We start from the raw sequence: 180,791 nt of genomic DNA, 5'->3' as shown, positions 1-180,791 counted from the left end.
GCGACCTGATCGTGGACATGACGCAGTTCTTCAACCAGTACCACTCGATCAAGCCGTACCTGATCAACGACGAGCCGCCGCCCGAGAAGGAGCGTTTGCAGTCGCCGGAAGAGCGTGAAGAGCTCGACGGCCTGTACGAGTGCATTCTGTGCGCGAGCTGCTCGACGTCGTGCCCGTCGTTCTGGTGGAACCCGGACAAGTTCGTCGGCCCGGCCGGTCTGCTGCAGGCGTATCGTTTCATCGCCGACAGCCGCGACCAAGCCACCAGCGAGCGTCTGGACAATCTGGAAGATCCGTATCGCCTGTTCCGCTGCCACACCATCATGAACTGCGTCGATGTGTGCCCGAAGGGCCTGAACCCGACCAAGGCCATCGGCAAGATCAAGGAATTGATGGTGCGGCGCGCGGTGTAAGCCGCGAGTCAGCGCACTTTGGCATTGTGTGTCGCCGGAGCGGTTTCTCCGGCGACACATTTTTAGGAAGTATGGTTGCTGTGAACACTCCGACGTTCTCCCATCAGTCCGATCCACACAAGCGTGCCCGTTTGCGCTGGCGTGCCCGACGCGGCCTGCTTGAGAACGACATCATCGTCGAGCGATTCTTCAACCGCTACGAGACGGAACTGTCGGATGACGACGTTGCCGCGCTCTCGCAGTTGTTCGAGCTTCCCGACAACGACCTGATGGATCTCCTGCTTGCACGCAAGGAACCGGAGGGCGAACTCGACGTGCCTCACATCCAGCACGTCCTGACCTTGCTGCGCTCGGTCTAAACCGGCGCGCGAGAGGTTGCCGCAAGACGAATCGGTCTAGCCGCCCCCGGCCGGCGCCCCTTGATCCGTCTGGCGGGAGTCTCCCGACTTCATTTTTATAAACAGCAGAGAAGGAAACCGACATGACGCCGTCCGAAGTGAAAGCCACCCTATCGTTTTCCGATGGCTCGCCCAGCGTCGAGCTGCCGATCTATAAGGGCACGGTTGGCCCGGACGTGATCGACATTCGCAAGCTGTACGGTCAGACGGGCAAGTTCACGTACGACCCCGGCTTCATGTCGACCGCGTCGTGCAATTCCAAGATCACCTACATCGATGGTGACAAAGGTGAGCTGCTGTATCGCGGCTACGCCATCGACGATCTGGCCAGCAAGTGCGATTTCATGGAAATCTGCTATCTGCTGCTGAAGGGCGAGCTGCCCAACGCCAAGCAGAAGGAAGAGTTCAACCATGTGGTGACGAACCACACCATGGTGCACGAGCAGATGCAGTTCTTCCTGCGCGGTTTCCGTCGTGACGCCCATCCGATGGCCGTGCTGACCGGCCTGGTTGGTGCCATGAGCGCGTTCTATCCGGACGCTGCCAACATCAATGACCCGCGCGAGCGCGAAATCTCGCAGATCCGCCTGATCGCCAAGCTGCCGACGCTGGTGGCCATGGCGTACAAGTACAACATCGGCCAGCCGAACATCTATCCGCAGAACAACCTGTCGTACACGGGTAACTTCATGCGCATGATGTTTGCCACGCCGTGCGAAGACTACAAGGTGAACCCGGTGCTGGAGCGCGCTCTGGACCGCATCTTCATCCTGCACGCAGACCACGAGCAGAACGCTTCGACGTCGACGGTGCGTCTGGCCGGCTCGTCGGGCACGAACCCGATCGCGGCAATCGCCGCCGGTATCGCCTGCCTGTGGGGCCCGGCGCACGGTGGCGCGAACGAAGCCGCGCTGAACATGCTGGAAGAAATCGGCTCGGTGGACAAGGTTCCCGAGTTCATCAAGCAGGTCAAGGACAAGAACAGCGGCGTGCGCCTGATGGGCTTTGGCCACCGCGTGTACAAGAACTACGACCCGCGCGCCAAGCTGATGCGCGAAACCTGCCATGAAGTGTTGAACGAACTGGGCCTGCACAATGACCCGCTGTTCAAGCTCGCCATGGAACTGGAAAAGATCGCACTGGAAGACGAGTACTTCGTCAGCCGCAAGCTGTACCCGAACGTCGACTTCTACTCGGGTATCGTGCAGCGCGCGTTGGGCATCCCGTCGTCGATGTTCACCTGCATCTTCGCGCTGGCCCGCTCGGTGGGCTGGATCGCACAGTGGGAAGAGATGATCACTGATCCGGAGTACAAGATCGGTCGTCCGCGCCAGCTGTTCAATGGCGCCGCAACCCGCGAAGTGCCGTCGATCGACAAGCGCTAAGCCAGGCTGTTCGCTTTACAGAAGCCCCGCTCGGGAAACCAGCGGGGCTTTTTGTTGCCCGCAGCTGCCAGAAAGGCTTTCGCATAATGGCGAAACCCCCTTTCGTCAGTCACGTCCGGTGCCCAATGCCCCGGATGGCATAATCGATCACTCCCCACGAAACTGCTCGCGCGGCGGCCCTGAATTTAAAAAAGGGGCGCGTTGTGCACGGATCGAATCATGGCCAAGACGCTCTACGACAAACTTTGGGACGATCACGTCGTTCATACCGAAGAGGACGGCACGACTGTCCTTTACATCGATCGTCAACTGCTGCACGAAGTGACGAGCCCGCAGGCCTTCGAAGGCCTGAAGATTGCCGAGCGTCCGGTGTGGCGCATCAGCGCCAACCTGGCTGTGTCGGACCACAACGTGCCGACTACCGATCGCTCGCACGGCATTGCCGATCCGGTTTCCAAGCTGCAGGTCGACACGCTCGACGCGAATTGCGACAGCTACGGCATCACGCAATTCAAGATGAATGACAAGCGTCAGGGCATCGTGCACGTGATCGGGCCGGAGCAGGGGGCGACGCTGCCTGGCATGACGGTCGTGTGCGGCGATTCGCATACCAGCACGCACGGCGCATTCGGCGCGCTGGCGCACGGCATTGGCACGTCGGAAGTCGAGCACGTGCTGGCCACGCAAACGCTGCTCGCCAAGAAGAGCAAGAACATGCTCGTGAAAGTGGAAGGCACGCTGCCGCGTGGCTGTACAGCCAAGGACATCGTGCTCGCCATCATCGGCAAGATCGGTACGGCTGGCGGCACGGGCTATGCCATGGAATTCGGCGGCTCGGCCATTCGGGCGCTGTCGATGGAAGGCCGCATGACGGTGTGCAACATGGCAATCGAAGGTGGCGCTCGCGCCGGCATGGTCGCCGTAGACGATGTCACGCTGGAATACATCAAGGGCCGTCCGTTCGCGCCCCAGGGCGTGGAGTGGGAGCAGGCCGTCGCCTACTGGCGCACGCTGCATTCCGACGAAGGTGCGCATTTCGATCAGGTGGTCGAGTTGCGCGCTGAAGAGATTCGCCCGCAGGTGAGCTGGGGCACGTCGCCGGAAATGGTGGTCAGCATTGAAGACCGCGTACCGGATCCCGAAAAGGAAAAAGACCCGAACAAGCGCAACGCCATGGAGCGCGCGCTGGAATACATGGGCCTGCAGCCGAACGTCGCCATCAGCGACATCAATATCGACAAGGTCTTCATCGGCTCGTGCACCAACAGCCGTATCGAAGACATGCGCGCTGCCGCGTGGGTTGTGCAGAAGCTGGGCAAGCGCATCGCCTCCAACGTGAAGCTGGCGATGGTCGTGCCGGGCTCGGGCCTCGTGAAGGAGCAGGCCGAGCGAGAAGGGCTCGACAAGATCTTCAAGGCGGCTGGCTTTGAATGGCGCGAGCCGGGTTGCTCGATGTGTCTAGCGATGAACGCCGACCGCCTCGACCCGGGCGAGCGCTGTGCATCTACGTCCAACCGCAACTTCGAAGGTCGTCAGGGCGCGGGTGGCCGCACCCACCTGGTCAGCCCGGCGATGGCCGCTGCGGCTGCGCTGGAAGGCCACTTCGTTGACGTGCGCAAGCTCGCTTGAGCGGCAGGATAGAGAGAGCAATCATGGAACAATTCACCATCCACACCGGCCTCGTGGCCCCGCTCGACCGCGAGAACGTCGACACCGACGCCATCATCCCGAAGCAATTCCTCAAGTCGATCAAGCGCACGGGCTTCGGCCCGAACCTGTTCGACGAGTGGCGCTACAAGGACGTTGGCGAGCCTGGGCAGGACAACAGCAAGCGTCCGCTGAACCCGGACTTTGTGCTGAACCAGCCGCGTTACAAGGGCGCCTCCGTGTTGCTGGCCCGCAAGAACTTCGGTTGCGGCAGCTCGCGTGAGCACGCACCGTGGGCGCTGCAGCAGTATGGCTTCCGCGCCATCATCGCGCCGAGCTTTGCCGACATCTTCTTCAACAACTGCTTCAAGAACGGCCTGCTGCCGATCGTGCTGACAGAGTCGCAAGTCGACCATCTGTTCAACGAGACGCAAGCCTTTACCGGCTACCAGCTGACCGTCGATCTGGACAAGCAGATCGTCGTCACGCCAGGCGGTACGGCGTATCCGTTCGACGTCACGGCGTTCCGCAAATACTGCCTGCTGAACGGCTTCGACGACATCGGTCTGACCCTGCGCTACGCCGACCAGATCAAGGCTTACGAAGCGCAGCGCCTGGCCAAGATGCCGTGGCTCGCGCACAAGCTCGTCGGCTGAGCTGACGCCAGAACAACAAGGACAACTACATGACCAAGATTGCAGTGTTGCCGGGTGACGGCATTGGCAAGGAAATCGTCGCCGAGGCCGTGAAGGTGCTCAAGGTACTGGGCGAGCCGTTCGAGATGGAATTCGCCCCCGTGGGCGGCGCCGGCTACGAGGCGAAGGGCCACCCGCTGCCGGAAGACACGCTCAAGCTCGCCAAGGAAGCTGACGCCATCCTGTTCGGTGCCGTGGGCGACTGGAAGTACGACACGCTGGCGCGCGAACTGCGCCCCGAGCAGGCCATTCTCGGCCTGCGCAAGCACCTGCAGCTGTTCGCCAATTTCCGTCCGGCGATCTGCTATCCGGAGCTGGCCGGCGCGTCGAGCCTGAAGCCTGAGATCGTCTCAGGCCTCGACATCCTGATCGTGCGCGAACTGACCGGCGACATCTACTTCGGCCAGCCGCGCGGCGTGCGAGCAGCACCTGACGGTGTGTTCGCCGGGGCTCGTGAAGGCTTCGACACCATGCGCTACAGCGAGCCGGAAATCCGCCGTATCGCGCACGTCGCCTTCCAGGCTGCCGCCAAGCGTGGCAAGAAGCTGTGCAGCGTTGACAAGGCCAACGTGCTCGAGACGTTCCAGTTCTGGAAGGACATCGTCACCGATGTGCATAAGGAATATCCGGAAGTCGAGCTGTCGCACATGTACGTCGACAACGCTGCCATGCAGCTCGTGAAGGCGCCGAAGAACTTCGACGTGATCGTCACCGGCAACATGTTCGGCGACATTCTCTCGGACGAGGCTGCCATGCTGACGGGTTCGATCGGCATGCTGCCGTCGGCGTCGCTCGACGCGAACAACAAAGGCTTGTATGAGCCGTCGCACGGCTCCGCGCCGGACATCGCGGGCAAGGGCGTTGCCAACCCGCTGGCGACGATCCTGTCGGCGGCGATGATGCTGCGCTATTCGCTGAACAAGGCCGAGCAGGCTGATCGCATCGAAACGGCCGTCAAGAAGGTGTTGGCGCAGGGCTACCGGACTGGCGACATTCTGACCCCGGGCTGCAAACAGGTCGGCACTGTGGCGATGGGCGACGCGGTGGTCGCTGCCTTGTAAATCGAACCATGCGTTGCGGTGCCGTCACATGCGGCGCCGCAATCGTCATTTTTTCGGCGGACACATGTTGCAGTGCATTGTGTGGCCGCCAAATCGTGTATATTTTTGCAGATGATCTCGATCGCGCTCCCCGTCCTCGTACTGGGCATTCTGGGCACCCTGGCTATCGCCGCCAAGGGCACCGCCGCGCGCGCTCGCATGACGCCTGTCGAGATTCGCACGACCACGAAAATCATTACCAAAAAAACGATCTCGTAGATCGTCCGTCGTGTCCGTTCGCCTTCCCCGCGCGGTCACGCCGGGCGACCGAGGCGGGGAAAATCACTAGAGGTTCACAATCATGAAGGTAGGTCTCGTCGGTTGGCGCGGGATGGTCGGCAGCGTGCTGATGCAACGCATGCAGGAAGAAAAGGATTTCGACCTGATCGACACCGTGTTTTTCAGCACCAGCAACGCCGGCGGCAAGGCGCCCGCATTCGCCAAGACGGATGCGCCCCTGGCCGACGCCAACGACATCGAAGCGCTGAAGGCTTGCGACACGATCATCACGTGCCAGGGCGGTGACTACACGACCGAAGTCTTCCCGAAGCTGCGCGCCGCCGGCTGGAATGGCTACTGGATCGACGCCGCCTCGACGCTGCGCATGGAAGATGACGCCGTGATCGTGCTGGACCCGGTCAACCTGTCGCTCATCAAGAATGCGGTGGCGGCCGGTACCAAGAATTTCATCGGCGGCAACTGCACCAATTCGATTCTGCTGATGGGCGTGGGCGGACTGTTCCGCGAAGGCCTGGTCGAGTGGGTCAGCTCGATGACCTACCAGGCCGCTTCGGGCGGTGGTGCAAACCATATGCGCGAGCTGCTCAAGGGCATGGGCGTGATCCACGGCGCGGTGGCTGATGAACTGGCCAATCCGGCCTCCGCCATCTTGGACATCGACCGCAAGGTTGCCAAGACCATCCGCGAGGATGTGCCGACCGAATTCTTCCCGGCGCCGCTGGCTGGCGGTTTGATCCCCTGGATCGACAAGCAGCTCGACAACGGTCAGTCGAAGGAAGAGTGGAAGGGCCAGGCCGAGGTCAACAAGATCCTGGGCTCGGCGCAGACGATTCCGGTCGACGGCCTGTGTGTGCGGATTGGCGCAATGCGCTGCCACAGCCTGGGCCTGACGCTCAAGCTCAAGCGCGACCTGCCGCTCGAAGAAATCGAGCAGATCATCCGCTCGGGTAACCCCTGGGTGAAGTGGGTACCGAACGACCGCAGCATCACCGAGAAGGAGCTGACGCCGGCGTCCATCACCGGTGGTCTGGAAATCGGCGTGGGCCGTGTGCGCAAGCTGAACATGGGGCCCGAGTATGTGAGCGCCTTCGTAATCGGCGACCAGCTTCTGTGGGGCGCCGCCGAGCCGCTGCGCCGTACGTTGCGTATCCTGCTGGGCAAGTGATTCGAGCTTTGCTTTCCTTGTCAGGTCGGGCATCGGCGGCTGTCGTTGCGGCCTGACAACAGAAAGTGCGCTTTTTCTACCAACGCCGCGCGGCCTGCGCGGCGTTGTGCCATCTGGACGCCCACGGTCTGTAACGTTGGTACACAATAGCGGCCGGAACGCTGTCCGCCCATTCGTGGGGTGGACGGGGCACGGGGAAGGGTTAGCGCCACATGAAGCACACGCATTCCGGGGGGTACGTCGGGTGCTTCAGAATCTCGCCAATTGTGTCGTTTTCATAAAGATTGACGGCGGTTCTTATCCAGCACTTCACTTTTTGGGTGAACTTGCTGCGCTAACTCGTTGATGTTAAGTTCGTTTGCACATTAAAAGATAACGGAGTCGAAGGTGAGGGTGAGCCAATACCGCCGGAGAGAATCGTCCCATCGCAGTCCTCGCTGGTCGGCCGTCGCGTTTGCTGCGGCGAGCCTGCTGCTGATTCAGCCCGCTGCACAAGCGGCCGGTTTCGGCGCGCTGCACGTGCGTTCCAGCCTCGGCCAGCCGCTGCAGGCCGAGATCGATCTGACCGGCGTGACGCCCGAAGAGGCGCAAAACCTGGTCGCCAAATTGGCTGCGCCGGATGCCTATTCGCGTGCCGGTCTGACCTACAACCCAATCGTCTCCTCGCTGCGTGCCTCGCTGGAGCGCCAGTCGAATGGCAATTATGTGGTGCGTCTGCGCTCGACCCAGCCCGTCGCCGAGCCGTTCGTTGATGTTCTGGTCGACTTGAACTGGGCGAGCGGCCACGTTTCGCGCGCCTATACGTTCCTGCTGGATCCGGTGGGCTCCAGCAATACCGCACAGAATTTCGCGCCGACGCCGGTGGTGCAGGCCACGACGCCGGGCGCCGCTGAATCGACGTCGGCTGCCTCGGCCGCTCAACCGCAAGCTGCAGCCCCGACTGCCGCGGCGCCGGCACCGGCACGCCAGCCCCGTGCTGCTCGCCAAGCCGCGCGTGCCCAGCAAGCTGCTCCTGCTGCTGCCACCCCGGACGCTACGCCCGGTGGCTCGTACACTGTGCAGCGTGGCGATAGCCTTTACGACGTCGCATCGACGGCTGCTCAAGGTCAAGACGCCGTGTCGCTCGACCAGATGCTGCTGGCCCTGTATCGGAACAATCCCAACGCTTTCATTGGCGGCAACATCAACCGGCTGCGTACCGGCTCGGTGCTGAAAGTGCCCTCGCAGGCCGAAGCGCAGAAAACGCCTGCGCGCGAGGCACGCCGCGAAGTCATTGCGCAGACGTCCGGCTTTGCCGGCTATCGCAACCGCCTCGCAACGGCGGCGGAAGCCAACGCGGCCACGGATACCGATTCCGCCCGCCAGCAAAGCGGCAGCGTGTCGGCCCGTGTGCAGGATCAGGCTACGCCGGCTGCAAGCGGCCGCGACGAGCTGCGTCTCTCCAAGGCTGACCGTGCCGGCAAGGCTGGCGCCGCAGCCGCTCATGACGAGGAGCTCGTCGCCAAGGAGCGCGCGCTCAAGGAAATGGAATCGCGCGTTGCACAGTTGGAGAAGAATCTCTCTGACATGCAGCGCCTGGTTGAATTGAAGAACGCTGAACTGGCCAAGGCGGCCAGCGCTGCCAAGCCGGCCGCTGGTGCTGCGCCGTCAACGGCTGCCCCGGCAGTGGCGGCGGCCAACGCGCCGGCTCCCGCGCCGGCAGCAGCCGCATCGTCAGCTCCTGCTGCCGCTGCTCCTGCAGAAACGGCAGCCGCTGCACCGGCTTCCTCGACGACGGCTGCGGCGGCAGCTTCCGGACCGGAAGCGGCATCGGCGCCGGTGGCGGCAGCCTCGGCACCGCAGGCGGCCAGCGCCTCGATGGCGGCTGCCTCGGCTCCCGCCGCCGCGCCGAAGAAGGCGCCCGTCGTGGTGGCTCCGCCGCCCCCGATTCAAGAGGAATCGTTCCTCTCGTCGCTGCTGGGCAACCCGATGGCCCTGGGCCTGGGTGGCTTGGTGGTCGCCTTGCTGGGTGGTCTGGTTGTGTATCGCCGTCGCCAGCAGAAGCCTGAGCAGGCACATGGCTTCCAGGACAGCCTGTTGTCGCAGGAAAGCACCGTGATGGCGGGTGCCAACTCGCTGTTTGGCGCGGCAGGTGGTCAAAGCGTCGACACCTCGCAGCACAGCGTGTTCGGTGCGGATTTCCGCATTGGCGGCGGCAACGAGAGCAATGAAGTCGACCCGATTGCCGAGGCCGATGTCTACATCGCCTACGGTCGCGACGTACAAGCCGAAGAAATCCTGCGCGAGGCCCTGGAGCAGCATCCGGAGCGCCAAGCCATTCGCCTGAAGTTGATGGAAATTTACGCCAATCGTCAGGACGCCCATGGCTTCCAGACCATTGCTGAAGAGATGCTGGCGCAAGTTGGCGCGGCCTCGTCGGAATGGGCAGAGGCTGCTGCGATGGGCCGCAAGTTCGATCCGGCTAACCCGTTGTACCTGACGGTGCAGGGTGATGGAAACCATCCGGGCGCCGAAGCACATGCAGAGCCGAGCCACGCTGGCGCCGCAGTGGCAGGTGCCGCTGCGCTGGCCGGTGTGGGCGCCGCGGTGGCTGCCGAAGCCTTCAGCCCGACGGTGACGGGGCAGACCACCCGCCGTGGGGACGACTGGACTACGCTGTCTCCGGATCTGGACCCGTCCTCGCCGTCGACCAAGGCACCGCAACTGGCCGATTTCGATCTGCCGCTGGAGTCGTTCCCGGCGCCGGCAGCAGGCGAGCCGATCACCGCGCCGGAAGAAGCATCGGACATCTTCAAGGTGCATGCCGAACCCGAAGCGGATCTGCCGCAGTTCAACGCGCACGCTGGCGAGGCTTATCAGCCCGTGGCCGCGCCCCCGCTGCACATGGATCTGTCGGACTTGTCGCTGGATCTGAACCCGACGCCGCCCGCCGCAGAAACGGCTGCTCCGGCAGCCTCGGTTGCAGCAGAGGAAAGCCTGCCGAGCTGGGCTCAGCCGACTGACCTGTCGCAGGCTCCGATGCGCTTCGAGTCCGAGCCGCATCACGCGGAGGTCGCGAACGACGAGCCGCAATCGGCCATCCGTCTGGACACCAACCTGCCGCACACGCTGTCCGGCGAGCATGGTGCCGACGGTGTGCGCGATCTGCAGATCAAGTTCGATCTGGCCAAGGCCTACATCGAGATTGGCGACAAGGAAGGCGCTCGCGAACTGCTGCAGGAAGTGCTGGATTTGGGCGATCCGTCGTTCCACGCCGAGGCGCAAGCCTTGATGCGCCAGATCGGCTGACGCAACGCGTTTTACGCCATCGACAGCGCCGGCAGGGTGGTATCCTGCCGGCGTTTTTCTTTCCGCACGAGGATTCACACGGCATGACGCGCATCGCGCTTGGCATTCAGTACGACGGTGCCGCGTTTTCGGGTTGGCAATCGCAGCCGCACGGCAACACCGTGCAGGACGCGCTGGAGGCGGCATTGCGGCAGTTTGCCGGCGTGGCGCTGCCGACCACGGTGGCCGGCCGCACCGACGCAGGGGTGCATGCGCTGGGCCAGGTCGTCCACCTGGATACCGACCTCGTGCGCGAGCCGTTTTCGTGGGTGCGCGGCACCAACGCCTTTCTGCCCCCCACGGTGGCTGTGCGATGGGCGCGGGAGATGCCGGAGGATTTTCACGCGCGCTTCTCCGCACATCGCCGCACGTATTACTACGCGCTGACCTTCGGCCCGACGCGCGCGCCGTTGCTCGAAGATAAGGCCGGCTACGTGATGCTGCCGCCCGGCCAATCCCTTGACGTGGCAGCCATGAACGAGGCCGCGCAGGTGCTGGTCGGTGAGCACGATTTTTCGTCGTTCCGTGCGGCCGAATGCCAAGCCAAGTCGCCCGTCAAAACGATGTACTCGATCGAGTTGCGAGGCGAGGGCGAGTGGGTATTCGTGCGTATTCGCGGCAGTGCATTCCTCCATCACATGGTGCGCAACATCATGGGGTGCCTGGTGGCGATCGGGCGCGGCCGGCAGCCGGCTTCCTGGATGCGCGATGTGCTGGCTGCCCGTAGCCGCGTCGCCGCCGCCCCGACTTTCATGCCCGACGGGTTGTATCTGGCCGAGGTCGGCTATCCTGATGTCTTCTCGTTGCCGGCTTCTCCGGCATCGTCCAGCCTGTTTCGTGGCGTGTTCGACGAACACGCCGGCTCGTGAATTCCGCATCCACCATGCCGTTGCACCGTACCCGTATCAAGCTGTGTGGCCTGACCCAGCCGGCCGACGTCGATCACGCCGTCGAGCTCGGCGCCGATGCAATCGGGCTCGTCTTCTATCCGCCCAGCCTGCGTTACGTCGCCGCTGAACGTGCGGCAGAGCTGGCCCGCCGTGCTGGTCCGTTCGTCACCGTGACGGGCCTGTTCGTCAACGCCAGCGCGGACGACGTGGCGCGCGTGCTCGACCAAGTGCCGCTTACGCTGCTTCAGTTTCACGGTGACGAGCCGGCAGAGCTGTGCGCCGAGATTGCCGGAAAGGTGGGGCTGCCGTGGCTGCGCGCCCTGCGTGTTCAGCCCGGGGCCGATTTGGTAGAATTCGCCGATCGGTTTGCCGCTGCTCAAGGCCTGCTGCTCGACGCATTTGTTGAGGGCTATGGCGGCGGCGGCCATGTATTCGACTGGACCCTCATTCCTCCGCAATGGCTCCCGCAATCGCCATCCTTGCCAACCACAAGCGCCGCTCCTCGGCTCGTTTTGAGTGGTGGGTTGAGCGCGCAAAACGTCGCTGGCGCGATTGAACGCGTGCGGCCGTACGCTGTTGACGTCAGCAGCGGGATCGAGGCCGCACGGGGCGTGAAAGACCACGCCCGGATGACCGCATTTGTGCGTGCGGTCCGCGAGGCCGATGCAGCCCTGGGCGCATCGATTCAGACCTGAGCCGATCTGGCAGGTTTCTCGCGACGTACGCCTTCCTGAATATCTCCGCCGACAGGTCTTCATCCTGACCTCGGCGGATGCCTCGAGAGATTGCCATGTACAACCTGCCCGACGCCCACGGCCATTTCGGCCCCTACGGCGGCACCTTCGTTGCGGAAACGCTGTCCCACGCGCTCGATGAATTGCGCGACGCCTACGCGCGCTACCAGCACGATCCAGAATTCGTCAAGGAATACGAATACGAGCTGAAGCATTTCGTCGGCCGCCCGTCGCCCATCTATCACGCTCGCCGTCTGACCGAACACTGCGGCGGCGCGCAGATCTACCTCAAGCGCGAAGACCTGAACCACACCGGCGCGCACAAGGTGAACAACGTGATCGGCCAAGCGCTGCTGGCACGCCGCATGGGCAAGCCACGCGTGATTGCCGAGACGGGTGCGGGCCAGCACGGCGTGGCCACGGCCACGATTGCCGCGCGCTACGGCATGGAATGTGTCGTCTACATGGGTAGCGAAGACGTGCGCCGCCAGGCCGCCAACGTCTATCGCATGAAGCTGCTGGGCGCGACCGTGGTGCCGGTGGAGTCGGGCTCGCGCACACTCAAGGACGCGCTGAACGAAGCGATGCGCGACTGGGTGACCAACGTGGCTGACACCTTCTACATCATCGGCACGGTGGCGGGCCCGCATCCGTACCCGATGATGGTGCGCGACTTCCAGGCCGTGATCGGCGAGGAATGCAAAGTGCAGATGCCTGAGATGATCGGGCGCCAGCCGGACGCCGTCATCGCCTGCGTGGGCGGCGGCTCCAACGCCATGGGCATCTTCTATCCGTACATCGACCATGCCGACGTGAAGCTGATCGGCGTGGAAGCGGCGGGTGAGGGCATTGAGACCGGCCGCCACGCCGCGTCGCTCACGGGCGGTTCACCGGGCGTGCTGCACGGCAACCGCACCTATCTGCTGCAGGATGAAGACGGCCAGATCATCGAGACGCATTCGATCTCGGCCGGGCTCGATTATCCGGGCGTCGGCCCGGAACACGCGTGGTTGAAGGATGTGAAGCGCGCGGAATACGTCGGCATTACCGACAAGGAAGCGCTGCAGTCCTTCCACGACCTGTGTCGCATGGAGGGCATTATTCCGGCGCTGGAATCGAGCCATGCGCTGGCGTATGCATGCAAGCTGGCGCCGACGCTGCCCAAGGACAAGATCCTGCTGGTGAACCTGTCCGGCCGCGGCGACAAGGATATGCATACCGTCGCCGAATTCTCCGGCATCAAACTCTAACGGCACTGGCACACGCATGACCGAGCGCGCCATCGACGGCATCTTCAACGAGGACTGCATTACCGGGGTCGAGCATCTGGCCGACGGCAGTGTGGACCTCGTCATCGCCGATCCGCCGTACGGGCTGGGCAAGGATTACGGCAACGACTCCGACAAGCTGTCGGGCGACGCGTACCTCGCCTGGTCCGAACGCTGGATCGATGCGGTGCGGCCGAAGCTGGCGCGCAACGGATCGCTCTACCTGTTCTGCACGTGGCAATACGCGCCGGAATTGTTCGTGATGCTCAAGCGGCGTCTCACGATGGTCAACGAGATCATCTGGGACCGCCGCGTGCCCAGCATGGGCGGCAGCACGCGCAAGTTCTCGTCGGTGCACGACAACATCGGCTTCTTTGCCGCGTCACGCGAGTACTACTTCGACGTCGACGCCGTGCGCATTCCGTACGACGCCGAGACGAAGAAAGCGCGCAGCCGCAAGCGTTTCGAGGGCAAGAAGTGGCTGGAAGTCGGCTACAACCCGAAAGACGTGTGGAGCGTGTCGCGCCTGCACCGGCAAGACCCGGAGCGCGCCGAGCATCCGACGCAGAAGCCGTTGGAACTGGTGGAACGCATGATTCTGGCAAGCTGCCCGCCGGGCGGCCTGGTGCTGGACCCGTTTCTGGGCAGCGGCACCACGGCTGCGGCATGTGCGCGGCTTGGTCGCCGTTTCGCCGGCTTCGAGATCAACGCCGACTATTGCCGCGTGGCGCGCGAGCGGGTGGCTGCCGTGCATGCCGCCGCCGAATTTGCCACCCAACCGACTGAATCTCTGGCGCCTGACACCATCAAGGTCGCCTGACACACTGATCCCGCTATGTCCCGCATTGCTCAAACTTTTTCGCAGTTGTCCGCACAGGGTCGCAAGGGCCTGATTCCGTTCATCACGGCGGGCGATCCGTACCCCGAGATGACCGTCGACCTGATGCACGCGCTGGTCAAGGGCGGCTCCAACGTCATCGAACTGGGCGTGCCGTTCTCAGACCCGATGGCCGACGGCCCTGTCATCCAGCGTGCGTCGGAGCGCGCATTGGCCAACAAAGTCGGCCTGCGCACGGTGCTGGAGTATGTGCGCACATTCCGCACCACAGATTCAACGACGCCCGTGGTGCTCATGGGTTACGCCAACCCGATCGAGCGCATGGGCGTGGAGGCCTTTGCCAAGGCTGCATCCGAAGCGGGCGTCGACGGCGTGCTCGTGGTCGACTATCCGCCCGAAGAGTGCGAGGCCTTTGCCAACACCATGCGCGCCGCCGGCATTGATCCGATCTTCCTGCTGGCGCCCACGTCCACCGAAGCGCGCATCGCCCAGATCGCCCGCGTGGCGAGTGGCTACATCTACTACGTGTCGCTCAAAGGTGTAACCGGCGCGGCCACCATCGACCTCGACGCTGTGGCGGCACGCATCCCACAAATCCGCCAGCACGCGCGGCTCCCGGTGGGCGTCGGTTTCGGCATCCGTGATGCGGCAACGGCACGTGCGATCAGCGGCGTGGCCGATGCGGTGGTCATCGGATCCCGCATTGTGCAATTGCTTGAAGAAGCACCTCGCGAACAAGCGGTACAATACTTGACTGATTTCATCGCGGAGATTCGCCAGGCGCTCGACGCCTGATCTCGGCGACACCGCATTCAAGGAGCACGCATGAGCTGGCTGGACAAACTGCTTCCGCCCAAGATCCAACAGACCGATCCGTCGCAACGCAAGGGCATTCCGGAAGGCCTTTGGGTCAAATGCCCGGCCTGCGAGTCGGTGCTGTACCGTACCGACGTCGAAGCCAATCTGCACGTCTGCCCGAAGTGCGATCATCACATGCGCATTGGCGCGCGTGCCCGTCTGGACGCGCTGCTGGACGCCGAAGGCCGCTATGAGCTGGGCCAGGAGATCCTCCCGGTCGACGCGCTGAAGTTCAAGGACAGCAAAAAGTACCCCGACCGCATCAAGGCGGCCATGGACAACACCGGCGAGACCGATGCCATGGTCGTGATGGGCGGCGCCATCCATGCGCTGCCGGTGGTGGTGGCGTGCTTCGAGTTCGAGTTTATGACGGGCTCGATGGGCTCGGTGGTGGGCGAGCGTTTCGCGCGTGGCGCGCAGATGGCGCTGGAACAGAAGGTGCCGTTCATCTGCGTGACGGCGTCGGGCGGCGCGCGCATGCAGGAAAGCCTGCTGTCGCTCATGCAAATGGCCAAGACCACTGCGATGGTCCAGAAGCTGGCGCAAGCCAAGCTGCCGTTCATCAGCGTGCTGACCGATCCCACCACGGGCGGTGTGTCAGCCAGCTTCGCTTTCATGGGCGACGTGGTGATCGCCGAGCCCAAGGCAATGATCGGCTTTGCCGGCCCGCGCGTGATCGAGCAGACCGTGCGCGAGAAACTGCCGGAAGGCTTCCAGCGCGCTGAGTTCCTGCTGACGAAGGGCGCCATCGACATGATTGTCGATCGCCGCAACATGCGTCGCGAGATCGCCGAGCTTCTGGCGCTCCTGCAGAAGCAACCGGCCGACGCACTGGCCTGATGCAGCACATCTGTTGAACCGAAGCGCGGGCGTGAGTCCGCGCTTCTTGTTTTTGCGCGGCCCGTTTCCCCGAAGCCGCGCCACTTATTTCGCATGCCTACATTCGACACGTTGCCCGACTGGCTGGCCCACCTGGAAATCGCACACCCGGTCGGCATCGACATGGGCTTGGCCCGCATCAGTCGCGTGCGCGAGGCGCTCGGGCTGGAATTCAAGTCAGTCGTCTTCACGGTGGGCGGCACCAATGGCAAGGGCTCGACCTGCGCGATGCTGGAGGCGATCCTGCTGGCGGCCGGCTTCAAGGTGGGTTGCCATACTTCGCCGCACCTGATCGACTTTAACGAGCGTGCTCGCGTGAATGGCGAGATCGCCACAGACGCGATGTTGCTGCCGCACTTCGAGGCCGTGGAGCGTGCGCGCTGTAGCTTCCCCGAACCTGTCAGCCTGACCTATTTCGAATTCACTACGCTGGCGATCATGCATCTGTTCGCCAATGCGGGCCTTGATGCGGTGATCCTGGAAGTCGGCCTGGGTGGCCGATTGGACGCGGTCAACATTGTCGATACCGATTGCGCCATCATCACCAGCGTCGATCTCGATCACATGGCCTACCTGGGCGATACCCGCGAGGCGATCGGCTTTGAGAAAGCCGGCATCTTCCGCGCAGGCAAGCCGGCGATCTGCGCTGACCCGGTGCCGCCCATCTCCCTGGTCAAGCACGCTGAAGCCATCGGCGCAGATCTTTGGCTGATCGGCCGCGATTTCAACTTCCAAGGTGACAAGCAGCAGTGGGGCTTCAGCGGGCGCGGGCGCCGTTGGCCGAGCCTGGGCTATCCGGCATTGCGCGGGGCGAACCAACTGCTGAATGCGTCGGCAGCGCTGGCTGCTTTGGAATCAGTGCGCGATCGGTTGCCGATCTCGGCGCAGGACGTGCGTCTGGGGCTGTCGCAGGTGGTGCTGCCGGGGCGCTTCCAGGTTCTGCCGGGGCGTCCGTCCGTGATCCTGGACGTCGCACACAACCCGCACGCCTCGGCCGCGCTGGGCCAGAACCTCGAGAACATGGGTTTCTACCGCTACACCTACGCGGTGTTCGGTGCGATGCAGGACAAGGACATCGAAGGTGTACTCCGGCACATGCTGGACAAGGTCGATCACTGGTGTTTGACCGACTTGCCGACGCCGCGCGCTGCGACCGCTGCAAACCTGGCGCAGGCGCTGACCGAGGCCGGTTTCCGCGCAGGCAAGGAATCGAGCGTGAGCACATTCAGCGATCCCGCCACAGCCTATCGCAACGCCATGGAGCGGGCCACCGAGGATGATAGAATCGTGGTCTTCGGATCGTTCTACACCGTTGCCGGCGTGCTGGCGGAGCGCAAGAGTCGCGCGCACTAAAACCGGGGCCCTCATGGGACTGTTTTCCATTTTCTCCTCCCGCAAGAACGCTGAAGGCGAACGCACACGCGGCGCAGCCGCCGGCAGTGCTGCCGATGTGGCTCGCGCTGCGGTGCGTGGTTCGCGCGCATCGTCGAATGCTCGCAGCCGCGCCTCCCGTCGCACCGACGATGACGACGACGGTCTTGATCCCGAACTCCCGCAAAAGCAACGCGCTCGCCGTCGGCTGATCGGCGCCTTGGTACTGGTTGGCGCCGCCGTGATCGTGCTGCCCCTGGTGTTTGATGCCAAGCCGCGCCCCGTGACCGATGCGGTGGCCGTGCAGATCCAGGATCAGCCGGTCGATCGTGGCGCCAAGGCCTCGACCGATGAGCCGAAGGTCGCCAGCCGGCGTTCCGCGTCGCGTCCTGCAGCTTCGTCGACGGATCAGGCGCAGGCGCTTGACCAGGGCGAAGAGGTTGTTGCAAGCAATGACGCGCCGCCCGCAGCTCAGAACCCGCCGGCTGCAGCCAAGCCAGCGACACCGCCCAAGCCCGTCACCAGTCCGACGCCGCCTGCTGAATCCAAGCCCGCAGCGAAACCTGCCCAACCGGCAGCCCAGCCCACACAGCAAACGGCCGCAGCGAGCACCGATGCCAACGGTGGCAAGTTCATTCTCCTGATCGGCGCGTTCGCTTCCGAAGACCGCGCCCGAAATTGGTTGGGCAAGCTCAAGAGCGAGAAGATTCCCGGTTACATCGAACACAAGAAGGTGCCTGAGAAGGGCGATCTAGCCTTGCTGCGAGCGGGTCCGTTCAACGATCGTGCGTCCGCCGAAGCGGCGCAGAAGCGTGCCGAGCAGATTGGCCTGACGCCAAAACTCGTGCAGCAATGACAATGCGGCCGAACGTGTACGTAGCGCGCTCGCCAGATTTGCTGATTCGTCACGCCGCATTCCGCCTCAGTCAATCGAAGCCGCTGCCCGATGCAACCGACTTTCTTTGACTACGGTGTGCTGTTAATCATCGTCACGTCGGCGCTGATTGGGTTGTTTCGCGGGCTGATCCGCGAGGTGCTGGCGTTGCTCGGGTGGTTGTTTGCCGCGTGGGTGGCGTACACGTTTTCAGGTGTGGCGGCGGGCTGGATGCCGGAATCGCTGCCCGGTGGGCCGGTCGCACGCACCGTTCTCGGTTTCGTCCTACTGTTTATCGTGACGGTGATTGCAACTTCGCTGGTGGGCGCACTACTTTCGGCGGCGCTAGCGCGCGCGGGGCTCAAGCCGGCGGATCGCGGTCTGGGTATGGTGTTCGGGTTGGCACGCGGTGGCGTGATCATCCTCGTGTTGATGACGGTGGCCGGCTTTACCAGCCTGCCTGAGCAGCCGTTCTGGCGTGATGCGATTACGCGACCCTATGCGGAGCAGGCAGCACAAGCAGCCAAGCCGTTGTTGCCCCCTGATGTCGCGAAGTATGTTCACTATTGATCTGGAGCGTCTGGCCACAAGCTAGGCAATCCGGGGAAGCTTTTTCGGCGCCCGCAACGGGTGTGGGCGCCACCAAATACGTTCTCGCTGGAGTTCGACATGTGCGGTATCGTTGGGGTGGTTTCAGCCACGCCCGTCAATCAGCTGATCTACGACAGTCTGTTGCTCCTGCAACACCGGGGGCAAGACGCGGCGGGCATTGCCACCGCTTCAGGCAGCACTTTCCACATGCACAAAGCCAATGGCATGGTGCGTGACGTGTTCCGCACGCGCAACATGCGCGGCCTGCCCGGCACGAGCGGCATCGGCCAAGTGCGCTACCCGACCGCAGGTTCCTCCAGCGAGGAAGAAGCCCAACCGTTTTATGTCAACGCGCCGTTCGGCATCGTGTTGGCACACAACGGCAACCTGACGAACTCGGATCAACTGCGCGACGAGATGTTCCGGCGTGATCGCCGCCACATCAACACGCAGTCCGACTCCGAAGTGCTGCTCAACGTGCTGGCCGACGAGCTGCAACGCGCCAGCAACGACATCCCGCTGAATCGCGATTCCATCTTCACGGCGGTGGAAGGCCTGCACCGCCGCGTGCGCGGTTCGTATGCCATCGCTGCCGAGATTTCCGGCTACGGCGTGCTGGCTGTGCGTGACCCGTTCGGTATCCGTCCGCTCGCGCTGGGCAGCCAGGAAACGCCGGATGGCGACATCGAATACATGGTTGCCTCGGAATCGGTGGCGTTGGAAGGCATCGGCTTCAAGTTCGAGCGCGACGTGGCCCCTGGCGAAGCCATCTTCATCGATCTCGAGGGCAAGCTGCACACCAAGCAGTGCGCCGCGAATCCGGTGCTTTCGCCGTGCATTTTTGAATACGTGTACCTCGCCCGTCCGGATTCGCGCATGGATGGCGTGTCGGTGTACGACGCGCGCCTGCGCATGGGCGATTACCTGGCCGAGAAGATCAAGCGCGAGGTGACCGACAAGATCGACGTGGTGATGCCGATTCCGGATTCATCGCGTCCGGCCGCAATGCAAGTGGCCAACCACCTGGGCGTGCCGTATCGCGAAGGCTTCTTCAAGAACCGCTACGTGGGCCGCACCTTCATCATGCCGGGCCAGGCGGTGCGCAAGAAGTCCGTGCGCCAGAAGCTCAACGCCATGGCGATCGAGTTCAAGGACAAGAACGTGCTGATCGTCGACGATTCCATCGTGCGGGGCACGACGTCGTCGGAGATCGTGCAGATGGCGCGCGATGCCGGCGCGAAGAGGGTGATCTTCGCTTCGGCCGCGCCGCCGGTGAAGTTCCCGAACGTGTACGGTATCGACATGCCGACGCGCGGCGAACTGGTGGCTTATGGCCGCACGCACGAAGAGATTGCCAAGATCATCGGCGCGGACCAGCTTGTGTACCAGGACGTGGAAGATATGAAGCGCGCCGTGCGCGACGTCAATCCGGCGCTGAAGGATTTCGATGCGTCATGCTTTGACGGCAAGTACGTGACCGGCGACATTGACGAGGCGTACCTCGATCGCCTGGAGGCCGCGCGCAACAGCTCGGCCAAGGCCGATCGTGAGAATGCGCAGAACGATGATCCGCGTACGCAATTGCATCTGCAGCGCTCTGCCGTGAACGAGTGAGTCTCGAACGCAGCAAAGGAAAAGCCCGTCATCGCGACGGGCTTTTTTGTTGGCTGTTCGGGCCGCGCCTTACTTGAGCATGCGACGACGCAGCAGCCACAGGCACAGCAGCAACGCGCCAACGGCGTACAGCAACAGCACGCCGAGGTGCAGCAGGATGTTGTCGGGCGTGCGGCCAAGCATCAGCGGGCGGATCAGATCCACCGCGTGCGGCAATGGCAGTACGTTCGTCGCCGCGCGCACGGGCGCCGGCAGTTGCGACAGTGGGAAGAACACGCCCGAGAGCAGCATCATCGGCGTGATCACCAGCGTCTGGTAGAACATGAAGAAGTCGTAGTTGGGCGCAAGCGCCGTCATGTTCATCGCCAGGCAGGCAAAGGTAAAGCCGGTCAGCACGATGACGGGCAGGGCGAGCAGCGCTTGCGGCATCGACGCATAGCCGAGCGCACCGGCAACCAGCATGATCGCCAAGCCCGAAAGCACCGACTTGCTGGCGGCCCAGAACAGCTCACCGAGGACCACGTCGCCCAGGCTGAGCGGTGCATACAGAATTGCTTCCCACGTACGTTGCACATGCATGCGCGAGAACGCGGAGTACATCGCTTCAAAGCTCGCCGACATCATCGTGCTGGACGCCACCGTGCCGGCTGCCAGGAATGCGATGTACGACACGCCGTCGACGCGCCCGACCAGCAGGCCCAGGCCGAGCCCGAGGCCGAACAGGTAGATCATCGGGTCGGCCAGGTTGCCGGCCATCGACGGAATGGCCAGCTTGCGCCACACCATGAAGTTGCGCAGCCAGACGTACTGCCAGTTGCGAAAGTTCAGTGGCATCAGCGGCTGCGGAAAGGCCTGTTTGTGCGTCGGAGTGAGTGCGGTTTCAGTGGACATGGGCGGTTCTCTCAGTCGCGCATTTCGCGGCCGGTCAGGCGCAGGAACACATCTTCGAGATTGGCCGGGCGGTGCAGGTAGCGCAGCCCCGGCATGGTGTGAGTTTCTGCCTGCGAGCGCAGCGCGGCTACCAGCGGCTGTGGATCGCGTGCATAGCAGAAGAGCGTCTCGCCACTGGTTTCGACGCGATCGGCGAGCGGCGTGAGCAGCGCGCGCAGGGCGTTGAGGTCGTCGCCGTAGACTTCAACGACGTCGCAGCCGATTTCGCGTGCGATGAGTTCTTGCGGCTTGCCTTGTGCGATCTTCCGGCCGTTGTCGATCACGCAGAGCTCATCGCACAGGCGCTCGGCTTCTTCCATGAAATGCGTGGTCAGCAAGATGGTCTTGCCCGCGGCGAGCAATGAGCGCAGGCGCTCCCAGATCAGGTGTCGCGCTTGCGGGTCGAGCCCCGTGGTGGGCTCGTCCATGACGAGGATGTCGGGGTCGTTGATCAGCGCGCGGGCTACCGTCAGCCGCCGCTTCATGCCGCCCGAGAGCGCACGTACAGGCGCATCGGCTTTCTGTTCGAGCCGTGCGAACTCCAGCAGGGTAGGAATGCGCTCGCGGATGGTGGCGGACGACAGGCCAAAGTAGCGTCCGAAGATGCGCAGGTTTTCCGAGACGGAGAAATCAGGATCGAGATTGTCGAACTGCGGCACGACGCCTACGCGCATGCGCGCACGGTGCGCGGCTTCGGGAACGGGCTCGTCGCACAGTCTCAGGCTGCCCGCATCGGGCATCGTCATGCCGAGCAGCATGCGCAGCGTGGTGGTCTTGCCCGCGCCGTTCGGGCCGAGCAGGCCAAAGCACTGGCCGCGCCGCACGCTGAAGCTCAGGTTGTCGACGACTGTCTGGTCGCCGTAACGTTTGCGCAGGCCTTCGACACTGAGGATCGGTGTGCTGCTCACGCCAAAGCCTTCTTGCTCGTATCGCACATTGCCTCCGTTGCAAAACGCCGATTATGCGCCGGCATCCGCATATGCGTATGAGGGGAATGTGCGACGACATTGCGCCGCTCTCAGGCAATAAAAAGGGCCAGGCGACATGGCCTGGCCCGAGCTTGCAGCGCGCGCATCGCTGCGCGCTCTGGCGGGGGTTACTTGGTGACGGCGTTACCGACCACGCCACCCAGAGCCGCACCACCCAGCGTGGCGCCCGGACCGCCCCAGATGGCCGCCCCGGCGACACCACCTGCGGCTGCGCCTAGCGCAGTGTTGCGCTGCTTTGGCGTCATGTCCGCGCATCCGCTGACGGATGCCAATGCGGCCGCCAGAATCAAGGATACGAAGGCACGCATAACAAACTCCTTTTGTCGTCTGTGTACCTTCATTCAAGCGCATGCACGCCGCGATGTGCAGGGCAGGTTGCCTGAAAGGCGTGTCAGTCGATTCCCACACCTTCAGCGCGGCTGCAGAGGACAAAGTTCCCAAGCGCATCAGGCCTTGGCAGGCTTTTGCTGTCGCTCGTATTTGAATTCCGGCAGCGCCTTGATGGCGTCTTTGGTCGCGCCCGGCAGCACGATTCTGCCCTGGTCGTACTGGAACTGATTCACAGGAATGGCTACGTCATGACGGCCCACGCCCACGAAGCCGCCTGCACCGACGATGGCAAACGACACAGCGTTCTCCGGCGTCACGATCAAGTCCTGCACATTGCCGACCTTCTCCTTTGCCTCGTTGTAGACCGGCTTGCCCAGCACCTGCTTCTTCACACTCACGCCTTTGATGACGGCATCGAGTTCGGTAACGGATACCCCTAGCGCAGCGTGGCCCGCGACCTGCGCGAATGCCTGCGGTGTGGCAGCAATGGTGGCGGTAGCAATCAGGGCAGCGGCGAGACGTTTCATCGTGACTCCGAGGTCTGGTGACGGATGCGATTCACTCTAACGCGCACATGGCTGGCACCGCAGGCGATGGCGTCCGAAACACCTGTAGGACAAATGGTTGAGGTCAAGGAAATCGGTATCGTGCGCGGCTACACTGAAACGCCCGGCACATGCTGGACGTATTCACCGATCTCACGAGGGAGTAACCGACATGATGACTCTGGAGCAACTCGGCGTTCTGCAACGATCGCAGCTCGAAACCTGGATGGCAGTCACGGAAGAGGCCGTGAACGGCGTCAATCGCTTGATCGGGCTCAATCTGCAGGCCCTCAAGACCGGTCTTGGCGAAACGGAGCACTGTCTGCACGACGCCGCCGGTGCGCACGACGCCGGCGAATGGTGGAATGCACAAGCGCGTTATCTGCAACCGGCTGGCGAACGTGTCTCTGGCTATACGCGCAACTTTGTTGAGATCGGCGTCGAGACGCAAAACGGGATCGCCCGCGCCTTGCAGCAACACGGTGACGAAGTGCGCCGGCAATGGGGCTTCGTCGCGGAAAATTTTGTGGACGCCGCGCCTCCTGGCGCCGAGGCCGCCGTGAATTTCTTCAAAGCATCGGTCGGCCTGGAAGTGGCCGCGGCAGAGGCGGCTGAAGAGGCCGGTGCGAGCCGTATCCCGAGCCCAAGTGACGTAGCCGCCAAGGACGGTACTGCACGCTGAGGCTCCTCTGTACGGGTGAGAAGCGTCGGCGTGGGCCGACAGTCATTTCGGTACAGTCCTACAAAACGGCGCGGGCGGAGCTCGACACTCCTCCCGTGCGCGCGTCTCTACACTTCCTACATGCCTATCAACATGTGGGAGGTTGTCATGCCCTATCTCGTTGCGTGGCTCTTGGGTGTTCCCGCGCTTGTGTTGCTGGTGATCTGGCTCTTCGTGCATTGACACGGAGCTCGACCTATCCAATACGAACCGGAGGCCACATGACTTTCCGAGACGACTGCAAAATCGAAGTATCTGCCTATGAACTCTCGCCGCAAGCGTGGCGCGCCGAAGTGAGCATCTTGCGCGCCAGTAACGGTGAGACTCTGTTAGCTCGCACCACCGTGCGCGAGTCGGCGAATACATATCCGAGCGCCGCCAGCGCACTTGAGGCCGCTAGAGCGTATGCCGAGGCGATGATCGCCTCCGGCGAATTCGACTGCAGCCCCGCGCTGAACTGACGGGGCGAGCGTGATGTGCGGAGTGGCGTTACGTTCTGTTACTAATTCGCCAGTGCCGTATCACCTATGTCAGCGGCCCTGAATACAATACAGATACCGTATTCCGCGCCGGCTACGGACTCGCTCGGCGCTTTAGCTGCAGGTGATCAAGATGATTCGACGCAATGTGCTGTGGATTGCAGGTGCAGCCGCACTGGCAGTGCTGGCCGTGCCGCAGATGGCGTCGGCGCACGTGAGCGTCGGCATCGGGTTTGGCGTGCCGGTGGCGCCTGTGTATGTGGCGCCGGCACCGGTGTACTACCCGCCGCCGCCTCCGGTCTACTACGCGCCACCGCCGCCTCCGGCGTATTACGCCCCGGCGCCCGTGTATTACGGTCCGCCTGCTTATGGCCCCGCACCAATTGTGGTGGGCGCGGGTTGGTACCGGTGGGGCCCGCGTTATCGCTGGTACGACGGCCGCCACTGGGGCCACTGGCGTTAAGCGGCGCATCCGCCAAACGAAGGCTCCCTCGGGAGTCTTTTTTCTTTGGCGCCAGGCCCCCCCGTGGCATGGCACGTGCGTCGATTTGGATGACAGGTAACCGAGTAGCCGGCCCCGTGACAAAGCAGCGCGCCGGAGAACTGGCGGCTCGTTTATCCGGTCGAAATGATGTCCGCGTGAACGACGCGGACACGTGTGTCACGCCGGCGCACGTCATGTTCGCAGTGTCATGACCGAAGGAGTCCTCATGCAAGTCACCACGCAACGCTTTGCAACGCGCACCTTGGTTGCAGCCGCAAGCGGCTTGGCCCTGGCGCTAGGCGCGGCGGTCGCGCACGCCGGCTCGATCGATCCATATCAGGCCACCCATAAGGTGAGCAGCGCCGATCCCTATACCGATGGAGCCAAGGTCAGCCGTGCTGATCCCTACACCGATGGCGCAAAAATGGGCCGCACCGACCCCTATACCGACGGGGCGAAGATGGGGCGCGCCGATCCATACACCGATGGCGCCTGCAGTGGCCGTCAGTCATAAACTGAGAGCGGCAGGTTTGCCGCCGCATCGCAACATCAAGCCCGGGCAATACCCGGGCTTTTTCTTTGTGCATCTTTCTGACGCATGCCGCGTGTTAACGTGGGCTCGCAAGGGACTAAGGAAACGCTGGCGTACGGCGCAGGCGGAACGATACTCAACGATACTGAAGTGCAGGAATGTATCGGCTCTTTTGCGTCATTGATGCGGGATCATGCTGTGGAAGCGATCACTGCCGATGGCATACTTTTGCCTGATACGGGCTTTACACAGCCCTTGCGCCTTTGCATTACAACCACCAAGGAGAACGTCATGAAAACGAAACCGTGCCTGTGCCAGGACGATGTCACCAAGATCCTGGATGCTGCCGAGAAAGAAGCGCGCGCACACCAATGGAACGTGACGATCGCCGTGGTGGACGATGGCGGCCATCTGATGGGCCTGCGCCGCATGGACGGCTGCGCCACCATCTCGGCGTACATCGCTCCGGAAAAGGCGCGTACCGCAGCGCTGGGCCGTCGCGAGTCGAAGATCTACGAAGACATCATCAACAACGGTCGCATTTCGTTCCTGTCGGCGCCGCATCTGCAGGGCATGCTCGAAGGCGGTGTGCCGGTGATGGTGGAAGGCGTGTGTGCCGGTGCGGTGGGTGTGTCGGGCGTGAAGTCCACGGAAGACGTGGTGATCGCCAAGGCAGGCATTGCCGCTGTGAACGTGATCTGCTGATACGCAATCACGCTAGACGGATCAGCAAAGGGAAGGCGCGGCAGTGGTCGCGCCTTTTTCTTTGGGCGCGCGATGCAGGGGAAAGAGCGGCGTGGCTGGCGGTCGTCTGGCCATGCAAACAGCAATGCGAAACGACGACGGCTGGCTAGGGCCGAATGTCTCCTGAGAGAGACGTCCCCACAAAAGCCGGTGCGTGTTGCGGTGTTACTTGGTAAGAATCAGCTTGCCGAAGCGCGTCACGCGCAGCGTGTAGATCGCGCCGTTATGGCGGATGGCGACGGCGTTCTGACCGGCAAAGAGTTGTTCGGAAGTCATTACCCGCGTGTCGCCGATGGTGGTGGGAATATCCCGAACGGCTTCGGATGCTGTTGATGCAGCGGATGTTTCGGGCGCGGCATTCAGATCGGCGGGGCGCTTGCGGGCCACGATGACGTGACGACGACGCGTCACGGTGCGTCCTGCGTCTTGGTGTTCGGCAACATTCATAGCAATGTCCTGGCGAGCGAAAAACGAGGCTGGAGCGCTGGCTGGTGAAGCATTCCCAGCGAATGCGAGATAGATTAAATGCGAATCGTTATCATTACAAGGGTGATCTGAGAATGTGCTGATCCGTGCCCGAAAAAAAACCGGGCGCGTGGCCCGGTTGCGTTAGGTTCTGAAGCGACGAACCCTCGAAGACGAGGTTCGTTGGGCACGGTGAAGCGTGCCGCCTAGTGCTGCGGCTCCGTCACGAAGCCAATGCGCGAAAGGCCGCCGCGCTGGATGGAGGCCATTACTTGCGCCACGCGCTCGTAGCGCACGTTGCGGTCAGCACGCAGGTGCATTTCCGGCTGCGGTTGTTGTTGCGCAGCCTGCGCGATGTCGGCTTGCAGCGTCGCCTCGTCAACGGGCTGGTTGTTCCAGAACACCTGGCCGTCTGCGTTGATCTCGACGTTCACGCTTTGCGGCTTGGCGTCGTCGGGTTTGTTGGACGCGCGCGGCAGGTCGATCTTCACCGCGTGGTTGATCACCGGAATGGTAATGATGAAGATGATCAGCAGCACCAGCATGACGTCGACCAGCGGCGTCATGTTGATCTCGCTCATCACCTCGTCGTCGCTGTCGAAAGATCCGAAGGACATGGTCTCTCCTTACTGCTGCTTGACCGCCGCCAGACGCACGCCGGCGTCGTCACGCGAAGTGCCCGGGCGCAGGCGCGCGCCGGTCACGAAGTAAGCGTGCAGGTCGTGCGCAAAGCGGTTGAGCTTGGCGATGATGGCCTTGTTGCCGCGCGTGAGGGCGTTGTAGCCGAGCACCGCCGGGATAGCGACGGCCAGACCGAAGGCGGTCATGATGAGCGATTCACCCACCGGGCCGGCCACCTTGTCGATGGTCGGCACGCCCACGGCGCCGATGCCGAGCAGGGCATGATAAATGCCCCACACCGTGCCGAACAGACCGACGAACGGTGCAGTGGAGCCGACCGATGCCAGCACGGCCAAGCCCGATTGCATGTGGCCCACCGACTCGTCGATGGCACTCTTTAGCGAGCGCGTGATCCAGTCGGAGATGTCCATCACATCGTGCAGCTGCGGCTGGCTGGCGCGATGGTGCTGTGCGGCCTCGCGGCCGGTTTGCGCCAACATGTGGAACGGGTTGTCCTTGGCTGAGCCCAGCGTCTGCATGGCGTGATCGAAATCATCCGAGTGCCAGAAACGCTTTTCAGCGCCGTGCGCCATCGACTTCAGGCGCACGATGTCCCATGCCTTGGTGAAGATGACGATCCACGAGGCGAGCGACATGATGAGCAGCAGAATTGCCGTGGCGCGGGTGACGATATCGCCTTGTGTCCAGAGGTGGGAAAGACCGAGTTCCTGCATGATGAATGTCCTGAATTGAGCGAGAGGCTAAGCGAGAAGCGGAATCGAATTAGTTATCGAGCTTGAAGACGAACGGCTTGCTGGCCACCACGGGCACGGCGTGGCCGTTCTGCTTGTAAGGGCTGCACTTGATGGCGCGCGCGGCATCAGTGGCGGCACGGTCAAGGCGCGGCGAGCCGGACGACGAGGTGACCGTCACGTTGGTGACTTCACCCGCCGTGCCGATGGAGATCTTGACCATGGCGCGGCCTTCTTCGCCCATTTTTTGCGACATGCTGGGATAGACGAGCGGCGGATCGCTGCACTGGATGTCGTTGATACCGACGCTGATCGGGCCAGACGAAACCGGTGCTGGCGCGGGCGTGGGTTCAGGAGCCGGTGCCGGCGGTGCAGGCGGCGCGGCGGGCACCACGGGGGCGTTGTCCGACGGCGGCAGCGTGGGCGTCGGCATCGGCTTGGGTTGCGCGACCGGCTTGACGATGTTGACGGGCTTGGGCGCCTCTTGCTTGACCGGTTGCTGCTTGGGCGGCTCCGGTTGCTTGATCGGCTCAGGCGCGGCCGGAATGATGTGCGCCTGGATTTCCAGCGGTTCTTCGACAGGCGGGCGCGGGGCGATCAGGCCGAGCTGGATCATCATCAGCACGCCCGCGTGCAGCAACAGCACGACCACCAGAATCTTGAGAGTACGAGGGTGAATCATCAACGACCGGGAATCGAAAGCAGAAAAAAGGAATGCAATGCGATGGTGGTGGGATGAACAACGAAAGCGGCCAGCGTTAGCGCTTGCCGAAGACGATCAGTGAAACCCCAATGCTGATGAGCAGACTCAGGAGCAATTCCATGGCGCCTAGCGTTGAAGCCGGCGGGGTCACCGCCAGCGTGACAGGTATTGTAGGCCTGCAACTGCAACAGTGTTGCGACAACTGAGCACAGTTTGCGTTCAGCCTATTGTGTCGATAGGGAAAGTATAAACGATAATGATTCCTATTTGCGAAGAAATTCCCTGTCTTTCGTGGGGTGAGGCTCACGTCCAGACGGCTGATGGCGAGAAACTGCCTGTGCAGGCGGTGGGCCATTCAAGACGCCTCGGGCTCGCAACTTGCAAAGACACGGGTCCACCCGGGGTACGCTGTGTGCGCAAACGCGCTAGGATGAAAATCATTCAAACACGGTGACCGGCCGGCCAACCGTGAAACGGGGAAGAAGGGGGCGACCATGGATGAAGCCAACCTCAACATGGACGACGCTGACGACGATGGTACGTTCGTCCCCACGGGCGGCAGGCAGCCGCAGGCGCTGCTGTTGTCGTCGCTGGATTCCATGTGTGCACAATTTGCGCTGCGCACGGTCTGTGCGATGGGCCTGCGCTTCAACCTGCGCACCAATATCAATGACATTCTCACCGTTTGCGCGCCGGAGCTGATCTGGCCCGTCACGGTCATCCAGCGGCTGCAGCGCTTTCTGTCTGCGCGCTGCGCCGACATGCCGGGCTGGCGTGCGGTCGGCAAGCTCGACCTGCCCACCTTCATGGACCGCCACGGTCAGTGGAGCAGCGCCTTCGATGAAGGCTCGCTGTTCTATTACCTCGACGAGTACGTCAAGCATCACGCCAAAGACATGTTCACCGTGTTTGGCGCGTCGTGCGATGCGCTGGGCGAGCGGCTCTCCGGTGAACGTGTCCTGCTCGTCGGCAACATCGACATGCTGGCCCGCGTGCTCGGCCTGCCGCCGCACGAACGCGCGCTGCTGTTGTTTGCTTCCCTGGTGAAATACAAGCGCGATCTGCGCGCAGTGATGGTTGATTGCAAGGTCGCGCACAGCCAGGAAGCGTTCCAGCTGCTCGCCAGCCTGGCGGGGGCGAGCACGTCCGAAGTTGCCGCGTCATTGCGGCCCGGTTCGCGGCTGGAGACGCTGGGTCTCATCGAGCCGCCTCTGCCGGAGAACAGCGTCACCGACCTGGGCGATCTGATGCGCATCTCCGACCGCCTTCTGCACGTGCTGCTGGGCGACTACGCCAGCGAGGCGGACATGATGGCCGTCTTCACGCGGCCCGCCCCGTCGACCACGCTGTCGCAGTCCGATTACCCGCATGTGGAAACCGATGCGCGCTACCTGACCGCGCTGTTGGAGAACGCGTCGCAGCAGCGCGCCGCGGGCGTGAACATCCTGCTGTATGGCGCGCCTGGCACTGGCAAGACGGAACTGGCCCGCGTGCTGGCGCGCGACGCCGGTTGCGAACTGTACGAAGTGGATTGCCTCGACAAGGACGGCAACAGCCTCACCGGCAAAGACCGCTACCGCTCGTTGCAGGTGTCGCAGGCGTTCCTGCGCGGGCGACCCGGCGCGGTACTGCTGTTCGACGAGGTGGAAGACGTATTCCCCGGCCCGACGCGTGAGCTGATGAGCCTCTTCGGCCACGAAGAGCCGCGTGGCTCTGTCAACGGCAAGGCGTGGGTGAACCAGACGCTGGAGCAGAACCCCGTGCCGGTGATCTGGGTGTCGAATTCCATCCGCCAGATCGACCCGGCATACCTGCGCCGCTTCCAGTTCCATCTTGAGCTGAAGGTGCCGCCGCCGACCGTGCGCGAGAGCATCATCCGCAAGCATCTGGAAGGGCTGGAGGTGTCGGACGCGTTCATGGCCAAGCTGGCGGCGCGCAAGACGCTCACACCTGCGCAGATCGATTCTGCCGCACGCTTTGCACGCCTGACGCAGCCGGCAATGGAAGAGCCCGCCGAATCACTGATCGAGCGTCAGCTCGACCACGCCGATCAGGCGATGGGCTTGCGGCCGGACGTGCAGGCGCATCGCGTCGTGACCGAATACAAGCTGGACTATCTGAACCTGGAGACACGGTTTTCTGTCGAGCGCATCATCGAAGCGCTGCGCGCGCGGCGACGCGGCACGCTGTGCTTCTATGGGCCGCCGGGCACGGGCAAGACGGTGCTGGCCGAGCACATCGCGGCGCAGCTCGACATGCCGTTGATGATTCGTCGTGCGTCGGACTTAATGAGCAAGTACGTTGGCGAAACCGAGCAGCAGATTGCGGCGATGTTCTCGCGAGCCGAAGAAGAGCGCGCACTGCTCCTGCTCGACGAGGCGGACAGTTTCATGCAGAGCCGCCAGGGCGCGGTGCGCAATTACGAAGTGTCGGAAGTCAACGAGATGCTGCAGGGCATGGAGCGCTTTGACGGCATCTTCGTCTGTACGACCAACTTGTTTGATCGGATTGACGAGGCGGCGCTGCGGCGGTTTGCGTTCAAGATCCGCTTCAAACCGCTGGTGCGTGCGCAGCGCGAGCAGATGTTCATTGCGGAAGCGCTGGGCGGCAAAGCCGAGGCGCTCAAGCCTGTGTGGCGTGAGATGCTGGCGTCGCTCGACATGCTCACGCCGGGCGACTTTGCGGTGGTCAAGCAGCAGTCTTTGCTGTTGGGCGAGACGCTTGATCCGGAATCCTTCCTCGCACAACTGCGGCAGGAGCATTCCATCAAGCCAGAACTGCGCGAGCGGCGTTCCATCGGATTCACACCGCGCTGACGCTTAACGCACATCAAGCGCATGCAGATGCGTCTGCGCTAACGTGGTCGGCTGGATAGATCTTCAGCCGCTCCGATGCCGACCACCCCCACGCTGTTCTACGAACGCATGCCGCCTGCCGGCGTGGTGTTCGGCTGCCTGCTGCCGGTGCCGTGGGTGGGCGCGGCGGCCGGTCTTCTGCTGGCGCTGGGGCCGTCTGCGGGTTTGCCTGGCCGATTTGCGCCGCTGTCGCTCGCGCTGGTTCACGCCTTGGCCGTCGGCATGCTCTTGCCGGCGATGCTCGGTGCGCTATTTCAATTGCTTCCCGTGGTGGCCGGCGTGCCTGTGCGTGGCGCGAGATGGGTGTCGCCGTGGGTGGCGCTCTCGTGCGTGGCAACGGCATCTGCACTTGCAACGGGTTTCCTGGGCGCGGACCATCGCGCATTCGTGCTGGCTGCATGGTTGGGGGCGCCGCTGCTGGCCGTGCCCGCCGCGTTGATCGTCCTTGCGGGGATGCGCGTGGTGCAGACGCGCAGCACGCATGCGACAGTGCGAACACTGCGCCGCATCGGCTGGGCGGTGTTGGCAACGCTGGCCAGCGGTGCAACGCTCGCCACGGCATTGGCCAGCGGATGGTTCGCGCCATCGCCCGTGCTGTTGAACCTGCATGTCGGTTGGGGCCTCGGGGGCTGGCTGGCAACGTTGGTCGCGGGCGTGGCGTCGACGGTGTTGCCGATGTTCTGGCAGACGCGGCGTTTGCCGGAGCGCTGGCATTGGCTGATGCCGTGGTGGCTGTGGGCGCCGCTGATCATTGGCAGTCTGTGGGGCGTCGGGCGCGGCGCGGTGCTTTGGCAATCGTGGGGCTGGCTCGCCTTGGCAGCGCTGGCGATGGTGGGCGTGCATGCCGTGCGCAGCGCGCGTCGTCGGCACGATCCGGGCTGGCGGCTGTGGCTGGCGGCTTCCGTCGCCTGGCTGGTGGTTGCCGTGCTGGGTCTGACCGCGTCCTGGCTGCCGACAGACTGGCCCATCGCGTGGGAGATCGGCGTGCTGACCCTCGTGGGCGGCGGCGTGCTGCCTGTCAATGCGATGCTCGGCAAGATCATCCCGTTCATGATCTGGATGCACCTGCGCAGGCGGGTGCCGCGGCATGTGCGGCTACCGGCCATGCAAACGTTGATCGGCGAGCGGCAACAGCACTGGCATGCTCGCCTACTGCTGCTTGTATTGCTGGCGTTGTTGCTGGTGCCGTTGCAGCCTGAACGGATGGCGGTGATCGCCGGCGTGCTGTTCGCGCTGTCGCACGTGTGGCTGGGTGCGATGCTATGCCGGGCGCTGCTGACGTTTCGCCGTGTCTCGCGAGCGTTTGCGCCCGGTTGACGGAACGCAAAACCACAATGGCGGACAAGTCGCAGACTGGCCGCCATGACACAGAACGCTTCCCCCATTGAACTGGTGGCGCCCGCAGGCAGCCTGGCCGCACTCAAGGCGGCCGTGGAGGCCGGGGCCGATACCGTCTACCTCGGCTTGAAGAACGCCACTAACGCGCGAAACTTCGCAGGCCTGAACTTTACCGAGAACGACATCCGCGCTGGTGTTGAATTTGCGCATCGGAAAGGGCGACAGGTGCTGTTTGCCATCAACACGTTTCCGCAGCCCGGCCGCGCCATCGAGTGGCGCATGGCCGTCGATGCCGCCTACATGCTGGGCGCCGATGCCGTCATCCTGGCCGACCCCGGGTTGATGGCCTATGCGCGCGACCGCTATCCAAACCTTCGGTTGCATCTATCCGTGCAGGGTTCGGCAACGCATGCCGGCGCCATTGAGCTGATGCGCGAGCAGTTCGGCATCCACCGCGCCGTGCTTCCGCGTGTGCTGACCTTGACCGAAGTCGAACGCGTGATCCAGCAGACGTCGGTGCAGATCGAGGTGTTCGGCTTTGGCAGCCTGTGCGTGATGGCCGAAGGGCGTTGCCTGTTGTCGTCGTATGCCACGGGCGATTCGCCTAACAACAAGGGCGTGTGTTCGCCCGCGCATGCGGTGCGCTGGGTGGAGCGCGACGGCAGCCTGGATGCCCGCCTGAACAACATCATGATTGACCAATACGCACCGGGCGAACCGGCCGGGTATCCGACGCTGTGCAAGGGGCGCTTCCTCGTCGACGGCGAGGTCGACCACGTGCTGGAGGAGCCCACGAGCCTCAATGCGCTCAGCCTGTTGCCCAGGTTGATCGCCATGGGCGTGTCGGCAATCAAGATCGAGGGGCGCCAGCGCAGTCCGGCGTACGTTGCGCAGGTGGTGGCCACATTGCGCGCCGCATTAGATGCGGCACAGGCGGACCCGGCGCGCTTTTCCGTCAAGCCCGACTGGCAGGCGGCACTCGTGCGTCACGCAGAAGGTGCGCACGTCACGCAAGGCGCGTTTGATCGCCCCTGGAAATAGAAGGCACATCATGTCCTACGAAATTTCGCTTGGTCCGCTGCTGTATTACTGGCCGCGGCTACAGACGTTCGACTTCTACGCGGAGGTTGCCACCAGCCCTGTCGACATCGTCTACGTGGGCGAGACGGTCTGCAGCCGCCGCCACGAATTGCGCGCGGACGACTGGCTCGATATCGCGGCCATGCTGCGCGAGGCGGGCAAATCGGTGGTGCTATCAACGCGCACGCTCATTGAAACCAGCGCCGAGGCGCAGGCGTTGCGCAAGCAATGTCAGCAGGACGACTGGATGGTCGAAGCCGGCGAGCTTGGCGCTGTGCGGTTGCTGAACGGCCGGCCATTCGTTGCGGGCCCGCATTGCAACGCGTATCACGGCGCGACGCTGGCATGGCTGGCGGGGCTGGGCGCGGTGCGTGCGGTCATGCCGCTGGAGATGAGCCAAGCCACGCTGGCCGAGCTGATGCGCGAGAAGCCTGCCGAGTTGGCGATCGAAGCAATGGTGTGGGGACGTTTGCCGTTGGCATTTTCCGCACGCTGCTTTACGGCGCGACACTTTCGCCTCAACAAGGACGACTGCGGCTTCCGCTGCATCGAGCATCCTGATGGCCTGGCGGTGCGTACGCGCGAAGGGCAGGAGTTTCTCGCCATTAACGGTATCCAGACGCAATCAGGGCAATGCCTCGACATTCTCGATCAGGCGCCCGCGCTGTCTGCGCTGGGCGTGAAGGTGCTGCGTGTCAGTCCGCAATCGCAGGGCACGCTGGACGCCGTGGCGGCACTGGATGCCCTGCGCCTTGGCCTGCCTGTGCGGGACGTGCAGCCTCCGGAGGGCATTGGACGCTGCAACGGCTACTGGCACGGGCAGTCTGGCATTGAATGGCTGGAGGCGCCGCAATGACGCGACTGCGCCCACCCGAAATGTTCGTCCGCATGGCGCGCAGCCTACCGGTGCCGCTGACATCGTTCCCGTTTGTGCTGGGTCTTGATCTGGCCCGGCGCCTGTCTTGGCTGACGCCGCCCCCGGAATTGGAAGGGCGGCGCTTTGCCATCACCGTAGAAGACCTCGGCCTGCGCGCCTGCTTTTGCTGCCGCGGTGGAGCGTTCCACACGCTTTCCGCTTCAAGCCCCGAACCCGAACTGGAGTTGCGTGCCGGCGTGGGCGATTTCGTTGCGCTTATTCGCGGCACTGCCGACGCAGATACGCTGTTTTTCCAACGCCGCCTCAAGATTGCGGGTGACACGGAGCTGGGGCTGATCGTCAAGAACTGGCTCGATGCGGCTGCACGCCCGGCGTGGCTTGCACGCTGGCAATCGCGATAGCGAGGGGCGCCATGTCATCACGTGCATTGCCGCTCGTCTATGCATGCTCGGGTTGTTCGAGTGTGGCGCAAGCGGCAAACCGCCTGGCCGTCGATCTGGACCGCGCAGGCAGGGCAGAGATGTCCTGCATCAGCGGTGTCGGCGGCGGGGTGCGCGCGCTCGTCAAGATAGCACGCAGCGGGCGCCCCATTCTTGCGCTCGACGGTTGCGCACTGGCGTGCGTCAAGGCCTGCCTGGCAACGGCGGGCGTGGCGCCGGACATTCACCTCGTGCTCAACCAGTACGGCGCCAAGAAGCGCTATCACGCCGATTGCAGTGACGATGAATTGACTGCCGCCGCCGCGCTGGTGGATGACGCCGTCAACACGCTCCAGCATCGCCTCGACACCGCAGGCGATTGATCCGCATTGGCTTGCTGCTTTTATCCCGCCATGAGCTGGCGCTGCAACGCCGTGGTGTTCGGGATGACAACCTCGCGGCCTTCCACCCGGATCAGCCCGTCGCGAATCAATTGACGCAGCGTGCGGGAAAGCGTGGCCGGCGCCAGCCCCAGCTTGGACGCGACCAGGCTCTTGCTGCATGGAAACCGCGTGCGGTCAAACTTGCGCGGCAGCGAGAGCAGATACCCGATCAGCCGTTCATTGGCGCTTTGCAGGTTCACGGTTTCGATGTCGCACATCAACGTGTGCAGGCGCGCGGACAGCCCCGCGAGCATCTGCCGCGCAAGGCGCGGATGCACGTGCAGTGCATCGTCGATGGCGCGCTTGTCGATCCAGACCAGCAGGCTGTCTTCCATGGCTTGTGCATCTGCCGCGTAAGGGCGGTTCAGGAACATGAAGGGCTCGCCAAAGCACTCGCCGGGCCCGAAGAATTCGATGACCTTGCATTGGCCGTGCGCCCCCGGCAACACGAGCTTGATCGCGCCGACCACCACGACATAGAAACCATCTGCCCGATCGCCACGGTGAAACGCGAAGTCGTGCCGCAACACACGCACTGCGTGGCTGTCTCGCGTGAGCACAGCCATGTCATCGTCGTCGAAGTCCAGGAACAGCGGGCTGTGCTTGAGCAGATCGCCCACATTGAGGGGGTCTTGCATGGTGTCACCGGCAACAGAAAGAAGAAAAACAGGCGGCCAATGCGCGCTGGGCGCCCTCGCTGGGCAGCGTGATGGCCGGGGTTCCGGGGGCACTTCGGTAGGCTTGTAGTGCGTAGTGTTTCACGCCGCGTTGGCTGAGGTTTTGCGCCAGCGCAAGAAGCTGCGGTTCGGGCAACCAGTCGGGGTGCCACGTGGTGCGGCACTCGAATGCGGCGCCGTTCTGTAGCAGAAGATCCAGACACGCGTCGACCGGCGCAGCGCTGCCGCGGCGGCCCGTGAGTGCATCGTAGCGCGGTGCGCTGGTCTTGATGTCGAGTCCCACCCAGTCCACCAGCGGCAGTACATCGGCCAGGCGCGCCGGATAAATGCCGCCGGTGTGCAGGCCAATCTTGTAGCCCAGCGCGCGCACGTCGCGCATCAGTTGCGGCAACTGCGGCTCGCTCAGCGGTTCACCGCCGGAAAAGACAACCGCGTCGAGCAGCCCCACGCGGCGCTGCAGAAAGGCAAAGACGTCGTCCCAGTCCAGCGTGCGGGCCCGCGTTTGCAGGTGCGGGTTGTGGCAGTAATGACAGCGCCACGGGCAGCCGGCCACGAACACCACTGCCGCAAGCTGCCCGGGCCAGTCGACGCTGGAGAACGGTGCCAGGCCGCCGATGGCCGGCGGCGGGCAGTGCGGTGGCTCAGCGGGCGCGGTCTTCAACAAAGAAGCGGCGTTCACGGAATTCCCCTTGCTTGCCGATGTTGAACGAGCTGACGGGCCGGTGATAGCCCATCACGCGTGTCCAGACTTCGCAGCGCGTGCGCTGGCTGTCGTCGAGTGCAACGGTGAGGTTGGTGGTGTGTGCAACGGTGCTCATACGGAGGCTCCTTCGTGATGGAGGTGGGTGGAAGAACCTGGAGTGCCCGCCGTTGTGCAACCGCACTTGTCGCTAGGCTGCTGTGCCAGCAGTTCTGCATCGCATTTCGGACAGAACGCGTGATGGCCGGACAGGTAGCCGTGCTTTGGGCAGATTGAAAACGTCGGGGTGATGGTGATGTACGGCAGGCGGAAGTTCGCCAGCGCGCGCCGTACGAGTTCCTTGCATGCCTGCGGCGAGGAAATGGCTTCGTTCATGTAGAGGTGCAGCACCGTGCCGCCCGTGTATTTGCTCTGCAGCGCTTCCTGGCGCGCCAGTGCTTCGAACGGGTCGTCGGTGTAGCCGACGGGTAACTGGCTGGAGTTGGTGTAGTACGGCTGTTCTGTCGTACCAGCCTGCAGGATGCTTGGCCAGCGCTTGCGGTCTTCGCGGGCGAAGCGGTAGGTCGTGCCCTCTGCAGGCGTGGCTTCGAGGTTGTACAGGTGCCCCGTCGCCTCCTGGAATTCGGTCATGCGCTGACGCACGTGGTCGAGCAGGCGCACCGCCATGGCATGGCCGAATGGCGTGGTGATGTCGTCTGCGTCGCGCGTGAAGTTGCGCACCATCTCGTTGATGCCATTCACGCCGAGCGTGCTGAAGTGGTTGCGCAGCGTGCCCAGGTAGCGTCGCGTGTACGGATACAGCCCCTGGTCGATCAGCCGCTGGACGAACTTGCGTTTGACCTCCAGCACGTCGCGGCCGAGTGCGAGCAGCGTATCGAGCCGCGCCAGCAGCGCCGCCTCATCGCCCGCGTAGAGATAGCCCAACCGCGCGCAGTTCACCGTCACCACGCCAATGGAACCAGTCTGCTCAGCAGAGCCAAACAACCCGTTGCCGCGCTTGAGCAGTTCGCGCAGGTCGAGCTGCAGGCGGCAGCACATCGAGCGCACCATGTGCGGCTCCAGATCGGAATTGAGGAAGTTCTGGAAGTAGGGCAGCCCGTAGCGGGCCGTCATCTCGAACAGCAACGTGGTGTTGGGGTGCTCCCAATCGAAATCCGGCGTGATGTTGTAGGTGGGAATCGGAAACGTGAACGCGCGGTCCTTTGCATCGCCGGCCATCATGACCTCGATGTACGCGCGGTTGATCATGTCCATCTCGGGCTGAAGATCGCCGTAGGTGAAGGGCATCTCTTCGCCGCCGATGTACGGAATCTGCTCGCGCAGGTCGGCAGGGCAAGTCCAGTCGAACGTGAGGTTGGTGAACGGCGTCTGTGTACCCCAGCGGCTGGGCACGTTCAGGTTGTAGATCAGCTCCTGCATGGACTGCTTGACCGCCGCATACGACATTGCATCGCGGCGGATGAACGGCGCCATGTACGTATCGAATGAACTGAACGCCTGCGCGCCGGCCCACTCGTTCTGCAGCGTGCCGAGAAAGTTGACGATCTGCCCGATGGCTGCAGACATATGCCGCGGTGGCGTCGCTTCCACCTTGCCCGGCACGCCGTTGAATCCCTCCGTCAGCAACTGCCGCAACGACCAGCCCGCGCAGTAGCCCGACAGCATGTCGAGATCGTGGATGTGGATGTCGCCCTCGCGGTGCGCGGTGCCCGCCTCGGGGCTGTAGACATGCGAGAGCCAGTAGTTGGCGGTGACCTTGCCCGCCACGTTCAAAATCAGGCCCCCGAGGCTGTACCCCTGATTGGCGTTGGCATTCACACGCCAGTCGCGCTGCTCGAGGTATTCGTCCATCGTGCTCTCGACTTCGACCAGCGTGTGCTTGAGCGAACGCAGCCGGGCGTGCTGCTCTCGATAGACGATGTAGGCACGCGCGGTGCGCCAATAGCCGGCGTCGACCAGCACTTCTTCCACGCAGTTCTGGATGACTTCGATACCGGGGCAGGGGAGCGGGGCGAGATGTTCGAGCACGCCCATGGTCAGGCGCAGCGCTTCGACGGCGTCGAATTCACCCGTGGCCTGCCCGGCCGCCGCGATGGCCTGGCGGATCTTTTGCGCATCAAACGGAGCCAATGAACCGTCGCGCTTGGTGACTTGCCTGGTGACCTGTGTGCCCGTCATGAGGTACTCCATCTAGTGGTATGGAGTCAGACTAGCACTACATATTGTGGTTGGTGAGTCCTAAAAACCTTGATTTTTAAATCGCTTGACCCCGGTCAACCGGGGCCGCGTGCGACGCGGAAAGTGCGTCGCGCTGTCAGTCGACGATGAACAGCCGGGCGCCGTTCCTGGTGTACGACTGATGGGCTTCCGCATCGTCGCCCACCTGATAGCTCATGCCGGGCGTGAGGATGAACTTGCGGCCATCTTCCAGTGTGGTTTCCAGCTCGCCATCTAGGCAGAACAGGATGTGGCCCTTCTTGCACCAATGGTCAGCCAGGTAGCCGGGGGTGTACTCGACCATGCGCACACGGATGCGGTTCGGCTCGTCGCCAAAGTAACGGGTGCGCCAGATCGCCATGCCGGTCTCGCCAGTGTGTTCGGTAGGTTCAACGGTGGACCAGTCGGTCGTGCCAAAGGCGAAGGGCACCATTTTCATCGGGGACTCCTGGGTGACGTAAGCCCATGATGGTATCAGCGGCTTACGTGGCGCAGGCATCGCATTTGATGTGCTCGAAACGGCGCTTGATGGTACGCCGTGACGGCATTGCGTGCGGCTCAATAATCCGCTTCTCACCGGCTCGTTCCACTGTCCGTGCGGCATTGCAGCAAGGTGTCAACGGCGCCATATCAATGTATGCAGAAATTGCATGGTGCTATGCAACATCGACATAACGATCGCCATGCGCTTCTCTAATATCGTCGCTTTTTACAAAGCGTGACGAAGTTGGGCCAGCCCTTGGCCCCATGAGATCCGCGTCTATCGCGCGCCGTCCCTCCGGCCACGGTATTCCTTGGAGAAAGTCTTGAACACCAAACGTCTGACCTCCCACATCGGGCTGGCAATGCTGCTGGGCATTGCCGTCGGCTGGGGCTGCCACGAATATGCCAAGGACGCCGCGGCGGCCAAGGACATCGCTTCGTACTTCAGCATCATCACCGACATCTTCCTGCGCATGATCAAGATGATCATCGCGCCGCTGGTGTTCTCGACGCTGGTGACGGGCCTGGCAAGCATGAGCGGAGGCCGCTCGGTCGGCCGCGTGGGACTGCGCGCGATGATCTGGTTTGTGTGTGCGTCGGCCACGTCGCTGGCGCTGGGCATGCTGCTGGTCAACTTCTTCCAGCCGGGTGTGCACATGAACCTCGCGCTGCCGGATGTGTCGGCCACGTCGGGCCTGAAGACGGGTGATTTCACACTCAAGGCCTTCATTACGCACGTGTTCCCGCGCAGCATCGTGGAGGCCATGGCCACCAACGAGATCCTGCAGATCCTGGTGTTCTCGCTGTTCTTCGGCGCTGCGCTGTCGACGATGAAGAACCCGATGGACAGCGTGATCGGCCGTGGTCTGGAAGAGCTGACCAAGCTGATGTTCCGCATTACCGATTACGTGATGCGCTTTGCGCCGCTGGGCGTGTTTGCCGCCATGGCCGCTGCCATCACGGTGGAAGGCGTGGGCGTGCTGTGGACCTACGGCAAGCTGATCGGCGAGTTCTACCTTGGCCTGGCGCTGCTGTGGGCGATCCTGTTCTTCGTTGGCTACGTGCTGCTGGGCCGCTCGCTGGGCCGCCTGCTGGGGCTGATTCGCGAGCCGACGCTGCTGGCGTTTGCCACCGCAAGCAGCGAATCCGCTTATCCGAAGACGATCGAGGCGCTGGACCGCTTTGGCGTGCCCAAGCGCATCTCCAGCTTCGTGCTGCCGCTGGGTTACTCGTTCAACCTGGATGGCTCGATGATGTATCAGGCGTTCGCGGTGCTGTTCATCGCGCAGGCCTACAACATCGAGATGAGCTTCACCCAGCAGCTGACGCTGCTGCTGGTCCTGATGCTCACGAGCAAGGGCATGGCCGGTGTGGCGCGTGCCTCGCTGGTGGTGGTGGCGGCCACGCTGCCGATGTTCCACCTGCCGGAAGCGGGTCTGCTGCTGATCATCGGCATCGACCAGTTCTTCGACATGGGCCGCACGGCCACCAACGTGATCGGCAATAGCCTGGCCACCGCCGTGGTGGCGAAGTATGAGCCGGCAGAAGAGGATGCGGTGGCGGAAGCCGCCGAACCTGCAATGCAGCCGCAGCCAAACGTCGGCTGACCTTAAGCCAAGATGACAGCGCGCCGCCTTTCAGGGCGGCGTTGTCATATTTGGACGGTGTTATTCGGGCTGAGAAGCGAGCGAGGTCACGGCCGGGCTCAGGGGCGCATCGCCAATGTCGACGCGCTGTGCCATCGGCGATTCTCCCAGCAATGCGGCCACCATGGCTTGCAGCGGAAGCACGTCGCCGGTGCTCATGAAGCGTGGCGATGCGGCTTGGCCCGATGCCTGCAATCCCGCTGCCGCCAGCGTGCGGCCTAAATGGCGCGCGACGGCGTGACCGGTGTCGATCAATGTCAGCCGGTCGCCCGCAATCTCGCGGATGGCATCTTCCAGAAATGGGTAGTGCGTGCAGCCGAGCACCAGCGTGTCGGCATTCGCGTCGAGCATCGGCTGTAGATAGGCCTGCAGCAACTCAAGCACCGCAGGCGAGTGGGTATCGCCGCGCTCGATCAGGGGGACGAGGCCATAGCCCGGTTGGCTCAGCACCTTGCAATCGCCGGAGGCAGCTGCCAGCAGGCGTGCAAATTTCTCGCTGCGCAGCGTGCTTTCGGTGGCGAGCACGCCAACCACACGGCTCTTCGACGTGGCAACCGCTGGCTTCAAGCCCGGCTCGACGCCAATCACCGGCACCGCGAGCTTTTCGCGCAGCACGTGCACAGCTTGCGCCGTGGCGGTATTGCACGCGATCACCAGTGCCTTGCAGCCTTGGTCGACCAGCCATTCGCACACTTGCAGCGTGCGCTCGGCAATGTATTCGGGAGATTTTTCCCCGTACGGGGCATGGCGGGAATCCGCCAGGTAGAGAAGCGATTCGGCCGGCAGATCGGCGCGAATCGCGCGCAGGACGGAGAGCCCTCCGAGGCCGGAGTCAAAGACGCCGACCGGTGCCTGCGCGCGTGTCGTCATATCGCGTGAATGGATCAGCCTGCTGCGACGGGAATCTTGCCGATCTTCGCTTGCCATTCCGCCGGGCCGGTCTTGTGGACCGACGTGCCCGAGCTGTCCACGGCGACGGTGACGGGCATGTCCTTCACGTCGAATTCGTAGATGGCTTCCATACCCAGGTCTTCAAACGCCAGCACCTTCGAGCCGCGGATGGCCTTCGACACCAGGTACGCCGCGCCGCCCACGGCCATCAGGTAAGCCGACTTGTGCTTCTTGATGGACTCGATGGCGACGGGGCCGCGCTCGGCCTTGCCCACCATGGCGATCAGGCCCGTCTGCGCGAGCATCGTCTCGGTGAACTTGTCCATGCGCGTGGCCGTGGTCGGGCCTGCCGGGCCAACGACTTCATCACGCACCGGGTCGACCGGGCCGACGTAGTAGATCACGCGGTTGGTGAAGTCGATGGGCAGCTTCTCGCCCTTGGCCAGCATGTCGGCGATGCGCTTGTGCGCAGCATCGCGGCCGGTCAGCATCTTGCCGTTGAGCAGCAGCGTCTGGCCCGGCTTCCACGAGGCAACTTCTTCCGGCGTGAGCGCGTTCAGGTCGACGCGCTTGGACGTTTCCGTGTTCGGTGCCCACTCGACCTTCGGCCATTGCGACAGGTCCGGCGCTTCCAGCTTGGCAACGCCGCTGCCGTCCAGCGTGAAGTGCGCGTGACGCGTGGCGGCGCAATTCGGGATCATGGCGACCGGCAGGTTGGCCGCGTGGGTCGGGTAGTCCAGGATTTTCACGTCGAGCACAGTGGCGAGGCCACCCAGGCCTTGCGCGCCAATGCCCAGCGCGTTGACCTTTTCATACAGCTCGATGCGCAGTTCTTCAGCGCGATTGCTCGGGCCGCGGGCGATCAGGTCTTGAATGTCGATCGGCTCCATCAGTGCTTCCTTGGCCAGCAGCATGGCCTTTTCAGCCGTGCCGCCGATGCCGATGCCCAGCATGCCCGGCGGGCACCAGCCCGCGCCCATGGTCGGCACGGTCTTGAGCACCCAGTCGACGATGGAATCCGACGGATTCAGCATCACGAACTTCGACTTGGCTTCCGAGCCGCCGCCCTTGGCCGCGACAATCACATCCACCGTGTCGCCCGGCACGATCGACATGTTGATCACGGCCGGGGTGTTGTCCTTCGTGTTGGTGCGCTTGCCGGCCGGGTCGGCCAGCACGCTTGCGCGCAGCTTGTTGTCGACGTCGTTGTACGCGCGGCGCACGCCTTCGTTGACCATGTCGTCGAGGCTCATCGTGGCGCCGTCCCAGCGCACGTTCATGCCGACCTTCAGGAAGACGGTGACGATGCCGGTGTCCTGGCAGATCGGACGCTTGCCTTCAGCGCACATGCGGCTGTTGGTCAGGATTTGCGCGATGGCATCCTTGGCGGCCGGGCTCTGCTCCTGCTCATAGGCGCGGCCCAGAGCAGTGATGTAGTCCATCGGGTGGTAGTAGCTGATGTACTGCAGGGCGTCGGCGACGCTCTGGATGAGGTCTTCTTGACGAATGACGGTCATGGTGGGGGACCAACGTATAGGAATGAAAAGCCGGTGCGGCAGGGCAGTGGTCAGTGACTTTTGCTGCCTGCCTGTGGCCTGGACGGCGGGCGCCGCAGGCTCAGAACAGCCTGAGATCATACACCCAATGTCGGGCGCGGATTGTCCGAGCGCGTTCGTCGGAATCGCCGCGCCAGCAAGGGCGCAGCGTCAATGTGCGTCGACAGCCTCGCCGTGCGGATGCGCATGCGAAACGATGCGGTCCACCCACGCCATCACCAGCGCAGAGACCAGGAACGCCACGTGAATGACCACCTGCCACAGGATCGTGTGCGTGTCTTTCTGGGCCGCATCGATGAACGTTTTGAGCAGGTGGATCGACGAGATGCTGATCAGCGCCATCGACAGTTTGACCTTCAGCACGCCCGCGTTGACGTGATCCAGCCATTCGGGCTCATCTTCATGGCCCTCGATGCCGAGCTTGGACACGAAGATGTCGTACCCGCCGATGATCACCATGATCAGCAGGTTGGAGATCATCACCACGTCGATCAGGCCCAGCACGGCCAGCATGATCTTCGTTTCGTCCAAGTCGCCCAGGTGTGACACCAGGTGCCAGACCTCGACAATGAACAGATACACATACGCTGCCTGGGCGATGATCAGCCCCAGATACAGCGGCAGTTGAAGCCAGCGGGAAAAGAAGATCAGGCGCGGAATCGGGCGCAGCGGGGCGATGGGCGACTTCATTTGGCGGAACGGAGCGGAGGGTCGAAAGGCCGTGTGATTGTAACGTTCCGTGATTACAACATCGCTTACAGGAAAACGCTTGCGATGCGCTTTATTCCTGATCGAGTGACGGGTCGAGCGGGTCCAGCGGATCGGCCACGCGGCCGCGCTGCCGCCCCCGCTGTATCGCCGGGCGAGGGCGTGCAGGCCAGCTCGCCACAAGAATGCCCGCCACCACGCACGCCAGCGCGATGCCATGCGGCCAGCCCGGCGTCTCGCCCAGGGCGACGATGCCGTAGGTGGCTGCCGCAATCGGCAGCACCGAGGTGAACACGCCTGCAAGGTGGGCTGGCACATGCCGGATGCCCTTCATCCACAGCCAGAACGAGAAGATGCTGGCCGAGAGCGCATACCAGAGCACCAGGCCCCAGATGGGCAGCGGCACGCTCGACACATTGAAGGTGAGCAGCGGGATCAGCCCCAGGGGCAGCATCAGCAGGCCGCCGATCAGGTGCGTGTACGCGCAGATCTCGATGGCGGGCAACGTTTGTGTCAGCCGCCGCGACAGGATCACGTAGATCGATTCGCAAAACACCGCGCCCATCACCAGTGCGTTGCCGAGCAGCGCTTGCGAGGCATCGGCGGGCGCAGCGCCTGAAGATTCACCCCCGCGATAGGCGTTGAGAATGGCGACGCCCGCCACCGCGAGCGCCACCGACACCAGCGTGCGGCCTGAAGGCTTCTCGCGCAGCACGAGCCAAGACAGCAGCGCCACCGTGGCCGGAATCGTGCTCGTGATAATGCCCGCAGCCAGCGCAGAGGTCAGCCGCACGCCGTTGAGCATCAGCAGCGTGAAGCCGAACGTACCGAAAAATGCCTGGAGGAACAGGTTGGTCCACTCGCTACGTGTCACGCGGCGCATGCGCGATGGCTTGTACCACGGCGCCATGCAGACGATGGCAATCAGAAAGCGCAGCAATGCAAACAGCATCACCGGCATGACGGCGACGATCGATTTGCCGAAACCGACGTTGCTGCCGACCAATGCCATGGCAGCAATCAGGAAAAGGGCGTGGATGGGCACGATGAGGAATCCGTGGAAACCGGCACGGGGCGCGGCTCTGTAGCCGGCTATGTTGCGTTGCGATGCGTGCCGTAACGTGAAGTGACGCATTATAGTAGTGCCCTTCACGTCGGCTTGCGGTGCAGAAATGCGTAAGGCTGGAGTCAGGTCAGCCCCTTAGATTCGCCGCAAAACGACAACAGACATCGCTATCAGGAGACACCATGGCTGGCATTGAATCTGTCCTGCAGGAAACGCGCGTGTTCGACCCGCCCGAATCCTTTGTTAAACAGGCAAACATCGCCGGCATGGATGCGTACCGTGCGCTGTGTGCCGAAGCCGAGCACGATTACGAAGGCTTCTGGGCGCGCCTCGCACACGAGCATCTGCTGTGGCACAAGCCCTTCAGCAAGGTGCTGGATGAGTCCAACGCACCGTTCTACAAGTGGTTTGAAGACGGCGAGCTCAACGCCTCGTACAACTGCCTCGAGCGCAACCTTGAGAACGGCAACGCCGACAAGGTCGCCATCATTTTCGAGACCGACGATGGCAAGGTATCGCGCGTCACTTACCGCGAACTTCACGCACGCGTCTGCCGCTTCGCCAATGGCCTGAAGGCCCTGGGCATCAAGAAGGGCGATCGCGTCGTGATTTACATGCCGATGTCGATCGAAGGCATCGTGGCCATGCAGGCATGCGCGCGCATCGGCGCAACGCACTCGGTGGTGTTTGGCGGGTTCTCGGCCAAGTCGCTGCAGGAACGCATCGTCGACGTGGGCGCCGTGGCGCTCATCACGGCCGACGAGCAGATGCGCGGCGGGAAGGCGCTGCCGCTCAAGGCCATCGCTGATGAAGCGCTCGCCATGGAAGGCACCGACGCGGTCAAGCACGTCATCGTCTACCGCCGCACCAACGGCAACGTGAACTGGGTGGAAGGTCGTGACCGCGCGATGGACGAGGTCGAAGGCGGCCAGCCCGACACCTGCGAAGTGACGCCGGTGGGCGCGGAACATCCGCTGTTCATCCTCTACACCTCGGGTTCGACCGGCAAGCCGAAGGGCGTGCAGCACAGCACGGGCGGCTACCTGCTGTGGACGTTGCTCACCATGCAGTGGACGTTCGACCTGAAACCCGACGACATTTTCTGGTGCACGGCCGACATCGGCTGGGTGACGGGCCACAGCTACATCGCGTACGGCCCGCTCGCAGCCGGCGCCACGCAGGTCGTGTTTGAAGGTGTGCCCACGTATCCGAACGCCGGCCGCTTCTGGGACATGATCCAGCGTCACAAGGTCAACACGTTCTACACCGCACCGACGGCAATCCGCTCGCTGATCAAGGCCGCCGAAGCTGACGAGAAGGTCCACCCCAAGCAGTACGATCTCTCCAGCCTGCGCCTGCTCGGCACCGTGGGCGAGCCGATCAACCCGGAAGCCTGGATGTGGTACCACACGAACATTGGTGGCGGACGTTGCCCGATCGTCGATACGTTCTGGCAGACCGAGACCGGCGGCCACATGATGACGCCGCTGCCGGGGGCCACGCCCCTGGTGCCGGGCTCGTGCACGCTGCCGCTGCCGGGCATCATGGCTGCCATCGTCGATGAAACCGGGCACGACGTGCCGAACGGGCAGGGCGGCATCCTGGTCGTCAAGCGTCCGTGGCCGTCGATGATCCGCAACATCTGGGGCGACCCGGAGCGCTTCAAGAAGAGCTACTTCCCGGAAGAGCTGGGAGGCAAGCTGTATCTGGCGGGCGATGGCTCCATCCGCGACAAGGACACCGGCTACTTCACCATCATGGGCCGCATCGATGACGTGCTGAACGTCTCGGGCCACCGCATGGGCACGATGGAGATCGAGTCGGCGCTGGTGGCGAACCCCATCGTGGCCGAAGCCGCAGTGGTGGGCCGCCCCGACGACATGACGGGCGAAGCGATCTGCGCGTTCGTGGTGCTCAAGCGCTCGCGCCCCGATGGCGAGGAAGCCAAGCAGATCGCCAACGAGCTGCGCAACTGGGTTGGCAAGGAGATCGGGCCGATCGCCAAGCCGAAGGACATCCGCTTTGGCGACAACCTGCCCAAGACGCGCTCGGGCAAGATCATGCGCCGCCTGTTGCGTTCGCTGGCCAAGGGCGAGGACATCACGCAGGACACGTCCACGCTTGAGAACCCGGCCATCCTCGATCAACTGAAGGAAACGCGCTAACCGCCAGCGCTGGTCGCCAACCTTGGCCGCCGACTCCCAACAAGACAGCCGCTTTCGCAAGCGGCTGTTTCTGTATTACGGGCTCTATACCGTAGGGCTGCTGCTCTTCATCGTGATGATGGGCGCGATCGAGCGCGTGCGCGGGCCGGGCGTGTGGCTCGGCTATGTGTTCCTGTTCGTCACGATTGCCATCTATGCGTGCATCGGGCTGATCTGCCGCACGGCCGATCTGACCGAGTATTACGTGGCAGGGCGCCGCGTGCCGGCGTTCTTCAACGGCATGGCCACCGCGGCCGACTGGATGAGCGCAGCCTCGTTCATCGGCCTGGCGGGCATCGTGTTCGCCTCGGGCTACGAGGGCCTCGCTTATGTGATGGGCTGGACGGGCGGCTACTGCCTCGTCGCTTTCCTGCTGGCGCCGTACCTGCGCAAGTTCGGTGGTTACACGGTGCCGGATTTCCTGGCCAACCGCTACGGCAACGGCGAGCGCGGCGGCAGTTCTGTCGTACGCGGTATCGCGGTGCTGGGCGCGACGCTGTGTTCGTTCGTCTACCTCGTTGCGCAGATTCAGGGTGTGGGGCTGGTGGTCACGCGTTTTATCGGCGTCGAGTTTTCGGTGGGCGTGTTCTTCGGGCTGGCGGGCATTCTGGTGTGTTCGTTCCTGGGCGGCATGCGTGCGGTGACGTGGACCCAGGTGGCGCAGTACATCATCATGATCGTGTCGTTTCTGGGCGTGGTGTCGATCATCGGCTGGCATCGGTATCACGATCCGGTACCGCAGCTTTCGACGGGCCGCCTCCTGCTGCAGATCGAGAAAGAGGAACAGCGCATCGCGCACGACCCTGCAGAGCAGCATGTGCGCGATCAGTTCCTGAGCGAGGCGCAGGCGCTGCAGGAGCGCATCTCGCAGCTACCGCAGTCGTTCGAGCAGGCGCGGGAAACACTGAACACGCAGCTCAAGCTTGCACGCGAACGCAATGCGCCGCTGCGCGAGATCAAGTCTCTGGAGCGCCAGCGCGAAGAATTTCCGCCGGATGCGGCCGCCGCGTCGATCCTGTGGAACCAGCAGCGCGAAGATGCGCTGGCGCGCAGCCGCATGGCGCCGCCATCCATCGAGCCATTTCCGTCGGCGTCGCAAAACGAGCGCGGCACCGAGCGGCTGAACTTCGTGCTGCTGGTGTTCTGCCTGATGGTCGGCACGGCCAGCCTGCCGCACATCCTCACGCGCTTTCACACCACGCCGTCGGTGCGCGAGACACGCAATTCCGTGAGTTGGACGCTGGTTTTCGTGGCGCTGCTGTATGTCTCGGCACCGGCGCTGGCGGCGCTCGTCAAGCTCGACCTGCTGCAGCATCTGGTCGGGGCGCCGTTTGCCGACCTGCCACAGTGGATCGTGCCGTGGCGCAAGGTTGATCCGGCCGTGTTTGCTCTGCATGACATCAACGGCGACGGCATCGTGCAGTGGGCGGAGGTGATGATGCAGCCGGACATGGTCGTGCTGGCCGCGCCCGAGATTGCCGGGCTGCCGTACGTCTTATCCGGGTTGATTGCGGCGGGTGCGTTGGCAGCGGCGCTGTCGACTGCTGATGGCCTGCTGCTGACCATCGCCAACGCCTTATCGCACGACGTGTACTTCCACATGATCGACAACACGGCCAGCCACCAGCGGCGCGTGACGAGCGCCAAAGTGGTGTTGCTGGGCGTGGCGCTGCTGGCCGCGTATGTGACATCACTGAAGCCGGGCAACATTCTTTTCCTGGTGGGCGCGGCCTTCTCATTGGCGGCGTCGTGCTTCTTTCCGGTGTTGGTGCTGGGCGTGTTCTGGAAGCGCACCAATCGTGCCGGTGCCGTCGCGGGCATGCTGACGGGGCTGGGCGTGAGCGTGTACTACATCATCGCCAACTACCCGTTCTTCACACGCATGACGGGCGTGCTTGGCCAGCCGTGGTTTGGTGTCGACCCGATCGCCTCCGGTGCGTTTGGCGTGCCAGCAGGTTTTGTCGCGGCGATTGTCGTGAGCCTGCTCACCAGGCCGAACCGGCCAGTGGTCGACAAACTCGTTGGCTACATTCGCGATCCGCAGTAAAAAAACCGGCTCCCGACGAGCCGGCAAAGGGCAGGGCCGAAGCGTGGGGGCTCCGGCCCTGGGGCTGACCTCTCCCGCCAGCCCACAACGCGAGTGGGGCAGCGCGGCGAGGCGGCGCGCTCAGTCGGGCACGGGATGCACCTGCGGCTTGTCGTTCGATAGCGTCTGGATGGCCCGCTCCAGCGGTGCCGCACTGACGCTGACTTCGCCTGCAAAGGGCCGGTCCACGGCCAGCACAAAAAAGAACGCCAGGCCCAGCGTGGTCGCCCACACCGCCACCAGCGCCATGTGAAAGCGCGTGGCCGGCAGCGCATAGAGCAGCAACAACGACAAGCCGCTGGCGATCAGCATCACGCCCCAGAGCGTGCCGGGCATGGCGGCTTCCAGGTTCTGCAGGCGTTTCTCCCGGTACTTCACCATCTCGTTGACGCGGGCGAGCACTTCGATCAGCAGCACGCGCTCGCGGTCGTCGCGGGGCGTGATGCGGTTGGCCGTGGCAAACATGCTGTTGAACGCAGCCTCCGTGTCGGCATCAGGACGCGCTTGCTGCTGCATGCTCGGCCATTCGTCACGGACAACGTGCTCCAGATAGGTGATCAGCTCGCGCCGCGCGTTTGTGGCGCTCGGGTGTGAGAACGCCGACAGATCGCGCGCGAGTTCCGTGGCGCATGCGGCTTCGGCGGCCACGATATCGGCGGCGGCTTGATACGCACCCCATACCGAGATGGCCGAGAACGCGACCAGCAACGAGTTGATGGTTGTGACGGCCGTCATCATGGCGATGGTCATGTTGCGCTGTTCGGCGTCCAGCGCGACTGGAAAAACGCGGCGAAACAGCACGTAGCCGCCCAATGCCACGAACAGCGTGGCGAAGACGATGACAGCGCCCATCGCCCATGCGGGGATGTTGTAGAGGAACAGCATGAGGTCACTCCTTGGATGGCCGGTTGGAGGCGGGCGGGGGCGCAGGAGCCACCGGGTCGCTGGTAGCGAGCATGGCGCGCGTGAAGTCGGCCAGCCGTTGGCGCATCGCCTCGGGTGAGGCGTTGCTGTCGAACGACTGCTGCAGATCGATCAGGTTGGCGGCGAATTCGCTTTGCCATTGCGTGCGCTCGCTGGCGGCACGCGCGCGGTAGGTCTGCATGGCAGCGTCGGCATCGGCCGAGCGGTCACCGCGTACGAGTGTTTCGAGCGCATCCACCAGCCGCTGCAGCAGCCGGTGCACAGCGGTGGCGGAGAAACCGCCCAGCATCGCCAGCGTCGGTTTCCCAAAGTTGTGCATGCTGCCTCCGTCGAACAGATGCGCTGGCAGCATCTCGACCAGGATCAATCCGGCAATCACGCCGAGGATCAACCGTGCGCAGTAGGAGGCGTCGTACTTCGGGTCGTAGGTGGCTGCGGCCACATAGCGATGTGCCTGAAACAGCGTGGCAAACGACGCGCCCAGCCCCGCGCAGAACAGCAGGAACAGCGTGTTCCATAACAGGGGCGCGCCGTCCGAATCCAGGAAGCCTCGGTCGATGTTTGCGCTCGATACGTCGGGCGACATGCCGGTGGCAATCACGGCGATCAAGAAGACGATCGCGGCGCTGGTCAACAGCCGAATCAACGGCACAGGACCGAGCCATGGGAATGGATGATCGCTGCGATGCTGTGCGTCGAGCAGCGTGACGGCCTGCGGCGTGGCCGGTGCAATGGCGGCCGCAAGTTTGCGGTGGATCGCTGCCAGCGCGTGGTGCGGCGTGGCCTGCGGTGGCATCTGGCGGTCGATGAGCGGGCCGAGCTGGGCGATGAGTTCCGGCGCGACCGGCAAGCCGTGGTGCAGGGCGTAGCGGGCCATCGCTTCGCATTCTTCGCGCAGTTGTTCAACGAGGGGCGGGATTGGTTGTGGCTGCGGTGCCGCACGCGGGCGCAGCCAATGCGCGAAGCCGAGCGGGGTCATGCAGGCCTCCCGTCGTTGGATGGCGTGCTCGGCAGGATGATGGAAAGCGAGCCGCGTTGCAGGTGTGGGCTGTTGTGTCGCATGGTGGCTTTCGTCGGCAGGGTGGGCCGTGCACGGCCCCGGCTCGCTCCGTTGCTTGTTTCGCACGGGGCCAGTCCACTTTGCGTCGCCCGTGCGAGTCCGCCAATGCAGCGGAAGTCACGAACGACGGCCTAACGAAAGACACAGGACAGAAAAGAGAAAACGCCCACAGCCTTTCGGCGGCGGGCGCAATGACAGCTTGGAGATAACAACTACGACGGTGACAGTGCTCCGGTCAGGCGCGTGCGGCGTGCGGATCGACGCGGAAGAAGGACATCGCGGCGTTCAGCTCTTGCCCCTGGTCCTGCAGCGATTGCGATGCGGCTGCGGCTTCTTCTACCAGCGCCGCATTGCGCTGCGTGACTTCATCCATCTGCGAGATCGCCTGGTTGACTTGTTCGATGCCGCGCTTTTGCTCGACCGATGCAGCGGCAATTTCTTCCATGATGTGCGTGACCCGCGCCACGGCTTGCGTGACCTCCGTCATGGTCTCGCCGGCTTCGCCCGCCAGCGTGGAGCCGTCGTGAATACGCTCCACCGACGAGGCGATCAGTTCCTTGATCTCCTTGGCCGCCGTTGACGAACGTTGCGCCAGACTGCGCACTTCGCTGGCGACCACCGCAAAGCCGCGTCCCTGCTCGCCTGCGCGTGCGGCTTCCACGGCGGCATTCAGAGCGAGGATATTGGTCTGGAACGCGATGCCTTCGATGATGCCGGTGATGTCGGCAATCTTGCTTGATCGGTCGCTGATGTCCTGCATGGTCGATACGACCTGGCTGACGACCGTGCTGCCCTTGAGCGCCACTTCGGACGCGGTGGAGGCGAGCGCGGTGGCGTGCTGGGCGTTTTCTGCATTCTGCTTCACGGTGGACGTCAGCTCTTCCATGCTGGCGGCCGTTTCTTGCAGCGACGATGCCTGTGCTTCCGTGCGCTGGCTCAGGTCGGCATTGCCCGCCGCAATCTGTTTGGCTGCGCCGGCCACGCTGGTGCTGCTGTCGCGTACCTTGTCGACGATCTCGGTCAGGCGGCCGTTCATGTCGCGCAGGGCAGAGAGCAGGTAGCTTGTCTCATCCTTGCCTTGCACCTCGATGCGGCTGCTCAGGTCACCGCGTGCCACCGTCCGGGCGACATCCACGGCGGTGCGGATCGGCTGTGTGATCGAGCGCGTGATGATGATGCCGGCAACAATTGCCAGCAGCACCGCGCCGATCGACAGGCCGGCCAACAGATTGCGCTGCATGACGTACTGCGCCTCATACGCCTGCACGAGCTGCTCCTGGCGCTCGTGCGTGTACGTGGCATACGCGTCCGTGGTCTTGATGAGGGCGGCCAGCAGCGGGCGGCACTCGTTGTCCATCTTCTGGATGGCTTCGTCGTGTTTGCCGGCCAGTGCCAGCCCGACGATGTCGGTCGCCACGGGGCCGTACTTGGCTTCCACGCGGTTGATGTCTTCAACCAGCTTACGGGCGCGGTCGCTGGTGTCCTTGGCACCCGCAATCATGTCGTTGAGCTGCTTGAGCTTGTTCTTCACATCGTCGTGCGCCTGAAAGACGTCGGCCTTCTCCAGATCCAGGTCTTTTTGCGTGACCACGAGAACCAGGTTGCGTGCGGCGATGGCGCGCCGATCCACCGCCGTGCGCACGTCGTTTGCCACATCTGCGCGGGCGCTGATGCCGTGCACGTAGTTCGAGAACCCTTCAGTCGATTCGGACAGCGCCCGCAGCGACATGCCCGATACCACGACGACAATGGCTGCCAGCACGCCAAAGCCCGTTGTGAGCTTGGCTTTGATGGTCATCTGAAGAAAGTTCACTGCGTCCTCCGGTTTGCTGAATGGATTGAGAGGTGGTCGCGCACCGGAGCGGCTTTAAAAAAGACGGTCGACAACCACGTTGTTATGTGTAAGGACTGCGTACTCGAGAAAGATGCAGGTTATGTCACGGTATGACCGATTTGTATGCGTCGGATTTTTGGGTCTCCACGGGGTTATCGGCATTGAAAAGAAAATCCTGAATAACATTCTTTCTGAGGTTTTCACTTAATGCAAATTGAGAACCTTTGTTTTGCCGGTGAAACCTTATTTGGAAAGGACTGGGGCGCCATCGTTTCGAATCGTGCGACGGATTATGCAGGCTGGATGGTGCCAACGTTTTCCTACTCTATTTGCGTTATTTATATTCAGATATCGATAATTTCACTACAGTATTCGCGATGCGCAGTTTCACGGACGTATTTGGCGGATTACATATTTTGGTGGTGCCTGGTATCTAAAGAAAACGGCCCGCGAAGCGGGCCGTCAGATCAACGCGGACGGGCCTTGCTACAGCGCCGTGGCCGACACAACGGGCAGCACAACCTTGGATGGATGGGCCGCATCGCTGTAGATCGTCAGCACACCGACGAGCGAGTTGAGCAGCGTGGGCAGCGGCGGTACGCCTTGCGGCAGGTTGCTTGCGCCCACGGCCACCCGCAGCTTGTGCCCCTTGGCGATGAGCGCACTCGTCGGGAACACCTCCACCGGCACCATGACGGCCTGGCCCGGCATGAGTGCCTGCACGGAGCTTGGGGTGAACGGATGCCATGGCTGGATCATCAGGCCATTCATCGTGCGCGAACGGCTCGCGTCCACCGCGCGCAGCGAGGCCGTCTGAAGCCCATCGGTGAGTGGCGTGACGTTCCCCGCCGCGTCCACGTCGTCAATGCGTACCGAGACGCCGGCGTCCAGAGCGGTGGTCGAGATCCAAACATCGGCCTCAATCGGCCCGTTGAGGTAGACATCCGCCGGCATGGGTGGCGTCTCGAACTTCACATCGGCGGCTTCGGCGATGGTGTCGTCGGTCTGGCACGGCAGCGGGAGGAAACCCGTCAATCCAGCCGTCCATTGCGACAGGCTGATCGAACATGCGCCGTTCAGCGGCAGCTGTGCGACCGTGTTGGACGCTTCGTTTGCCGCAGGCGCGGCGGCCGACAGGCTCTTGTCGCTGCGCAGGAAGAGCTGCTGCGCCTGCACCTGCGGATGCGGCCAGTCTGTAGCGGTGGCGTAGTGGCCGAGGCCGCTCACGTATTGCGTAACGTTGGGAAGCGCATCGGCGCCCACGTTCATGCCTTTGACGTACTGGTCGAACCATTGCAGCTGAATGTGGTTCAGCGGCGGCACGCCATCGACCGGCAACCCGCTGCCCAAAGCGGCCTGCAGATGCGTCCACGGGCCGATCAGCAGCTTGGCCGGTGCCTGCGTCTTGATGCTCTCGTACGTGAGTGGTTCACTGCGCTGGAAAAGATCGTGCAGGCCGCCCACCACGAAGGTCGGCACTTTGATCTTCCCGTCGTTTTCCAGCGGCGAACGCGTCGCCCAGAACGCGCCGTCATAGGCCGTGGCCGTCGTGCCGAGCAGCGCCTGCAGCATCGTCGGCAACTGGAACGTCGTGACCGCAGACACCAGGTGCTGCAGCACGGCCGGCAAACCGATTGTCGGGTCTGTCACCAGCGTCGGATCGGTCAAGCTAAGCACTGATACCAGACCGAACCACGCGGGGATGAAGGTCAGGTTCGTCTGGCCACCCGTGAAGACGATGTCGCGGTAGCCATCACCAATCGGCACGATGGGGAAGGCCGCCTTGACCGCCGGATGGTTCTGCGCCGCCGTGATGACGGTCGTGATCCCGAGGTACGACACGCCGTAAAGGCCGATGGCGCCGTTGCTCCACGATTGCTGGGTCACCCAGTCGACCACGTGGCCGTAGTCGCTTTGCTCATCGGCGCCAAAGGCGTCCCATGTGCCTTGCGACTGGCCGGTGCCGCGTACGTCCACCACCACCGTCGCGTAGCCGTGCTGGACGATGTACGGATCGGCCGCGCCCAGCGCTGCGCCAATCGAGGCTTCGTATTGCGCGTTGCCGCCGTTGTACGACGTCTGCACCAGCACCGTGGGGAACGTGCCGGCAGCGGCGTTGCCCGATGCGTCGGCCGGCAAGGTCACATATGCCACGAGCTTCGTGCCGTCGGGCATGGTGATGTATTGCATGGCTTGCCGCGCAACGCCCGCGTAGAGCACCGGCGGGTTGTAGTCGACCCACTTGGCGCCCGCGTTGCTCTTGATGGACGTTCCCGGTTGCGCCGGTGTGGCACGCGTACCGAGCGTGGTCCAGTTGACTGCGGCCGGCTGCACCGGCTGTGTTGGCTGCATGGTGTTTGAATCTGCGGGGATGCTGTTGGCGACGGTCGAGCCGTCACCGCCGCCGCAGCCCGACAGCGAAAGCGCCGCACACAGCAGCACCGACATCAGCATGCGGCTGCGCCGCACGCGTGGGTTACCCATTTGCATGGGGTGTCTCCTCTTGAATGCTTTTGTTGTGTGTTGGGGGGGGGGCGGCGCGCCGAGGGTGGCGGCACGCGGCCGATCGATTCCGGTTCGGAAACGGAGCAAGCGAAGCGGCCGGCGCAGAAGAGGGGTGGGTGACACGACCGACCGCGCGCCAGCGGGCTTGGGCGCACGGATAAAGCACCAAGCATGCCCACGGCACGACACCCGCAGATGGCGCCGTACGGCGGTGTGGCACGTGCGTTGGGTCTCGGAACGCTACCGGCGTTACGTAACGTTCCGCGTAACGAGGGGCCTGGTGCTGCCGTTTTCAGATGAGGAATTCGCACCCCACCAACGGAGGGATGCTGCCCGCGAAGCCCCGTCAACAGGGTGTTTCAAACAGATCAAAACGACAACGCGTGCATGCAAAAAGCGCACGTTGACCGGCTCATCGGTGTTGGCATGGACGTTGCATATTCAGGCTGCGCGCCCGGCACAGGGCGCCACACGAAGAGCGCAACAACAGCACAGACAGCAAGGGGCCCATCATGAATCGCACCATTCAAGACGTCGAAATTGCCGCTGCCATCGACTCGGACCTGCTCCGCCGCCGCGAGCAGTTTGTTGGTCAGCCTGCCGCGTGGCGGGTGTGGTCAGAAGCCGCGCACGTCGCCACATTGAATGAACGCGCACGCACCGCGTTTATCGAGCACGTGGCCAATAGCCGCGGTGCCGATATTGCCCTGCGCCTGCTGCTCAAAGCGCAGTCGATTCGCGATCAGATTACGCAGACCCTGCTGACGAGCGAGACGCAAGTCACGCTGCATTGAGTTACGCGAGGGGATGCCGGCCGCGCAAGACGTGTCGGCGGTGGGATACAAAAGGCCTTGTCGGGAGACGGGGCCTTTTGTTTGAGCGGACCTTGGCGAGCCCGTACGGTGTGCTACAATCGCGGGCTTCGGAGAGATGGATGAGCGGTTTAAGTCGCACGCCTGGAAAGCGTGTATAGGTTAATAACCTATCGGGGGTTCGAATCCCCCTCTCTCCGCCAGGAATCCAAGGCCCGAGCGCGCAAGTGCTCGGGCCTTTTTGCATTCCGGGCGGTTGCCATGTCGAGGTGGACCACTATTGCTGACAGCAGCCGTTTGAACGTACGCTTGGCCAGCAAAAAAATCACAAAAGCCAAGGAGACCACCGCCCCATGGATTTGGACGTCAACCACAAGCCGGTCCGCGTTGATTGCGACCCGGCCACGCCCCTGTTGTGGGTGCTGCGTGACCACCTGAACCTGACCGGCACGAAGTTCGGCTGCGGCGTTGCGGCGTGCGGCGCATGCACGGTGCACGTGGACGGCGCGGCCGTGCGGTCCTGCGTGCTGCCGGTGGCGGCTGTGGCCGGCAAGCACATCACCACCATCGAGGGACTTGCCGGCGGCGAGGGCAAACGCCACGCGTTGCAACAAGCCTGGATAGATGAGCAGGTGCCCCAGTGCGGTTACTGCCAATCCGGCATGCTGATGGCCGCGGCGGACTTGCTTGCCCAACACCCCGATCCGAGCGATGCCGACATCGACGCGGCCATGACCAACATCTGCCGCTGCGGCACGTATCCGCGCATGCGCGCTGCCATCAAGCGCGCAGCCAAGGCGTTGCGGGAGGCCCGCGCATGAACGCGAAAGCAACGAAACCGCGTAGCGGACGCCGCCGTTTCCTGCTCGGCGCGCTTGGTATTGGCGGCGCACTGGTGGTGGGTTGGGGCGTGATGCCACCGCGCAGCCGCGTGGGCGATCCGTCCATCTTCCCCGAGCACAACGGTGAGATTGCGCTGAACGGCTGGATCAAGATCACGCCCGAAGGCAACGTTGTGCTCGCCATGCCGCGCGTGGAGATGGGGCAGGGCATCCACACCGCGCTGTCGATGCTGGCGGCGGAAGAGCTGGATATTCCGCTCTCACGCGTGAGCATCGAAAGCTCGCCCGTGGAGCGCATCTACGGCAACGTCGTCGCCATGGGCGACAGCTCCCTGCCGCTGCATCCCGATAGCGCCGACAAGACCTGGGCTCGCGCACTGCACTGGATCATGGCCAAGAGTGCGCGCGAGATCGGCCTCATCATTACCGGCGGCAGCAGCAGCACCGCAGATGGCTGGCAGCCCGTGCGTGAGGCCGCCGCCACGGCGCGTGCGGCGCTGGTGCAAGCCGCAGCGCGCGAATGGAACGTGTCGGCTGCGGAAGTCAGCATCCGCAACGGCCAGTTGATGGGCCCCGGCGGCAAGCAATCCACGTTTGGCGACATGGCCAAGTCGGCGCGCGGTATTGCTGCGCCGTCCGACGTCACGCTCAAGCCGGCTTCGCAATACCAGTTGATCGGCAAACCGGCGCCGCGCAACGACCTTGCGGCCAAGACAGATGGCAGCGCGCGCTTTTCCATCGACACGCGCCTGCCCGGCATGCTGTATGCCGCCGTCGTGATGTGCCCCGTTTTTGGCGGCAAGCTCAAGACGTTTCAATCGAAAGCGGCGCTCGGCATGCCGGGCGTGCGTTACGTGGTGCCGTTTGAAGGCACTGCCGGTGGCGCACCGGGCGTGGCGGTGGTGGCGGATCATTACTGGCAGGCGCGTCAGGCGCTGGCAACGATCGAGCCCGTGTGGGACAACGGCCCGCATGCCAAGCTCGATTCCGCGGGCATTCGGCAGCAGCTCGTCAGCGCGCTCGATAGCGACAAGGGCGGCTTCACGTATCGATCGATGGGCGATGGCCTGAAAGCCTTCGACAAGGCCGATGGCGCCACCATTGTCGAGGCGGAATACACCGCGCCGTATCTTGCGCACACCACGATGGAGCCGATCAACTGCACCGCACAGGTAACGCAGGACGGCGTGCATCTCTGGGCGCCTACGCAGGTCGCCACGCTGGCGCAACTGGTGGCGGCACGCGCGGCAGGTGTGAGCGGCGACAAGGTGCATATCGACATCCCGCTCATCGGTGGCGGTTTCGGGCGGCGGCTGGAATCGGATTTCATCGGCCAGGCCGTCACCATCGCCACCAAGACCGATGGCAAGCCCGTGCAGGTCATCTGGTCGCGTGAGGAAGACGTTCGTCACGACTTTTATCGCCCGCAGGCCATCGCACGGCTCAAGGCGCGTGTCGAGAACGGCAAGGTTATGGCGATCGCGTCGCGCAGCGCTGGCCAATCGATTCTGGCAGGCGAGCTGGATCGCCTGTTTGGCGCGCCGTCGGTGGGTATCGACCGCTACACCGCCGAAGGCCTGTTCGACCTGCCGTACGAAATTGAGCACGAGCACATTGCGCATCTGGCAGTCGATCTGCCGGTTCCCGTGGGGTTCTGGCGCAGCGTTGGCCACTCATACAACGGGTTCTTCCTGGAAGGCTTTCTCAACGATGTGGCGGCGGCAGCCAAGCTTGACCCGTTGGCGATGCGGCGTGACTTGCTGAAGGCCCATCCGCGTGAGCTGAAGGTGCTGGACACGGCCGCAGAGGCCGCCGGCTGGGGGCAGCCGCTCGCCCTGGCGGCCGACGGTGCGCCGCGTGCACGCGGCATTGCCTTGCACCCGAGCTTCGGCTCCGTGGTCGCACAGGTTGTGGAGGTGTCGATGAAGGACGGCAAGCCGCGTGTGCACCGCGTCGTCTGCGCGGTCGATTGCGGCACGGTGGTCAACCCGGGCATCGTTGCGCAGCAGATGGAAAGCGCGGTCATTTTTGGTCTGACGGCGGCGCTGTATGGCCGGATCGACATCAAGGATGGCCAGGTCGTGCAGTCGAATTTCCCCGACTACCCGGCGCTCAAGATGGCTGAGGCGCCCGTCATTGAAACGCACATCGTGCCGAGCACGGCAGAACCCAGCGGCATGGGCGAGGTGGGTGTTCCGCCAATCGCGCCGGCCGTGGCCCATGCTGTGGCGCAGTTGACGGGCAAGCCGGTGAGGCAGTTGCCCACCGTCTGACGGTCTGCTGCAGCGGCGTTGAACTCACAGCAGCGCATGGCGGATGGCAAATGCAGCCGCCTCCGCCCGGTTGGCGCTGTGCGTCTTGCTCAGGATGCTGCTCACGTGGTTTGCCACTGTGTTGGGGCTGACGAACAACTCACGGGCAATCTGGCGGTTGCCCTTGCCCTGCGCGACCAAGCGGAGCACCTGGGCTTCGCGTCGGCTCAACCCCGCTGGGTAGTGCTCCACCGGGGCAGCCTTGGCCAACGCTCTGGCGGTCTCGATGCGTGCCAGCAAGCTGGCCATCCCGAGCATTGCCGCTTCGTCTTCCGCGGCGCTCAACAAGGCATCGGCGCGGTCGAGATCGCCAGGCTCGCCACGACGTAAGAGCATCTGCGCAAAGTCCAGCCGCGTGCGTGCGAGCGCCGGCCTTGCACCTTGGCGCTCGTTCATCTCCAGGGCGGCCTCAAAGTGCTGCTGCGCTTGCGGCCAGTTGCCCATCGTTGTGGCCAATGCGCCCAGGATCGCGTCGGCTGCGCCGAACGAGGCGATCGCGGTGCCGAACACCAGGTTGCGCCGACTGAACGGGGCAAGTAGTTGGTACAGCGCCGCCGCCCTGGCGGCGTCGCCAAGCGCATGACACACGATGGCCAGATACGTGAGATTGGCTACCCAGACACCATCGCGCGCGATCGAGAGGAAGTCGGCGTTGGCCAGCATGTCAAACGTCTTGCGTGCTGACTCCAACTGACCAAGCTCTGCGTGCATCAAGGCGATTCCCGGCTGCCAGATGTCCATCGCGCTGGTGTGCTCAACGAAATGTTCGACCAGAGGCGCCACCTCGTGCAGCCGGCCCTGTTCGCGGCGCAGCATGAACATCTGGACACCGTAGACGCCGGCAGCATCCATGCCGGGCATGCGCCGCGCGATCTCGTAAGCGTTGGGGATCAAGCGCTCTGCATCGGCAAAGCGCCCTTCGAACAGCGCATGCATGGCGCGCGACATGCTGGCGGTGTAATGGATGAAGGGCTGGCGCAGCGTCTCTCCACCGCGCTCGTATTCTTCAAGATTGGCTCGCCAGGCTGCCATGTCGCCGAGTTCAAAGTCATCGAAGAAGCGCCACGCACGTGTTGCACACATCAGCGTGCGGTCGCCGGCCTGCCGGGCCAGCTCGTAGGCTTCATCCGAGGCGGCGATGCGCTCGGCAATGTGCTCCTGTTGCCAGCGCAGCGACACGGTCGCAACCAGGGTGTCGGCCAGTGTTGCGGGGTCTGCGGCCCGGCGCGCGACTGCGATGGCTTGCTCATGCACCCGGCTTGCTTGTGCCTCCTCTCCGCTGAAGATGAGGGCGCGCGCCAGGGCACTCAGCAGGCGGGCGCTCATCACTGGCTCATCGCTGCCCTGGGCTGCGAGGGCCTCGCGCAGGAGTTCGGCTGCGGGGCCGCCGGGCAGTCCTGGCGCCCAACTCGCGGTTTCGAAGCCAAGCGCGGCGTGAGCGAGTTCCCTTGCGTTGCCGTACTCCGCGCTCAAGCGAGCCGCCTCCTTGAACGTCTGCATGGCCTGGAGCCAATCACCGGCATGGCTGTGCGCGGCGCCTAGCGCATTGAGCAGGCCGCAGCGCGTTTCGCGCGCCAGGCCGCTGCCAGCGTCCATGGCCTGCAGTGCCATCTGGCAGTAGCGTGCCGATTCTTCGTGCGCGAGCTGGCGGTCGGCGCGCCGCGCCGCACGTTGCGCGTAATCCACCGCGAGTGCGGCGTCCCCTCCGGGCAGGGCGGCCCAGTGGTGATAGGCCAGCGCAGGCAGATGCGGCTCGGGGTCGTCGCCGTGAATCATCTCGATGGCACGCGCCAGCTTCAGATGGAGCCGGCTGCGCCGAGGGATGGGAATCTCGTCGTAGAGGGTTTCACGAAACAATGCATGGGCAAAGTGATAGTGGCCGGGGTCGCGCAAGGCTTCGACCACACGAGCCTGCAGCGCTTCGTCAATGGCTGCGCTGCAGATATCTTCGTCGACATCGCCGGCCAGCGCGGTCAGCAGACGGAATTCGAATGCGCGGCCGATGACCGCCGCTGCTGTAAGCACCTTATTCGCGTTCGCGGACAGGCGACTCAAGCGGCGCCCGATGACTTCCTTGATGCCCTCCGGAATGCGCAGTACATAGCCCGTGCTGGCGGACGAATTTTCCTGCGCCAGCAGACGGGTCATTTCACCCACGAACAAGGGGTTGCCTTCCGTTTGCGAATGGACCGCATCGACCAGTGCGGGGGCGGCGGTCGTATCACCAGCCAGTTCCATCATGTGCGCTGTTTCCGCATGGGTCAGCCCCCTCAGGCGCAACCGTTCGAAGCGTGGTTGGCGCGCCAGTTCGCCCAGCGTGGCCGACAGCGGGTGCTGTCTCGATAGCTCGACATCACGGTACGTCACGAGGAGCAGAATGCGATTGCTGCACAGGTCGGGCGCAAGAAATTCGAGCAGGCGCAGGGACGACGCGTCGGCCCAGTGCAGGTTGTCGAGGATGAGCAGCAGCGGATGTTGTTGTGCCGCGCGCTGCCAGAAGGTGTTTACGGCGTCGAACAGCCGGAAGCGCGCCTGCGCGACTTCGGTACCTGGCGTGGCAACTGCGCGATCACGCACCGGATCGGGCAGCCGATCGGCAAGGTCGGGCACGATTTCCGCGAGCGGCGCTACCCCGCAGGCCAAGGCTTGGTGGACGCTGTCTTCGTCGTGCGAGGCAATCCAGCTCCGCACCAGTTGTTGCCAAGGCCAGTAGGGCGGTGCGCCCGGCTCCTCGTTACAGCGGCCCCAGAGCACTTGCATGCCGTGTTGCTCGGCCTGTTGGGCAACAATTTCGGCGGTGCGCGTTTTGCCGATGCCGGGTTCCCCCGCCAACGCCGCGATGCCGCCCATGCCGCCCTGCGCTCGCGCCAGCAGGCGGCCCAGTACCTCGAGCTCACGCTCGCGGCCAACGAAGTGCGCCATCGCCGGTGCACTGGCGGTGTTGCGGGTGCTGTCGCTTAGCGCTGCAGATTCAGCCGGTAGCGGCATGCCGCAGCCGTCGCAAAACCTCGCGTCGGGCCGGCACAATCGGTGGCAGCGAGCGCAATGCATGGTTGCAGAGCGTCACACGAAGCTCTCCGGACGCACTTGGGTCACCTCGATCACGACGTCAGCAGGCAGGCTTGCCAGGTGTGCCGCCTGTCGGATGGCATCCGCGCTTGGGGCTTCGTAAAGACAATAGGTTTTCTTGCGGTCGGCGGAGAGGAAAGAGAAGACCCAGTTCACACCAACATCTGCATTGATGTGCTGGATGTTCGCAACGCTTGCGGCCCCGATCTCCAATTGCTCCGCAAACTGGCGTTCGATGAGAAACAGCGGCATTTGTCTTCCCTCCTGACGCATCGACGGGCCATGCCGCCATTGCGTTTTATTGAAGGCCGAAGATGGGGCAAAACAAATAGTCAGTATTGACTATCCCGGGGCAAGCCGACCGGCACACAAAAATGATCAAGGCAGCGGATGGAACGGACGAAGTCCCACTTCTAGACTTCCATCACCATTCCCCGCGCCTGATTTTCCGCTCTGCGGACACAGCCAGATCGGTCCGGCCACGCTTGCCTAGGAGGTCAACATGCTCGAAGACACCACGGTGCAGGCCTTCCGTGCGCAATTGCGGGGGCCGCTCGTCGAACCGGACGATCCGCATTACGACGCGGCACGCCGTGTCTACAACGCGATGATCGACAAGCGGCCGCGCTTCATCGCGCAGTGTTCAGACGTAGCCGACGTGATTGCGTCAGTCAACTTTGCGCGCAACAACGGTTTGCTGCTGGCCGTGCGCGGTGGCGCTCACAATGGCGGCGGTCTGGGTGTGTGTGACGACGGTTTGGTGATCGATCTGGCCCGTCTGCGCGGCATTCGTGTCGATCCTGTCGCCCACACGGTGCGCGCCGAAGGCGGCTGCACATGGGGAGACGTCGATCATGCGACGCACGCATTCGGCCTCGCAACACCGGCAGGCATCATCAGCACCACCGGGGTTGGTGGGCTAACCCTGGGGGGAGGGATCGGTCATCTGGCACGGCGCTTTGGCCTGACGATCGACAATCTGCTGTCGGTCGATATCGTGCTGGCCGACGGCAGCTTCGTCACTGCCAATGCGCATGCCAATGACGATCTGTTTTGGGCGGTGCGTGGCGGCGGCGGCAACTTCGGTGTCGTAACCTCATTCGAATTCCGCCTGCATGCGGTGAGCAACGTGGTCGCGGGTCCCACGCTCTGGCCGCTTGATCAAGCCGCCGACGTTCTGCGCTGGTATCGCGACTTCCTGCCGAAGGCACCGCCCGAACTCAACGGCTTCTTCGCTTTTCTTACGGTGCCGCCAGCACCGCCGTTCCCGCCCGCGCTGCATCTGCAGAAGATGTGCGGCGTTGTGTGGTGCTACACGGGCGACCCTGCAGCGGCGGAAGAGGCATTCGCGCCAGTTCGAGCGCAACAGCCCGCGCTGTACGGCGTAGGGGCCATGCCCTATCCGATGTTGCAAACCGCCTTTGATGCGCTATACCCGCTCGGCCTGCAGTGGTATTGGCGGGCCGACTTCGTCAACGACCTGCCGGAAGAGGCCATTGCACTGCATGTGGAACATGGTTCGAAACTGCCGACCATGCATTCCACGATGCACCTGTATCCGATCGACGCTGCCGTGCATCGCATGGGGCGCAAGGAAACGCCGTTCGCCTACCGCGATTCGAAATGGGCGGCCGTCATCGTGGGCGTTGACCCCGACCCTGGCCAGCGCGAGCGCATCACGAATTGGTGCAAGGGGTACTGGGACGCACTGCATCCCTATTCGGCAGGCGGGGCCTATGTGAATTTCATGATGGATGAGGGACAGGAGCGGGTGCAGGCCACCTACCGCGACAACTACGCCAGGTTGGCAGCGATCAAGGCCACATACGATCCGGGCAACCTGTTCCGCGTCAACCAGAACGTGAGACCCGCGTCGTGAGCATGCTCATTTTGATCAGTTGGTTGCAGGAAACCGATCCTGCAGGAATGGAGGTGTGAAATGGACAAGAGACTGTGGGTCGTCGTCACGGCAATTGTTGCGGCGTTAGGTGCAACCGTGACGCATGCGAGCGCCACGCGCGATGTGTACACGGATGGCAGCGCCTCCATGGAGGCGCGCAGTCCTTACACCGATGGCGGACTGGCCACGAAATTCGACGTCTATGCGGACGGCGCAAGGGCCGGAAAATTCGATTCCTATACCGAAGGCATGCGCGCACCGACGACGGACCGCGTGCGCTAGCCCGTCAGCAACACAAAAGCCGCAGGTTTGCGCCTGCGGCTTTTTCTTTGGAGCGATGCTGCCGGGCTCAGGCCGCATCCGGAAACACGGGTTCGCCCAGATTCAGCATCAGGCGATTCGCCCACGCAAAAATGGCTACCGCGTGTATCAGGTCGAGAATCTCCGCGTCGGTCAGGCCAGCGGCCTTGAGCGGCTGCAGGTCTTCGCCACGCACATCGCCTGGGCGCAGCGTCAGGTCGATCGAGAACAGCGCGATGGCACGCTCTCGCGCATTCGTGCCTGCGATGTGCGGATCTTCAAAAACCTGCTTGATGACGTCGTTGCGCTTGGCAAGCTGCTCGAAGCGTTGCGCGTGAACAGATGCGCAATACACGCAGCCGTTCACGCGTGACACCACGGCGCTCGCGAGTTCGCGTTCAGCACGCGACAGGCCGCCCGGCGCATACATGATCGCGTTGAACGCCGCCGAGCGCTGACGCAGGATCTCGGGCTGGTGAACGAGAAAGCGGTAGTAATCCGACGTTTTCGCCTTCGGGTGGCTTTCTTCCAGCACGGCGATCTGCTCGGGCGTGGCCTGGTCGAGGTCGACCACGTCGAGCCACGCATGCCACTCCAGCGATTCATTGGTGAAGCCGTGGGCGCGGATGATCTCGGTCATGCTGCGGTCTCCGTGGAAGCGGTGGCGCTGCCGGTGCCGGTGCCGGCAGCTTCGCGAAGCGCGCGCAGGCCAGCAACAAGCCGCGTCTGATACGACAGGAAGGCGATGAGCTGCGCGAGCGTCACGACGTCGGCCGTGGCAAGGCCAGCCGCGGGCAAGCGCAACAGCGCGTCGCGGTCACCCTCGATGGGCCGCTCGACGAGCGTGCGCGTAAAGGTGAGGATGGCGCGCAGGCGCGCGTCGGTCAGGGTGTCGATATCGCCGTGGTCGACCGCTTGCAGGGCATCTGTGTTGACAGGCGTGCTCGCGAGGCGCGCGCGGTAGTGCTCGGCCAGTTCCGGCGCGGGCGTCAGGCGGCAGGCGTACAGCGCCACGAGCAGGCGTTCGCCCAGCGTGAGGCCGGGCAGGGCGGCATCGAACAGCGCCTCGTAGCTGCCTTGCGTGGCCGATGCGACTTTTTCGCGGGCATGGCGCAGCGCATGCGTGGGGCTGCCGTCGCCCAGGTCAGCAATCTGGTCGACCACGTCTTGTGCAGGCGTGAAATCCATTGATGAAAGGCTCCGAGAATCGGGTACGGAGGCGCCGCGCGCAGCCACCGCGCTGGCGAGGAAACGCCGCACCGCCGCCCACGATTGGGCATCGGCGCGGGCGTTGGCGCGTGGCTCGCCGCCGCCGGTGCTGATGCGGCCCGACACCGGGTGCGCATAAACGAGCTGCGTGGTTGGCACGTACGGGAAGACGATGGCGTGGCCCGCGCCTTCGTAGTCGAAGTGCTGGACGGGGTAGGGGTGGCGTACCTCGGCCAGCTTGGCGGTGACCATGCGCGAGTAATCGCTTGAGGGCCAGGAGCCGTCATCCGTGGCGGAGAGCAGCAGCACCGGCCCGCGTGCGCGTTCGATACGAATACGCGCGCGTGCCACGGCATCGGCATCTTGCAGCGCAGTGCGGATGGCGCGTTCATGCCGATGGGGCGCGGGGCCTTCGTCAAACGGTGCCCAGGTTGCGGTGCGGTTGCCTTCCCACAGATGCGGCAGCGGCTGACCGCGATACAGCCACGTCGGGCCCTCGCGTCCGACAGCGGGGTCGGCGGCGTTCTGCCCGCTGTGCACGACGGCGCCCGGCACATAGCCGATCACCGCAGACACCGCTTCAGGAAACGTCGCGCCCAGCAGCAATGCCAGTTCACCCCCGCGCGACTGGCCACTCACGGCAACGAAGTCATGCAGCGGTTTCACGCGTTTGCGCAGCCAGGCGAGCGCGCGCTCGAAGTATTCCAGCGGCGTGTTCGAGATGTAGTCCGACAGCCCCGGTGCCTTGAAGTACGCCAGCGCGAATGCCGCGTAACCGTGCGAGGCATACAGCGCCGCGCGTGGTTCGTTGATGCCGCCGCCCGAGCCGTTGAGGATCAGCACGGCCGGGCGCGGGCCCGGGTGCGCATATGGATCGGGCAGGTACAGCGTGCCGACCAGGCCGTCCTCATTCTCCGGTGCACGCACATCGTGGCGCGTCACGCCCGGCGCGGCCAGCCGTTGGACGAAGCTCGCGTGGACCGATTCGCCGTTGGCCGTGGCCGTGAGCGTGGTCGTCAATGGCTCCGTGGCTGGCTGCGGAAACACCTCGCGTGCCTTGCCGTCTTCCGGACGCTGGCTCCAGACGATGCCCATCGCGCTGACGCCGGTGTAATCACCCGAGACGGGCGCATCGCGCGTGAGGTCGACGGTGCCTAGCGCATCGGCAACAAACGCGGCGCGGCTGTGCCACAGCACGCCATTGCCGCGACGCGTTTGCGCCACGATGCCGACCTGCGCGCCGGGCGCAAGCCCCGTCACGACGATGCCGCGCGATACGTCGATCAGGTCATCTGCTGGCGTGACGCCGAGCGCGAACGTTCCCATGGCGCTTACTTGCCGTCCTTGGTGACCATTTGGGCAGCCGTGCGATCGCTCGTCATCGGCGTTACCTTTAGGCCCTTCTTGGCGGCCCACACGTTCTGGTAGTGGTACAGCGGCATTACGCCCACGTCATCCGACACCAGCTTGACGGAGTGGCGAAGGATGGCCGCACGCTTTTCCACGTTGAATTCTTCAGTGGAGGCGTTCAGCGCGTTGTCGACAGCCGCATTGCTGTAGTGGCCCCAGTTGGACGCGCCCAGGCCCTTCTTGGTGTCGACCGTGGCCAGCACGTTGACCAACGCGTAGCTCGCCTCGCCCGTGCCGTTGCCCCACGCCAGCATGCTCATCGCATATTCATTCTTGTTGGCGCGGCCGGAGTAGACCGACCAGGGCACCACTTCCACGCGTGCCTTCACGCCGATGCGGGTCCAGAACTGTGCCACCGCTTGCGCCGTCTCGGGGCCTTGCGGGTAGCGATCATTCGGCACGTGCATCACCAAGTTGAAGCCCTGCGGAAAGCCCGCGTCGGCCAGCAGCTTCTTGGCTTGCGTAGGGTCGTAGGCGATGTCCTTCACATCGGGGTTGTAGCCGTACGTCTCTGAAGGCATCCATTGGTTGGCGACGGTAGCGGCGCCTTGCAGGATGCGGTCGACGATCGCCTTGCGGTCGATCGCCAGCGACAGTGCGCGGCGCACGCGCACATCCAGCAGCGGGTTGTTCGGCAGCGGTTTGCCGTCGTTGCCGGTGATGTACTGGTTCTCGCCTTTGCGGAAGCTCGGCTGCAGCAGCATCACGCGCAGGCCGGGGTAGGCGAAGACCTTCACGCTGGGCGACTGGCGCAAGCGCGCGAGGTCCGACACCGACACCTTGTCGATGACATCCACTTCGCCCGAGAGCAGGTTGGCCGTGCGTGCGGCAGCGTTGTTGATGTAGCGGTAGTTGACCTTCTCCCAGAGCTGCTTGCCGCCCCAATAGTTTTCGTTGCGCGCCATCACCACGCGATCGCCCGGCACATACGAGACGAACTTGTACGGGCCGGTGCCCACCACAGCGCGGCCGGCGTTGTAGTCCTCAGTCGACGACTTCTCACCCACATGCTTGCTGACGATGTGCACGGATGCCAGGTTCAGCGGCAAGTCCGGGTTCGGGATGTTCGTCTTGATGATGAGAGTGAGCGGGTCTTTGGCGGTGACCGATTCCACCGTGCGCAGATAGCCCGCGAACGTTGCCACGCTGCCCGGCACGCTGCGCGCGCGTTGATACGAGAAGATGACGTCGTCCGCCGTGAACGGCTGGCCGTCGTGCCATTTCACGTTCGGGCGCAGCTTGAATTCCCACGTCTTCGGGTCCAGCGTCTTCCACGACAGCGCCAGGCCGGGCTGCAGCTTGTTCCACTTGTTCTCGACCAGCAGATCCCAGAAATGCACGTCGACGGAGCGGTCGCCTGCGTGGTTGTTCAACTGCGGATCGAGCGACGACAGCGGATCGGCAAAGGCGATGTTCAGCGTTTGCGCGCCGACAGCGCCGGCAGCGGTAAACAGCGCAACAGCAAGCGACGAGGCTAGGAGGCGTTTCACGTGGGTTCCCTTTTCCTGTTTTTGGAATCGTTGGCTTATTGAATGTCGTTCAGGTCGCGTCGTTCAGGTGGCACGCGCTGATGTGGTTGACCGCAATGCCGCGCAGCGTCGGTGTTTCGGTCTTGCAGCGGGGCATGGCGTGCGGGCAGCGCGGGTGGAAATGGCAGCCCGTGGGCGGATGCAGCGGGCTCGGCATCTCGCCCTGAATGGCAGTGAACGTCTTGTGCCGGGCAGACAGACGCGGGATCTCCGCCAGCAATGTCTGCGTGTAAGGATGGTTCGGGCGGCGGAAGACTTCCTCCGCCGTTGCGGATTCCACCACGCGCCCGAGATACATGATCACCACGCGGTCCGAGAGGTGCTCCACCACGCCCAGGTCATGGCTGATGAACAGGTAGGTCAGGTTGAGCTGCTCGCGCAGGTCCATGAACAGGTTCAGGATCTGCGCCTGGATCGACACGTCCAGCGCTGCAACCGCTTCGTCGCAAACCAGCATTGACGGCTGCACCGCCAGGGCACGCGCAATGCCGATGCGCTGCCGCTGGCCGCCGCTGAACTGGTGCGGGTAGCGGTCGCGCAGGGCGGGGTCCAGGCCCGCGCGCTGCATCTGTGCTGCCACATAATCGGCAACGTGGGCGCGATCGGTCAGGCCGTGCACGCGCGCCGCTTCGCCAACGATCTCTTCCACGCGCAGGCGCGGGTTGAGGCTGGCGTATGGGTCCTGGAAGATCATCTGGATCTTCAGGCGGGCGGCGCGAGCTTCGTCTGCGGAGAGCGTGTCGACAGCCTTGCCGTCAACGCGTACCTCACCGTCTGATGGCCGCATCAGGCCGGCAGCAATCCGGCCGAGCGTGGATTTGCCGCAGCCCGATTCGCCGACGAGCCCCACGACTTCACCGGGCTGGATCGCGAGGTCGACACCGTCGACTGCACGAACGATTGCCGGTGGATGTGCCAGGCCGAAGCGTTGCAAGACGCGATCACCCGCGCCGATTTTGCGATCGCCAAAGCGTTTGCTGACCTGCTTGAGTTCAACGAGAGGCGTGCTCATGCGACCTCCCGCGAGGACGCGAGCTGCGCGCCCGGGTGGAAACAGCGCACGAGGCGGCCAACGATCGGTTGCGTGATCTCCGGGTGGACGCCGCAGACATCGGTGGCACGCGGGCAGCGTGCCGCAAACGCGCAGCCTGCCGGCAGCGATAGCAGGTTCGGTGTCATTCCGGGGATCTGGCGCAGGCGTTGGCCGCGGCGGTTCTCGCTCGGCAGGCTGTCGATCAGGCCCATGGTGTAGGGGTGCAGCGGCGCATCGAGCACGGCATCGACGGGTCCGTGTTCAACAATGCGGCCGGCGTACATCACGGCCACCTCATCGGCCAGGCCGGCAACGACAGACAGGTCATGCGTGATCCAGATCAGCGCTGTGCCGTGCACGCGCGCGAGCTTCTGCACTTCAGACAGGATCTGCGCCTGGATGGTCACGTCCAGCGCCGTGGTCGGCTCGTCGGCAATGATCAGGTCGGGCCGATGCAGCATCGCAATGGCAATCGCCACGCGCTGGCGCATGCCGCCGGAAAGCTGATGCGGATACGCACGAAGCCGTTCTTCAGGGCTCGGAATGCCCATCAGGCCGAGCGTGTCGCGCGCATGCTCACGGGCTTGCTTGTGGCTCATGCTGCTGTGCGCGCGCACGGCCTCGATCATCTGGGCATCGATGCGCAGCACGGGGTTGAGCGTCATCATCGGGTCTTGGAAGACCATGGCGATGCGGTTGCCCTGCAGCTTGCGCAGCTCGCGCGGGGCGAGCTTGGTGAGGTCGCGGCCCTGGTAGAGGATCTCGCCGCCGACCACGCGGCCGGGCTGGTCCACCAGGCCCATGATCGAGAAGCCGGTGACGGACTTGCCTGAGCCCGACTCGCCCACCAGCCCCAGGATGCGTCCGCGCGCGAGCGAGAAGGACACATCGTCCACGGCCGGCAGCACGCCTTCACGCGTGAAGAAATGCGTGCGGAGATTGCGGACTTCGAGGGTGGTCGCGTTGGTGGACGCCGTCATCGCTGCGCCCTCGGGTTCAGCACTTCACGCAGGCGGTCGCCCACCAGGTTGATGGCCACCAGCGCCAGCAACAGCGCGATGCCCGGATAGAAACTGATCCAGTACTGGCCAGACAGCATGTATTGGTATCCGTTGGAAATCAGCAGGCCCAGAGACGGCTCGGTAATCGGCACGCCCAGGCCCAGGAACGACAGCGTTGCTTCCAGCGTGATCGCGCGCGCCACCTGCAGCGTGCCCACCACGATCAGCGGCGGCAGGCAGTTCGGCAGGATGTGCCTGAGCGCGATGCGCCAGCCGGGTAGGGCGAGCGAGCGCGCGGCTTCCACGTATTCGCGGCGACGCTCGACCAGGGCTTGCCCGCGCACCGTACGCGCGTAATACGCCCACTCCAGCAGCACCAGCGTCAGCACGACATTGGTGATGCTCTTGCCGAGATAGGCGAGGATCATCATGGCCACCAGCACCGACGGGAACGACAGCAGCAGATCGACCGTGCGCATGATGATGCTGTCGACGCGGCCCCCGGCATACGCCGCAATCAACCCGAGCAGCGTGCCGATCACGGCGGCCACGGCTGCTGAACCGATCCCCACGCCCAGGCTGATGCGCAGGCCATACAGGATGCCCGAGTAGAGATCCCGCCCCTGGCCATCCGTCCCGAGCCAGTACGTGAACGTGCCTGTGCCGGCCGGCGACCCCGGTGGCAGGCGCGAGTCCAGCACGTCGAGCTGCATCAGGTCGTACGGATTCTGCGGCGTGATCCAGGGTGCGGCCAGGGCGGCCAGAATCAGCACCACCACAACCACCAGCCCGAAGATGGCCGCCTTTGAGGCGAGGAAATCCGATGCCACGCGCCGCCAGGGCGATTGCCTGCGCGGGGCTGACACCGTTGTCGCCGTCGTGGATTGCGATGTCGTATTCATCATGCAGCCTCCGCGCTATCAGCCGCGCGCACGCGGGGGTCCAGCATCCGATACAGGATGTCGACGATCAGGTTGAGCGACACGAACAGACACACCACGACGATGAGGTAGGACACGATGACCGGCCGGTCCAGTGAGTTGATGCTGTCGAGGATCAGCTTGCCCGCGCCGGGCCACGCGAAGATGCTCTCCGTCACCACCGCAAAGGCGATGGTCGAGCCCAGCTCCAGGCCCAGCACCGTCACCAGCGGGATCAGCGTATTGCGCAGCACATGCGCCAGCACCACGCGCAAGGGCGACAAGCCTTTGGCACGCGCGAACTTCACGAAGTCCAGCGGCAGCACCTCACGCACGCCGGCAGAGGTCAGCCGCAGCACCAGCGAAAGCTTGAACAGCGACAGGTTGACCGCCGGCAGCACGAGGTGCCGCAGCCCATCCAGCGTCAGCCACGACCATTCGATGCCAAACAGGCGTGCCGTTTCGCCGCGCCCGCTCGCAGGCAGCCAGCCCAGGCTCACGCTGAACGCCATGATCAGCATCAGGCCCACCCAGAACGTCGGCAGCGAAAAGCCCACCACGCTGCCCGTCATGAGCAGGCGCGACACCGGATGGCGCGGATACAGCCCAGCGAACAGCCCCAGCGGTACCCCGATCACCACCGCGATGATCAGCGCCGAAAACGCCAGCTCCAGCGTGGCCGGCAGGCGCTGCAGGATCAGCTGGATGGCCGGTTCGTTGTAGACGAAGCTTTTGCCCAGATTGCCGTGCAGCGCGCCGTTCAGGAAGGCCAGGTACTGCTCCCACAGCGGCTTGTCCAGACCCAGCTCGGCAATGATGCGTGCGCGGTCGATCTGGTCCACGTCCTGACCGATCAGGATGTCGACCGGGTTGCCGATGGCATGCAGGCCGATGAAGACGATCACCGTCATCACCAGCACGACCAGCAACGCCTGGCCGATGCGGCGGATTAGCCAACCTGTCATCGGACAGCCTCCTGGCTGGAAGTGGCATTCGCTTCCACACCGGGCGGTGGGGCGGGCGTCCATTCATCGCCAAAGATTTCCGGCTCGGCATAGGCCTGGATGGCGGCGTAGTGCGCGTCGATATCTTCTTGATACAGCAAGCCGGCAATGCCCTGCGCCAAGCGTTTCGCGCCTTCGCTGATGGCCGGGATGTCGCCCGAGACGCTGCCGTGCGTGACCGACGCCGGATAGCAGAAGCAATGCACGCGCGACAGGCCGGGCAGCGTGCCGGGCGTCTTTTCGCGAAACTCGAACGCGTGGCCGAGGTCTGGCGAATCGGCGAGTTCCGCGTCTTCCTCACCGGGGCGCGGCGTATAGCGGTCACGCCATTGACGGATGTGCGGTGCCAGTGCGCTGAACTCGGGGCGCGAGGCCCAATCGGTGCGAAAGCCCGTCGAGAAGATCAGGAAGTCCAGTTGGAAGACGCCCTTGGTGGTGGCCACATGCAGCACGCCGTCGTGTTCGTCCACGCCCAGGATGCCGCAGCCGAGATTGAAGCGCGCATTCGGGTGCCGCGATACGCGCAGCGTGCTGCCACGTGGCGGCGGAACCTGCTCGATATTGATGTAATGGCGGATGCGCCATTTCCACGCATCAGGCAGATGCAGGTGGCCATGCACCAGGCCCGGGCTGCCGGCACCTTTGCCCTTGTTCACACGCGGCAGGTCGGTGCGGCGGATCAGCATGTCGACACTGGCAGCGCCGGCCTCCAGCGCCGTCGCAGCCGAATCCATGGCGGATGCGCCTGCGCCGATCACGCCGACGCGCTTGCCGGCCAGCGTGCCGTAGTCCATCTCGTCAGACGAATGCGCCCACCACCGGCGCGGCAGCCGGTGCGCAAAGTCCGGCACGGACGCACCGCCGAGCCCGTCCCGGCCGGTGGCCAACACCACGCGGCGCGCAAACACGCGCTGCGTCGGTTGGCCTGGCGCGTCGATCAGCAGCTCGACGGCGCCATCCACGCGCGGGTGTATAGCCTTTACGTAGTGATCGTTACGCACGTCAAGCTGAAGCACGCGGCGGTACCAGCGCAGGTAGTCCATCCATTGCAGGCGCGGAATCTTGTCGAGCGCCTCCCACGCATCGGTGCCGAACTGCGCTTCAAACCATGCGCGAAACGTCAACGCCGGCAGGCCGAGCGCGGGGCCGGTCAGTTGCTTGGGCGAGCGCAGCGTCTCCATGCGCGCCGTCGTCGCCCACGGGCCTTCGAATCCGGCAGGCGAGCGGTCGAACACCACCACGCCAATGCCGAGATGCTTGAGCGATGCCGCCGCCGCCAGGCCGGCCATGCCGCCACCGATGACGGCCACATCCAGCACAGGTTGACCCTCTAACGTGTGTGGCAGCGTCCAGTCCTTCGCGGGGAGTTCAAGCCAGGAGAGATCCTGGTGCAAACGGGCTTCCAGCGCTGCGAGCCCAGTGACTTTCGGCGCGTAGTCTTGTTGTGCAGCGGTCATGCGGACGCGCCTTCGGTTTCGTTGATGGATTCGCCATACACCATCTGCAGCATGCTGGCATGGCGTGCCGGATCGTGCAGCTTGCAGTCCGGTAGCAGACGCTGTGCCGCGCGCGCGAGGGCGTCGGTCAGTGAGACGACCGCCTCCGACGGCCGCCTGGCCTCGGGCGTAATCACGCCAAAGAAGAAGGGGATGTCGGCGTCGATCGGGCGCACGGTTACGCCGTCGATTGGCACGCCGTACGCCGTCACCGGCTCCAGCAACGCGACACCCAGGCCCGCACGCACGGCGGTCAGCGCATTCAGCGAGGCATTCGTCTCGATGAGCGAAGTGGGTTCCACGCCGGCCTTCGCCAGCGCTTGGTCCAGTCGTCGGCGCAATCGATATGGGTTGTGCATCGTGATAATCCGCTGTCTCGCGCAATCGGCCAATGCCACGCGCTTGCCGGCGGCCAGCGGGTCGTGTGTCTGCACGGCAGCCACGCACGCCGCTTCCCCGATCCAATGTACGGTGACGCCACGATGCTCCAGCGGCAGGCTGCTGAGGCCAAGGTCGGCGGCGCCGGTCAGCACGGCGTGCACAACCTGCTCGGGCGAGGCGCTGCGAATCTGGATGTGCTGCGCGAGTTCCGGCTCATCGGCCAAGGCTGCGGGCAGCAAGCCGGCCGCCAATGCGGACGTCGCTGCCAGGCGTAGCGGGCGTGCCTCGCCGCGCGCGATTTCTTCGGCACGCGTGCGGATCTGCCGTAAGCTGATCAGCGTGTGCTCAACGTCTTCGTACAGTAGGAAACCTTGCTCTGTCGGCGAGACGCGCGGCCCCGCGCGAGTGAACAGGGCATAGCCGATTTCAGCTTCCAGATCCTGGATGAGCCGGCTGATGGCGGGCTGCGAGCGTCCCAGCAGCTTGCCCGCCGCGGTGACGCTGCCGGTCGACATGACCGCGGCAAACGCTTCGAGTTGTCGGAGTTCCATCCGCCTGATTGATCCCAGTCATGCATGTAGTTCGTGCATTCTGGTAGAGGCAGTATGCGAGTTCCAAATAGTATTTTCTTATGTACTCATGCGTTTTTCGCTGGCAACCGCTATTTCCTGCGGTGCAACAATTGCCGAGGCAGGCTGCACCCCGGCGCATCCGCATCTATTTGACGAAGGTGCCGTTCGGCCCGATCACCGTCAGCTCGACATAGTTCGATCCCTTACGCAGGTTTGGGCCGTAGTGGACTTCCAAGCCGCCCAGGTCGATCGTGCCGGCCGATTCCAGCCCCGAGACAAAACTGGCCCGCGTGGGCGACTTGCCCGCACGCTTGATCCCCTCGACCAGCACGCGCGCGGCAGCATAGCCTTCCATCATGGCGTACGACGGCGTCACGCCGGCAGACTTCGCGCTGGACTCCAGCTCCCGGCCCAGCAACGAGGTCGAGCGCACCGGTGACGGCATCACCTGTGAGATCACAACGCCGCGCCCCAGCGCCCCGAGCGATTTCGCAAACGCCAAGCCGGCGTTGTTGGACAGCGCTGCAATCTGCGTCACCGTGCCTTGCTTGTTGAGCGCCTCGATCATGGCGCGCGCCGTCGTGCCCGGGCAGGCCAGGATCACCGCTTGCGGCGCGAACTTGCCGACGTCTGCTGTCGCCTTGGCGATGTCCGGTTTCAGGCGGTCGACGGTGAAGATGCTGTGCGCGTCGGCGGGCAGTTTTTTCGTGGCGTTGTTGAAGCCGATTTCGGTGTCTTTGCCGAAGGTGTCGTTCACGTTGACGAGCGCGAGGCGGCGCAAGCCCAGCGTGTCGAAGTAATGCACCAGCTCAGCAATCTCCGCTTGGTATTTCGCACGCACCACAAAAAGCAGCGGGTCAGGCTGATCGAAGAACGTTGAAGCGCCGGTGGACGGCGCCACCACTGGCGCGCCCACAGGCCGTGCCTCGGTCATGATCGCTTCGGTATTCGGCGTGCCGCGTGGCAGGAAGAGGGCGAAGACCTGTTTATCGACCAGCAGCGCGTGCGCGTGTTTCTTGGAGGCGGCGGCATCAAAGCCGTCGTCTTCCGAGATCAGCTCGATCTTGCGTCCATTGACACCGCCCGCACGGTTCACCGCATCGAGGTAGAGCTTGGCGCCCTGCGTCATCTCCTTGACCTGCTCGCCGGCGGGGCCGGTGAAGCCCGCCGTTTGGCCGATGACGATCTTGGTGTCGGTGATGCCCGGTTCGGCCATCGTCTGGCCAGATGCCAGCATCAACCCCGCCAGCCACGCGCATGCAATGGCGCTGCGCAACGCAGCGTTGCGACCTGTCATGTCTCCCCCTTTTTTTCTGGGTGATTGTTTTGTCGTATGCCGATACGGCAGCGTGCACCGCAACATCGGCCGGACGATGCTAGCCGAGAAGCCCCGCGCCGCCCCCTCCGGATTTCCCTAGGGCTGCAACATTGCCGCAACGCTTCATGCGGGTTCCGCGCAAAAAAAACCGCCGTACGAGACGGCGGCATTGGCGAGCGGCGAAGCGCTGATCAGTTGTTCTGCTTCGTGATCTTCGTACCTTCGATCGACGCGCCGGCCATCAGGCCCGCGTTGGTCAGGTTGAAGCCGATGATCGGTTGCTGTGCGGTGTTGGTATCGACCGCGCCGTTCGCGCCGATCTTTGCCAGTGCCACGGTGGCATCCACGCCGGCCGTCCAGCCTTGGCTAGCCTGGAATTTCTGCAGCGCTTCATCCGTCATGAACAGGATGATGAGCGCACGCGATTGCGCGCCAGCCTGGAAGCCCACCGACGCCGAGGCGATGTTGTAGTAGCCCAGCGGACGCCCGCCGCCGGTGCGCAGCACGCCTTCGCCGTATTGGCCACCCACCACAAAGCCGGCGTTCAGCACCGACGGGAACACGAGCACGCCTTTGGCGCGTCCGACCAGCTCACGGGAGCCGTTGGCCGTGGTGTACAGGCGCGAGAGCACTGAATCAGCCTGCGAGTTGGTGGTGGCGTGCTTGTTGGTGGACGACATCACGTCGGAGCCCTGTGCATTGGGGCTGGTCGTGGTACAGGCCGCGATCTGGGTACCGAGCAGTGCGACAGCAGCAAGCGCGGCGGCGCGGGTGACGATGGTCTGGCGGCTGATGAGGTTCTTTTTCATGGCGATTGATCTCACTGTCTTTGTTGTTGACGAGGGACACAGGCACACGCGCATCCCGGCTCTGACTCGGTCCCATGCGCTGAGCAAGGGTGTCGACCAAGGTGGAGCAAGCGGCGTGCCCGCCATATCGCATAAGCGCCGGAGCGCTCAATTCCTGACATTAGGCGAGATTTGTGCCCCATGTGGCGCTTTTGCTTCACTGCTTTGTAAAAACGCAAGCCGACCGCAATGCAGGTAGCTTTTTCACGCGCAACAAAAAACCGGCGCTTCAGGCCGGTTCTTTGTGTAGAGCAGGAGAGGGGGAGGGGTGGCGATCAGATCCAGATGATCAACGCTGCCACGCCAATGATCAGGCCGAATTTCACCACGTAGTAGACCTTGCGGTTCCACGCCTTGAAGCGGCGGCGGTACTGGCCCATCACCCACACATAGCGGAACAGCTTGTTGATGCCGCCGGTCTGGTCGCCCTCATCGTTGGGCGAGCTGGCGGCGGTCATGACCTTGCGGCCGAGCCATTTGTTGATGCGCTGCGCCCAGCCGAATTTCATCGGGCGTTCGATATCGCAGAAAAGAATCAGACGATCCTTGTCGGAGGCGTTTTCTGCCCAGTGCAGATAGGTCTCGTCAAAGACGACGCCCTGGCCATCGCGCCAGCTGTGGCGCTCGCCGTCGACTTCGATGAAACAGCGGTCGTCGTTGGGCGTGGCCAGGCCAAGGTGATAGCGCAGCGAGCCGGCAAACGGATCACGATGCGGATTCAGCTTGCCGCCCGGCGGCAGCTCGGCAAACATTGCTGCCTTCACGCTGGGCAGATCGCGCAGCAGCGCGACGGTCTGCGGGCAGAGCTGTTCAGCTGAGGGGTGATGCGCCTCATACCACTTCAGGTAGAAGCGCTTCCAGCCATTCTTGAAGAACGAGTTGAAGCCGGCGTCGTCGTTCTTCTCGGCAGCCTTGATTTTGCGCAGGTTGACGAGCGCCAGGCCTTCGTCGCGGATCTGCGGCCACGCGGCCTGCAGCTTTTCCAGATCCGGAAAGCGCTCGACAGGCACATACGGCGTCTGCGGCACGCCCGAGAACGCGTACATGAAGCAGTTGACCGGCGCGACCACGGCCGAGTGATCGAACATCTGGCGCCAGAATTTCAGGCGCACCTTGCCGCGAAAGTGTACGTACAGAATGGAGCCCAGATAGAGGGCCACGATAATCCACTTGATCAAGGCGGTTTCCTTGCCGCACAGGGGCGGTCAGCAATTGATTGCATGCGCTGGCAGCGCAATCCGGTATTTTACCCGTGGCGAGGCCGCGCCGCGTGGGTCGTCGCCAACAGTGCACCGTGGCTTTGTGACGCCACGTTACCGTTTGCGCTGCCTTGGCAATAAAGAACATCTGCGTTGATTTGTCGCGAAATGTGCGTCGCGTTCTACAATTCCGCTTCGCCAGCCCGGCACCATAGCCGAGGGCGATTACCGGAGGGAGCGATGGACGTCCAAAAACGCGACGAAGAATCCGGCGACATGCCGACCACCATTGGCATCGTGCCGGGCAATGCGGAATCGCTGGATGCGTCCATCCGCCGTGCTCAGGAAGCGCTGTCCGCGGTGTCTGCCCGCTTGGCAAGCCGGCCGGCACCGCCGCGTCCGGACCCGACGACAGATCGTTTCGTTGAAACGGGCGACACCATGTCCCCCGCAGAAGCGCGTGCCCTGGCCGAGCGTTGCATTGCAGGCGGGGCAACGGAGCCGGCAAGCCTGGCGCGGGCGTTTTCCGCGTTGCTTGGTCAGATCGATGGGTTGGAAGCGGACCATGCTGGCCGGCGCCGCGTGCTGCGGCAGTGGATGGTGAGTCAACTCACCTACAAGATGCTCTATCTGCACCACACCGGTCAGGATTCGACTGTGCCGCCGCGTGCGCTGCGCGCTCAGAAAGAGCGGGTGAAGGCACAGGTTTCGGCATTGCTGGATGCCGGGCGCTCCTACGCCGATGTGCGCCTGACCGACCTGCGCTTCGCCGAGGATGGCAGCGCCGCCGGTCAGGGCTAGGCGATCAGGCGATCAATCCTCGTCGTCGTCCGGTTCGGAGTCGAGGAATTCGCGGCGGGTGAGCCAGTCGGCGATGGCTTGGTCGCAGGCGTCCTTCAGTTTGGACTTGTTATCCAACTTGTCGAACAGCGTGAAGTTCATCAACGCCAGGCCCAAGTCCGTGATGTAGAACATCCGCTTGGGGTTGTCGAAGTGGACGATGCGGCCGTCGATGTCACCTTCGTCTTCCGGCTCGGCCGGTGCGTCTTCGAGTTCGACCACGCGGCAGGTGAAGCGCGGTGTGCGGGTGTGCGTCAGATATTCGAATTCATCGTGCGACACTTCGCCGGACGGTGTGACGGCAATGGCGAAGCCCCAGATAAAGCGCGGGGTCGGCAGATCCGACAGCTCGTCGATTTCATCCATCCTTGTTTCTCCAGTCTGATGACGGCTTGTATTAACGGCGCATTATCGCGCGACCCGTGCTGCACGGAAAGCACAACGCACGTCCGACATGATGGGGTGCTGAAATGACCGACCCGCGTATACAGCGCATACGAGATGGCCTGGCCGCCCGGCAGGCGTTTGACGCTGATGCGCTCGTTCCTTGGATTGTTGCCGGACAACGCGTTGGCTGGCTGAGTCGTGACCGTGCTTCGCTGCTTGAGCGCTGGCCGCAGTGGTTTGACGTATCGGCGCAGCGGGTCGATTTGCGCGAGAGGCTCGCCAGCGAGGCCGAGCGCACCGCCGCGCTGGCCGAAGTCATCACGCGCCTGGCAGAAGACGGCCATGTGCGAGGCTGGCGCGACGAGCGTTTCGCCGTCAACACCGGCTGGGGCGCGCCTACGCTGGCGCTGATCGAACGCGCCGCCGCGCGCTTCTTCGGCATCCGAACCTACGCTGCGCACATGAACGGCCTGATCGACGGCGGTGACGGTGCCAAGCCGGTGCTCTGGCTGGCCCGCCGCGCCCCGACCAAGCCAATCGACCCCGGCATGTGGGACAACCTCGTCGCCGGCGGCATCGGCCACGGCTTCGATGCGCGTGGCGCGCTGGAAAAGGAATGCTGGGAAGAAGCGGGCATCGGCGCCGATCTGGCAGCCCGCCTGATGCCCCGCGGCACGCTGGATGTGCTGCGCGAAGTGCCCGAGGGTATCCAGTGCGAAACGCTTTTTGCTTTGGACCTGACGTTGCCGGACAGCTTCGTTCCCGCCAATCAGGACGGCGAGGTCGCAGGCCACCTGCGCGCCAGCCCCGACGCGGCGCTTGATATCATGGCGGACTTCGCGATGACGGTCGACGCTACGCTCGTTACCCTCGACGCCCTGGCGCGCCTGGGTTTGCCACATGCGCCGCAGCGGTTTGCGTCCGACAACAATACATAAAACGCTTCATGAGTCACTCCGGTTTCATTCTTACCCTGTCGTGCCCGGACCAACCGGGCATCGTCCACGCCGTGTCGGGGCTTCTGTTCGAGCAGGGCTGCAATATTCTCGATTCGGACCAGTTTGGCGACGAATTCACGGGCCGATTCTTTATGCGCGTGCATTTTGTGCCGCAAGGCCAGCCGCTGGACCTGGCCGTGCTGCGTGACCGCTTTGCACCCATCGGCGAACGTTTCTCCATGCAGTGGGGCATGTTCGACGCCGCAATCAAGCCGCGCGTGATGATCCTGGTGTCTAAGATCGGCCACTGCCTGAACGACCTGCTGTTCCGTGCTCGCGCCGGGCAACTACCGATCGAGATTGCGGCCATCGTCTCGAACCACCGCGATTTCTACCAACTGGCTGCGTCGTACGACGTGCCGTTCATGCATCTGCCGTTGCTGCAGGCGACGGACGCGCAGAAGGCGCAGCAGGAAGCCCGCATCTGGGAGATCGCGCAGGAGCAGCAGATCGACCTGGTCGTGCTCGCGCGTTATATGCAGATTCTTTCCGACGATCTGTGCCGCAAGCTGGAAGGCCGCGCCATCAACATCCACCACTCATTTCTGCCGAGCTTCAAGGGCGCCAAGCCGTATTACCAGGCGCATGAGCGCGGCGTGAAGCTGATCGGCGCAACGGCTCACTACGTTACGGCTGATTTGGACGAAGGCCCGATCATCGAGCAGGAAATCGAGCGCGTGGACCACAGCATGGACCCGGAGCAGCTCACCGCAGTCGGCCGCGACGTGGAATGCGTGGCGCTGGCCCGCGCGGTGAAGTGGCATGCGGAACACCGCATCCTGCTCAACGGCCACAAGACCGTCGTCTTCAAGTAATCCAGTCAGAGTAGGGGAGCGCGCGATGCGACAGATCATTCTCGATACCGAAACCACCGGCCTGAATGCCGCCACCGGCGACCGCGTGATCGAAATCGGCTGCGTGGAGATGGTCAACCGCCGCCTGACCGGCCGCAACTTGCATTTCTACATCAACCCCGAGCGTGAGATCGACGCCGGCGCGATGGCCGTGCACGGCATCACCAACGAGTTTGTGGCCGACAAGCCGAAGTTCGCCGAGATCGTCAACGAGATTCGCGACTACGTGCAGGGCGCCGAGGCGATCATTCACAACGCGGCGTTTGACTTGGGCTTCCTGGATATGGAATTCCAGCGTCTCGGCCTGCCAGCATTCCGCGAGCACCTGTCGGGTCACATCGACACCCTGCGCGAGGCGCGCCAGATGTTCCCGGGCAAGCGCAACTCCCTGGATGCGCTGTGCGACCGTCTGGGTGTGAGTAATGCGCACCGTACGCTGCACGGCGCATTGCTGGATGCGGAGCTTCTGGCCGAGGTCTACCTGGCCATGACGCGTGGCCAGAACACGCTGGTGATCGACATGCTGGAGTCGGGCGAAGGTGCATCGGCCGAAGCCGTTGCCGTCGACCTGAGCGCGCTGCAATTGCCGGTGTTGCTGGCGACCGAAGCCGAGGCCGAAGCGCACGCCGGCGTGCTCAAAGAGATCGACAAGGCCAGCGGCGGCAAGACCGTCTGGACGCGCGAGGCGGTGGAGTCTGCGGCGCCGGCTGCCTGATCAAAAAAATGTGCGGCCGGGGTATTTACACGGCCACGCGTTTTCGACATAATCTCGTTTTCACCGCATTCGGGTGGTTAGCTCAGCGGTAGAGCACTGCCTTCACACGGCAGGGGTCACAGGTTCAATCCCTGTACCACCCACCAAATTCGCGGGAAACCGCATGAAACAAGGCCCTCTGGCAATCGCCGAGGGCCTTTTTCTTTGCGCCGGAACTTCGCGAAAATGGCCTTATGGCGCAAAAGTGGCGCACTCAGAGAATGAGCCCAGACACAACACGAATCACATTGTCTGGAGCATCGAGTGGCATCAATTTGGAAGCGGGGTGGCTACTGGCGAGCAGCCGTTCGTCGCCAAGGGTATCCCCAACAAACGCGCACCTTTGATAGCAAGGCGGATGCTGAGGCATGGGCACGCCGTGCCGAGTCCGAGATGGACCGCGGTATCTTCGTGGACCGAAAGGAGGCTGAGCGAAATACGCTTGGGGATCTGCTGTTGCGGTACAGCAACGAGGTCTCACCCCACAAGAAGGGCGGGGCGCTAGAGGTCCTCCGCATTCGGAAACTGCGCTCTGATCCGATCGCGGCTCTCAAGGTCTCAGCGCTGAGTGGACAGAGCATCGCTCAATATCGCGATCGACGCCTTGCAGGGGATTCGAAGGCAAAGCCGGTATCTGGGTCAACGGTCAACCGAGAACTCACGCTTATCGGTCACGTCATCAGCGTGGCCCGCAAGGAGTGGGGGGTGCACCTGGATGCCAACCCTGTCTCGCTCATTCGCAGACCCAAAGAGAATCGGGCGCGTAGCCGGCGGCTGTACCGCGGTGAGGAAGAGCGTCTGTTACAGGAGCTGGAACTCAGCCAGCGGACGGCCGAGGGATTCTTCGTGGGAGGGGGCTGCCGCAATGAGCACGTCCGCCCGCTCGTCATCCTCGCCATCGAAACGGCAATGCGCCGGGGCGAGCTACTCTCCCTGCGGTGGTCCGATGTTCATCTTGCCGACCGGTTTGTCCGGTTGCATGACACCAAGAACGGAGAGGCGCGAGACGTCCCTCTATCTACGCGAGCGGCCTCCACGCTCACAGAGCTATCAACGCGGTCGCGCCACATTAGCGGTCGTGTTTTTCCGGTCTCGCCTGAGGCCTTGAAGAAGGCCTTTACACGCGCGTGCGATCGAGCAGGAATCGATGACCTGCATTTCCACGATCTCCGCCACGAGGCGACCAGTCGCATCTCCGAGAAGCTGGACAACATTCTGGAACTCAGCGCTGTGACGGGGCACAAGACGGTCCAGATGTTGAAGAGGTACTACCACCCGCGCGCCAGCGACCTAGCGCGCAAGCTGGGCTGATTGCTATCCGCACTACAAAGCGGCTTGTCGGTCGGCTGGCACCGGCCAACAAGCCTGACCACAACTCACCTACTGAGAGGTGAATCATGGCTGTGCCCATTCTATCGTCGCACCCCATCTCCACTCTTCCGCGCGACAGCGAGCTGTCGCAGATTTTGGAGTTGCGAGATCCGTTCTTAATCCCGCTTGCAGATCTCGATCTGTTGATTCAGGAAGCCCCAACAGCCCGGATGCAGGGTTACTTGTTTGGTGTGCGAGACATGCGGCTCATGCTCAATGCGTGCACAGGGCTAGAGGTGACCGCATGAGCGCGAAAACCGTCATCGCGGTAGTCCTCTTGGTTGCGTCTGGCCTACCAGTGGCCCAGACAGTCCCGGCGATCCCTTCCAACACCGAGGGTGGCGTGCAGCGCGGGCCGGCTACGCCGGACGACCCGCTCCCCTCCAAATTGATCGCTGTTGATCCGAAGGAGGCGCCGTTTGTCGCGGAATACAACGCGAGGATCGAAGCCTTCTACAACGAGATGACCACCAACTACACGGTGGTCGACGGGTACTGCGTAGCCACTCCCATGACGAGAAAGCTTTTCTTCTTGATCAACAAGCGCTGACAAGCCATGAGTATTCGCGACTTCTTCAAAGTTTTGGCGGCAATCCCGGCTGTCATCGGCCGCCGCCGCGCACGGGGCGGATTCACGCATGAAGCATGGCAAGACGGCTTTGCTCTGGTGGAGCTGCTGCTGTTTCCGCACGGAGTGTTTGGAGCCGCAATTTGGTACGCCAAGGGCCACCAGGAAGACCCGATGCGCTGGTTCGGCGCCGTCGTTGTCGGCTGCGCCCTAGTTTGGATATGGGCATACCTGCTGCAGCAGGCCTATCGGGCGCTTGAACGCGCCGCCCAACGGCTGGAGATCAAGTGATGAACATTGAAGCCAACGAGAAAAAGGACAAGTCCAGCATTGGCCGACACGTCAAGAAGGCCAGCCTGTACCTTGTTCCTGGGTACCCCATCTACAGGGCAATCAAATCCGCCAAGGAAACGGCCGTGGGTGGTGCGGATACGGTGCGTGACCTGGTGGCCGAGCTGGAAATGCGGAAACCGAAAGCGCGGGTCATCCGGACCTACCGCGAGGCACTTGCGTTGCGCACACCTGAATCATTGCCACTTAGGTTGATTGCCCAGAACTGTCTTAACCGGAAGCGGCTGTGCCTGGCGATGGTGACAGTTGCCTTGGCCTACACAGTCGGTGGCGCAATCGGCGGAAGCTACCTCGCAGCGCTTAGCGGGTTGCTGGCCCTCTGTTTGCCGATGCTCTTTGCCGTCAAGTTCGAGCATCAGTTGTGGCAGTTGGATGCCGGGCCCTTACGGCCAGATGAGCCGCTTGGCGATTTCCGAGATTTCTTTCAAAGCAACGGCGCTTGGCTGCGCTTGTTCAGCCCACACCTGTCGCGATAAGGGGACATCATGCGAAAGCTCATGCAACGCGCGGTGTCGGGTCTTTTGTTCTTGGCAGTCTCAACAACGTCATTTGCCCAAGCGCAGGTGTCGATGGGCGATATCCAGAGCGCGGCGAATCGTAGCGGCGACAAATCCATGTCTCTGCTCGAGCTGGTGTTTGGGTCTGTCGTGCACAACCCGCTTGCTGGCGGCGGCTCGGGCGGAATGCTTGCCCAGGTGTTTCTTGTACTGAACTCGTGCATGCTTGCCGTTGGTGTTCTCTGGGCCACGTACCACTTCGGCGCAGCATTGATTGCTACTGGGCAAGAAGGTGAATTCATGGGGGCGAAGAAATCATCTCCCTGGTTCATCATCCGGATGTGCGCTGGCTTTTCGTCACTCGTGCCGCTGTTTGGGGGCTACTGCGGCGCGCAGGTGATCATGTTGTGGGCCACGATGACCGGCGTTGGCATTGCCAATCTGTCGCTCGATAGCGCGCTGGCTGTACTCAAGAGCGGTGGCTCGATGATCTCTGCGTCGGCCGCACCCCAAGCCACGTCACTCTCCAAAGCGTTGTTCGAGGCCAACTTGTGCGCTCAGGCGGCGAACACTGCGATCGATAGCATGCCGACCGACACCGGTGGTGTGAGTGTCGATCCTGCCGAGAGATTCTCGACGCTTGCGAAGGGCGACAAGATTGTCTTGATGAATCAGCTCGGTCTGTCATGCGGTGGGGCAGAGGTGGCCATTGAGCCGCCCCAGCCGCTGCCAAACTACGATGGCATGACGGTCTACAGTGCTGACCCCGGGCCCGCGTATGAACAGATGATCAGCGCACACCGAACCGCGTTGAGCACGATCCAGTCGACTTTGTCGTCGGCTGCTCAAGCCTATGTGTCGTCGGTCGCGAGCGGAGGTCGTCCAGCGGACCCGCAAGACACGATCAACAAAGCTGCTCTGCAGTATCAGGCCTCGGTTACTCAAGCGATCGCTAGTTCAGCCAGCACGATCAACAGCCTGGGGAGCCTTATCCAGTCGAATTTGCAGCGTGACGGGTGGATCATGCTGGGGGCGTGGTACCAGACATTCGCACAAGCGAACTCGCAACTGACTAGTTTGGCCAACGCCACGGCTTCGGCAGTGCCGAGCACTGACCTGGGAAACCTTCCGTACCCCCAGCTTTATCGCAAGGTGCTGGCTGCCTACGCTCAGCAGATCCAACAGGCCGCATCGACAGGGACGCCGCAGGATAGGGTGAATAGCTTGGCAACCGGCACCACGGACCCCAAGAACATCATGTCGAAGATCTTTCCAGGGCAGGCCATTGTGAAGATGGCGATCGGCATGAACTCGGGTCAAGGCCCCAACGGCGCAACGAACCCGCTCATCGGCATGAAGAACCTAGGAGACTACATCCTTGTCGGTGGCTGGACAGCGCTTTCTGGCTACGCGCTGGTGAAGGGAGGACTAGCTGCTTCCGACTCGCTGGCCGGAAAGGCTATTAGTGCTGTCGGCGACGTGTTTTCCGGCGGGGTGCTGGGCGCAATCAAAGAGGGGGCGAAAGGCATGCTGGATGCGCTTGGCCCTTTCATCACCATGATGATCATCACGCTCTTCTTTTTTGGCGCAGTGCTGTCGATTTACATCCCCATGCTGCCGTTCATCATTTGGTTCGGTGGCATCGTGTCGTGGTACGCCGTGGTTGGCGAGGCGATGGTGGCAGCTCCGCTTTGGGCGATGACGCACCTTGATGGCGATGGAGAGGGCATGGGCCAGCGGACCACGCACGGCTATATCTTCCTCTTGAACGTCATGTTCCGGCCGGTGTTTATGGTCATTGGATTTATCCTTGCCGGCACCGGGATTGTGGTGTTGGGTACGCTGCTAAACACCATGTTCGGCGTGGCGATGCAGAACGCCCAGTACGACTCGCTGACTGGCCTGGTGAGCATCATTGGCTTCATCGTCTTGTACGTGGGGATGTGTCAGACGTTGGTGCAAGGTACCTTCTCGCTGATCCACGTCGTGCCCGATCAGGTGTTCTCGTGGATCGGCGGTCAAATTTCTGCGCGTGTTGGCCAAGATATGCACGATCGGAGCCAGCAGCATTATGGCGCGGGGGTGGGGCAGGGTAGTAACAGTGCCCGGAGTCGTGCATCCGAGCTGTTGCACAGTGCAAGCGCAGGCAAACCGTCCGATACGCCCCAAATCGGCAAGCGCGAGGTGTAACTCAAATGAAAGGGTATCCGCGCTTCGTGGTTGATTTTGCCTTGTCCGGTGCAATGAATCGTGTGGCGCGGGTAGGTGAGGGGGCGCCGAACGGCCAATTTGAGACATCGCTCGTCACCCGTGATTACGAACCATGCGTTTTCGCTCTCTATTTCGCTCGCCCAACTCAATGCAAACGGCTCAGGAGCCAACCGCGTCTGTTCATAGGACCGTCGATTACAAGCTGCTTGGCCATCCGGAATTCCGGATTCGCTAGGTCGGCGTGCTTACATACAGAGAAAAAATCTGGAAGCGCTCCGGCGACGGCCCTCACACCATGGAATGAGTCTCTTTCGGACGTCGCCAGCCTGGTGCGGTTCTATCGCTTTCGGCCGCAACAAAGCTCGCTGTAAGATCTATTCCTGAAACTCTAGAGATCTGGAGCAGGTTATCTGAGGATGCCGATTGTCTCTTCGGCGCGGCCACGAGAGCCGGTGAATGGTAATTATTGGGGCAAACATGGATATTTTTTCGCCGCTTGTGGCGGACGACCAGTTGCATGCAAATTTCAAGAGCATCATCTCGCCTTCGATGCATGTCGAGCGAGCGGAGCTTGAGCGCTGGCTCGAAGGGTTCCCCGACCGCGACGGCAAGTTCGTGAAGGAGTTCCAGACGACGTTTAACTCCTCGTTCTGGGGGATCTATCTGTTCGCGTTATTCAACACCTACGGTTTCGAACTGAACTGGGCACACGCGTCGCCCGACTTTCACGTGAAAAGCCAGTTCGGAGATTTCATCGTCGAAGCAACGACGGCGAACGCAGCTGTTGGCAAGCCAGCGGAATGGGAGAAAAAAGTGCCCATCGGTGAGGCGGTCGCGGCGAAGGATTTCTGGCCGTTGAATAGGGAGGCTATGATCCGCCTGGCAAACGCAATCCGTGCCAAGGCTCAGAAGTATGCGCAGAGTTACGTGAGGCTGGACCATGTGAAAACCCGGCCGTTCGTGCTGGCAATTGCTCCGTTCGAGCAGCCAGATTTTCAGTACCAGTACGATCGGGCCATTCGTGCTGTCCTGTACGACGACTACGTTGATGAAACTGCGTACTTCAAGAATCCGGAGCGATATCCTGACGGGCCACCGAGCGTCAAGCTCGGCTACGTGGAAAAAGAGAGCGGTGCCGAGGTGCCGCTCGGAATTTTCAACACCGAAGAGTACCTGGACGTGAGCGCCGTTCTGTTCTCATGTACCGCCACCTGGGGAAAGGTCGAGGCGATGGCCCAAGCGAGTCAGAATCTTGGCTTTGTCGCGGCGACCTGGGGCGGTCCTGGTGGAAAGCCTCGCGGCAGCATGTTGCTTCGGGGCCAACATGCGGAGACGCTCGAAGACGGATTGCAGGTGTTTCACAATCCCAATGCGATTCGACCTCTTGATCCGCATATATTTCGACGCACCGGCGTCGTGCAGCACTACTTCGACAAGCACAAGAGCGCATGGATACACGAGGAGCGTGACCGGTGCCTCCATTTCCGGATGGTCAACTCGATGCGCGTCATTCGCGTCGAGCCGGGGAGTGCAGTCTCCTAAGACCCGGCGAAGGCGCTGTTGGTCGAACGAGCTATGGCTGATTGCGCCGTCGCTCTTCCCGGTGGTGTTCTAACGTTTCCTCGGCGATCCGGTCGGCAGCACCCGAAGCGTAAAGCAGGAACCAATAAAAAAACGCGATCTCGCCGTAGAGCTAGATGTAGGTTAAGGTCGCAGCATATCGAGCCCGTGGCAATGAAGGCAGGCGTTCCTTGACGCAATGTTTTCCGGCGCCGGGTTGCCGCCTTGTCTGTCATGGTGCGGGGCAACCTCATTCAGGTTGAATGTCAGTTATGCGGAAAGCTGATCGTCCCTTTTGGGTCGAACTGAGACGGCCAACCCTGCGGTGAAATCGTGTTTTTGATTTCTCGAATCTTGCGTTGCAGCGTGCAACGAGGGCATCAACCAGCAAATGCGGATACCCAAATGAAGAAGCCCGCCATGCGGGCTTCTTCATGCTTGATACAGTGTGGTTACAAGCCGCTGATGACGGGGGTGAACCCTGAATCAAAAATGCGCTGACGGTTCTGCTGGATGTGCAGATAGTTTGCCGGGTCAAGTCTTGTCAGCTCTTTGATAGCGGCATCTTTCAGGGCTTCCATGCCTGCTGTATTGGCTTGACTCGTGCGAAGCTGGCGCTCCAGTTCCATCGCGTAGGTCTTCCAGTCGCGAGCGTTTCGTTCGGCTGCGAATGCCCGGCCAAGCGCTGCTCCATTGTCGAGATTGCTCATTGCTGTTCTTTGTCGGCAGACTTGTTGGTGTGGGACGAGTCTTGGCGCTGGCGCGTGACATAGACCGGCTTGATGCCCTTTGCCTCCAGCTCGCGCACCGCTTTGGCCACGGCTTCGTTGGCTCGCCTGAGAAACTTTGGGCTCGTCATGTACTGCCCGAGCTTGTCTGCTGGCATGGTGATTTTCCCCGCTGCTGTGGATTAAGGATACGCCGGCTGAGTCGGGTGCGAAAGAGTAAAACTGCCGCTTGTCAGCGGGCAAGCGCGACCAAATAACCTCAAACTGCAAGCTCTTGCATGAGCCAACTCGCCGGGCCGAGGAAGAGTTCTACGGCGAGCGCTCGGACTTCAAGCTATCCGTCTGCAGTGAGTTCGTGCGGGCAGCGGTACCGCTGCAACTTGGCCACTTCCATGGTTGCTCGATGCTCGCGATCCAACTTGCGACAAGCTGAGGGCGTGGCTGCTCGCCGTGCACACCGGCCCGCACACCGGTCGCGGTCACAAGCAGAGGAACAGCAGGCGACGTCATGGACAGGGCGGATTCATGGCAGTGGGCCAAAAAGCTGCTCCAGCACCGCATCCAGCGACGCGAGCGGTGTGAACGCACTGCGCGGGACGACTCGCTGATTGGGGCGCTCCAGCTTCACACCGTCCGCATTGGCCTTCGCATGCTTGGCGACCTTCATACCGCTGATATCCGGTAACGGTTGCCCGGGCGCGCTGCCGAACCACAGGTAGGAATGGAAATCGAGCGCCGGCGTGACCACGATCCAGAGGATGCAGCCGCTCGGCTTTTGCGTCAGATTCAGGTTGGCCGTGATACTGGTCCGACTGCCGCCAACCACTATCGCCTTGAACTGGATATGGCGGACGATGGCGCCGTAACTCATTACGAGGTCATAGCCGCCGGCGTCGAACTCGGAGCGCAGCACCTCGACCTCAGTGATGCCGCGCTGCCACAGGCGCCGCAGCGCTTCGCCGATAAACACGTGTTCGACGATTCGCTCGCGCAGCACGGAATGCGTGTAGTGGAACTCGCGATTCTCGGTCAGTAGGTCTTCGGGGTTGTCTGTCACGGCAAGCCGCAACTCGTGCAATGACTCGCTAGTGGTCTCGTGCATGCGCGCCCTTTGGTGTTCGATACCGGCGTCAGCTTGCTCGGCTCAGGAACAGTCGCAGTCATCCACAATTGACGTCCGTGGCGTGTTCGATGCTCGCTGGCGGCCAAGCTCATGACCACAGCCAGCACACCAGTATTCTTCCGGCTCGTTATGCCCGTCCTGCTTCACGACCTCGACGCGGTTGCACTTGCCGCATTCAGGACATTTTTGGTGGAAGGTGTCGTCCAGGTACGAGTAGTTCGCGGAGTAGGGGTTCGACATCAGGTTCTCCTCATATGTTGGAAAGAGGACAATATCAGACATATAAGTCGCACCGTGAATTACGCGCGCAGACTTGCGTTACCAAAAACGTCCTCCATGATGAGTTCCATATCAACCCACCCCGCCTGACTAGCTTGAGCGGTCCGGATGTTGATTGGTCGCGCCTTCCAGCGGGCCCAACGCCCAGGGCAACAGCCTTGCAACATTGAGCGCGTCGTCGAGAGCGCGATGATGCGCACCTTCAAGCTGCAGACCGACCAGCTCGCAGGCCTTCGCCATGCCGACCTCCTTGCCGATGCGTCGCGCCTTGGCAAACAACCGCTTGGCGTTGATGTGCGGTAGGTCGATCGGCGGGGTGATGCCGTGTCGTGCGCTATCACGATCGAGCTGCTTATGATCCCACGCGCCCCAGCTCGTCCACGTCGCGCCTGGTTGTCGGTGGCGCGCGGCAAAGGCCCGCAAGGCCTCGGCCACGGCGGGGAATGTCGGCGCGCTGTCCACATCCGCCTGGTGGATGTTCGTCAGGTTCGAGCAGAACAGCGTTAGGTGGGGATTGATCAGCGGGCGCGCGAATGCCGGGAACCGGTCGAGCACTGCGCCATCGGGCGCAACCCATACGGCACCCACCTCGATGGTTTCCATGTCGAACATGGGCGCATTGTCGTCGCACGTAGCTTCGAGATCCACGACGAGGATGTTGGGCATGGTGGCTTTGGCTTTCGGGTTGGAGCAGTTATCTCACACTAGTGGGCGAGCACGACCGGGAGTGTGCAGGACCAAGGTTCTTAGAGTCCTGATGGTAAGCGCGACCAAATAACCTCGCAGCGACGGCGCAACACTTCCCGGCGTGAGGATATGAATCTAGCCAGCGAGTGGTCGGCGGAGCCCGCAAGTTTGCCTGAGCGATAGTGAAAACGCCCCCTCATTGGTATCCGAACGTTAGGATTCTGGTATCGGACCCACGCGACCTTGGTGGGGTGGACGCGCCGAATTTCACATGCCATATTGCGATCACCACATCACCCCGAGGAATAGCAATGGCCACGAACCAAGAAGCACTCGACGCCCTGATTGATACCCTTCACAACGGCAGCCACGTGGTGGAGCGCGTTGGGGCTGCCGAAGGCCTCGGTATCATCGGCGGAGAGCACGTGCGTGCGGTGCTCATCAAGGCGATGGCCGACGCTTCCCATTCTGAAGTGCGGGCTGCTGCCGCCAAGGCACTCGGTCAGGCGACGCTCCGCGAGTAGCAGGGCGGGCCGCACCCCAAAAAGCCGCTGCGTGCGGTTTTTTCTTCATCTGGCCTCAGTGCCGATAACTACTGTTATCGGCATGGCGCCCTGGATTCAAATTGCTGTCCCGACGAGATAAGCGGTACACGAATCCCTTTTTGAGGGGCCCATGAGCAGCACCATCGGCATGCTGGACTTGGCCACCGGCGCGCTTGGCGCCGGCGTCGTCGCCGCCTTCATCAATCAGGGCCTGGTGTGGGCCAAGGAACATCGGCGTGAGGCGAAGGCTTTGCAGCTGCGCCAGCAGCATGCGGCGCTCACCCTGGCCGTCGCTCTGGAGCGTTACGCGCTTGCCTGCGCGCATGGCGTCGAAGCGATGCGGCAGGGCCTCCGAGAGGTCGATGCGTATAGCAACCCGAGTTATGCGAGGGCCGAGGTGCCCGACCTGGTGCTGCCGGCGCCAACCGACTGGCAATGCCTGCCTGCCGCGCTGGTGGCACGCGCACTGGTGTTGCCGATGGAGATCCGCTATGCAGAGCGGCAGGTCGACATCCAATGGGACTACGACGACCCCATCTCGGCGACCCAAGGCACGATCCCGCGCGTTGGCCGCCTGGGCTGGGACGCCTGGAACACGGCCATTGCGTTGCGCCGGCAGCAGGGCTTGCCGGACGCGACACCGAACGTCGATTTCTCGGCGTGGGATTTCCGTGACTGTCTGCGCAAGGCCGCCAATCCCCCTTTGACACCGGTGGCCACGCCACCGCTTCCAACCCTTTAACGCACAAGGACGCACGATGTTTATCAAGCTCGAATTGTGGGACGAACAGCCCCCCATCGGTGGAACGTTGCCGCGCTTCGGCGTGTCGGCGGACGCGTATGTGAACACCCGTGCCAGCGATCCGCGCTACCTGCCCATCAACCTTGCCAGCCTCATGTCGTTCGAGTCGATCGAAGTCACCGCGGTGGGGCGGCCGGGGAGCTCCGAAAATCGGGCCGACCCGCTGCGCGGTGTGCGCGTGCTGCTGGCGGACGGTAGCCGCTACATCGTGTTCGACGACAAGGATCCGGTTTTTGAGCGGGGCCTGGCGGCGGCGCGACAGGCAAAAGAGCTGGTCTACGACTATGGCGCATCGCGTTTCATGCGGGAGCACGGGTTGCCTGTCATCCCCTGACCCAGAGATCGCATGGACAACCCCACCAGCATCACGATGACTAGGCCCCGTCTGCAAACGTTCGAGCGGTTGCGTTGGATTAATCACGCGCGCCGTGCGGTGTTCCGGCTAGAGACCGCGAGCCAGGGCACCGTGTTCATGAGCATCCGTGCCAGCGAAAAGCTATCGGTAGTCGAGGTCGACGCCGCGCGGCTGTTGTCCCTGTGGCGCCACCCTGAAACTCGGCTCAGTGAGCTTGCCTTTGGGACGCCACAGAGTTGGCGGGAAGACTACAAATTTGGTGACGCGCAGGATGGGTTCGAGAATGGTGCGGCCGATCCCGTACCCTTGGCCGACGTGACGTGCGTACGCCGTTCTCGCCCCGACGGACGACCGGGCCTCGCCGAATCGGCCCGTGAGGCCTCGTTGGATTTCGACAATGGCGTGACCCGCACTATCTGGTTGCTGGCCAACGGCGCGCAGGTGTTCCCAGTCTCCTGCAAAGTCGAGCACGCATCGTTGCTTTACGAGCTGGCCGGTGCCTCCAGCGGGGGGCACTGTCGTGCCGATGCGCTGGTGTTGCCCTACAGCTCCCATGAAGAGCGCTTCGCTGAGTTGGAGGCAAGTAACGCAATGACCTTGCAGGCTATTCAGGAGCGGGAAAATCGCCGACGTCTCTAGTCCCAAGGTCACCCATGCGCATGCGGCGCATTGCGGTATTGAATATCGAGTTGTTTGTTGTTGCTGGAGCCTGCCATGCTGACCAAGCTTGACCCTGCCGCATTGCAGTCGCTGATTGATACGTCGGCGCGCGAGTCAATCGAACTCGATTTCAAGGCTTCATACGATCCGGACAATGCCGACCATCGGCGCGGTCTACTCGACGACGTGTGCGCTCTAGCCAACGCTCGGGGCGGCTGGTTGCTGCTGGGCGTGGAGGAGGCGGCGGGCTGCGCGACTGGTTTGCCCGGTATCGCGATCGGGGATGAAGATGCTTTCCGCGTGCGCCTGCTGCAGATGATTGGCACCGGCCTCGAGCCTCGGCTGGGAGGCATCAGCGTCGAATGCGTCTCAGTGCATGGCGGAGCTAGTGTGGTGGGTGTGCGTGTGCCGCAGAGCTGGGCCGGCCCCCACCGCACGGCGAATCACCGTCGTTTCATGGTGCGCGGTGATGGCGGCAACACTGAATACGACATCCACGGTCTCCGTCACGCCTTCCTTGCTGGCGATCGTCTGGTGCGCGCTTGGGAAGCGTTTAGGGATGATCGAATTGGACGCTTCTATGCGGGCCGCCTGCCGGTTCAGGTCAAGCGGGGCCCCGCCGCGCTGATCCACCTCTATCCGCTGAGTGCGACCGGAACACCGAGGGCGATTGACCCGATGGCGGCCGAGCAAGAGTCAGAGCTGGTATTCGGCGTGGACGCAGATTGCCGCAGCCTGCTCAACATCGATGGCATCGTGCGATGCGGTCCAGTCGATCTTGGTGACCAGAGCGGGGCATCCATTCGCCACGTCCAGGTCTTTCGGAGTGGAGCGCTGGAGGCCTTTCTGGCGCTCGATCCGAGCGTCGGAAAGCCCGGGTTGGCGTTGCCCTGGGTTCAACAAGCGGCAGTCATTCTTCTGCCGCGCTGGTTGCGCAGCTTGCAGCGGATGGGGGTGGTGGGGCCGTATCAGTTTGCGGTTTCGCTAACCGGTGTCCTCGGTTTGCGGCCACTGAGAGGCTATGGAGAGCATCAGGCTTGGGGCGAGGCGTCACGAGAGGACACGCTGTTGCTGCCGGCTTGGATGATCGAGCCGGAATTGTTTGACCAACCTCGTTTGCTCCAGGAGTTACAGCGACTACTGCATCAGGCCTTTGGGCGCGACGGGCAGAAGACGAGCTACTTCGATCCGGACGGATCAAACTGATTGCTGGGACCTAGTCCGGGCCCCCGCGCGGCTTGCCGTGTGCTGGGGGCCGATCAATAAGCGCATGAACTGCATTGCGACCTAGTCGTCGATCGCCTACGTGCTATCTCAAAACGCACTTCCATTCGAACACAGATCTGGAATGCCGGTCCGCCATCGGTTGAGTGCAGGGCTAGCGTAGATCAGCTGGTCTGTTGGTAGCTCAAGTCCATCTGCTGGATGGGGTGAAGTATCGTCGCGTCGAATCCGCACTAGCGCGGACAGGCCCATCGCTCTCGCTCAGAAATGTGACGCATTGAGCCCTAAAAATATTTCGCTATTTGCGAAATTAAAATTTGTATGGGCGAAAGAGTTTTGCTATATTGGTGACGAGGCTAACAGAGACAACTGTCGTTTCTGTGGGGTGGAAACACCCTGTGGGGCCGTGAGGCCCTGTCTTTCGCGTTGCGCCCGTCGTGGTGGTGCCGTGGTGCCTAGTACATGGTGCCGCGACGAGGAGGTCGCTGGCGCGAGCATTCCCGGGACGACCCCGGGAATGCCGTTGGAAGGAAGGGGGAAAACCGCCGTTTGCTCTGCTTGGTTACGGACGACAGCCACGGCTCGCGCATCTCGCGTAAGTCGGTTGGTGTAGCCAAGGAGAACAGTCATGAATGACGTTCAGAAGCCTCCCAAACGGCGGGGGCCGAGGAACCAAGTCAAGTCATGGCTGCTGCGTCCCGGCACGATCAAGATGGCTTTCGCCATCGTTCGTCTGATCGCGCTGATCGCAAAAGTCATCGACTTGTTCTAAGGCGACTCGGCACCCCTTATTTTCAAAACTGGAGCCAGATCATGTTGTATAGGGCCTTGAGATTGCTGAGGACGTACCATCAGCTCACACAGGTCGAACTGGCAAAGCGGCTTGGTATATCGAACTCTTACCTGAGTGAGATCGAGAGTGGCGACAAGTCACCGGGCCTAGAGCTGCTGGACAAATACGCGGAGCTTTTTAAGATTCCAGCGTCATCCATTCTGTTGTTTTCGGAGACGATGGAGGCAGAGAGGAAGCCGGGCGGCAGGTTACGTGTTGCCGCAGCTGACAAAATTCTTCGTCTCCTCGAATGGGTGGAAGAGCGCGATGCCGTCAAAAAACACGCCTAAGGGGTATCCGCTCGATCAGTCTCCTTTGTACCGCTTGCGTGGCAAGGGTCAGTTCGAAAGAGTGTTGCAGGTGCAGTGGGCCGCTGTCGATAAGCTGCTTTCCGCCGACAACTACCGAGTGTGGTTGAACGATAAGGGGCGGGAAATACAGCAGCCGCTTGGTTGGCTTGCCCACGTGCACCGGCGCATCGGGAAGCTGCTTGCTCGTATCGAGCTTCCTGACTACGTGTACTCCAAAAAAGGCCGATCGTATGCCGACAACGCTCGACAGCATGTCGGCGCGACGCCTCTAGTCAAAACGGACATTCACCGGTTCTACCCGAGCGTTACTCGGGCGATGGTCTATCGTTTATTTGCCAACGACTTCCAGTGCGCAGAGGACGTGGCGCACCGTCTTGCAGACATCTGTTGCTATCAGCGGGAACACCTTCCTACGGGAAGTGCCTTGAGTGGTCGCGTTGCGTTCTTTGCGGCTCGGCATATGTTCGACGAAATCGCCGAGGTAGCTGCCGAAGAGCAATGCAAGATGACCACCTACGTCGACGATGTAACTGTTTCGGGAGCAGCAGCAACCAAGCGGTTGTTGGGCACTGTTCGGCGGATCGTTAGCAAACACGGCCTGAATACGAAGCAAAGAAAGTCCCGAACCTATGCTGCGAGATCGGCTAAGGCGGTGACCGGCGCCGTCTTGGTGGGTGACGAACTGCGTCTGCCGAATGAGCGGCATCGCAAAATCTGGGAAGCCAAACAGGCGTTTGCGAAAGCAACGCGCAAAGAGAGGCCCCGTATCTTGAGAACGATTCGAGGGCGGGAACAAGAGGCGCAGCAGATTCTCATTTCTACGACTGAAAAGTAGCGTTCCGCTAGACAGATTGGCTGTCGACGGGGCCGCCCGGCTGCTGAAGAACATTGCCAACGCCCGAAGGGCAGCCTCGCAAGTACCTGTCATGAAATCGATGATCTTGAATACGGCCGAAAGCTTGCGGAGCCCTGATGGCGCGGCAGAGCCTGACCCGCGCACGACGATGTTCGCAGGGCAGACTTCGCCGTCCTTGGCTGCTCATCACCGCGATATCGAGGCTATTCAGCTCGCCACTGGCGTGCCGGAGGCTGTGGCCATCCAGTTCGAGACGGCTCGTAATCTCTACCTCTATGCATGGCATGTGTACCGTTTCTTCCCCGTGGCTCAAAGCCAGGCGCTATTCTCACTGGAGTTTGGGCTTAGAGAGCGGCTTCCCGAAAGACTTCCCGAGCGATATCAGCGTTCATGGCAGCAGCAGCCGATGCTGGCTGGTCTGCTGGCTTATGCGATAGACCAGGGTCTCGTCCGAAATGAAGGCTTCCGTCGCTGGCATCAGACCGCAGAAGTCCGCGCGCGGCAGCGTCGATCGATGGAGATTTTCCAAGCTATGCTCGACCAGCAACTCGAAAGCGTGGAGGTCGACGAGAGGCAGCCGCTCAACATCACTCCGGATGATCAGAGCTGGGATTTGGTGACGATATTGCGAAAGAGCCTTCCTAGTTTGCGGAACGAGTTGGCTCATGGCTCATCGATGTTGACGAACGAAGTGCTGGGTACCATTGAACTGGTCGCAGAGATCCTGTCCCAGATCTATGGGCTGGACTCGGGCGCAACGGTCTGCGATGCCAGTCGAGACCAGCAGTCGACCTGAAAGGTATCCGCCAGACGGGTCCTAGCGTCTCCTCGCTGTCAGTAATGCGTCAAAAACGACGCATCTGTAGTCGCTGCTGCGGTGGGGAGAGCGTAAATCGACGCAGTTTTGACGCATCTGCGGGGGCAAGAGATCCAAGCGCGCCGCGAATGTCGTCGAAATCGACGCAACATTGACGCATCTATGGCGCCGCGCACGGCGGCCCCTTAGCTTGGCTTCAACTTCCGCCGGTTTGCACTGGCGATCTTGAAGCGAGCCAACTTGTCGACTTTGGGCGAGTGTTTCACTTCCCGGGATGCCTTGACCGCGAGCGGCTTGACTCTCTCGCGCCCACTCTTTCCATGAACCGCGCGGCCGTACCGGCCAATCGAGTAGTCCGACAGGTGCCCCATGAACATCGCAGCCTCCTCGAGGGGCACGTCAGGATCTGCCTTCAAATCCGACGCAACTTGGTGGCGAAAGCAGTACGGGCTCACACGTGTTCGAAGCTTTGGAAAGACGGCTTTGCCTAGGGCAATCACGGAGTTGTAGAGGTAATCGGCCTTGTGGGTCACCCAAGCCTCGCCATCCGTCCCATTTTGCTCGGCAAACTCACGCAGCGTCTGCAGGGCAGGGTGGGTATCTGGGGGCGGCCCAATTTCGAACTTGTATACCCTCGTGCGGATCCCTCTTTCTTCGCTGCATTTGGCTCCCGACACAGCGATTAGGATCGCGCCGTTGCGATATAGGATGCGCACCCCTCGCTCGATCTCGGTCGGCCGGCAGCCGATCACGCGCAGTAGGGCTAGCGCGGGTAGTAGCTGCGGCCGCGATTCGCGCCAGTCCAGTTGGGATGCGCGATCGAACATGGTTTCCCGCCAGTCTGGTGGCAGCAACTTGAGTGCGGATTTTTTTGCCTTCCCCATCTGAGTGGTCTCGGTAGTTGGGTTGGTGTCTGACGGTTCGTTCGCCGTCTACTGGATCGATTTCTCGGTGGTTCGAACGCGGCTCAAAACCACCCCCGGGATGCGATGCATCCCGACCCCTGAGGGGTGTGGGGCTGACTGCCTTTGGGTGCCAATTCGCCATGTCTGCGCATGTCGGAATTGACACCCAAAGTCAGCCAGCCCCCCCTTGTCCGACATGCTGTCCGGACAAGGGACCGATACTGGATTTCTGCGCGATGAAATCGACATGCACGGCTGCTGATGGGTGGTGTGCTGGTGTGATTGGTATCCGCGCACGTTGGGTTCGCCAGACCGTGGGGGAGCGGTTTGCACCCATCGGTTGGCATGGCGTGCCGTGCTTCCCGCGTCCGCCCGTGGACAACCGCGCTGCCCACAGCGCAAGGCCGTGGACAGCCGCCGCCATTGGCGGCGGTCCCGCGGTTGCCGCACCGGCTCCTCGCGGCCACCCCCTTCGGGGCTGACGCGCCGCGAGGCGGCTTGCCCAAGCAGAGGGAGAAGGCCATTCCCAACCCTTCTTCCTGCAAGCAATCAGCGATAGCTTAACGAGTCGGCATCCGCGCGCGCCGTCGCGCCCGGATCGAGCCGCACGGGGACCCGGCGTAGCCGGGGAGAGCGGCGGCCCGGAGCGAAGCGGAGGGGCGATTCGGCTCTGCATGTAGTTAGCCGCGATCGCTGCAGGCACCGCCTTGCACCAGCACATTGTCAGGGTTGTCGGGGTCCCACACCCGCTGCACTGAGCCGTCTGAGTAGCTGTAGATGGTCCATCCTGGGCAGCCATAGCCAATCGAAACCACAAAAGGTGCCGCAGACACTACTGGAACTGGTGGCGGCGATGGCGGTTGGCATCCGGGCGCACTCCAAGCCGATCCCATCCAGACGGGCGGGTTCGTCTGCGTGTAGCCCGCCGGGCAAACAGGCGGAGGAATCGCCCCATGTTGAATCGGAGATACACAAGTCGAGTCCTGATATCCGGGAGAGCAGAGTGCCGGCGCAGCCAGAGCACCTCGCTCTACCAAGAGCATCAAAGCCAGCAGCGGGATCTTCGAGCTTCGCATCATCTTCTTTTCTCCTTTGAACGTTTGAATGCGATATCTCGACAAACCGACGCATCGCCTAACTTTTCGCAGACGTGCTGCGCTGGAGGCACACCATCGTGTTGGCTTCGAACATCCCCCACAGCCCGTGGGGCGAGATCACGCTGGCTAGCTCGCGTGTGAGAGCTGCTCAACCAATTGCGGTAACGCCATGGTGGCCGAGGTTCCGACAGCACAACATCTCCCCGGCAGTTTGTTAAACGTTTATATCCGTTTGTATACGTTGAAACTGAGGCCCGGTAAGGATCTGCGGGGAGGTATTGGGAGGGGAGCCGGGCGAAATGGGAGAGATGCCGAGCGAGGGGGAGAAGAGCCGGGCGATATCCACAGCTCAAATGGGAGAAAAGGCGGGCGTTGTCCACAGGCGTCAAAGTTCCATGCGCGTCTGAGGGTCTCGCTGGAATTCAAAGCGCAAGGCGGTGACCTTGCGCCCAGCCTTGATCGCTCTCCAAGAGATCAGCCAACCGTCTTTCTCCGTCAGTTCTTTGACTGCTGGCTCGATGATCCATCGGCGTAGGTCTTTGAAATTTGTTGTGTGGCTCGTTTTTGCATCCATGGCAGTTGCGAAAGCCTCCACAGAGACCTGTTTCCAACCGGTGTCCTTGTACTGCATCAACATCTCCAAGAGTCGCCATGAGTAGACGGACCGGAGACGCGCAGCTTGCTTGAGTAGATACGTGGTGTGATTGCCGCGGAGCATCGTGAGATAGGGCGTCGCTTCATGGCTGAAGCGCAGTTCCAGCCATGCCTCACCCTCGTGGTACGTGATGCCGCTGACCCAATGATCCTTGTGTACTTTGAGACCCCGCTTCGTTTGTTCCTCGCGACGGATCACGCGCTCAAGCAGCGAATTGGAGACTTCCTTCAACTGCTCGTAGGCGGTGTTTGGGTCGAGACCGAACGTTTCCGCGTATTCGTTCGCAGCCAGGGTGATGCGGTAGCGGCCTTGGTCTAGGCGGACGGAGTCCAGCTTGGCTGCGCAGGACTTTACGACCCGCTGCTCGGCTAACGTTTTGAGACCGTGAGAGGCCGCCACGAGATCATTCCGCAGCGTTACGTGTCGCTGGGACAGGTGCCGGTCGTGTTTCGAGTGGACGTTGCCTGTCTGGAGTCTCCGCAAGGTATCTCGCGCAGCCGCTGGCTCGACGCAGTCGTCAACCTGGTCCTCTGCAGTCGCAGCCGATTGGCTGTCAGGTTGATCGAGGGCAGACAGGTCGTGCATGGTGAACACGAACCATCAAGCGATAACGTCAATCGACTTGCGCGGGCGGCCGCGACGCGGAGCGTTGAAATCCGCCGCTGGGACATCTCGCCTTGCAGGCTCTTGCGGCACGAGCGTCTGAAGCCATTCCCGAACGTCCACGGCACGCCAGCGTACGCAGCGGTTCTTCCTAATCACTGCTCTAGGGAACTCCCCGCGTCCATCGCGTTGATAGAAGGCGTTGGTCGTGATTCCGAGCAGCGTCGCGAACTCGGTGGGGCTAATCAACGCCAGAGGATCAAACTTAGCGAAGAGGGCTCTGAAGTCGGTGTTGCCTTCACTCGAATTTGCACGCATGTCTTCGTCCTTCGTCGATTGACGGATGAACGAATTTTCAGTAGCGTCGATTCGACTGGCACGAGGCTAATTGAGCGAGGTTTGTATGGGACTCCAACCCGGGGGGGCTGAGGGTAAGGTTTTAGCTAAGGCTACAACCGTCGAAATTCTGTGGGAGATCAGAGCTAACAGCCGGGAGTGGCTTGCAGTTCTGGAAGAGAAACTGGGCCTGTGTATGTCGCACGAAAGTAGTGGCGTTGTGCCCACCGGCGACCGATTCCTGAAGCTGCTGAATCCGAAACGGAGCGCGCTGCCGGCTGCGAAACTCGTCCAGGTTGTGCGGAACGGGTGGAAATATGCTTGGCTGTCAGATGACTATGTCTTCGAACTCGGACTGCGTGATGCGATTCGAGCAAAACATGCCGTTGATGTTCTCGAGCGAAGGGATCGTGCGTATGAGATTTTCAGTAGAGGATTGGAGCGGATGCAGCGCGGTGTCCTGCCTCTTGCATCGGGGGGAAGGAAGGGCGGAACGCCCAAGCTAATTAGTGATGATCTTGAGGCGCGACGAACGTACGACACTTGGATCGAGGAAATACGCGCTCTTGGTGGACAAGTGATGGATGCTGAAGAGTGGCTTGGCTGGTTCGAAGTGTCAGATTCACGAAAATCCATGCAAGCTACCGCCGAAGAGTGGGATCGTCCCGAATGTCCGCCGTGGGTCGGGGAGCATGACTATTGGGATGCGCTCTACCCTCCTTACCACCCTTTACTGCTCGACCGGTTGATTCTTGTCTGCGATGGTGACCTGCCGTACAGCCCCTATCCGCAACGGATTAGAAGGCCCGAGCGCGGTTCCGATCAGCGTAGGATGGGTGACTCCAGTGATAGCGACCAAATTCTCGTCGAGGGGGACGACCTAACGGAGTTCATCAATCTGCGCGAGCAAAGAGCTAGACATGCCGCTGAAATGACAGAGGAACTACTCAGCCGGCTGCAGCGGTCGGTATAGTGCTTACCAAGCCTTAGGGAGCTAACGTCACCAGAAGCTCTGCTTCAATGCCTCCCTGGCAAGCAGTCCAACAGCATTTCTCAGGATGCGAACGTGTCACCTCAGAGCTATCCTCAGCAGTGTGGTCTGTGCGGCGAACACGCCGTCCTTCGGGAGAGCCATCTGATCCCAAAGTGGGTATACCGACGGTTGCAGGAGAATAGTGGAGGTCGACAGGATCCTATCTATATCGAGGACGGCTCAGCGGTACAGACTAGTGAGCAATTTACCCAGATGCTCTTAGGCGACTGCTGTGAGAAGCGTTTCGGCCAGCACGAAGATGCCGTCGCGCGACTCTTCGCTAGAGGAGGAGATGGCCCGCTGATTCTGAGGGATGTTGTCCGGCACGACACGCCGCTAGGCCAAGTCATTGAGCTAAGCAACCCGTTGGCCTCTACGCTGTGCTATTTCGCTACGAGTGTTTTTTGGCGAGCGAGCGTGATGGGGCAGGGTTGCTCGCTCGGACCATACGAGCCGCTGTTCCGGGAGTATTTGCTTGGGAGGGCAGCTTTCCCATCCAAGGCCGCTCTTAACATGGCGTTTGTCGAGTCCTCGGCGCTAAGCCCCGTGGCGCACCAGGTGGCTACGTTTCCGACTTCTGAGCGACTTGGCGTGCTGCATTTGCATGGGTTTATGGTTTGCGGTTTTGCCTTCCGCTGTTTCGTTGGGAAGTCTCTGGGTGCTCAGACAAAGGCTACGTGTCTCGGGAGTGCGGACACCAGAAAGTATGCTTCGGTTATTCCCGCTGAGGAGTTCAGTGGCTTCTTGCAAGGCGTTAGTTCAGTTCGTCGAGCACGACCGCGCGGAAAGCTGGCTAGAGCGAGGCGTGGTCGGGGCGTCAACTGAGGATTGGGGCGATTGGCAAGAGCCCCATGAGGGAGCCGGGACTGATGGTCCTCCGGCGCCTGCGGCGTAGAACTGGCGCACTGCTGGCACGCAACTCAAAAAAAATGACGGTAACTGCACAAAGAGAAAGTGTTGAAGAATCAACAAATTACCAGTAAGGTCACGGCAGCAAAGTAGTCAGTTCTAGGGCTTGTTTCTGATTCACACGGCAGGGGTCACAGGTTCAATCCCTGTACCACCCACCAAACTGGCGAGAAATCGCTTAAAAGGCCCTCAGGCAAACGCCGAGGGCCTTTTTCTTTGTCCGCGCTCTCCGTGCGCGGCTTTTCAGACCGCCTCCTCGTCGCGTCCGGCCAAGTTTCCATCTGGCGCAAAAAAGAGACACTTTCGGTCGATCTGTTTCAGTCTTTCCCCCTTCGAGCTGCGAGCGCATGCCGGGCGATAAAAGTATTTCGCCTCATGCTTTGCGCAATGCTTTGTTGCGTCTCAGGGAGAAAGCTGCCGCTACAAGCGTCGCGTCGCTGGTGCGCACCATGCGCGATACCAAAGTTGGCGAGCCACGAAAACGCAGGGATATCCCCCTCCTGGATTCAGCGTGCGCGCGGGAACTCGCGCAGATCGGTTACGTACCAACCTGCGAGCGCGGGCAGGTGGCATGGGTACGCTTTCTGCTGTGCTGGAGGTAGCCGATCGTCGTGGTGCACGCGTGTTGATGCATCGTGCAAGGTCCGTTTAGCACTTCATGCTGTCGAGCGCTAACGCAATTGCAACGGTTGTGCACCGTTCCAGGCTCTCAACCGTTCTTGTGATCATCGGTGATTCGTCTACAGTGGAATCAGCAACGCACGCAAGAACTAGCCTGGCTCTCGCTTGTTGGTGTGGAGTAGGGAAGAAATCTACGGGGGAGATATGGATATTTTCCGCCACTACGCAACGCGTTTTGAAGCTCGCAAAGAGGACGAGTACAGCATCCAGGAGTATCTGGATATCTGCAAAAAAGACTCGACCGCCTATGCGACTGCCGCCGAGCGCATGCTCACCGCAATCGGTCAGCCCGAACTGGTGGACACTCACCACGATCCTCGGCTGTCACGATTGTTCTTCAACAAGGTCATCAAGATCTATCCGGCCTTCCGGGAGTTCTACGGCATGGAGGACACGATCGAGCAGATCGTTTCCTTCTTCAAGCATGCCGCGCAAGGTCTTGAAGAGCGCAAACAGATCCTTTATCTGCTCGGGCCTCCGGGCGGTGGCAAATCCTCGCTTGCCGAGAAGTTGAAGGCGCTGATGGAACAGATTCCCATCTACGCGCTCAAGGGCTCGCCCATTCACGAGTCCCCGCTCGGGCTGTTCTCTCCCGACGAAGACGGCAAGATTCTGGAGGAGGATTACGGCATCCCGAGGCGCTATCTGAACACGATTGCCTCGCCTTGGGCGGTCAAGCGGCTGCATGAGTTCAACGGTGACATTACGCGCTTCCGCGTGGTGAAGCTGCATCCTTCGGTGCTGTCGCAGATTGCGATTTCCAAGACGGAGCCGGGCGACGAAAACAATCAGGACATTTCGTCTCTGGTGGGCAAGGTCGACATCCGCAAGTTGGAGGACTATCCCCAAGACGATCCGGATGCGTATTCGTATTCGGGCGGGCTGTGCCTGGCCAACCGTGGCTTGCTCGAATTTGTCGAGATGTTCAAGGCGCCGATCAAGGTGTTGCACCCGTTGCTGACGGCCACGCAGGAAGGCAACTACAAGGGCACGGAAGGCTTTGGCGCGATCCCGTTCGACGGCGTCATCCTGGCGCACTCGAACGAGGCGGAGTGGCAGAGCTTCAAGTCCGATCGCAACAACGAGGCGTTCCTTGATCGTATTTACATCGTCAAGGTGCCGTATTGCCTGCGCGTGTCGGACGAGGTGAAGATCTACGACAAGCTGCTGCGCAACAGCTCGTTGGCCGCAGCGCCGTGCGCGCCGAACACGCTGAAGATGATGGCCCAGTTCGCGGTGCTCACACGCATCAAGGAGCCCGAGAATTCCAACATCTTCTCGAAGATGCGTGTGTACGACGGCGAGAGCCTGAAAGATGTCGACCCGAAAGCCAAGTCGTATCAGGAGTACCGCGACTTTGCCGGCATCGACGAGGGCATGACGGGGTTGTCGACGCGCTTTGCCTTCAAGGTGCTCTCGAAGGTGTTCAACTTCGATGGGACGGAGGTGGCGGCCAACCCGGTGCACTTGCTGTATGTGCTCGAACAGCAGATCGAGCGCGAGCAGTTTCCGCCGGAGACCGAATCCAAGCTGATGTCCTATATCAAGGAATACCTCACGTCGCCGTACGTGGAGTTCATCGGCAAGGAGATTCAAACCTCGTATCTGGAATCCTATTCGGAGTACGGGCAGAACATCTTCGACCGCTACGTGGTGTTTGCCGACCTGTGGATTCAGGATCAGGAATATCGCGACCCGAACACTGGCGAAATTCTCGACCGCAGCGCGTTGAACGATGAGCTGGAGAAGGTGGAAAAACCGGCGGGCATTTCCAACCCGAAGGACTTCCGCAACGAGATCGTCAATTTCGTGCTGCGGGCGCGGGCCAGGAATGGGGGGAAGAATCCCGTCTGGACCAGCTACGAGAAGCTGCGCGCGGTGATCGAGAAGCGGATGTTCTCGACCACGGAGGATCTGCTGCCCGTGATCTCGTTCAATGCCAAGTCGTCGCACGACGACAAGGAGAAGCACGAGAACTTCGTCAACCGCATGGTGGAGAAGGGCTATACCCAGAAGCAGGTGCGCTTGCTGGTGGAGTGGTACCTGCGCGTCAGGAAGTCATCTTAAGGAGGTAAGGAGAGGGCAAAGACACCCAGCGAACTTCCAATCGAGGGCAGTCACATGGGCACGATCATTGATCGGCGGGAGAACGGTGGCGGCAAAAGCACCGTCAACAAGCAACGCTTCATCAAGCGTTACCGAGACCAGATCCGCCGCGCGGTGGCCAAAGCGGTGACCGGTCGCAAGATCATGGACATCGAGCAGAGCGGGCAGGTGTCCATTCCGGTCAAGGACATCTCCGAGCCCATGTTCCACCACGGCTCGGGCGGGCGCCGAGAAGGCGTTCACCCGGGCAACAAAGAGTTCATTCGCGGAGACAGCTTCGACCGCCCGCAGCAGGGCAGCGGCGGCTCCGGTTCGCAAGCCAGCGACTCGGGCGAGGGCGAAGATGATTTCATCTTCACGCTCTCGCGCGAGGACTTCCTGAACTTCTTTTTCGAAGACATGGCGTTGCCCGACCTTGCCAAGCGCAGCCTTGCCAAGATCGCGGAGGTGCGCAAGGTGCGTGCGGGCTTCTCGCTCGATGGCACGCCGTCCAATCTGTCGATTCTGCGGACGATGCGCAGCTCGCTCGGTCGCCGCATTGCATTGTCCAGCCCGTATCAGCGCCGCCTGCATGAGCTGGAAGGCGAGTACAACGAGGAGCTGGAAAACGACGGCCCATACAGCGTGCGTGCGCAAGAGCTGATGAAGGAGATGCGCCATCTGCGCTCTTGCCTGGATCGCGTGCCGTTCATCGAAAAGCTCGACCTACGCTACAACAACCGCGTGCTGCGCAAGCGTCCGCAGGCGCAGGCGGTGATGTTCTGCGTGATGGACGTCTCCGGCTCGATGGATGAATCGCGCAAGGACTTGGCCAAGCGTTTCTTCATGCTGCTCTATCTATTCCTGAAGCGGAACTACGAACGCATCGACGTCGTCTTCATCCGCCACCACACCGTGGCCAAGGAGGTGGATGAGGAGGATTTTTTCCACTCACGCGAGTCGGGCGGCACTGTTGTGTCGAGTGCACTCAAACTGATGGCGGAAGTGATTCAGGAGCGTTATTCGCCAAGCCAATGGAACATCTATTGCGCGCAGGCTTCGGATGGCGATAACTGGGCTGGGGACTCAGAGCTGTGCGCGAAGATCCTGCGCGAGTCGATCCTGCCGCTCACCCAGTATTACGCCTATGTTGAGGTGGTTTCGACGGAGCCGCAGAACCTGTGGGAGGAGTATCTTACGTTGAAGGCTGGGCACGAGAACTTCGCGATGCAGCGCATTCTCAAGGCGGACGAAATCTATCCGGTGCTGCACGAGCTGTTTCAGAAGCGCGCAGCCTGATCGCTGATCGGGCCGCAGGAGCTGCTCCCAGCTGGGCACTGCCGCCGGGCAGAGACAGCGTGTGCCATGGCGAGCACGCCACCTGTGACCCTGTGTGATAGACCAACGGGAACGAGCATGGCCTACCTATCTACGGGCTCGGAATGGACCTTCGAGCTGATCAGGCGCTACGACCAAAGCATCGCCCAGATTGCCGCAGAGTTCGGCCTGGACACCTATCCGAACCAGATCGAGATCATCACCGCCGAGCAGATGCTCGATGCGTATGCGTCGTCGGGCTTGCCGCTGGGCTACAACCATTGGTCATACGGCAAGCACTTCCTTGCTTCGGAGCGCGGCTACCAGCGCGGCCTCATGGGGCTGGCGTACGAGATCGTCATCAACTCGAACCCCTGCATCGCTTATCTGATGGAGGAGAACACGATGCCGATGCAGGCGCTGACCATCGCGCATGCCTGCTACGGCCACAACTCCTTCTTCAAGGGCAATTACCTGTTCCGGACGTGGACGAACGCTGACGCCATCGTCGATTACTTGCTCTTCGCCAAGAACTACGTGGCCGAATGCGAGCAGCGCTACGGCGAGCAGGAGGTGGAACTGCTGCTCGACTCCTGCCATGCGTTGCAGAACTACGGGGTCGATCGCTATCGGCGGCCCAAGAAGCTGTCGATCAACGAAGAGCAGGCCCGCCAGGCGGAGCGCGAGAAATACCTTGAAGCGCAGGTGAACGACCTGTGGCGTACGCTGCCCACGCACCGGGCACGCGTGCTGGCGACGGCCGACGACGTGCCGGAGCCTGATCCGCAGTTTCCGCCCGAGCCGGAAGAGAACCTGCTGTACTTCATCGAGAAGAACGCGCCCAAGTTGCAGCCGTGGCAACGAGAAATCGTGCGCATCGTGCGCAAGATCGCGCAGTACTTTTATCCGCAGCGCCAGACCAAGGTGATGAACGAAGGCTGGGCCACCTTCTGGCACTACACCATCCTGCACAAGCTGTACGACGAAAAACTCGTCAACGATGCGTTCATGCTCGAGCTGCTTCAGGCGCATACCAACGTGATCTATCAGCCGCCGTTCAATAGCCCGTACTACAGCGGCCTGAACCCTTACACGCTGGGCTTTCTGATGTTCCAGGACATCCGGCGCATTTGCGAATCGCCGGAAGAAGAGGACTACCGCTGGGCGCCCGAGATTGCCGGCAGCGATTGGCAGAAGACACTCGACTTCGCCATGCGCAACTTCAAGGACGAGAGCTTCCTGCTGCAGTTCCTCTCGCCGCGCGTGATCCGCGAATTGAAGCTGTTTTCCGTGCTCGACGATGACCGCGACGCCAAGCTGCGCGTCACCGCCATCCATGACGACGATGGCTATCGCAAGATCCGCGAGTTGTTGGCAGGGCAATACGACTTGTCCAACATCGAGCCCAACATCCAGGTGACCAACGTAGACGTGGGCGGAGATCGCTCATTGACGCTGCGCCATTTGCAGAGCAGCCGCCGCCCGCTTGGGCCGAACTACGAAGAGATGCTGCGGCACGTCGTACGCCTATGGGGCTTTACGTGCCGGCTGGAGGTAGTCTACGAAGACGGGCGACGCGAGATGAAGCACGAGTGCAAACCTGACTAGCAGGCGCCTGCTTCCACAAGGCCAGCTTTGCGCTGGCCTTCTTTTTATTCGCTGCAGACGTAGATGTCGGCCATGCTGCTCACTGCGCAACTACATCCCGAAGCGGAAATGGCCGCTACGCAGCACGATGTTGTGCGAGTCGGTCAGCTTGAACAGCGAGCGCGCCATGTCTTCAATGGTGCCGCGGTGGCTTTCCATGGCTTGCAGCAGGTCCTCCTGCCGCCACGAGCGGGCGCCGAAATGTTCTTCGAGCGCTTCTGCGGTCACCGCATAGCACGCCGGAGTGCCGTCGACGCTGGCGGTGCAGGTGAGCGTGAGATCCGCGGCGCAATAGCGTGGCGGGCTGGTGTGGAACTCGATGATTTCCATGGGCGGCCTCCATGAAAAAACGGCGATGCACCGTGCGCCGCCTTCCAATCAGTGTATGGCGTGGTCGCGCGAATGCAACGTGGTCAGTCTAGTGTTTTCGCCCAGCGGTGAACCTCCAGGCCCGTGACGTCCGAAAATGCACCGGAGGCCACGGGCAGGTGCGCGTCGCGGCGCTACATCGCACACATCTGCAGGCGGACAAGGCTCGCCTTGCAGCGCGAGAGCCAGAGCGCGGCCTCGGTCCGGTTGTTGACGCCAATTTGCCGGAACAGCGCGTACAGATGGTTTTTGATGGTGCCTTCAGCTACGTTGAGCACGCGACAAATCTGCTTGTTGGACTTGCCCTCTGCAAGCAGTTGCAGCACCTCATGTTGCCGCGGCGTGAGTCGGCGCCAGAGTTCGGCCGGGCTTTCTCCTGAACTTTGGCGCGGATCGTCTGGAAACAGATTACTGATGGGCGGCAAGTAGACCGCGCCTGAGGTAATGCGCAGCAGGGCTTCGAGCAGAACGTCGGCCGTGGCTTGCCGGTCGACCACGCCGGCCGCGCCGAAGCGTAGCGCGTCGCCCACCACATGCCGGCCGACAGCTTGCACCGTCAGCAGCACGGGCACTTCCGGCAACACCGCTTTCAACTCCGACAGGCGCTGCCGTGCGTCGTCGTCCTGTGCGCTCCATTCCATCACGACAGCACTGGGTTCGGCTTGCCGGCAAGCCGGCCCGATTTGCACGGCGTAGTGAGTATCGATAAACACACCCTGCGCGTCGAGTGCATTCAATACATTGGACACACCTGCCGCAAAAAGCGGCAAGCTATCGATTACCAGAATATTCATCGACCCCTCGTACTTCAGTTAATTGTTTTCGGTGAAACCGATTATTTTGTAGAGCGGGATCGATCCGGATGCATTGAAACGGAAGTTCAGTGCCGAAAGTCACGGGCAGCCTATCGTCAGGTACTGGGCCGCTGTTCCGTGGCCTTGGCTGGGACTTTCGAGGCATCGAACCCCGCAGGAAAAACTCTTACTTTGGATTCGGGCACACAAACCTGTGCGTCCAAATAATTCAATGTGAGGAGTTTTAAATGGACAACGGACTTATCGGATCGGTTATCAATGCGCTGCCGATCGACAAGATGATCTCTGCGCCGCTGCAGGCGATGATCGCAGCGCAAACCTCGGCGGCAAAATCCTATGCGGATTTTCTGCTGCAGGTGTGTATTCAGAACGGCAAAGCCGTTGCGGTGCAATTTGACTACGACGAAACCATCGTCGACGAGAAGGGCGTGTCGCAGGGCACGATCCAGAAGACGATGCGCATTCCGTTGCTGTGCGCGGTCGTGCATCCGGTGATCGCCATCGAGGAAGGCACGATCGATTTCGAGCTGGAGATTTCGCAGTCGGAGAAATCGTCGTCCAGCACCGAGGCAGAAGGGTCGTTCCAGGCCAAGCTCGGCTGGGGCCCGTTCAGCGTCTCGGTCTCGGGCCGCGCCTCGCATAAGTCGGAGCAGACCCGCAGCACCGACACGCGTGCCAAGTACTCCTTCCACACCCAGGTCAAGCGTCAGAACCCGCCGGAAGCGCTGATGCGCGTGATGGAGTTCTTGACTGACGCGGCAACCAAGCCGGTGGTCGTCAAGGGCAAGGAGAACGACGTCAAGCCGCTGCCCGCCACGCCGACCGACGGCACGATGATCGGCGAAAAGGCGCCCGCTGGCGGCAACGCGCCGGCCCCGGCGCCGGCCAATCCCTAAGCCGCCACGGTGATGGATGCCGGCCGGCCTCCCCACGGCCGGTGTCCTGATCGGTGCGCGCTTGGCGCGCGCCGCCTATTGATCTGATCGATCCGACCGACCCGACACCATGTTCAATCTCTTCAGCCGCCGCGGGCGTGATGATGACCGTGCGTCGTCAGCGCCCGCCACACCGCCAGCGCCGCCCACCAGCGCGCCCCCAGCATCACCTGTGTCAGCGCAGCCCGCTGGGCCTTCCGATGCAGCGCCGTTTCCAGAGACTGCGTCCGATGCGCCTGCGCCGCCGCCAGGTTCGTCGCCGCCGGGCGGTGGCACCGGTGGTGGCAGCAACAGCCACGGTCATCCGGGCTTGAATGGCTTGACGCTCGACGACATCACGCGCGGCATGCAGCACGCCGCCGCGTCTGCCAACCAGATGCTTGCGCAGCAATACACCGCGCTGCTCGACCAGTTTTTCGATGCCGACGAGAGCGGCACGCTGGTCGCCCGCGAGGTGGAGCTCGCGCTCGACAGTCAGCACCGGCTGGCGCTGCCGCTGGTCTCGCTGGCGATGCCGCGCGGCATCGCGCTCGATGAAATGACGGTGAACATGACCGTGCGCAGCGACATCGCCGAGGCCCTGCCTTTACACGGTGCAGCCGCGGGCGGCGTTGGCCGGTTCTACGTCTCGCTTGCACCGCATTCCAAACGGGATACGGGCCGCGACAGCGAGCACATCGACATCGAGATGAAGTTCACGGCGCTGCAGCCGCCAGAAGCCGTGATGCGGCTGATTGACGAATACACGAATCGGCTGGTGCCAAGGCCCGTGCAGTCGAATGCCGGCGGCTCCGATGGCCGCGATAACACCAGCACGCCCCAGGAGAAGAGCGATGAGCACTGAGCACAACCCGCGCACCACCGGCGAGCGAGGCCTTGCGCTGATCAAGGAGTCGGAAGGACTGCGTCTGTCGACGTATCTGGATGCGGTTGGCAAACCGACGATCGGCTATGGCCACCTGATTCGGCCCGGCGAGACCTTCAACGGGCCGATCTCGCAGCAGCAGGCCGAAGCGCTGCTGCGCAAGGACCTCGCCGACACCGAGCAAGGCATTGCCAAGGCCGTGCGCGTGTCGATCACGCAGGGTCAGTTCGACGCGCTGGCGTCCTTCGTCTTCAACCTGGGAGCGGGGCGGCTGCGCTCGTCAACGCTGCTGCGCAAGCTCAACGCCGGCGATTACGCCGGCGCGGCCAACCAGTTCCTGCTGTGGGACAAGGCAGGCGGCAAGCCGCTCAAGGGGCTGACGAAGCGTCGTCAGGCCGAACGCAAGTTGTTCCTGTCCTGAGTCACTACCACGTTATTTCACCGGAGAAGCTCGCATGCATACCGAACCGATGTCCGTGATTCCAACCACCCGTCCGCGCCGCCTGTATCGCGTGCTGACCTGGCTTGCCGCCGCAGCCGTGGCGATCGGCGTGTCCTACGCCCGCGCGGCCGACAATGTCGCGCCAAGCTGCACGGCGGAGGCGCAGCGCATCCGCAGCGAACTCGGAAACCAGGATCTGCCGACGTTCAACGATCAAGCCGGGCGCTACCTGGCTGACACGCTGAATCAGCTTTACGCCTACGGCACGCTGCCCAACCGCTACGTGCCCGAGCGCCAAGCCAACTGGGAGCCGGGCACAAATCGCCCCGTCATGATGCAGAAGCGCAGCATCGGTGGTGATTTATGGGCGCAGACAGGCCTGTTGCAGGCCGATATCGACGATGGTCTTTCCAAGCGCGGCCCGCTGCGGCTGGTTTATGCGCAGGACGGCAAGCCGCAATACGTCACGACCACCGCCGCAAACGCGCCGCAGATCCCCACGCAGCGCTGCGCGGGCAAGTGAGGGAGCGCCCGGGGCGCGTCAGGCGCTTGCCTGGCGCGCCATCTCCACGCCTTTGTTGGCCAGCGCATCGGCGCGCTCGTTGCCGGGGTGGCCGGCATGGCCCTTGACCCAATGCCAGCTCACGTCATGGCCGGTGACGAGTTCGTCGAGCGTGCGCCAGAGGTCGTCGTTCTTGACCGGCTTCTTGTCGGCCGTCTTCCAGCCGCGCGCTTTCCAGCCAGCCAACCATTCGCTGATGCCTTTCTGCACGTATTGCGAATCGGTGTACACCTGCACCCGACACGGCCGCTTGAGCGCACGGAACGCCTCGATCACGGCCATCAGCTCCATGCGGTTGTTGGTGGTCAGCGCTTCGCCGCCAAAGAGTTCTTTTTCGTGGCTGCCCGAGACGAGCACGGTGCCCCAGCCGCCAAGGCCGGGGTTGCCTTTGCATGCGCCATCGGAATAGACGGTGACTTCCTGCATTGAGAAAACGATGGGTGATCAGTGAGTGGAACGGGCGCGATCAGGCGCCCGATTTGCCGTCACGCGCTGTGGCCGACGGCGCCTTGGTCGAATGCGAGCCCGAAGGCGTCGCGACCGGCGTACCGGCCGGCACCAGCGACGGCGACTTACGCGTCTTCCATGCCGGACCGACCAGGCGCATGGTGCGCACGCGCTTGACAGCCTGCAGCATGTAAACCGCGCCGAAGATCGGCCACCAGCGGTCGCCGGCCTTTTCCATGAAGGCGGTGCGCTGCAGCCATTTGTCGGAGCGATTAGGCGGGCAGTAGCAGCCGAAACGGCCGCGCACGATATCAAATCCGAGCAGCTTGAGCCAGTCTTTCAGGCGCGTGAACGCAATCATCTGGCTTTGCGCAGGCAGAAACGATTCCGTGCCCAGGCGGCGCATGCCCTGGCGCATGCCCCACAGGCTCAGTGGGTTGAAGCCGGTGATGACCAGACGCCCCTCGGGCATCAGCACGCGCGCCACTTCGCGCAGCACTTCATGCGGGTCATCCGTGAACTCCAGCACGTGGGGCAGCGCGACGAGGTCGATGCTCTGCGAAGCGAAGGGCAGTTCGTCATAGCGGCAGATGACGCGTGGTGTGGCCTGGCGCTGGGCCGTGCTGGTGTCGGGCTCTGCCTCGGCCGCATCGGCGGATTCGGCGGGATCGCCGTCCATCGGGTCGAGCGTTTCAGTGGGGGCCGTCGGATCGATGTCGTCCACCACACGCGCGATCAGCGGGATGCGGTTCTCGCGCAGCGCCCCAAAACCAGGGTGGCCGAGCTGCAGCGCGTGATAGCCGAACATGTCGGCCACCGTGCGATCGAACTGGGCCTGTTCCCAGCGCAGGACGTATTGCCCAGGCGGCGAAGCGAGCCAGTGGTGCCAATCTATAATGCGACGATCGTTAGAGGAGTCGGACATGGTCCAGGGTGGTGTGCCGCGTGGTGTAGCGCTTGAGGTCGAGGCGATCGCTGCGTTTGCCGACAATTATATTTGGGCACTACACGATGGTCGGGTGGCGGCGGTCGTCGATCCGGGCGACGCGCAACCGGTGCTGCGCTTCCTGAAGGAACGCGGGCTCGCGCTCGGTGCCATTGTAATCACACATCATCATGGCGATCACGTCGGCGGCGTGCGCGAACTGCTCGCGGCGTATCCGGAGAATCCCGAGGGTGTGCCGCTGCCGGTCATCGGCCCGGCGGGTGAATCGATTCCGGGCCGCACGCAGGCCGTGCGTGAAGGCGATGTCGTGACGCTCATGCAGCCGGCCGCCAAATTCCGGGTGATCGATGTGCCCGGCCACACCAGTGGTCACGTCGCCTATGTAGGGCACCTTCAGGGTAATGCCGCATCGGCGAGCCTGTTTTGTGGCGATACACTCTTCGCCACCGGTTGCGGCCGGCTTTTCGAGGGTACGCCTGCGCAGATGCGCGCGTCGCTGGCCAAGCTGGCGGCGCTGGCCCCCGATACGCGTGTCTACTGCGCGCATGAATACACTGCATCGAATGTGCGCTTTGCGCGTGCAGTCGAACCTGGCAACGCCGACTTGGCAGCCTGGGAGGATGAGGTAACGGCGTTGCGGGCCGAGGGCCGCTCGACTGTACCCACTACCGTTGGCCATGAGCGCGCGACCAATCCCTTCATGCGATCGGATGACGCCAATGTGACGCATGCCGTGGCACGCCATGCCGGTATCGACGCGGATGATCCGGTGGCGGTATTTGCCGCGTTGCGTCAGTGGAAGAACGATTTCCGTTGAGAATGCTGGGCGCGCGGCGATGCCGCGGCCACATGTGATGCATCCAGCAGGTGCGACGCCCGGTGAACGCGGGTTGACGCGGTCGGATGCGTTTCTTACTATCTGGGGCAATTTTTAGCCCTAACCTCACAGAACTTGATGCGATCCGTGCGACTTCTTGCGGCAACTGTGCTCAGTCTGCTCCTTGCGGCCTGTGCAACGGCCCCCGGGCCGAACGCCGACACAGCCAGCACCAGCGCCTCCACCGGCACCGGCCAAGCCCCTGCGCCGGTCGTCAATGTCGATCAGCAGCCCGTGGGGTCCCTGAAAGGGCCGGCCAAGGATCTCTGGGCGCGCATTCGCCAGGGTTTCTCCATGCCCGATCTCCAAAGCTCGGCTGTGGACGATCGTACCGACTGGTATGCGCAGCGCCCCGATGCCTTCCGCCGTATGGTGGATCGCTCCAACCGCTACCTGTATCACATCGTCGAAGAGCTGGAGCGGCGCAACATGCCCACGGAGTTGGCCCTGCTGCCGTTCGTGGAAAGCGCGTTCAACCCCCAGGCTGTATCGAGCGCCAAGGCCGCCGGGATGTGGCAGTTCATCCCGAGCACCGGCAAGACCTACAACCTCAAGCAGAACGTCTTCCAGGATGAGCGCCGCGATGTGCTTGCCTCGACCGATGCCGCGCTTGACTATCTATCCAAGCTGCACGACCAGTTTGGCGACTGGCAACTCGCGCTGGCTGCCTACAACTGGGGCGAAGGTGCGGTTGCGCGGGCGATTGCGCGCAACCAGGCAGCCGGCCTGTCGACCGATTACGTCAACCTGAACATGCCCGCCGAGACGCGCATGTACGTGCCCAAGCTCCAGGCAGTGAAGAACATCATCGCCAACCCGGAGCGCTACGGCGTCACGCTGCCCGAGATCCCGAACCATCCGTACTTCGTCACCGTCACAACGTCACGCGATATCGATGTGACGCTGGCCGCCAAGCTGGCCAATCTGCCGATGGATGAGTTCAAGGCGCTCAACCCATCGTTCAACCGGCCGGTGATCCTGGGCGCGTCTAACCCGCAGATCCTGCTGCCGTACGACAACGCCGAAACGTTCCAGTACAACCTGAATACTTATCACGGCGGTCTTTCGAGCTGGACGGCCGTGACGGTCGGTAACCGCGAGCGTGTGGAAGCGTTGGCGGCGCGGCTGAAGGTTGATCCCGACACCATTCGCGAGATCAACCGCATTCCGAAGGGCATGCGTTTGAAGGCCGGCTCCACCGTGGTCGTGCCGCGTGCCGACGGCGCCCAGGAAAACGCACCCGACATCAGCCCCGAATTGGCTGAGAACGCCACCATGGCGGTCGAACCCGACATGCCAGATCTCAGAAAGGTGGTGGTTCGCGCTGGCAAGCGCGACACGATTGCTGGTTTGTCGCGCCGCTACGGCGTGTCCGTTGCCCAGATTCGTGCGTGGAACCAGTTGCCTGGCGATGCCATCCCCAAGGGTCACAGCGTCGTGCTGATGCTGCCGCAAGCGCGCGGTGGCAGTCGCGGTGGGCATGTGCGCGTGATGCGCGTGTCGGCCACGACGGCGCGCGCCACAGCGGCAACCACGCGCGTGCCGACTGCGAAGGTGGCCGGCAAGCCGGTGGTCAAGGCTAAACCGGTGGCAACCTCATCGAGTTCGGCCAAGCGCAAGAAGCGCTGAGTCTGGCAAGAGAAACGGCGTCCTGCGGGGCGCCGTTTTGTTTTTGGGCGGCGGTAAGACCTGCGTAAGTTGGCGACCGCAAAGTAGGTGTATCTGAGCACAATCAAGATTGAGTCATCGAACACGATGGCCAGGAGACAACGTCATGTCCATGTCCGCCGCGTATCGCGCGCTGTATCAGCGCTCCATTGACGACCCCGCAGGCTTTTGGGGCGAGCAGGCCCAGCGCATCGAGTGGCAAACGCCGTATTCCGCAGTCCTCGACGATTCGCGCTTGCCGTTCGCCAAGTGGTTCGTGGGCGGACGCACCAATCTGTGCCACAACGCCGTCGACCGGCATCTCGCCACACGCGGCGAGCAAGCTGCGCTGGTGTATGTCTCCACCGAAACCGGCCTGGAGACCACGTACACGTATCGCCAGCTCCATCGCGAGGTCAACCGCATGGCGGCGAGCCTGCAGGCGCTGGGGGTCAGACGTGGCGATCGCGTGCTGATTTACCTGCCGATGATTCCCGAAGCTGCGTTTGCCATGCTGGCCTGTGCGCGCATCGGCGCGATCCACTCGGTGGTGTTCGGCGGTTTCGCATCCAACAGTCTCGCCACGCGCATCGACGACGCCACGCCGCGTGTGATCGTGAGTGCGGATGCGGGCTCGCGAGCGGGCAAGGTGGTCGAATACAAACCGTTGCTTGACGCAGCGATTGATCTAGCGGCGCACAAGCCCGAGCGCGTGCTGCTCGTCAATCGCAAACTCGCGCCCATGCAGCGCAACCCGCGCGATGTTGATTACGCAACGCTCGCTGCGGAGCACGCGAATGCCGATGTGCCGTGCGAATGGATGGAGTCGAGCGAGCCCTCGTACATCCTCTACACCTCCGGTACGACTGGCAAACCGAAAGGCGTCCAGCGCGACACCGGCGGCTATGCGGTGGCACTGGCGGCGTCGATGCCGCTCATTTTTGGCGCGCAGCCCGGCGACACGATGTTCACTGCATCGGATGTCGGCTGGGTGGTCGGGCACAGCTACATCGTTTATGCGCCGCTGCTCGCGGGCCTGACGACGGTCATGTACGAAGGCACGCCAATCCGCCCCGACGGCGCGGTCTGGTGGCGCATCGTCGAGCAATACCGCGTGAACGTGATGTTCACCGCGCCCACCGCCATTCGCGTGCTCAAGAAGCAGGATCCGGCGCTACTGCAGCGACATGATCTGTCGAGTCTGCGGCGCCTGTTCCTTGCCGGCGAGCCGCTGGACGAGCCCACCGCCAGCTGGATCGGCGAGGCGCTGCACAAGCCCATCGTCGACAACTACTGGCAGACCGAGACCGGCTGGCCGATGTTGGCCATTCCGCAAGGGGTCGAGCCTTCTGAGCAAAAGCTCGGCTCGCCGGGCTTTCCGGTCTACGGCTACAAACTCGACATCTTGGATGAGGCCACCGGAGAGCCATGCGCACCGGGCGAGAAAGGGCTTCTCGCCGTCGCTGCGCCGCTGCCGCCGGGCTGCATGACCACCGTTTGGGGCGACGATGCCCGTTTCCTGCAGACCTACTGGTCGGCGTTTCCAGGCCGGCACATCTATTCGAGCTTCGACTGGGGCGTGCGCGACGAGGGGGGCTACGTGACTATCCTCGGCCGCACCGACGATGTGATCAACGTGGCGGGCCACCGCCTCGGTACGCGCGAGATCGAAGAGAGTCTTTCGTCACATCCGGCCATCGCCGAGGTAGCGGTGGTGGGCGTGGCCGATCAACTCAAGGGGCAGGTGGCGATGGGGTTTGCCATCGTGCGTGATGCCTCGCGCATTACCGAGGCGGCGGGGCGTCTGGCCCTGGAGGGCGAACTGATGCGCACGGTCGAGGTGCAACTCGGCGCAGTGGCGCGGCCCTCGCGCGTATTCTTTGTCGGGGCCTTGCCCAAGACGCGCTCCGGAAAGCTGCTGCGCCGCGCAATGCAGGCCGTAGCGGAGGGCCGTGACCCGGGTGATCTGACCACCATCGAAGACCCCACGGCACTGGCTCAGGTGCAGGCTGCCATGCGAGGTGAGTAGGGCACTCCAAACGCGACGTTCTCATCCGCTTGGAGCTGGACGTAAGGGCATGACGGAAAGCCGCCATGCGGCTGGCGCTCGCCGTTAAGTCCTTCCTTTCATTGAGTTTTTTGCGGCGTCCGGGTATAATTTTTGGGTTTGAGTTCAGAAACCCATCACCCTAGCGCCAACCGCTTCCTACCTCCCGCCTACCGCCCCGTCTGCCTCGTTTCTCGGTGATTCCTGGTGAGTTCTGTCCCAGCCCGACTCGCGACTCGCGAACGGCCCGGATTCCGCGCAGCCGGAATTCCGCTTCGGCGACAAGGTGATCAGGTCGGCACAGGGTGAATCCAGCAGGAGCTACCCGTGTTGCCGTCTTTCCCGCCCGCCATCCTCGCGCTTGCAGACGGCACGGTCTTTCGTGGCTATTCCATCGGTGCGGCCGGTCATACGATCGGCGAAGTGGTGTTCAACACTGCCATCACCGGCTATCAGGAAATCCTCACCGATCCGAGCTACTCGCGCCAGATCGTCACGCTCACGTATCCGCATATCGGTAACGTCGGCGTGAACCGTGAGGACGTCGAAGCTACGAAAGTCCATGCCGCCGGCCTCATCATCAAGGATCTGCCGATCCTCGCGTCCAATTTCCGCAAGGAACACTCGCTCTCGCATTACCTCAAGGGTGAGAAGGTCGTCGCCATTGCCGGAATCGATACCCGCAAGCTGACCCGAATCCTGCGCGAGAAGGGCGCTCAGAACGGTTGCATTCTCGCCGGCGAAGACAACGTGCAGAAGGCCATTGATCTTGCACGCTCGTTCCCGGGCCTGTCGGGCATGGATCTGGCGAAGGTCGTGTCCGTGACCGAGCCGTACGAGTGGACCCAGACCGAATGGGCGCTGGGCCGCGGCTACGGCAAGCAGGACGCCCCGAAGTATCACGTGGTCGCGTATGACTTCGGAGTCAAGTTCAACATCCTGCGCATGCTGGCCGAGCGCGGCTGCCGAGTGACGGTGGTGCCCGCGCAAACCAGCGCGGCCGACGTGCTGACGCATAACCCGGACGGCGTGTTCCTCTCCAACGGCCCTGGCGATCCGGAGCCGTGCGACTACGCTATCGCTGCCGCCAAGGAATTCCTGGAGCGTCGCCTGCCGACGTTCGGCATCTGTTTGGGTCATCAGATCATGGGCCTGGCCGTCGGCGCCAAGACGCTCAAGATGAAGACCGGCCATCACGGTGCCAACCACCCGGTCAAGGATTTGCAGGATGGCCGCGTGGTCATCACCTCGCAGAACCACGGTTTTGCGGTGGACCCGGAATCGCTGCCCGCCAACGCGCGCGTGACGCACGTTTCGCTGTTCGACGGCACGCTGCAGGGCTTCGAGCTGACCGACCGTCCGGCGTTCTGCTTCCAAGGTCACCCGGAAGCGTCGCCCGGTCCACACGACATCGCGTATCTGTTTGACCGCTTCACCGCGGCGATGGACGCAGCCAAGCAGTAAAGCAAACGAGATCGCATCGCCATGAACGCTTTCATGCTCGCCCACTTCGGCATCACCGAGTTCTGGACCTTCCTGCTCGGCACGATCTTTATCGTGCTGCTGCCGGGGCCGAACTCGATGTACGTGCTGTCGGTGGCGGCCCGCCGCGGTGTGCGCGCGGGCTACCAGGGCGCCTGCGGCGTGTTTCTGGGCGATGCCATCCTGATGGTGTTGTCGGCAGCGGGCGTGGCTTCGCTGTTGAAGGCGAGTCCGGCGCTGTTCTACGTCGTGAAGTACGTCGGTGCGGCGTATCTGGCGTGGATCGGCCTACAGATGCTGCGTGGCGCGGTGCGCAATTGGCGCGCGCGCAAGGCCGGCGGGTCCGTCGAGCAGACCGCGGCCCCGGCCGACGAATCGCATCCGTTCAAGAAAGCGCTGGTCATCAGCCTGCTGAACCCGAAGGCGATCCTGTTCTTCATCTCGTTCTTCATCCAATTCGTCGACCCGCACTACGCGTTGCCGGTGGTGTCGTTCGTCGTGCTGGGGCTGGTCTGCCAGATCTGCAGTTTCCTGTACCTGACCACCATCATCTTCGTGGGCGCGCGGCTGGCCGCGGCGTTCCGCGCGCGACGACGTTTGTCTGCAGGTATGAGCAGCGGCGTCGGCGCCATGTTTATCGGCTTTTCCGCCAAGCTGGCGACGGCCACACTGAATTAATCGAATCGAGCGGGTTATGCCAAAACGTACAGATATCAAAACCATCCTGATCATCGGCGCGGGTCCGATCATCATCGGCCAGGCGTGTGAATTCGATTACTCCGGCGCGCAGGCTTGCAAGGCGCTCCGTGAAGAAGGCTTCAAGGTGGTCCTGGTCAACAGCAACCCGGCCACGATCATGACCGACCCGAACACGGCCGACGTGACCTACATCGAGCCGATCACCTGGGAAGTGGTCGAGCGCATCATCGCCAAGGAGCGTCCGGATGCGATCCTGCCGACCATGGGCGGCCAGACCGCGCTGAACTGCGCGCTGGACCTGCATCGCCATGGCGTGCTGAAGAAGTACAACGTCGAGCTGATCGGCGCATCGCCCGAGGCGATCGACAAGGCCGAAGACCGTCAGAAATTCAAAGACGCGATGACCAAGATCGGTCTGGGCTCGGCCAAGTCGGGCATTGCGCATTCGATGGACGAAGCCGTGGCCGTGCAGTCGCAAATCGCCAAGGAAACCGGCACGAGCGGCTACCCGATCGTGATCCGCCCGTCGTTCACGCTGGGCGGCACGGGCGGCGGCATTGCCTACAACCGCGAAGAATTCGAAGAGATCTGCAAGCGCGGTCTCGACCTCTCGCCGACCAACGAGCTGCTGATCGAAGAGTCGCTGCTCGGCTGGAAGGAATACGAGATGGAAGTCGTGCGCGATAAGGCCGACAACTGCATCATCGTCTGCTCGATCGAAAACCTGGACCCGATGGGCATCCACACCGGTGACTCCATCACCGTGGCCCCGGCACAGACGCTGACCGACAAGGAATACCAGATCCTGCGTAACGCCTCGCTGGCCGTGCTGCGCGAGATCGGTGTGGATACGGGTGGTTCGAACGTGCAGTTCTCGATCAATCCACAGGACGGCCGGATGATCGTGATCGAGATGAACCCGCGTGTGTCGCGTTCGTCGGCGCTGGCTTCGAAGGCCACCGGTTTCCCGATCGCCAAGGTTGCTGCCAAGCTGGCCGTGGGTTACACGCTGGACGAACTGAAGAACGAAATCACCGGTGGCGCGACCCCGGCGTCGTTCGAGCCGTCGATCGACTACGTGGTCACCAAGGTGCCGCGTTTCGCGTTCGAGAAATTCCCGCAGGCCGACAGCCACCTGACCACGCAGATGAAGTCTGTGGGCGAGGTGATGGCCATGGGCCGTACCTTCCAGGAATCGTTTCAGAAGGCACTGCGCGGCCTGGAAGTCGGCGTGGATGGCCTGGACGAAAAGTCCACCGACCGCGACGAGATCATCGAAGAGATCGGTGAAGCCGGTCCGGATCGCATCTGGTACCTGGGCGATGCATTCCGCCTGGGCCTGTCGATCGACGAGGTCTATTCCGAGACCGCCGTTGACCCCTGGTTCCTCGCGCAGATCGAAGACATCGTCAAGACCGAAGCGCTGGTCAAGGCTCGCACGCTGGAGAGCCTGTCGGCTGCCGAGCTGCGTCTGCTCAAGCAGAAGGGCTTCTCCGACCGCCGCCTTGCCAAGCTGATGAAGACGACTTCCAAGGCCGTGCGTGAGAAGCGTATCGCCGAGAAGGTCCGTCCGGTCTACAAGCGTGTTGACACCTGCGCTGCCGAATTCGCCACCGATACCGCGTATCTGTACTCGACGTATGAGGCTGAGCACGGCGAGTGCGAAGCCGAGCCGACCAGCAACAAGAAGATCATGGTTCTGGGCGGTGGCCCGAACCGGATCGGCCAAGGCATCGAGTTCGACTACTGCTGCGTGCACGCTGCGCTGGCGCTGCGCGAAGACGGGTACGAGACCATCATGGTCAACTGCAACCCGGAAACCGTCTCGACCGATTACGACACCTCCGACCGCCTGTACTTCGAGCCGGTGACGCTGGAAGACGTGCTCGAGATCGTCGACAAGGAAAAGCCGGTCGGCGTGATCGTGCAATACGGTGGCCAGACCCCGCTGAAGCTCGCGCTCGACCTGGAAGCCAACGGCGTGCCCATCATCGGCACGTCGCCGGACATGATCGATGCGGCCGAAGATCGCGAGCGCTTCCAGAAGCTGCTGCACGAGCTGGGCCTGCGCCAGCCGCCCAACCGCACCGCGCGTGCGGAAGACGAGGCGCTCAAGCTGGCCGAAGAAATTGGCTACCCGCTGGTGGTGCGCCCGTCGTACGTGCTCGGCGGCCGTGCGATGGAAATCGTGCATGAGCCGCGCGACCTCGAGCGCTATATGCGTGAAGCCGTGAAGGTGTCGAACGACAGCCCTGTGCTGCTCGACCGCTTCCTGAACGACGCCATCGAATGCGACGTGGATTGCATCTCCGATGGCAAGAACGTCTTCATCGGCGGCGTGATGGAGCACATCGAGCAGGCTGGCGTGCACTCGGGCGACTCCGCTTGCTCGCTGCCGCCGTACTCGCTGTCGCAAGCCACCGTTGATGAGCTCAAGCGCCAGACTGCAGCGATGGCCAAGGCGCTGAACGTGGTTGGCCTGATGAACGTGCAGTTCGCGATCCAGCAGAGGGACGGCGAGGACATCGTTTACGTGCTGGAAGTGAACCCGCGCGCTTCGCGTACGGTGCCGTACGTTTCGAAGGCGACCGGTGTGTCGTTGGCCAAGGTCGCGGCGCGTTGCATGGCGGGGCAGTCGCTGGATTCGCAAGGCATCGAAAAGGAAGTCGTGCCGGCGTACTACAGCGTCAAGGAAGCCGTGTTCCCGTTCAACAAGTTCCCGGGTGTCGACCCGGTGCTTGGACCGGAAATGCGCTCCACCGGCGAAGTGATGGGCGTTGGCAAGACCTTTGGCGAGGCGCTCTTCAAGAGTCAGCTGGCTGCCGGTTCGCGCCTGCCCGAGAAGGGCACCGTGCTGATGACGGTCAAGGACAGCGACAAGCCGCAAGCCGTGGAAGTTGCCCGCGCGCTGCATACGCTGGGCTACCCGATCGTGGCGACGCGCGGTACGGCTTCGGCCATTGAAGCCGCCGGCATTCCGGTGCGTGTGGTGAACAAGGTGAAGGACGGCCGTCCGCACATTGTCGACATGATCAAGAACAGCGAGATCGCGCTCGTCTTCACGACCGTCGACGAGACGCGCGCCGCGATTGCTGACTCGCGCTCCATCCGTCAGGCAGCATTGGCCCAGCGTGTGACCTACTACACGACCATTGCCGGTGCTCGTGCCGCGGTGGAAGGTCTGAAGCACATGCAGCACCTCGATGTGTATGACCTGCAGGGCCTGCACGCGACCCTGTAAGCCCGCCCTCAGGGCCCGCGACGCGGCATAGCGTCGCGGCGACCGCCCTGAGAGCGGGCAGTTGCCGCCTCCGGACGGTTCGCCTAAACTAGAGCGTCCGTGTCAAAACAACGACAGCCGCCGTCAGGCGGGTGTGCGCTACGCGCCCTCCCGCTTCGCAGCGGCTGATTTTTTTGTGATTCCGAAATACTTACGATGAGCACCATTCCGATTACCAAGCGCGGTGCCGAGATGCTGAAAGACGAACTCCAACGTCTGAAGACCAAGGAGCGTCCGGCCGTCGTCAACGCCATCGCCGAGGCGCGTGCCCAGGGCGATCTGTCCGAAAACGCCGACTATGATGCCGCCAAGGAGCGCCAGGGCTTCATCGAAGGCCGTATCCAGGAAATCGAAGGCAAGCTATCCGCCGCGCAGATCATCGATCCGGCTTCGCTGGATGCCGACGGTCGCATCGTTTTTGGCGCAACCATTGATCTGGAAGATTTGGATTCGGGCAAGCCCGTCACGTACCAGATCGTCGGCGATGACGAAGCCGATCTGGATACCGGTAAGATTTCGATCAGCTCGCCGATCGCCCGTGCATTGATCGGCAAGTTCGAGGGCGACGTCGCCACCGTGGTCGCCCCCGGCGGCGAGCGCGAGTACGAAGTCCTAGCCGTCAAGTACCTCTAACCCGATCCGAGACAGCCGCCATGCCGCAGCGCTTCTTCCAGTTGCTTGCCACGGTATGGTGTGGCTCGCTCTGGACCATCGGTTACATCGTCGCTCCGACGCTGTTTGCGATGCTGGACGATCGCCAGTTGGCCGGCTCGATTGCCGGCCGGTTGTTTCATGCGCAAGCGTGGATCGGCCTGGCGACAGGATGTTTGCTCCTGCTGGCTGCCACGGCGCTGGTGCGTCGCGGTCAGGCCGGATACCGGCGGCTGCGCTGGCTTGTGCTGGCGATGCTGCTTTGCGTGCTGGTGGGCTATTTCGGTCTGCAGCCCTTCATGGCGTCGCTGCGCGCACAGGCCGATGCGCTAGGCGTAGCGGTGGGGGATTCGCCTTACCGCGCACAGTTTGGCATGCTGCACGGCGTATCGAGCGTGTTCTATCTGGTGCAGAGCCTGCTTGGGTTAGTGCTGATCTGGAAGGCGGCCGATGTTCGGCAAGCCGTTTGAGAAAAAAAAGACCGGCTGAAAAGCCGGTCGTTTTTTGTACGGCCCCGGATCGGATCAGGACAGCGCCTTCTTTTTCTGGCTGGTTTGACGCGGCTTGGCGCGCTTGACGTTGCCACCGGCCGTGACGCGTTCGTTGCCAAGCACGCTCAGGCGGACCGGCTTCGGGCGACGTGCGCTGTTCGGGTTTGGCTTGCGCACGGTGACGGAGCGCGGACCGGCGCCAACGGTAGTCTTGCGTGGCGGCTTGAGGTCGCGCGGCTGGTTTTCCTTCAGGTACGCCGGGCCTTCGCGCCAGATCACCAGCAGCTTGCCGATGTGCTGTACGGGGGCGGCCTGCAGGCGGGCGCAGATGGTGTCATAAAGCTCAATGCGTGCTTCGCGGTCATCGCCGAAGACGCGAATCTTGATCAGCCCGTGGGCCGCCAGCGAGCGGTCGATTTCGGCCAGAACGGGCTTGGTCAGGCCCTCCGCACCGATGATGACGACCGGGTTCAACGCGTGCGCTTCGGAGCGCAGTTCCGATCGTTGGGCAGGGGTGAGGATAAGGGCGGGCATAAATAAGGGCGGGATCACGCAAAGAGACAAACGGCGCGTATTATCCGCCAAAACCAGTCCGGGCTGCCATGTTTGGCGCTACATTCGGGCGAAATTGCAACCAATTCGATGGCAAAGAACAAGTTCAACCAGTCGTGGCTGCACGACCATATCAACGATCCGTACGTAAAGCTGGCGCAGCGCGAAGGCTATCGCGCACGTGCCGCCTACAAGCTCAAAGAGATTGACGAGCAAGACAAGCTGATCAAGCCGGGCCAGGTCATCGTTGACCTGGGCGCCGCGCCGGGCAGCTGGAGCCAATACGTGCGCAACAAGCTGGCCGCATCGCCGCGCGCCAAGGATGGCCGTATCGATGGGGCAATCGTCGCCATCGACATCTTGCCGATGGAAGCCATTGCCGACGTCACTTTCATCCAGGGCGACTTTCGTGAGGACGACGTTTTCCGGCAACTCGAAGAAATCGTGCTGGAAGCCACCGGTGGGGGCAAAGTGGACCTTGTTTTGTCCGATATGGCCCCCAATCTCTCAGGTGTGGCGTCAGCAGACGCCGCGCGTATGGAGCACATCGCTGAACTGGCTGTGGAATTTGCCATAGCGCACCTGAAACCTGAGGGCGCGCTGCTGATCAAATGTTTTCACGGCAGCGGCTATAGTCAGATCGTCGAGATGTTCAAGCGCCATTTCAAGATCGTTGCGCCGCGCAAGCCTAAAGCCTCCCGCGACAAATCGTCCGAAACATTCTTGTTGGGCCGGCAGCTCAAGCATCCGGGCTGACGGACGATACTCACAGAGGGGCCCCGGCTGGCATGGTGGTGCCTCGGTCTTGCGGGCAATCAACCCGCGGCGGTGTCCGTGCATTACAATGCCAAGCATCCCGTCAAGGCATTTCTAAAGGAGTCTCGCCTTGAATAACAACTGGTTTCAGAAGGCGGCCATCTGGCTGGTGATTGCCTTGGTGCTGTTCACCGTCTTCAAGCAGTTCGACAAGCCGCGCACCCAAGAGGGTGTGACGTACTCGCAATTCATGGATGACGCGAAGGCTGGCAAGGTTAAACGCGTCGAAGTCCAGGGCCGCACGTTGTTGGTCACGCCCAACGAGGGCAACAAGTACTCAATCATCTCGCCCGGCGACATCTGGATGGTGGGCGACCTGATGAAGTACGGCGTGCAGGTGACCGGCAAGGCGGAAGAAGAGCAAGGTGTGCTTCTCACCGCTCTTTACTACCTTGGCCCGACGTTGCTGATCATCGTGTTCTGGTTCTACATGATGCGGCAGATGCAGGGCGGTGGGAAAGGCGGCGCCTTCTCGTTCGGCAAGTCGCGGGCGCGACTGATCGATGAGAACAACAACAGCGTCACGTTTGCTGACGTGGCAGGCTGTGATGAGTCGAAGGAGGAAGTCGTCGAGCTGGTCGACTTCCTGAAAGACCCGCAGAAATTCCAGAAGCTGGGCGGGCGCATCCCTCGCGGCGTACTGCTGGTGGGCCCTCCGGGTACTGGCAAGACGCTGCTGGCTCGCGCCATTGCTGGCGAAGCCAAGGTGCCGTTCTTCAGCATCTCCGGTTCGGACTTCGTTGAAATGTTCGTCGGCGTGGGCGCAGCCCGCGTGCGCGACATGTTCGAAAACGCCAAGAAGCAGGCTCCTTGCATCGTGTTCATCGATGAAATCGATGCGGTCGGTCGCCACCGCGGCGCCGGCATGGGCGGCGGCAACGACGAGCGCGAGCAGACGCTGAACCAGATGCTGGTCGAGATGGATGGCTTCGAGGCCAACTCGGGCGTTATCGTGATCGCGGCAACCAACCGTGCTGACGTGCTCGACAAGGCGCTGCTGCGTCCGGGCCGTTTCGACCGTCAGGTCTACGTTGGGCTGCCCGACATTCGCGGCCGCGAGCAGATTCTCAAGGTGCACATGCGCAAGGTGCCGATTGGCAACGACGTTGATGCATCGGTGCTGGCGCGTGGCACGCCGGGCTTCTCGGGCGCTGATCTGGCCAACCTGGTCAACGAAGCTGCGCTGTTTGCTGCGCGCCGTAACAAGCGCGTGGTCGACATGCAGGACTTCGAAGATGCGAAGGACAAGATCTACATGGGTCCGGAGCGCAAGTCGGCTGTGATCCGCGAAGAGGAACGCCGCGCTACGGCGTACCACGAGTCGGGCCATGCGGTGGTGGCCAAGCTGCTGCCGAAGGCTGATCCGGTGCACAAGGTCACGATCATGCCGCGCGGCTGGGCTGGCGGTCTGACGTGGCAACTGCCGGAGCACGACAAGCACTACGCCTATAAGGACACGATGCTCGAAGAGGTCGCGATTCTGTTCGGTGGCCGTGCTGCAGAAGAGGTGTTCCTGGGTGCAATGAGTACCGGTGCCTCCAACGACTTCGAGCGTGCCACCAAGATGGCCCGCGACATGGTGACGCGCTATGGCATGAGCGACGCACTCGGCACCATGGTCTACGTCGATACGGAACAGGACGGCTTCTTCGGCCGCATGGCCTCGAAGACGGTGTCCGAGGCGACGCAACAGAAGGTGGATTCGGAAATCCGCCGTATCGTGGACGAACAGTACGCCCTGGCCAAGGGGCTGCTGGAAGCGAATCGCGAGAAGGTTGAAGCCATGACTGCGGCGCTGCTTGAGTGGGAAACCATCGACGCGGACCAAGTCAACGACATCATGGACGGCAAGCCGCCGCGCCCGCCGCGTTACGGCTCGACTGGTGGTGGAAGCACCCCGCCGGGTGGAGGTACGCCGGCTGGTGTGAACCCGGGCAACGTGCCTGCCACCGCCTGATGGTGATTCCTTAGCTTGTGTCGCCCTGGCAGCGACGCAAAAGAGCCGGTGCAAGCGCACCGGCTTTTTTGTTGGCGCTTTCTGGCGTGCCTGGCGTAGCATTCCGGTCCTGCGCAGCATTTCCGTCTATCTATCTTGTCCGCTTCCATTCCCACCACAACGCACTTCCAGTGTGGTCGCTTCCGTTACGCGCGCGATCAGCGTCCGCTGGTCATGGGCATTCTCAACGTCACGCCCGATTCGTTCTCTGACGGTGGGCAGCACGCCACGCGCGATGCGGCCTTGCGCCACGCTGAAAAACTGATCGCTGAAGGCGTCGACATGATCGACATCGGCGGCGAGTCGAGCCGGCCGGGCGCCGAGCCGCTCAGCCTGCAGGCAGAGTTGGACCGCGTGATGCCCATCGTCGAGGCGTTACACGACTGCGGAAAACCGCTGTCGATCGATACTTATAAGCCCGAGGTGATGCGTGCCGCGCTGGATGCCGGCGCCGATCTGATCAACGACATATGGGGCTTTCGCCGGCCTGGCGCGATCGAGGCTGTCGCCGGGGGCAACGCGGGCCTGTGCGTCATGCACATGCAGCGCGACCCTGAAACGATGCAGGAATCGCCCAGCTATGCCGACCTGATGGGCGAGGTTGAGACCTTCCTGTGTGCGCAAACAGAGGCGCTGATGGCTGCTGGCGTGGCGGCCGAACGTATCTCGCTCGACCCGGGATTTGGCTTTGGCAAAACGCCGGATCACAATCTCACCATGCTCAATCGCTTGGCGGAGTTCAATCGGATCGGTCTGCCGCTGCTCGTCGGTTTATCGCGCAAATCGACGCTCGGCGCTGTGCTGGGCGGCAAACCGCCGGCCGAGCGCGTGACGGCCAGTGTGGCGGCAGCATTGCTGGCCGCAGAGCGGGGCGCGTTCATCGTGCGTGTGCACGACGTGCGGCCAACGGTGGAAGCGATTCAACTGTGGTGGGCGATGCGTCATGAACGCGCCGATCCGCCAGTCGCCTGACAGCCGCCCCAGCCTCACGCGGCTGGGGGTCAAGCAAATAGAGGATTGCCCGGCGATGGCCGGCGCCTTACAAACAAATAAAGAAACATTCTCCAGGAGAGACTCCCAATGTCCAGGAAGTATTTCGGCACCGACGGCATCCGTGGGCGTGTCGGCGAAAGCCCGATCACGCCGGATTTCGTGTTGCGCCTTGGTTATGCAGCAGGCCGCGTGCTGGCCCACGGCGGAGAGGCGCATGGCCATGGCCGTCCCACCGTGCTGATCGGCAAGGACACGCGCCTGTCGGGCTACATGCTGGAAGCCGCGTTGGAAGCGGGCTTTACCGCAGCGGGTGTTGACGTCTTGATGAGCGGGCCGCTGCCCACGCCGGGTGTGGCGTATCTCACGCGTGCACTGCGGCTGTCGGCAGGTGTCGTGATTTCTGCGTCACATAACCCGTATTACGACAACGGCATCAAGTTCTTCTCGGCCACCGGCGACAAGCTGCCGGACGAAACCGAGTTGCAGATCGAGGCCGAGCTGGAAAAACCGATGGTGTACGCGGCCTCAGACGCGCTGGGTCGTGCCCGTCGTATCGAGGATGCCGCTGGCCGCTACATCGAGTTCTGCAAGAGCACGTTCCCCAGCGATTTGAACCTGTTCGGTATGAAGGTCGTGCTGGACAGTGCGCATGGCGCGGCCTATCACATCGCGCCGCACGTCTTCCATGAGTTGGGTGCGGACGTCGTGTCGATCGGCAACCAGCCGAATGGCCGCAACATCAACGACGGCTATGGCGCGACGGCGCCGGGCAAGCTGGTCGAGGCCACGCGTGAGCATGGGGCCGACATTGGCCTGGCCTTCGACGGCGATGCCGACCGCCTGCAGGTGGTGGACCGCAATGGCCGCCTCTATAACGGCGACGAGCTGCTCTACGTCATGGTGCAGGCGCGCCGTGCGGCGGGCCAGACGGTGCCGGGTGCGGTCGGCACGCTCATGACCAATCTCGCCGTGGAGCTGGCGCTCAAGGCGCAGGGCGTCGAGTTCGTGCGCGCCAAGGTGGGCGACCGCTACGTGCTGGAAGAGCTGAAGAAGAATGGTTGGCTGCTGGGCGGCGAAGGGTCGGGCCACTTGCTCTGCCTGGACAAGCACAGCACGGGCGACGGCATCATCTCGGCGCTGCAGGTGCTTGCGGCATTGCGTCGCAGTGGCCAGACGCTGGACCAGATGCTGGACGGCGTGCGCCTGTTCCCGCAAAAGCTCATCAATGTGCGGGTCGAAAAGGGTTTCGACTGGAAATCGCACGCTGGCCTTCAAGCGGCGCTGAAGACCAGCGAGGCAGAGCTTGACGGCAAGGGCCGGGTGCTGATTCGTCCGTCGGGTACGGAGCCGGTCGTCCGCGTGATGGTGGAAGCGCAGGACGCAGAGCTGGCCAACCAACATGCGGAGCGTCTTGCTGCGACGTTGCAGTAAATTTCTGCCCGGTCAAGTAAGTGAGTCAGAAAGCGGCCTTCGGGCCGCTTTTTTTATGCGCGTGGGTCGACTTTCCTGCTCTGCAGGTCAGTTATGAGAAGTTTTCGTGTTGTCACAGAACTGTCATCCAAGCCGCCTAAAGTTCGGATGTCAAAAATCTGTCATCGCTCAACCGCTCCTCTGGAGAACTCATGAAACTGGTCAAAACCGCAATCGCTGGCGTGGCTGCACTGGCTTTCGCTGGTGCCGCATTTGCTGTAGATATCACTGGTGCAGGCGCGACGTTCCCGGCACCCGTCTACAACAAGTGGGCGGCCGACTACAACAAGGCGACCCAAACCAAGGTGAACTACCAAGGTATCGGCTCGTCGGGCGGCATCAAGCAGATCACCGCCAAGACCGTCGACTTCGGCGCATCGGACATGCCGCTGAAGGACGAGGAGTTGAACAAGGATGGCCTGATCCAGTTCCCGACCGTGATCGGCGGCGTGGTGCCTGTGATCAACCTGCCGGGCGTGAAGCCGGGCGAGCTGACGCTGAACGGCCAGTTGCTGGGTGACATCTACCTGGGCAAGATCAAGAAGTGGAATGATCCGGCCATCGCCAAGCTGAATCCGAAGGCCAAGCTGCCGGACCAGGACATCCTGGTGGTGCGCCGTGCTGACGGTTCGGGCACCTCGTTCATCTTCACGAACTACCTGTCGAAGGTGAATACTGAGTGGAAGAGCAAGGTGGGCGAAGGCACGACCGTGAACTGGCCGACCGGTACGGGTGGCAAGGGCAACGAAGGCGTGGCCGCTTTCGTGCAGCGTCTGGGTGGTGCGGTTGGCTACGTTGAGTACGCCTATGCCAAGCAGAACAAGATGACGTACGTGAACCTGCAGAACAAGTCGGGTGCCACCGTTCAACCGACCGCTGAAGCCTTCAAGGCTGCAGCCGCTGGCGCCGAGTGGAGCAAGTCGTACTACCAGATCCTGACGGACGAACCGGGCAAGGACGCATGGCCGATCGCTGGTGCAACGTTCATCCTGCTGCACAAGACGCAAGCCAAGCCGGCGCAGGGCGCTGAAGTCATGAAGTTCTTCGACTGGGCCTACAAAGGTGGCGATGACGCTGCCAAGAGCCTGGACTACGTGCCGCTGCCGGACGCTGTGAAGAACCAGATCCGCGCAACGTGGAAGTCGAGCGTGAAGGATGCATCGGGTAAGGTTGTCTACAACCAATGATGGTTGCCTGCTGCATAAGGGTTCGTAAGTAGGTGCAGCACAAGGTGCGGGAGGGCGGTACGAATCGGCCGCCCGCACCATTTCAAAAGCTTCTTTCTTGGCTGACCGGTTTCCCTCATGGCCACGCTCTCTGATTCCTCTGGCGCTTCCCGTATGCGAGCACCCAGCCGCTTTGGCGACCTGGTGTTCGGCGGTCTGACCCGCCTTGCCGCAATCGTTACGCTGTTACTGCTGGGCGGCATCATCATCTCGCTCATCATCAGCTCTTGGCCCACGATTCAGAAATTCGGCCTGTCGTTCCTGTGGAATTCGGAGTGGGATCCGCCCTCCGACATCTATGGTGCGCTGGTGCCCGTCTACGGCACCCTGGTCACGTCGCTGATCGCGCTCATCATTGCCGTGCCTGTGAGCTTCGGCATTGCACTGTTCTTGACCGAGCTGTCGCCGGCGTGGCTGCGCCGACCGCTGGGTACCGCCATCGAGCTGCTCGCTGCAGTGCCGTCCATCGTGTACGGCATGTGGGGTCTGCTCGTGTTTGCGCCGATCTTCGGCGAATACTTTCAGAAGCCGCTGGCCGCGACCGTCGGCAAGATCCCGGTCATCGGAGCGCTGTTCCAGGGTGCGCCGATCGGCATCGGCCTGCTGTGCGCTGGGGTGATTCTGGCGATCATGATCATCCCGTACATCTCGGCGGTGATGCGCGACGTGTTTGAGATCACGCCGACGCTGCTTAAGGAATCTGCCTACGGCGTGGGCTGCACGACGTGGGAAGTCATGTGGAACGTGGTGCTGCCTTACACCAAGGCGGGTGTGATCGGTGGTGTGATGCTGGGCCTGGGGCGCGCTCTGGGCGAGACCATGGCCGTGACGTTCGTGATCGGCAACACCAACCTGCTGTCCGATCCGTCGTTGTTCTCGCCGGGTAACAGCATCACGTCGGCGCTGGCCAATGAATTTGCGGAAGCGGGGCAGGGTCTGCATACCGCGGCGCTCATGGAGCTGGGCTTGATCCTGTTCGTCATCACGTTCATCGTGCTGGCGGCCTCCAAGTTGCTGCTTCTGCGCTTGCAGAAGAGCGAGGGTCAAAAGTGAACCAACGCGATCTGCCTGACGCTATGAGACCCAACACCATGCGTACGTCTTCCATTCCTGCCGTCCGCCCCGACTCTGAAAAGATCAAGGCACGCCTGCAGGCCCGCCGCCGCAACGTCAACGGGATTGCGCTGTCGCTGTCGCTTGCCGCCATGGCTTTCGGCCTGGTGTGGCTGGCATGGATTCTGTGGACCACGCTTTCGCTGGGTGTGGGCGGCTTGTCGATGTCGCTCTTCACCGAGATGACGCCGGCGCCCGATACGCCGGGAGGCGGCCTCGCCAACGCCATCGCAGGGTCGTTCCTGCTGGTGGGCATGGCCACGCTGATCGGCACGCCGCTGGGCATCCTGGCGGGCATCTATTTGGCCGAGTACGGCAAGACTTCAATGCTTGCGAGCGCGACGCGCTTCATCAATGACATCCTGCTGTCGGCGCCGTCCATCGTGATCGGCCTGTTCGTGTATGCCGTCGTGGTAGCTCGCGTGCAGCACTTCTCGGGTATCGCGGGCGTGCTTGCGCTGGCACTGCTTCAGATTCCGATCGTGGTGCGCACCACCGAGAACATGCTGAACCTGGTGCCCAACGCGATGCGTGAAGCCGCCATGGCGCTTGGCACGCCCAAGTGGAAGATGATCCTGTCGATTACGCTCAAGGCGTCGTATGCCGGCGTGATTACCGGTGTGCTGCTGGCCATCGCCCGCATTGCCGGTGAAACCGCGCCGCTGCTCTTTACCGCGCTGAACAATCAGTTCTGGAGCCTGGATCTGAATCAGCCGGTGGCTACGCTGCCGACCGTGATTTTCAAGTTTGCGATGAGCCCGTTCCCCGAGTGGCAGCAACTGGCCTGGGCCGGGGTGTTCCTGATTACGCTGGGTGTGCTGGGGCTGAACGTCCTTGCGCGTGCCTTGTTCACCAAGAAATGATCATGACTGCTACGTCCCTCGAAGTGCGCACGCAAAGCCCGAAGATTGATGTTCGCGACCTGAACTTCTACTACGGCAAGTTCCACGCGCTGAAGAACATCTCGATGCAGATTCCCGAGAAGCAGGTCACGGCGTTCATCGGCCCGTCGGGCTGCGGCAAGTCGACTCTGCTGCGTACGTTCAACAAGATGTACGCGCTGTATCCGGAGCAGCGCGCCGAAGGCCAGATCAACATGGACGGCGAGAACCTGCTGACCTCGCGCATGGACATCGCCCTGTTGCGTGCCAAGGTCGGGATGGTGTTTCAGAAGCCGACGCCGTTCCCGATGTCGATCTACGACAACATCGCGTTCGGTGTGAAGCTGTTCGAGCGCCTGTCGCGCTCCGAAATGGACGACCGCGTGGAATGGGCACTGACCAAGGCGGCGCTGTGGAATGAAGTGAAGGACAAGCTCAACCAGTCGGGCTACGGCCTGTCCGGCGGGCAGCAGCAGCGTCTGTGTATTGCGCGCGGCATTGCCATCCGCCCTGAAGTGCTGCTGCTGGACGAGCCGTGCTCGGCGCTGGACCCGATTTCCACTGGCAAGATCGAAGAGCTGATCGCCGAACTGAAAGACGACTACACGGTGGTCATCGTTACGCACAACATGCAACAGGCGGCGCGTTGCTCCGACTACACGGCGTACATGTACCTGGGTGAGCTGATCGAGTTCGGCGATACCGAAAAGATCTTCATCAAGCCGCAGCGCAAAGAAACAGAGGACTACATTACCGGCCGCTTCGGCTGACCTGCAACAACGCTGACGCTGAAGCGAAAAGGAGAAACCGATGTCTGAGAAGCATCTGTCATCGCAGTTTGACACCGACCTGACCACCATCAGCACCAAGGTGCTGCAGATGGGCGGTCTGGTGGAAGCACAGATTGCACGCGCCATGCGTGCGCTGGCCAATTTCGACACCGCCATGTGCGATCAAGTCATGGCCGTGGAGCTGGAAATCAACGCGCTCGAGATCGAGATCGATAGCGATTGCAACAACATCATCGCGCGCCGCCAGCCGACCGCTCGCGACCTGCGTTTGGTGATGGCCATCTCCAAGACCATCACCAACCTCGAGCGTGCCGGCGACGAAGCCGAGAAGATCGCCAAGCGCACCAAGCGCATCATGCAAGACCCGTCGGCACATGCGCTCAACTACGCCGGTGTGGAACGTTCGGGTGAGATGGCCGCGACCATCCTGCGTCACGCACTGGACGCCTTCGCACGCCTGGACACCGCTGCTGCCTTGTCGATCCTGCAGGAAGACAAGGCCATCGATGAGGAATTCCGCGGCTTCATGCGCGAACTCATCACGTACATGATGGAGAACCCGCGCACGATTTCGGTAGCGCTGGATCTGCTGTTCATTGCCAAGGCCATCGAGCGTATTGGCGATCACGCCAAGAACATCGCCGAGTTTATTATCTACATCGTCAAGGGCACCGACGTCCGGCACGCTTCACGCGAGACGCTGGCACGCGAGATCCTCGGCGAGGGCGAATAAAGGGCAGGACTGGAGACGTGAGCATGCCGAGCAGTATTCTCGTCGTAGAAGACGAACCGGCGATCGCTGAACTGATCGCCGTCAACCTGCAGCACGCGGGGCACTACCCGATCCGCGCATACAACGCCGAGCAGGCACTCTCGCTGATGAGCGATGTGTTGCCCGACCTCGTTCTGCTCGATTGGATGCTGCCGGGCAAGTCGGGCGTGATGTTCGCCAAGGAGCTGCGCGCCAACGAGCGCACGCGCCAGATCCCGATCATCATGCTGACGGCACGCAGCGAAGAGCAGGACAAGATCATGGGCTTGGACAGTGGCGCGGACGACTACGTCACGAAGCCGTTCTCGCCCAAGGAATTGTTGGCGCGCATCAAGGCGGTCCTGCGCCGCCGCGCGCCGCAGCTGACCGACGACGTGGTGGCGATCAACGGCCTGAAGCTGGACCCGGCCACGCACCGCGTGACGGCCACGAACCTCGAAGCAGAAAACCCGATCAAGCTGGACCTCGGTCCGACGGAGTTCCGACTGCTGCATTTCCTGATGACGCATCCGGAGCGTGTACACAGCCGCTCGCAGTTGCTTGATCAGGTGTGGGGCGACCATGTGTTCGTAGAAGAGCGCACGGTGGATGTGCACATCAAGCGATTGCGCGCAGCACTCGCTCCGGGCGGCTACAGCAACATGATCGAAACCGTGCGCGGCAGCGGCTATCGCCTGGCGCGCAATCCGGGGCAATAACGTCGCAGTCGGACGAGCGCGCGAGCGGGGGGATCCATCGCGCGTTCACACGTCCGTCGCGGTCCAGCGCTTAGAATGCCTTCATGAACGTCTTCTGGACCCGCTTTGCCGTCTTTGCCGCCCTCATGGGCATTGTCACGGCATGCCTCTATCTCTTCGTCGACCATGTGGTTGCGCTGGCCGTGCTCAGTGCAATGCTGCTGGCGATGCTCCTCTATTACATCTATCAGATCCAACGCCTGTGGCGCGTGCTGGACTCGCCCGCCTATGGCGAGATCCCCAGCGCGCTGGGCCTGTGGGGCGAGGTCTACTACCGCCTGCACCGATTGATGAAGGCCTGGCGCACCCAGGTGCTGCAGGTTGAGCAGCAGCACAGCCGCTTCATCCAGGCCATTCAGGCCTCGCCAAACGGCGTGCTCATGCTTGACGGTGAAGACCAGATCGAATGGTGCAACGCGGTGGCGGAAGAGCACTTCGGCCTGTCTGCCAGGCGTGATCTGCGTCAACGCATTACCCACCTGATTCGCCGACCGGAGTTCGTGCGCTACCTGGCGCGCGGCGAGTTCGAGGAGCCGCTCACCATGCATGACGTGGGCCCGCACAAGCAAAGCATCATCTCTGCCCAAATCTTGCCGTATGGCGAAGACCGCAAGCTGCTGGTGTCGCAGGACATCACCAAGCTGGAGAATACCGAAGCGATGCGCCGCGATTTCGTGGCCAACGTCTCGCACGAGCTGAAGACGCCGCTGACCGTGCTCTCGGGTTTCCTGGAGACGGTGCGCGATCTTCCGCTGCCGGAAGAAGACAAGAGGCGCTACCTGGACATGATGCATACGCAAGCCATGCGCATGCAGCATTTGGTGGAAGACTTGTTGGCGCTCGCCACGCTCGAGGGCAATTCCGAGCCGCCGTCATTGGCGCCGGTGCCGATGCAGCGCATGATGCTGCAGCTCCAGCACGATATCGAAGCGCTGTCCGCGGGCCGGCACACCGTCAGCATGACGTGCGACTCCACCGTCAGCGTGTGCGGCGCCGAGCTTGAATTGCTTTCCGCGTTCAGCAATCTGGCGTCGAACGCGGTGCGCTATACGCCGGATGGCGGCACGATCCGCCTCGACTGGGGCGTGCGCGACGGGCACGCGGTTTACTCCGTCACCGACACGGGGATCGGCATTGCGCCCGAGCATATTCCGCGTCTGACCGAGCGCTTCTATCGTGTGGACCGTAGCCGTTCACGCGACACCGGCGGTACCGGGCTGGGCTTGGCCATTGTGAAGCACGTGCTGTCACGCCACGGCGGGGAACTGCAGGTGACCAGCGAGCATGGCAAGGGCAGCACCTTCCGCGCCGTGTTCCCGCCGGAGCGTACGGTGGTGCGCAGTGCCAGCGTGACCGATGAGCGCGTCGCCTGATCGCCGGTTCTTCTCGTCCATTGAACGCATAAAAAACGCACGCTGTTGAGCGTGCGTTTTTGTTTGCAGGCACAGGCTTGGCGGATCAGCCCGCGGAGATCTCCACCGGAGCGCGCACCGTCGGTTCCGCAGCCGTTGCCGCCGCCACTGCGGCTGCCGTCTCCGCCGCCGCAGCCGCCTGCGGCGAGAAGTGGTTCAGCAGTTCCAGCTGGCTGATGCGCACGTGCTTGCCACGCGTCTGGCGCTGCACGTAGCTGCCATCCTGCTGCATGACCCACGCCGATGCGTTGTCGCGCAGATGCACCTGCAGGCTTTCCCTGATGACGCGCGCCTTGAGCTTGCGGTCGAGCACGGGAAACGCCACTTCCACGCGGCGGAACAGGTTGCGGTCCATCCAGTCGGCGCTGGAGAGATAGACGACTTCCTCGCCGCCGGCATGGAAGTAATAGACGCGGTGGTGCTCAAGGAAACGCCCGACGATGGAGCGCACGCTGATATTTTCCGACAGCCCCGGCACGCCCGGCTTGAGGGCGCACACGCCGCGCACGATCAAGTCGACTTTCACGCCGGCCCGCGACGCCTTGTACAGCTCGTCGATGATGGCCGGCTCCAGCAGCGCGTTCATCTTGCCGATGATGCGCGCACGTTTGCCTGCGCGAGCGGCACGCGCTTCGGCTCGGATGTGCTCGATCAGGTTGTCGTGCATCGTGAACGGCGAGTGCCACAGATGATGCAGCTTGATCTGCGCGCCTGTGCCCGTGAGCAGCTGGAACACGTGATGCACGTCTTCGCAGATCTGCTCGTTGGCCGTCATCAGGCCAAAGTCGGTGTAGAGGCGGGCGGTCTTGGGGTGGTAGTTTCCCGTGCCCAGGTGCGCGTAGCGGCGCAGCTTGACCGCCTTGCCCTTGCCGGACACCTCGCGACGCACCACCAGCAGCATCTTTGCGTGACACTTGTGGCCCACCACGCCATACACGACATGGGCGCCGGCCGATTCAAGCTGGTCCGCCCAGTTGATGTTCGTCTCTTCGTCAAAGCGCGCGAGCAGTTCGACGACAACGGTCACCTCCTTGCCGTTGCGCGCCGCTTTGATGAGCGCTTCCATCACCGTGGATTCGTTGCCGGTACGGTAGACAGTCTGCTTGATGGCAACCACGTCCGGGTCGCGCGCAGCTTGCTGCAGCAATTCCAGCACGGGCGTGAAGCTTTCGTACGGATGGTGCAGCAGGATGTCACCCTGGCGGATGGCGTCGAACACGTTCGAGCTGTTGGCGACCCGCCGCACCGTTGCCGGCACGTGCGGCGGGTACTTCAGTACTGGTTTGTCGACCATGTCGGGCACCTGCAGCAGGCGCACCAGATTCACAGGACCCTTGACGCGGTAGCAGTCCGCATCGGTTAGACCGAACTCCTGAAGCAGTCGCACCACCAGTGCCGGTGATGTGTCGTGCGCGAGTTCCAGGCGCACCGCGTCGCCAAAGTGGCGCGTGGACAGTTCGCCCTGCAGCGCTTCGCGCAAGTCCGTGATTTCATCTTCCGACACGAACAGATCGGAGTTGCGTGTTACGCGGAATTGGTAGCAGCCATGTACGTCGATCTGCGGGAACAGCTCGTGCACAAAGCCCTGCATGAAAGACGAGAGCAGCACGAACCCATACGGGTAGCCGGAAAGCTCGGGCGGCATCTGCACAAGCCGGGGCAGGGCGCGCGGCGCCTGTACGATGGCCAGTTCAGCTTCACGGCCGAAAGCGTCCTTGCCCGACAGCTCGATGATGAAGTTCAGGCTCTTGTTGAGCACACGCGGGAAGGGGTGCGCCGGGTCCAGCGCCATCGGCGTCAGGATGGGCACCAGTTCGCGCTGGAAGAAACTGCGGCACCAGGCGCGCTGGGCTTCATTCCAGTTGGTGGTCATGTGGAAGAAGACGCCTTCCTTCTCCAGCAAGGGCAGGATCTCGTCTTGCAACATGGCATACTGTTGCGCGACCAGCTGCCGCACCCGCTCCGAGACCACGCCAAACGCCTGCTGCACCGACAGCCCGTCAGGCGTGACCGATGAAGGGTTGTCGCGCATCTGTTCCTTCAATCCGGCAATGCGGATTTCAAAGAACTCATCGAGATTGCTCGACACGATGCAGATGAATTTCAGCCGCTCCATCAGCGGCACACCCGGGTCAGCAGCCTGGGCGAGCACTCGGGCGTTGAATTCCAGGATGCCCAGTTCGCGATTGAGCAGATCGCCCGCGGGCAATGTCGACATGTTGTGTTCGGACGGATGACGATCCGGCCACTTTTTCATAATTCAGTGTCAAATTTGTGACACATTGGATTTGTCACGTTCGGGACACAATAAAGACATATTTTGTTGCGCATTGTTTCGAACGACAATACTCCGCGCCCCTGATTTTGCTCCTCTCCCGTTTTCATTCATGAGTCCCACCCCCCGTCTGCTGGCTGCTGTCGACATGGGCTCCAACAGCTTCCGGCTGATGATCGGCCGCGTCGACGAAACCCCTGGGGGCACCCAGATATTCCAGGTTGATGCGCTGCGCGAGCCGGTCCGTTTGGCCGCTGGGCTTACGCAAGATAAATACCTGGATCAGCCGGCGCGCCGGCGCGGCGTCGATGCCTTGCGCCGCTTTGGCGATCGACTGCGTGATTTTCCGCCGGAACATGTGCGTGCCGTGGCCACCAACACCTTGCGCGTTGCCAAGAATGCGCAGGAATTCCTGATCGAGGCGGAGGCCGCCCTCGGTTTTCCCATCGAAGTGATTGCGGGCCGCGAAGAGGCACGCCTGATCTATCTCGGTGCATCGCATGACGCACCGGCGTGCCAGGGCAACCGGCTTGTCGTCGACATCGGCGGGGGCTCGACGGAGTTCATCATCGGCAATGGCTACAAGCCCAAGCTGATGGAGTCGCTGTATATCGGTTGCGTTTCGCACAGCCGGCATTTCTTTCCGAACGGCAACGTTGATGAATACGCGATGAAGCAAGCCGAGCTGGCCGCACGTCGCGAGATCCAGGTGCTCGTGCAGCAGTACCGCACGGCGGGCTGGAACCAGGCCGTCGGGTCATCGGGTACCGCACGTGCGCTGGCTGAGCTGATCGAGTTGAACGGCTTCAACGACAAGAGTAACGAGCACGGCATCACGCGCGAGGGGCTGGAGCGCCTGAAGCGCGCGCTCGTCAAGTCGGAGAACACCAATCGGCTGAAGCTTAACGGCCTGAAATCGGACCGGATCCCGGTGCTGCCGGGCGGGCTGTCGATCATGCTCGGCGTGTTTGCAGAACTCGACGTCGACCGCATGGACGTGACCGATGGCGCCTTGCGCCTGGGCGTGCTGTATGACCTGCTCGGCCGTACGCATCATGAAGACATGCGCACGGTGACGATTGAGCAGTTCATGCGCCGCTACAGCGTCGACCGCGCGCAGGCGAGCCGCGTTCGCGATGCAGCGACCGCGCTGTTGTCGCAGTTTCCCGACCCGCCCGATGAGCGCCGCGAAGACAATCTCGCGCTGCTGGGTTGGGCGGCAAACCTGCACGAGATCGGCATGAGCATCGCGCACAGCGGGTACCACAAGCACTCGGCGTACATCGCCAGCCATGCCGATATGCCGGGCTTCTCCAAGACCGATCAGGCGCGCCTGGCGACGCTGCTGCTGGGCCACGCAGGCAAGCTTGGCAAGCTCTCGGGCGGCGGCAAGTTCCTGGATTGGCGGATGCTGTTCAGCCTGCGTCTGGCGTTTGTGCTGTGCCGCCGGCGGGGAGCGATCCAACTGCCGGGCTTGCGCGTGCGCCACAGCGAAGGCGAACTGAATGAAGGCGGTTTTGAGGTGGAGCTGCCCAAGAGCTGGATCGAGCAGAATCCGCTGGTGGAATACAGCCTGATGAAGGAAGCCGATGAGTGGCAGCGCATCGGCCGCCGCTACAAGGTGGTGTACGTGTAAAGCGTCTTGCCGCATCCCAAGCAAAACGGCCCGGAGTGACCCGGGCCGTTTTCTTTTGCGCGGCGCTGTTCGGAGCGATATCAGCCGCGCAGGAAGTGACGTGCGTAGCGCGGGTTGATGTCCGACAGACGCAGCAGCGTGAGGAAGTCGGCGACGTTGAAGTCGGGGTCCCACGCCGGTGCACCGCAGATGCGTGCGCCCAGGCGCAGATAACCCTTCACGAGCGCAGGCGGCTCGACTTCGAGATCCTGGTTCAGCTCGTCCACCGGCAGCGCCACGCGCGGGAAGGCGTGATACTCGATCGGTGCGAGTGAGCCATCGTCAACGAAGCTGCGATACAGGCTTGCAGCAAAGTGCCCGCCATCGCCCATCGACACGCTTGCGCAGCCCAGCATCGATTCGAAGCCGTAGCGCTGCATGTATTCGCCCAGGCCGGCCCAAAGCGCCATGATGACGCTGCCCGAGCGGTAGTCGCGGTGCACGCACGAGCGTCCCAGTTCCACCATCTTCGGGCGCAGATGCGCGAGGCGAACGAGGTCGAATTCGGATTCGGAATACAGGCAACCGATTTGCTTGGCAGCGTCCGGGCGCAGCACGCGATAAGTGCCGACCACACGCAGCGTCTTCTGGTCGCGCACGATCAGGTGGTCGCACACCGCGTCGAACATGTCGACGTCCAGTTCAGTGTGGGCCGAGGGCAGGCGGGCGCCCATTTCTTCGGCAAACACCTTGTAGCGCAGGCGCTGCGCTTCGGTCACTTCATCCTGATGGCGCGCCCACGAAACGGCCAGAACAGGTTTGTCACGCGCCGGAACAGCGTCGGGTGAGCGAGGAAGGCCCCTCCGTGCGTTGCCTAGATTCAGGCTCGGCAGTGCGTCGATCAACGGCTGGGTGGGCGTCGGCAGGTCTCGCATTCGTGCATCCCCAAGGGTGGATTTCGGGGCGATTCTAGAGACGCTGCGTGACAGATCCGCGACAAAAGCGTGTCAATCGTGACCGTTGCGTGAATTTTGCGTGGCGATGCTGTGACGAGGGCGATGTGTCACGCAAGATCGGGATTGACCACCGCGCGCAGCACGGTCTGCGCTTCGTCTTCGCGCATGCGGCGGCTGAGCCACCACACGCCGGCTTTCTTCACGCTCCAGTCCATTTCCACGCCCGCGATGAGCAAGCTGGCGAGACGGCCGAGCCACGGCTGATGGCCGACCAGCAGCAGGTTCGTATTCGACGGCCAATCCAATGCATCGAGGATCGCACTGACATCGGCGCCGGGCGCAAGTGCGGCCAGCGTCTGGAAATGTTCTGTGAGGGCGCGTGCGGTCTGCTGCGTGCGTACAGCGGGGCTCGCAAGTACGAGTGTGTCTTCTGGCAGGCGAGGGCGCAGCCAATCGGCCATCTTCTCGGCCTGCTTGTGACCACGCTTGGTGAGTTCCCGCTGCAGATCGGTGTTGCGCTGGATGCGCAATGATGCGGCCACGTCTTCGGCTTCAGCGTGGCGCCACAGGATGAGGTTCATGGGGAAAGTGAGCGACATTGCCTGGATGCGGATGCTGCCTTTATAGCATCGCCAGATGACATCACAAGTTGCAACGAACCGCGCCAAGCGTGTTGTCGTAACGCCTCAAGTGGCGAGGGCGCTCCACGCATTCGCGGACTTGAGGTTGCTGTCGTCGTCGTCTATGTTGATTGACAGGGCAACGTTGACGGGTGAAATGATGCTGGCAACTATCCTGAATCGGATACCAACGTGGGCTTTGATCGCAGGGCTGCTGGCTTTGTTCGGATATGGCTACGTACGCGACCAGTTGGCAGATGAGCCCAACTGTGAGGCCTATATCAAGGCCTATGGGTTAAAAGGAGACTGCGAGAACGCCGTTTTCAGATGGTTCAAGTAATCGGCGGCGAGGACCTTCATGGAGCGCGTAGGTAGAGACGCATAGTCACCAAAACAAAAACGGCTTACGTGGTGAACGTAAGCCGTTTTTGTTTGCTGCTCAATTCTGGTCGGGGCGGCAGGATTTGAACCCGCGGTCTTCCGGTCCCAAACCGGACGCGTTACCAGACTACGCTACGCCCCGAAGACCGCGATTGTACTGCTTTCGCAACACGCCGGTCAAATCAGAGTTCGGACAATCATGCCGAGCGCCACGGCGCCCGCAAATGCAGCGAATCCTTGCTGCAGCGCAGGCCCCGCCAAACGCCGCGCAAAGCGCCGGCCCACCAGCATGCCCGTCAACGCGCCGGCCGCAAACGGCAGCGCGATATGCCAATCGACATGCCCGCCAATGGCCGAGGCGACCACACCGCCCATGGACACCAGTGCGATCACCGCCAACGACGTGGCGACGATGGTTTGCATCGGCAGATCGGTCGCGCGGCGCAATGCGGGCACGATGACAAAGCCGCCGCCCACGCCAAGCAATCCGGACAGAAAGCCCGCGCCCACGCCCGAAGCGGCCAATGCACGCGCGCACGGCAGCGTCCAGACCAGCTTGGCTGTGGTGGTGTCAAGGTGGCAGGGCGGGGCGGTTCGCCTTGGCTGGGGCTCGGCTGACGGTGCCGCGCGCGCTTGCCGAAACATGCGCAGCGCCACGTAGGCAAGCACCACTGCAAACAGCAGCGTGAGCGGTGTGTTCGGCACGCGGTGCGCAACCCAGATACCGAACGGCGAGATCACTACGCCGCATAGCGCCATCAGCCCGGCGGCCTTGTAGCGGACCTTGCCTTCCCGCAAACCGAGCATCGCGCCCAGCCCGGCGGAAAGTCCCACCGCCAGCAGTGCAATCGGCGCAGCTTGCTGAACCGACAGGTGCAATCCAAAAATCAGCAGCGGCACCGCGACGATGGCCCCGCCCGCGCCCGTCAGCGCCAGGATGAGCCCCACCACAGAGCCCAGCCCCGCGCTGATGATCCAGCTCGCTTCGATCGGCGACATGATCAGCGTCCCGCCATCTTCTTCAAGACCTTGCCGCAGTACAGCTCGGAGAGTGTCTGCATGATCTGGATGACCTCGAAGCTGGCGAGCCGGTAGTAGATGTATTTGCCTTCGCGCCGCGTGGTGACAAGGCCCTCGTCACGCAGCACACCAAGTTGCTGCGACAGGCTGGGCTGATGAAGGCCGACCAGTGCTTCCAGCTCGCTGACATTGCGCTCGCCTTGCGTAAGTTGGCAGAGCAGCAGCAGACGGTCTTCGTGGGCCATGGCCTTGAGCACGGCGCACGCCTGCGACGCGGAGGCGCGCAGCATGGAAATGGCCGCCTCGGGCAGCGGCACAACATCGGGACTGGCAGTGGAATGGCTCATGGGGCGTGGCGCTGGACTCTATTCGCGCTGTTTGCGCTATTGGCAGACAGAATGTCAGGCGATATTCTATAAAAATATAGATTGTTCGGGAAAGTCCACTATGCATGCTCAGATCGAACCCTTCTTCGACGCCGATACCTGCACCATGACCTACGTGGTGCACGCGGGGCCCGGCACGCCGTGCGCCGTGATCGACTCGGTACTCGACTACGACCCGAAATCGGGCCGCACGACGACCCGCTCAGCCGATCGCGTTGCCGCGTTCATCGAAGCGCAGGACTTGCGCGTTGAATGGCTGCTGGAGACCCACGCGCATGCCGATCACTTGTCGGCCGCGCCGTATCTGCGCGGGCGTTTCGGCGGGCGCATCGCTATCGGCGAGCGGATTCGGGTTGTGCAGGGCGTGTTCAAGCCGATCTTCAATCTCGAACCCTCGTTCCTGCTCGATGGCTCGCAGTTCGACCATCTGTTCGCGCCAGACGACGTGTTCCATATCGGCAATCTGGAAGCCAAGGCGCTGGCCGTGCCGGGCCACACGCCGGCAGACATGGCATATCAGGTGGGCGATGCGGTGTTTGTGGGTGACACGCTCTTCATGCCGGACGTGGGCACTGCACGCTGCGATTTTCCGGGTGGGAATGCGGGCACGCTGTATCAGTCGATCCGCCGCCTGCTGGATTTACCGCCGGACACGCGGCTCTACATGTGCCACGACTATCCGCCCGCCGGCCGCGAAGCCATTTGCCACACAACCGTGGTCGAGCAGCGCCGCGCCAACATCCATGTGCGCGATGGCGTGACCGAGGCTGAGTTCGTGCAGATGCGCACGAAGCGCGACGCCACGCTCAGCATGCCCACGCTGATCCTGCCGGCCATTCAGGTGAACATTCGCGCGGGCATGTTGCCCCCAGCGGAGCCGAATGGCGTGCAGTACCTCAAGATTCCGCTGAACGCGCTGTAATCGGTCAGGGCGCGAGCAGCGCGGCACGCGCGGCGCTCAGCACCTCGCGGCTGAGTTCGTCGAGCAGCGCCGATGCCGCACGCGCGTGCTGCCAATACAGCGGGATGTCCAACGGCGTGTCAGGCACCAGCTCGACCAGCGAACCGTCTTCAAGATGCTGCGCAATCAGCGCATGCGGATGCAGCCCCCAGCCCATGCCGGCCACAGCTGCGGTCACAAACGCCTGTGACGACGGCAACAGATGGCGCGGCAGTTCCACATGCCGATGGCACAGGCGCCTTGCCCAGGTTGCCTGCAACGCATCTTTCGTGTTGAACACGAGGCAGGGCGCCTGCGCCAACGCACCTGCACCGACGCCGTCTGCAAAATATTTCTGAACGAATGCCGGGCTGGCCGCGGCCACATAACGCATGGCCCCGAGTGGGCGGCTGTTGCAGCCCGTGGCCGGCCGCGCGGTGGCCGTAACGGCAGCCAGCACGGCACCGCTGCGCAGCCATTCACTGGTGTGATCCTGGTCATCCACAGCCACCTCCATCAACACCGGGTGTGCGGCTGCGAATGTGGCAATCGCTGGGGCGAGCCAGGTCGCCAGGCTGTCGGCGTTCACGGCAATCGGCAGCGCAACGCGGGTGACGCCTTCTGGCGCCAGCGTTGGCAGCGCGCCTTGCAGTTCCTGTTCGAGCAGGCGAACGCGGTCTACATGCTGGCAAAGCCGCCGGCCCGTTTCAGTTGGGCGGCACGGCTGATCACGCACCACGAGCGCGCAGCCGACGCGTTCTTCCAGCAGCCGGATCCGCTGCGAAATGGCCGATGGCGTGACATTGAGTGCGCGGGCAGCTCGCTCGAAGCTGCCTTCTCGGATGACGGCAGCCAAAGCGGCCAAGGCGGAATAGTCGAGCACGAAAGTTAGTAAAACTAAATTGAATGAAGAAGAGATAGTTTGTCTTCATCAAGCCCGCCCGGCAAGCTGCGCGCATGACAACATCGATTGCGACTTCCTCTTCCGTGTTTCTGCAGGGCTTGGCCCTGAGCCTGGGGCTGATTGTGGCCATCGGCGCGCAGAACGCTTTCGTGCTGCGTCAAGGCCTGCGCCGTGAGCACGTGGGCAGCGTGGTGCTGTTCTGTGCGACGGCGGATGCGCTGCTCGTCCTGGCGGGCGTGCTTGGCATGGCGCAGGCATTGGGCGAGCATCCTAACCTTGCGCGAATCCTTGCGTTGGCAGGCGCCGCATTCCTGCTGCTGTATGGCGTGCAGGCACTCCGGCGTGCGCGGCATTCCAGCCAGTTACGGGCCGCCGCAGGTGGCGATGGCCTGAGCAGGGGCGCGGCGCTGGCGCAGGCGGCGGCCTTTACGCTGCTCAATCCGCACGTCTATCTGGATACGGTGTTGCTGGTGGGCAGCATTGGGGCGCAGCAGGCCGCGGCATTGCGCGGCTGGTTTGTTGTGGGCGCAGGGTCGGCCAGCCTGTTCTGGTTCGTGACGCTGGGGTTTGGTGCGCGTTGGCTCGCGCCATGGTTTGCCCGGCCGAGGGCGTGGCAGGTGTTGGATGGCTTGATTGGCGTGACGATGCTCGTGCTGTCGGCCTTGCTGCTGCGTCACGCGCTGGGCGGGTTTTGATTCGATTCCGTCTACCGTAAAGCCGCCGCCATCTGCATGCCTCAGCCGCGCTTTCTTGCTGGGCGCGGCTGCGGTTCTACTGCGGGCTGCTTGAGCGGGCGCAGGTTCATCTTGTCGAATACGCGGCGGGCGCGGTCGGCACAATCTTCGCCGTCGGCCTCGTGGTCGACCTCGCGAATGAGCGCCAGCAAGTCGCGCTTGTTTTGCGCCAGGTGCTGCTCCAGCACATCGATTTCCGCCACTTTGCGGCGTAGCGCCAGCAGCAATTCTTCGCGCGGCCATTCGCCCAGATGTCCGGGCAACAGGGCGCGAATTTCTTCCAGCGAGAACCCCGCGCTTTGCGCGCGCAGGATGATCTCCAGCCGCGTCACCGACTCGGGCGCGTATTCCCGATACCCATTGGATTGCCGCTCAGCCGGCTGCAGCAGGCCGCTCGCTTCATAGAACCGGATGCGGGAGGCGGCCACGCCGCTCAGGCGGGCCAGTTCACCAATTTTCATGTGCGTTCTCCGCAGGCTTGACATTCAAGTTGACTTTAAGCTTAGGGTTCAGATGTCGTCAAATGTCAAATCCCAAATCCCCATCGCGGATGCCGCCCATGAAGCTCTTCACGCCCCTCGTTCTGCCCAACGGCGCGGTGATTCCCAATCGCCTTGCCAAAGCCGCCATGGAAGAGAACATGGCCGATGCCGATCACGCGCCGTCCGACGCGTTGCTGCGCCTGTATGAAGCGTGGGCCGCAGGCGGCGCCGGCTTGATCCTGACCGGCAACGTGATGATCGATCACCGCGCCATGACCGGCCCGAACGGCGTCGTGCTCGAAGACGGCACGCATCTGGAACGCTTTCGCCGCTGGGCGCAGGTCGCGCGGGCGCATGGCGCGCATGCGTGGGTGCAGATCAACCATCCGGGGCGGCAGATGCCGGCATCGCTTGGGCAACCGACGCTGGCGCCGTCAGCCGTTCCACTGGCGCTTGGCGCACTGTCCAAGCAGTTTCCGGTGCCGCGCGAGATGACCGAGGCGGACATCCGTGAAGTCCAGCAGCGCTTTACCCGCAGCGCGCAACTGGCCGAGCAGAGCGGTTTTACTGGTGTGCAGATCCACGCCGCGCATGGCTATCTGCTGAGCCAGTTTCTGTCGCCCATTTCCAACCGGCGGCGAGACCAGTGGGGCGGCTCGATCGAGAACCGCGCGCGCCTGCTGCTCGATATCGTGCGCAGCGTGCGCGCCGCCGTGCCGCCGGAGTTTGTGGTGGCGGTCAAGCTGAACTCGGCCGACTTCCAGCGCGGCGGTTTCAGCCCTGACGACGCGAAGCAGGTGGTCGAGTTGCTCAATCCGCTGGGTGTCGATTTGGTGGAACTGTCCGGCGGCAGCTACGAAGTTCCGGCCATGCAAGGGCACGCGCGTGACGGCCGCACACTGGCACGCGAAGCGTATTTCCTGGAATTCGCACGCGACATTGCCGCCATTGCGCGCATGCCGCTGATGGTCACGGGCGGCATCCGGCGCCGGGCCGTAGCGGAGCAGGTGGTCGACAGCGGTGTCGACATGGTTGGCATTGCGACGGCGCTGTCTATCGATCCCAACCTGCCGCGCGACTGGGCCGGCGGCAAGAACAGCGCGCCGATGCTGCAGCCCATCACGTGGAAGAACAAGGCGCTGGGCGCGCTGGCCAACATGGCGGTCGTCAAGTTTCAGCTCAACCGGCTGAGCGAAGGGCGCAAGACAGACCCGCGTGTGTCGCCGCTGCGCGCGCTGATTCAGCAGCAACTGGCCGCCGCGTGCCAGTCGCGGCGCTATCGTCGATGGACGGAGCAACGCCAGCCGCGCTAGGGCGTATTTTCTGACCGGACCGGCGCAGCCTTACCGGTGCGCCGCGTCTCTTGTAGATTCATGTTTTGCCTCCCCGATCGGAAAGCACGACATGAAACAAGTCACTCTGCCCAACGGTGAACGCGTCCCAGCACTCGGCATGGGCACCTGGAACATGGGCGACGACCGCGCCACGCGCGCCGAAGAAATCGCCACGCTGCGCCTGGGCCTCGACCTGGGTTTGCGCCTGATCGACACCGCCGAGATGTACGGTGAAGGCCTCTCCGAATCGCTGATCGGCGAGGCCATTGCCGGGCGGCGCGATGACGTCTTTCTCGTCAGCAAGGTCTACCCGCACAACGCCAGCCGGCGTGGCATTGCTGCGGCGTGCGAGCGCAGCCTGCGCCGGCTCGGCACGGATCGCCTCGACCTGTACCTGCTGCACTGGCGCGGCGATGTGCCGTTCGAAGACACGCTGGAAGGCCTGCAGGCCCTGCAGCGCGAAGGCAAGATCCGCCATTACGGCGTGAGCAATCTTGACTTGTCCGATATGGAGGAGTGGTGGGACGCGCCCGGCGGCGATCAGATTGCCGTGAACCAGCTGCTGTACAACCTCAGCCGGCGCGGCATCGAATGGGACTTGCTGCCCTGGCTGCATGAGCGCGGTGTGCCGGTGATGGCCTATTCGCCCATCGAGCAGGCGCGGCTCGTTCGGCATCCGAAGCTGGTGCGCTTCGCGCAGGAGTGCGGCATGACGCCGGCACAGGTGGCGCTGGCGTGGCTGCTGGCGCGGGACGACATCATCGCCATTCCAAAGACAGGCCATCGCGAGCGGTTGCGCGAAAACATCGGCGCGCTGTCGCACACGCTCACGGCTGAGCAGCTGGCGACGCTGGACAGCATCTTTCCGCCGCCCAAGGGGCCGCGGGCGCTGGAGATGCTCTAAGCGTCCTAAGCGCGCTAACCGCTCAGCGCGACTTCGCCAGGTAGCGCTCGTGGTCGACGTAGCCCATCAGGTAGACGCGGGCTTTGTCGCGTGTGTCTTTGGTGACGCGGTCGGCTGCCTTGCGCGCGCCGGATGAAGACATCGACGCTCTGAGGTGGTCGCGGAAACCGTCGTGCATGGTGCGCAGGTCGCCTTCGCAGGCGTCGAGCGCAGAGGCGACCACGGCCTTCGTCTGCGTGGTGCCCGGCACGCCGCTATCGGCCTGGCGCTGGACGCACGCCATGTAGTTGGCGCGCAGCACCTGCCAGCCGTTGTCTGCACTGGCGTCGGTGGTCGCAGTAGCGGCGGTAGTCGAATCAACGGGCTGCTGTTGCGGGTGCGATGCGCACGCACCGAGCAAGGCCAGCAGGACGAGAGACGGGCAGGTGAGGGCTTTTTTCATGGCATGGACTGTACTGCACGGCTGCGCTGCATGCGTGGCGTGAAGTCGACCGCGGTGCACCTCGTAACATTTGGAAACGAAAAAGAGGGTGTGACCAAAACCCTTGCCGCCAGCCGCCGCGCGACACATGTCCAGGCCATCGTTGGCGCGGCCCCGTAGCGCTGATGCATTGGCCCGGCCCACTGATGGGATCTGATGCGTCACGAGCCAAGGGCAAACCGTGACAGGCGGGGCAAAAGGCTCGGGCTGTCGAGCAAATAGCCTCGTGCGCCGAGCTCTGAGCTCCAAGCGCCGAGCAAAAAGCTCGGCACGCGGAGCAAAAAGCTCGGCACGTGGAGCAAATAGCTCGGCACGTGGAGCAAATAGCTCGGCACGCGGAGCAAAAAGCTCGACACGTCGAGAAAAGAGCCTCAAACGTCGAGCTTCGAGCTCCGCGAGTCGAGCTAAATGCCTCGTGAGTGCGGGTTTTTCAGCGCATCCAGGGCGCGTCTGCCGCCGTCGCGTGTTTGCCGTATTGCTCAATCGCCTCGCGCACCACCGAGTGTTCGAGTTCGCCGTCGTCTGCCAACGCCTTCAGCGCGGCGATGACGATGGACGCACGGTCTACCTCGAAGAACTCGCGCAACGCCCGGCGAGAGTCGCTGCGGCCAAAGCCGTCGGTGCCGAGCGTGACGTAGCGGCGCGGCACGTGCGCACGGATCAGCTCGGGCACGGCGCGGACGTAGTCGGTGGCCGCGATGATGGGCCCGCGCGATTCGCGCAAGACGGTCTCCACATACGAAGGCGCGGCTTCACCGCCGAGGCGGGCGATGCGCTCAGCGGCGATGGCCTCGCGGTGCAGCTCTGAAAAGCTCGTCACGCTCCAGGTGGCGGCGTCGATGTTCCACTCTTCCTTGAGCATCTGCGCGGCGGCCATGACTTCGCCCAGGATGGCGCCCGAGCCCAGCAACTGCACGCGCGCGGTCGGCAGGCTTCGCGGTGTCAGCGGATACATGCCTTTGAGGATGCCTGCACGCAGGTCGCTGCCTGGCATGGACGGCTGCGCGTAGTTCTCGTTCGTCACCGTCAGGTAGTAGAACGTGTCTTCCTGCCGCTCCAGCATCGCGCGCATGCCTTCGTCGAGGATGACGGCAATCTCGTAAGCAAATGCCGGGTCCCACGCGCGGCAGTTGGGCACCGTGGATGCGGCAAGGTGGCTCGTGCCGTCCTGATGCTGCAGGCCTTCACCGCCGAGCGTTGTCTTGCCCGCTGTGGCGCCGATCAGGAACCCGCGCGCACGCTGGTCCGCCGCCGCCCAGATGAGATCGCCGATGCGCTGGAAGCCGAACATCGAGTAGTAGATGTAGAACGGCAGCATCGGCAGATCGTGCGTGCTGTAGGCCGTGGCGGCGGCAATCCATGACGAGATGGCGCCGGCTTCGGAGATGCCTTCCTCCAGGATCTGCCCACCGGTCTCTTCGCGGTAATACAGCATCGAACCCAGATCTTCCGGTTCGTATTGCTGGCCCAGCGGCGAATAGATGCCGACTTGCCGGAACATGCTCGCCATGCCGAACGTGCGCGCCTCATCCGCCACCACCGGCACCATGCGCGGGCCGAGGGCACCGTCCTTCAACAGGTTGCCGAACATGCGCACGATGGCCATCGTGGTCGACATCTCGCGGCCTTCGGCTTGCAGCGCGAATTGTCCCCAGGATGGCAGCGCAGGCACGGTCAGCGCCTGTGTTGCCGCCTTCCGCCTTCTAGGCAGATAGCCTCCGAGGGCAGCCCGGCGCGTATGCAGGTATTGCATCTCCGGGCTGTTTGGCGCGGGCTTGTAAAACTTCAATTGCTCGACATCGGTGTCCGACAGCGGCAGGCGGAAACGATCGCGAAACGCCTTGAGCTGATCGACATCGAGCTTCTTCTGCTGGTGCGTCGTCATCCGGCCTTGCCCAACGCTGCCCATGCCGAAGCCCTTCATCGTCTTGGCGAGAATCACCGTGGGCTGGCCCTTGTGCTGCAGCGCGCGGGCGTATGCGGCGTGGAGTTTGCGCACGTCGTGGCCGCCGCGGCGCAGGCGGTCGATATCTTCGTTGCTGAAGTGCGAGACAAGCGCGGCAAGCTCGGGGTTCTGGCCGAAGAAGCGTTCGCGGTTGTAGGCGCCGTCGTTGGCAGAGAAGGTCTGGAACTGGCCGTCGACGGTCTGCGCAAATGCTCGCAGCAACGCCCCCGAACGGTCGCGGGCGAAGAGGGCATCCCAATCCGAGCCCCACAGCACCTTGATGACGTTCCACCCGGCGCCGGTGAACTGCGCTTCGAGTTCGTCCACGATGCGGCCGTTGCCGCGCACGGGGCCGTCGAGCCGCTGCAGGTTGCAGTTGATGACGAACACGATGTTGTCGAGCCGCTCGCGCGCCGCCAGCGAGAGGGCGCCGATCGATTCCGGCTCGTCCATTTCGCCGTCACCGAAGAAGCCCCACACCTTGCGATCGGACGTTTGCAGCAGGCCGCGGTTGTGCAGGTAGCGCATGAAGCGCGCCTGGTAGATCGCGTTGATCGGCCCGATGCCCATCGATCCGGTCGGAAACTGCCAAAACTCTGGCATCAACCACGGATGCGGATAGGAGCACAGCCCCGGGCCCGTGATTTCGCGCCGATAGTGTTCGAGGTGCGCTTCATCCAGGAAGCCTTCGAGATACGCACGCGCGTAGACGCCGGGCGAAGAGTGCGGCTGGAAATAGACGAGATCGCCGCCGTGCCCCGCGTTGTCAGCCCGGAAGAAATGATTGAAGCCGACTTCGAACAGATCGGCCGCCGATGCGTAGCTTGCAATGTGACCGCCCAGCTCGCCGTAGGCCTGGTTGGCGCGCACCACCATGGCGAGCGCATTCCAGCGCAGCGCGGCGGCCAGTCGCTCTTCGGTATCGATGTCACCGGGATACGGCGGCTGCGCCTCAACGGGGATCGTGTTGACGTAGGGCGTGACGCGGGCGAGGGCCGTGCCGACGCCCAGCTTTGAGGCGTGCTCTGCCAGACGGTCGAACAGGAACTGCGCGCGCGCGGTGCCGGCATGCTGTACGACGGCATCCAGCGCGTCGAGCCATTCGGCAGTTTCCCCTGGGTCGCTGTCTTCGGTGCGGTGCGCGAGGGAGCGCATCGACGCGGCCCCCGTCGATAAATCCGTCATGACTGGTCCTGCCTGAAGGAAGGATGGGAAGGCGGGCCGTGATCACGCGATGCACGCCCGCGCCCGGATGCGCCGCAGGGGCGCGGCCGCATCAACCGTTGCGGAAGATGAAGCTGTATGCATTGAGTGCCGGCACGCCGCCCAGGTGCGCGTAGAGCACGCGCGAGCCCTCGGGAAATTCACCGTTGCGCACCATGTCGATCATGCCGTGCATGGATTTCCCTTCATACACGGGGTCGGTCAGCATGGCTTCCTGGCGTGCGCACAGGCGAATGGCTTCGAGCGTGCCCTCGTTGGGCAGGCCGTATTCGGGGCCGCCGTAGCGCGTGTCGAGCACCACGTCTTTCTCGGTGATGTTGCGGCCAAGGTCGACCAGTTCGGCAGTGTGCTGCGCGATGCGGAGGATCTGCGCGCGCGTCTGCTCCGGCTTGGCGGAGGCATCGATGCCGATCACCTTGTCGGCCCGCCCGTCTGCAGCAAAGCCGACGACCATGCCGGCTTGCGTGCTGCCCGTGACCGAGCACACGACGATGTAGTCGAACTTGAAGCCCAACTGCGCTTCCTGCTGGCGTACTTCTTCGGCAAAGCCCACGAAGCCCAGGCCGCCGAGCGGGTGCTCGGAGCAGCCGGCCGGAATCGGGAACGGCTTGCCGCCGCGCTTGCGCACGTCTTCCATGGCCTGTTCCCAGCTGGGCCGGATGCCGATGTCGAAGCCTGCGGCATCGAGGCGCACGTCGGCGCCCATGATGCGCGACATCTCGATATTGCCGACGCGGTCATACACGGCGTCGGAGTAGTTGACCCAGTTTTCCTGCACCAGCACGCACTTGAGGCCGAGGTGCGCTGCCACGGCAGCCACCTGGCGCGTCTGGTTCGACTGAATGCCGCCAATGGACACCAGCGTGTCGTACCCGCCTTCCAGCGCTTCCGGGATCAGGTATTCGAGCTTGCGCGTCTTGTTGCCGCCGAAGGCCAGACCGCTGTTGCAGTCTTCGCGCTTGGCAAACAGCTCCACTTTGCCGCCCAGGTGTGCGCTCAATCGTTTGAGCGGTTGGATGGGCGTCGGCCCGAACGTCAGCGGGTAGCGGGGGAATCTTTGCAGGTTCATGAGGTGGCTCCTTCAGTGCCGCAAGTGGCGGGATGTCGGAAACCAATGGTACGCAGAACGCTACGAAATGAGGTTGCAAAGATCGTCTACTATCCAGAACGTAGCGGGCCGTAGATCGGAACTATGTATCTCTTTATTTCTTGAATATGAAAAAGAGCGAAACAAAATTGCAGGAAGGTTTTGACGCGTCGGCGGCTTCTGCGCGCCACGCCTTGGATCGCACCGATCGCGCGATTCTCAGGGCGCTCCAGCGCGATGCGTCCATCTCCAACGTGGCCCTGGCGGCCAAGGTGAACCTCAGCCCGCCGGCCTGCCTGCGCCGCGTGGAACGGCTCAAGGAGCTGGGGCTGATCAAGGGGATTGTTGCGCTGCTCGATCCGCGTGCGCTGGATCTGGGGTCGCTGGTGATGATCGGCGTCGTGCTGGATCGCTCGACGCCGGAATCATTCACGGCATTTGAGAAAGCGGTGCAGAAGGTGCCCGGCTGCCTTGAATGCCACGTCGTGACGGGCGAATTCGATTACTTCATGCTCGTGCGCACGAAAGACAACGAAGGCTACAACCGACTCCACGCCGAGCAGTTGCTGTATCTGCCGGGCGTGCGGCAGATCCGGACGTTCATGGTGCTCAAGCAGGTGCTGTCGACGACTGAGCTGCCGGTGGCTTAGCTGAGGCGGGAGCGGCTCCGCCTTTGCGTTGATCCATCAGGCGGTTCCAGAGCATGCTGGCCCGGTTGCCGCTTCTGCAATACGCGAGGATGGGCTTGGGCAGTGTGTCGATCAATGCGCCGAATGCGGCAACGTCTGCATCGCCAATGCCATTCGGCTCGACCGGCAGGTAGCGCGCTTCCAGGCCCAGTTCGCGGGCGGCAGCGGCAATGTCCTCAAAGGCGGGCTGGTCGCTGCTCTCGCCATCCGGGCGATTGCAGATCACCGAGCGGAAACCTGCATTGCGGATGGCCTTCAGATCCGCCGGCATGATTTGCCGCGAAGCCGTCAGCCCGCTGGATGCCGTGGTGCGGCACTGCTCGATCGCGCGTTGGAAACATGCGGCGGCAAAGTCGATGTCCTGCTCGGTTGCAAAGCGGCCAAGGCTGATGCGCACGGTGCGGCCCGCAGCATCGGCATCCAGGCCGATGGCCGTCAGCACGTGCGAGGGCGTGCCCGCAGCGGAGTTGCAAGCGGACGTTGACGACACGGCCAAGTCGTCGCCCAGCATCATCGGCATGAAACCGGGCGCGTTGACCGTCAGGCTCAGGGTGTGGGGAATGCGTCGGGCCACGTCGGCGTTCTGCACCACGTCGCCGAGGGCGAGCACCGCTGCCTTCAGTCGCTGGCTCAGCGCAGCAATGCGGGTGGTTTCGTGCTCCAGCTCTTCCGCAGCCAATTCGCACGCGACGCCCATGCCGACAATCTGATGCGTCGCCAGCGTGCCCGAACGCAGACCACGCTCATGGCCGCCACCATGGATTTGCGGCGCAATGCGCGAAGCAATATCGCGGCGCACATACAGCGCCCCGATCCCCTTGGGGCCATACACCTTGTGGGCGGACATCGACAGCATGTCGATGCCGAGCGCGCGCACATCGATCGGCGTCTTGCCGAGTGCCTGTGCGGCATCGACATGGAACAGCGCGCCCGCTGCATGCGCGATCTGCGCGATCGCGCCAACGTCAGTCAGCGTGCCCAGTTCGTTGTTCACCAGCATGAGCGAGACGAGGCCGGTGTCGGGCGTCATCGCAGCGGCGACAGCCTCGGGCGTAATTTCGCCGTCGCGTGTTGGCGAGAGATACGTTACCGAACAGCCGCGCGCCGACAGGTTTGCCATCGTGTCCAGAATCGCCTTGTGCTCGATGCGGCTGGTGATGAGGTGGCGTTTGCCTGTGGCCGCGTCGGCGTAGCCCTTCAGTGCGAGGTTGTTGGATTCGGTCGCGCCGGACGTCCAGATGATCTCGTCGGCATCGGCGCCAATGAGCGCTGCAACTTGCTTGCGCGCTTGCTCGACCTTGTTCCGCGCGACGCGCCCCGTCGCATGTGAACTCGACGCAGGGTTGCCGAAGGCGCCTTCCATGCCAAGGCAGGCGGTCATGGCCGCAATCACGCGAGGATCGGCCGGCGTGGTGGCTGCGTAGTCGAGGTAGTGGAGGGTGTTGCTGTCGCTCATTTCGTTTCTGTGCTGCGGTGGAGGCAGGGAAAATGATACGGCGGACCGCCCGGAAAAATAATTCAAAGTTTCCTGTGAATTCCTCGTTATGGCGGAGAATATTCCCTAAAATTTAGCTTCTATAGAAGAAAATTTCTCTACCGAAATGGACGCCATTGACCGCGAACTACTGAGGCTGTTGCAGGCCGATGCGACGCTGCCCATCGCAGAGCTTGCCCAGCGAGTGAACCTTTCACAAACGCCGTGCTGGAAGCGAGTGCAGCGGCTCAAGGACACGGGCGTCATCCGCGCCCAGGTGGCGCTGTGCGACGCACGCAAGCTTGGGGTCGGTACCACGGTGTTCGTGGCCGTCCGTACCGATCAGCACACCGAGAAGTGGGCGCAGCGTTTCACGCAAGTGGTGCGCGATATGCCCGAGGTGGTGGAGGTCTACCGGATGAGCGGTGAGATGGACTATCTGCTGCGCGTTGCGGTGTCGGGCATCGAAGATTACGACCGCGTGTACAAACACCTCATCAAGTCCGTGCCGCTGTCGGATGTGAGTTCATCGTTCTCGATGGAGCAGATCAAGTATTCGACTGCGCTGCCGGTGCGTGACGTGGGGCAGGGAGATTGAGGGCGTATTTGCGGCTGAACTGTGGAGGGCCTTCGTAGCTCCCTCGTAGGGCTGCCCAATTAGTCGGCGGCCATTCCCGATCGTCCGGCAAATGAAGCCATTCCGTCAGATTGATGTCGCCAACACGATGACCAGTCTCGGCAAGTGCTCCATCAAGTTTGCCGTTGCCATGCTCGAAACTAAGGCATCCGACCAACTGGTAGAGCGTCGCCGGAAGACGCCGGTCCAGAACGCGCCGACAGAAGTGATTCAGAGGCTAGCGCGCGAACTGGCGGCGCACCAGCCTGATACTTGTCTGTTGGAAGACAACTACGGGCCAGAGAACCTGAAGTTGGTCGTCATCAAGGCATACGTTGCGATTCTGCTGAGCAACGTCAGGGTGGTGCGCTGATTGGCGCGGTCCCACGCCGACTACTTGCAACAACTGCAAAGCGTCGCCGAAATCAAGTCGTTGCCGGACGCACTCCAGGTCAGATTTCGATTTTCAAGCTTCTTGAAGATGCTTTTGCGTTCCCAACTGGCGATTTGCCGAGACGCACCAAGTATCAACAGCCGTCCACCTGACGGCCATTTGGAAGGAACTCCGGTGGCCCACCTCAAACCAGCACGTGACGCACTTCCAGAAAGAATCGCTCGATTTTTCGCTCGGTGCACGGATCGATCATCTGATCTGGCCGCCGCCCATTCGGGCAAGCAAGCCTTGGTGTCGTTCCAAACAGGCGGCAAATCAGCGGCCGCTCCAGATACACGCTGCAGCCGTTGTCTCCGAGATGGGGACAAGTCAGGTTGGCCAGTGCTGCCTCATGTTCCGCGTCGCTCTTAACAGGGAGCCGAGACATCTCCTCCGTCGAGGCGGTGACGGGCCCGCAGCAGTCATGACATCCCGGAACGCACTCGAATGTGGGAATGCGCGAGCGAAGAAATCGGATTCTTTGGCTGTTCATGGTTGAGAGACTGCAGGGCTTTGTCCGGGACGCGCAGCCAGCAACTGTGCCGCCGTGGCCGAAACATTCCAAGTCTAGATCGTTGAACAGTGGAGCGCCGTCAAATCCCCGCGCCGTCCGCGGTAGCGTCGGAATCTAAATTGCTCTGCTTCAATTGCCGCTAGATCTTGTACAGCGCCAAATCCTTGCCACAAAGCCACGCGAGCCTGGGCCTCATACCGCTCCAAGTCTGAGCGCCATCCGCCGCGGTGCCTGGTGCCTGAAATGCAGCACTGCCGCCCCATGGGGCAAGCCAGCATCCTGCTAACGCCAGGAGGGCTGCAAAGCGGCCTCGGTGGCCTTTTGCGGGGTTCCCTTGGTGCACCTAACACTGTGAGCGCAGTTTTTCAGCAACCACACCGATGTGGTGATTCTCTAGGTCATTGATCCAAAGGGAATTTTGGCCTGCCCAGAGGGATTCGAACCCCCGACCGTCGGCTTAGAAGGCCGATGCTCTATCCAACTGAGCTATGGGCAGATATGCAGATGTGCAGGCTGCCCAGGCATACCAAAAACGCGCGGCCTCCGGGTGCCTGGGAGGCCGCGATTCTAACAGATGGGATGTTGCGCAGCGCTAGTGCTGGGGCGGGATTTCCGGCGGTAGGTCCCCGGGTGGCAGTTCGATTGGGGGCGTTTGGGGTTCGGGATCGTGCACCGGGTCGTGGGCTGGTTCATCGGGCGGCGGCATTTCCGGCGGCGGGTGCGGGGGCTGTTCGGGCGGTTGCGGCGGCGTGATGTGGGCGCGCTTGGTCAGATCGGGCAAAGCGGGCATGGGCTGCCTCCATACATGGGTCGAGTTCCGGGTTTGCCCTGATCGAGCCCGCAAGCGTCGTTCCTGCGCATCATCCAAAAGGTGATACCTAAAATACGTACCCCCCAATTGGGGGGATTTTTGATACATTTCGTGGCGTCGGGTAGTGCCACACAACAATAACGTTTCATTCGAAATTCCGCGCAATGACGCGGAACACAGTGCCTACGCACGCCAAACGGGCGTGACGAAGCCTTTTCGGTTCGGACCAGACGGGAAAAGAGGGAGTCTTGTTTGGGCAGCCGTGGAGCGATCCATGGGGCTGCTGTGTTTCGCCATGGCTGCAGGGAGCCGGGGCGAGGCGCTAGCCATGGGGCAGGGAGGAAACCACAATGAGCACACGTCATGCACGACGCCCGGCAGGGTCGTCACGTAGCACTTACATCCGTAGCGCCCAAAGCGGGCGCATCGGCGATCGTTCCAGCGTCAATGATCATCGTCTGCCGCCCAGCGGCGTACCGCGCATGCTGTTGTGGCTGCTGGCCGCGACGGTTCTCTTCGCGGTGGCGAACTACACGCTGAAGCTGTTCGGCTGAAGCAACGCCGGATCGCCTTACAACACTTTCCCCGGATTCATCAGGCGGCGCGGGTCCAGCGCCTGCTTGATCGCGCGCATGGCTGCCAGTTCAACAGGACTCTTGTAACGCGCGTTGTCTTCGCGCTTGAGTTGGCCAATGCCGTGTTCGGCCGAAATTGAGCCGCCATGCGCATGCACGCTGTCGTGCACGATGCGGTTGATGCCGTCCTGATTGGCCAGGAACGCGTCGTGCGCATGGCCTTCCGGCGGCGATACGTTGTAGTGCAGGTTGCCATCGCCAAGGTGGCCGAACGTCACCATGCGGATGCTGGGATAGGCTGCAGCCAGCGCGCGATCGGTCACGTCAATGAAGTCGGCAATGCGCGAGATGGGCACGCCAATATCGTGCTTGATGTTCTTGCCTTCATCTGCCTGCGCCAGCGGAATATGTTCGCGCAGGCTCCAGAAGTCGCGCGACTGGGCTACTGATTCCGCCACTGCCGCATCGTCGATCACGCCGCGCGCAAGCGCGTCTTCCATCAGCGATTCGAACAGCGCGCGGGCGTGCGCTTCGCTTTCCAGATCGGACAATTCCAGCAGCACGTATTGCGGATATGCCTGCGTAAACGGCACGCGCAGCTGCGGGTAATGCTTGCGCACCAGCTCCAGGCAAAACGCCGACATCAGCTCGAAGCCCGTCAGCAGCGTCCCTGCATGGCCTTGCGCCAGCGATAGAAACTCCAGCGCCTGCCGCGGCGATTGCAGCGCCGCCAGCGCCGTCACCCTGGCGCGCGGTTGCGGAAACAGCTTCAGCATCGCCCCGGTGATGATGCCGAGCGTGCCTTCCGCGCCGATCAGCAGGTCCCGCAGGTCGTAGCCGGTGTTGTCCTTGCGCAGGCCGCGCAGTCCATTCCACAGTTCGCCGTTGGGCAGGACCGCTTCGATGCCCAGACACAACTCGCGCGCGTTGCCGTAGCGCAGGACGGCGGTGCCGCCCGCGTTGGTCGCCAGATTGCCACCGATCGTGCAACTGCCTTCGGCCGCCAGGCTCAGGGGGAAGAGGCGGTCTGCATCGGCGGCCGCCTGCTGCACGTTGGCCAAAATGCAGCCGGCATCCACGGTGATGGTGTTGTTGATCGGATCGACGGCTCGCACGCGCTGCATGCGCTGCAACGAGATCATCACCGCGTTGCCTTCCATGTCGGGCGTGGCACCGCCACACAGGCCGGTGTTGCCGCCTTGCGGGACGATGGGCACGCCGTATTCGCCGCACAGGCGCACGAGTGTTGCCACCTCGTCGGGCCTGGCCGGGCGCAACACTGCGCGTGCGCGCCCCGTGAAGCGCTTGCGCCAATCGGTAAGGTAGGGCGCCAGGTCTTCCGGCGCGGTCAGGACGTGTGTTGCGCCGATGGCATCAACGCAGGCTTGCAGGAAGGCATCGTGAGTCATGGCGTATCAGGTGCTGTTGCCGGCGCGGGCTTTTGCGGCGCGCTTGAACGGGCGCAGGTAGAGGATGGTGGCGGCGAAGAACACCACGCTGAGCGCCACCTCTCCCCATGCCAGCGAGCGCGAAAGCCCAACGTCCGATGTCGCCCGCACGATGCCTTCGGTAAAGAAGAGCAAGATGAACATCGACGCCCATTGCATCGTGTAGCGGTTCTTGCGCAGCACGCCTGGCAGCGGCCACGCCAGCAGCAGCGCCTTCAGCGCCAGCCACGAGCCGCCCGGGCGCACGGGCGCAAGCCACAACTCCCACGCGGCGCATAGGACGATCAACGCGATGAGGCTGCCGGCACTCAGCACAGCCAGTGCCCGGGATTCGGTGACGACGTTGTCGGCGGGAGTCATGCGGCGAGCTTCAGAGCAGTCTGCGCTAGCCTCCGGCCCATGGCCGTGGCGAGCGTGCGTTCGTGGGCGGTAAGCGGTGCGGTATCGCCGCGATGCGCGACGTGTGACGGCCCGTATGGCGTGCCGCCAGCATCAGTGGAAAGCAGTTCGCTGTGCTGATACGGCAGACCGAGCACGACCATGCCATGGTGCAGCAGCGGCAGCATCATCGAGAGCAGAGTGGTTTCCTGCCCGCCATGCATGCTACCCGTGGAGGTGAACACGCATGCCGGCTTGCCGGCCAGCGCGCCCGCCAGCCATTGCGGTGTGGTGCCATCCAGGAAGTACTTGAGCGGCGCAGCCATGTTGCCAAAGCGCGTGGGCGAACCCAGCGCCAGGCCCACGCATTCCTCCAGATCGCGTACTTCCACGTAGGGCGGGCCGCTGTCTGGCACGTCGGGCTGCGTGGCTTCGCAGACGGTGGAGACGGCGGGCACCGTGCGCACACGCGCCTGGGCGCCGTCGACGCTTTCAATGCCTTGCGCAATGGCTTCGGCCAATGCGCGTGTGCTGCCGTGACGGCTGTAGTACAAGACCAGGATATCTTTCATAACAAAGCGTTGAGAGCGTCGCGGTATTATAGTTGCGCCCCCCAACCCCGCCTCCAGCCTCATTTTTCATGCTTTTTTCCACCCGTGCGCTTCGTCAATGGAATGCCGCCAAGCTACGTGCGCTGGCGCGTTACGCCTTGCGCCGCGCCGGTGAAGATCATCTGCCCCAAGTGGCCAGCAGCCTGACATTCACGACGGTGCTGTCGCTGGTTCCCATTCTGACGGTGGCCTTTGCGCTGTTCACGGCATTTCCGATGTTCAAGAGCTTCCGGGCGGACATCGAGGGCTACATGTTCAGCAATCTCGTGCCGGGCAGCATCAGCCGGCCGATCCTGACGTATCTCAACCAGTTCTCAAGCAACGCCAAAGGGCTGACAGCAGCGGGCCTGATCGGCTTGGTCGTGACGTCGGTGATGACCATGCTCACCATCGAGAACGCGTTGAACGCCATCTGGCGTGTGCGCCATCGGCGGCCGCTCGCGCAGCGCGTTCTGGTGTTCTGGGCGCTGATGACGTTCGCGCCGGTGCTGATTGGCGCAAGCCTGTCGGTCAGTTCTTACCTCGTGTCGATCTCGGCGGGTTATGTGCACAAGCTGCCGTTCGGCCTGGGTGTGATCGTGGGCCTGATCCCGATCCTGCTTTCGGCGATTGCGTTTGCGATGCTGTACGTGTTTGTGCCGAACACCAATGTGGAACGGCGCGATGCCTTCATTGCCGGGCTGATTGCCGCGGCGGCGTTTGAAATTGCCAAGCGTGTCTTTGGCGCTTACGTCGCGCATATCCCCACATACACAGCCGTCTACGGCGCGTTTGCCACGCTACCGATCTTCCTGACGTGGATCTACGTGAGCTGGCTGGTGACGTTGCTCGGCGCGACCATCGCGTCGACACTGCCGATCATCCGCCAGGGCTACTGGCAACGGCGCACGTTTCCGGGCAGCGAGTTCTTCGATGCGCTGGGTGTTCTGCTGCTGCTGTATCGCGCCCGCGAACAGGCGCCACGTACGGTGCCCGAGCGCGATATCGGCCGGCGTCTGCAACTGGAAGCCGATTACCTGGCTGATCTGCTGACCAAGCTGAAGGCGCTGCATTTGATCGGCAAGCTGCAGCAGGATCGCGGTGAGGCCCATTGGGCGCTGCTGTGCGATGCGCACACGACCACGCTGCGACCGCTCTATGAAAGGCTGGTGCTGAGTCTGCCGCGTTTGCCGCGCACTTCGCTGGCACGCCATTTGGGGGACACGCACGCGCTGGTCAGCCAACTGCAGAATCCTGCGCTCGATGCCACGTTGGAGAGCATTTTCACGACGGGCGAACGCGGCGTGGCGGCGGCAGCGCAGGCTGCTACCGCACCTGCGGCGTCCGCAATGGCCGCTGCCAACGCCAGCGCCTGACGTTTCAGAACGGGATCTTGCCCGTCCAGATGTCGCGATACATCACCCAGTCGCCCATCAGGCTGTAAAACGGATGGCGAAACGTGGCGGGCCGGTTCTTCTCGAATCCGAAGTGCCCGACCCACGCGAACGCGTAACCACTCACGGCCGCCCCCAGTAGCCACCACAGGTTGCCCGTGAAAACCAGCAGGATCAGGCATACCAGCGCCACCGTCGAACCGGCAAAGTGAAGGCGCCGGCAGGTGCGGTCTTGATGCTCGCTCAGGTAATACGGATAGAACTCGGCGAAGCTGCCGAAGCTGTGGGTGTCGGTGGTGGCCATGATGCGTCTCCGGGAGGCGACTGCGACTTATGCGACGACCGGGTCTCGTTCACGCGCAAAGGCGATCAGCGCGTCGAGTGTGCCGTCGGGGCATTCTCCCATGATCGCGTGCCCGCCTGGCAGCCCGACAACGCGGCTGCCGGCCAATCCTGCTGCAACCTGACGTCCAGCTTTCGCTGGGGTCATCTGGTCTTTCTCTCCCACGATGACGAGTGACGGGCACTTCACGGCCGCCATGGCTTCGGCGCCGCGTGCATAAGCGTTGCAGGCAGCAAAGTCTGTGTGGAAGACGGGCGCCTCGGTACCGCGCGCTATCCGTTCCATCAGCCGCTGGCTGCCGCCATGCATCCAGAAGCCCGGCCCGGGCGACGAGGGTTTGTTTGCGAGGCTGGAATGCGACCACGTATTCACCATGTCAATGGCACCGGCCGTGTTGTTGAGCGCCGCGTCGAGCAGTGCATCCGACACCTTCATCGGCCAAGCCGTCGCCACGAGGGCGATGCGGCGCACGCGATTTGCGTACCGTGACGCGCACTCCAGTGCAATCAACGAGCCCATGCTGTGGCCCACAACGATGACCGGTTGCGTGACGCCAGCCGCCTGCACCAGCGCCATCACCCAATCGGCCATGGCTTCCACCGTCTGCAACGGGGCGCCGGCACTGCGGCCGTGTCCGGGCAGATCCACCGCCAATACGCTGAAGCCGTGGTGCGCAAACCAGCGCGTCTGCAGCCCCCAGACCGAATGGTCGTTCTGGGCGCCATGCACGAACACGACGCACGGCAATTCGGCGTTGAACGGCTTGCCGCCGGTGTAGGCGTAGGCGCGCTCGCCTTGTACGGTCCATTCCATTAGCGGGCTCCCGGTGCGTTGGTGGCGGCTTTGCCCGGCGCGGCGGACATCGCGCGCTCGGCGGTTTTCAGGCCGCGCTTGAGATCGTCGATCAGGTCGTCAGCGTCTTCCAGGCCAATTGAAAGACGGATCGTGCCTTCGCTGATACCGGCTGCGGCCAACGCGTCGGCATCCATGCGGAAGTGCGTCGTCGATGCGGGATGGATGACCAGCGAGCGTGCATCGCCCACGTTGGCGAGGTGCGAGAACAGGCCGAGCGACTCGATGAACTGCTGGCCGGCACGCCGGTCGCCGCGCAGATCGAAGCTGAACACCGCACCGCTGCCGCGCGGCAGCAGGCGCTTGGCCAGCGCGTGATCGGGGTGCGATTCCAGCTCGGGGTAGGCGACCGACGCCACCATCGGATGGCTCGCCAGGAAGGCGACGACCCGGCGGGCGTTGTCTACATGCCGCGCCATGCGCAGCGGCAGTGTCTCGATGCCTTGCAGAAGTTGCCAAGCGGCCATCGGGTTCATGCAGGCACCGAAGTCGCGCAGGCCCTCGCGGCGCGCGCGCAGCAGGAAGGGCGCGACGGTGCTTTCCTCGGCAAACACCATGTCGTGGAAGCCCGCGTACGGCTCGGTCAGCTCCGGATGCTTACCTGCAGCTACGTAGTCGAACGTGCCGCCGTCGACCAGCACGCCGCCGATGGTCGTGCCGTGCCCGCCCAGGAACTTGGTTGCCGAGTGGTAGACGAGGTCTGCACCATGCGCGAACGGCTGCAGCAGCCACGGCGTGGTGAAGGTTGAATCGACCAGCAGCGGCACGCCCGCATCATGCGCAATCGACGCAATGGTTGGGATGTCCAGCACATCCAGCCCCGGGTTGCCGAGCGTCTCGCCAAACAGCAGCCGCGTGTTCGGGCGGATGGCCGCGCGCCAGCCGTCGATGTCGCCGGGCTTGACGAAGGTCGTCTCGATGCCAAAGCGGCGCAGCGTGTAATGCAGCAGATTGTGCGAGCCGCCATACAGCGCCGAAGACGCGACGATATGCGAGCCGGCACCCATCAGCGTGACGATGGCCAGATGCAGCGCCGCCTGGCCGGAAGCCGTGGCGATGGCGCCTACGCCGTTTTCCAGCGCGGCCATGCGCTCCTCGAATACGGCAACGGTCGGGTTGGAGATGCGCGAATAAACGTGCCCCGCGCGTTCCATATTGAACAATGACGCCGCATGTTCGCTGTCGCGGAACACAAAGGACGTGCTCAGGTGAATGGGCGTAGCGCGCGCGCCGGTGGCCGGGTCGGGCGCGGCGCCGGCATGCAGGGCCAGCGTGTCGAAGCGGGCTTTGGACATGGATTCAAGCACCGAAGTCGGGTTTGGACGCGGCATGCTAGCACTGCTCCCTGTTGCAGCGCATTCCGGGCAAACGCCGAGCGGGCGCGGTTTTTGACAGGTTTTTTCTGCGCTGCATGCTTGTCGAAGCGCTCCGGTTTGGGCTAGGATCGAATCACAACCATAACCACAACCCGCGCGCGGTCGCTCCCCCGGCAGACCGGCACCCCGAACTCTGGGAGACGCAACATGAAAGTCAGCGACATCCTCCACGTGAAGGGCAACACGCTCTACACCGTGGCACCTGAAACCAAGCTCCAGGTGGCCGTGCAGACGATGGCGGAAAAAGACATCGGCTCGCTCGTGGTCATGGAGTACGGCGAGCTGGTCGGCATGCTGACCTTCCGAGAAATCATCAAGGTTGTTGCCAAGAACCACGGTTCCGTGGGCGAGGGCACGACCATCCGCAAGGTGATGGACGATCATCCCGTCACCTGCACGCCCGAAACCGAGGTCAACGAAGTCCGTCGCATCATGCTGGAGCACCATGTGCGCTACCTGCCGGTGCTCGACAGCCGCACGTTGATGGGTGTGATTTCCTTCTACGACGTGGCCAAGGCCGTGCTGGAAGACCAAAGTTTCGAAAACAAGATGCTCAAGGCGTACATTCGCGACTGGCCCGAAGAAAAGGCCAACGAAGACTGATCTGCGCGATCTCTTTACCGCATTCCTGAAACCCGCCCGCCGTTGCGAGCGGGTTTTTTGTTGAACCAATAGCCTCCAGCCGATGAGCCAATCGAGCCAGTTTTCCCTGCTGAAGCAGCGTCGCTTTGCACCGTTTTTCTGGACCCAGTTCCTGGGTGCGATGAACGACAACGTTTTCAAGGTAGCGTTTTCCTCGCTGGTCACGTATCACGCTGCGCTGTTCGGCAATGCGGACCCGGCTTCGGCGGCATTCCTGATTTCCGCAATCTTCATTGCGCCGTTTGTGCTGCTGTCGGCCACGAGCGGACAGATTGCCGATCGCATGGACAAGGCGCGGCTGATCCGGCTGGTGAAGACGTTGGAAATTGCCATCATGGCGATCGGTTGCGCGGGTTTTGCGCTGCGCCACGTTGAACTGCTGTATCTGTGCACGTTTTTGATGGGCGTGCACTCGACGCTGTTCGGGCCCGTCAAGTACGCATATCTGCCCCAGCATCTGCAATCGACGGAACTGGTGGGCGGCAACGGGCTGGTGGAAATGGGCACCTTCGTCGCCATCCTGATCGGCACCATCGGCGGCGGCGAGCTGGCCAACTACTCGCGCAACGGCGAGCTGATCGGCCCGATGTTCACGGGCGTCGCCTGTATTGTCATTGCCGTGGCCGGTTGGTTGACGGCGCGTGGTGTGCCGGTGTCGCCGGCGTCGCAGCCGGACTTGCGTATCAACTGGAACCCCATCTCCGAGACTTGGCGCAACCTGAAGCTCGCGAGCAACCAGCGCGCGGTGTTCCTGAGCCTGATGGGCATTTCGTGGCTGTGGTTCGTGGGCGCGACGTTCCTGACGTCGTTTTTCGCCTTCGCGCGCAACGTGCTTGGCGGCGATCAGAACGTTGTGACGCTGCTGCTGGCCGTGTTTTCGGTCGGCATCGGGTTGGGCTCGGTGCTGTGCGAAAAACTCTCCGGTCGCAGGGTGGAAATCGGCCTGGTGCCGTTTGGCTCGATCGGCATGACGGTGTTTGCAGTAGATCTGTACTTTGCGTCCCACGCCGAGGCATTGGTTGCGCACGACGTGCTGACGGGCATTTCCGGCTTCCTGCAGAACCACCGCCATTGGCGCGTGCTGGCCGACCTGTTCCTGCTGGCAATGTTTGGCGGCTTCTACAGCGTGCCGTTGTACGCGTTGATCCAGAGCCGCTGCGAACCGACGCACCGGGCGCGCATCATTGCCGCCAACAACATCCTCAACGCGCTGTTCATGATCGCCTCAGCTGTGCTGGCGATGGTGCTCACGCGTGCCGGATTCACGATCCCGCAGTTGTTCCTCGTTACCGGCATCCTCAACGCCGTGGTGGCGATTTACATCTACACGCTGGTGCCGGAATTCCTGATCCGCTTTGTGATGTGGCTGCTAATCCATACCGTCTATCGCGTGAAGGTGGACGGTTCCGAGCAGATTCCCGATGAAGGCCCATGTCTGTTGGTCTGCAACCACGTGAGCTTCGTCGATGCCGTGGTGGTTGGCGCATTCGTGCGCCGGCCCGTTCGCTTTGTGATGGACCACCGCATCTTCAAGGTGCCCGTGCTGTCGTGGTTCTTCCGCACGGTCAAGGCGATTCCGATCGCGCCGCTGCACGAAGACCCGGAGATGCTCAAGCGCGCCTACGACACCATTGCGGCCGCACTGGCGGAAGGCGAGGTCGTCTGCATCTTCCCTGAAGGCAAGATCACCGCCACGGGCGAGATGAACCCGTTCAAGGAAGGCATGCGCCGCATCATCGAGCGCACACCTGTGCCGGTGGTGCCGATGGCGCTGCGCGGGCTCTGGGGCAGCTTTTTCTCCCGCAAGGGCGGGGCGGCGATGTCGCGCCCGTTCCGTCGCGGTTTCCTCAACAAGCTGGAGCTGTGCATCGGCACGCCGGTGCCGGCGCATGCCGTCTCGCCCGAAGCGATGCAGGCCGCCGTGCTGGCGCTGCGCGGGGAGCGGCTCTAGCGTCTGGCCCGCCTCCGGACTTCGATACACTGCCGGTTGGCCCGCAATCGGCCGTGATGCTTTCTCTGACCTCCAACTCTCCCGTTACCTGCCATGAAACACGTTTCCCCGCTGCTGTGCGCTTCGTTGCTTGCCCTGGCTGCCGTTACCGCGCAAGCCGCATCGCCGGCATCCGAGACGCTGCCCTCCGGTGTGACCGTCCAGACGCTGACCAAGGGCACCGGCCCGTCGCCCAAGGCCAGCGACACGGTCAAGGTGCACTATCGCGGCACGCTCACCAACGGTACCGAGTTCGACAGCTCCTACAAGCGCGGCCAGCCGATCTCGTTCCCACTGAATCGCGTGATTCCATGCTGGACAGAAGGCGTGCAGAAGATCCAGGTGGGCGGCAAGGCCAAGCTGACGTGCCCGGCAGCCACCGCTTACGGCGAGCGCGGCGTGCCGGGCACGATTCCGCCCAATTCCACGCTGAACTTCGAGGTCGAGTTGCTGGGTATCGGCAGCTGATCTGACGGCCGGCAGATCGGCCTTACAATACCGTTTTCCCGATGTTTCGCGCCGCGGTAGTCGCGGCGCCTTCCTGAGCACGATCATGTCTGGCAATACCCTGGGCCTGCTGTTTTCCGTCACCACCTTCGGCGAGTCGCATGGCCCGGCCATTGGCGCTGTCATCGACGGCTGCCCGCCGGGCATGACGCTGTCGGCAGAAGACATCCAGCCCGATCTGGATCGGCGCAAGCCAGGCACCTCGCGCCATGTGACGCAGCGCAAGGAAGAAGATCTCGTTGAGATTCTCTCCGGCGTGTACGAAGGCAAGACCACGGGCACTCCGATTTGCCTGCTGATCCGCAATACCGATCAGCGCAGCAAGGACTACAGCAACATCGCCGAGACCTTTCGTCCCGGCCACGCCGATTACACGTACTGGCACAAATACGGCGTCCGGGACCCGCGCGGTGGCGGCCGTTCTTCCGCACGATTGACGGCGCCAACGGTGGCCGCAGGGGCCGTCGCCAAGAAGTGGCTGCATGAGAAGTTCGGGGTCGAAATCCACGGCTTCATGTCGCAGCTGGGCGATATTCACATCCCGTTCATGGACTGGAACGAGGTGCCGAACAACCCGTTCTTTGCGCCCAATGCCGAGATCGTTCCCGAGCTGGAAACCTACATGGATGCACTGCGCAAGGACGGCGATTCCGTCGGCGCGCGCATTGAGGTGGTGGCCACGGGTGTGCCGGTCGGCTGGGGTGAACCGTTGTTCGATCGCCTGGATGCCGATATTGCACACGCGATGATGGGCCTGAACGCGGTGAAGGGCGTTGAGATCGGCGCCGGTTTCCACGCGGTCAGCCAGCGCGGCTCCGAGCATGGTGATGAGCTGACGCCGGAGGGCTTCGTCGGCAACAACGCCGGCGGCATCCTCGGTGGAATTTCGACAGGGCAGGACATCTCCGTGTCGCTGGCGATCAAGCCGACATCGAGCATCCGCACGCCGCGCCGTTCGATCGACAAGGCAGGTGATCCGGCGGTGGTCGAGACGTTCGGCCGCCATGACCCGTGCGTTGGCATTCGTGCTACGCCAATCGCCGAGGCGCTGCTCGCGCTGGTGCTGATCGATCACGCGCTGCGCCATCGCGCGCAATGCGGCGATGTGTCGGTGCAGACGCCGGCCATCGCGGCAAAAGCTTCCTGAATCGATTCGCTCAGGCAACAAAAAAGACGGCTTCAAGCCGTCTTTTTTGTTGGGCGCTCGCCCGGTACTTACATGCCGACGTAGTTCGGCCCGCCGCCGCCTTCCGGGGTGACCCACACGATGTTCTGCGTCGGGTCCTTGATGTCGCACGTCTTGCAGTGCACGCAGTTTTGCGCGTTGATCTGCAGGCGCTCGGTGCCCTCATCGTTCTTGACGAACTCATACACGCCAGCCGGGCAGTAGCGCTGCTCAGGGCCGGCAAACTGCGTCAGGTTGATGCGCGTCGGAACGGTCGGATCCTTCAGCGTCAAGTGGGCCGGCTGGTTCTCTTCGTGGTTCGTGTTCGAGATGAACACCGACGACAGGCGATCGAACGTGATCTTGCCGTCCGGCTTCGGATACTCGATCTTCGGGCATTCCGATGCCGGCTTGAGCGACTGGTTGTCCGACTTCGTGCCGTGCAGCGTCCACGGCGGGTTGCTGACGCCAATCTTGGGCAGCAGCCACTGTTCGATGCCGGTCATGATCTTGCCCAGCGTCGGGCTCTTCTTGAACCACAGCTTGAAGTTGCGCGACTGGTCGAGTTCTTCCTTCAGCCAGCTCTGTTCGAAGGCGGCAGGATAAGCAGACAGCTCATCAGCGGAACGGCCGGCCGTCACTGCTTCGAACACGGCTTCACCGCACATCATGCCGCTCTTGATGGCCGCGTGGCTGCCCTTGATGCGTGCCGCGTTCAGGTAGCCGGCGTCGCAACCCACCAGCGCGCCACCTGGGAACACCGTTTTCGGCAGCGCTTGCGGCGTGCCGTTGTTGATGGCGCGTGCGCCGTAGCCGATGCGCTTGCCGCCCTCGATGTGCGCGCGGATGGCCGGGTGGGCCTTCCAGCGCTGCATTTCTTCAAACGGGCTCATCCACGGGTTCTTGTAGTCCAGCCCGATCACGAAGCCGAGCGTGACCTTGTTATCTTCCAGGTGATACAGGAAGCCGCCGCCAAAGGTGTCATCTTCCATCGGCCAGCCGGCAGTGTGCACGACGAGGCCGGGTTTGGCCTTGGCCGGGTCGATCTCCCAGAGTTCCTTGATGCCGATGGCGAAAGTCTGCGGGTCTTTGCCGGCGTTGAGCTTGAACTTCTCCAGCAACTGGCGGCCGAGGTGGCCACGCGCGCCTTCCGCGAAGATGGTGTATTTGCCGAGCAACTCCATGCCGAGCTGGAAGTTCTCTGTTGGTTCACCGTCTTTGCCGATGCCCATGTTGCCGGTGGCCACGCCGCGCACTGCACCCTTGTCGTCGTAAAGCACTTCTGCGGCAGCGAAACCGGGGAAGATTTCCACGCCCAGCGCTTCGGCCTGCGTGGCCATCCACTTGACCACGTTCGACAGCGAGACGACGTAGCAGCCGTCATTGTGGAAGTTGCGCGGCACGAGCCAGTCGGGCGTACGCTTGGCGTCGGTCTCGCTCAGGAAGAGCACGTCGTCGCCAGTGACCGCCTGGTTGAGTGGGGCGCCGTCGGCCTTCCAGTTCGGGAGGAGTTCGTTGATGGCGCGCGGGTCCATCACCGCACCCGACAGAATGTGTGCACCCGGCTCGGAACCCTTTTCCAGCACGACGACGGACACATCCTTGCCCGTCTCGGCAGCCAGTTGCTTGATGCGAATCGCTGTCGCCAGGCCGGCGGGGCCGCCGCCAACGACAACGACGTCATACTCCATGGATTCTCGCGGGCCGTATTGTTCGAGGAGCTGCTGCTGGTTCATAAGTGTCTCTTCGCTTGTAGGGCGTTTGCTTATTGGTATGACGGATTGCTGCATTAGAATTTTCCGCATTGTCCGGGACACGCCCGGATGCGGCAAGGGAAATTTCTGAACGATCGTTCGATTTTTTGCTAAGCTGCGCCCAAATCACATGCCGGTGTTGCTTCGGAGCAGCCCGGCGCATGCCAAACCAACACACGGGGAACACGCATCATGGGTTTATCGATCAATCTGGAAGGCAAGGTCGCGCTGATCACGGGCGCGTCCAGCGGCCTGGGCGCGCGTTTCGCCCACACGCTGGCGGCCGCTGGCGCAAAGGTCGTGCTGGCGTCGCGCCGTGTCGAGCGTCTGAAAGAACTGCGCGCCGACATCGAATCCAAGGGCGGCAGCGCCCACGTCATCCGGCTGGACGTGACTGACCCCGACAGCATCCGATCGGCCATCGCCCATGCTGAAACCGAAGCCGGCACGATCGACATCCTGGTCAACAACTCCGGGGTTTCGACCACGCAGCGCATGGTCGACGTGACGCCCGACGACTTCGATTTCGTATTCGACACCAACACGCGCGGCGCCTTCTTTGTTGCACAGGAAACGGCCAAGCGCATGATTGCGCGGGCCAAGGGCGCCGAGAAGAACGGCTCGCCACTGCCGCAGTCGCGCATCGTCAACATCGCATCGGTGGCGGGGCTGAAAGTGCTGTCGCAGATTGGCGTGTATTGCATGAGCAAGGCGGCCGTGGTGCACATGACCAAGGCCATGGCGCTGGAGTGGGGGCGTTACGGCATCAATACCAACGCGATCTGCCCGGGCTATATCGATACCGAAATCAATCATCATCACTGGGAAACCGAACCCGGTCAGAAGCTGGTGCAGATGCTGCCGCGCAAGCGCGTCGGCAAGCCGGAAGACCTGGATGGGCTGATCCTGCTGCTGGCGTCGGATCAGTCAGACTTCATCAACGGTGCCGTCATCAACGCCGACGACGGCATGGTGTAAGGCTCTGGGGGCTTAGTGCCCCATCAGCCGCTGCACAAGTTCGAGCGAGGTGTTGGCGGCGTACTTCTTCATCAACCGCGCGCGGTAGATTTCCACCGTGCGCGGGCTGATCTCCAACTGCTTGCCGATTTGCTTGCTGGTCTTGCCCTCGACCAGTTGCGCAGCGATGTCGCGTTCGCGCGGCGTGAGCGCTGCGGTAACGGGGCGATGCGCAGACAGGTCTTCGAACGTCCAGATGCCTTCGCCCAGCGGTTTGGCGCGGTCCAGCGCACGGCCCGTGACGTGGCACCAGAACAGTTCGCCATTGGCGCGCTTCATGATGCGTTCGTCGGAATAGCTGCCGCGCGCATTCATGACGGGGATGATGCGCGCGCCGGTGCGCTCGTATTCGTCGTGCGTTGGATAAAGCAGCTCGAAGGACTGCCCGATCATCGTCGTGCGCGCGTGGCCGAAGATGCGTGCGGCTTCGTCGTTGACATCGAGCATCACCCGCTCGCGGGACATCACCATGCCAACGGGGGCAAGCTGGAACGCAGTTTGGTAGTCGAGGGCGGGCATATGTATTCGTACGTATTGCTGCGTCGCGCGACGCTTGCGTATTCTCGCCAGATTGTATCGTTACTATTTTCCGGCGCTGCATCGCACAAACCCCAACTGTGTGATCGGTCAAAACCCTGCCGGATTCGTTGGACCACCAAGGAAGGAGCACGCATGAACAAAATCTTCGCCAGCGCCAGCGAGGCGCTCGCGGGCGTCGTCAAGGACGGCCAGACCATCGCCGTGGGCGGTTTCGGCCTGTGCGGCATTCCCGAAGCGCTGATTGCCGCGCTGCGCGATTCGGGCGTCAAGGGCCTGACATGCATCTCCAACAACGCGGGCGTTGACGGCTTTGGCCTGGGCCTGCTGCTGGAAACCCGCCAGATCAAGAAAATGATTTCGTCCTATGTGGGCGAGAACAAGGAGTTCGAGCGCCAGTACCTGGCTGGTGAACTCGAGCTGGAATTCACGCCGCAAGGCACGCTGGCCGAAAAACTGCGCGCGGGCGGCGCCGGCATCCCGGCATTCTTCACCAAGACCGGCGTCGGCACGCTGGTAGCCGAGGGCAAGGAGCTGCGCGAGTTTGACGGCGAGACGTACGTCATGGAGCGTTCGCTGGTGCCCGACGTGGCGCTGGTGAAGGCGCAGGTGGCTGACAAGTCCGGCAACCTGCGTTTCAACCTGACCGCACGCAACTTCAATCCGGCTGCGGCCACCGCCGGCAAGATCTGCATCGTCGAAGTCGAAGAGATCGTCGAAGTGGGCGATTTGGCTCCGGACGACATTCATCTGCCGGGCATCTACGTGCACCGCATCGTGCTCAATGCCACGCCCGAGAAGCGCATCGAAAAGCGCACCATCCGAGCAGCCAACTAAGGAGACCGACATGGCCTGGACACAAGACCAAATGGCGGCGCGCGCTGCCCAGGAGTTGCAAGACGGCTTCTACGTCAACCTCGGCATCGGCATCCCGACGCTGGTTGCCAACCACACCGGCGACAAGGAAGTCTGGCTGCAGAGCGAAAACGGCATGCTCGGCATCGGCCCGTTCCCCACGGAAGACGAAGTGGACGCCGACCTGATCAACGCGGGCAAGCAGACGGTGACCACGCTTCCCGGTAGCGCCATCTTCGGCAGCGATCAGAGCTTTGCGATGATTCGCGGCGGCAAGATCAACCTGTCGATTCTCGGCGCGATGCAGGTGAGCGAGACGGGCGATCTGGCTAACTGGATGATCCCCGGCAAGATGGTCAAGGGCATGGGCGGCGCAATGGACCTCGTGGCCGGCGTCAAGCGCGTGATCGTGCTGATGGAACACACCGCCAAGAAGAAGGACGGCACCGAAGACCTGAAGCTGCTGCCCAAGTGCACACTGCCGCTGACCGGCGTGGGCGTGGTCGATCGCATCATCACGGACCTCGGCGTGATCGACGTGACCGAGCAGGGCCTGAAGTTGGTTGAAACCGCGCCGGGCGTTTCGCGCGAAGAGATCCAGGCCAAGACTGGCGTCAACCTGCTGTAATCGCTGACCTCCGGAGACACGCATGCTGCAAGGAAAAACCGCCCTCGTCACGGGCTCGACCAGTGGGATCGGTCTGGGTATCGCCTGCTCGCTGGCCGCGCAGGGCGCCAACATCATCATGAACGGCTTTGGCGATGTGGAAGCGCCCAAGGCGCAGATCGCGGCGGCAGGCAAGAATGCCATCCGTATCGGATACCACGGCGCCGACATGAGCAAGCCGGCCGAGATCGAGGCAATGTTCAACTATGCCGACGCGGAGTTCGGCGGCGTGGACATCCTCGTCAACAACGCCGGCATCCAATACGTGGCCAACGTCGAAGATTTCCCGACCGAACGCTGGGACGCCATCATCGCCATCAACCTCACTTCGGCTTTCCACACGACGCGGCTTGCCGTGCCGGGCATGAAGCGCAAGAACTGGGGCCGCATCATCAACATCGCTTCGGCGCATGGCTTGGTGGCATCGGCGCAGAAATCGGCGTACGTGGCGGCCAAGCACGGTATCGTCGGCTTCACCAAATCGGTGGCGCTGGAGACGGCGCAGACGGGCATCACGTCCAACGCGATCTGCCCGGGCTGGGTGCTGACGCCGCTCGTGCAGAAGCAGATCGATGCGCGCGCCGAGAAAGATGGTCTGTCCGCGCTCGAAGCCAAGAAGGATCTGCTGATGGAAAAGCAGCCTTCGGGCGAGTTCGTTACGCCCGATCAGCTCGGCGCGCTGGCGGTCTTCCTGTGCAGCGATGCGGCGGAGCAGGTGCGCGGCGTGGCGTGGAACATGGATGGTGGCTGGGTCGCGCAGTAAGCCGATCTGCCTCAGAAAAAGCCTCGCTCCGGCGGGGCTTTTTTGTTTTTGACGCACGGTGCATGTCTGCTGCGCCGCCGCATGCTTGCGGGCCCGCGTACAATCGGGCTTCGCTGTCTCCGTCATTCACGTGCAGGAGTTGTTCATGCCAGTTTCGCCGCGCCTTGCCTTCGTGCAGTGCCTGAGCCCGTCCGGCTTGCACCGGATGGCGTATCACGAGTGGGGCGATGCACAGAATCCGCGTGTGCTGGTTTGCGTGCATGGCCTCTCGCGCACGGGGCGCGATTTCGACGTACTGGCGCAGGCGCTGTGCAATGACTATCGCGTCATCTGTCCCGATGTGGTCGGCCGCGGACGCTCCGATTGGCTGGCCGATCCGAAGGGCTATGTGTTACCGCAATACGCGTCGGACATGGTCACGCTGCTCGCTCGCGCAAATGCGGAGTCTGTCGACTGGTTCGGTACCTCGATGGGCGGCCTGATCGGCATCGGTTTGGCAGGCCTGCCGAAATCGCCGATTCGCAAGCTGCTGCTCAACGATGTGGGCCCGCGCGTGACTGAGTCGTCGTTGACGCGCATCGGTGCTTACCTCGGTCTGAATGTCCGCTTCAAGACCTTCGATGAAGGGCTGGCTTACCTCAAGACGATCAGCGCTTCATTCGGCCCCCACACGCCGGAGCAATGGCGTGAACTGAATGCCGCGATCCTGAAACCCCAGGGCGGCGAGTGGATCCTGCATTACGATCCGCGCCTGGCTGAGCCGTTCAAGAACACCACGCCAGAAATGATCGCCGCCGGCGAAGCCACGCTGTGGAAACTGTTCGAGGCGATTCCCGGCGAGGTGCTGGTGGTGCGCGGCGCGTATTCCGATTTGCTGACGCGCGAGACCGTCGAAGCCATGATGCAGCGCGGCCAGCATGTGAACACGGTGGAAATTCCCGATGTGGGCCATGCGCCGACCTTCATCCAGCCGGATCAGGTGGCGATCGCCCGCAAGTTCTTTCTCGGTCAATGACCGGTTGTCCGACCCCATTCGATTTGCAAGATGAGCACTGAACTGAAGCGTTACAACGTCGAACATCGCTATTCCGACGCAGCCGTCTACAACGGTGTCGTCTACGTGGCAGGGCAGGTGCCTGAAACCACGCTCGACGCCGGCATTGCCGAGCAGACGGCAGAAGTGCTCGCCATCATCGATCGCGTGCTGGCCGCCAACAACAGCGACAAGACGCGCATCCTGATGTGCCAGATCTTCCTGAAAGACATTGGCGAGATTGGCGAGATGAACAAGGTGTGGGACCAGTGGGTTGCCGCCGATTCCAAGAACTCGCCGCCGCGCGCCACCGTTGAGGCCGCGCTGGCCAATCCGAAGTACCGCATCGAAATTGTCGTGACGGCCGCGCAGAAGCACTGAGCCCGTCGCCCAACAGGCGAGACGCAAGCAGGACGCATCATGGAGAACAAGACCGAGCGGCCGGCCGAGGGGTCCGGATCGGCGGCAGAGCAGGTCGCACGAGCGATCGAATATCTCGCGGCGAATGCCGCAGGCAGCGTCACGCTGACCGGCGAGCCGCTGGAGTCGCACGCGCGCGGCACGATCGCCATCCTTGAAGGGCTGCGCGTCGATACGCCGTCGTTGCAGGCGGCTGCGCTGTTCCTGTTGCCCACGCTGGCAATGGACAACGAAAAGGCGCTCGAGCCTGCATTCGGTGCCGAGGTTGTCAAGCTCGTGCACGACGTGCGGCAACTCTTGCGCATTGGCGCGATTGCCGGCCTCGTCAGCCCGACCGATGCCAGCATCACGCGCAAGAACGAGGCCGAAGCGCGCCGCGCGCAAGTCGAGGCGCTGCGCAAGATGTTGCTCGCGTTCGCGCAAGACATTCGCGTGGTGTTGATCCGGCTGGCGTCGCGGTTGCAGTCGCTGCGCTGGCTCGCGCAGACGAAACGCCCGGCGCCGGAAGGCATGGCGCGTGAAACGCTGGATATCTACGCGCCGCTCGCTAACCGCCTGGGCATCTGGCAGCTCAAGTGGGAGCTTGAAGATCTCGGCTTCCGCTTCGATGATCCCGATACCTACAAGCGCATCGCCCGCCTGCTGGATGAAAAGCGCATCGAGCGCGAGAAGTTCATCGGCCAAGCCATCGCGCAACTGCAAAAGACGTTGCACGACGCTGGCATTCAGGCGGAGGTAAGCGGCCGGCCCAAGCACATCTACAGCATCTGGAAAAAGATGCGCGGCAAGGAACTCGACTTTGCCGATCTGTACGACGTGCGGGCCTTCCGCGTCATCGTCGACGACATCAAGGATTGCTACACGGTGCTCGGTTTCGTCCACCACATGTGGCAACCGATCCCGAAGGAGTTCGACGACTACATCTCGCGCCCGAAGGCTAACGGCTACATGTCGCTGCACACGGTGGTGATCGGCGACGACGGCCGCGCTCTGGAGGTGCAGATCCGCACGCGCGAGATGCACCACTTTGCCGAGTACGGCGTGGCCGCGCACTGGCGCTACAAGGAAGCGGGCAACAAGGGCTACGCCGGCCAGTTCTCCGCCAGCGAGCGCTACGACGAGAAAATCGCCTGGCTGCGCCAACTCCTCGCCTGGAAAGATG

177 protein-coding genes and 4 tRNA genes (1 of these 181 only partly in view) are annotated in these 180,791 nt (G+C 62.7%); 109 read left to right on the top strand and 72 right to left on the bottom strand.

The genetic code is table 11. The features are described 5' to 3' along the window. The 19 genes from NKG59_RS19665 to purF form a co-directional block, all read left to right on the top strand. Positions 1-413, top strand: a 413-nt coding sequence (locus NKG59_RS19665) for a succinate dehydrogenase iron-sulfur subunit (RefSeq protein ID WP_168727219.1), incomplete at its 5' end; no start/stop codon positions are given. Between the two features lie 71 nt (positions 414-484). Further along, positions 485-772, top strand: a complete 288-nt coding sequence (locus tag NKG59_RS19660) for an FAD assembly factor SdhE (protein WP_009241006.1) — start codon at positions 485-487, stop codon at positions 770-772. Positions 773-894: 122 nt separating this feature from the next. Further along, on the top strand, positions 895-2,196 hold the full coding sequence (gene gltA / locus NKG59_RS19655) for a citrate synthase (RefSeq protein WP_253540096.1): 1,302 nt from the start codon (positions 895-897) through the stop codon (positions 2,194-2,196). 219 nt (positions 2,197-2,415) lie between these two features. Then, entirely contained in the window at positions 2,416-3,825 is a 1,410-nt protein-coding gene (leuC, locus tag NKG59_RS19650) for a 3-isopropylmalate dehydratase large subunit (protein WP_253540094.1), read from the top strand. Between the two features lie 23 nt (positions 3,826-3,848). Beyond that, a complete protein-coding gene (gene leuD, locus NKG59_RS19645; protein WP_045203311.1) occupies positions 3,849-4,499 on the top strand; it encodes a 3-isopropylmalate dehydratase small subunit in 651 nt (216 codons plus the stop codon). A 29-nt stretch (positions 4,500-4,528) separates the two neighbouring features. Beyond that, positions 4,529-5,599 (top strand): 3-isopropylmalate dehydrogenase, encoded by a 1,071-nt coding sequence (leuB, locus tag NKG59_RS19640; protein WP_253540092.1) that lies wholly within the window; start codon positions 4,529-4,531, stop codon positions 5,597-5,599. An 81-nt stretch (positions 5,600-5,680) separates the two neighbouring features. Then, entirely contained in the window at positions 5,681-5,857 is a 177-nt protein-coding gene (locus tag NKG59_RS19635) for a hypothetical protein (RefSeq protein ID WP_155954077.1), read from the top strand. Positions 5,858-5,939: 82 nt separating this feature from the next. Further along, complete coding sequence (gene asd / locus NKG59_RS19630; RefSeq protein WP_253540091.1) at positions 5,940-7,043, top strand: aspartate-semialdehyde dehydrogenase; 1,104 nt, start codon at positions 5,940-5,942, stop codon at positions 7,041-7,043. Positions 7,044-7,430: 387 nt separating this feature from the next. Continuing rightward, a complete protein-coding gene (gene tapV / locus NKG59_RS19625) occupies positions 7,431-10,331 on the top strand; it encodes a FimV/HubP family polar landmark-like protein TapV (RefSeq protein WP_253540089.1) in 2,901 nt (966 codons plus the stop codon). An 83-nt stretch (positions 10,332-10,414) separates the two neighbouring features. Next, the gene (truA, locus tag NKG59_RS19620; protein ID WP_253540087.1) at positions 10,415-11,239 is read left to right on the top strand and encodes a tRNA pseudouridine(38-40) synthase TruA; all 825 of its coding nucleotides are present in this window, start codon (positions 10,415-10,417) and stop codon (positions 11,237-11,239) included. Further along, positions 11,236-11,955, top strand: coding sequence for a phosphoribosylanthranilate isomerase (locus tag NKG59_RS19615; RefSeq protein WP_315862604.1), 720 nt, complete (start codon positions 11,236-11,238; stop codon positions 11,953-11,955). Before truA ends, NKG59_RS19615 begins: the two co-directional genes overlap by 4 nt. Positions 11,956-12,050: 95 nt before the next feature. Further along, on the top strand, positions 12,051-13,244 hold the full coding sequence (gene trpB / locus NKG59_RS19610; RefSeq protein WP_045203305.1) for a tryptophan synthase subunit beta: 1,194 nt from the start codon (positions 12,051-12,053) through the stop codon (positions 13,242-13,244). A 16-nt stretch (positions 13,245-13,260) separates the two neighbouring features. Next, on the top strand, positions 13,261-14,082 hold the full coding sequence (locus NKG59_RS19605) for a DNA-methyltransferase (RefSeq protein ID WP_253540084.1): 822 nt from the start codon (positions 13,261-13,263) through the stop codon (positions 14,080-14,082). A gap of 15 nt (positions 14,083-14,097) precedes the next feature. Next, positions 14,098-14,895: a tryptophan synthase subunit alpha gene (gene trpA, locus NKG59_RS19600; protein WP_253540082.1), complete on the top strand. Its 798-nt coding sequence runs from the start codon at positions 14,098-14,100 to the stop codon at positions 14,893-14,895. 30 nt (positions 14,896-14,925) lie between these two features. Then, a complete protein-coding gene (gene accD / locus NKG59_RS19595; protein WP_024975356.1) occupies positions 14,926-15,798 on the top strand; it encodes an acetyl-CoA carboxylase, carboxyltransferase subunit beta in 873 nt (290 codons plus the stop codon). Positions 15,799-15,891: 93 nt separating this feature from the next. Then, positions 15,892-17,190 carry a bifunctional tetrahydrofolate synthase/dihydrofolate synthase gene (gene folC / locus NKG59_RS19590; protein ID WP_253540080.1) on the top strand — a complete coding sequence of 433 codons (1,299 nt, stop codon included), beginning with the start codon at positions 15,892-15,894 and terminating at the stop codon, positions 17,188-17,190. 13 nt (positions 17,191-17,203) lie between these two features. Continuing rightward, positions 17,204-18,064 carry an SPOR domain-containing protein gene (locus tag NKG59_RS19585; RefSeq protein ID WP_253540078.1) on the top strand — a complete coding sequence of 287 codons (861 nt, stop codon included), beginning with the start codon at positions 17,204-17,206 and terminating at the stop codon, positions 18,062-18,064. A 90-nt stretch (positions 18,065-18,154) separates the two neighbouring features. Further along, complete coding sequence (locus tag NKG59_RS19580) at positions 18,155-18,652, top strand: CvpA family protein (RefSeq protein ID WP_253540077.1); 498 nt, start codon at positions 18,155-18,157, stop codon at positions 18,650-18,652. 99 nt (positions 18,653-18,751) lie between these two features. Further along, positions 18,752-20,287, top strand: a complete 1,536-nt coding sequence (gene purF, locus NKG59_RS19575) for an amidophosphoribosyltransferase (protein WP_253540076.1) — start codon at positions 18,752-18,754, stop codon at positions 20,285-20,287. Between the two features lie 69 nt (positions 20,288-20,356). Here purF and NKG59_RS19570 read toward each other — a convergent pair whose 3' ends face one another. From NKG59_RS19570 to NKG59_RS19555, 4 genes are all read right to left on the bottom strand, one after another. After that, positions 20,357-21,178: an ABC transporter permease gene (locus NKG59_RS19570; RefSeq protein WP_253540075.1), complete on the bottom strand. Its 822-nt coding sequence runs from the start codon at positions 21,176-21,178 to the stop codon at positions 20,357-20,359. Between the two features lie 11 nt (positions 21,179-21,189). Then, positions 21,190-22,152, bottom strand: a complete 963-nt coding sequence (gene nodI / locus NKG59_RS19565; protein ID WP_253540074.1) for a nodulation factor ABC transporter ATP-binding protein NodI — start codon at positions 22,150-22,152, stop codon at positions 21,190-21,192. 161 nt (positions 22,153-22,313) lie between these two features. Then, the gene (locus NKG59_RS19560) at positions 22,314-22,514 is read right to left on the bottom strand and encodes a glycine zipper 2TM domain-containing protein (RefSeq protein WP_004634401.1); all 201 of its coding nucleotides are present in this window, start codon (positions 22,512-22,514) and stop codon (positions 22,314-22,316) included. A gap of 138 nt (positions 22,515-22,652) precedes the next feature. Next, complete coding sequence (locus tag NKG59_RS19555; RefSeq protein ID WP_045203296.1) at positions 22,653-23,063, bottom strand: PRC-barrel domain-containing protein; 411 nt, start codon at positions 23,061-23,063, stop codon at positions 22,653-22,655. Positions 23,064-23,253: 190 nt separating this feature from the next. Here NKG59_RS19555 and NKG59_RS19550 point away from each other — a divergent pair, with 190 nt between their 5' ends. From NKG59_RS19550 to NKG59_RS19530, 5 genes are all read left to right on the top strand, one after another. After that, a complete protein-coding gene (locus tag NKG59_RS19550; protein WP_045203295.1) occupies positions 23,254-23,763 on the top strand; it encodes a phasin family protein in 510 nt (169 codons plus the stop codon). A gap of 260 nt (positions 23,764-24,023) precedes the next feature. Then, a complete protein-coding gene (locus NKG59_RS19545; protein WP_045203294.1) occupies positions 24,024-24,263 on the top strand; it encodes a hypothetical protein in 240 nt (79 codons plus the stop codon). Positions 24,264-24,414: 151 nt separating this feature from the next. Beyond that, a complete protein-coding gene (locus NKG59_RS19540) occupies positions 24,415-24,744 on the top strand; it encodes a hypothetical protein (protein WP_253540072.1) in 330 nt (109 codons plus the stop codon). 247 nt (positions 24,745-24,991) lie between these two features. Beyond that, entirely contained in the window at positions 24,992-25,279 is a 288-nt protein-coding gene (locus NKG59_RS19535) for a hypothetical protein (protein ID WP_253540070.1), read from the top strand. Between the two features lie 309 nt (positions 25,280-25,588). After that, entirely contained in the window at positions 25,589-26,002 is a 414-nt protein-coding gene (locus tag NKG59_RS19530) for a GlcG/HbpS family heme-binding protein (protein WP_024972523.1), read from the top strand. A gap of 204 nt (positions 26,003-26,206) precedes the next feature. Here the strand turns inward: NKG59_RS19530 and hemP are convergent, their stop codons facing one another. The 4 genes from hemP to NKG59_RS19510 form a co-directional block, all read right to left on the bottom strand. Continuing rightward, positions 26,207-26,488, bottom strand: a complete 282-nt coding sequence (gene hemP / locus NKG59_RS19525; RefSeq protein ID WP_253540068.1) for a hemin uptake protein HemP — start codon at positions 26,486-26,488, stop codon at positions 26,207-26,209. A gap of 224 nt (positions 26,489-26,712) precedes the next feature. Next, positions 26,713-27,123 (bottom strand): ExbD/TolR family protein, encoded by a 411-nt coding sequence (locus NKG59_RS19520; RefSeq protein WP_024975369.1) that lies wholly within the window; start codon positions 27,121-27,123, stop codon positions 26,713-26,715. 9 nt (positions 27,124-27,132) lie between these two features. Next, positions 27,133-27,861: a MotA/TolQ/ExbB proton channel family protein gene (locus tag NKG59_RS19515; RefSeq protein WP_253540066.1), complete on the bottom strand. Its 729-nt coding sequence runs from the start codon at positions 27,859-27,861 to the stop codon at positions 27,133-27,135. 49 nt (positions 27,862-27,910) lie between these two features. Further along, entirely contained in the window at positions 27,911-28,561 is a 651-nt protein-coding gene (locus tag NKG59_RS19510; protein WP_253540064.1) for an energy transducer TonB, read from the bottom strand. Positions 28,562-29,076: 515 nt separating this feature from the next. Here NKG59_RS19510 and NKG59_RS19505 point away from each other — a divergent pair. The 6 genes from NKG59_RS19505 to NKG59_RS19480 all read left to right on the top strand — a co-directional run bounded on the left by NKG59_RS19505 (position 29,077) and on the right by NKG59_RS19480 (position 35,534). After that, positions 29,077-31,398, top strand: coding sequence for an AAA family ATPase (locus tag NKG59_RS19505; RefSeq protein ID WP_253540062.1), 2,322 nt, complete (start codon positions 29,077-29,079; stop codon positions 31,396-31,398). 75 nt (positions 31,399-31,473) lie between these two features. Next, the gene (locus NKG59_RS19500; protein ID WP_253540060.1) at positions 31,474-32,754 is read left to right on the top strand and encodes a hypothetical protein; all 1,281 of its coding nucleotides are present in this window, start codon (positions 31,474-31,476) and stop codon (positions 32,752-32,754) included. A 45-nt stretch (positions 32,755-32,799) separates the two neighbouring features. Then, a complete protein-coding gene (ubiU, locus tag NKG59_RS19495; RefSeq protein ID WP_253540058.1) occupies positions 32,800-33,816 on the top strand; it encodes a ubiquinone anaerobic biosynthesis protein UbiU in 1,017 nt (338 codons plus the stop codon). Between the two features lie 10 nt (positions 33,817-33,826). After that, positions 33,827-34,711, top strand: a complete 885-nt coding sequence (locus NKG59_RS19490) for a U32 family peptidase (protein WP_253540056.1) — start codon at positions 33,827-33,829, stop codon at positions 34,709-34,711. Next, positions 34,708-35,133: a ubiquinone anaerobic biosynthesis accessory factor UbiT gene (gene ubiT / locus NKG59_RS19485; RefSeq protein ID WP_045203285.1), complete on the top strand. Its 426-nt coding sequence runs from the start codon at positions 34,708-34,710 to the stop codon at positions 35,131-35,133. Before NKG59_RS19490 ends, ubiT begins: the two co-directional genes overlap by 4 nt. Before the next feature lie 11 nt (positions 35,134-35,144). Continuing rightward, positions 35,145-35,534 (top strand): putative zinc-binding protein, encoded by a 390-nt coding sequence (locus tag NKG59_RS19480; RefSeq protein WP_253540054.1) that lies wholly within the window; start codon positions 35,145-35,147, stop codon positions 35,532-35,534. A 20-nt stretch (positions 35,535-35,554) separates the two neighbouring features. On the opposite strand, the gene NKG59_RS19475 is transcribed toward NKG59_RS19480, so the two are convergent. The 5 genes from NKG59_RS19475 to NKG59_RS19455 all read right to left on the bottom strand — a co-directional run bounded on the left by NKG59_RS19475 (position 35,555) and on the right by NKG59_RS19455 (position 39,627). Continuing rightward, the gene (locus NKG59_RS19475; RefSeq protein ID WP_045203283.1) at positions 35,555-36,232 is read right to left on the bottom strand and encodes a Crp/Fnr family transcriptional regulator; all 678 of its coding nucleotides are present in this window, start codon (positions 36,230-36,232) and stop codon (positions 35,555-35,557) included. Between the two features lie 4 nt (positions 36,233-36,236). Next, positions 36,237-36,950, bottom strand: a complete 714-nt coding sequence (locus tag NKG59_RS19470) for an anaerobic ribonucleoside-triphosphate reductase activating protein (protein ID WP_253540052.1) — start codon at positions 36,948-36,950, stop codon at positions 36,237-36,239. Next, positions 36,913-37,089 (bottom strand): anaerobic ribonucleoside-triphosphate reductase, encoded by a 177-nt coding sequence (gene nrdD, locus NKG59_RS19465; RefSeq protein ID WP_045203281.1) that lies wholly within the window; start codon positions 37,087-37,089, stop codon positions 36,913-36,915. The genes NKG59_RS19470 and nrdD overlap by 38 nt, the downstream gene beginning before the upstream one ends. Continuing rightward, positions 37,086-39,149 carry a ribonucleoside triphosphate reductase gene (locus NKG59_RS19460; protein WP_253540042.1) on the bottom strand — a complete coding sequence of 688 codons (2,064 nt, stop codon included), beginning with the start codon at positions 39,147-39,149 and terminating at the stop codon, positions 37,086-37,088. Before NKG59_RS19460 ends, nrdD begins: the two co-directional genes overlap by 4 nt. A gap of 136 nt (positions 39,150-39,285) precedes the next feature. Next, on the bottom strand, positions 39,286-39,627 hold the full coding sequence (locus NKG59_RS19455) for a DHCW motif cupin fold protein (protein WP_253540039.1): 342 nt from the start codon (positions 39,625-39,627) through the stop codon (positions 39,286-39,288). 367 nt (positions 39,628-39,994) lie between these two features. Between NKG59_RS19455 and NKG59_RS19450 the strand changes: the two genes are divergently transcribed. Beyond that, positions 39,995-41,278 carry a dicarboxylate/amino acid:cation symporter gene (locus tag NKG59_RS19450; RefSeq protein ID WP_253540037.1) on the top strand — a complete coding sequence of 428 codons (1,284 nt, stop codon included), beginning with the start codon at positions 39,995-39,997 and terminating at the stop codon, positions 41,276-41,278. Between the two features lie 60 nt (positions 41,279-41,338). Here the strand turns inward: NKG59_RS19450 and murI are convergent, their stop codons facing one another. The 4 genes from murI to NKG59_RS19430 form a co-directional block, all read right to left on the bottom strand. Next, positions 41,339-42,187 carry a glutamate racemase gene (murI, locus tag NKG59_RS19445; RefSeq protein WP_253540028.1) on the bottom strand — a complete coding sequence of 283 codons (849 nt, stop codon included), beginning with the start codon at positions 42,185-42,187 and terminating at the stop codon, positions 41,339-41,341. 14 nt (positions 42,188-42,201) lie between these two features. Then, a complete protein-coding gene (locus NKG59_RS19440) occupies positions 42,202-43,725 on the bottom strand; it encodes a fumarate hydratase (RefSeq protein ID WP_253540026.1) in 1,524 nt (507 codons plus the stop codon). 189 nt (positions 43,726-43,914) lie between these two features. Next, positions 43,915-44,454, bottom strand: a complete 540-nt coding sequence (locus NKG59_RS19435; RefSeq protein WP_045203275.1) for a TIGR00645 family protein — start codon at positions 44,452-44,454, stop codon at positions 43,915-43,917. Positions 44,455-44,545: 91 nt separating this feature from the next. Then, complete coding sequence (locus NKG59_RS19430; RefSeq protein WP_315862603.1) at positions 44,546-45,517, bottom strand: DMT family transporter; 972 nt, start codon at positions 45,515-45,517, stop codon at positions 44,546-44,548. Positions 45,518-45,720: 203 nt separating this feature from the next. Between NKG59_RS19430 and acs the strand changes: the two genes are divergently transcribed. Both acs and NKG59_RS19420 read left to right on the top strand, forming a co-directional pair. Continuing rightward, positions 45,721-47,703, top strand: coding sequence for an acetate--CoA ligase (gene acs, locus NKG59_RS19425; protein WP_045203274.1), 1,983 nt, complete (start codon positions 45,721-45,723; stop codon positions 47,701-47,703). A 22-nt stretch (positions 47,704-47,725) separates the two neighbouring features. Further along, positions 47,726-49,789 carry a VC_2705 family sodium/solute symporter gene (locus NKG59_RS19420; protein ID WP_253540024.1) on the top strand — a complete coding sequence of 688 codons (2,064 nt, stop codon included), beginning with the start codon at positions 47,726-47,728 and terminating at the stop codon, positions 49,787-49,789. Positions 49,790-49,909: 120 nt separating this feature from the next. Here NKG59_RS19420 and NKG59_RS19415 read toward each other — a convergent pair whose 3' ends face one another. The 4 genes from NKG59_RS19415 to NKG59_RS19400 form a co-directional block, all read right to left on the bottom strand. Further along, on the bottom strand, positions 49,910-50,713 hold the full coding sequence (locus tag NKG59_RS19415; RefSeq protein WP_253540022.1) for a bestrophin-like domain: 804 nt from the start codon (positions 50,711-50,713) through the stop codon (positions 49,910-49,912). 4 nt (positions 50,714-50,717) lie between these two features. Beyond that, positions 50,718-51,731, bottom strand: a complete 1,014-nt coding sequence (locus NKG59_RS19410; protein ID WP_253540020.1) for a hypothetical protein — start codon at positions 51,729-51,731, stop codon at positions 50,718-50,720. Between the two features lie 316 nt (positions 51,732-52,047). Beyond that, positions 52,048-53,610 carry a methyl-accepting chemotaxis protein gene (locus tag NKG59_RS19405; protein ID WP_045203271.1) on the bottom strand — a complete coding sequence of 521 codons (1,563 nt, stop codon included), beginning with the start codon at positions 53,608-53,610 and terminating at the stop codon, positions 52,048-52,050. Between the two features lie 522 nt (positions 53,611-54,132). After that, positions 54,133-56,136, bottom strand: coding sequence for a CocE/NonD family hydrolase (locus NKG59_RS19400; RefSeq protein ID WP_253540018.1), 2,004 nt, complete (start codon positions 56,134-56,136; stop codon positions 54,133-54,135). Positions 56,137-56,663: 527 nt separating this feature from the next. Here NKG59_RS19400 and NKG59_RS19395 point away from each other — a divergent pair. From NKG59_RS19395 to NKG59_RS19380, 4 genes are all read left to right on the top strand, one after another. Next, positions 56,664-56,945 carry a DUF7696 family protein gene (locus tag NKG59_RS19395; protein ID WP_253540010.1) on the top strand — a complete coding sequence of 94 codons (282 nt, stop codon included), beginning with the start codon at positions 56,664-56,666 and terminating at the stop codon, positions 56,943-56,945. Positions 56,946-57,075: 130 nt separating this feature from the next. Beyond that, positions 57,076-57,166, top strand: a tRNA-Ser gene (locus NKG59_RS19390). Positions 57,167-57,316: 150 nt separating this feature from the next. Next, the gene (locus NKG59_RS19385; RefSeq protein ID WP_253540009.1) at positions 57,317-57,784 is read left to right on the top strand and encodes a (2Fe-2S)-binding protein; all 468 of its coding nucleotides are present in this window, start codon (positions 57,317-57,319) and stop codon (positions 57,782-57,784) included. Then, complete coding sequence (locus NKG59_RS19380) at positions 57,781-60,078, top strand: xanthine dehydrogenase family protein molybdopterin-binding subunit (RefSeq protein ID WP_253540008.1); 2,298 nt, start codon at positions 57,781-57,783, stop codon at positions 60,076-60,078. The genes NKG59_RS19385 and NKG59_RS19380 overlap by 4 nt, the downstream gene beginning before the upstream one ends. Before the next feature lie 24 nt (positions 60,079-60,102). Here NKG59_RS19380 and NKG59_RS19375 read toward each other — a convergent pair whose 3' ends face one another. Together NKG59_RS19375 and NKG59_RS19370 are read right to left on the bottom strand one after the other, a co-directional pair. Beyond that, a complete protein-coding gene (locus NKG59_RS19375) occupies positions 60,103-63,105 on the bottom strand; it encodes an ATP-binding protein (protein ID WP_253540007.1) in 3,003 nt (1,000 codons plus the stop codon). A gap of 75 nt (positions 63,106-63,180) precedes the next feature. Then, entirely contained in the window at positions 63,181-63,438 is a 258-nt protein-coding gene (locus NKG59_RS19370; RefSeq protein ID WP_024975397.1) for a DUF4242 domain-containing protein, read from the bottom strand. Positions 63,439-63,688: 250 nt separating this feature from the next. Between NKG59_RS19370 and NKG59_RS19365 the strand changes: the two genes are divergently transcribed. Together NKG59_RS19365 and NKG59_RS19360 are read left to right on the top strand one after the other, a co-directional pair. Beyond that, complete coding sequence (locus NKG59_RS19365) at positions 63,689-65,065, top strand: FAD-binding oxidoreductase (RefSeq protein ID WP_253540006.1); 1,377 nt, start codon at positions 63,689-63,691, stop codon at positions 65,063-65,065. A 60-nt stretch (positions 65,066-65,125) separates the two neighbouring features. Then, positions 65,126-65,368, top strand: coding sequence for a hypothetical protein (locus tag NKG59_RS19360; RefSeq protein WP_253540005.1), 243 nt, complete (start codon positions 65,126-65,128; stop codon positions 65,366-65,368). Between the two features lie 67 nt (positions 65,369-65,435). Here the strand turns inward: NKG59_RS19360 and NKG59_RS19355 are convergent, their stop codons facing one another. The 12 genes from NKG59_RS19355 to lpxO all read right to left on the bottom strand — a co-directional run bounded on the left by NKG59_RS19355 (position 65,436) and on the right by lpxO (position 79,285). Continuing rightward, a complete protein-coding gene (locus NKG59_RS19355; protein WP_253540004.1) occupies positions 65,436-66,026 on the bottom strand; it encodes a peroxidase-related enzyme in 591 nt (196 codons plus the stop codon). Further along, positions 66,023-67,921, bottom strand: coding sequence for a CMD domain protein (locus NKG59_RS19350; RefSeq protein WP_253540003.1), 1,899 nt, complete (start codon positions 67,919-67,921; stop codon positions 66,023-66,025). Before NKG59_RS19350 ends, NKG59_RS19355 begins: the two co-directional genes overlap by 4 nt. A gap of 5 nt (positions 67,922-67,926) precedes the next feature. Further along, on the bottom strand, positions 67,927-69,495 hold the full coding sequence (locus NKG59_RS19345) for an ABC transporter substrate-binding protein (protein ID WP_253540002.1): 1,569 nt from the start codon (positions 69,493-69,495) through the stop codon (positions 67,927-67,929). 49 nt (positions 69,496-69,544) lie between these two features. Then, positions 69,545-70,546, bottom strand: coding sequence for an ABC transporter ATP-binding protein (locus NKG59_RS19340; RefSeq protein ID WP_253540001.1), 1,002 nt, complete (start codon positions 70,544-70,546; stop codon positions 69,545-69,547). Continuing rightward, positions 70,543-71,547 (bottom strand): ABC transporter ATP-binding protein, encoded by a 1,005-nt coding sequence (locus NKG59_RS19335; RefSeq protein ID WP_253540000.1) that lies wholly within the window; start codon positions 71,545-71,547, stop codon positions 70,543-70,545. Before NKG59_RS19335 ends, NKG59_RS19340 begins: the two co-directional genes overlap by 4 nt. Continuing rightward, positions 71,544-72,473 (bottom strand): ABC transporter permease, encoded by a 930-nt coding sequence (locus NKG59_RS19330; RefSeq protein ID WP_253539999.1) that lies wholly within the window; start codon positions 72,471-72,473, stop codon positions 71,544-71,546. The genes NKG59_RS19335 and NKG59_RS19330 overlap by 4 nt, the downstream gene beginning before the upstream one ends. Beyond that, the gene (locus tag NKG59_RS19325) at positions 72,470-73,453 is read right to left on the bottom strand and encodes an ABC transporter permease (protein WP_252691270.1); all 984 of its coding nucleotides are present in this window, start codon (positions 73,451-73,453) and stop codon (positions 72,470-72,472) included. Before NKG59_RS19325 ends, NKG59_RS19330 begins: the two co-directional genes overlap by 4 nt. Next, positions 73,450-74,949, bottom strand: coding sequence for a flavin-containing monooxygenase (locus NKG59_RS19320; protein ID WP_253539998.1), 1,500 nt, complete (start codon positions 74,947-74,949; stop codon positions 73,450-73,452). Before NKG59_RS19320 ends, NKG59_RS19325 begins: the two co-directional genes overlap by 4 nt. After that, positions 74,946-75,920 (bottom strand): LysR family transcriptional regulator, encoded by a 975-nt coding sequence (locus NKG59_RS19315; RefSeq protein ID WP_253539997.1) that lies wholly within the window; start codon positions 75,918-75,920, stop codon positions 74,946-74,948. Before NKG59_RS19315 ends, NKG59_RS19320 begins: the two co-directional genes overlap by 4 nt. Positions 75,921-76,086: 166 nt before the next feature. Further along, the gene (locus tag NKG59_RS19310) at positions 76,087-77,238 is read right to left on the bottom strand and encodes an ABC transporter substrate-binding protein (protein ID WP_253539996.1); all 1,152 of its coding nucleotides are present in this window, start codon (positions 77,236-77,238) and stop codon (positions 76,087-76,089) included. 212 nt (positions 77,239-77,450) lie between these two features. Next, the gene (locus tag NKG59_RS19305; protein ID WP_024975409.1) at positions 77,451-78,068 is read right to left on the bottom strand and encodes a BPSL1445 family SYLF domain-containing lipoprotein; all 618 of its coding nucleotides are present in this window, start codon (positions 78,066-78,068) and stop codon (positions 77,451-77,453) included. A 314-nt stretch (positions 78,069-78,382) separates the two neighbouring features. Next, positions 78,383-79,285, bottom strand: a complete 903-nt coding sequence (gene lpxO / locus NKG59_RS19300; RefSeq protein ID WP_045203255.1) for a lipid A hydroxylase LpxO — start codon at positions 79,283-79,285, stop codon at positions 78,383-78,385. Positions 79,286-79,546: 261 nt separating this feature from the next. Between lpxO and NKG59_RS19295 the strand changes: the two genes are divergently transcribed. Continuing rightward, positions 79,547-80,107 carry a hypothetical protein gene (locus tag NKG59_RS19295; RefSeq protein WP_253539995.1) on the top strand — a complete coding sequence of 187 codons (561 nt, stop codon included), beginning with the start codon at positions 79,547-79,549 and terminating at the stop codon, positions 80,105-80,107. Between the two features lie 12 nt (positions 80,108-80,119). Here the strand turns inward: NKG59_RS19295 and NKG59_RS19290 are convergent, their stop codons facing one another. Further along, positions 80,120-80,512: a hypothetical protein gene (locus NKG59_RS19290; protein WP_253539993.1), complete on the bottom strand. Its 393-nt coding sequence runs from the start codon at positions 80,510-80,512 to the stop codon at positions 80,120-80,122. Positions 80,513-80,616: 104 nt separating this feature from the next. Between NKG59_RS19290 and NKG59_RS19285 the strand changes: the two genes are divergently transcribed. From NKG59_RS19285 to NKG59_RS19235, 11 genes are all read left to right on the top strand, one after another. Further along, positions 80,617-81,471 carry an NUDIX hydrolase gene (locus NKG59_RS19285; RefSeq protein ID WP_253539990.1) on the top strand — a complete coding sequence of 285 codons (855 nt, stop codon included), beginning with the start codon at positions 80,617-80,619 and terminating at the stop codon, positions 81,469-81,471. An 8-nt stretch (positions 81,472-81,479) separates the two neighbouring features. Beyond that, entirely contained in the window at positions 81,480-82,346 is an 867-nt protein-coding gene (gene purU / locus NKG59_RS19280) for a formyltetrahydrofolate deformylase (protein WP_253539989.1), read from the top strand. A 25-nt stretch (positions 82,347-82,371) separates the two neighbouring features. Then, on the top strand, positions 82,372-83,100 hold the full coding sequence (gene dnaQ / locus NKG59_RS19275; RefSeq protein WP_045203251.1) for a DNA polymerase III subunit epsilon: 729 nt from the start codon (positions 82,372-82,374) through the stop codon (positions 83,098-83,100). A gap of 71 nt (positions 83,101-83,171) precedes the next feature. Beyond that, a tRNA-Val gene (locus tag NKG59_RS19270) sits at positions 83,172-83,246 on the top strand. A gap of 157 nt (positions 83,247-83,403) precedes the next feature. After that, positions 83,404-84,450, top strand: a complete 1,047-nt coding sequence (locus NKG59_RS19265) for an integrase (protein ID WP_014616775.1) — start codon at positions 83,404-83,406, stop codon at positions 84,448-84,450. Between the two features lie 86 nt (positions 84,451-84,536). Continuing rightward, on the top strand, positions 84,537-84,758 hold the full coding sequence (locus NKG59_RS19260; RefSeq protein WP_042567710.1) for a hypothetical protein: 222 nt from the start codon (positions 84,537-84,539) through the stop codon (positions 84,756-84,758). Further along, positions 84,755-85,060 carry a hypothetical protein gene (locus tag NKG59_RS19255; protein WP_253539985.1) on the top strand — a complete coding sequence of 102 codons (306 nt, stop codon included), beginning with the start codon at positions 84,755-84,757 and terminating at the stop codon, positions 85,058-85,060. Before NKG59_RS19260 ends, NKG59_RS19255 begins: the two co-directional genes overlap by 4 nt. A 6-nt stretch (positions 85,061-85,066) precedes the next feature. Further along, on the top strand, positions 85,067-85,369 hold the full coding sequence (locus NKG59_RS19250; protein WP_253539984.1) for a hypothetical protein: 303 nt from the start codon (positions 85,067-85,069) through the stop codon (positions 85,367-85,369). Then, a complete protein-coding gene (locus NKG59_RS19245; RefSeq protein WP_253539982.1) occupies positions 85,369-85,905 on the top strand; it encodes a hypothetical protein in 537 nt (178 codons plus the stop codon). The genes NKG59_RS19250 and NKG59_RS19245 overlap by 1 nt, the downstream gene beginning before the upstream one ends. 9 nt (positions 85,906-85,914) lie before the next feature. Then, positions 85,915-88,116 carry a DotA/TraY family protein gene (locus NKG59_RS19240; protein WP_253539980.1) on the top strand — a complete coding sequence of 734 codons (2,202 nt, stop codon included), beginning with the start codon at positions 85,915-85,917 and terminating at the stop codon, positions 88,114-88,116. 498 nt (positions 88,117-88,614) lie between these two features. Next, on the top strand, positions 88,615-89,679 hold the full coding sequence (locus NKG59_RS19235; RefSeq protein WP_253539978.1) for a hypothetical protein: 1,065 nt from the start codon (positions 88,615-88,617) through the stop codon (positions 89,677-89,679). Positions 89,680-90,149: 470 nt separating this feature from the next. Here the strand turns inward: NKG59_RS19235 and NKG59_RS19230 are convergent, their stop codons facing one another. From NKG59_RS19230 to NKG59_RS19210, 5 genes are all read right to left on the bottom strand, one after another. Continuing rightward, positions 90,150-90,407, bottom strand: a complete 258-nt coding sequence (locus tag NKG59_RS19230; RefSeq protein ID WP_253539976.1) for a hypothetical protein — start codon at positions 90,405-90,407, stop codon at positions 90,150-90,152. Continuing rightward, positions 90,404-90,583, bottom strand: coding sequence for a hypothetical protein (locus tag NKG59_RS19225; protein ID WP_253539974.1), 180 nt, complete (start codon positions 90,581-90,583; stop codon positions 90,404-90,406). Before NKG59_RS19225 ends, NKG59_RS19230 begins: the two co-directional genes overlap by 4 nt. Positions 90,584-90,948: 365 nt before the next feature. After that, positions 90,949-91,527 carry a hypothetical protein gene (locus NKG59_RS19220; RefSeq protein ID WP_253539972.1) on the bottom strand — a complete coding sequence of 193 codons (579 nt, stop codon included), beginning with the start codon at positions 91,525-91,527 and terminating at the stop codon, positions 90,949-90,951. 42 nt (positions 91,528-91,569) lie between these two features. Next, positions 91,570-91,788, bottom strand: a complete 219-nt coding sequence (locus tag NKG59_RS19215) for a hypothetical protein (RefSeq protein WP_253539970.1) — start codon at positions 91,786-91,788, stop codon at positions 91,570-91,572. Between the two features lie 129 nt (positions 91,789-91,917). Continuing rightward, the gene (locus NKG59_RS19210) at positions 91,918-92,493 is read right to left on the bottom strand and encodes a 3'-5' exonuclease (protein ID WP_253539968.1); all 576 of its coding nucleotides are present in this window, start codon (positions 92,491-92,493) and stop codon (positions 91,918-91,920) included. Positions 92,494-92,825: 332 nt separating this feature from the next. Between NKG59_RS19210 and NKG59_RS19205 the strand changes: the two genes are divergently transcribed. The 9 genes from NKG59_RS19205 (at position 92,826) to NKG59_RS19165 (ending at position 98,895) form a co-directional block, all read left to right on the top strand. Beyond that, complete coding sequence (locus NKG59_RS19205; protein WP_253539966.1) at positions 92,826-93,038, top strand: HEAT repeat domain-containing protein; 213 nt, start codon at positions 92,826-92,828, stop codon at positions 93,036-93,038. A 151-nt stretch (positions 93,039-93,189) separates the two neighbouring features. Next, positions 93,190-93,801, top strand: coding sequence for a hypothetical protein (locus NKG59_RS19200; RefSeq protein ID WP_253539964.1), 612 nt, complete (start codon positions 93,190-93,192; stop codon positions 93,799-93,801). 16 nt (positions 93,802-93,817) lie between these two features. After that, complete coding sequence (locus NKG59_RS19195; RefSeq protein WP_253539962.1) at positions 93,818-94,195, top strand: hypothetical protein; 378 nt, start codon at positions 93,818-93,820, stop codon at positions 94,193-94,195. A gap of 12 nt (positions 94,196-94,207) precedes the next feature. After that, complete coding sequence (locus NKG59_RS19190; RefSeq protein WP_253539960.1) at positions 94,208-94,855, top strand: plasmid fertility inhibition factor family protein; 648 nt, start codon at positions 94,208-94,210, stop codon at positions 94,853-94,855. 75 nt (positions 94,856-94,930) lie between these two features. Continuing rightward, complete coding sequence (locus NKG59_RS19185; protein ID WP_253539958.1) at positions 94,931-96,082, top strand: AlbA family DNA-binding domain-containing protein; 1,152 nt, start codon at positions 94,931-94,933, stop codon at positions 96,080-96,082. Positions 96,083-96,728: 646 nt separating this feature from the next. Then, entirely contained in the window at positions 96,729-96,872 is a 144-nt protein-coding gene (locus tag NKG59_RS19180) for a hypothetical protein (RefSeq protein WP_253539956.1), read from the top strand. Between the two features lie 41 nt (positions 96,873-96,913). After that, positions 96,914-97,222 (top strand): helix-turn-helix transcriptional regulator, encoded by a 309-nt coding sequence (locus NKG59_RS19175; protein WP_253539954.1) that lies wholly within the window; start codon positions 96,914-96,916, stop codon positions 97,220-97,222. Continuing rightward, positions 97,200-98,078 carry a reverse transcriptase family protein gene (locus NKG59_RS19170; RefSeq protein WP_253539953.1) on the top strand — a complete coding sequence of 293 codons (879 nt, stop codon included), beginning with the start codon at positions 97,200-97,202 and terminating at the stop codon, positions 98,076-98,078. Before NKG59_RS19175 ends, NKG59_RS19170 begins: the two co-directional genes overlap by 23 nt. 91 nt (positions 98,079-98,169) lie before the next feature. Continuing rightward, positions 98,170-98,895: a hypothetical protein gene (locus NKG59_RS19165; protein ID WP_253539951.1), complete on the top strand. Its 726-nt coding sequence runs from the start codon at positions 98,170-98,172 to the stop codon at positions 98,893-98,895. Positions 98,896-99,101: 206 nt separating this feature from the next. Here the strand turns inward: NKG59_RS19165 and NKG59_RS19160 are convergent, their stop codons facing one another. The 3 genes from NKG59_RS19160 to NKG59_RS19150 all read right to left on the bottom strand — a co-directional run bounded on the left by NKG59_RS19160 (position 99,102) and on the right by NKG59_RS19150 (position 102,494). After that, positions 99,102-99,743, bottom strand: a complete 642-nt coding sequence (locus NKG59_RS19160; RefSeq protein WP_253539949.1) for a site-specific integrase — start codon at positions 99,741-99,743, stop codon at positions 99,102-99,104. Between the two features lie 1,560 nt (positions 99,744-101,303). Beyond that, positions 101,304-102,158: a replication initiation protein gene (locus tag NKG59_RS19155; protein WP_253539947.1), complete on the bottom strand. Its 855-nt coding sequence runs from the start codon at positions 102,156-102,158 to the stop codon at positions 101,304-101,306. Positions 102,159-102,173: 15 nt separating this feature from the next. Beyond that, complete coding sequence (locus tag NKG59_RS19150) at positions 102,174-102,494, bottom strand: helix-turn-helix transcriptional regulator (RefSeq protein WP_253539945.1); 321 nt, start codon at positions 102,492-102,494, stop codon at positions 102,174-102,176. Between the two features lie 85 nt (positions 102,495-102,579). On the opposite strand from NKG59_RS19150, the gene NKG59_RS19145 reads away from it, so the two are divergent. The 4 genes from NKG59_RS19145 (at position 102,580) to NKG59_RS19130 (ending at position 110,145) form a co-directional block, all read left to right on the top strand. Then, the gene (locus NKG59_RS19145) at positions 102,580-103,485 is read left to right on the top strand and encodes a hypothetical protein (protein WP_253539943.1); all 906 of its coding nucleotides are present in this window, start codon (positions 102,580-102,582) and stop codon (positions 103,483-103,485) included. 1,794 nt (positions 103,486-105,279) lie between these two features. After that, a complete protein-coding gene (locus NKG59_RS19140; RefSeq protein WP_253539941.1) occupies positions 105,280-107,202 on the top strand; it encodes a PrkA family serine protein kinase in 1,923 nt (640 codons plus the stop codon). Between the two features lie 54 nt (positions 107,203-107,256). Then, positions 107,257-108,519 (top strand): YeaH/YhbH family protein, encoded by a 1,263-nt coding sequence (locus tag NKG59_RS19135; protein ID WP_024975417.1) that lies wholly within the window; start codon positions 107,257-107,259, stop codon positions 108,517-108,519. Between the two features lie 117 nt (positions 108,520-108,636). Further along, a complete protein-coding gene (locus NKG59_RS19130; RefSeq protein ID WP_045203248.1) occupies positions 108,637-110,145 on the top strand; it encodes a SpoVR family protein in 1,509 nt (502 codons plus the stop codon). A 90-nt stretch (positions 110,146-110,235) separates the two neighbouring features. Here the strand turns inward: NKG59_RS19130 and NKG59_RS19125 are convergent, their stop codons facing one another. Together NKG59_RS19125 and NKG59_RS19120 are read right to left on the bottom strand one after the other, a co-directional pair. After that, positions 110,236-110,514 carry a DUF1488 family protein gene (locus NKG59_RS19125; protein ID WP_045203247.1) on the bottom strand — a complete coding sequence of 93 codons (279 nt, stop codon included), beginning with the start codon at positions 110,512-110,514 and terminating at the stop codon, positions 110,236-110,238. 173 nt (positions 110,515-110,687) lie between these two features. Then, positions 110,688-111,347, bottom strand: coding sequence for a response regulator transcription factor (locus tag NKG59_RS19120; protein ID WP_045203246.1), 660 nt, complete (start codon positions 111,345-111,347; stop codon positions 110,688-110,690). 248 nt (positions 111,348-111,595) lie between these two features. Between NKG59_RS19120 and NKG59_RS19115 the strand changes: the two genes are divergently transcribed. The 4 genes from NKG59_RS19115 to NKG59_RS19100 all read left to right on the top strand — a co-directional run bounded on the left by NKG59_RS19115 (position 111,596) and on the right by NKG59_RS19100 (position 114,133). Beyond that, positions 111,596-112,264: a DUF2589 domain-containing protein gene (locus NKG59_RS19115; RefSeq protein ID WP_024975421.1), complete on the top strand. Its 669-nt coding sequence runs from the start codon at positions 111,596-111,598 to the stop codon at positions 112,262-112,264. A 109-nt stretch (positions 112,265-112,373) separates the two neighbouring features. Beyond that, positions 112,374-113,147, top strand: a complete 774-nt coding sequence (locus tag NKG59_RS19110; protein ID WP_253539939.1) for a DUF2589 domain-containing protein — start codon at positions 112,374-112,376, stop codon at positions 113,145-113,147. Further along, positions 113,137-113,589 carry a lysozyme gene (locus tag NKG59_RS19105; protein WP_012762196.1) on the top strand — a complete coding sequence of 151 codons (453 nt, stop codon included), beginning with the start codon at positions 113,137-113,139 and terminating at the stop codon, positions 113,587-113,589. The genes NKG59_RS19110 and NKG59_RS19105 overlap by 11 nt, the downstream gene beginning before the upstream one ends. A 34-nt stretch (positions 113,590-113,623) precedes the next feature. Continuing rightward, positions 113,624-114,133, top strand: coding sequence for a hypothetical protein (locus NKG59_RS19100; protein WP_045203244.1), 510 nt, complete (start codon positions 113,624-113,626; stop codon positions 114,131-114,133). 18 nt (positions 114,134-114,151) lie between these two features. Here the strand turns inward: NKG59_RS19100 and rnhA are convergent, their stop codons facing one another. Together rnhA and NKG59_RS19090 are read right to left on the bottom strand one after the other, a co-directional pair. After that, entirely contained in the window at positions 114,152-114,598 is a 447-nt protein-coding gene (gene rnhA, locus NKG59_RS19095; RefSeq protein ID WP_045203243.1) for a ribonuclease HI, read from the bottom strand. Positions 114,599-114,638: 40 nt separating this feature from the next. After that, positions 114,639-115,544 (bottom strand): class I SAM-dependent methyltransferase, encoded by a 906-nt coding sequence (locus NKG59_RS19090; RefSeq protein WP_253539937.1) that lies wholly within the window; start codon positions 115,542-115,544, stop codon positions 114,639-114,641. Between NKG59_RS19090 and gloB the strand changes: the two genes are divergently transcribed. From gloB to NKG59_RS19050, 8 genes are all read left to right on the top strand, one after another. Next, a complete protein-coding gene (gloB, locus tag NKG59_RS19085; protein ID WP_253539936.1) occupies positions 115,543-116,382 on the top strand; it encodes a hydroxyacylglutathione hydrolase in 840 nt (279 codons plus the stop codon). The genes NKG59_RS19090 and gloB overlap by 2 nt on opposite strands. Before the next feature lie 138 nt (positions 116,383-116,520). Then, positions 116,521-118,071 carry a transglycosylase SLT domain-containing protein gene (locus NKG59_RS19080; protein WP_253539935.1) on the top strand — a complete coding sequence of 517 codons (1,551 nt, stop codon included), beginning with the start codon at positions 116,521-116,523 and terminating at the stop codon, positions 118,069-118,071. A 145-nt stretch (positions 118,072-118,216) separates the two neighbouring features. Beyond that, complete coding sequence (gene prpE, locus NKG59_RS19075) at positions 118,217-120,118, top strand: propionate--CoA ligase (RefSeq protein WP_253539934.1); 1,902 nt, start codon at positions 118,217-118,219, stop codon at positions 120,116-120,118. Positions 120,119-120,463: 345 nt separating this feature from the next. Then, complete coding sequence (gene carA, locus NKG59_RS19070; protein WP_045203239.1) at positions 120,464-121,600, top strand: glutamine-hydrolyzing carbamoyl-phosphate synthase small subunit; 1,137 nt, start codon at positions 120,464-120,466, stop codon at positions 121,598-121,600. Between the two features lie 21 nt (positions 121,601-121,621). Beyond that, positions 121,622-122,296, top strand: a complete 675-nt coding sequence (gene leuE, locus NKG59_RS19065; protein ID WP_253539933.1) for a leucine efflux protein LeuE — start codon at positions 121,622-121,624, stop codon at positions 122,294-122,296. A gap of 16 nt (positions 122,297-122,312) precedes the next feature. After that, complete coding sequence (gene carB / locus NKG59_RS19060; RefSeq protein WP_253539932.1) at positions 122,313-125,558, top strand: carbamoyl-phosphate synthase large subunit; 3,246 nt, start codon at positions 122,313-122,315, stop codon at positions 125,556-125,558. Positions 125,559-125,753: 195 nt separating this feature from the next. Further along, positions 125,754-126,230: a transcription elongation factor GreA gene (gene greA / locus NKG59_RS19055; protein WP_045203236.1), complete on the top strand. Its 477-nt coding sequence runs from the start codon at positions 125,754-125,756 to the stop codon at positions 126,228-126,230. A 20-nt stretch (positions 126,231-126,250) separates the two neighbouring features. Further along, the gene (locus NKG59_RS19050) at positions 126,251-126,718 is read left to right on the top strand and encodes a DUF4149 domain-containing protein (protein ID WP_045203235.1); all 468 of its coding nucleotides are present in this window, start codon (positions 126,251-126,253) and stop codon (positions 126,716-126,718) included. Positions 126,719-126,772: 54 nt separating this feature from the next. On the opposite strand, the gene NKG59_RS19045 is transcribed toward NKG59_RS19050, so the two are convergent. Then, on the bottom strand, positions 126,773-127,273 hold the full coding sequence (locus NKG59_RS19045; RefSeq protein ID WP_024975433.1) for a YhbY family RNA-binding protein: 501 nt from the start codon (positions 127,271-127,273) through the stop codon (positions 126,773-126,775). A 108-nt stretch (positions 127,274-127,381) separates the two neighbouring features. Between NKG59_RS19045 and NKG59_RS19040 the strand changes: the two genes are divergently transcribed. The 11 genes from NKG59_RS19040 (at position 127,382) to phoR (ending at position 139,459) form a co-directional block, all read left to right on the top strand. Further along, positions 127,382-128,047 (top strand): RlmE family RNA methyltransferase, encoded by a 666-nt coding sequence (locus NKG59_RS19040; protein WP_253539929.1) that lies wholly within the window; start codon positions 127,382-127,384, stop codon positions 128,045-128,047. Between the two features lie 130 nt (positions 128,048-128,177). Beyond that, complete coding sequence (gene ftsH, locus NKG59_RS19035; RefSeq protein ID WP_004634256.1) at positions 128,178-130,064, top strand: ATP-dependent zinc metalloprotease FtsH; 1,887 nt, start codon at positions 128,178-128,180, stop codon at positions 130,062-130,064. Between the two features lie 147 nt (positions 130,065-130,211). Continuing rightward, a complete protein-coding gene (gene folP / locus NKG59_RS19030) occupies positions 130,212-131,075 on the top strand; it encodes a dihydropteroate synthase (protein ID WP_253540137.1) in 864 nt (287 codons plus the stop codon). A gap of 108 nt (positions 131,076-131,183) precedes the next feature. Continuing rightward, entirely contained in the window at positions 131,184-132,527 is a 1,344-nt protein-coding gene (glmM, locus tag NKG59_RS19025) for a phosphoglucosamine mutase (protein WP_253539928.1), read from the top strand. Between the two features lie 191 nt (positions 132,528-132,718). Continuing rightward, a complete protein-coding gene (pstS, locus tag NKG59_RS19020; protein ID WP_253539927.1) occupies positions 132,719-133,753 on the top strand; it encodes a phosphate ABC transporter substrate-binding protein PstS in 1,035 nt (344 codons plus the stop codon). A 117-nt stretch (positions 133,754-133,870) separates the two neighbouring features. Beyond that, positions 133,871-134,845, top strand: coding sequence for a phosphate ABC transporter permease PstC (pstC, locus tag NKG59_RS19015; protein WP_045203231.1), 975 nt, complete (start codon positions 133,871-133,873; stop codon positions 134,843-134,845). A gap of 38 nt (positions 134,846-134,883) precedes the next feature. After that, the gene (gene pstA, locus NKG59_RS19010; RefSeq protein WP_045203230.1) at positions 134,884-135,768 is read left to right on the top strand and encodes a phosphate ABC transporter permease PstA; all 885 of its coding nucleotides are present in this window, start codon (positions 134,884-134,886) and stop codon (positions 135,766-135,768) included. Continuing rightward, positions 135,765-136,556: a phosphate ABC transporter ATP-binding protein PstB gene (pstB, locus tag NKG59_RS19005; protein WP_045203229.1), complete on the top strand. Its 792-nt coding sequence runs from the start codon at positions 135,765-135,767 to the stop codon at positions 136,554-136,556. Before pstA ends, pstB begins: the two co-directional genes overlap by 4 nt. Positions 136,557-136,596: 40 nt before the next feature. Continuing rightward, entirely contained in the window at positions 136,597-137,310 is a 714-nt protein-coding gene (phoU, locus tag NKG59_RS19000) for a phosphate signaling complex protein PhoU (protein ID WP_045203228.1), read from the top strand. A gap of 23 nt (positions 137,311-137,333) precedes the next feature. Then, positions 137,334-138,047 carry a phosphate regulon transcriptional regulator PhoB gene (gene phoB / locus NKG59_RS18995; protein WP_045203227.1) on the top strand — a complete coding sequence of 238 codons (714 nt, stop codon included), beginning with the start codon at positions 137,334-137,336 and terminating at the stop codon, positions 138,045-138,047. A gap of 83 nt (positions 138,048-138,130) precedes the next feature. Then, positions 138,131-139,459 (top strand): phosphate regulon sensor histidine kinase PhoR, encoded by a 1,329-nt coding sequence (phoR, locus tag NKG59_RS18990; protein WP_045203226.1) that lies wholly within the window; start codon positions 138,131-138,133, stop codon positions 139,457-139,459. A gap of 85 nt (positions 139,460-139,544) precedes the next feature. Here the strand turns inward: phoR and ppk1 are convergent, their stop codons facing one another. Then, positions 139,545-141,716, bottom strand: a complete 2,172-nt coding sequence (gene ppk1 / locus NKG59_RS18985) for a polyphosphate kinase 1 (RefSeq protein WP_045203225.1) — start codon at positions 141,714-141,716, stop codon at positions 139,545-139,547. Positions 141,717-141,885: 169 nt separating this feature from the next. Here ppk1 and ppx point away from each other — a divergent pair, with 169 nt between their 5' ends. Next, positions 141,886-143,409 (top strand): exopolyphosphatase, encoded by a 1,524-nt coding sequence (gene ppx, locus NKG59_RS18980; protein ID WP_045203224.1) that lies wholly within the window; start codon positions 141,886-141,888, stop codon positions 143,407-143,409. A gap of 80 nt (positions 143,410-143,489) precedes the next feature. On the opposite strand, the gene NKG59_RS18975 is transcribed toward ppx, so the two are convergent. Further along, entirely contained in the window at positions 143,490-144,323 is an 834-nt protein-coding gene (locus NKG59_RS18975) for a GNAT family N-acetyltransferase (protein WP_004634231.1), read from the bottom strand. Positions 144,324-144,451: 128 nt separating this feature from the next. Next, complete coding sequence (gene sixA, locus NKG59_RS18970) at positions 144,452-144,925, bottom strand: phosphohistidine phosphatase SixA (RefSeq protein ID WP_253540134.1); 474 nt, start codon at positions 144,923-144,925, stop codon at positions 144,452-144,454. A gap of 55 nt (positions 144,926-144,980) precedes the next feature. On the opposite strand from sixA, the gene NKG59_RS18965 reads away from it, so the two are divergent. Further along, on the top strand, positions 144,981-145,304 hold the full coding sequence (locus tag NKG59_RS18965) for a hypothetical protein (RefSeq protein ID WP_253539926.1): 324 nt from the start codon (positions 144,981-144,983) through the stop codon (positions 145,302-145,304). Between the two features lie 106 nt (positions 145,305-145,410). Here NKG59_RS18965 and NKG59_RS18960 read toward each other — a convergent pair. The 3 genes from NKG59_RS18960 to NKG59_RS18950 all read right to left on the bottom strand — a co-directional run bounded on the left by NKG59_RS18960 (position 145,411) and on the right by NKG59_RS18950 (position 146,712). Next, positions 145,411-145,487: transfer RNA gene (locus NKG59_RS18960), tRNA-Pro, on the bottom strand. A gap of 35 nt (positions 145,488-145,522) precedes the next feature. Beyond that, entirely contained in the window at positions 145,523-146,344 is an 822-nt protein-coding gene (locus NKG59_RS18955) for a sulfite exporter TauE/SafE family protein (protein ID WP_253539925.1), read from the bottom strand. Between the two features lie 2 nt (positions 146,345-146,346). Further along, positions 146,347-146,712, bottom strand: coding sequence for an ArsR/SmtB family transcription factor (locus tag NKG59_RS18950; protein ID WP_045203222.1), 366 nt, complete (start codon positions 146,710-146,712; stop codon positions 146,347-146,349). A gap of 100 nt (positions 146,713-146,812) precedes the next feature. Here NKG59_RS18950 and NKG59_RS18945 point away from each other — a divergent pair, with 100 nt between their 5' ends. Then, positions 146,813-147,673: an MBL fold metallo-hydrolase gene (locus NKG59_RS18945; RefSeq protein ID WP_253539923.1), complete on the top strand. Its 861-nt coding sequence runs from the start codon at positions 146,813-146,815 to the stop codon at positions 147,671-147,673. Positions 147,674-147,677: 4 nt separating this feature from the next. On the opposite strand, the gene NKG59_RS18940 is transcribed toward NKG59_RS18945, so the two are convergent. Next, the gene (locus NKG59_RS18940) at positions 147,678-148,574 is read right to left on the bottom strand and encodes a LysR family transcriptional regulator ArgP (protein WP_253539921.1); all 897 of its coding nucleotides are present in this window, start codon (positions 148,572-148,574) and stop codon (positions 147,678-147,680) included. Positions 148,575-148,648: 74 nt separating this feature from the next. On the opposite strand from NKG59_RS18940, the gene NKG59_RS18935 reads away from it, so the two are divergent. Continuing rightward, the gene (locus NKG59_RS18935; RefSeq protein ID WP_253539919.1) at positions 148,649-149,290 is read left to right on the top strand and encodes a LysE/ArgO family amino acid transporter; all 642 of its coding nucleotides are present in this window, start codon (positions 148,649-148,651) and stop codon (positions 149,288-149,290) included. A 41-nt stretch (positions 149,291-149,331) separates the two neighbouring features. Here the strand turns inward: NKG59_RS18935 and NKG59_RS18930 are convergent, their stop codons facing one another. Beyond that, positions 149,332-149,790: a MerR family transcriptional regulator gene (locus NKG59_RS18930; RefSeq protein ID WP_253539917.1), complete on the bottom strand. Its 459-nt coding sequence runs from the start codon at positions 149,788-149,790 to the stop codon at positions 149,332-149,334. Between the two features lie 98 nt (positions 149,791-149,888). Between NKG59_RS18930 and NKG59_RS18925 the strand changes: the two genes are divergently transcribed. Together NKG59_RS18925 and NKG59_RS18920 are read left to right on the top strand one after the other, a co-directional pair. Then, on the top strand, positions 149,889-151,124 hold the full coding sequence (locus tag NKG59_RS18925) for an NADH:flavin oxidoreductase/NADH oxidase family protein (protein ID WP_253539916.1): 1,236 nt from the start codon (positions 149,889-149,891) through the stop codon (positions 151,122-151,124). Positions 151,125-151,215: 91 nt separating this feature from the next. Continuing rightward, positions 151,216-152,049 carry an aldo/keto reductase gene (locus NKG59_RS18920; RefSeq protein ID WP_253539915.1) on the top strand — a complete coding sequence of 278 codons (834 nt, stop codon included), beginning with the start codon at positions 151,216-151,218 and terminating at the stop codon, positions 152,047-152,049. A gap of 22 nt (positions 152,050-152,071) precedes the next feature. Here the strand turns inward: NKG59_RS18920 and NKG59_RS18915 are convergent, their stop codons facing one another. From NKG59_RS18915 to NKG59_RS18905, 3 genes are all read right to left on the bottom strand, one after another. Beyond that, entirely contained in the window at positions 152,072-152,491 is a 420-nt protein-coding gene (locus NKG59_RS18915; RefSeq protein WP_253539914.1) for a hypothetical protein, read from the bottom strand. 469 nt (positions 152,492-152,960) lie between these two features. Further along, positions 152,961-155,660 carry an alpha-ketoglutarate dehydrogenase gene (mdeB, locus tag NKG59_RS18910; RefSeq protein WP_253539913.1) on the bottom strand — a complete coding sequence of 900 codons (2,700 nt, stop codon included), beginning with the start codon at positions 155,658-155,660 and terminating at the stop codon, positions 152,961-152,963. 91 nt (positions 155,661-155,751) lie between these two features. Next, positions 155,752-156,768 (bottom strand): 1-aminocyclopropane-1-carboxylate deaminase, encoded by a 1,017-nt coding sequence (locus NKG59_RS18905; protein WP_027681185.1) that lies wholly within the window; start codon positions 156,766-156,768, stop codon positions 155,752-155,754. A 146-nt stretch (positions 156,769-156,914) separates the two neighbouring features. Here NKG59_RS18905 and NKG59_RS18900 point away from each other — a divergent pair, with 146 nt between their 5' ends. After that, a complete protein-coding gene (locus NKG59_RS18900; protein ID WP_045203212.1) occupies positions 156,915-157,436 on the top strand; it encodes an Lrp/AsnC family transcriptional regulator in 522 nt (173 codons plus the stop codon). On the opposite strand, the gene NKG59_RS18895 is transcribed toward NKG59_RS18900, so the two are convergent. Beyond that, complete coding sequence (locus NKG59_RS18895; RefSeq protein ID WP_253539912.1) at positions 157,396-158,931, bottom strand: aminotransferase class V-fold PLP-dependent enzyme; 1,536 nt, start codon at positions 158,929-158,931, stop codon at positions 157,396-157,398. The two genes, NKG59_RS18900 and NKG59_RS18895, sit on opposite strands and share 41 nt — an antisense overlap. Positions 158,932-159,076: 145 nt before the next feature. Here NKG59_RS18895 and NKG59_RS18890 point away from each other — a divergent pair, with 145 nt between their 5' ends. Together NKG59_RS18890 and NKG59_RS18885 are read left to right on the top strand one after the other, a co-directional pair. Next, positions 159,077-159,547, top strand: coding sequence for an Lrp/AsnC family transcriptional regulator (locus tag NKG59_RS18890; RefSeq protein ID WP_253539911.1), 471 nt, complete (start codon positions 159,077-159,079; stop codon positions 159,545-159,547). Between the two features lie 58 nt (positions 159,548-159,605). After that, positions 159,606-159,938: a plasmid partitioning protein RepB C-terminal domain-containing protein gene (locus tag NKG59_RS18885; protein ID WP_338001600.1), complete on the top strand. Its 333-nt coding sequence runs from the start codon at positions 159,606-159,608 to the stop codon at positions 159,936-159,938. 205 nt (positions 159,939-160,143) lie between these two features. Here NKG59_RS18885 and NKG59_RS18880 read toward each other — a convergent pair whose 3' ends face one another. The 3 genes from NKG59_RS18880 to NKG59_RS18870 form a co-directional block, all read right to left on the bottom strand. After that, the gene (locus NKG59_RS18880; protein ID WP_082076011.1) at positions 160,144-160,491 is read right to left on the bottom strand and encodes a YkgJ family cysteine cluster protein; all 348 of its coding nucleotides are present in this window, start codon (positions 160,489-160,491) and stop codon (positions 160,144-160,146) included. Between the two features lie 440 nt (positions 160,492-160,931). After that, positions 160,932-161,008 (bottom strand) — tRNA-Arg (locus tag NKG59_RS18875). A 96-nt stretch (positions 161,009-161,104) separates the two neighbouring features. Then, positions 161,105-161,302 (bottom strand): hypothetical protein, encoded by a 198-nt coding sequence (locus NKG59_RS18870; protein ID WP_024975484.1) that lies wholly within the window; start codon positions 161,300-161,302, stop codon positions 161,105-161,107. 371 nt (positions 161,303-161,673) lie between these two features. Between NKG59_RS18870 and NKG59_RS18865 the strand changes: the two genes are divergently transcribed. Then, positions 161,674-161,877 carry a hypothetical protein gene (locus tag NKG59_RS18865; RefSeq protein WP_253539909.1) on the top strand — a complete coding sequence of 68 codons (204 nt, stop codon included), beginning with the start codon at positions 161,674-161,676 and terminating at the stop codon, positions 161,875-161,877. A gap of 17 nt (positions 161,878-161,894) precedes the next feature. On the opposite strand, the gene NKG59_RS18860 is transcribed toward NKG59_RS18865, so the two are convergent. From NKG59_RS18860 to wrbA, 3 genes are read right to left on the bottom strand one after another with little or no spacing between them, the layout of a single operon-like run. Further along, positions 161,895-163,307, bottom strand: a complete 1,413-nt coding sequence (locus NKG59_RS18860; RefSeq protein WP_253539908.1) for an FAD-binding oxidoreductase — start codon at positions 163,305-163,307, stop codon at positions 161,895-161,897. A 6-nt stretch (positions 163,308-163,313) separates the two neighbouring features. Then, on the bottom strand, positions 163,314-163,706 hold the full coding sequence (locus NKG59_RS18855) for a DUF2069 domain-containing protein (protein WP_253539907.1): 393 nt from the start codon (positions 163,704-163,706) through the stop codon (positions 163,314-163,316). Beyond that, positions 163,703-164,296 (bottom strand): NAD(P)H:quinone oxidoreductase, encoded by a 594-nt coding sequence (gene wrbA / locus NKG59_RS18850; protein WP_045203206.1) that lies wholly within the window; start codon positions 164,294-164,296, stop codon positions 163,703-163,705. Before wrbA ends, NKG59_RS18855 begins: the two co-directional genes overlap by 4 nt. Positions 164,297-164,364: 68 nt before the next feature. Here wrbA and NKG59_RS18845 point away from each other — a divergent pair, with 68 nt between their 5' ends. Beyond that, complete coding sequence (locus NKG59_RS18845) at positions 164,365-165,690, top strand: YihY family inner membrane protein (RefSeq protein ID WP_253539906.1); 1,326 nt, start codon at positions 164,365-164,367, stop codon at positions 165,688-165,690. A gap of 4 nt (positions 165,691-165,694) precedes the next feature. On the opposite strand, the gene NKG59_RS18840 is transcribed toward NKG59_RS18845, so the two are convergent. Genes NKG59_RS18840 through NKG59_RS18830 form a run of 3 tightly spaced genes read right to left on the bottom strand, consistent with a single transcriptional unit; the run spans position 165,695 to position 168,198 of the window. Then, the gene (locus NKG59_RS18840) at positions 165,695-166,012 is read right to left on the bottom strand and encodes an Mpo1-like protein (protein WP_045203204.1); all 318 of its coding nucleotides are present in this window, start codon (positions 166,010-166,012) and stop codon (positions 165,695-165,697) included. Between the two features lie 27 nt (positions 166,013-166,039). Next, positions 166,040-166,864, bottom strand: a complete 825-nt coding sequence (locus tag NKG59_RS18835) for an alpha/beta fold hydrolase (RefSeq protein ID WP_253539905.1) — start codon at positions 166,862-166,864, stop codon at positions 166,040-166,042. Further along, a complete protein-coding gene (locus NKG59_RS18830) occupies positions 166,864-168,198 on the bottom strand; it encodes an O-acetylhomoserine aminocarboxypropyltransferase (RefSeq protein ID WP_253539903.1) in 1,335 nt (444 codons plus the stop codon). The genes NKG59_RS18835 and NKG59_RS18830 overlap by 1 nt, the downstream gene beginning before the upstream one ends. Positions 168,199-168,426: 228 nt before the next feature. Here NKG59_RS18830 and NKG59_RS18825 point away from each other — a divergent pair, with 228 nt between their 5' ends. From NKG59_RS18825 to aroC, 4 genes are all read left to right on the top strand, one after another. Continuing rightward, positions 168,427-168,882, top strand: coding sequence for a CBS domain-containing protein (locus NKG59_RS18825; RefSeq protein ID WP_004634176.1), 456 nt, complete (start codon positions 168,427-168,429; stop codon positions 168,880-168,882). An 82-nt stretch (positions 168,883-168,964) separates the two neighbouring features. After that, positions 168,965-170,872 (top strand): MFS transporter, encoded by a 1,908-nt coding sequence (locus NKG59_RS18820; RefSeq protein ID WP_253539901.1) that lies wholly within the window; start codon positions 168,965-168,967, stop codon positions 170,870-170,872. 93 nt (positions 170,873-170,965) lie between these two features. Then, positions 170,966-171,379: an FKBP-type peptidyl-prolyl cis-trans isomerase gene (locus NKG59_RS18815; protein ID WP_253539899.1), complete on the top strand. Its 414-nt coding sequence runs from the start codon at positions 170,966-170,968 to the stop codon at positions 171,377-171,379. Between the two features lie 85 nt (positions 171,380-171,464). Then, positions 171,465-172,565: a chorismate synthase gene (aroC, locus tag NKG59_RS18810; protein WP_253539897.1), complete on the top strand. Its 1,101-nt coding sequence runs from the start codon at positions 171,465-171,467 to the stop codon at positions 172,563-172,565. Positions 172,566-172,633: 68 nt separating this feature from the next. On the opposite strand, the gene NKG59_RS18805 is transcribed toward aroC, so the two are convergent. After that, positions 172,634-174,319 carry an electron transfer flavoprotein-ubiquinone oxidoreductase gene (locus NKG59_RS18805; RefSeq protein WP_253539895.1) on the bottom strand — a complete coding sequence of 562 codons (1,686 nt, stop codon included), beginning with the start codon at positions 174,317-174,319 and terminating at the stop codon, positions 172,634-172,636. Positions 174,320-174,529: 210 nt separating this feature from the next. Here NKG59_RS18805 and NKG59_RS18800 point away from each other — a divergent pair, with 210 nt between their 5' ends. Further along, positions 174,530-175,315, top strand: coding sequence for an SDR family oxidoreductase (locus tag NKG59_RS18800; RefSeq protein ID WP_045203199.1), 786 nt, complete (start codon positions 174,530-174,532; stop codon positions 175,313-175,315). Between the two features lie 12 nt (positions 175,316-175,327). On the opposite strand, the gene NKG59_RS18795 is transcribed toward NKG59_RS18800, so the two are convergent. Further along, positions 175,328-175,873 (bottom strand): LuxR C-terminal-related transcriptional regulator, encoded by a 546-nt coding sequence (locus tag NKG59_RS18795; protein WP_004636022.1) that lies wholly within the window; start codon positions 175,871-175,873, stop codon positions 175,328-175,330. A gap of 153 nt (positions 175,874-176,026) precedes the next feature. Between NKG59_RS18795 and NKG59_RS18790 the strand changes: the two genes are divergently transcribed. The 6 genes from NKG59_RS18790 to NKG59_RS18765 form a co-directional block, all read left to right on the top strand. Then, a complete protein-coding gene (locus NKG59_RS18790; RefSeq protein WP_045203198.1) occupies positions 176,027-176,728 on the top strand; it encodes a CoA transferase subunit A in 702 nt (233 codons plus the stop codon). Between the two features lie 10 nt (positions 176,729-176,738). Next, positions 176,739-177,374 (top strand): 3-oxoacid CoA-transferase subunit B, encoded by a 636-nt coding sequence (locus NKG59_RS18785; RefSeq protein ID WP_024975498.1) that lies wholly within the window; start codon positions 176,739-176,741, stop codon positions 177,372-177,374. A gap of 22 nt (positions 177,375-177,396) precedes the next feature. Beyond that, positions 177,397-178,176, top strand: coding sequence for a 3-hydroxybutyrate dehydrogenase (locus NKG59_RS18780; protein ID WP_045203197.1), 780 nt, complete (start codon positions 177,397-177,399; stop codon positions 178,174-178,176). Positions 178,177-178,321: 145 nt separating this feature from the next. Beyond that, positions 178,322-179,191: an alpha/beta fold hydrolase gene (locus NKG59_RS18775; protein WP_253539893.1), complete on the top strand. Its 870-nt coding sequence runs from the start codon at positions 178,322-178,324 to the stop codon at positions 179,189-179,191. A 30-nt stretch (positions 179,192-179,221) separates the two neighbouring features. Continuing rightward, a complete protein-coding gene (locus NKG59_RS18770) occupies positions 179,222-179,590 on the top strand; it encodes a RidA family protein (RefSeq protein ID WP_253539891.1) in 369 nt (122 codons plus the stop codon). Between the two features lie 39 nt (positions 179,591-179,629). Then, positions 179,630-180,791, top strand: partial view of a RelA/SpoT family protein gene (locus NKG59_RS18765; protein ID WP_253539888.1) — the 5' portion only. It continues 1,064 nt past the right edge of the window; the window shows 1,162 of its 2,226 coding nt (coding positions 1-1,162); its start codon is at positions 179,630-179,632; its stop codon lies beyond the right edge, outside the window.

The organism is Ralstonia chuxiongensis (genome assembly GCF_024158925.1).
GTDB lineage: Bacteria > Pseudomonadota > Gammaproteobacteria > Burkholderiales > Burkholderiaceae > Ralstonia > Ralstonia chuxiongensis.
The sequence above is the reverse complement of the archived record's forward strand: the minus strand, read 5'-3'. Positions and strand labels throughout refer to the sequence as shown.

What these genes read in the sequence shown, in the direction of transcription:
- NKG59_RS18905 (WP_027681185.1), bottom strand. Translation starts at nt 156,768, where the DNA reads ATGAACCTGCAAAGATTCCCCCGCTACCCGCTGACGTTCGGGCCGACG.
- NKG59_RS18895 (WP_253539912.1), bottom strand. Translation starts at nt 158,931, where the DNA reads ATGAGCGACAGCAACACCCTCCACTACCTCGACTACGCAGCCACCACG.
- NKG59_RS19415 (WP_253540022.1), bottom strand. Translation starts at nt 50,713, where the DNA reads ATGCTGTTCCTCTACAACATCCCCGCATGGGCGATGGGCGCTGTCATC.
- NKG59_RS19340 (WP_253540001.1), bottom strand. Translation starts at nt 70,546, where the DNA reads ATGAGCACGCCTCTCGTTGAACTCAAGCAGGTCAGCAAACGCTTTGGC.
- asd (WP_253540091.1), top strand. Translation starts at nt 5,940, where the DNA reads ATGAAGGTAGGTCTCGTCGGTTGGCGCGGGATGGTCGGCAGCGTGCTG.
- NKG59_RS19520 (WP_024975369.1), bottom strand. Translation starts at nt 27,123, where the DNA reads ATGTCCTTCGGATCTTTCGACAGCGACGACGAGGTGATGAGCGAGATC.
- glmM (WP_253539928.1), top strand. Translation starts at nt 131,184, where the DNA reads ATGTCCAGGAAGTATTTCGGCACCGACGGCATCCGTGGGCGTGTCGGC.
- NKG59_RS19130 (WP_045203248.1), top strand. Translation starts at nt 108,637, where the DNA reads ATGGCCTACCTATCTACGGGCTCGGAATGGACCTTCGAGCTGATCAGG.
- NKG59_RS19125 (WP_045203247.1), bottom strand. Translation starts at nt 110,514, where the DNA reads ATGGAAATCATCGAGTTCCACACCAGCCCGCCACGCTATTGCGCCGCG.
- truA (WP_253540087.1), top strand. Translation starts at nt 10,415, where the DNA reads ATGACGCGCATCGCGCTTGGCATTCAGTACGACGGTGCCGCGTTTTCG.
- NKG59_RS19220 (WP_253539972.1), bottom strand. Translation starts at nt 91,527, where the DNA reads ATGCACGAGACCACTAGCGAGTCATTGCACGAGTTGCGGCTTGCCGTG.
- NKG59_RS19410 (WP_253540020.1), bottom strand. Translation starts at nt 51,731, where the DNA reads ATGACCCCGCTCGGCTTCGCGCATTGGCTGCGCCCGCGTGCGGCACCG.
- NKG59_RS18965 (WP_253539926.1), top strand. Translation starts at nt 144,981, where the DNA reads ATGACATCACAAGTTGCAACGAACCGCGCCAAGCGTGTTGTCGTAACG.
- NKG59_RS19455 (WP_253540039.1), bottom strand. Translation starts at nt 39,627, where the DNA reads ATGAAAATGGTGCCCTTCGCCTTTGGCACGACCGACTGGTCCACCGTT.
- NKG59_RS18890 (WP_253539911.1), top strand. Translation starts at nt 159,077, where the DNA reads ATGGACGCCATTGACCGCGAACTACTGAGGCTGTTGCAGGCCGATGCG.
- NKG59_RS19370 (WP_024975397.1), bottom strand. Translation starts at nt 63,438, where the DNA reads ATGCCGCTGTTTCTCATCGAACGCCAGTTTGCGGAGCAATTGGAGATC.
- NKG59_RS19460 (WP_253540042.1), bottom strand. Translation starts at nt 39,149, where the DNA reads ATGACGGGCACACAGGTCACCAGGCAAGTCACCAAGCGCGACGGTTCA.
- NKG59_RS19660 (WP_009241006.1), top strand. Translation starts at nt 485, where the DNA reads ATGGTTGCTGTGAACACTCCGACGTTCTCCCATCAGTCCGATCCACAC.
- NKG59_RS19360 (WP_253540005.1), top strand. Translation starts at nt 65,126, where the DNA reads ATGGACAAGAGACTGTGGGTCGTCGTCACGGCAATTGTTGCGGCGTTA.
- NKG59_RS18900 (WP_045203212.1), top strand. Translation starts at nt 156,915, where the DNA reads ATGAAAAAGAGCGAAACAAAATTGCAGGAAGGTTTTGACGCGTCGGCG.
- NKG59_RS19585 (WP_253540078.1), top strand. Translation starts at nt 17,204, where the DNA reads ATGGGACTGTTTTCCATTTTCTCCTCCCGCAAGAACGCTGAAGGCGAA.
- NKG59_RS18840 (WP_045203204.1), bottom strand. Translation starts at nt 166,012, where the DNA reads ATGGCCACCACCGACACCCACAGCTTCGGCAGCTTCGCCGAGTTCTAT.
- NKG59_RS19335 (WP_253540000.1), bottom strand. Translation starts at nt 71,547, where the DNA reads ATGACGGCGTCCACCAACGCGACCACCCTCGAAGTCCGCAATCTCCGC.
- NKG59_RS19155 (WP_253539947.1), bottom strand. Translation starts at nt 102,158, where the DNA reads ATGCACGACCTGTCTGCCCTCGATCAACCTGACAGCCAATCGGCTGCG.
- prpE (WP_253539934.1), top strand. Translation starts at nt 118,217, where the DNA reads ATGTCCATGTCCGCCGCGTATCGCGCGCTGTATCAGCGCTCCATTGAC.
- NKG59_RS19255 (WP_253539985.1), top strand. Translation starts at nt 84,755, where the DNA reads ATGAGCGCGAAAACCGTCATCGCGGTAGTCCTCTTGGTTGCGTCTGGC.
- NKG59_RS19240 (WP_253539980.1), top strand. Translation starts at nt 85,915, where the DNA reads ATGCGAAAGCTCATGCAACGCGCGGTGTCGGGTCTTTTGTTCTTGGCA.
- NKG59_RS19325 (WP_252691270.1), bottom strand. Translation starts at nt 73,453, where the DNA reads ATGACAGGTTGGCTAATCCGCCGCATCGGCCAGGCGTTGCTGGTCGTG.
- NKG59_RS19405 (WP_045203271.1), bottom strand. Translation starts at nt 53,610, where the DNA reads ATGACCATCAAAGCCAAGCTCACAACGGGCTTTGGCGTGCTGGCAGCC.
- NKG59_RS18955 (WP_253539925.1), bottom strand. Translation starts at nt 146,344, where the DNA reads ATGTCGCCGATCGAAGCGAGCTGGATCATCAGCGCGGGGCTGGGCTCT.
- NKG59_RS19260 (WP_042567710.1), top strand. Translation starts at nt 84,537, where the DNA reads ATGGCTGTGCCCATTCTATCGTCGCACCCCATCTCCACTCTTCCGCGC.
- NKG59_RS19545 (WP_045203294.1), top strand. Translation starts at nt 24,024, where the DNA reads ATGACTTTCCGAGACGACTGCAAAATCGAAGTATCTGCCTATGAACTC.
- NKG59_RS19040 (WP_253539929.1), top strand. Translation starts at nt 127,382, where the DNA reads ATGGCAAAGAACAAGTTCAACCAGTCGTGGCTGCACGACCATATCAAC.
- NKG59_RS18815 (WP_253539899.1), top strand. Translation starts at nt 170,966, where the DNA reads ATGAAACACGTTTCCCCGCTGCTGTGCGCTTCGTTGCTTGCCCTGGCT.
- NKG59_RS19305 (WP_024975409.1), bottom strand. Translation starts at nt 78,068, where the DNA reads ATGAAAAAGAACCTCATCAGCCGCCAGACCATCGTCACCCGCGCCGCC.
- NKG59_RS19105 (WP_012762196.1), top strand. Translation starts at nt 113,137, where the DNA reads ATGAGCACTGAGCACAACCCGCGCACCACCGGCGAGCGAGGCCTTGCG.
- NKG59_RS19500 (WP_253540060.1), top strand. Translation starts at nt 31,474, where the DNA reads ATGCCGACCACCCCCACGCTGTTCTACGAACGCATGCCGCCTGCCGGC.
- NKG59_RS19490 (WP_253540056.1), top strand. Translation starts at nt 33,827, where the DNA reads ATGTCCTACGAAATTTCGCTTGGTCCGCTGCTGTATTACTGGCCGCGG.
- leuC (WP_253540094.1), top strand. Translation starts at nt 2,416, where the DNA reads ATGGCCAAGACGCTCTACGACAAACTTTGGGACGATCACGTCGTTCAT.
- rnhA (WP_045203243.1), bottom strand. Translation starts at nt 114,598, where the DNA reads ATGCAGGAAGTCACCGTCTATTCCGATGGCGCATGCAAAGGCAACCCC.
- NKG59_RS19560 (WP_004634401.1), bottom strand. Translation starts at nt 22,514, where the DNA reads ATGCGTGCCTTCGTATCCTTGATTCTGGCGGCCGCATTGGCATCCGTC.
- NKG59_RS18935 (WP_253539919.1), top strand. Translation starts at nt 148,649, where the DNA reads ATGACAACATCGATTGCGACTTCCTCTTCCGTGTTTCTGCAGGGCTTG.
- NKG59_RS19375 (WP_253540007.1), bottom strand. Translation starts at nt 63,105, where the DNA reads ATGCCGCTACCGGCTGAATCTGCAGCGCTAAGCGACAGCACCCGCAAC.
- trpB (WP_045203305.1), top strand. Translation starts at nt 12,051, where the DNA reads ATGTACAACCTGCCCGACGCCCACGGCCATTTCGGCCCCTACGGCGGC.
- NKG59_RS19090 (WP_253539937.1), bottom strand. Translation starts at nt 115,544, where the DNA reads ATGTCCGACTCCTCTAACGATCGTCGCATTATAGATTGGCACCACTGG.
- NKG59_RS19140 (WP_253539941.1), top strand. Translation starts at nt 105,280, where the DNA reads ATGGATATTTTCCGCCACTACGCAACGCGTTTTGAAGCTCGCAAAGAG.
- NKG59_RS19215 (WP_253539970.1), bottom strand. Translation starts at nt 91,788, where the DNA reads ATGTCGAACCCCTACTCCGCGAACTACTCGTACCTGGACGACACCTTC.
- NKG59_RS18915 (WP_253539914.1), bottom strand. Translation starts at nt 152,491, where the DNA reads ATGAAAAAAGCCCTCACCTGCCCGTCTCTCGTCCTGCTGGCCTTGCTC.
- NKG59_RS19550 (WP_045203295.1), top strand. Translation starts at nt 23,254, where the DNA reads ATGATGACTCTGGAGCAACTCGGCGTTCTGCAACGATCGCAGCTCGAA.
- ubiU (WP_253540058.1), top strand. Translation starts at nt 32,800, where the DNA reads ATGACACAGAACGCTTCCCCCATTGAACTGGTGGCGCCCGCAGGCAGC.
- NKG59_RS18860 (WP_253539908.1), bottom strand. Translation starts at nt 163,307, where the DNA reads ATGACTCACGATGCCTTCCTGCAAGCCTGCGTTGATGCCATCGGCGCA.
- NKG59_RS19250 (WP_253539984.1), top strand. Translation starts at nt 85,067, where the DNA reads ATGAGTATTCGCGACTTCTTCAAAGTTTTGGCGGCAATCCCGGCTGTC.
- leuD (WP_045203311.1), top strand. Translation starts at nt 3,849, where the DNA reads ATGGAACAATTCACCATCCACACCGGCCTCGTGGCCCCGCTCGACCGC.
- NKG59_RS19505 (WP_253540062.1), top strand. Translation starts at nt 29,077, where the DNA reads ATGGATGAAGCCAACCTCAACATGGACGACGCTGACGACGATGGTACG.
- pstC (WP_045203231.1), top strand. Translation starts at nt 133,871, where the DNA reads ATGGCCACGCTCTCTGATTCCTCTGGCGCTTCCCGTATGCGAGCACCC.
- NKG59_RS18830 (WP_253539903.1), bottom strand. Translation starts at nt 168,198, where the DNA reads ATGTCCAAAGCCCGCTTCGACACGCTGGCCCTGCATGCCGGCGCCGCG.
- NKG59_RS18845 (WP_253539906.1), top strand. Translation starts at nt 164,365, where the DNA reads ATGCTTTTTTCCACCCGTGCGCTTCGTCAATGGAATGCCGCCAAGCTA.
- NKG59_RS19535 (WP_253540070.1), top strand. Translation starts at nt 24,992, where the DNA reads ATGCAAGTCACCACGCAACGCTTTGCAACGCGCACCTTGGTTGCAGCC.
- NKG59_RS19200 (WP_253539964.1), top strand. Translation starts at nt 93,190, where the DNA reads ATGAGCAGCACCATCGGCATGCTGGACTTGGCCACCGGCGCGCTTGGC.
- NKG59_RS19135 (WP_024975417.1), top strand. Translation starts at nt 107,257, where the DNA reads ATGGGCACGATCATTGATCGGCGGGAGAACGGTGGCGGCAAAAGCACC.
- murI (WP_253540028.1), bottom strand. Translation starts at nt 42,187, where the DNA reads ATGACGACACGCGCGCAGGCACCGGTCGGCGTCTTTGACTCCGGCCTC.
- NKG59_RS18945 (WP_253539923.1), top strand. Translation starts at nt 146,813, where the DNA reads ATGCATGCTCAGATCGAACCCTTCTTCGACGCCGATACCTGCACCATG.
- nrdD (WP_045203281.1), bottom strand. Translation starts at nt 37,089, where the DNA reads ATGAGCACCGTTGCACACACCACCAACCTCACCGTTGCACTCGACGAC.
- NKG59_RS19350 (WP_253540003.1), bottom strand. Translation starts at nt 67,921, where the DNA reads ATGGGAACGTTCGCGCTCGGCGTCACGCCAGCAGATGACCTGATCGAC.
- NKG59_RS18825 (WP_004634176.1), top strand. Translation starts at nt 168,427, where the DNA reads ATGAAAGTCAGCGACATCCTCCACGTGAAGGGCAACACGCTCTACACC.
- NKG59_RS19115 (WP_024975421.1), top strand. Translation starts at nt 111,596, where the DNA reads ATGGACAACGGACTTATCGGATCGGTTATCAATGCGCTGCCGATCGAC.
- NKG59_RS19530 (WP_024972523.1), top strand. Translation starts at nt 25,589, where the DNA reads ATGAAAACGAAACCGTGCCTGTGCCAGGACGATGTCACCAAGATCCTG.
- NKG59_RS19580 (WP_253540077.1), top strand. Translation starts at nt 18,155, where the DNA reads ATGCAACCGACTTTCTTTGACTACGGTGTGCTGTTAATCATCGTCACG.
- gltA (WP_253540096.1), top strand. Translation starts at nt 895, where the DNA reads ATGACGCCGTCCGAAGTGAAAGCCACCCTATCGTTTTCCGATGGCTCG.
- NKG59_RS19225 (WP_253539974.1), bottom strand. Translation starts at nt 90,583, where the DNA reads ATGCCAGCAGACAAGCTCGGGCAGTACATGACGAGCCCAAAGTTTCTC.
- NKG59_RS18785 (WP_024975498.1), top strand. Translation starts at nt 176,739, where the DNA reads ATGGCCTGGACACAAGACCAAATGGCGGCGCGCGCTGCCCAGGAGTTG.
- sixA (WP_253540134.1), bottom strand. Translation starts at nt 144,925, where the DNA reads ATGAACCTCATCCTGTGGCGCCACGCTGAAGCCGAAGACGTGGCCGCA.
- ubiT (WP_045203285.1), top strand. Translation starts at nt 34,708, where the DNA reads ATGACGCGACTGCGCCCACCCGAAATGTTCGTCCGCATGGCGCGCAGC.
- NKG59_RS19120 (WP_045203246.1), bottom strand. Translation starts at nt 111,347, where the DNA reads ATGAATATTCTGGTAATCGATAGCTTGCCGCTTTTTGCGGCAGGTGTG.
- carB (WP_253539932.1), top strand. Translation starts at nt 122,313, where the DNA reads ATGCCAAAACGTACAGATATCAAAACCATCCTGATCATCGGCGCGGGT.
- NKG59_RS18775 (WP_253539893.1), top strand. Translation starts at nt 178,322, where the DNA reads ATGCCAGTTTCGCCGCGCCTTGCCTTCGTGCAGTGCCTGAGCCCGTCC.
- NKG59_RS18790 (WP_045203198.1), top strand. Translation starts at nt 176,027, where the DNA reads ATGAACAAAATCTTCGCCAGCGCCAGCGAGGCGCTCGCGGGCGTCGTC.
- folC (WP_253540080.1), top strand. Translation starts at nt 15,892, where the DNA reads ATGCCTACATTCGACACGTTGCCCGACTGGCTGGCCCACCTGGAAATC.
- aroC (WP_253539897.1), top strand. Translation starts at nt 171,465, where the DNA reads ATGTCTGGCAATACCCTGGGCCTGCTGTTTTCCGTCACCACCTTCGGC.
- NKG59_RS19045 (WP_024975433.1), bottom strand. Translation starts at nt 127,273, where the DNA reads ATGCCCGCCCTTATCCTCACCCCTGCCCAACGATCGGAACTGCGCTCC.
- NKG59_RS19145 (WP_253539943.1), top strand. Translation starts at nt 102,580, where the DNA reads ATGGGACTCCAACCCGGGGGGGCTGAGGGTAAGGTTTTAGCTAAGGCT.
- phoU (WP_045203228.1), top strand. Translation starts at nt 136,597, where the DNA reads ATGTCTGAGAAGCATCTGTCATCGCAGTTTGACACCGACCTGACCACC.
- NKG59_RS18805 (WP_253539895.1), bottom strand. Translation starts at nt 174,319, where the DNA reads ATGAACCAGCAGCAGCTCCTCGAACAATACGGCCCGCGAGAATCCATG.
- NKG59_RS18855 (WP_253539907.1), bottom strand. Translation starts at nt 163,706, where the DNA reads ATGACTCCCGCCGACAACGTCGTCACCGAATCCCGGGCACTGGCTGTG.
- NKG59_RS18880 (WP_082076011.1), bottom strand. Translation starts at nt 160,491, where the DNA reads ATGAACAGCCAAAGAATCCGATTTCTTCGCTCGCGCATTCCCACATTC.
- NKG59_RS19110 (WP_253539939.1), top strand. Translation starts at nt 112,374, where the DNA reads ATGTTCAATCTCTTCAGCCGCCGCGGGCGTGATGATGACCGTGCGTCG.
- NKG59_RS19315 (WP_253539997.1), bottom strand. Translation starts at nt 75,920, where the DNA reads ATGGAACTCCGACAACTCGAAGCGTTTGCCGCGGTCATGTCGACCGGC.
- purU (WP_253539989.1), top strand. Translation starts at nt 81,480, where the DNA reads ATGAGTCACTCCGGTTTCATTCTTACCCTGTCGTGCCCGGACCAACCG.
- NKG59_RS19605 (WP_253540084.1), top strand. Translation starts at nt 13,261, where the DNA reads ATGACCGAGCGCGCCATCGACGGCATCTTCAACGAGGACTGCATTACC.
- NKG59_RS19210 (WP_253539968.1), bottom strand. Translation starts at nt 92,493, where the DNA reads ATGCCCAACATCCTCGTCGTGGATCTCGAAGCTACGTGCGACGACAAT.
- NKG59_RS19320 (WP_253539998.1), bottom strand. Translation starts at nt 74,949, where the DNA reads ATGACCGCTGCACAACAAGACTACGCGCCGAAAGTCACTGGGCTCGCA.
- NKG59_RS18835 (WP_253539905.1), bottom strand. Translation starts at nt 166,864, where the DNA reads ATGGAATGGACCGTACAAGGCGAGCGCGCCTACGCCTACACCGGCGGC.
- purF (WP_253540076.1), top strand. Translation starts at nt 18,752, where the DNA reads ATGTGCGGTATCGTTGGGGTGGTTTCAGCCACGCCCGTCAATCAGCTG.
- NKG59_RS19395 (WP_253540010.1), top strand. Translation starts at nt 56,664, where the DNA reads ATGAATCGCACCATTCAAGACGTCGAAATTGCCGCTGCCATCGACTCG.
- mdeB (WP_253539913.1), bottom strand. Translation starts at nt 155,660, where the DNA reads ATGACGGATTTATCGACGGGGGCCGCGTCGATGCGCTCCCTCGCGCAC.
- NKG59_RS19100 (WP_045203244.1), top strand. Translation starts at nt 113,624, where the DNA reads ATGCATACCGAACCGATGTCCGTGATTCCAACCACCCGTCCGCGCCGC.
- NKG59_RS19510 (WP_253540064.1), bottom strand. Translation starts at nt 28,561, where the DNA reads ATGATTCACCCTCGTACTCTCAAGATTCTGGTGGTCGTGCTGTTGCTG.
- trpA (WP_253540082.1), top strand. Translation starts at nt 14,098, where the DNA reads ATGTCCCGCATTGCTCAAACTTTTTCGCAGTTGTCCGCACAGGGTCGC.
- NKG59_RS19285 (WP_253539990.1), top strand. Translation starts at nt 80,617, where the DNA reads ATGACCGACCCGCGTATACAGCGCATACGAGATGGCCTGGCCGCCCGG.
- NKG59_RS19330 (WP_253539999.1), bottom strand. Translation starts at nt 72,473, where the DNA reads ATGATGAATACGACATCGCAATCCACGACGGCGACAACGGTGTCAGCC.
- NKG59_RS19435 (WP_045203275.1), bottom strand. Translation starts at nt 44,454, where the DNA reads ATGAAGTCGCCCATCGCCCCGCTGCGCCCGATTCCGCGCCTGATCTTC.
- NKG59_RS18780 (WP_045203197.1), top strand. Translation starts at nt 177,397, where the DNA reads ATGCTGCAAGGAAAAACCGCCCTCGTCACGGGCTCGACCAGTGGGATC.
- ppk1 (WP_045203225.1), bottom strand. Translation starts at nt 141,716, where the DNA reads ATGTCGACATTGCCCGCGGGCGATCTGCTCAATCGCGAACTGGGCATC.
- phoB (WP_045203227.1), top strand. Translation starts at nt 137,334, where the DNA reads ATGCCGAGCAGTATTCTCGTCGTAGAAGACGAACCGGCGATCGCTGAA.
- NKG59_RS19080 (WP_253539935.1), top strand. Translation starts at nt 116,521, where the DNA reads ATGCGATCCGTGCGACTTCTTGCGGCAACTGTGCTCAGTCTGCTCCTT.
- NKG59_RS19205 (WP_253539966.1), top strand. Translation starts at nt 92,826, where the DNA reads ATGGCCACGAACCAAGAAGCACTCGACGCCCTGATTGATACCCTTCAC.
- NKG59_RS19185 (WP_253539958.1), top strand. Translation starts at nt 94,931, where the DNA reads ATGCTGACCAAGCTTGACCCTGCCGCATTGCAGTCGCTGATTGATACG.
- NKG59_RS18800 (WP_045203199.1), top strand. Translation starts at nt 174,530, where the DNA reads ATGGGTTTATCGATCAATCTGGAAGGCAAGGTCGCGCTGATCACGGGC.
- NKG59_RS18820 (WP_253539901.1), top strand. Translation starts at nt 168,965, where the DNA reads ATGAGCCAATCGAGCCAGTTTTCCCTGCTGAAGCAGCGTCGCTTTGCA.
- NKG59_RS19195 (WP_253539962.1), top strand. Translation starts at nt 93,818, where the DNA reads ATGTTTATCAAGCTCGAATTGTGGGACGAACAGCCCCCCATCGGTGGA.
- NKG59_RS19540 (WP_253540072.1), top strand. Translation starts at nt 24,415, where the DNA reads ATGATTCGACGCAATGTGCTGTGGATTGCAGGTGCAGCCGCACTGGCA.
- NKG59_RS19515 (WP_253540066.1), bottom strand. Translation starts at nt 27,861, where the DNA reads ATGCAGGAACTCGGTCTTTCCCACCTCTGGACACAAGGCGATATCGTC.
- NKG59_RS19310 (WP_253539996.1), bottom strand. Translation starts at nt 77,238, where the DNA reads ATGACAGGTCGCAACGCTGCGTTGCGCAGCGCCATTGCATGCGCGTGG.
- NKG59_RS18865 (WP_253539909.1), top strand. Translation starts at nt 161,674, where the DNA reads ATGAGCACACGTCATGCACGACGCCCGGCAGGGTCGTCACGTAGCACT.
- NKG59_RS19295 (WP_253539995.1), top strand. Translation starts at nt 79,547, where the DNA reads ATGGACGTCCAAAAACGCGACGAAGAATCCGGCGACATGCCGACCACC.
- pstA (WP_045203230.1), top strand. Translation starts at nt 134,884, where the DNA reads ATGCGTACGTCTTCCATTCCTGCCGTCCGCCCCGACTCTGAAAAGATC.
- NKG59_RS19230 (WP_253539976.1), bottom strand. Translation starts at nt 90,407, where the DNA reads ATGAGCAATCTCGACAATGGAGCAGCGCTTGGCCGGGCATTCGCAGCC.
- NKG59_RS18795 (WP_004636022.1), bottom strand. Translation starts at nt 175,873, where the DNA reads ATGCCCGCCCTCGACTACCAAACTGCGTTCCAGCTTGCCCCCGTTGGC.
- NKG59_RS19555 (WP_045203296.1), bottom strand. Translation starts at nt 23,063, where the DNA reads ATGAAACGTCTCGCCGCTGCCCTGATTGCTACCGCCACCATTGCTGCC.
- NKG59_RS18770 (WP_253539891.1), top strand. Translation starts at nt 179,222, where the DNA reads ATGAGCACTGAACTGAAGCGTTACAACGTCGAACATCGCTATTCCGAC.
- phoR (WP_045203226.1), top strand. Translation starts at nt 138,131, where the DNA reads ATGAACGTCTTCTGGACCCGCTTTGCCGTCTTTGCCGCCCTCATGGGC.
- NKG59_RS19290 (WP_253539993.1), bottom strand. Translation starts at nt 80,512, where the DNA reads ATGGATGAAATCGACGAGCTGTCGGATCTGCCGACCCCGCGCTTTATC.
- hemP (WP_253540068.1), bottom strand. Translation starts at nt 26,488, where the DNA reads ATGAATGTTGCCGAACACCAAGACGCAGGACGCACCGTGACGCGTCGT.
- NKG59_RS19365 (WP_253540006.1), top strand. Translation starts at nt 63,689, where the DNA reads ATGCTCGAAGACACCACGGTGCAGGCCTTCCGTGCGCAATTGCGGGGG.
- NKG59_RS18870 (WP_024975484.1), bottom strand. Translation starts at nt 161,302, where the DNA reads ATGCCCGCTTTGCCCGATCTGACCAAGCGCGCCCACATCACGCCGCCG.
- NKG59_RS19480 (WP_253540054.1), top strand. Translation starts at nt 35,145, where the DNA reads ATGTCATCACGTGCATTGCCGCTCGTCTATGCATGCTCGGGTTGTTCG.
- wrbA (WP_045203206.1), bottom strand. Translation starts at nt 164,296, where the DNA reads ATGAAAGATATCCTGGTCTTGTACTACAGCCGTCACGGCAGCACACGC.
- NKG59_RS19245 (WP_253539982.1), top strand. Translation starts at nt 85,369, where the DNA reads ATGAACATTGAAGCCAACGAGAAAAAGGACAAGTCCAGCATTGGCCGA.
- NKG59_RS19355 (WP_253540004.1), bottom strand. Translation starts at nt 66,026, where the DNA reads ATGACCGAGATCATCCGCGCCCACGGCTTCACCAATGAATCGCTGGAG.
- NKG59_RS19190 (WP_253539960.1), top strand. Translation starts at nt 94,208, where the DNA reads ATGGACAACCCCACCAGCATCACGATGACTAGGCCCCGTCTGCAAACG.
- NKG59_RS19050 (WP_045203235.1), top strand. Translation starts at nt 126,251, where the DNA reads ATGCCGCAGCGCTTCTTCCAGTTGCTTGCCACGGTATGGTGTGGCTCG.
- NKG59_RS19150 (WP_253539945.1), bottom strand. Translation starts at nt 102,494, where the DNA reads ATGCGTGCAAATTCGAGTGAAGGCAACACCGACTTCAGAGCCCTCTTC.
- NKG59_RS18920 (WP_253539915.1), top strand. Translation starts at nt 151,216, where the DNA reads ATGAAACAAGTCACTCTGCCCAACGGTGAACGCGTCCCAGCACTCGGC.
- leuB (WP_253540092.1), top strand. Translation starts at nt 4,529, where the DNA reads ATGACCAAGATTGCAGTGTTGCCGGGTGACGGCATTGGCAAGGAAATC.
- NKG59_RS19385 (WP_253540009.1), top strand. Translation starts at nt 57,317, where the DNA reads ATGGATTTGGACGTCAACCACAAGCCGGTCCGCGTTGATTGCGACCCG.
- NKG59_RS19475 (WP_045203283.1), bottom strand. Translation starts at nt 36,232, where the DNA reads ATGCAAGACCCCCTCAATGTGGGCGATCTGCTCAAGCACAGCCCGCTG.
- NKG59_RS19175 (WP_253539954.1), top strand. Translation starts at nt 96,914, where the DNA reads ATGTTGTATAGGGCCTTGAGATTGCTGAGGACGTACCATCAGCTCACA.
- NKG59_RS18950 (WP_045203222.1), bottom strand. Translation starts at nt 146,712, where the DNA reads ATGAGCCATTCCACTGCCAGTCCCGATGTTGTGCCGCTGCCCGAGGCG.
- dnaQ (WP_045203251.1), top strand. Translation starts at nt 82,372, where the DNA reads ATGCGACAGATCATTCTCGATACCGAAACCACCGGCCTGAATGCCGCC.
- NKG59_RS19400 (WP_253540018.1), bottom strand. Translation starts at nt 56,136, where the DNA reads ATGCAAATGGGTAACCCACGCGTGCGGCGCAGCCGCATGCTGATGTCG.
- pstS (WP_253539927.1), top strand. Translation starts at nt 132,719, where the DNA reads ATGAAACTGGTCAAAACCGCAATCGCTGGCGTGGCTGCACTGGCTTTC.
- NKG59_RS18975 (WP_004634231.1), bottom strand. Translation starts at nt 144,323, where the DNA reads ATGCGAGACCTGCCGACGCCCACCCAGCCGTTGATCGACGCACTGCCG.
- NKG59_RS19440 (WP_253540026.1), bottom strand. Translation starts at nt 43,725, where the DNA reads ATGACCGTCATTCGTCAAGAAGACCTCATCCAGAGCGTCGCCGACGCC.
- NKG59_RS18925 (WP_253539916.1), top strand. Translation starts at nt 149,889, where the DNA reads ATGAAGCTCTTCACGCCCCTCGTTCTGCCCAACGGCGCGGTGATTCCC.
- leuE (WP_253539933.1), top strand. Translation starts at nt 121,622, where the DNA reads ATGAACGCTTTCATGCTCGCCCACTTCGGCATCACCGAGTTCTGGACC.
- NKG59_RS19165 (WP_253539951.1), top strand. Translation starts at nt 98,170, where the DNA reads ATGAAATCGATGATCTTGAATACGGCCGAAAGCTTGCGGAGCCCTGAT.
- NKG59_RS18930 (WP_253539917.1), bottom strand. Translation starts at nt 149,790, where the DNA reads ATGAAAATTGGTGAACTGGCCCGCCTGAGCGGCGTGGCCGCCTCCCGC.
- accD (WP_024975356.1), top strand. Translation starts at nt 14,926, where the DNA reads ATGAGCTGGCTGGACAAACTGCTTCCGCCCAAGATCCAACAGACCGAT.
- ppx (WP_045203224.1), top strand. Translation starts at nt 141,886, where the DNA reads ATGAGTCCCACCCCCCGTCTGCTGGCTGCTGTCGACATGGGCTCCAAC.
- NKG59_RS19570 (WP_253540075.1), bottom strand. Translation starts at nt 21,178, where the DNA reads ATGTCCACTGAAACCGCACTCACTCCGACGCACAAACAGGCCTTTCCG.
- NKG59_RS19235 (WP_253539978.1), top strand. Translation starts at nt 88,615, where the DNA reads ATGGATATTTTTTCGCCGCTTGTGGCGGACGACCAGTTGCATGCAAAT.
- NKG59_RS19160 (WP_253539949.1), bottom strand. Translation starts at nt 99,743, where the DNA reads ATGTTCGATCGCGCATCCCAACTGGACTGGCGCGAATCGCGGCCGCAG.
- gloB (WP_253539936.1), top strand. Translation starts at nt 115,543, where the DNA reads ATGGTCCAGGGTGGTGTGCCGCGTGGTGTAGCGCTTGAGGTCGAGGCG.
- acs (WP_045203274.1), top strand. Translation starts at nt 45,721, where the DNA reads ATGGCTGGCATTGAATCTGTCCTGCAGGAAACGCGCGTGTTCGACCCG.
- greA (WP_045203236.1), top strand. Translation starts at nt 125,754, where the DNA reads ATGAGCACCATTCCGATTACCAAGCGCGGTGCCGAGATGCTGAAAGAC.
- pstB (WP_045203229.1), top strand. Translation starts at nt 135,765, where the DNA reads ATGATCATGACTGCTACGTCCCTCGAAGTGCGCACGCAAAGCCCGAAG.
- NKG59_RS19180 (WP_253539956.1), top strand. Translation starts at nt 96,729, where the DNA reads ATGAATGACGTTCAGAAGCCTCCCAAACGGCGGGGGCCGAGGAACCAA.
- NKG59_RS19380 (WP_253540008.1), top strand. Translation starts at nt 57,781, where the DNA reads ATGAACGCGAAAGCAACGAAACCGCGTAGCGGACGCCGCCGTTTCCTG.
- NKG59_RS19170 (WP_253539953.1), top strand. Translation starts at nt 97,200, where the DNA reads ATGCCGTCAAAAAACACGCCTAAGGGGTATCCGCTCGATCAGTCTCCT.